Origin of the sequence: Nocardia sp. NBC_00881, assembly GCF_045207455.1 — a bacterium.
Classification (GTDB): Bacteria; Actinomycetota; Actinomycetes; order Mycobacteriales; family Mycobacteriaceae; genus Nocardia.
This window is the reverse complement of the sequence record NZ_CP108798.1, coordinates 7,874,253-8,104,938: the sequence shown is the minus strand read 5'-3', so window position 1 is coordinate 8,104,938 and position 230,686 is coordinate 7,874,253. Positions and strand designations below refer to the sequence as shown.

The window sequence follows — 230,686 nt, the reverse complement described above, 5'->3', positions numbered from 1 at the left end:
ATGTTCGGGTAGGTGTGCAGGAAATGCTCGGCGTGCCCGCCGAGCCCCAGGGTTGCGTCGACATAGACCGCGCCCGGCTCACCCAAGGCAGGACCGAGCAGCGCGTCGGCCCGCTCGAGCAGAACCGGAACATGGCCGGGGCCGTACTGTTCACGGTTCACCTCGACCTCCCGGAGTCCTGCCTCGCGTCGTCGCGCACCGCACATGGGTCGCCTTGATACACAGTGCTTTTGATACGGATACGAATGCCCCGTGGTCTCTGACCGAACCTCGGCACCTGGCGTCGGGGAAGTACGTCAGGGTCCGCGCCCGGGCAGAGACCGCGCGGCACTCGTTCGCTCAGGGCTAGAAGATTCCGCCCAGCGACTCGTCTCTGGCTTGCGAGAAGTCCTCCTCGTGCTCGGCGAGGTAGGACTCCCACGCCTGCTTGTCCCATATCTCCAGGAAATCGACCGAGCCGATCACCACGCAGTCCCGTTGCAGGTTGGCGTAGCGACGATGGTCGGCCGACAACACGATCCGACCCTGCGCGTCCGGACGTTGCTCGTCCGTTCCGGCCGCGAGCGCCCGGACGAACGCGCGTGCCTGCGGATTGCTTCGAGACGCGGCCGCGGCCCGCCGGGCGAGCGCGGTGAACTCTTCTTTGGGGTACACGGCAAGGCTGTGGTCCTGACCCTTCGTGACCATCAACCCTCCCGCCAGATCGTCTCGAAACTTCGCAGGCAACGTGAGTCGCCCCTTGTCGTCCAAGCGCGGTGTGTAGGTACCGAGAAACATCTCGATACCTCCCTAGTCGATCACCTCGCTGGTCGGCCCTTTCAGTAAGTGCGCGCTCCACATTACCCCACTTTCCCCCACTTTCAATCGAAACATGCGGTGATCTGGCTCCCCGCCCAGACGATTCCGCAGGTCATCCCAGCTATCACCGGGGTGGAGAACTTCTTGCGAGTTCTGCCGACACGCGCAGGCCGCTGACCAAACCTCCGAAAACACCCAGCAAACTCTCTCGCGCGGCACTACCCGGCGGGTGCGTGGGGGTGTTGGGGATGCATGTGGGGAGGTGTGGGGAAGCTCGGAATTCCCCCACGCGAAGATCATCAGCGAGACCACTGAAGGCAGGCATGAGACGGCGACGCCGCACCTCTCGGTGCGGCGTCGCCGTCTCATGCCTATATCAGGTCACGGGGCGAGCTACTCCTGCTCGAACCGCCGCCGGAACCGGTCTTCCATACGCTCGGAAAAACCACCGGACTTGCGCTGGCGCCCGCGTCCGCTCGATCCGCCGCTCGGGCCTCCAGAGGCGGCGGCGCCACCCGACCGGTCGTTCTTGGCGGTGCTCTTGGAGTTGCCGAGCAGCAGGAGCACGCCCGCACCGAACATGACGATGAACCCGATCAGGCTGATGATCGGGAAGCCGCCGGGCTTCACGGGTGCCGCGATGCCGGCGATCAGAAGAAACAGGCCGAGGACGAACAACGCCGCGGCCTGGAGTCTACGACGACTCGAGGTCGAACGAAGCCGTCCACCGCGGACGGACGAGGCGAACTTTGGATCCTCAGCATAGAGAGCGCTCTCGATCTGTTCGAGCATGCGCTGCTCGTGCTCGGAGAGTGGCACGGTACCTCCCCCGGCACTAGGACGTGGCTGTCGCCTCCGGGTAGGCGACAGATAGCCGACCTTGGCGGCTATCTGTCACCAATGATACGAGTTAGATCAGGGCCGTACCACCTACTCGCCGATAACTAAGCGGTCATGCCGCCGGTCCACCCCGGCGCGGGTCGCAACCTGGCCGATGCGGACACCAGATCTTCCACGTCATGGAGGAATGCGCCCACCCGCGAAGAAAACTCATCAGCCTCGCGATCGTCGACATCCCGGTCCAGTCCCGCCTCCAGCGCGGCGCGGACCTCCGAGCGCGCACTGAAGTAGTCCGACCACATCACGAACTCGGGCGCGGCGCGTTGCATGAGCACCCACGCGTTGCGCGAGCGCGCCCGCGGCGCGGCGTCGGCGCCCGTGAGCGCGAGCACCGCACCCGCACCGCGCAGCGCGGCCAGGTAGGCGGTGCGGAACCGTTCGCGCGGATCCCGCTCCCCTGCCGCCTGCATGAGCAAACCGTCCGCCCGCTGCAGCAGCTTGCCGGCCCGGCCGGGCTGCCCCGGATTTTCCACTCGACCAGACATCAGCCGTCCCTCCACAATCGCACACCGTGGCCCGTACCCGCGCTGGGGCGGCGCGCCCCACCGCTTTCCAGCACCGCGCGGACCGAACAGGTATTCGAACGTTTGAATTGAGCTTGAATATAGAGACGCCCACCGACAAACTTCCGCGCCCGCGCGGCCGACGAGAGCCATGACCGCCGTCAAGCCCAATCACACCCCCGCACCCGCCGTCGTCGACCTCTCGGTCAGGGACCTGCGCTCCCGGCTGCACGACGCGCTGGCGGTCTATGTCGCGGCCATGGACTATCCCCGCGGCACCGAGCATCACCGCGCGCCGATGTGGACCGAGCACACCACCCGGCCTGGTTGGCAGGCGGTGGCGGCCGTGGTGCCCGACGACGCCGGTCTCGTCGATCTGCGCTCCGCCCCCATCGTGGCGATCGCCTACGGCTACCACGGCGCCGCCCACCAGTGGTGGCACCAGCAGGTACACAGCGGGATGCGCCGCTCCGGCTGGCCGGAACACTCCGTGCGCGAACTGCTCTCGGACTATTTCGAGCTCACCGAACTGCATGTGCATCCGTCCGCGCAAGGCCTCGGCATCGGTACCACGCTGCTGGAACGGCTGCTGCGCGGACGGACCGAGCGCGCTGTGCTGCTGTCGACGCCGGAGGTCGACCGCGAGGACAACCGCGCCTGGCGGCTCTACCGCAGGCAGGGATTCACCGACGTGGTGCGGAATTTCGTGTTCACAGGCGACAATCGGCCGTTCGCGATCCTCGGCAGGCGGCTGCCGTTGTGAGGGTCACGTGACGGTAGTCGTCGTCGGCTCGGGCCACAATGCCCTCGTCGCCGCGTGCTATCTGGCGCGCGCCGGGCACGCGGTCGAGGTACTCGAACGCGACGAGGTGCTCGGCGGCGCCGTGTCGACGGTGGAACGGTTCCCGGGCCATCAAGTCGATCGCGGTTCGTCGGCACACATCATGATCCGGCACACCGGGATCATCGAAGAGCTCGAGCTCGCCCACTTCGGGCTGCGATACATCGATTGCGACCCTTGGGGTTTCACGCCAGCGCACGATGGCCGCGCGGCCATCGTCTTCCATCGTGACCTGGAGTCGACCTGCGCGTCGATCACACAGGCCTGCGGCGCGCGGGAGGCGGCGGCGTATCGCCGGTTCGTACGGGTATGGGGTCCGCGCAGCGCCAGCGTGATGCGGGCGTTCGGGGGCGCGCCGACGCCGGGCAGGCTGGTGCGGTCGTTCTGGGGCTTGGACGCGACACGCGGCGGGAGCGCGCTCTCGCACGAGTTCCTGCAATCCGGCGACGCCTTGCTGGACGCGTCTTTCGAGGACGAGCGGCTGAAAGCATCGCTGGCCTGGTTCGGAGCACAGTCGGGGCCGCCCATGTCCGAACCGGGCACGGCGCCGATGGTCGGGTTCGCGGCGCTTATGCACACGCTACCGCCCGGACGCGCGGTCGGCGGCAGCGGCGCGCTTACCGCGGCGCTGGTGGCGCGGCTGCGGTCCGACGGAGGCGTAGTGACCGCAGGCGACGCGGTTCATGCCCTACACAGGGACGGCGACCGCTGGCAGGTGCGCACCGCATCCGGCCGGAGCCTGCACGCCGACATCGTTGTCGCGGGCGCCCATGTCCTGACCACCCTGGACCTGCTGCGCGAGGGGGGATTCGACGGCGAGGTGCTCGACGACTGGCGAAGGCGGATTCGGGTCGGACCGGGCATCGGAATGGTGGTGCGCGTCGCCACCGGATCGCTGCCGCGCTACTCGGGCAGCTCGACCGACGAATCCGCGCATGGCCTGCAATTTCTCGTGTCCGATCGAACACAGCTGCGTCGCGCGCACGGTGCCGCGGTGGCCGGGGAGCTACCGCCGAGGCCGGTGGTGCTGGCGATGAGCTTCAGCGCGGTGGACCCGAGCATCGCCGCGCCCGGCGAGCATCAGCTGTCGCTGTGGGCACAGTGGCACCCGTACCGCCTGGCCGACGGCAGCGACTGGGCCGCGCACGCCGAGCGGGAGGGCGACCGGATCATCGCCGAAGTCGACTCGTACGCACCCGGTTTCGCCGACTCGGTGCTGCGTCGATACGTGCAGACACCGGTGGACCTCGAGCGCGAACTCGGGTTGCTCGGCGGCAACATCATGCACGTGGAGATGTCGCTGGACCAGATGATGCTGTGGCGACCGCTGCCCGAGCTGTCCGGGCAGCGGGTACCCGGCGCCCCTGGGCTGTACCTGACCGGCGCGTCAACCCATCCAGGTGGCGGCGTCTCCGGGGCGAGTGGCCGCACGGCTGCCGCCCTTGCCCTCCGCGACCTACGCCGTCGTCGATTCTCACGGTGGCGCGGGCGATGACGAACCCGGCCGATCCGCCGACACCGAGTGGGCGCCTCGGGGCGGCCGAGCCGTCGCTCGACCACAAGGCGGAAACCACCGGGACCGGCCCCGACCACTCGCTCGGACCTCGCTCGGCGCGCCATTTGTTGCCGCTGGCCTGTGCCGCGCTGACGGTCTGCGCGCAGATCGGCTATCCGCTGACCTCCGGCGACGCGCGTGACCGGATCACGGTCGTGATCGTGCTGCTCTCCGCGGGAACCGCGCTGGCCCATGCCACAGCAATCCGGGGAATTCGCTACGCCGTCGGGTTCTTGGTGCTCGTTTCCGGGCTCGGACTGCTGGCCGAGGTGGTCGGCACGGCGACGGGGGTGCCGTTCGGCTGCTACGAGTACGCGCTCGACCGTCTCGGTCCCGCGTTGTTCGGGGTGCCACTGATCGTCGCGCTGGCCTGGACCGGCGGGGTATACCCGGTGTGGGTGGTGGCCGGGATGGTGTCCCGGCGAACGGCCTCGCGGATCGCACTGACCGCGGTCGGCGCGGCGGGCTGGGACCTGTTCCTCGACCCGCAGATGGTCGCCGACGCGCACTGGACCTGGTGCGACACCGACTCGGGGCTGCCTGGCCTCGGCCCGATCCCGTACACGAACTATCTGGGGTGGTTCGGCGTCGCGCTCATCATGGCCGGTCTGCTCGCGGTGTGGGAGCACGCGGCGCCCGATGCCGCCCCGGCACCGCAGGCCGGTGGCCGCGTGACCACGGTCGCCGTCCCGGCCGCGATGTTCCTGTGGACCTGGCTCGGATCGGCGCTTGCCCACGTGGCGTTCCTGGGCCTTCCGCATTCCGGGTGGTATGGCCTTGTCGGTATGGGTGTGCTCGGCGTCCCGCTGCTGGTTCTGTCCGCCCGAACGCGGCGCTGACCTGACCCGATGCGCCGGCCGCGCCACACCGACGCGCGGATTGCGACCGTCGCGTGGCATTCCGGGCATCTGGCCTGGCACGATGACACCCGTGCAGCCGAGTCCCGTCACCACGATGCCCGATGCCCCGGTACTTCCGCAGCGGCGGACACCACGCCGCGGCGTGCGCATCGCCGCGGCCGTGCTGCTCGCCGCGTTGCTGACCCCGGTACTCGCGGGCTGCTTGCGGGTCCAGGTCTCGATGGGTCTGTCGTCCAACGACCGGGTTTCCGGCCGGATCGTAGCCGCCGTCGTGCCCGCGGACCCCAACGACAAGGGCCCGCAGCTGAAGGCGCCCGAGACGCTCGCCGCGAAGGTGCGGGTGGAGGCGTACGCGCAGGACGGCTATACCGGCAGTCAGGTGTTCTTCGACGATCTGTCGTTCGGTGAGGTGCAGCAGCTCGGGCAGCTGTCCGAGCAGACCCAGGGGATGTTCCAGCTGCAGTTCCAGCGCACCGGCGACCTGGTCAGCCTCACCGGCCGGGTCGATCTGAAATCTGTTCCGCCGCACGGTTCCGACGTGCAGTTCACCATCGCGTTCCCGGCCCGCGTCGCGAAGACCAACGGCAGCCGCGAGGGCGACAACATCGTGTCCTGGAAATTGCCGCCCGGCGACGTCTCCACGCTGCGCGCCGAGGTCAGCTACGCCGATCCGAACACCCGCTCGTTCGCGGGCTGGGCAGGCATTGTCGGCGGCATCACCCTGGCCGTGGCCGCCATCATCGCCGCTATGGCATACATGGATCGCAACCCCGCCGCGCCCGGCGCACCGGAAGTCGGTTTCTCCCTGAGCCGCTGGTGGCGCTCGGTGACACAGAATCGCTGAGCGGTTGGTCGGTGCGCCGGGATAGCGTGGCGCACATGGTGAGTGCCGATCGTCCGTATACGTCGCCCACGGCGTCGATCCCAGTGACGTGCGCCGCCGCGCTCGCGGCGCTGGGCGCGGGAATCGCCCTGTACAACCGAATCACCGTACGCCGGTTGGTCGATACGCCTACGACAGTGATCGAGCCGGTCACGGTGTGCGTCCCGGCACGCGACGAGGCCGATCGCCTACCCGGATTGATCGCTGATCTGCGCGTCCAGGTGCGCATCCCGCGCATGTCCGTGCGTATCCTCGACGACGCGTCGAGCGACGACACCTCCGCTGCCGCGAGCGCGGCGATCGGCGGCGACCCGCGATTCACCCTGCTGCGCACCGAGTCGGAACCCTCACCCGCCTGGACCGGCAAGGCCGCCGCATGCGCCCGGCTGGCCGAGGAGGTGCACACGCCGGTGCTGGTCTTCCTGGACGCCGATGTGCGCCTCGCGCCCGCCGCCATCGCGGCGGCGGTCGGCGAATTGCGCAGGCGGCATGTCGGCTTGGTGTCGCCTTGGCCGCTGCAGCTGGCCGGGTCGGTGGCCGAAGCTGTGGTGCAACCGCTGCTGTGCTGGTCCTGGGCCACGACGCTGCCCATCGCCGCCGCCAATCGCAGCCCGCGTCCGTCCACGGCGGTGGCCTGCGGCCAGTTCCTGGTGTTCGACAACGCCGCTTACCGCGCCATCGGGGGGCACGCGGCGGTGGCCGCGGCTGTGACCGAAGACCTCGATCTCGCCCGGATTCTGCGCCGGGCCGAGCATTCCACCGCAGTGGTGGCCGCGGGGCCGATGGCGCGAACCAGGATGTACCGAGGCGCGGCCGAACTCGACGCGGGCTACACCCGCTGGCTGTGGTCGGCCTATGGCGGCACCGTTCCCGGCGGGGCGGCGGTGGCACTACTCGCCGCCGTGACCTATTGGGTGCCACCGGCGGCCGCGATGCTCGGCAAAGGCGCGGTCCGCCGCATGGGCTTGCTCGGCTATCTCGCCGCCGTCACGAGCAGGCTGCTTGCCCGTTCCACGGAGACCGGCGGCCCGCTCTCGGGCACGGACGTCGTTGCCGCCCTAGCGCATCCGCTCTCGATCGGGGCGTATCTTCTGCTGTGGGCGCGCTCGCGCCGCGCCCGCCGCCAGGGCATTTTGCGCTGGAAAGGCCGCCCACTCGGATCGGCGACCGGGTAGCGGGCCCCGCCGAAAGCACACCCCGCGGCGGAGGACGCGTTCCGCGCGGCCGGACGGTCACGGGACTGCGGTGACGCCGACCGTCGGCGGGAAGAAGCGGTACCTGGCAAAGGGGCTCCCGCCACCGTCGGGCGACGTAGAAGGAGTGCTGTCGAGGCAGAACGCCGCCGCGGTCGAGTAACCGGTACAGGCCGATGTCGCACGCGCGCGGCCGTGGTCTCCCACCACCGGCAAAGGCCGTATGCTGCATCGGACTCATGACATTCGGCGACCCGTTCCCCGGGCTTACGCGACGGAGATGTTCACCCCTGGCATCAGCGCACATCTGGCTACTACAAAGATCCGATGAATCCGCGAGCAGCAAGGTCTACGTTCACGGTGATTACTTCTCTTGTTCCAGAGCCAACTTACTGGGCATGATAATTCGACTCGACCCTGGGATCGGCTGACCGAGGGTCGGCATCAACCATCCAGAGCGACCGAGAGACCTGGCTCATCGACGTCGCAGCAACCCCCCGGTCACCGGGTGCGGGTGCTTCCGCCGGGATCGATGGAGGAATTGAAGTGATCATCCCTGCCCACGGCCAGCACTGGGGCCGTCGCCACATCGACCAGTGCACAGTCACCTCCGCGAGCTGTCGTAGCTGATCCTCCCGCAGTCAGCCCGTGCACCCGTCGCTGGCCGGGTGATGCGACCGCCGCTCCCGGCGCTGTCTTTTCGTTCCCCCAGAAGGACTCCGTCATGAGTGCGTTCGCCACACCGGATGCCGCCCCCGGCGAAGCCGGGCTAGGCGGTCCGGACCCAGCACGCGCTCGAGAACGCCCTCCGAAGCGCCAGCGCGACGACTCACACGCCGAGGGAGTCACCTCGTGCGACCACCCAGCCTGCGCCATACCCACCATCGCACCACCGCCCACGAAGGAGCCCGAGCGTCATGACCACCAGCATCACCAGCGTTTTCGAGATCGAGTGGGCGCGCTGGCACCACGCACGCGAGGACCAGCTGCGCGATCCGGTCGGCATTCTCAGTCTGACCGGACTGCACTGGCTCACCGACCGGCCCGAGCGGCTGCCGGACGTGCCGGGCACCTGGTGGGTCACCGACGACAAAGTCTTCATCACCGCACAGCCCGCCGACCGACTGGAGTACGACGGCCGCGGCATCGCGGGTGTGCAGATCGTCCGGCCCGCCGAGGGTGCGCCGGGAGTTTCTGTGCTGCATGAGGACCGGGTGCTCGAGGTGATCCGCCGGACCGGCCGCTACGCCGTCCGTGTACACGATCCGGCAGCGCCGGATCTGCTCGGCTTCGACGGCATCCCGACCTACGCGCCCAATCCACGTTGGGTGGTGTCCGGCCGGTTCACGCCGTTCGACGAACAGCAGACAGTGACCACCGGCGCGGTGGTCGACGGGCTGGAGCACTACCACATCGCCTCGGGCACCATCGAATTCACCGTCGGCGAGGTCACCGAGCGGGCTGTCGCGTTCGGCACCCCGGACAACCTGCGGCTGCTGTTCACCGACGCCACCAGTGGTGTCACCACCTACCCCGTGGCACGCTCACTGGCCGTGGGCGCACCAGAGGTGGACGGCACGGTGTCGCTCGACTTCAACAGGGCGGCGAACCTGCCGTGCGCTTTCACCGATTTCGCGACCTGCCCGGTAGCGCCAGCGCAGAACCGGCTGCGGGTGGCCATCGAGGCGGGTGAACAGGACCCGACGCAGGGGCGGGCCGCATGACCGTTCCGCTATCAGTCCTCGACCCGTCCCCGATCAGCGCGTGATCGACACCGCAGCAGGCGCTGCGCAACGCGATCGAGCTGGCGCGGCACGCCGAACGATGGGGCTACCACCGATACTGGCTCGACGAGCATCACTTCGTCTCGGTGGCGGATCGTCGTCGATCACGCTCATCGGTCTGGGCGCGGCGGCCGCACCGGCTTTCGTCGCGCTGGGCCCGGATTCGGGCGGCCACGCCGCCGGAAGCGAGGACTCAGGCGCTGATCGGTGCGGCGGTGACGCCGTAGCCGAGATTGGTGAGCACCTCGCTGGTCGCCTTGGCGAAGTTGAGGGTGATGAAGTGCAGACAGGGCGCGCCTTCGTCGATCAGCCGCTGCCCCATCTCGGTGGCGATCTCGATGCCGGCGGAGCGCACCGCGGCGGCGTTCTCCTCGGAGCCGTCGCCCGCTGCCTTGCGCAACCGCTCCAGGACGGCGGCGGGCAGCGGCCTGCCGCATAGTTCTTCGGCACGCTGCACGGTGCGCAGCGAGGTGATCGGCATCAGCTCGGGGATGATCGGCTTGGCGCCCTCGACCGGGTCGAACGCCGCGACCCGGTCGCGCAAGCGCAGGTAGTGCTCGACGTCGAAGAACATCTGCGTGATCGAATACTCCGCGCCCGCACGCAGTTTCGCGGCCAGGAACGTGGTGTCGGTTGCCAGGTCGGGCGAGCGGTGGTGGCCCTGCGGGAACGACGCGACGCCGACGTGGAAGTCACCTAGGTCGCGCACGATGCGCACCAGCTCTTCTGCGTAGGAAACGCCGTCGGGATGCTTGTGCCACTCGCCGAGCGGATCGCCTGGCGGGTCGCCGCGCAACACCAGGATGTTGCGAATCCCGGAGTCGGCGTACGCGCCGACCAGCGAACGCAGCTCGGCGACGCTGTGCTCCACCGCGGTCAGGTGCGCGACCGGCAGCAGGGTGGTCTCCTGCGCGAGCTCTCCTGTGATGCGCACGGTGCGGTCACGGGTGGAACCGCCCGCACCGTAGGTCATCGACACGAACGCGGGGTGCATGCACTCGAACTGGCGCACGGCACGCCACAACCGCGCCTCGGCGGCGGCGTCCCGGGGCGGATTGAACTCCACAGAGAACGGCACCGCGCTCCCCGCGTGGTCCCGCAGACTCTGCACAACCGACGGTGTTCCAGAGACGTTCGGGTGCGTCCGGGACGGCCGGCCAGGGGTCGAGCTTCCCCGCACGTTGTCGAAAGTCACCGGTCCAGTGTAGAGGTGACCGGCGGCAGCGCCGTCAGGTCATTCGGGCGCCCCGCGTATTCTTCGGACCAGGCAGCACGTTCGCCACGTCGAGCGAAACGCGCGACCATCCCCCGCTCGGCCTCGAATCACTCGCGCCGCCGACACCCGTGAACCGCGCTCCCGCGCGGCCACCACCGCACGACCTTGGAGGCCCCCCTGTCTGCCGGAATCGGTACCCAGACGCCGCATGCCGGTGTGCCGCAGCCGGGCACGCCTGCCTTCGTCTCCGCCGTGGAAAGCGCCCTGACCGCGTTCTTCCTGACTCGCCGCGAGATAATCGAGCGACTAGGACCGGTCTTCGTCGATGCCGTCGATGCGCTTCAGCTGTTCGTGCTGCGCGGCGGAAAGCGCACGAGGCCGGCGTTCGCGTGGACCGGGTGGCTCGGCGCGGGCGGCGCTTCAAATGGCCCCGAGGCGACGGCGGTGCTCACCGTGTGCTCGGCGCTGGAACTGGTGCAGGCCTGCGCGTTGGTGCACGACGACATCATCGACTCCTCCCACACTCGCCGGCGCTTCCCGACCGTGCACGTCGACTTCGAGCAGCGCCACCACAAGCACGGGTGGACGGGCGACTCGGCGCACTTCGGCGCCGGCGTGGCCATCCTGATCGGTGACCTGGCGCTGGCCTGGGCCGACGACATGGTGCAGGCCTCCGGCCTCGACCCGGCGGCCATCGCCAGGTTCGCGCCGGTCTGGGCATGCATGCGCACCGAGGTGCTCGGCGGTCAGCTGCTGGACATCCACGGTGAGGCGGGCGCCGACGAATCGGTGGCGGCCGCCTTGCGGATCAATCGGTACAAGACCGCCGCCTACACCGTCGAACGCCCGCTGCACCTCGGCGCCGCCATCGCCGACGCCGATCAGGGCCTGGTCGAGGCGTATCGTACGTTCGGCACCGATATCGGCATCGCCTTCCAGTTGCGCGATGACCTGCTCGGCGTGTTCGGCGACCCGGCGGTGACCGGCAAGCCCTCCGGCGACGACCTGCGGGAAGGCAAGCGGACCGTGCTGCTGGCCGAAGCGCTGCGCCGCGCCGACGCCACCGACCCGGCCGCGGGCGAGCTGCTGCGCACCAGCATCGGCACCGACCTGAGCGCGGACGACGTGCAGCGCCTACGCGCGGTGCTCACCGAACTCGGCGCGGTCGACAAAGTGGAGCGCCGGATCGCCGAACTCACCGAAAGCGGCCTGGCCGCCATAGAGACCAGCACCGCGACTCCCGCCGCGAAAGAACGGTTGCGCGCGATGGCGCTGGCAGCAACCAAGCGCGCCGCATGAGCGAGCGCAGCGAGCGAACAATGAACACAGCCGAGTTCTCGGTCATGGCGCAGCCGAGCGCCAGCGAGGTGGAGACATGAGCGGCGGCGGCCCGCGCGCCGCGGCGATGACAAGGAGAGCCGGGTGAAGACCGTTGCGGGGCCGACCGATCGTGTGGTCGTCGTCGGCGCCGGGTTGGCGGGGCTGTCCGCCGCGCTGTACCTGACCGGCTCCGGGCGCACGGTCACGCTACTCGAGCGGGCCGACCATCCTGGGGGCCGGGTCGGGCGCTACCGGAGCGCGGACTACGACATCGACTCCGGCGCCACCGTGTTGACGCTGCCCGAGCTGATCACCGACGCGCTCGCCGCGGTCGACCGGAGCCCGGAGACCTGTGTCCCCGCGCTGCGCATCCATCGGCTGACGCCCAGTTATCACGCCAGGTTCGCCGACGGCGCCGACATCCGGGTGTTCGCCGACGCGGACGCGATGGCCGCGGAGGTCGAACGCACCTGCGGCCCTGCCGAGGCGAGCGGTTACCGGCGCCTGCGCGACTGGCTGGCCCGCATCTACGCGGCCGAGTTCACCGAGTTCATGGACACCAACTTCGACTCGCCGCTGGACTTGGTTCGCAAATCCGAAAAGCGCCGCGCCCTGGTCGAATTGGTGCGGCTCGGCGGATTCGGCAGGCTCGGCTCCCGGGTGCACCGGTTCCTGAGCGACCCGCGGCTGGCGCGCCTGTTCACCTTCCAGGCGCTGTACGCGGGCATGCCGCCCGCCGACGCGCTCGCCGTGTACGGCGCGATACCGCACATGGACACCTCGCTGGGCGTCTACTTCCCCGAGGGCGGCATGCGGGCGATCGCCGCGGCGATGGCCCAGGCGTTCACCGACGCGGGCGGAACTCTGGAGCTCGGCGCCGAAGTGGTCGGGATCGACTACGCGGGCCGTAGAGCCCGGCGCGCCCGCACCGCCGACGGACGGTCCTTCGACTGCGACGCGCTCGTGCTCACCGCCGACCTCGGGTCGATCGAACGATTCGGTGTGCGGCGCAGACGCTTGCTGCGCGCCGCACCCTCCGCCGTCGTCGCGCACGGAACCGTGCCCACCGCGGTCGCCGAGACCTGGCCGGTGCGAGCACATCACACCATCGAGTTCGGCCAAGCCTGGGACGCCACGTTCGCCGAGATCACCGGGCGCCGCGGCCGCGGCGCGCTGATGAGCGATCCCTCACTGCTGCTCACTCGGCCCGCGTTGACCGATCCGAGCCTGTTCATCGACCGGGGCGATGGACGGTACGAGCCGTTTTCCCTGCTCGCGCCGTGCCCCAATCTGGCTGCGGCGCCGCTGGACTGGGTGCGGATCGGGCCCGCCTACCTGCGCGAGTTACTCGCCGTGCTCGAGGCACGCGGATACCACGGCATCACCGGGCACTTCGCCGTCGACCATCTCGACACGCCGCGGACTTGGCTCGATCAGGGGATGCTGGCCGGCACTCCGTTCTCCGCGGCACACCTTTTCCGGCAAACCGGGCCATTTCGGCCGAGTAATTTTCCCCGCTCCAGCGACAACGTGGTTATCGCCGGTTGCGGCACCACCCCCGGCGTCGGTGTGCCGACCGCGCTGTTGTCCGGAAAACTGGCGGCAAACCGCATTTCCGGCGATATCTCACGCGCTCGAAGCGAAACCCCACGCACCAGCGGGATAGGGTTCGGGGCGACGCCGTAAACTAAGCGCCGACCTATTCGCTCGCGGTTGCGACCGCCGACCACTCGGGGGGACCGACACCAGATGGCATCCCCCGAAACGCGCACCGCAGAGGCCGCCTCCACCGACACCACCGGCCCCGCATCCAGCACTTCGGCACGCCGCGAATCGGCCACCCCCCGTGGTTTCCTGTGGTGGATGCGCACCTACGCCGACTTCGCCAGAAGCCCCGAAGGCCATGCCGCCCTGCTCGGCTTCTTCGGCGCCGTCATGATCACCTTCGGCGGGTTCGGCGCGGGCAGCGTCCGCAAACGCGACCCGCTGCTGGAGGCCGTGCACCTATCCTGGCTCCGCTTCGGCCATGGCTACGCGCTCTCGACCATCTGCATCTGGATCGGCGTACTGCTGATGGTCACCGCCTGGGTCCGGCTCGGGCGCGCCACGATCGGGACCGGCGACCGTACGGACGCCGGTGTGACCCTGAACGAGCTGCGCGCGATCGTCGGCGTCTGGATCTTCCCTCTGTTGTTCGCTGTGCCGATGTTCAGCCGCGACGCGTACTCCTACCTGGCCCAGGGCGCGCTACTGCGCGACGGTTTCGACCCCTACCAGGTCGGGCCGGTCGCGAATCCCGGTGTGCTGCTGGACAACGTAAGCCCCGTCTGGACAACCACCACCGCGCCGTACGGTCCGGTGTTCCTGTTGCTCGGACGCGCGATCACCGCCGTAACCGGCGACAATGTGGTGGCGGGCACCATCGCGATGCGGTTCGTCATGCTGCCCGGCCTCGCGCTCATGATGTGGGCGGTGCCCTATCTGACCAAGCACCTCGGTGGGAAGCCGACCGTCGCGCTATGGCTGGCTGTGCTGAACCCCTTGGTGCTGATCCACCTGATCGGCGGCGTACACAACGAGATGCTGATGGTGGGCCTGATGTGCGCGGGCATCGCTTTGGTGCTGGAGCGCCACCACGTGGCGGGCATCGTGGTCGTCGCGGTGGGCGTGGCCATCAAGGCGACCGCCGGTATCGCGCTGCCGTTCCTGGTGTGGATCTGGATGTTGCACGAGCGCGAACGCCGCGCGGCGCAGCGGGTGGGACGCGATCCGGCGCACCTGCCCGCGAGCGAACAGCCCGACGACGCCGCCGAGCCGACCGAGGATATGCCGCATCCTGCGCTGATGTTCGCCAAGATCGCGGGCCTCGGCCTGAGCGTATTCGCGGTGGTGTTCGTGGCCGCCTCGGCGATCGCGGGCGTCGGCATCGGCTGGCTGACCGCGTTGTCCGGGTCGAAGAAGATCATCAACTGGCTTTCGCTGCCGACCGTCCTGGCGCATGCGGTCACCTGGGTGAGCCCGTTGCGACTGGAGTCGGTGCTCGAGGTGACCCGTGCGATGTGCGCGCTGTCGCTGGTCGCGGTGCTGGCCTGGACCTGGTGGCGGTTCCGGCACAGCGAGCGGGAGGCGGTGCTCGGCATCCTGATCGCGTTCGTGGCGATCGTCATCCTCTCCCCGGCCGCGCTGCCCTGGTACTACTCCTGGCCGCTGGCACTGGCCGCCGGGTTCGCGCTGTCCACCACGACGCTGATGGGGCTGGTCGGTGTGTGCACCTGGCTGATGCTGGTGTTCCAGCCGGACGGCTCGATCGGCCTGTACAACTTCTGGCACGTCGCCGCCGCGACCTTCGCCGCCGTGGTGGCGGCGCTGTCGCTGCGCAGGGTGGACCCGCTGCGGTTGCGCGCCGCTCCACCGAGTACCGCTTCAGCATCGCCCGCCGCTCCATGACCGACGACCACCTATTGACCGACGCCGAACTCACACTCGCCTATCGCGAATGCAGGCAGATCGCCGCGACCCACGGCCGCACCTACTTTTTGGCCACCAGGCTGCTGATGGCGGAGCGACGGAGCGCGGTCCACGCCCTGTACGCGTTCGCGCGGATGGTGGACGACATCGTCGACCGCACAGATCAGCCCGGAGACATCGCCGCAGCCGGACACGGGCAGGCCGATCAACTCGATCTGATCGAAAAGCGACTGCGCACCGCGCTCGACGCGCGAGCGAGTACCATGCCTTCCGGTGTAGCGGGGAAAGACGGTGAGTGGCAGTCGATCCCGGCCCCTGCGGTTGGGGCGAGCTCGCCCGAATTCGGACGCACGACCGCGCGGGAAGCCGGTATCCAGCCGGGCACGCTCGTGCTGGCGGCTCTCGCGGACACCATCCAGCGTTATGGCATCGCGGTCCAGCATTTTTGGACGTTTCTGGGTGCTATGCGGATGGATGTGCCCGGCACCGTCGACTTCCGGGACCGGTATGCCAGCATGTCCGAGCTCCGCGAGTACATGCATGGCTCCGCGGCCGCGATCGGGTTGCAGTTGCTTCCGGTTCTCGGCACGGTCGTCCCGGTTTCCGAGGCCGAACCGGGCGCCGCAGCCCTCGGCGAAGCATTCCAGCTCACCAATTTTCTGCGCGATGTCGCGGAGGATCTCGATCGCGGCCGTGTCTACCTGCCCACCGACGACCTCGCGGCGTTCGGCGTCCACGACGAACTCCTCGCCGAGTGCCGCCGAACCGGACACACCGACGCGCGTGTCCGCCGGGCCCTTGCCCACCTCATCGCGGTAAACCGCGACCTCTACCGCCGCGCCGCACCCGGCATCGACCTGCTCGAGCCGCGCGTGCGCCCCGCCATTCGCACCGCGGCCACCCTCTACGCCGACATCCTGCATAGCATCGAACACTCCGACTACGCCGTCTTCGAGCGACGCGCTCAGGTCCCCCGCCACCGTCGACTACATGTAGCCGCGATCGAATTCACCACCGCGCCGGTGCGCAACCGACTCCACCGCTGACCGAGCATCAGTCGAACTAACCTCCCGCGACCTCGTCCGCCGGTCACCGCGCCCCTGAGCCGCCCAGCTGGATAAACCAGGCCCCACATCCGAGCGGCCCAGCTCCCGTTCGAGCGGCCAACGCGCCCGCGACGAAATCACCATCAGCAGTCGCCCACCAGAAGCCAGCCACCAGAGGGCCGCGCACACGGCCCCGCAGGCGCGGCCACAAGCAACACAGCGCTCGCCTCCTGACACAACCCCATCGGCCCGACTCCCGTTTCCGAGCGCAGCGAGACCGAGCATTCCCCGTTCGCGGCCCGGCTCGCGTCCGAGCGGCCGCCGCGTTCGCGACGAAGTCGCCAGCGGCGGTCGCTCAGACGCGAGCCATTAGGGGGCCGCGAACACGCCGCGCCCGCGCGGCCAAAAATTCAGAACGGGTCGGCCGCCGCCCGGCGCAGCACTTCCCTGGCGAGGGGGCCGTGTAGGGCATCGATCGGCTTGCCCGGCAGGCTTTCGTCCTCGGTGAAGATCCATTCCAGGATCTCCTCGTCGGTGTACTTGGCGTCGCGCATCACAGTGATCAGGCCGGGCAGCGGCTTCACCACCGCGCCGGTGTCGTCGAAGAATCGCTCGGGGACGCCCGCCACGCCGCCTCTGCGGACGGCGATGAGCTGGTGGTCACGCAGCATCTGATGCACCCGGGTCACCACGAGTCCGAGTCGGTCGGCCACCTCGGGCAGCGGCACCAGGGCCACCGACTGCGGAAGGACGTCATCACTGCAGGGGAATGCACTCACCCGGACAACGGTAGACGGTTCCTGGTCGCCCGTCGTGAGACACCCAGGGCGGTTCGGTCGATACCATCGTGAGTGCCGCACGGGGCGGCTGATCGCTTGTCGCAGGTACGCGAGGGGTGAGAGCTTTGCGAAAGCCGGAGGACATCACTTGATCGGCCAGATGCTGGAAGGGCGCTATCGGATTGATGCGCCGATCGCCCGCGGCGGAATGTCGATGGTGTTCCGTGGGGTCGACACCCGCCTGGACCGCCCGGTCGCCATCAAGGTGATGGACCCGAAGTTCGCGGGCGATCCCCAGTTCCTGTCACGGTTCGAGTTCGAGGCGCGCGCCGTCGCCAAACTCAAGCATTCTTCGCTGGTCGCGGTGTACGACCAGGGCATCGACGGCGACCATCCCTTCCTGGTCATGGAGTTGGTCGAGGGTGGCACGCTGCGCGAGCTGCTGCGCGAACGCGGGCCGATGCCGCCGCATGCGGTGCGCGCCGTCGCCGAACCGGTGCTCGCGGCGATCGGTGTCGCGCACTCCGCCGGGCTGGTGCATCGCGACGTCAAGCCGGAGAATGTGCTGATCTCCGATGCGGGAGAGGTGAAAATCGCCGACTTCGGCTTGGTACGCGCGGTCGCGGCGGCCAATACCACCTCGGCGAGCGTCATTCTGGGCACCGCCGCCTACCTGTCCCCGGAGCAGGTCACCAGCGGCACCGCCGATTCACGCAGCGACGTGTACTCGTTCGGTCTGCTGATCTTCGAAATGCTCACCGGCCAGGTCCCGTTCACGGGCGACACCTCGCTGTCGGTGGCCTACCAGCGTATCGAGAACGACGTGCCGAGCCCGAGCCGATTCATCGCCGGAGTGCCGCCGGAGTTCGACGAGCTGGTCGCCAAGGCCACCGCGCGCGAGCCCGCGCACCGGTTCGCCGACGCGAACGAGATGGCCGCCGCGTTGCGGCACATCGGCGCGAAGTTGCAACTGCCTGCCTACCGGGTGCCCGCGCCGCAGGAGTCCGCCGAGCACCTCAGCGCCAGCTACCGGGCCGTGCCGCCGGATGGTCAGCCGGCCGGGGCGCATGCGTTCGAGCCGCACACACCGCAGCCCGTGCAGCACACAAAAGTGGTTACCGCGCAGCGGCCCCGACTCGACTATGGTCGGCCGGACGGCTACGACCAGCCGCAGCCGGTGCGCCAAGCACAGCCGGTGCCGCCGTATTCGGCTTACGGCAATGAACTCGGCAAGTCGCGCCGCATGGTGTGGTTGTGGGTGGCGATCGTCACGATCCTCACGCTGCTGGTAGGTATCGGCGGGTGGTGGCTCGGCATCGGCCGTTACTCGGCGGTCCCGCCGGTCGCCGGGCTGGACACCGACAAGGCGGTTGCCGCACTCCAGGATGCCGGTTTCGACACCGAGATACGGCAGAAGGCGTCGGACACGATCCCCGTCGGCGGCGTGGTCGGCAGTGATCCGTCGGCGGGGTCCAAAGTCACCAAGGGGTCGACGGTCGCGGTCCTGGTCTCCAACGGCAAACCCAGGGTTCCGGATATCCACCCGGGTGACGAGGTGTCAAAGGTCAACCAGTTGATCCGAGATGCCGGGCTACAGCCGATCGACGCCGGTGAGGAATCCAACACCGCCCCCAAAGGCACCGTCGCCAGACTAGATCCGAAGCCGGGGACCGTGCTCCCGCTCGGCGCGCAGGTGAAGGTGTTCCGCAGCAAAGGGTCGAAGCCGGTGCGCGTGCCCGACGTGCGTGGCCGCCCCACCGCGGAAGCGGTGAAGATGCTCACGGCGTCCGGAATCACCGTGCGCGAGAACCGGAGTCAGTTCGATCGCACGGTCGAGGCCGATCACGTCATCGGCACCGATCCCGCAGCGGGGACGACGGTGCAGTCGGGCGACGGCGTCGCCCTGCTCGTCTCCAACGCACTGAAGATGCCGAGTGTGCTCGGCACGACCGTCGGCGATGCCCGTTCCCGTCTGGAAGGTATGGGCTTGCAGGTGCAGGTCAGCCAGCTCGCGCGGTCGGATTCGTCGGTGGTGATCTCGCAGGCACCTGCTATCGGCGCCAACCTCGAGACGGGCAGCACCGTCTCTCTGGTCGCGCTCCCCTGATCCGTCGATACCGGGCACAACCAAGGTCGGACAGCAGGAACGGCATGGCCGCTGGTGCGGGACGCACGTCGCCCCGCAGACCGGCGGACGCCCGCGGCCACGAAAAGGGACCTGCCGATGCAGGCGGGAACCTCTGCTCATCGGATGCGAGCGGTGCGCCGACCACGGCTCAGCGCAGCATCTCCGCGACGAGGAAGGCCAGCTCCAGGGACTGCTGGGTGTTCAGGCGCGGGTCGCAGGCGGTCTCGTAGCGGCCGGAGAGATCCAGGTCGGAGATGTCCTGGGCGCCTCCGAGGCATTCGGTGACGTCTTCGCCGGTGAGCTCGATGTGCATGCCGCCGGGATGCGTGCCCAGCGCGTGGTGCACCTCGAAGAAGCCCTGCACCTCGTCGACGATGCGGTCGAAGTGACGGGTCTTGAAGCCCGTGGAGGCCTCGTGGGTGTTGCCGTGCATCGGGTCGCACTGCCAGATCACCTGGTGGCCGGTGGCCTGCACCTTCTCGATGATGGGCGGCAGCACGTCGCGTACCTTGGTGTTGCCCATCCGGGACACGATGGTCAGCCTGCCCGGCTCGTTGTTCGGGTCCAGCCGCTCGACGTACTCTACCGCCTGCTCCGGCGTGGTGGTCGGGCCGATCTTCAGACCGATCGGGTTGGCTATCAGCTCCGCAAACGCGATGTGCGCACCGTCTAGTTGGCGGGTGCGCTCACCGATCCACAGGAAGTGCGCGGACAGGTCGTAGAGCACCGGCTCACCGATCGCGTTCTCGCTCAGGCGCAGCATCGCGCGCTCGTAGTCGAGCACGAGCGCCTCGTGGCTTGCGTAGATGCGGGCCGACTTCAGACTCGGATCGGTCACCCGGCAGGCGGTCATAAAGGCCAGGCCGCGGTCGATCTCCGCGGCCAGCGCCTCGTAGCGAGCGCCCGCGGGCGACTTGGCTACGAAGTCGCGGTTCCAGTCGTGGACCTTGTGCAGGTCGGCCATGCCGGCGCCGGTGAGCGCACGAACCAGGTTCATCGCGGCGCTCGCGTTGGCGTAGGCGCGGACCAGGCGCGACGGGTCGTGCTCGCGCATCGCCGCGTCGGCGGCCAGCGAGTTCACCATGTCGCCGCGGTAGGACTTGAGGCCGAGGGCGTCGATGTCCGAGGAACGCGGCTTGGCGTACTGCCCCGCGATGCGGGCCACTTTCACCACCGGCAGGCTCGCGCCGTAGGTGAGCACGACTGCCATCTGCAGCAGGGTGCGGATGTTGCCGCGGATGTGCGGCTCGGTGTTGTCGGCGAACGTCTCCGCGCAGTCACCGCCCTGCATGAGGAATGCCTCGCCACGGGCGACCTGGGCCAGCTGCTCGCGCAGCTCCTCCACCTCGGCGGGCACGCAGATCGGCGGCACGCTCTCCAGCACGGTCCGCATCTGGGCCGCCTGCTCCGGATCCCAGGACGGCTGCTGCAGCGCGGTGCGTGCCAGCGTGTCATCCAACCGCCTGCGCAGCTCAGCGGGCAGCGGCGGCAGTTCCGGTAGGCGATCGATGGGTACGTCGACGGTCCAGTTCACAGGTCCCAGAATACGGACCGTCCGGATCGAAGAGGTACCCAGTACCAGGGCTGGAATCACCCCACCCAAGGGTGGAGTGATTCCGTACCCATGTGTAGCAACCACCGATGGACCCGACGTAAGGTGACGCATCGTGCCATGCACCGATCTGGAGAGCGACCGTCGGTCGCCATGCCGTCCGGGTGCCGCCGAATTCTTGCCGGCAAAATATCAGAGAGGCAGCTTGCTTGAGGTATTTCTATGACTGCGAATTCATCGAGGATGGTAGGACCATCGATCTGATCTCCATCGGCTTCGTCTGCGAGGACGGCCGGGAGTACTACGCCGTGTCCACCGAATTCGATCCGGGTCGCGCTGGCCCATGGGTACGCAAATACGTTCTGCCGCAGCTACCTCCGCCGTCGTCGCCGCTCTGGCGCAGCAGGCAGCAGATCCGCGACGAGCTCTACGAGTTCCTGCTGCCACGACCGAGCATCCAGCCGGAGCTGTGGGCCTGGGTCGCGGCCTACGACCACGTGGCGCTGTGCCAGCTGTGGGGTTCCATGGTCGACCTTCCCACCGCGCTGCCGCGCTATACCAACGAGCTGCGTCAGCACTGGGAGGCGCACGGCCGTCCCGAACTCCCGCCGGTCCCCCCGGACGCGCACGACGCGCTGGCTGACGCCCGGCACAATCTGGCCAAGTTCGAGGCCATCGAGGCGGCCCGCCGCTCGGCGCCACGCCTGTGACACCCCCATCGTGATACGCGACGGCCCCGAGTCGGTTTCGACTCGGGGCCGTCGTGCGCACGCGGGTCAGTGGCTGTGTTTGCCGTTCGCCTTCTCCTGAGCCTTCTGCAGCACCTTCAGCTGCCTGTGCTCTTCCTCGTGTTCGATCTCGAAGTGCTTATCGCTCTCCTGCCACGAGTCCGCGCGCAGGAAGCTACCCGTGCCCGGCTTGCCCGCCGCACCCAACTTGCTCATCTTCTTCGGCACCGGGGCGCCCTGATACTCCAGCGGAATCGGATGGCCGTGCTCGTCGACCGGGCCGAGCGGCTGGTGTACCTCGATGTACTCGCCGTGCGGAAGCCGCTTGATCACGCCGGTCTCGATGCCGTGCTCGAGCACCGCACGATCACTGCGCTGCAGGCCGATGCAGAACCGGTAGGTAAGGAAGTACGCGATCGGCGGCGCGATCAACAGGCCGATACGGCCGATCCAGGTTGTCGCATTCAGCGAGATGTCGAACTTCAGCGCGACAATGTCGTTGACGCACGAGAGCGTGAGTACCACGTAGAACGCGATGGACATGGCGCCGATGGCGGTGCGCACCGGCACGTCGCGGGGACGCTGCAGCAGGTTGTGGTGCGCGCTGGTGTCCCCGGTGAGCCGTTTCTCGATCCATGGGTAGGCGATCAACACGGTGAACACCAACCCCATGATCAACGCGACCCAGAACACGGCGGGCACCGTGTAGCGACCCAGATACAGCTCCCATGGCGGCATCAGACGCGCCAGACCGTCGGTCCACATCATGTAGAAGTCCGGCTGCGATCCCGCCGACACCTGCGACGGGTTGTACGGGCCGAGGTTCCAGATCGGGTTGATCTGCAACACCCCGCCCATGATGCCGACGATTCCGAGGGTGAAGGCGAAGAACGCACCCTGATCCGCGGCGAACACCGGCACGATACGGGCGCCGACCACATTGTTCTCGGTGCGGCCCGGCCCGGGGAACTGGGTGTGCTTCTGGTACCAGACCAGCGCCACATGCGCGGCGATCAACGCCAGGATGATGCCAGGGAACAGCAGCACATGCGCGATGTAGAGGCGCGGGATGATGATCTCGCCCGGGAAGTCACCGCCGAAGATCAGCCAATGCATCCATGTGCCGATGATCGGAATACTCATCGTGATACCGCCGAACGCCGCGCGCAGGCCGGTGCCGGACAGCAGATCATCCGGCAGCGAGTAGCCGAAGAACCCCTCGAACATCGCCAAGATCAACAACAGCGATCCGATCACCCAGTTCGCCTCCCGCGGCTTGCGGAACGCGCCGGTGAAGAAGATGCGGAACAGATGGATGATGATCGACGCCGCGAACAGCAGCGCGGCCCAATGGTGGACCTGGCGAACGAACAGACCGCCACGCACCTCGAAGGTGATGTCCAACGCGGTCTCGTATGCGCGCGACATGGTCACCCCACGCAGCGGCTGGTAGGCCCCGTTGTAGACCACCTCGCTCATCGACGGATCGAAGAACAAGGTCAGATACACACCCGACAGCAACAAGATGATGAAGCTGTAGAGCGCGATCTCACCCAGCAGGAACGACCAATGGGTCGGGAAGACCTTGTTGATCGACCGCTTCAGAAACGCGGCGGCGACATACCGTTCATCCGCCTCGTTGGCTTGGGCTGCCACAGAAGGACTCATGAGCGACGCTCCCAGTAGGCCGGGCCGAGCGGCTCGATGAAGTCGCCGTTGGCGACCAGGAAGCCCTCAGCGTTGACGGTGATCGGCAGCTGCGGAAGTGCGCGAGCGGCGGGACCGAAGACCGGCTTACCCCATTCGGTCGCCGAGAACTGCGACTGGTGGCAGGGGCAGAGGATCTTGTTGGTCTGCTGTTCGAACAGCGAGGTCGGGCAGCCGAGGTGGGTGCAGATCTTCGAGTAGGCGAAGTAGTCGCCGTAGTTGAAGCTCTCCTGACCCTTGCGCTTGATCGCCTTCTGCGCGTCTTCGGTACGCAGGCGGATCAGCATGACGGCGTTGCGGATACCGCGCAGCGACTGCAGAGTCGCGTGCTCGTCGCCACGCCACTTCTCCTTCCAGGGAAACACCGTCTCCATGGCGCCCGCGTCCATATCCTCGGGACGCACCAGAACGATGTCCTCCGGGCGACCGGTGTCGCGGCGGATGAAGACGGTCTCGCCCGGGTAGTCCGGCGTCCAGCCCGAGACCCACAGCGGCGACTTATCGCCCTTGGCCCACGGGTTCTTGATCATGCCACCGACGAATACCAGCAGCGCGCCGATGCCCAAAACGCCCACGCCGGCGCCCGCGGTGCGGGTGATCATCTTGCGGCGACCAAGGGTCGAGGTGTCCAGTGCGTCCTGCAGCTCAGCGACCAGGGTCCGCCGCTCGACCTCGGGCGATGGACCGTCATGCCGGTCCTGGATGGACAGCTCCGCCGGGATGAACAGCTTGCGGATCAGCACCACCGCGACGCCGATGACCAGCACCGAGATACCGAAGCTGAGCCCGACCAGCGGGGTGAACAGGGAGTAGAGCCCGTGGCCCTCTTCTTCCTTGCCCTTGAACTCCCAAGGCCAGAAGAGGAACACGCCGACCAGCACGGCCGCCGCGATGCCGGATATGGCGAACCAGAAGGTCACCGCACGCTCGGCGCGCTTCTCCGCACGGGTGCCCGGGATCGGGAAGCGCTCTCGCCGGTAGGCGACGTCTACACCGTCGCGCGCGGTACCGAGCTCGACCAGCTCGTCGCGCGACATCGCGTCCAGCTCCGCCTCGGTCGGCTCCGCCGGAGTGGCGTGCGCCGACTGCTCGTTCGACGGCTCAGCGTCGTGGCCCTCATCCGGCCGACCCATGTCGTCTCGCTCCTTTTCGCTCATGCCTCCGCCTTGCTAACGCTCGGCTCCGCCATGACCGAGAACTCGGCTGTGTTCATTGTTCGCTCGCTGCGCTCACTCATGCCTCCACCTCGCTGCGCTCGGCTCCAGCATGCGCGAAGCGCGCTGTGCCGACGATTCGCTCGCTGCGCTCGCTCATGACCTCGATCCGATCCACATCGCGGCGCCGACGACGAGGGTGATGCCGACCACCCAGATGGCCAGACCCTCGGTCGCCGGACCGAAACCGCCGAGATCCCAACCGCCCGGGCTGTGCTCCTCGGTCGCGTTTTTTACGTAGGCGACGATGTCGCGCTTCTCTTCCGGGCTCAGCTGACGGTCGGAGAACTTCGGCATGTTCTGTGGACCGGTGAGCATCGCGGCGTAGATCTGCTGCTCGCTGGCGGGCTCCAGCGGCGGCGCGAATTTACCGGAGGACAGCGCACCGCCGCGTCCGGTGAAGTTGTGGCAGGACGCGCAGTTCATCCGGAACAGCTCGGAACCACGGGCGACGTCCGGGCCACGCAGCGATTCCTGCGCGATTTCACCGTTCGCGTCGCGGAGGACGGTCGGGCCGCCGCCGTTGGCCGCCACGTACGCGCTCAGTGCGTCGGTCTGGTGCGCGTCGAACTTCGGCGGCTTGCGCTGCGCCTGGGCCTCGTTACGGGCCATCGGCATGCGTCCGGAGGACACCTGGAAGTAGACGGCCGCCTCGCCGACGCCGATCAGGCTGGGACCGCGGTCCGTCACACCCTGCAGGTTCGCGCCGTGGCAGGTGATGCAGGAGGTGTCGTAGAGCTGCTGGCCCTCGCGGATCAGCGCGGACTGGTCCTCATTCGCGGTCGCGCGCTGTGGGTCCGGCGTAAGCGCCGATGCCAGAAAGCCAGCTCCGACGAGGCCCACCAGCAACGCAAGCCCGCCCGCGATGCGACGGCGAACGCGGCGCTGCCTGCGCGTCTTGCTGGCCTCGCCGTTCCCGGGGCTCGCGGGCTCTGGCGCTGACGGGGGAGATGAACTCATCTGTGTCCCTTTGGAGTAGACGGAACCGACTTGTGCAGAAGCTTGTTGGGTCTGGCCCGGCTCAGCGGACGAAGTAGATCGTGGCGAACAGCCCGATCCACACGATGTCGACGAAGTGCCAGTAGTACGAGACGACGATCGCCGCGGTGGCTTGCGCGGGAGTGAACTTACTGACCTTGGTGCGGAGCAGCAGGAACACGAATGCGATCAGACCACCGATGACGTGGAGACCGTGGAAGCCGGTGGTGATGTAGAACACCGAGCCGTAGGCGCTGCTGGCGATCGAGGTGCCCTCGTGGACCAGGTTCGTGTACTCGTAGCCTTGGCCACCGACGAAGAACGCGCCCATGATCAGCGTGATGACATACCAGCGACGCAGGCCGAACACGTCGCCCCGCTCCGCGGCGAACACGCCCATCTGGCAGGTGAAGGACGACGCGACCAGCACGGCCGTGACCGGCACGGCAAGCTTCAGGTTCAGCTCGGTCGGTTCCGGCGGCCAGTTTCCGTTCGCCTGCGCGCGCGCGACAAAATACATCGCGAACAGGCCTGCGAAGAACATCAGCTCGCTCGACAGCCAGATGATGGTACCGACGCTGACCATGTTGGGCCGGTTCAGCGAGTGCACACGCTGGGTAATGGCCGATCCTGGGGTCCCTACTGCGGTCGTCACGGGGGTAAGTATGACTCGTCGTAGTACGACAGGAGTAGCCGGGTGCGAAACTGGCCGCTCCTTGTCGGAAAACGCACGGACAGACAGGCTCTCGACCAGGCATCGGCGTACATCGCCGGGTCGCGGCCGGACGGACGCATCGCAAGCATGGCAGGTGAGAGTAAGGAAAAGCTGAGATGGAGGCACCTGTGGGACCACGACCGTGGCGGCGGATCTTCGGGCGAGGCAAGCGAGCGACACTGGACCCGAGCCGGGCCGATCTGGTGGTGGTGGCGTCCAGTTTCGACGACGCGGAGGCGTGTTCGGCAGCGCTGGAGCGAGCCACCGCGCTGACGGACGCACCCGCGGTGTTGCGGCACCATCTGCGCATCCCGCCCCGGCATATCGAGACCGTCTGCGTGATCGCCGCCCAAGACGGATACGCGCCCGCGCCGCAGGTCGGCGGGCCGGGCACCGACGAACTCGAGACGCTGATCCTGCAGCGAGTCCAACTGCTCGACGCGCTGCACTGCTCGCAGGAGCGCTCGCGCATGGCCGGTCTCGCCCAACGTTACGACGGGACCACCGACGGCTGGGACGCTCTGCAACCGAACCCCCGCCCATAACCGGTCGCGGACTAGGCTGCTTCCCGACAAACTGGTGCGGGAACCAGTGTGACGGGAGATGTGGAATGAGCGTGCGCAGCTGGCCCCAGGTGCTCGGAACCCTCGCCGACGGTGGCAACCTGGCCGCGGACGACACGGCATGGGCGATGAACGAGATCATGTCCGACAACGCCACCACCGCACAGATCGCCGCGTTCGGCGTCGCCATGAAGATCAAGGGCCCGACGCCCACGGAGCTGACCGGCCTCGCCACGGGCATGCTCGAGCACGCCCGCCTGGTGCACATCGAGGGCGACGCGGTCGACATCGTCGGGACCGGCGGCGACCGCTCTGGCTCGGTGAACATCTCCACGATGTCCTCGATCGTCGTCGCCTCGGCCGGGATTCCCGTGGTCAAGCACGGCAACCGGGCCGCATCGTCGAAGAGCGGCGGCGCCGACGTGCTGGAGGCCCTGGGTGTGCGACTCGCGCTCGGACCGGAGGCTGTAGCGCGCTGCGTGCGCGAGGTCGGCATCGGGTTCTGTTTCGCGCCGGTGTTCCATCCCGCCCTGCGATTCGCGGGCGCGGCGCGCAGCCAGATCGGCATCCCCACCGTGTTCAACGTGCTCGGCCCACTCACCAACCCGGCGCAGCCGCGGGCCGGGCTGGTCGGCTGCGCGTTCGCCGAGCTGCTCCCGGTGATCGCGGGCGTGTTCGCCGAACGCGGCGCGAGCGCGCTGGTGGTCCGGGGTAACGACGGGCTGGACGAGATCACCACCTCCGACACCACCACCGCGTGGGTCGTCTCCGGCGGGCAGATCCGCGAGACGACCATCGACCCCGCCCGCATCGGTATCCCCCGCGTCGACCTGGACGCGCTGCGCGGCGGCGATGCCGAGGTGAATGCGGGCGTCGCCCGCGACGTGCTCGCGGGCGGCAGCGGCGCGGTCCGCGATGCCGTGCTGCTGAACTCGGCTGCCGCGATCGTGGCCTACGACTGGTCCCGTGGCGCAGGCACCTACGAGGCGGACCTGCACGCCGCGCTCGCCGCAGGGATGGAACGCGCCGCCGACGCGATCGACACCGGCAAGTCGGCCGCCCTGCTCGATCGCTGGGTGAAGCTGACACAGATGCTCGGCGATAGCTGAGACCCCGCCCTCCTCTCGCATCGGTGTCCCGCCAGCCTCGTCCCTACGACTCGCCCGAACGCTCTGGCGATGTGGCCGCCATACCGCGTCGGACGAGCACACCTTCTTTCCGGCCGAGAGCGTGCGGGTCGAACTGATCCGCCGGTGGGACTATTCCCCGAGCGAGAAGCCCGCCTCCACCTCGGCACGCGAGTAGGACTTGAACGCGATGTGGGTCGTGGTGCGCAAAACGCCGGGGGTCTTATCGATCCGACCGGTCACCACCTCAGCGATCTGCTCGTGGTCGCGCACCCGCACGAGCGCGATCAGGTCCACGTCACCCGCGCATGAGTAGACCTCGGTGACGCCCTCGGTGTCCGCGACCGCCTGCGCGGTCTCGGGGATGTGGCCGTTATCGGCGTGAATCAAGACGATCGCGGTAATCATGGTGCTCAGCCTAAGCGGTCGAGGTAGGCCTGCTCGCTGGGTTGGGCACGCGCCGCCGCGTCGGCCAATGCAGCCCAGCCCAGCCACCGCGCCGCGCTGTACATCTCCTCGCGGTACCCCTCGGTGGTGCGCACGATCCGCACCCCCGGCCGCGCCAGCCAGCGCACGATCAAGGCCACTTCTTCCGGTGCGGCGCCGCGCAGCGGAGGAGCATTCGCGGGTGAGCCGGGCGCCGAGACCTGCCCGAGGCCGGTAATCCCCGCGGAAGGCTGCGTGGCGCGGCGAGCAGACGCCTCGTCGAGCTCGATATTGACGAAATCCCCTGTGGTAACGACTGTTTCAGCGGTCGCAACGATCTGCTCCACAATCGGCATCGGCGGAACGCCACGCGGTGCGGTACCGGAACCCGCAAGGCGTCCGTAGCGGATGACGGCGAACTCCCAACCGCCGTTGCCGTCCGGATGCGCCGCGATCAGCTCGGCGACGCGCGCCACCGCTGCGAGCCGCTGGGTGCGGTGCAGCGCGCGCACCACCATGACGACGCGGTCTCGCAAGCGCGCAGCCGCCTCGAAAAGCTCCGCGTCCGAATGGCTTTCGAGGCGATCGAGGACAGACCGCAGCGGTGCGTCGGAGCGCCCGGCGAACAACGCGCGCACCGCCGCGGCGGCGGGAGCGTATTCCACCGCATCGAGCCGCCTCCCATCCGAGCCCGCCGGACACCCACCGACGAGCGCGGGCGGGCAGTCGTGGACCCCGCGCCGAGACAGCCGCGTTGTGCAGGTGCGCAGACCGGTGAACTCGGCGACGGTCACCCCGAGCTCCGTGGCCTCGTTACGAGAGTTGAACGGCCCCAGCGCATCCCGGTTCGGATCCCGGACCACCGAAAACCGGGGGAATGGCTCGTCGGTCAGGGTGAGCCACCACGCCCGCTTCGGGAACTTCGACCTCCGGTTATACGGCGGGGTATGCGCGATCAGCAGTCGCAGCTCCCGCACCCCGGCCTCGAGCGCGTGCGCGCATACGACGTGGTCGACCCGAACCGCCAGCGACACCATCTCTTTCATCCGCCCCCTGGTCTCCGAACCGGTGAAATAGTTGCGGACGCGACGGCGCAGGTTCACCGCCGTCCCTATATAGAGGACTTCGTCGGAAGGGCCGCGGAACAGGTACACACCAGGGGCCGCGGGCAGACCAGCGGCGAGGAAGCGCTTGGAGCGCTGCTGGGGCGTGACGCCGGGGAGATAGTCAAGCAACTCGGTGAAGCTGTGCACACCCTGGTTGCCGACGCGGCCGATCAGCGCGTGCAGCACATCGACGGTCGCGCGGGCGTCGTCCAAGGCACGGTGGGTCGGCTGAGTGGCGGCGCCGAGCAACCGGGCCAACGAACTCAGCCGTACCGAGGGCGCCTCGTCGCGGCCGAGCACCCGCCGGGCCAGCTTCACCGTGCACAACACCTGCGCGACGGGCCAGGGAGTGTCGCACTGCGCGGCGGCGGCGCGCAGAAACGCCATATCGAACCGCGCGTTGTGCGCGACGAGTACGGCCCCCGCGGCGAACTCCAGGAAGCCGGGCAGGATTGCCTCGATCCGGGGCGCGGCGTAGACCATCGCGGTGGTGATACCCGTGACGTGTACGACCGCGGGCGGAATCTCGCGCCCCGGGTTGACCAGCGTCGCGAACTCGCCTAGCACCTCGCCACCGCGCACCTTCACCGCTCCGATCTCGGTGATGCCATCGGTGCCGGGGCTGGTCCCGGTGGTCTCCAGGTCCACGACCACGAAGGTGGTGCCGTAGAGCGGTGTGTCGAGATCATCGAACGCCAACTGCTGTGCGGTGGCCTTGCGCGGCGCGGGGTCGGACACGGCGTGCAGCGTAGAGCCCCGGTACGACAGGAACAGGCACACGATGGACACCATGAAATGTCGAATTACTCCATGGTGATTTCACCCAGTTACCCGCTAAATGATCTAGAGATGCTGCAAAGTGATACAGATCACATTGTAGATAAATATGTATCAGATGCCCGGGCGTGTACGGCTGCGCACGTGCAGCCTCCCCCTACCGCAGAAGGCGGCTGCGGCGCACCGGCGCCCGAGCGGGCGACCACCCCACAGTTGCGATCGAATGCAAGGCGTTGAACTGGGGAAATAGTTAATGGTGCGACATCGAACGGTAGCCCTTCCCGTCGGGTGTCCACCGAAGTGGCGACACGGCCACTTTCCGATATCGCGCTGTCGTTATCTTTCCGTGATTGCTGGGACATATCTCACACCAATTAGCCGCGAAATCAGGCGATCGTCCACGTTTCGGATTCTGATGGCTTTACAAATCACCGTGATGCGTTCGTAATCTTTTCGAGACCTCACGGAGTCCGTCGCACCGAGTCGGTGCGGCCCCGACGAAGTCCGCGGCACCACCGGGTGCGGCGTCGTGAGGCAGATTGGGAGTACCGCATCATGACGACCAACACCGTCAAGCGACAGGCTCAGCGTGCCGTTGCCGCCGGGGCCGTCGGCGCTGCCACCATCGGCGCGTTTCTTTTGCCCGCCGCCCCCGCGTCGGCCCAGCCGGTGACCATCCCCGGCGTGGGAACCATCGAGGTCCCGAACGAGATCCAGATTCCTCAGGGTATCCCGGGCCTTCAGCTGCCGGCTCCGGCTCCGCTCCCGTTCTTCGCCCCCACGACGACGGCCGGTGAGGTCGCCCTCGACGCCGCCATGAGCAAGGTCGGCGCCCCGTATGTCTACGGCGCCGCGGGCCCGGACGCGTTCGACTGCTCCGGCCTGGTGCAGTGGTCCTACCGACAGGCGGGCATGGAGCTGCCGCGCACCAGCGGCGCGCAGCTCGCCTCGGGTGCCCCGGTGTCGCTCGACGACCTGCAGCGGGGTGACGTGGTCTCGTTCTACGGCGGCGGCCACTCCGGCCTGTACGCCGGTGACGGCAACATCGTGCACGCGTCCACCTCCGGAACGCCTGTGCAGGTCGCGCCGATCTCCTCGATGCCAGTAGCCGGCGCCCGTCGTTACTGAGAAACCGCTGATCGGACCTTGCGTAGCGCCCCGGGACCCAGGACGGGCGTGTGATCGTTTCGTTCTCTACTGGACATCGACCTGCGCCGTTCCGTAATCTAATCGAGACCTTTCATCGATTACCCCGGGGTCGAGCATCGCAAACCTCCGGCATCGACGAAGGCCTCTGCGTCGGTTTCACGAGAGATCGCTTCACGAGAGAACGGGGCACCGCGGGCTGTGGCTGGACATCACCGGGGACATCGCACGAAACGTCTGGCGGCAGCCACCCTCGCGGCAGGGGCCCTGGCCACCGCCCTCTGCGGTGGCGGTCCTGCCGGAGCGGATCCGGTCGCACTACCCGCGACGGCCACTGACGCCGTCCAGCAGATGATCGACCTGTCTCACCAATCCGAGCAGCTCAACCAGCAGGCCCTCGGCGCGCAGGCCGACCTCGACGCGAAGCTCGCCGTCCAGCGTGACGCCGACGCCAAGCTCGACGCCAGCACCGACATGGTCGACCGCGCCCGCGACGAGGTACGCAGGTATCAGCCTGTCATCGACCGCACCGCGATCGCCGCCTATCAGGGCGCACGCACCAACCGGCTGTTCGCGGTGCTGGTCAGTGACTCCCCCCAGCAGCTGCTCGACCAGATGTCCACGCTGGACGTGCTGTCCGCGCAAACCTCCGAGCAGCTCGACCATTACAAGAAAGCTACCGACGCCGCCCACGGGGCCGAAACGACCGCCCGTTCCGCCGCCGATGCCGCCCACGCGGCCGCCGAGAAGGCCGACGCGGTGCGCGTCGATCTGGAACGCAAGCGCAGCGACCTGGGCGGCGCCATCGCCCAGGTGGTGCAGGCGTGGGGCGCGCTGTCCACCAAGGACAAGTCGGCACTGGCCGGCTCGCCGTTCCCCCCCGGTTTCGACCGCGACACGTTGCTGCAGGGCCTCGTCCCCGGCAGTGGCACCAGCGCGCTGGCCGCCGGGCTCACCCGTGTCGGCGACCCCTATGTCTGGGGCGCCACCGGCCCGAGCCAGTTCGACTGCTCCGGCCTCGTCCAATGGGCGTTCAAACAGGTCGGAAAAAACGTGCCACGCACCAGCTCGCAGCAGGCTGCTTTTGGCACACCTGTCGCCGAGAAGGATCTGCAGCCCGGCGACGTCGTATTCTTCTACTCCGACATCTCGCACGTCGGCATCTACGCGGGCAACGGCCTCATGCTGCACGCCTCCACCTTCGGCGTCCCGGTCGCCGTAGCGCCAATGAGCTCGACACCATTCCATTCGGCTCGGCGATACTAGGTGCCGTGAGCGAGCGTCAGCGAGTGAACCGTGGGCACAGCCGAGCATCGCTCGGTCACGACGGAGCCGAGCGTCAGCGAGGCGCAGTCGTGAGCGAGCGTCAGCGAGTGAACCGTGGGCACAGCCGAGCATCGCTCGGTCACGACGGAGCCGAGCGTCAGCGAAGCGCAGTCGTGAGCGAGCGTCAGCGAGTGAACCGCGTGATCGAGCCGGGCAGTCGGCGCGACGCACCACACAGCGAGTCGTGAGTGGCATGCGGCGGCTGCGCGACTGGTGGTCGGCGCGGCGGCGATTCGAATTCTGTCTCACCGTCGGGATGGTGGTGCTGCTGACCGTGGTGTGCGGCGCGCTGCTCATGCTGCCGAACTCGGCGCTGTCGAAGCTGCGGGCGGCGCATCCGGCCACGACCGACACTGTCGGGCAGGTCGCGGCCGCCGATCCGCGGCTGGCCGAAGTGCGCCGCATCGTCGAACCGTTCGGACCGGTTGTCGCCCTCCCGGTGCCGACCGGCGACGGACAGCAGTCCCTGGTCGTCGGCCATCCTGCCCAGCGGATCGAAATCGACATCCTGGAACGCGAACTCGCCGACGCCACCACCGCGGTCACCGACGTATGGGGCCCGGACTGGGCACAATCCGCGCTGGTGGTTGTCGCATCCTCCCCCTCGGAATTCGCCGCCCTGGTTCGCGCGGGCAGCCTCTTGCCCTCTGAGGTCGCCGCTGCGTCGGTCGCCGACCCGGTCACGCCGGGCACCCGACCCACCGGCCAACGGGTCGTCTTCGGCCCCGACACGGGCCGACGCCTGGATCCCGAAGGTCTCACGACCCTGTTGCGCCATGAACTCACCCACGTCGCGGCCCGCGCTCAGACCGTCGACGGCGCACCTCTGTGGATGCTGGAGGGATTCGCCGACTACACCGCTTACCACGGCCGGGGTCATCGCTTCGCCGAGGTCGCTCCCACCGTCACCGCGCACGCCAGCGCCGGCGATCTTCCGCAGGACCTCCCGGCCGACGCCGAATTCTCCGGCCCCTACGCCGCCTTCACCTATGAAAAGGCCTGGTCCGTCTGCGCCTTCGTCGCCGAAAAGTACGATCAGCCCCACCTGGTACAGCTCTACCACCGAATCGCCGCGGCCAAGCAGGACACCACCGCCGAAGACCGCATCCTGCGCGAAGTCCTCGGCACCACCCGCGCCGACTTCATCACCGACTGGCGCTCCTGGCTTCAAGCCGGAACAACGTGACCCGCCGACGGTCCGCAAGCCCGCCCCGAAACCCGACAGCTCGCTCACCACACCTCCAGTTGGCTGGGCGCAAGTGTTCCGAACACCCTTCGCGGCCCGCTCATCAAGGAGGTCGTCGGCTTACAGCGGCGCACATCCACTCGCGTCCCGCCCAACACAACCCGTCGGCCCACCCCCGGTTCCGAGCGAAGCGAGACCTGGCATGACCGTTCGCGGCCCGGCTCGCGTCCGAGTGGCCGCCGCGTCCGCGACGAAGTCGCCAGCGGCGGTCGCTCGGACGCGAGCCATCAGGGGGCCGCGAACACGCCGCGCCGCAGGCGTGGCAAAACAAACACAGTATTTTGTTGCGCATGGCCCGAACTCTCCTGGTTACCAATGATTTCCCGCCACGGCCGGGCGGTATCCAGTCCTACCTGCAGGCGTTGGCCGGGGAGTTGCCGCCCGACGACCTGGTGGTCTACGCCCCGCGCTGGCGCGGCGACAGTCATCTGACGTTCGATGCCAAGCAAAAGTTCCAGGTGGTCCGCCACCCCACCACGCTGATGCTGCCGACTCCGCTCGTGCTTCGCCGCGCCGCGCGTCTACTACGCAGCGAGCAGTGCGACACGGTCTGGTTCGGCGCTGCGGCGCCGCTCGCGCTGATGTCCCCTGCGCTGCGCCGCGCGGGGGCCGAGCGCATCCTCGCCAGCACGCATGGCCATGAGGTCGGCTGGTCGATGCTGCCCGGTGCGAGGCAGGCCTTGCGAGCTATCGGCGAGCACACCGACGTTGTCACTTACGTCAGTCGCTACACCCGTAGACGGTTCGCCTCGGCGTTCGGGCCGAATGCGGCGCTGGAGTATCTGCCGCCCGGCGTGGACTCCGAGGTGTTCCGTCCGGACCCGGCGGCGCGCGCGGAACTGCGCGACCGTTACGGCCTGGACGACCGCCCGACGATCCTGTGCCTGTCCCGGCTGGTTCCCCGCAAGGGGCAGGACGCGCTGATTCTCGCGATGCGCGATATCCGTGAGCGGGTGAAGGGCGCGGTGCTGGTGATCGCGGGCGGTGGTCCCTTCGAGGAGAAGCTGCGCACGCTGACGATCGCAGCGGGCGTCACCGACGACGTGGTGTTCACCGGCCGAGTTCCGTCCGGCGAATTGGCCGCGCATCACACAGTGGCCGATGTGTTCGCGATGCCGTGCCGGACCAGGGGCGCGGGTCTGGACGTCGAGGGTCTGGGCATCGTCTACCTGGAGGCGTCCGCATCCGGTGTTCCGGTGGTGGCGGGCAATTCCGGCGGTGCGCCGGAAACCGTCATCGAGGGTAAGACCGGTCGTGTGGTGGACGGCCGCTCGGTGCAGCAGATCGCCGACGCGCTGGTGGAAATCCTCTCCGATCGGGATGCCGCTGCCCGGATGGGCGTCGCGGGTCGCGCGTTCGTCGAGCAGCAGTGGCGCTGGGACAGCCTGGGCGCGCGCCTGCGACAGCTGCTGCGGTGATCCGCGTCGGATCCATTACGCTCAGCGGAGTGAGCAGTATCCAGGTCGCAGATCAGACTTTCGTCGCGGCGCCGGGAGCCGCCGTCGCCGACCTGCTGGCGGGGCCGAACAATTGGCGCCGCTGGTGGCCGGATCTCACCTTGGAGGTCCGGGAGGACCGGGGCGACAAGGGAATCCGCTGGTCGCTGACCGGCGCGCTGACCGGAACCATGGAGGTGTGGCTGGAGCCCTCGCTGGACGGGGTGATCCTGCATTACTTCCTGCACGCCGAGCCGGAGCCCGCACTGCCCGCGGGCAAGCTCGCCGCGGCCAACCGGGCGCGGCGGGTCGCGGGCAAGACGATGTCGTTCGAACTGAAGTCCCGGCTGGAGGCAGGCCGTCCGGTGGGTGTCCCACCCGCGCAGGTCTCTTGATGCCCCTAGCACCGACGCTGAAAGGAATCGCTGTCCGCATGGCCGACAGGACCCAGAGGTCGATCATCATCGAGGCCCCGTCGCAGCAGGTGATGTCCGTCATCGCCGACCTGGAGTCCTACCCCGAGTGGGTATCGGCGGCGAAATCCGTCGAGGTGCTGGAGAAGGGGCCGGACGGCCGGGCCAAGACCGCGCGGTTCGTTCTGGACGCCGGGGTGGTCAAGGACAGTTATGTCCTGTCCTATGTCTGGCGGGCCGACCAGAAGGCGGTCAGCTGGACATTGCTCAGCGGTGAACTGCAGAAAGCACAGAACGGCACCTACGAGCTGATCGATCAGCCTGACGGCGGCACGGAAGTCGTCTACACGCTGACCGTCGATCTGAACATCCCGATGATCGGCATGTTCAAGCGCAAGGCCGAGAAGGTGATCACCGACACCGCGCTGAAGGAACTGAAGAAACGGGTCGAAGACTGACCGCGCGGGAGACCCGCGTCGAGCTGTTCATCGGCAAGGGTGGGGTCGGCAAGACCACGTTGGCGTGTGCCACCGCCATGTCCGAGGCCAGATCGGGCCGCCGCGTGCTGGTCGCCTCGCTCGATCAGGCGCATTCGCTGGGCGACGCGCTCGGCTTCCGCTTCCCGCACGATCCGGGCACCGTGGCCGGCGTCGCGACCGTGCTGCCCGGTCTGGACGTGATCGAGGTGGATTCACTCGCGTTGCTCGAGGACCGGTTCCGCGAGGTGGTGCGGTTGATCTCGACCGGTCACGGGCACGATCACGGCATCGATATCGCCGCGCTGGACCCCGCTGAGCTCACCGGGCTGCCTGGTGTGCAGGAACTGCTGATGCTGGTCGAGATCGCCGAGTTCGCCGCGGAGCGCGACTGGGATCTGATCGTCGTCGACTGCCCGCCGTCGGCGGACATGCTGCGCATCATCACCGCGCCGGACACCCTATTGGGCTATGTCGAGCGGATCTGGCCGCCACACGCGCGGGCGATGAGCGCGATCAGCACCGATTTGCGCCGCGCCGTGCTCGCGGCCACGGTCGAGCGAATTGTCAAGGCGGTCAAGGAGGTTCGCGATCTGATCGCCGACCATCGGCGCACCGGGGCGCGGCTGATCACGGTCGCCGAGCGGGTCGCGGTGGCCGAGTCCGAGCGGGTGCGTTCCGCCGCGGCGCTGCTCGGCCTGCGGCTGGACGCCGTGGTGGTGAACAAGGTGCTCCCCGACGTCGCGCCGCCCGCGGGTCCGGTCGAGGCCGAAAATCCTGCGGTGCACTGGTACCTGAACCGGTGCCGCGAACAACTGGACGTGATCGCCGAATTGCGGCGCAAGATGCTGGGTATCCCGGTAGTAATCGCGCAGCACGCCGGGCCGGAGCCGATCGGGCTGAGTTCGCTGGCCGCGCTGTCATACGCAGTGGACTCGATGAGAAACCTCGGCGATGCAGCGCTTATGCTGAGCGACAATCAAACGGAGGTCGACGTGGGTGCCGGCGAACCGGTGGTTCGTTGGGAATCGGGCGCCGGGTTGCAGTCGGTATACGCCCTGCGCATGCACCTGCCGGTGGTCGACGCCGCGACACTGCGCCTTGGCCGAGTGGAGGACGATTTGATCGTGGGAGCGGACGGTGTCCGCCGTCGGATGCGCCTGGCGCCGGTGTTGCGGCGGTGCGCGGTCGACGGCGCGGAGCTGGACGGCGGATATCTGGTGGTCCGGTTCCGGCCAGACCCTCAGGTCTGGTCGCACGCTTCCGAAGGTCACGGACATGACAGGTGACGCACACTCGCCGGAAGGCGACGCGACCTCGCCGGAAGGCATCGCCGAATTCGTGGAGGAACTGAAGCTGCTGGCCGAGGCATTACTGGAGCGGGTCGAGCCGGTGCTGCGGCGCGCCGCCGACGGACAGGTCGAATGGTCGAGTTGCAGTTGGTGCCCGGTGTGTGCGGCCGCCGCGCTGGTGCGCGGCGAGCATCACGAGGTGCTCGCGGCGGTCGCCGAGCACGGCACCGCGATCGTCACCGTGCTGCGCGAGGCGTTGGCCGGGGTACCGGTCGAACCGGTGATGCCAACCGACACCGACCCGGAAACCGGTGCGCAGCACCGGCACGGCACGCGCGCGGACGCGGACGGCCCCGCCCGTTCCCGTTACGTCGACATCCCCGTGACGACCAAGGCATGACACGCCATATGACCGGTGCGCGATCGCTGACCGTCGGAATCGACGTAGGAGGCACCAACATCCGCGCCTCCGTGATCGATGGTGGTGGCGAGGTGCTCGACACTGTCCAGGCGCCGACGCCGCATTCCGCGCGGGCGCTGGAGGATGCGCTCGACCGCGCCGTCCGCGAACTGTGCCGAAAACACCCGATCGGCGCGGTGGGGTTGGCCGTCGCCGGGTTCATCAACGGCGAACGCTCGTCGGTCCGATTCGCTCCGCACCTGCCCTGGCAGGACGCCCCGGTCGCGCAGCAACTCACCGAGCGTCTCGAGCTGCCCGTGATCTTGGAGCACGATGCCAACGCCGCCATGTGGGCCGAGTACCGGTTCGGCGCCGCGGCGGGTGGGCACAACGTGGTGCTCATCGCGATCGGCACCGGCATCGGCGCCGCCCTGCTCATCGACGGCCAGCTGTACCGGGGCACGCACGGCGTCGCACCGGAACTCGGCCATCTACAGGTCGTTCCCCAGGGCCGGGCCTGCCCATGCGGCAAACGCGGATGCTGGGAGCGATACTGCAGCGGAACGGCTCTGGCCGACACCGCGATCGAGATGTTGGCCACCGATCAAGTGCGCTCGGTGCTGGCCAGGGACGTGATGCGCGATCCTGGCTCGCTGACCGGACGGCGGGTCGCGGGTGCCGCGCAGGACGGCGACCCGCTCGCGCTGCGGGTGATGGCCGACTTCGCGCGATGGCTCGGGCTGGGGCTCGCCTTCGTCAGCGACATCTTCGATCCGGATCTCGTGGTCATCGCGGGCGGCGTCGGCAGTTCGGCGCCGCTGTTCCTGGACGAGGCGCGAGAGGAGTACGCGCGTGCGGTCACCGGCGCGGGACATCGGCCGCTGGCCCGGATTCGGACCACGCAGCTAGGCGAGGCGGCAAGCATGATCGGCGCCGCCGACCTGGCCAGGGCGGCGTTGCCCGCGGGCAGCCGGAAATCCTCGCGGGGTGGCGCGAACCAGTCATTGACAGGCCTTGATCGCCTGCGGGCGACACGCCGACCGTAGCTATTCCTCGGCGTCTCCGCGGAAGTGTGGTGAGATTCGCCGCAGCGGTTGGATGTGATCTGACACCAGCGGTAAAGTCGGCACTTGACATAGGTGCCCGCTACTATCCCGGTCCCGGGGGAAGGACGTCATGTTCTACTGGCTGCTGAAGTTCGTGCTGCTGGGACCATTCATTCATCTCTACAACCGACCTACGGTCGAGGGTGTAGAGAACATTCCGGCGGACGGGCCGGCAATCATGGCGGGCAATCACCTCTCCTTCGCCGACTGGCTGTTCGCACCGCTGGTGAGCCCACGGCGGATCAACTACCTGGCAAAGGCCGAGTACTTCCGCACGCCGGGCATCAAAGGCCGGCTCCAGAAGTTCTTCTTCAGCGCCTCTGGCCAGTACCCGATCGACCGTAGCTGCGCCGATGCCGCCGAGGACGCGCTCAACGCGGCCCGCAAGCTCCTCGACGAGGGCCGCCTGGTCGGCCTCTACCCGGAGGGAACCCGGTCTCCCGACGGTCGCCTGTACAAAGGCAAGACCGGGATGGCCCGCCTCGCTCTGGAAACAGGTGTCCCAGTGATCCCGGTCGCTGTCATCGGCACCGACGAGGTCAGCCCGCCCGGACCGTTCCGCTGGCGCCGCCGCAAGGTGACCGTCAAGTTCGGTGCCCCCATAGACTTCTCCCGCTACGAGGGCATGGGCGGCAACCGCTTCGTGGAGCGCGCTGTCACGGACGAAGTCATGTACGAGCTGATGCAGCTCGGCGGTCAAGAGTACGTCGACGTCTATGCCGCAAGCCTGAAGAAGGGCGTGCCGAGCGGCAGCCGCCCCGAGGCCGCGCGCATCCCGGACACCGCCGCGAGCTGATCTCGATTCCACCTCTCGGGTGGCGTTTCCCATCATGACGTCCGGTTCCTGGTCGACCTCCCAGCGCATGACACCTGGCTGCGGCAGACCACGAAAAGCCGCACGATGGTGCACCACTCGACCTCGGGCTGCGGGACATCGGCCGGGCGGACCGGACCTGTTCATGTTGCGTTGAGGTGGCTCGTTCAAAGTTGTCACATGACTGGTTGGGAATTCGACATCTCCCGGCGCACCCTGCTACGGGCCTCCGCCCTCGGTCTCGTGACGGCTCCGGCACTGTCGGCCTGCTCGTCCGGCAGCGGTCCCGGCCTCGTTCGGCAGCGCCCAGTGCTCACGCACGGCGTCGCGGTGGGCGACCCGCGCAACGATGGCGCCCTGATCTGGGCGCGCGCCGACCGTCCAGCGAAGCTGATCGTGGAGACCGCCGCCACGGAATCGTTCACCAACGCCGAGCGTTTCACCGGGCCACTGCTCACCCCGGATTCCGACGGCACAGGCCGGGTGCGGGTCAATGGCCTGCCCGCCGGACAGCAGGTGCACTACCGGGTGACGCTGGAGGGCGACGACGGCGCCATCTCCGAACCCGTCACCGGCGTCTTACGCACCGTGCCGACCGCCACCTCGGACCTCATGCTGCAGTGGTCCGGCGATGTCGTCGGCCAGGGCTTCGGCATCAACCCGGACCTGGGCGGCATGCGGATCTTCGCCACCATGGCCGCCCGCGACCCGCACCTGTTCCTGCACTCCGGCGACTCGATTTACGCCGATGGCCCACTGAAGGAATCGGTCACCCTGCCCGACGGCCGGATCTGGCGCAATGTCGTGAGTGAGGCGAAAAGCGCTGTCGCGCAGACTCTGGACCAGTTCCGCGGCAACTACGCCTACAACCTGACCGACGAGCACTACCGCCGCTTCAACAGCGCGGTCGCTCAGGTCGTGCAGTGGGACGACCACGAGACCGTGAACAACTGGTACCCCGGCGGCTTGGTCGCCGAGTCCAAGGGCTATGCCGAGCGCAGCATGGAAACCCTGGCCGCCCGGTCCTGGCAGGCATTCCACGAGTGGATGCCGCTGGATCCCGCGGAAGCGATGGACGGTCGTCTGCACCGCAAGATCTCCTACGGTCCGCTGCTGGACATCTTCGTGCTGGACATGCGCACTTACAAGGACACCAACAACACCGACAAAGGACCGAACGGCCGCATTTTCGGTGCGGCGCAGACGAAATGGCTGACCGATGGCCTGCGCAAGTCCCGAGCCACCTGGAAGATCATTGCCAACGACCTGCCGCTCGGCCTGGTCGTCCAGGACGGTGAACAGCCGAACACCGTCGCGTACGAAGGCCCCGCCAACGGCGACCCCGGCGCACCCTCGGGCCGCGAAAGCGAGATCGCCCAAGTGCTCTCGTCGCTCGCGGCGCACAAGGTCGCCAATGTGGTGTGGCTCACCGCAGACGTGCACTACACGGCGGCCCACCACTATTCGCCGGACCGAGCGGCGTTCACCGACTTCGACGAGTTCTGGGAGTTCGTCTCCGGTCCGCTGAACGCGGGCGCGTTCGGCCCGAATCCGCTGGACGGCACATTCGGCCCAGAAGCGGTGTACGTGCACGCACCGCCGATGCAGAACAGCTCGCCGCTGGATGCCTTCCAACATTTCGGCGAGGTACGGATCGACGGGAAGTCAAGGGAACTGACCGTCGACCTGTGCGACGCGAGCGGATCCGTGCTGTTCAGCAAGCGCCTCGCGCCCGCGTCCCGGTAGCATCGGGATTCGGGTGAGCGTCGCGGGCCGCGCTGTGGTTAGCTTTCGTGCCATGAGCACGCCGCAGATTGTCTCCAACGCCGAGGAATTCCTTCCCCGTGATACCGCCGATGTCGTTCGCACGGTTCGGGATTCACGCGGGCGAGCGGAACAATTGATGGTGCGCGGCGGCGAGCTGATCGACGAGGGCCTCACGCTGCCCGCCCAACCGACCGTGGTCTCGCTGCGCCGGATGGACCAGGTGCTGGATATCAACCTGGGCCGACGCACTGTACGGGTGCAGGCGGGCGCCAAACTGTCGGACATCGACCGGAGGCTCGGCGCGCACGGGCTCGGCTTGCCCATCGTCGGCGACCACCGCGACATCACCGCGGGCGGTTTCGCCTCGGTCGGCGGAGTCAGCGCGGCCTCGCACAGATACGGCCTGTTCATCGACCAGATCGTCGATCTGGAGTACGTGGACAACGACGGCCGCATCGGCACCTGCGGCCGCAGTCACCACACCGAGCGGTTCCAGCGCATCCTCGGCGCGGGAGGGCGCGCGGGCATCATCACCGCGCTCACCCTGGACGCGATCGACATCGACAAGGACCACACCTGGCTGACCACCAACGCCGACCGATTCCTCGACTTCGACTCGTTCGTCGAGCACGCCTACGCCGCGATCGCGCGGCCGGGCACAGCCGCGCTACAGGTCGGCCGCTGGGTCGACACCGCCCCGCTGAAGGTGGCGCGCCCGGTCGGCACCGGCCACGTGCAGCTGGGCACCGTGCGCTTCGGCCAATGGTCGAGCTTGCACCCCACCGCGCCCACCAGATCACTACGAGCCCGGCGTGAGGTCGGGTCCCGGGCCCGGAAATCGCTGGGCGTCATCGCCTCCGCCGCGGGCGGCAAGGCGGGCATGCCGGTCCGCAACGCCGCCGCGGGCGCGGTGCTGTTCGCGCCGAAGGTGCAGACCCTGCGCGACGCCGAATATCTGGCCGATACAGCGCTCAGCTCGTCGGAGCGTGGACCGGCCTACCGGGTGGGCGTTTTCGCGCCGCTGTCGAGCTACACGTCGGTGTTCTACCGCCTGCACGATCTGTTCGCGGGACACCGTGAGCGCACCGGCTGCTTCACCGTGATCTCGGCGATGACCTACGGCGTGCGCTCACGCTACTTGCGCTCGGAATCGGCCGCGCGCGGCCTCTCCTGCGAAGAACACGGACTGATCACGTTCACCTGCCGGTTGCGGCCCGCCGCGGTGCCCTCGGAACTGCTGCGCGACATCGTTTCCAGCATCGACGATATCTGCCGCTCGGAGAACGCACTGCGCTACGAGGCTGATTAGGATTGCGGCACCTTCGGCGCCGCGTGTCCGCGGCCCCCTAATGGCTCGCGTCCGAGCGACCGCCGCTGGCGACTTCGTCGCGGACGCGTCGGCCGCTCGGACGCGAGCCGGGCCGCGAACAGACAATGCTCGGTCTCGCTTCGCTCGGAACCGGGGGTTGGGCTGGTGTGGTTGCGTTGGCACAATAGCCGGCGACCGGAACCGTCATCGAAAACATCGTCGCGACGCGACGCCCACTCCGATGCCAGCCGCGCCGCGAACCGGCAACGCTCGATCTCGCATCGCTCGAAAACAGCAGTGATGCCGACGTGGTCCCGTTAGAGCGGTAACCCACCGCCGGCGTTCACACCGACCAGTACTGACGACCGCGACCTTCACCAGCAGCGACATCATCACTGACGCATCGACCGCGCGGCCGCAGCCGCAAAGGGGTGTAGGAAAGACTCGCCACCTCTACGTGGCGATGGCGCAATCGACAACATTCTGGAAACTGAAACGGGCCCCGAGTCGTTCGACTCGGGGCCCGTCGTCACGAACATGACCACTGGTTTCGCAAGAACATGGGTAACTCACCGGGTACGCCAAGAACTCGAGCTGTACTTACGCAGGACCTGAACGCAAATCCCCCGCTACCCAACTGGTACGGCCTGAATACCCGGAGAGGCGGAACAGCTCAGTGCTTCTCTGGGCCGAGGTAGTACTCGAAGACCAGGCCCGCGGCGGCGGCCAAAACGCAGACCACGCCGATGCCGATCAACCAGAACTGGAAGAACGCCAGGCCGAGGGCGGTCACCGCACCGGCGCCTGCCAGGGTGATGGGCCAGAAGCTGCCGGGCGAGAAGAAGCCGAGGTCGCCCGCGCCGTCCACGATCTCGGCGTCCTCGTAGTCCTCCGGGCGCAGGTCGAGACGCCGTGCGACGAAGCGGAAGTACGTGCCGATGATCAGCGACAGACCCGCGGTCAGGACGGTTGCGGTGGTGCCCGCCCACTCGACGCCGGTGCGCGACTGGCCGGTGAAGAACCCGTAGACCACCGCCACGATGATGAAGAACACCGTGAGCAGTTCGAAAATCCGCGCTTCGATCTTCATGTCAGATCAGTTCCTCACTTGCCCTCGGCCGCGGCCGCGCTCTTGGTGTCCCGCTTGGTGTTGAACGGCGTGGTAGTGGTGGCGACGGGAGACTCACCGATGGACTCGAGCGCCTCTGCATTGGTCTTACCCGCCTTGCGCGCGTCCAGGTATTTGGTGAACTTCTCCGGCGAGACCGCCCGAACCTCGAAGTTCATCATCGAGTGGAAGGTGCCGCACATCTCGGCACAGCGGCCGACGAACGCGCCCTCCTTCTCGATCTTGGTGATCTGGAAGACGTTGTCGGAGTGGTTTTCCTTCGGGTTCGGCATCACGTCGCGCTTGAACAGGAACTCCGGCACCCAGAAGGCGTGGACCACGTCCGCCGCGGCGAGCTGGAACTCGATGACCCTGTTGGTCGGCAGCACCAGGACCGGAATCTCGGAGCTGGAGCCGATCGTCTCGACCTTGTCGTAGTGCAGGTAGGACAGGATGTCGTTCGCCGGCTTGCCGTGCACCGGGCCCGGCTGCGGGTGACCGTCCTCGGTCCGCTCCTTGTACTCCTCGAGCTGCTCCTGGTTCGACGTCTCGCGCGTGGTGTCGATGCCGTCGAACTTGTAGCCGTCCTTGAAGTCGACCTCCCGGTAGCCGAACTTCCAGTTCCACTGGAAAGCGGTCACGTCAACGGTGACGTCGGGATTGTCCACCTTCTCGTGCACGTAGTTCTGCACGACCACGGTGAAGTAGAACAGCACCGCGATGATGACGAAAGGGATCGCCGTGTATGTCAGCTCCAGCGGCACGTTGTAGCCGGTCTGCCGCGGGAATTCCGGCGAGTCCGCCTTCTTGCGGTGAAAGGTGACGGTCCAGAAGGTCAGGCCCCAAACCAACACGCCCATCACCAGCGCCGCGATGACCGACCAGGTCCACAGCTCCCGCATCCGGGCGGCCTGCGGCGTGACACCCGAGGGCCAGCCGAACCGCAGCCAGACATTGTCGATCGAGCAGCCCGAGACGAGCAACGCGGTGATCCCCAAGGACACCGCCAGCCCGGCCCGCCGAAGGATGCGGCCCTGCCGACCCCGGGCGGATCGTGCCCCGATCTCTTCGCTCGCCTTGTGCGCCACGCTCACGCCTTCCTGGTCGCCACACATTTCGACAGTGCATCGTCAGAGCTGCGATCGGCCCTGACGATGCGTCCTAAGCATGCTTCAGGACGCCCTCGGGGCCGGCACGTCCGCGCACGGGTCGCCTGAGAGAGACCTGAGTACTACGCAGCGTAGACCAAACAAGCGCGTCTCTCGTCGTCGGGTCGGATTCGACACCTCGCCGATCACGCCGGGATATCCGTCAGCAGCGCATCCGCCCAGGACGCCGTGTGCGCGACGCGCGGATCCGGTGTGTGCGGCATACTCGGACACGAGATTTCGTCCTCGCGCTCCGCTCCGTGAGCGCGTACACCGACTGCGAGAAACGAGGTTGCCGGCGCCGTGTGTGGACTGCTCGGATTCCTGACATCTGACGAGGCAGCACCTGGCACGGTGGAGCAGGTCTACGAAGCCTTGCACTGCGTGCGCCACCGGGGCCCGGACGAGCGTGGCACCTGGCACGACGATCACCTGATCGTCGGCTTCAACCGCCTGTCGATCATCGATATCGAACACTCGCACCAGCCGCTACGCTGGGGCCCGCCGGAGAACCCTGAGCGCTACGCGCTGACCTTCAACGGCGAGATCTACAACTACCTGGAGCTGCGCACGGAGATCGCCGCCGCGCACGCCGACGAGTTTCCGGACGGCAAGATCTTCCAGACCGAGGGCGACAGCGAGGCGATCGTCGCGGCGTTCCACTACTGGGGTCCCGAGGCCGTGCGGCGGCTGCGCGGCATGTTCGCGTTCGCGATCTGGGACACCGAAACCGAGGAACTGTTCCTCGCCCGCGACCCGTTCGGCATCAAACCGCTGTTCCTGGCCAGTGGGCCGGGCGGCACCGTGTTCGGCAGCGAGAAGAAGAGCCTGCTGCAACTGCTGCCCGCACTGCAGCTGAGCGACGCGCTCGACCCGAGGGCGCTGGAGCACTACACGGTGCTGCAGTATGTGCCGGAGCCCGAGACGCTGCACAAGGACGTGCGCAGACTCGAATCGGGCAGCTACGCCACCGTGCGGCTGGGACAGGCGCCGACGATCACCCGGTACTTCAGCCCCGAGTTCCGGGTGCGCCCCTTCGCCCCCGGCTCGGCCGAGGCGCGCTACCGCGAGATCGCCGAGGCGCTCGAGGATTCCGTGGCCAAACACATGCGCGCGGACGTCACGGTCGGCTCGTTCCTGTCCGGCGGCATCGACTCCACAGCGGTCGCCGCACTGGCCATGCGGCACAACCCGAAGCTGATCACCTTCACCACCGGATTCGAGCGCGAGGGCTACTCCGAGGTCGACGTGGCAGCCGAAAGCGCGGCGGCGATCGGCGCCCGCCACGTCGTCAAGGTGGTCTCCCCCGCCGAGTTCGCGGCGGCGATTCCCGAAATCGTCTGGTACCTAGACGATCCGGTGGCCGACCCAGCGCTGGTCCCGCTGTACTTCGTGGCCAAGGAGGCCCGCAAACACGTCAAGGTAGTGCTCTCCGGCGAAGGCGCGGACGAGCTGTTCGGCGGATACACCATCTACCGGGAACCATTGTCGCTGAAGCCGTTCGAGATGCTACCCGGCGGGCTGCGCAGGCTGGCGGGCAAGCTGTCCGACCGCATTCCGGAGGGCACCAGAGGCAAGAGCCTGCTGTACCGCGGCTCGCTCACCCTGGAGGAGCGCTACTACGGCAACGCACGCAGCTTCAACGACGCCCAGTTGCGTGCGGTGCTGCGCGAATTCCGGCCGGAGTGGACCCACCAGGACGTCACCGCTCCGCTGTACGCCCAGTCGCGCGGCTGGGATCCGGTGACGCGCATGCAACACCTGGACCTGTTCACCTGGCTGCGCGGCGACATCCTCGTCAAAGCGGACAAGATGACCATGGCCAACTCGCTCGAACTGCGCGTGCCTTTCCTGGACGCCGAGGTGCTGAAGGTGGCCGAGGGGCTGCCGTTCGACCAGAAGATCACCAGGGAAACCACCAAGTACGCGCTGCGCCGGGCGCTGGAGGGGATCGTGCCCTCGCACGTGCTGCATCGCGCAAAGCTCGGGTTCCCGGTACCGCTACGGCACTGGCTGCGCGGCACCGAGCTCTACGACTGGGCGCAGCAGCAGGTCGCCGAGTCGCAGACCGACCACCTGTTGAACAAGAGCGCGATCAGCGACATGCTCGTCGCGCACCGGGCCGGGCTCTCCGATCACAGCCGCAGGTTGTGGACGCTGCTGGTCTTCATGGTGTGGCACGGCATCTTCGTCGAGGATCGGATCAAGCCGGAGATCCAGGAGCCGATGTACCCGGTTTCGCTCTAGCTGTCTGTTCCACCTCTCCGGGTTTTCAGGCCGTACTGGTCGGGTGGCGAGGGAAGTTGCGTTCAGGTCCTGCGTTGGGTGCCGCTTCAGTTTTGGGTGTACCCGGTGAGTTACCCATGTTCGTGCGAAATCAGTTGTTGCGTGTCTTCATGGGAATTCAGTAGTTGCGGATGTTCATGCGAAATCAGTAGTTGCGTGGCGGGCCATAGCAGTCAGGTGACCTGAATCACGTAAGGTCTTGCTGCGCGCTCGAGCCCTGGGCGGCTCGCCGCCATCAGCGGGTAACCCCAGGATTCCCAGCGCAAGTGATTTCGTGAGCATGTGGGTAACTCACCGGGTACACCCAAAACTCGAGCGGCGCCAGACGCAGGAGCTGAACGCGAATCCCCCGCCACCCGACCAGTACGGCCTGAGAGGCGGATCAGAGCAGGGGTTTGATGTCCGCTGCGGCCTCGGGGCCGTAGGCGGCGGTCAGGCGCTCGAGCGCGATTTCCTTGTTCAGCTTCCACTCCTGAGTGCCCATGGTCTCCAGCACGAGCACCGCGATCAGCGAGCCGAGCTGGGCGGAACGCTCCAAGCTCAGCCCGGCCGTGTGGCCGGTGAGGAAGCCCGCGCGGAACGCGTCACCGACACCGGTCGGCTCCACCTTCTCGGTCTCGGGAACCACGCCGACGGTCACCTCTGTGCCGTCGCGGTCGACGATCCGCACACCGTCCGCGCCGAGCGTGGTGACGCGAATACCGACCTTCTTCGCGACCTCTTCCTCGCTCAGGCCGGTCTTCTGCAACAGCAGCGCCCACTCGTACTTGTTCGTGAACAGGTATGCGGCACCGTCGATCAGCTGCACGGACTGGTCGCCATCGAGGCGGGCCAGCTGCTGGGAGGGGTCGGCGGCGAACGGTATGCCGAGTTCGCGGCACTCGGCGGTGTGCCGCAGCATCGCCTCGGGATCGTTCGCGCCGATCAGGACGAGGCCGAGCTCCCGCGTCTCGGCGAGCTGAGCGATGGAAACGTCGCGCGCCTCACTCATCGCACCGGGGTAGAACGACGCGAGCTGAGCCATGTCGTCGTCGGTGGTGCAGACGAAACGGGCGGTGTGCGCCCGGTCGGAGACCAGGACACCGGAGCAGTCGACACCGTGCGATTCCAGCCAGGCGCGGTATTCGGCGAAATCGGCGCCGACGGCGCCCACCAGAAGGGGTGCGCGATTCAGCAAGCCCATGGCGTAGACGATGTTTCCACCGACGCCTCCGCGGCGGATCTGCAGATCATCGACAAGGAAGCTCAGCGACACGTGGTCGAGCTGATCTGCCAGCAGTACGTCGGCGAACCGTCCGGGAAAACGCATGAGATGGTCGGTCGCAATGGACGCGGAAACGGCGATGGACACGTGGCTGAGCCCTTCAAAAGTAGGCGGCAGGCGGTCTGGACCGGGACGCGAGTCCCGGTCTCACCGTAGCTGATTCCGCCTCTCCAGGTCTTCAGGCCGTACTAGTCGGGTGACACAGGATTTGCGCTCATCGCACGGCTGGGCGGGGAGCTCAGTTGAAGGAGTCGCCGCAGGCGCAGGAGCCCGTGGCGTTCGGGTTGTCGATGGTGAAACCCTGCTTCTCGATGGTGTCGACGAAGTCGATCGAGGCACCCTGCACGTACGGAGCGCTCATCCGGTCGACGGCCAGCGTCACGCCACCGAAATCGACGATCAGGTCACCGTCCAGCGAGCGGTCGTCGAAGAACAGCTGGTAGCGCAGGCCGGCACAACCGCCCGGCTGCACCGCGATCCGCAGCGCCAAGTCGTCGCGACCCTCCTGATCCAGCAGCGCCTTCGCCTTCGCGGCGGCGGCGTCGGTCAGAGTCACACCATGGGTGGTGGCGGTCTCGTTCTGCACAGTCATGAACTCTCCTCGAGGAACCCTTGGTCAACCCGTGGCAGCGCACGGGTCGTGTTGGTCAACACCACTCGGTAGGCTGCTATTCCCCCATCTTGCCACCACCCGGCTCGCCGCGGCAGGCGACCTCCGTGACTGCGCACACTCCCGGCGAATCGGACCGCGTTTCCTGTCGCATTGTCGATCGAATAGCCTGGTCGCTGTGAAATTGTTCCGTCGTGGCGAGTCCAGCACCACCGACACCACCGCCGAATCGACGGCGGTCGTGGATGGCGACTCGGCCGCGGGTTCCACCCGGGCGGCGGTCCCAGCCACCGCGGGCAAGGGCCGCCCCACCCCCAAACGCCGTGATGCACAAGGCAAGCGCCGCGGCCCCGTAGCCCCCGCTCCACTCACCGCGAAAGAGGCCCGCGCCCGTCGCAAGGCCACCCGCGGCAGCAGACAGGACCGCAAGGCTGCGTCGGCCGAACGGCGCGCGGCCGCCCAGGATCGGCGGGCGCGCATGCTCGCGGGCGAAGACAAATACCTGCTGCCGCGCGACCAGGGGCCGGTGCGAGCGTTCGTCCGCGACATCGTGGACGCCCGTCGCAACCTGGTCGGCCTGTTCATGCCGATGGCGTTGGTGCTGATCCTGTCGATGTTCGTCGCGCCCGCGCTGCAGACCATCGTGACGCTGGCCATGCTGGTGATGATGGCGTTCATGATCGCGGAGGGCGTTCTGCTCGGCCGGATCGTGAACAACCGGGTCAGGGAGCGTTTCCCGGACAGCACCGACACCGGATACCGGCTCGGCTGGTACGCCTTCGTCCGCGCCTCCCAGATCCGCAAGATGCGCGCCCCGAAACCGCGGGTCGGACCCGGCGACAGCGTCTGACTCGCAGGTGCGGCTGCCGTTGCCGTTCGGTCTCGCTGTCAGCGGTGGTGGGCGTCGCGACCGAGCATGGCGACCAGTTCCGCCTGCAGACGTTGGGCGTCGCGGTCGACGACATCGGATGAGCCTGCCCGGCCGGTGCCGTACCCGACCAGCATCGCGAAGGCCACGATGGCGGCAAGGGAAACAAGAAAAGTAACCATGGCAGTAATTTTGCGCCCGGCCATTTACCGCCGATAGTGGCTGTGCTGACAATGTTCGTAAAAATTCGGCCAGTAGACTGCCCGCATGCTGTCGAAGGTCGCCGTGGTGCTGTCCGAACGAATGGCCATGTTCGAGTTCGGGGTCATCTGTGAGGTTTTCGGCCTCGACCGGACCGCCGACGGACTGCCCGGCTTCAATTTCCGGGTCTGCGGAGCAGAGCCGGGCACCCCGCTGCACTCGACCAGTCCCGGGATCACCGTCACACCGGAATACGGGCTCGTGGAGCTGGCGGCGGCCGACCTGGTCGCGATCCCGGCCGCCGCGACTGGCACGGAATACGATCCACGGGTTGTCGGCGCGGTCCGTGACGCGGCAGCGGCCGGCGCGACCGTGCTCACCGTCTGCTCCGGAGCCTTCCTAGCCGGTGCGGCCGGGCTGCTCAACGGGCGAAAATGCACCACGCATTGGCGTTACGTCGAGAAACTCGCCGCCGAGTACCCCGAGGCCACGGTCGATCCCGACGTCCTGTTCGTCGACGAAGGCAACCTGATCACCAGCGCGGGCACCGCCGCGGGCATCGACGCCTGCCTGCATCTGGTGCGGCGGGAACTCGGCAGTAGCGTCGCCAACGCGATCGCGCGGCGCATGGTGGTGCCGCCCCAGCGCGACGGCGGGCAGCGTCAGTTCATCGAACGCCCGGTCGTCACCTGTACCTCCGACAGCCTCATCCCGACCCTGGCGTGGATGAACGAACACCTCGACCTGCCACACACCATCGAGGAACTTGCCACCCGTTCCACCATGTCCACCCGCACCTTCGCCCGCCGCTTCACGGCCGAAACCGGAACCACCCCGGTGAAATGGCTCACCAATCAGCGCGTACTGCTGGCAAAGCAACTCCTCGAGGAAACCGATCTCGGCCTGGAACGCATCGCCACCCGCTCCGGCTTCGGCTCCGGGGCCCTCCTACGCCATCACTTCCAACGCCTCGTCGGCATCGCCCCCACCGAATATCGCCGCCGCTTCGGCGGTAACCCGGATGTGGGCCAGGAGACGCCGGTGTAGTCGTTGCGGTGCGGGATGGCCGTTGGGTGGTAGACGGCGCGAGTGACGGTCGACACATCGCGGACGGATGGCTCAGCTGCGCCGATTGATACGGTGCACCGGTGCCGCACAGTTCCTCGTCCGCATCCGCGCCTCGCACACTTATTCTCGGCGGCGCGCGATCCGGTAAGTCGGCATTTGCGGAGGAGCTCGCCGCCAGGGCGGGCGGTCCGGTCCGCTATCTCGCCACCGCGGTGCCCGACCCGGCGGACCTGGATTTCGCCGAGCGGATAGCCAAGCACCGCAGCCGCCGACCCGGAAGTTGGTCGACCGTGGAAAGCGCCGACCCGGCAACGGTTCTCACCGAACCGATGTTGCCATCCAATCCCCGGGGCAGCACGCTCATCGACGACATCGGCACGTGGCTCACCGCCCGCATCGATGCGCGCGAGGCGTGGGACGCCCCGCGCGGCACGATCTCCTCCGACACCGACGCCCTGGTCGCGGCCATCGCCGCCTACCCCTACCACCTCGTGATCGTGACCCCGGAGGTCGGCATGGGCGTTATCCCGGCGACCCGCTCGGGCCGTCTGTTCCGCGACGAGATCGGCTCTCTCAACCAGCGCCTGGCCCAAGTCTGCGACGAGGCGTACTTCGTCGTCGCGGGCATACCCCTTCGCTTGAAGTAGGGCCGCTCCCGCGGCAGGTGTGTGGGAGCACCGGTGAAGGGCCAACTGGGAGCCGAAGAATGGCAAGATTGGGCGGCGTAGTCGGCGGGAACCGCCACGACCGAAAGGCTCGACAGTGACTCACGGATTTGGACCGGTAGCGCCCCCGGACACACAGTTTCGTGTGGCGGCCGAGCAGCGGCAAGCGCAGCTGACCAAACCCGGTGGGGCGCTCGGCCGGTTGGAGGAACTCGGCAACTGGGTGGCGGCGTGCCAGGCCGCCTGCCCGCCGAAGCAGTTCGAGCGCGCCCGGGTCGTGGTGTTCGCCGGCGACCACGGCATCGCACGGCACGGGGTTTCGGCGTATCCGACCGAGGTGACCGCGCAGATGGTCGCGAACTTTCTCGGTGGCGGCGCCGCGGTGAACACCCTCGCGGCGGTGGCAGGAGCGACGGTCCGGGTCGCGGACATCTCCGTTGACGCCGACACCGACCCGCAGGTGTCGAAGCACAAGGTACGCCGTTCCAGCGGCGCGATCGACCGCGAGGACGCGCTCACCGCCGAGGAGATCCAAGCGGCGCTCGCCGCGGGCCGTGCCATCGCCGACGAGGAGATCGACGCGGGTGCCGACCTTCTGATCGCGGGCGACATGGGCATCGGCAACACCACCCCCGCCACCGTGCTCGTCGCTACCCTCACCGACACCGAACCCGTCGCCGCCGTCGGGCGCGGCACGGGCGTCGACGACGCGGGCTGGGCTCGTAAGGTCGCCGCTGTCCGCGACGCGATGCGCCGTGCCCGCCCGGTCGTGAAGGACCCGGTCGAACTCCTCCGTATCGCCGCGGGCGCCGACTTCGCCGCGATGGCCGCCTTCCTCGCCCAGGCCGCTACCCGGCGCACCCCGGTCATTCTCGACGGCGTGGTCGTCACGGCCGCGGCGATGGTCGCCGAAGACCTCGCACCAGGCGCGAGCGACTGGTGGCTGGCGGGTCACCGCTCGACCGAACCGGCCCACGCCCTCGCACTGAAACATCTGCGTCTCGACCCCCTACTCGACCTGAACCTGCGCCTCGGCGAAGGTTCCGGCGCCCTCACCGCCCTCCCCGTCCTGCGTTCGGCAGTCGCGATCCTCGCCGAGATGTCCACCTTCGCCGACGCCCGTGTCAGCACCGCCGACGCCGCCACCGAACCGGCAAGCACCACACTGGACCTGCGCAAGTGAACCGTTCTCGGCCCGCTGGGACACGGTCGCGGGACACCGTCACCGCCGGCCACGCTTCCTCGGCAACCACGCCTGACCGCCTCCACACCTGGTCGCGCCGGGTCACCGCTCACTCGACCTGCTGGCCACTCAGCCAGACCGACGCGACGTCCCCGCGCCCTGACGCACAATCGCCGATCCGGAAGCGGGTCTTTCGAGGCAGGCGCGAGGCCGCGGGCTTCAGAGGAGGTTGTTCGGCATGACCGGAGTATTACTGGCGATCTCGTGGCTGACCGTGCTGCCCGTGCCTGGGCCGGATGACGTCGATCGGGCGATGGTGGGGCGGGCGATCGCGGCGGCGCCGGTTGTCGGTGTGCTGCTCGGGGCGGGGGCCGCGGGGCTGCTGTGGCTGCTGACCTGGGACGGTGCGACTGCTCCGCTAGCCGGTCTGCTGGTGGTCGGCGCGCTGGCGTTGACCACACGGGGCATGCATCTGGACGGTCTTGCCGACACCATGGACGGACTCGGCAGCTACGGGCCACCCGAGCGGGCCAGGCAGATCATGAAGAGCGGCGGCGCAGGGCCGTTCGGGGTCGCGGGGATCGTGTTCGCCGTGGGGATACAAGCATTCTCGTTCTCGGCTCTCGCCGACTCGGGCCGGTGGTTCGCGGTGGCCCTCGCGGTAACGACCGGCCGCGTGGTCGTAGTCATCGCCTGCCGGGGCATCGCCGCCGCGCCCGGCACCAGCTTCGGTGTCCTCGTCGCGGGCACCCAATCGACACTCACAGCCGCCTTCTGGTTCGTCGCCTCCGTCGCCCTGGCAGTGCTGGCCGTCCCCGGCCGCCCCTGGCTGGGCCCCCTCGCCATCCTTCTCGCCCTCGCCGCCTCGATGATCCTCGTGTATCACTGCGTCCGCCGCTTGGGCGGACTTTCCGGCGACCTCCTCGGCGCCGCCCTGGAAACGTCGGTGGCCGTCGCCGCGGCAGTGCTGTCCCTCGCCGTCTAGCCCGACGCACCGGAAATTTTCCGGCCGTGCCGTGCGAATCGGCTGGGGCGGGCAATATGGTGAGCACTATGTCTTCTGAGCGTCTGTATTTTCGCCAACTGCTGTCGGGACGCGACTACGCCGTGGGGGATCCGATCGCGACGCAGATGCGCAACTTCGCGTACCTCATCGGCGATCGGGAGACGGGCGAGTGTGTGGTGGTCGATCCGGCGTACGCGGCGGGCGACCTGGTGGATATCGCCGAAGGAGACGGTCTGCGGCTGGCCGGGGTCCTCGCGACCCACCACCACCCCGACCATGTGGGCGGCACCATGCTCGGCTTCACCCTCCGGGGCGTGCGCGAGTTACTCGAAAAGACAAGTGTCCCAGTGCATGTCAACGCCACGGAGCTACCGTGGGTCGCCAACGTCACCGGCATCGCCGAGAGCGAGCTGACCGGTCACGAGCACGGTGACAAGGTCACCGTCGGCGCTTTCGACATCGAGCTGTTACACACGCCAGGACACACTCCAGGTAGCCAATGCTTCCTGTTCGACAACCGTCTGCTCGCGGGCGACACCCTGTTCGTCGACGGTTGCGGTCGCACCGATTTCCCCGGTGGCGACTCGGACGAAATGTTCCGCAGCTTGCGCTACCTCGCGGGACTCGCCGACGACCTGGTGGTCTACCCGGGTCACTGGTACTCGGAGGAGCCGAACGCCGCGCTGTCCACTGTCCGGGCCGACAACTACGTCATGCGCCCGCAGACCCTCGACCAGTGGCACATGCTCATGCCGGGCTGAGTCACATCCCACGCATCCACCCGTGGATATCGGCGAAGGTGCCACGCTGGATGCCGGTAAGCGTGTCGCGCAGGGCCATCGTGACCTCGCCGGGCTCGCCGCCGCCGATCGTGAACTCGCTCTCGCCGGAACGGACCCAGCCGACCGGCGTGATCACCGCGGCGGTGCCACACGCGAAAACCTCGGTGAGTTCACCGGACTCGGCGCTCTTACGCCACTCCTCCACCGAGATCTTGCGCTGCTCGACGGGGAAGCCGGAATCGGCGGCAAGGGTCAGCAACGAGTCCCGCGTGATGCCCGGCAGCAAGGAGCCGGACAGCTCCGGGGTCACCAGCCGTGCCTCGGACCCGGAGCCGAAGACGAAGAACAGGTTGTTGGTGCCCATCTCCTCGACGTAGCGGCGCTCGCACGCGTCCAGCCACACGACCTGATCGCATCCCTGCGCCGAGGCTTCGGCCTGGGCGAGCAAAGACGCAGCGTAGTTACCCGCGACCTTGGCCTCGCCGGTGCCGCCGGGCGCCGCCCGCACGTAGTCGGTGGACAGCCAGACCCGCACCGGCTTCACGCCACGCGGGAAGTACGCACCCGCCGGGGAACCCAGCAGCAGGTACTTGTACGACGCGGCGGGCTTCACACCCAACCCGGCCTCGGTCGCGAACATGAACGGCCGCAGGTACAGCGATTCCTCGCCGCCCGCCGCGGGCACCCAGTCCCGGTCCACGTCGAGCAGTTGGCGCACCGACTCGATGAACAGCTCCTCCGGCAGCTCCGCCATCGCCATACGGCGGGCCGACTTGCGGAAACGCGCGGCGTTCGCGTCGATGCGGAAACAGGAGACGCTGCCATCACTCTGGCGGTAGGCCTTCAGACCCTCGAAAATCGCCTGGCCGTAATGGAACACCATCGTCGCCGGGTCCAGGGGCAGCGGGCCGTACGGCTCCACACGCGCGTTGGTCCACGCACCGTCGGTGTAATCGATCGACACCATATGGTCGGTGAAGAACCGTCCGAACCCGGGCGCCGTCAGTACCTCTTGTCGCCGCTGCGCCGGAACGGGCGCGGGATGCGGGACGCGGGTGAACTGTGCGGCAATGGTCATGCCGATGATCCTATCCGGGAGCGATTTCCCGGTTACGCCCGTGGTCCGACCCCGTCGCCGGTGGCCTCCCGCACACCACACGGCACTGCCCGCGGCTATTTGGTGCTCGTCTGCACGAACGGCGGGCGGATCACCTTGCAGCGCAAACGGCGCCCGCGCACGTCGACCTCCACCTCGACTCCGGGCTCGATGTCCGCCTCGGTATCGAGCAAGGCCAGCGCGATACCGGCTTTCAGCGTGGGCGAGAACGTGCCAGAGGTGGTCTCACCGACCGGCTTGCCGTCGCGGAGTACCGTCTGTCCCTGGCGGAGTACGCCACGATCGAGGGCTTCGAGTCCCAGCAGGAGGCGGCGCGGACCGGCCGACTTCTCCTGTTCGAGTGCCGCTTTGCCCCAGAACTCCGGTTTCTTCCAGCCGACCGCCCAACCGCAGCGGGCCTGCACCGGCGAAATCTCCAGCGACAGTTCGTGCCCGTGCAGCGGGTACCCCATTTCGGTGCGCAGCGTGTCACGGGCGCCTAGGCCGGCGACCTGGCCGTCGGCCGCGCGCACCTGCTCGACCAGGGCGCGGAACAGCGGTTCGGCGTTGTCCCAGGGTGGCAGCAGTTCGTAGCCGTGTTCGCCGGTGTAGCCGGTGCGGCACACCCGGACCGGGTGGCCGTCCCATTCAGCGTCGGCGTATGCCATGTATTCCAGTTCGGTGGGCAGGCCGAGTGCGGTCAGCACCTCGGTGGAGCGGGCACCCTGCACCGCGAATACGGCGTAGTCGCGGTGCTCGTCCGTCACAGTGACACCCTCGGGCGCGACCTTGCCCAACTCCGCGACGACCGCCGCGGTGTTGGCAGCGTTCGGCACGAGAAAGATCTCCTTGTCGCTCACGTAGTAGGCGATCAGGTCATCGATCACTCCCCCGTCCGGCGCGCAGCACAGCGTGTACTGCACCTTGCCGGGCCTGATCCGGCCGAGATCGTTGGTGAGCGCGGAGTTCACGAACGCCGCCGCCCCCGCCCCACGCACTGTCGCCTTCCCGAGGTGGCTGACGTCGAACAAACCGACCGTGGCGCGAACCGCCTGGTGCTCGGCCACCGTTCCCGCGTAGGACACGGGCATCTCCCACCCACCGAAGGGCGCGAACGTCGCGCCCAACTCGACATGCACGGCGTGAATTGGTCCTCGCAGTAGATCGGTCACCCGCCGAGCCTATCCGGGACCACGCGGCCGTCGTCTCGGTCCTGGTGCCACTCAACGGGCGAGCCTAGGGGTGGAACCACATGGGGATGAGGGTCGGGCCTTTTTCCGGAAGTGTGTGGGTTGCTCCGGTCCGGGTGAAGCCTGAGCGGGTGTACAGGCGGGCGGATCGTTCGGTGCTCGCTTCGAGGAAGACCGGGATACCCGTTTCGGAGGCGGCTCGCAGCCGGTGTGTGAGGATCGCGGCACCTGCGCCTTGGCCGCGATGCTCCGGCATCGTGACGATCACTTGCAGATAGTGGTGCGGGAATTCACGTGGGTGTTCGCGGGCGAGTAGTTCGGTGACGAACGCCGCGCGGCGCAGCGGGCGCACGGCGGGCGCCTTCACGGCCAGTGTCCGGGCCTCGACGGCCTCCGCGACGAACCGCTCCACCGAGGTGACGCGTTGCCAGATCGACACGGACCACAGGTCCTCATCCGCCCCCGCGACCCAGATCTCGTCGTCCCGTAGTGCGCGGTCGACCAGGCCCGGCACGAACGCGGTCCGGAAGCCCGCGTCGGGCTGCCCCTCCAGCACCCACGCCGTCACCACCTCGTCCACGCTGGCCGCGCAGAACGCCTCGATGAGCGCGTCACGGTCCTGAGCACTCGCCTGCCGAGCGGTGAGCTGCATCCGCAAACCCTTTCGATATGAACAGCGTGTGTGATTGTCAATCTAGGGATGCCACAACACGCTTGCTAGCATTTCGTCACACCTATTCGTGTGTCGAAATAGGAGCGTCCGATGACGTGCGAGATGTGCCGGAACGAGCTCGCCCAACCCACACGCGGCCGCAAACGCAAGTACTGCTCCCGGTCCTGCCAAGCGCGCGCCTACCGCGCCCGCCGCGACGACGCACCATCCACTCGCCGCACCACGCGGCCGACGCGGCTCACCAGAGTCGCCATCGCCCGCACCGCCGTCGATCTGGTCGACCGCGATGGCATCGATGGCCTGACCATGCGCCGCCTCGCCAGCGTGCTCGGCGTCGCGACGGCCGGCCTCTACCGCCACTTCCCCGACCGGGAAGCATTGCTGGCGAGCATGGCCGAGCTGGTGCTCGACGAAATTCCACCGCCGCCACCCCGCTGCTCCGGCTGGCGGGCGCGGCTGCGACACGAGGCAGGCGAGGAGTGGCGCCTCTACCGCAGGCACCCGTGGATGTTGCCGCTCCTGGCCCGTACCCGCCCGCCCCTCGGCCCGGCGTTGCTGGACATCCTCGAACGCAACTTCTCCGCCCTCGACCACCCCAACCTCACCAGGCAGAACGCGTTCGCGATCTACCTGTCGCTATCCGGCCTGGTCCAGGGTCTCGCGCTGCTGTGGAGTTCCGAAGGCACCGACCGCCTCGGCAATCCGCGATCCCCCGCGGACTCGGACGCGCTGCGCCACGATCTGACCGAGCTGCTCGACCCGGCGACCCGCCCGGCCCTGCACCGTTTCCTCACCGCCGACCCGACCGGCCTCGAACTCGACTTCGATGACCTCCTCGACGCCGGCGTGGAACTCTTGCTGGACGGCGTCGCGGTGCGACACCTCGAACAGACCGAATAGCCTGTGCCCATGACCGCTGTTGCAGATCGCTCGCTCGGACCGGAACTGGCACGCACCGAGACCATCGGCGCGGACACCGATGTGCTCGTCATCGGGTTGACGTCGTCGGAGGACGGTCCCGCCATCGTGCCCGAGGACCTGTTCGGCGACGTGCTCACCGCCGAGGTTCGCGCGGAGCTGCTCGACCAGCTCGGCGCGGTCGGCGCGAAGGGCAAGGCCGAAGAGCTGACCCGGGTCCCTGCCCCGGCCGGACTGGACGGGGTATCCAGCGTGCTCGCCGTGGGGCTCGGCGCCGCCGACAAGGCCGACGCCGAGCAGATCCGCCGCGCGGCAGGGGTAGCCGCCCGCGCACTGTCGGGTACCGAACTGGTGGTGACCACGCTGTCGGGCCTGGATCTCGGCGCCGCCACGGAGGGCTTCTACCTGGGCGCCTACTCGTTCACGCCGTTCAGGTCGGACAAGTCCGCGCCCAAACCGGACGAACGCCCGGTGGCGCGCGTCGAGTTCCTCGTGCCCGAGCCGGGATTCGGCGAGGAGGTGTTCTTCCGCGCTCAGCTGACGGCCGAAGCCGTCGCCACAGCGCGCGATTTCGTGAACACACCGCCGAGCCACCTGTTCCCCGCCGAGTTCGCATCCCGAGCGGAGAAACTCGCCGAGGCCGCGGGTCTCACCGTCGAGGTGCTCGACGAAAAGGCCCTGGAAGCACGCGGTTACGGCGGCGTGCTCGGCGTCGGCAAGGGTTCCTCGCGCCCGCCGCGGCTGATCCGGATCAGCTACTCGGGCGGGCCCAAGAAGGTCGCGTTGGTCGGCAAGGGCATCACCTTCGACACCGGCGGCATTTCCATCAAGCCCGCGGCGAACATGGAGAACATGACCTCCGACATGGCCGGTGCGGCCGCCGTGATCGCTACCACACTGCTCGCCGCGCGACTGAGCCTGCCGGTCACCGTCACCGCGACGGTTCCGATGGCCGAGAACATGCCCTCGGCCACCGCGCAGCGCCCCGGGGACGTGCTCACCCAATACGGCGGCACCACCGTCGAGGTGCTCAACACCGACGCCGAGGGCCGCCTGATCCTGGCCGACGCGATCGTCCGCGCGAGCGAGGACGACCCCGACTACCTCATCGACGTGGCCACGCTGACCGGCGCGCAGATGGTCGCGCTCGGCACCCGCACCCCCGGCGTGATGGGCACCGACGAGTTCCGTGACCGGGTCGCCCGTATCTCTCGCGACGTCGGCGAGAACGGGTGGGCCATGCCGCTTCCCAGCGAGCTGCGCGCCGATCTGAACTCCAAGATCGCCGACCTGGCCAACGTCGCGCCACACCGCTGGGGCGGCATGCTCTCGGCGGCCTTGTTCCTCCAGGAGTTCGTCCCGGAGGGCGTGCAGTGGGCCCACCTCGACGTCGCGGGCCCGGCCTACAACACCGGCGGCCCGTTCGGCTACATCGGCAAGGGCGGCACGGGCGTGCCGGTCCGCACCCTCATCACGGTGATCGAGAGCATCGCCGCCGAGTGAGCGCCAGGGCGTCGTCCCTCGGACGACGCCCCTACATTTCGCGCAATTCCTCTTCCAACGCCCGCTGCCGCTGCACGCGCTTACGGGCGTCGTAGTCGCGCATCCGCTGCGGATACCCGGTCTTGCGCACGTCATAGACGGGGATACGCAAATCTCCGGCAAGCCGACGGGCTCCGCGTTCGCCGACGATCCGGCGCGTCCATTCACCATCAGCGGCAACAAGAACAACTGTGACATCGGTCACCGTGGTCTTCGGCTCGACGTAGCCTTCGACCCCCACGTGGGTGCGCACCCACTCGGCCAGATAGCGAGCGTCCTCGCCGCTTACCGAACCCGCACGTAGAGCGGCACCGCCCCGGGGCGCGCCGCGTCGGAAACGATCCAGCAAACCCAACGACGCCGACCTCCTTTCCAGCACCGGAGAATGTTCACCGCCGGTCATCCCATAGTGCCAGCTCCGTACAGTTGGCTGCCCTCCGCTACGCAGCTCGCGGACGAATGCAAGGATGGACCGCGGTACAAGAACCACACAGATCTCCGGTGCCGCCGCAATGATCGGTGGCTGTCGGATGCACGACGCGACCCGCGACGGGCGTCCGCAGTGAGATCAAGCTGTTGTAGAACCCGTCGAGCAGTCAGAGGAGTCAACGGACATGGCCTTCTCCGTCCAGATGCCCGCTCTTGGTGAGAGCGTCACCGAGGGAACGGTGACCAGGTGGCTGAAGCAGGAAGGAGACACGGTCGAGGTCGACGAGCCGCTGCTCGAGGTCTCCACCGACAAGGTCGACACCGAAATCCCGTCCCCCACGGCGGGTGTGCTGTCGAAGATCGTCGCCCAGGAAGACGATGTGGTCGAGGTCGGCGGTGAACTCGGCGTCATCAGCGAGCCCGGTGAGGCGGCTTCGTCCGCTCCCGCTCCGGAGGCCGCGGCCCCCGCCCCCCCGCAGGAGGCGCCTGCCCCGGAACCCCAGCCCGCCCCTGCCGCACAGGAGCCGGCCCCCGCCGCCCAGGCCGCACCCGCGTCGTCCGGTGATGGCACCCCGGTCAAGATGCCGGAACTCGGCGAGTCGGTCACCGAGGGCACCGTCACCCGCTGGCTGAAGGCGGTCGGTGATGAAATCGCCATCGACGAGCCACTGCTCGAGGTTTCGACCGACAAGGTCGACACCGAGATCCCGTCCCCCGTCGCGGGCACCCTGCTGGAGATCACCGCGCAGGAAGACGATGTCGTCCCGGTCGGTGCCCAGCTCGGTGTGATCGGCAGCGGTTCTCCCGCGGCCGCCGCACCTGCGCCCGCTCCGGCTCCGGCACCCGCTCCGGCTCCGGCACCCGCTCCGGCTCCGGCACCCGCTCCGGCTCCGGCACCCGCTCCGGCTCCGGCACCCGCTCCGGCTCCGGCTGCCGCCGCTCCGGCTCCGGCGCCAGCACCCGCTCCGGCGCCAGCTCCGGCTCCGGCGCCAGCACCCGCCGCAGCGTCCGACAACGGCGCGACCCCGTACGTCACCCCGCTGGTTCGCAAGTTGGCCGAGGAGAACAACGTCGACCTGGCCACGGTCACCGGTTCCGGTGTCGGCGGCCGGATCCGCAAGCAAGATGTGCTCGCCGCCGCGGAGGCCAAGAAGGCACCGGCTCCGGCCGCGCCCGCCCCGGCTGCGGCCAAGGCTCCGTCGGCCCCCGCCGCGGCGCGCCCGCAGCTGGCCCACCTGCGCGGCACCGTGCAGAAGGCAAACCGCATTCGCCAGATCACCGCGACCAAGACGCGCGAGTCGCTGCAGACCACCGCGCAGCTGACCCAGGTACACGAGGCTGATGTCACCAAGGTCGCCGCGCTGCGCAGCCAGGCCAAGGCGTCGTTCAAGAACCGCGAGGGCGTCAACCTGACGTTCCTGCCGTTCTTCGCCAAGGCCGTTGTCGAGGCGCTCGGCGTGCACCCGAACGTCAACGCCAGCTACGACGAGTCCAGCAAGGAGATCACCTACCACGCCTCGGTGCATCTCGGCATCGCCGTCGACACCGACCAGGGCCTGCTGTCCCCGGTGATCCACAACGCGAGCGACCTGTCGCTGGCGGGCCTGGCGCGCGCCATCGCCGACATCGCGAACCGTGCCCGCACCGGCGGACTCAAGCCCGACGAGCTGGCTGGCGGCACCTTCACCATCACCAACATCGGCAGCCAGGGCGCGCTGTTCGACACCCCGATCCTGGTTCCGCCGCAGGCGGCCATGCTCGGTACAGGTGCGATCGTCAAGCGGCCGGTCGTCGTGACCGACGAGACCGGCAACGAGTCCATCGGCGTCCGCTCGATGTGCTACCTCCCGCTCACCTACGACCATCGCCTGATCGACGGCGCCGACGCCGGTCGCTTCCTGACCACGATCCGGCATCGGCTCGAGGAAGCGGCGTTCGAGGCCGACCTCGGCCTGTAAGGAAGCTCCGGCACGTATGAAGGTCGTGATCGCCGGCTCGTCCGGGCTGATCGGGACAGCGCTCGTCGCGGCTCTGCGCCGCGACGGGCACGACGTCGCCCGACTGGTGCGTAGAAAGGCCGTGGGCCCGGACGAATTCGCCTGGGACCCGGCCCGCGCCGACCTGAACGAGCGAGCGCTGCGCGGCGCCGACGCGGTGGTCAACCTGTGCGGCGCGAACGTAGGAAGCCGCCGCTGGACCGGCAGTTTCAAACAAGAACTGCGCGACAGCAGGATCACCCCCACCGACGTGCTGGCGAACGCGGTCGTCGCCGCCGGTGTTCCGGTACTGCTGAACGCCAGCGGCGTGCACTACTACGGCGGCGACACCGGACATCGCGTGGTAGACGAAACCGCCTCCGCTGGTACGGGCTTCCTCGCCACGCTGTGCCGGGATTGGGAAGCCGCGACCGAGCCCGCCACCAGCGCAGGTGTTCGCACGGTCCTGCTGCGCAGCGCCGTCGTGCTGTCCCGCACCGGCGGTCTGCTCAGCATGCTGCGACCGCTGTACGCGCTCGGTCTCGGCGGACGGATCGGCAGCGGTCGCCAGTACACACCGTGGATCTCGATGGCCGACGAGATCGGCGCGATCGTCTTCGCGCTCGGCGATGACGCGATGTCCGGGCCGGTCAACGTGGTCGGCCCCGCGCCGGTCACCAACGCCGAGTTCAACCGCGCGCTCGGGCGTGCACTGCACCGTCCCACTCCTTTCGCGGTGCCCGCGTTCGTGCTGCGTACGCTGGTCGGCGAGTTCGCGCAGGAGGCGATCCTGCACGGCCCGAGAGCGATTCCCACGGCCCTCGAGGAGGCTGGCTACCAGTTCCGGCACCCCACCATCGGCGCCGCGCTCGCGGCCGCGGTGGGGCGCCCCGGCCCCGGAGCAGCCCGATGACCGACCGACTCGACACCAGACCCGCCACCGTCATCCGCGATGCGAGTCCCACCGACCTGCCTGCGATCCTCATCATCCACAACGCGAACATCGCCACCTCCACCGCGATCTGGGACACCGAGCAGGTCGGCATGGACGAGCGCGCCACGTGGTTCCGTGCTCGCACCGGGGCGGGGCTGCCCGTGCTGGTCGCCGAGGTCGACGGCGCGCTGGCGGGTTACGCGAGCTATGGCCCGTGGCGCACCAAGTCGGGGTACCGCTTCACCGTGGAGAACTCGGTTTACGTCGACGAGCGGTTCCACCGCCGCGGTATCGCCAGCGCCCTGCTCACCGAGCTCGTCGAGCGGGCGCGGCGCGGCGGGACCGTGCACGCGATGATCGCCGCGATCGAATCGAGCAATGCCGGGTCGATCCTGTTGCACGAGCGCTTCGGATTCCGCACCGTCGGTGTGCTGCCCCAGGTCGGCCGCAAGTTCGGGCGGTGGATGGATCTGACGCTCATGCAGCTGACGCTGCCGGTGGACGTCGACCGAGCCGCTGCCGGTCATCCCTCTTGATGCGATCCCGGTGAGGGGGCGTCGCACTGCTCGCCGCTCGTCACACAGGCACTGCGCACACCATGGTGGGGTGATCGAATCGAGCAACCCGGGTCGATCCTGTTGCAGGACAGCTTCGGAGTCTGCCGGAGGTCTGGGCGGTGGCGGAATTGACGCTCATGCAGCCGATGCGGCCGGTCGGCGGCGACTGAGCTGTCCCGCATCCCTCGACACGAGAGCGACGAAATTACGCCGCACCGCTCCCTTCGAGCGGGTTTCACAACCCGATGCGACCGCGTTGACGATGCCGCCGCACTTCCCCATGGCAGCACCGTCGCCGCGTTCATATTGTTCATCGCGCCGAGCGGGTGACCGACCTCTGAATCAGCCCAGCGCTTCCCCGGCAAACCTGATCACCTTGTGGCGCTTCCCACATCGAGGTGCTGGAATCGGACATCCTCCTGGGCGTACCGTCATGGCTGTGAACGACACGCGCACCACCTGGTCCGCCCGATTCGATTCGACCCCGATCGTGGTCGAGGATCTCGGACTCATCGACTATCACACCGCCTGGGACCTGCAGCGCACCATCGCCGCGGAGCGGGCCGAGAGCAACGGATCCGATCATCTGCTGCTCCTCGAACACCCCTCGGTGTACACGGCGGGTCGCCGGACCGAGGCCGACGATCTGCCGATCGACGGCAGCCCCGTTGTCGAGGTGGACCGCGGCGGCAAGATCACTTGGCACGGCCCCGGTCAGCTCGTCGGCTACCCGATCGTGCGTCTGGCCGAGCCGGTCGATGTGGTGAACTACGTGCGCCGCCTCGAGGAGGCGCTGATCACCGTCTGTACCGGCCTCGGCCTCACCTGCGGCCGGATCGAGGGCCGCTCCGGCGTCTGGTTGCCCGCGACCGAGCTGTACGCCGAACGCAAGATCGCCGCCATCGGTGTGCGTGTACAGCGCGGCGTAGCCCTGCACGGCCTCTCGTTCAACTGCAACTCGGCGATGGACGGCTTCCAGGCCATCGTCCCCTGCGGTATCCGCGACGCGGGCGTCACCACACTGACCCGCGAGCTCGACCGCGAGGTGACTGTCGCCGAGATGAAGCCGTTGGTGACCGACGCGGTCATCCGTGCCCTCGACGGCGAACTCCCGGTTACCGATCGCACTATCGCCCGCGTCACACCGGGAAAGACTGCCCCGCAGCCGCCGACCACGACGGCGTAAGGTCGCTGAAGTGACCTCAGTCGACACCCCGACACCACACAACGCCGCTGCGGCCCAACCTGCTGCGACACCCCCGCGGCCCTCCGCGGCTACGGAAGCTACCGCCTCCGGGCCCGAGGCTCGTGCCGCGAACGGCCGCAAACTTCTGCGCATCGAAGTCCGCAACGCGGAGACCCCGATCGAGCGGAAGCCCCAGTGGATTCGTACCCGCGCCACCATGGGTCCCGAGTACTCCGAGCTCAAGGGTCTGGTGAAACGCGAAGGCCTGCACACGGTGTGTGAAGAAGCAGGCTGCCCCAACATCTTCGAATGCTGGGAAGACCGCGAGGCCACCTTCCTCATCGGCGGCGAACAATGCACCCGCCGCTGCGACTTCTGCCAGATCGACACCGGCAAACCCGCCGCACTCGACCGCGACGAGCCACGCCGCGTCGCCGAAAGCGTCCAGGCCATGGGCTTGCGGTACTCGACCATCACCGGTGTGGCCCGCGACGATCTGGAAGACGGCGGCGCCTGGCTCTACGCCGAAACCGTCCGCGCCATCAAGCGTTCGAACCCGAACACCGGCGTGGAGCTGCTGATCCCCGACTTCAACGCCGACCATGACCAGCTCGCCGAGGTCTTCTCCTCCCGCCCAGAAGTGCTGGCGCACAACCTCGAAACCGTGCCCCGCATTTTCAAGCGCATTCGTCCTGCCTTCCGCTACGAGCGGTCCCTCGCGGTTCTCACCGCGGCCCGCCAAGCAGGATTGGTCACCAAGTCGAATCTGATCCTGGGCATGGGTGAGACGCCGGAGGAAGTCACTCAGGCCATGCGCGACCTGCACGAGGCGGGTTGCGACATCCTCACCATCACCCAGTACCTACGACCCTCCCCCCGCCACCACCCCGTCGACCGCTGGGTGAAGCCGGAGGAGTTCGTCGAGCACTCGAAGATGGCTGAGGAGATCGGTTTCGCGGGGGTGATGGCCGGTCCGCTGGTCCGCTCCTCCTACCGTGCGGGCCGACTTTACGCCCAGGCGATGGCCCACCACGGCCGCGAAATCGCCCCCGCGATGGCCCACCTCGCCGAGGAAGGCACCGCGTCTCAAGAAGCCAGCGCTGTGTTGACCCGGTTCGGCAGCTGATCGGAGCGCACGCGCACTCTATTCGGCCTACCAGCCCGACGTATGTTGAGCCAAAGCATTTGGGCACAACATCAGACCAGCTACGTTGGTATGCCCGGTCCGCGATTGTGCTTCGCACCGCGAACAATTCGCCGAGCGAGTGCCTGCTGCGACCGAACAGCGCGGCCAGCACAATGGCTCCATGAGAGTCTTTGCCAGCGAGCGTAGATTCGAGGTTCAACGCTGGGGCGTCGGCCACACTGGGCTAGTGCTGAGAAGCAATCCTGAGGCGGGGGGCACTACCCGGATCGAGGTGCTTTTCAAGCCCGCAGGCGTTGTCTGCCTTCCGAGTTGGCTGACCGGCCTCGAGATTTCCGTCGTACACACTGGAACCGTGCTCGAAACCGCACGCGCAGCAGTCGGGCAGGACCTTGAAAAGTGAGCGAACCTTTATGCGGTTAGCTCCAACGAGGCACGGGGCTGGGTAATCGGCGGGTCGGTCTCAGGCCGCCAGGACTACCGCGCCAATGCAGACCCGACGATGTTCGATGGTAGGAGGGAGTCGTGGAACTCTTCATATACCAGCCGCCAGAGTGACCACGGGCGATCATGCCGGTGGACCGTCGAGGGCATCGGCACAGCCACCTGCCCCTGCCCGCACATGCCGGTTCGCATTCAGCGGTGATCAGTTCAAAATATTCTGCACCGCGGTGAACGTCATCAACCCGAAGAACCCGACAAGCGCGGCGCTGATGAACCAAGTGAACCGCATCCAGTTCAATCCTGGCCATCGCGGCGGTTTCGGGCCGATCGCACCTGGCCACAAGCGCAGCGCAGGTGGGCGGTAGTAGACGGGCGTACGGCGCCCACCAGTTACCGGAACAACAGTGTCGGCGAATCCGATGTCGAACGGCCAACCACTCATGAAGTTTCGGAAGAACCAGTGGGCCTTACCCGTGCAGACCTCGACGTGGTGTAAGCCAGGTAACGCGGGGATCTGTGTCGTGCCCCAGGACACGTCTGGTACTTCGACGCCGTCTATGAAGATTCGCGGCGTGGTTGTCGCGTACAAATACACGGCCATCCACCATCGGAAGTACGAGGCGTCGATGATTATCCCTGTCTCTCCCGGCTCCGGGCGGTAGGCGTCCACTGGGGCATTCGCGGTGCCATGTTTCAGCAGAAAGCCATGTGGGCCGACGGTATTCGGCGGCGGTGTCACATAGGAGGGCTCCTCGTGCGGATGGAATGCCGACGATCCGTACGGATGCGGCCGGAAGGTGTTGGGCGATAGGCCAGCAGGCGGCGCAAAAGGCTGCGAGGGTGGAGCGCCGAAGCCTGCCGGGCCCGGTTGCGGCGGCGCGAAAGGCATGCCTTCGAGCACCTCTGGATACTTCCCCTGCACGTGCTGATTGTTCACGATCGGTTGTCCCTCCGAGTATGTGAAGACTGTGCGCGAGACACTGGCCACGAACAGCCGTACGCCGAAGCACGCCCTACGCGGGCTGCTGTTGTTCCTCATGGCCGAGAAGGGCATAGACGACAGCGGCGACCGCCTGGCTGATCGCATGCACATCTTTGAAGGCTGCCAGCATCTCGCCGAGCAGCGTCGATATCCGCAAGCCGTCCCGCGCGAGTCTCGCCAGCACTGCGGAGATGACATGCGGAGTCGCGGCGAGAGCTGTCACAGCCAGTTCCATGGTGTACCCGATCAGCGCACCGGCAAGGCTGGTCAGGATGTCTTGCACCAGCTTGTGGAAGACCCCGACGATCTCCGATGCCGTCTTCATGGTGGCGCCGAGGCACGCGGCCACCCCACCGGCGGCGAGAATCTTGTCGGTCAGTTCCCCGGCCCGATTCCGGTAGGAATCTCCCGCGCCGCCGGTCCACGTCGCGATGTCTTTCTCCAGCCCCGTTTTCCACGTACTGCTCATGCCGGTCAGCGCTTTGGAGATTTCCATCCAGGTATCGGAATAGCCTTTGACCATCTGGCCGTTTCCGGCGAGTCCATCGAGCACCTTCCGATAGTGCTCGACATGAGTGAGCATCCAACCGGCGATCTGATCTCCTACGAATCCGAACGGATCTCCTGGCGCATCCGCCACGGTCGCACCGGCGGCGATACCACCGGTGATCGCTTTGAAGGTATCGCGCTTCTGAAGGTTCAAGTAGACCTCCCAGATGTCACCGACGAGCGTTCCCTCCACAACCCCGGGGACCCCGGTCTCCGGGTTTTTGGCGAGGCCGACGTTCGACAGGAAGAAGACGTTCTCCTGGAAGTACTCCTCACGGTAGTCCGTGTGCTCGGCGATCAACGGGTTGTTCTTCGGCTTGGGCTTGTCGTCGAAACCAGGAGTGTTCTCGTTGAGCCAGTTACCGATCCCCGTGCTCACTTCGCACCTTTCTGTGCGTCGCCGATGGTCTCCAGCAGTTCGGTCAGCGACTTACCGAAGGAGCCGTCCTTGTCTTCGAATGTCGTTGCGACAGTGCGCAGTTTGTCGGGCAGCACCGCGACGTCCTCTGCCAGCTTGCGGATCACGTCGATGGTGTTGCGGTGATTGTCGTCCAACACCAGCTTCACCCACGGACGCGGTATCTCTCCGTAACCGTCGTCCGCGGCACCCAGGTATGTGGCAGCCTCGAGCGACAAGGTCAAACTCTTCATCAGCTCTTGCACTTTCGCGGCATGATCGCGCACTTCGTCGGGATCCACCGAGAACGCTTCAGGATTGGTCATGTTTACACCAGCCACGACTTCCGGTAGTACTCCTCGTCGGGATCCGGCTCATCCGGGGTGACGATCTGATCGCGGTTGGGTTTACGGCTGCGCGCCGTTGGAGTCGACACCTCCGACGCGGGCGCCGCAGGCCCCGGCTCCGTCGAGAAGTCGGCGGACGGCACCGGCGGCGGAGCATACGAAGGCGGCGGTGCGGTATATGCCGGTGGCCCCGCCTCGGTCGGATCTGGATCCGGAAACTGCTTGGCGAATCGCTCGACAATCGCCGCACCTGCCGCATCATCGCCGACCGTGTCCTGCACCATCTCTGCGACCTGCGCGCGCAGCCTCGCCTGGGCCCGCCGCAGACAGGACATGATCTCGGCGGAGACCACCGCCGGATCCATTCCTCGCGTGCTCGCCGACAGGTCGATGGCGGTGGGTACGCCATTGCCGTCGACGGTGACGCTGACCCGCCCGCCGCTGCTCGACTCGGTGGCCACGAGCGCCGTCATCCGGCCCTGCAACTCCTGAAACCGGTTCGCCTGACGCTCGAAATCAGCTGCCCTCTGCGCGAAGTCCTCCACCGCACGGCTCGGATCGAATCCCACCATCAACACTCCTTCGTTCGTGACTTTCCTAGGCGACCGAGCCGATGAGCACGCCGCTCGGCAGACCAGCTCCGCGTCACCGCTTACAGTCATCGACCTACCCATCACTGACGCGACAGCGTCCCGATCGGTTCCCACGAATGCGATATTCGTGGGAACCGCCGGGGGCGACGCGATTGCAGAGGGGATGCGCGGGCCACACCCCTTCTGGCGCCGCCTGTGCCGATTCCAGCTCGCACGAGCTCTTGCAAACTAAGATTGCAACTTAGTAAGTTAATAGCTTACTTTAGGAGCCGCATGAAATTCACCGGACGAGCCACCGACCTGGACCTGCTCGGTCGTCAGCTGAGCTCGGTGATCGACGCCACCGGGAGCACCTGCGGCCGTGCGGTCATCGTGACCGGTCGCCGACGCGTCGGAAAATCACGGCTCGTCCAGGAGTTCTGCGATCGGTCGCACCGCGGCTATGTCGTCTTCCAGGCGACCCGCGGCCGCAATCCACTCGCCGAGCGGGAGGAATTCACCGCCACGATCGCTCAGTCCAGCCTAGGCGGCGGAGACCTGATCAGAGGGCTTCAGGCCGGCGACTGGAATCAAGCCCTGCGATCTCTCGCGATCGCCGTGCCGGATGACAAGCCCTGCATCGCGGTCATCGACGAGGTGCCGTGGCTGGTCGAACAGGATCCGGAGTTCGAAGGCGCGTTGCAGACGGTATGGGATCGCTACCTCTCGGCCAAACCGGTCCTTCTAATACTGGTCGGCAGCGATATCTCGATCATGGAGGCCCTTGGATCGCACGATCGACCGTTCTACGGGCGCGCTACGAAAATGACCGTCGAACCGCTGCATCTGGCCGATGTGCAATCCATGACCGGCCTCAGCGCCGCCGCCAGCATCGACGCGCTGCTGATCACCGGCGGTTTCCCGGAGATCGTCCAGTCGTGGCGCCCGGGAATGAGCCGGACGGACTTCCTTCGCGACGCAGCGGAGAACCCGCTCGCTTCCCTGCTCGTCGCAGGCGAACTATCGCTACTCGGCGAGTTTCCGGCGGGCATGCGAGCGCGCGCTGTCCTCGAAGCCGTCGGCAGCGGAGAACGGACCTTCAGCACCATCGCCGCACAAGCAGGTGGCGCGAACGCGCTTCCCGCGGGTACCCTCAATCCGCTGCTGAACATGTTGCGGGACAAGCGAATCATCGCCAGCGATCTACCACTTTCCACGAAACCCGACACCAAAAACAAGCGCTACCGAATCGCCGACTCCTATCTGCGGTTCTGGCTGGCCTTCCTGCAGCGCGCCATTCCACTCATCGAACGCGGTCGCGGCGATCTCGCGCTGGCCCACATCGAACGCTCGTGGGCCACCTGGCGCGGACGTGCTATCGAACCGTTGGTCCGGGAATCCCTACTGCGCCTGCTGTCCAACGATCGATGGCCCGACATCGAAGCGGTCGGCGGATGGTGGAACCGGCAGAACAATCCCGAAATCGACCTGATCGGTGCCGACCGCGAACCCGTGGCCAGCGCGATACATTTCGTCGGTTCCATCAAGTGGCTCGAAGACCGGCCCTTCGACCGCCACGACTACGACGCACTGGCCCGGTCCCTACTCGCGGTGCCCGGCGCCGATCACAGCACCCCCCTGGTAGCCGTTTCCCGATCCGGTGTTGCCGAAAGTCTTCCACTCGCAAGGCATTGGGGTCCAGAAGACCTCGTTCGTGCGTGGCTGTGATCGGTGACGCTTAGGGATCGAGGAGTAAATCCGCCGTCCAAGGGAACTGGAGCGGCGCGTCCGCGGCCGCGCACGCCGAATGGATTGCGGTCAACCAGTCAGCGAAGGGGAGAAGCCATGACCACCCACCCGAGACAGCCGCGAAGTAGCGGCTATCGCTCGTAGCCGATATCCCGGTTTCGTTCGGGCTGTGACCTGGTCAGCCCCTCGAAGGCGTGACCGGGGATGGGTCGGGATGGTTGCTGGTTTTGGGCTTCTCGCTCATGTTCGGCAGCTTGCAGCTCCCGGTCTATGTGCTGCAGTCGGTCGTTGCGCTCGTTTTCCCAACGTTGCCGCGCGGCAGTGTGTTCGGTGACGTCGCGGTCGACCTTCGCGCGGTGGAGGGCGTTGCGGACTTTCGTGAGTGCTTCGTTGCGAAGGTTGATCAGGTCTCGTCGCATGTCGGCGGAGTACAGGTTCTGTTTCCGTCCGAGGCTGCCAGCGAGCGACTTGGTGTGTTCGTGGAGATCTACGGCCTGTTCCCAGGTCTCGCTGTGCTTCGCTTCCTCGATCACGTCGAGAAACAGGTCCTCGAGAGTGGTCGTCATCTGTTCCCCCTGCATTTTGCTGTCTCTGGGCTGCGCTGGCGCGCGACATCTATCGCTGTGGGACTGAAAGGATTGCCGCGACGGATGTCGGTGGCAGGCGAAGCTGGACATGGTCCTGGTAGTTGCCGGGATCGCCGTTGTAGGGGACAGCGTCGATCCTGATCCAGCCGCTCTCATCGACCCGCGTCCCGCTGTGGCCGGCCACGATCGGTATTCCGTCGTGGCGGTCGAGTGTGACTCCCTGCAGTACCGGCGGCAGCGATTCCCGCGCAGCGCGGGTGAGGAACACGTGGTCTGTCACTTTCATCGCCATGCCGACCGAGAATATGCCAGATAGGCACGGGCTCAATCGGATTCGGCGAACTCGATGGATCAGGTTCGTCTTCGACTTGCTTGCAGCGAGCCCACGGCGCGCAGTCCGGTCAATCAGGTTGAGCGGGTGGTCGGGTGCTCGCACTCGTCGGTGACTGGCGGTGTATAAACCACATGACCGCACTCGACTGGCGGCCAGCTATATTCGGACCCTGCGGTATTCCAGAGGCAGAGGGTCTGGAACGTCTCCCTCATGCCGAAAATCGGATGTGTCGTCCGGGGTTCTAGCAGTCCCCGGCGCGGTCGGCTGGGCTGTGTTGAGCAGGGTCTCTTGGGAGCGGGTTGCATTGTGTCGGTGCGGGTTAGGGCCAAGGCCGCGCAGTTTGGGTTTCTGCCTGGTTGTCAACCGGGCAGGATATGGACGCTGATCTGGGTTTTGTAGATGTTGCGGTCGACCTCGCCCTTGGCGCGGTGTTTGGAGATGGCGCGTTTGACGATGCGGGGGCTGGAGCGTTGGCGTCGCGGTGGCAGCGGGCTGGACAGGACCGCGCGGCCGATGGTGCCGATCAGGTTGATCGTGGTGGTGGCGAGGACTCCGGCGGCCTGGATGAGCTGATCGCGAGCGGTGTGCACGGCGATGGTGAAACTGCCGCGGTCGGGGCTGAAACCCGGTGTGGCCAGCGCAGTATCGGCGATGGCGGTGCGCAGCGCCTGGTAGGTGATCAACAACGCGTAGACCTCTTGGGCGACCCCGGTCGGGGTGCGGGCGCGCAGCACCCGCCCACCGAGGATGGTCGATTTCAGTTCGAAATAGCTGGTTTCGATCTCCCATCGTTGATGGTAGAGATCCACCAATTCCTCTGCCGGGTAGCGCTTGTCGTCGGTCAAGGTGGTGATCAGCCGGTACCGCTCGACCCGGCGTGGCCCGCCGGCGCAGCTGACGGCGATCTCGGCGTCGATTACGCGCACAGTCGCCGTACCGGTACGGGTCAGCCACGATCTGTCACCCAACCGCGCGATCGCGGGAACGCGCCGGTTGAGTTTGGCGCGGATCAGCAGATCCGCTCCGGTGTCGGTGATCTGCTCGATCAACGCCGTAACCGCGAAGTTCCGGTCGGCCAGCAACAACATGCCCGGGCGCAGGCACCCCAAAAGTTGTGGCGCATAGGCTGTTTCCGCGATCCGCAACGGACCGAACACGACATCGACGACGGTGCGGGTGCCACACGCCACCACCGCCAGCAACCGCAGCATCGGGTACCCGGCCTGGGCGTGACCGCCACCGTGACGCCCGAACTCGGCCACGTTGCCCGGGCTGTCGGGCACAAACACGCTGGTGCCATCGATCGCGCACACCAGCAGACCCCGCCACCGCACCGCTCCAGCGGCGGAGCCGGCGAGCAGGTCGAACAACGCGGCCAACGGTTTGACCCCGACACGGCGCAACGCCTGTGACAAGGCCGAGGAACCCGGACACACGAACGATCCACCGGGCAACCCGGCACACAACCGCGCCCATACCTGCCGATACCCGATATCGGAGAACAACGCTCCGGCCAGCAGCAGATACACCACCACCCGCGACGGCAGCAGCCGCACTCGCGACCGCACGGCACCGGCTGTTTCCAGCGCCGCGTCGACCAGATCGAACGACACGATCCGGGTCAGTTCCCCAAGGTGCCCCGGCGCGAACACACCCTCCGCGACCCGCGAGGAACGATCAATGACACACTGAACTGACAGCGGAACTCCTCGGACGAGCGGATTGTCTTGGCGGACAACACCTCTCTACCAGCAGTTCCGCTGTCCCCGCTCACCACCCCACCCCGCTTGACACACCAACTCACACGTTAACTGCGCGGCCTTGGGGTTAGGGCTCGAGCACGATTTTGCCGTGAGTGTGTCGTCGTTCGAGTTCGGTATAAGCCTGGCGGACGTGTGTCAACGGGTAGGCGTTGGCGATCGGGACTTCGAGGTGTCCCTCGGCTATCAGGGTGGCCAGTTCGGCGAGTACCTCAGCCCCCGGCCTGGCGTTGGTTCCGGGTTCGGTCTTGACTCCGTGCTTTGCGGCTGCCGCGAAATCGGCGATGGTATCGATCCGCTCGGCCGCGACACCGAGAGCAAGGGCCAGTTCGACATACCCGCCGCCGTGGGTGTCGATGAAGGCATCGATGCCGTCGGGTGCGGCGGCCTTGATCCGGTCGATGACGCCGTCATCGTATGCGACCGGGATCACGCCGTGGCTTTGCAGCCACTCGTGGTTGTGCCGGCTCGCCAGACCGATGACTGTGGCTCCGGCACGGCGCGCGAGCTGAACGGCGAGCGAGCCGACTCCTCCGGCTGCTGCGGAGATGACGACGGTCTCACCCTTGTCGAGTTGTACGGAATGCACCGCGCCCCAGGCAGTCACTCCGGCGACGTACAGGCCGCCCGCCACCGCCCATGAGACTTCGCGTGGTTTGTGTGTGAGGTTGTCGAGGTCGACCAGGACCAACTCGGCCTGGGCGGCCCGCTTCTCGGAGAATCCGATCACCTCGTCGCCGACCGAGAATCGGTCGACTCCGACTCCGACTTCCGCGACAACCCCGGCGAGATCGCTGCCCTGCCCGGACGGAAAGGTCGAGGGAAAGATGTCGGCCATCGCGCCGGTTCGGATGGCTGCCTCACCGGGATTGATGCCTGCCGCTTTCACCCGCACCAGGACCTGCCGGTCCCCGGGTACCGGGCTGTCGACTTCCTCGACCCTCAGCACCTCGATTCCGCCGAACTCGTTGTACCGGACTGCCTTTGTCATTGCCGTCACCAGGGCACAGTTCCGGCGTCGTCGGAGAATCCGCCGGTCGGGCCGTCGTCGGGCAGGGTCGCGAGGCGAATCGCGATCGCCGCGCCCTGTTGGGGGGTGCGGACGCCGCGGAAGCCGTTGAGGTCGGTGGCGGTGAAACCAGGACAGCCGGAGTTGATCAGGATGTTGGTATCGCCCAATTCCTTGACGTATTGGACCGTGACGGCGTTGAGGAAGGTTTTCGACGCCAAGTACGCAGCGGGAACCGGGCCCATGTCGATGCCGGGCGTGGTTTGCAGGGCGAGCGAACCGACGCTGCTGGACATATTCACAATTCGCGGCGAGGCCGAGGCGCGCAGCATCGGCAGCATCGCGTTGGTCACCCGGATTACCCCGATCACATTGGTTTCCACGACGATTCGCACGGTCGCGGGATCGACCGTGGTGGGCGTCTGCGGCACACCGCCGGTGATCGCGGCGTTGTTGACCAGGACGTCGAGGCCTCCGGCATGGTCGGCGATCAACTCGGCCGCAGCGGCCACACTTACGTCGTCGGTCACGTCGAGCGGTACGCCGAACGCATCGGTCCCCGCCGCGCGCAGCTTCTCCACCGCGGTGTCGCGGCGTTGTCGATCCCGCGCGCCCACCCCGATTCGCCAGCCGAGAGCGCCCAGGCCTGCGGCGATCTCGTATCCGATTCCTTTGTTCGCGCCGGTCACCAGCGCAATCGTCTGTTCACTCACACCGCCGATCCTGCGGCGGCTCCGGGTGCGGCGTCCAAGACCGATCCGGTCCGCGGTGATACCGCACGGGTATCGGTCGCGGTCAGCGGCCGGATACGCTGATCCGGTGGAGACACGAGAGCTGCGATACTTCGTCGCCGTCGCCGAGGAATTGCACTTCGGGCGGGCGGCGCAACGGCTCGCGATGGCGCAACCACCACTATCGCGAGCCATCCAGCAGCTCGAACGACGGCTCGGAGTCGTTCTGTTGCACCGCGGCACTCGCACTATCGCCTTGACCGAGGCCGGGTCGGTGCTGCTGCAGGAGGCCCGGACCGCCCTCGACGCGATCCAAGCCGCCGAGCACCGCACCCGCCGAGCCGGTGCCGACCAGCCCGGTGTGGTGTTGGCCACCAAGGCAGGAGCCTCCCGCGAACTGTTGTCGAAGCTGCTGCACGCCTACGCCGCCGAACCTGGCGCTGTCCCCGTCGAGGTGATGTTGTGCGGGCCCGGCCAGCCCGAAAGCCTGCTACGCAACGGCCGCGCCGACGCTGCTCTGCTCCACCGGCCCTACGACACACTGGCTGGATTCGACACCGAAGACCTACACACCGAACACCAAGTCGCCGTCCTGCCCGCAGGGCACCCCCTCGCTGACCGACCCCACCTATCGATAGCCGAGGTCTACGCCCTGACGGACCTGCCCCTGCCGCGCTGGCCTCGACACGATGGGAGCTATGCGGACGGCCCCGGCCCGCAGGTCCGCGACCACACCCAGCTGTTCCAACTGATTGCGCTCGGACGGGCCTGCGCGGTCGTGCCCGAGTCGCTGCGAACTCAGCTACGCGACGATCATGCCATCGTGCCTGTCCCGGACGCACCGGCTGTCACAACCGTCATCGCCTGGCCACCGCACAGCAGATCCAAAGCCGTCGCCGACCTCGTCCAGACCGCGACACGCCTCTGACCGTCACCGCCGCGGCGCCGCGGTTCTCCGGCACGCGGCGTACCTCGCACCACTGTTGCTAGATACACCCGCTTTTGGGAGATACATCCGGTATCGGCCGGGATCAGGTCGGGGTGCCGGTAGCAATCGCCGAAAGTCGGGCGGATACCGGCATCTCCCCTGATAGCGGTGATCTATCGGCGGCGCCTCTTTGGACTCGGGCGTCACAACCGATAGCACCCCCAGCTGCGGTTGCTCCGAATCCGCCCGATTTCGGCGAGTACTACGGCGACCCGTTACCGGCGGCTCAGGACGACCGCGCAGCCGAGGTGCTCGGTCACGCGCGCCCAGCCACGGCTTCAGTCGATGTTCCCATACGACGGGAACGGACCATCATGCGCAGGTTCGCCATCTTCCCGTCGTGATAGGGGCGGCGGATGACCGCGACCCCAAGAGTCCCGACATCGTCCAGAACGTTATGGGGCACGCCGAGCGTATAACGAAGAAATGGGCGGTAGTCAGGGTCGACCTCACCGATGATCCGTTCACTTTCCACGAGTGCGGCACGCGCGGAACTGGCTGTGGCCGATATCAACGCCCGCGCTCCTGGGGTGTCGCGTCCCTGCTCCAGGTCCGCACGCGTCACGCCGTGGCGGTCGAGGTCGGACACCGGCAGGCGCAGCTTCCCGTTGCGCAGGTCCTCGAACATGTTGCGCGTGACGCGGGCGCGGCCGGTGGTCGCGCAGGTGTTCGATAGCGGTGGCGGTCAGGCGTTCGGATTCGTCGATGACGAGCAGTTCGATCAGCACTCCATCAGCACCATGATCACACTCTTTCCGCGCCACCCGACTGCGTGAGGACCCCTACTTGGTCTGTGTTGGTGTCGGACAACGACATTGTGGCGGCTCGGCGGGCGTTGTGGAGCTACCGCCGAGCCGCCGTTGAACATGACGCGGCCGCTGCGCTGGCGGCGATTCTCGGCCGCACTCGGCGTACCGGCCGGGGCCGAGCGGGTGTGCGTGGTGTTGTGCAGCGCCAATACCGATCCCGCGGGTCTCGCGGCCACCCCGGACCACAAGGTCGATCGGAGCATTGCGGCTGCATTGCCCCATAGGTGCGACACGACCCTTGACAACATACAACTAATTGGTTGTATATTCTTCTCGTGACCGAGCGAGACGAGGAGGACAGGGCTGATGCGCTGTTCCACGCGCTCGCCGACCGGACCCGGCGCGACATCATGCGCAGGGTGCTGGCCGGGGAGCACTCGGTCTCCGCTCTCGCCGCGAAGTACGACATGAGCTTCGCGGCAGTGCAGAAGCACGTCGCCGTCCTACAGAAGGCCGGCCGCTCACCAAGCGGCGCGACGGCCGCGAGCAGCTGGCCAGCGGCGACGTGACGGCGGTGCGGTCAGTGGCGTCCATGCTCACCGAGCTGGAGCAGGCCTGGCGTGGCCGCATCGCGCGCATCGACGAGCTGATCGCATCCGACACCACACCGCACCGCAGTCAGAAGGAGTAACAATGCCCGTCATCAACGTCCAGCACGACCCGGACTCCCGCACCCTGACCATCACCGCCGAATTCGCCGCGCCGGTGGAGCGGATCTGGCAGATTTACGCCGATCCGCGCCAGTTGGAAAAGGTCTGGGGCCCGCCGACCTACCCGGCGACCGTCGTCGACCACAACCTCACCCCGGGCGGCCGGGTGACCTACTTTATGACCAGCCCGGAGGGCGAGAAGTTCGCCGGGTACTGGAAAGTCACGGCCGTCGACGAGCCGCGCAGCTTCTCGTTCGAGGACGGGTTCGCCGACCTGGATTTCAACCCGAACCCGGATTTACCGGTCTCGCAGAACATCTACACGTTCACCGAGCAAGATGGCCGCACCCGCGCCAGGTACGTAGGCACGTACGAAACCGCGGAAGGACTGCAGAAGGTGCTGGAGATGGGTGTCGTCGAGGGCGCCAGCGCCGCGCTCAACCAGATTGATGCCCTCATCGCCCCTTGATCCGCATTCAGCCAGGCGTGCATGACGTCCAGAATGACTCGGGAAGTGCGCTTTGACGCTGCTCGACGGCGGCCCGAGGAGGCAGCTTGTCGCAACCCCGTGGAGGTGGCGGGGGCGGGTGGCAGCACAGGGCCTCGCGAGCAGCGCCGTTCAGCAAATCCTCACACCGGACGCGGTGCAGTCCTCGGACGTGGTGATCACCATGGGCTGCGGTGACACCTGCCCGGTGTTCCCCGGCATCAGCTACCGCGACTGGGACCTCGACGATCCGGCCGGCAAAGGCGTGGAAACCGTCCGCCCGATTCGCGACGAAATCCGCTCCCGCGTCGAGGCGCTTATCGCTGAGCTGCTGCCCGCCCACGCCTGAACCCCGCCCAGCCGACCACGGTCGAGGTAGACGCGATGACCGGCGCCACGCCCGCACCAAGCCCCGGTGCTCGGGCGGCCACCCGATATCGCGGAACTACTCGGCACCGGGGTGGTGAGGGCGGCGCCGGTGACGGGCTGGTGCGCAACGCAACTAGCCAGCCCAGGGCATGACGCGGCCCGCGCAGGGCTCACCGCGGCGGTGACAGTCACCGCGTGCACGCCTTGAGCGAGATCACCGCCGCCGCAGCCGCGGTCATCTGCTTCTTCGCCGCCGCCCACACGCCAACCCTGAGAATGTCCGCGGCCGGCGCCAGCGCACTGGCTGCCGCGATGTTCCTGGTGTCGGGGGCGGGTTTCCTCGGCAACCCAGCCGTAGTCGCGGGCGCAGTCGTGCTCGGACTGGATCCGACACTGGCGCTGGTGATCACGGTCTGCCAGCTGGGCGGCTGCCTCATCGGCTACCGGGTCGCGACCGCGTGGTGGCCTGACACCGGCCGGTCGCCTCGACACCCGCACTGTCTAACCCGGGAGCAGGGCCTGGGCCAGGACATCGGGGGCGACGTGATGGCCTTGCCCCGGCAGGGTTTTGCGAGTCGGGTCCGGCAGTGCGGCGGTGAGCAGGTCCGCGGCCGCCAGGATGTAGTCGGCGCTGGTGGTACCGGTGATCACCATGACCGGTGCGGTGATGACGGCATAGCGGCCCAGGTCCGGATCCAGGCCGGTCACTACTCGCAACGTCGCGGCCAGGGTCGGGGCCTGGGCGACCTTGAACCACCACAACGGATCGCTACGCAACGCGGCCAACTCGGCCGGGGAGAACCCGCCGGATACCGCGGACGCTGCCAGGATCAGGCGCTCGTAGTCCCCGCCCGCTATCGCCGTATCCACCGCCGCGAGATCGGGGATCGGGTAGGTGACCGGTAGGGGTGGTTCGTAGACGGCCAACCGCCCGATCCGCTCCGGCGCCCGAAGCCCGGTTTCCAGAGCCAGGACCGCGCCGAAGGAGTAACCGAACAACACCTCGACCGGCCCGACCGCGTCGATCACCGCAGCGATGTCGGCGACCTCGTGCGCGATATCCGGCGCCGACCGCGGGTCCCCGGAGGTGCCGTGGCCGCGGCAATTCATCGCCACCACCGTGTAGTGCTCGGCGAGGTGGCCGGCCAGCGGCAGCATGCTCACCGCGCTGCCCAACCCACCGTGCACCGCCAGCAGCACCGGCCCCGAACCCCGGGCCAGGTAGGTGATCGGGGTGCCGTCCGCGGACATCACGCGACCGCCGTGGACCAGCGGCTGCGAAGCCTTATCCATCTGCGCGGTGGTCATCGCGCGTGCTCCTGGCGTCGCGCCGTCGCCGGCCACAGGCGCCGCACCAGATACGCCGCGTCGCGGCCGACCCCGCGCAGCGAGTTCGACGACGGGGTGCGCTGCCACTCCAACCCGAGAAACCCCAGCCCCGGATGAGTGAGTGACAGACCCTGACGTTGTTGTGGGGCCCCGGTGTCGGTGAGCGCACCGATACCGGCGAGATAGGGCAGGTGCGGACGGTAGCCGGTGGCGTAGAGGACCGCATCCACTGCGCTCCGGTCGCCGCTCGGCCACACCACACCCTCGGGTGTGAACGCGGTGAACATCTCCCGCCGCTGCGGTTTCCCGGCCGCGAGCGCGGCACGGTAGCGGCCTTCATCGAACACCGGCTGCGTCGGTGCCGCCTTCACGATCCGCCCCAGTGGGGCGGCGTCGAATCCGGTAAGGGCGAACCAGAAATGCACATCCCAGCCCAGCGGTCGCTGTGGTACGAACTTCACCGCCGCCCTACTGGCCAACACCACCTGCGCGTGTTCGGCGAGCTCGGCGGCGATCTGCACCGCGGAGTTCCCCGCCCCCACCACGACCACTCGCCGGCCCGCGAACTCGCCCTGGTCGCGGTACTGGCTGGCGTGCAGGATGTCGCCCCCGAACTCATCCCGCCCGGGCAGCGCGGGCAGGAACGGGGAACCGAACGACCCGGTTGCCGCGATCACCCGCGGCGCGGTGAACACCGCACCGGATCCGGTGGTGACCGCGAAACCCTCACCGTCGCTGGCGCTCACCGCCTCGACGAGGGTGTCGGTGTGGATGTCGGCGTCCAGGCCGGCGGCGTAGGAGCGCAGATAGTCGACCACTTCGTCGCGGTGGGGATACCGATCCGGGTCACCGGGGAACCGGCGCCCGGGTAGCGCACTGTAGCGGGCCGGGGAGAACAGGGTCAGGCTGTCGTAATACCGCGGCCACGAGCCGGTCGCCTCTTCAGATGCTTCCACGATCGCGGTGTTCAAGCCCTGGCCGGTGAGGTGGTGGGCGGCGGCCAGGCCGGATTGGCCGCCGCCGATGACCACCGCGTCGTATGCGTATTCGCTTGTCACAACGTCTCTTTCCTCGAAATGGTGATACCGGTGAGAGGTGCGATCACCGCAGCCACAGCGGCGACCGCACCGAGAACGAGGTAGGCGTGGGCGTAGCTTCCGGTCCACGCCGAGAGCACCGTGCCCGCCCAGGGGGCCAGCGCGGACACGATCACCACCGGCGCCGACAACAACCCGTTGAGGCGCCCATAGTGGGTGGCGCCCCACCGGTCGGTGATCGCGGTGGCCTGGATCAGCGTGAATATCCCGCGCACCAACCCGGCGCCGATCGCGACCGCGATCAAAACGATCACTGCCGAGACCACACCGAGCAGCGCGGTCGAGGCGGCGAGCGCAGCCAGGACCAGCACGGTGCGGGCGGTGCCCTCGGTGTAGCGGGCCAGCGGCAGATACCCGATCCGGCCCAACACCTGCCCGGCGCCTCCGAAGAAGACCTAGTGCTCTGACCGCAAATGTTCGCCGGGTTGGGTGACTGGAAGGTCGTTGATCCCTGCCGTGGGCCAGGGCCTGGACCTATGATCAGCCCGTGCAACCGCCTTCCGTCAGCAATGACCCGTTGATCGCGGCGTTCCCGGCCGAGCTTGCTGGCGATGCCCAGGCAGTGCTGGCGGTCATGCCTGCTTCCCGCTTCGAGTCGCTTAACCCCTTCTCGGTCGTGGTGGGAGGCCAGCAGGTCACCATCCCTGGGCGCCTCTACAACGACGAGCCATCGGCTGACGCGGTGAGGTCGTTGTCGGCGCGTCAACGGCAGCTTCTGCACTGCTTGTACTCGAGGCACTGCGATGGGAGGGTGCGGCAGCGCCACTTGGAGCAGCTCGTCGGATCTGCGGACCCCTGGGTCGTCCCGTTCGTGGTGCAATTGGTCGGCGAGTACGTCTTGGAGATCCTGGTCGTCATCCGCGACGGGCTTCGTGATCTCGCTACGCCGGGTGCCCGCGGACATCTCGCTTACGGGACATTCGTTGCGGACAACCTGGCCTTCTTCGCGCGCACCCAGAGGCGGGTCGTGAGCTACTGGGCCTGCTACTACCGTGCCGCTTATGCGAGTTTTCGGGGCTACCCGGGCTGCGCTCTTCTCGACCTCCTACGGTCGGCCGCCTCCGACATCACAGAGCATCCCTTGCCCAACCTCACCCCATCCGCCGGCACTAGGGTGCACGGCTACCGCTAGAACTTCACCGGCAAGGTTGTTTGGGGCGATCAGGCTGTGTCGGCGAGTGGGCGTCCGCCCCAATCGGGGGCTATTCCGCACGAACGAATATCCGTGGTTACCAATAGCCTCGATCACATCGGCCAGGTTGTCCTTCATCAACAACAGCGCATCGGTGGCCACGATGTGCGCGCCGACCAGGCCGAGGAAATGATCGGTCGCGGCGCCGACGTTCGTGCCGGGGTTCGAGGGGCTGGTCACGAGGGTTTCCTGCTTCCTCCGCTGCGGCGGGGATCGTCATCGGATCGGATCGGATCGGCAGCACCCAGCCCGGCGCCGGTGGCGGCAACGCGATCAGATCCGGCCGTGCCCACCGGGCCAGGTCTACGTCCTGCTCCTCGACCCGCTCCCGGCCCGCTTCCGCTGCTGTCATCACGTCCAGCCGCCGAGCCGGGACCGGCGTCGTCGAGGCGGCATACCGCGTTCGGCGTGCGCGTTCGGCTTTCGACAGATCCGAACGCAGCCGCGCGGCCTTGCGGGCCCGGGTGCGTCGCACCGCAGTCTTCGTTGCCTCCGACGCCTGAGCAGCGAGTTCCGCGCGGCCCAGATGGGCGCCGGTGTCCGCGTCGAACACCTCCACTTCGTGATCATGGTGCGGCATATACCGCAGCCGCACGGTCGTGCCGACCCGCCCGACCATCCACTCCGCGACGTAGTATCGGCCGCGCCCGAACCCGATGCCCTTGGTCGTGATCTTGCGCCGGCGGCGGTCATCTTCGAGGGTGAACATCCACAGGTTGTCCTCATCGACCTCGTCGATCGGGGCCGGGTCGGCCAGCCACGCCGCCAACGGGGTGCGGTCGCCCAGTTCTTCGATGACGTGCTCGCTGTTCCACCACCCCGCCCACGCCAGCACCTCGGCGACGAACGCCGCGAAGATCAACGCGGGCTGATCCGGATCCACCAGCGCACCGCTGGCCTCGGTCTGGCGATGCATATAGCGCGGCAGACCCGCGAACAGCATCCGGTCCACCGCACCGTTGACCGTCTCCACGCTGCCCTTCAAATGCGGTGTATAGGCAGGCAGATCATCTACGGCCACCACGAACGCACCCATCGCCTCGGCCACCGTCCGCGACAAGAAATCCTTGCCCCGGTCCACACGCACCATCGCAGGCAGGCCACCCGCCGGGCCGTATGGCTCTCGCCGCGAGATGGCCGCCCGTAGTGCGGCCAGGATGCTTTCCCGGCTCGGGACCTGCGGTGTGACTGCGACCCCGAGGATCACATCGTGGGCGGCATCGACGAACCGGGTCACCCACGGCTTCACCAACCGGCCGTCGATCTCGACCTGCACCGCGGCCTCGACATGATCGGCTTCCCACACTGCGTTCCGGAACGACGGCGGCCGCTTCAAGAACACATCGTGTCGGCGTCGGGCACGCTCACCAGCACGAAGGCCGGCGCGATCACCAGCACTGACATCCGCCGTTACGGCTCGATACAGGGCCGACTTGCTCGGCGCCGCCGGGCCACCAGCCCGTTCCGAATCGACCAGTTCCCGATGCAACGCCATCACATTGCCCCGCCAATACGCCAGCCGCACCCGCAGCTCGTCGTCGATCAGGAAATGCCGCCGCGGCGCCGCTGCCGACCCCACCCGCCGGGCCTTCAACCACCGCCACACCGTCCGCTCGGCCACCCCCAAAGTCTCCGCACTCAGCCGGACATGTGCACTGGTCAGCACCCCAGCCGGTCCAACGCCATCAACCGGTCCGCAGCGGCCTGCCGCAACGCGCGCGCAGCCACGTCAGCCATCCGCCGACCTCCCACCACCCTGCAGACCGGAACGACAGCATTCGATCACGAACCAGGTGGCAGGACAGGGAATTTCAGTGCATCTGGCCGATCTGCGCCACTGACATCGAAGTGGGAATCAGCCACTGACATTCTGGTGGGAACTCACAGCTGATCTCGCGGGCTGCACTACGATGCCGAGGTGTTCCTGGTCGCGATGATCGCTGGTGTGGTTGTCACCGCGGCCGCGGGGGCGGTGTGCGGGGCGGCTTACTTTCACGTGCTGGTGCCGTTCAACGACGCGCTGCGCAGTAAGTCCGCTCCCAGCTATACCGGTCGGCGTGAGGCGGTGGTCCTGGCGCATACCTGTAGGTCCGGGCACGGGTCTTCTTCGTGTGTGTGCCCGCGGCGCTATCGCCGCACCCTGTTGGAATACAAGGGCGCGGACTGGCGGCGGCGTCGATACGAGGTGCCCGGCGAGTACCCCCTGGGCCCAAAGGTGCCCGTCCGAGTCAGTTACTCCAGCAACCGGCCTTACCCGCTGACCTGGACCACCGTCAGGCGTACTGCGATTCGAGGCGCGGTGGCCGGAGGAGTGCTTGGGCTGGCTCACGCTGTGCTGCTGAGCCTGCTGCTGTATGCCTGACCCCGGGTGGCGGGATGGGGTTCGTTCTCAGTCTCCGTGCTGGTAGACGTCGGGGATACCGTCGTGGTCGGCGTCGCGGGCTTCTTTTTCGGCGATGCGTCGGTAGGTGCGGTTACGCAGCCGCAGCACGACGGTCGCCAGCAGTGCCGCGGTCAGGGTGCCGATGAGGATCCCGATCCGGACGTGGTCTTCGCGCAGGGCTGATCGGTGAAGGCCAGTTCCCCGATCAGCAGCGAGACTGTGAACCCGATACCGCCGAGTAGTGCCACTCCGGCGACGTCGATCCAGCTCAGGTCTGTGTCCAGTTCGGCGCGGGTGAGTTTCGCGGTCAGGAAGGTGGTGGTCAGGATGCCTAGTGCCTTGCCGGCTACCAGGCCCACGGCGATGCCGAGCGTGACCCGGTCGGTGAGCGAATCGGAGATCCCGCTGATTCCGCCGATGGTGACCCCGGCGGCGAAGAACGCGAAGATCGGTACCGCCACCCCAGCGGTGATCGGCCGGATCCGGTGCTCGAACACTTCGGCCAGGCCCGGGTCCTGCGGTGAGGGGTTGTCCGGGCTGGCGCGGGTGGCCAGGACGGGAACGGTGAAGCCCAGCAGTACTCCGGCCACGGTGGCGTGTACTCCGGACTGGTGCACCAGCCACCAGGTGAGCAGTGCCAGCGGTATCAGCACCCACGGTGAGCGGATCCGGCGCTGGACCGCGAACGCGAACGCAGCCAGCGGAATCACTGCCAGTCCCAGGTAGGGCAGATGCAGCTCGTCGGTGTAGAAGATCGCGATCACGGTCACCGCGAGCAGGTCGTCGACCACCGCGAGGGTGAGCAGGAAAGTACGCAGCGCGGTGGGCAGATGCGAGCTGACCACCGCGAGGACCGCCAGCGCGAAAGCGATATCTGTCGCCGTCGGGATCGCCCATCCCCGCACGGCGTCACCGTTACCGAGATTGAATGCCACGAAGATCAGCGCGGGACCGATCATCCCGCCGATCGCGGCGACGACCGGCAGCGCCGCCCGGCGCGGATCGCGGAGGTCACCGGCGACGAACTCGCGTTTGAGTTCGAGACCGACCACGAAGAAGAACACGGCGAGCAGCCCGTCGGCCGCCCAGGTCTCCAACGACAGGTTCAAGTGCAGCCCGGCCGGTCCCAGCTCGAAATCGCGCAGGGCCTCATAAGCGTGCGACCACGGCGTGTTGGCCCAGATGAGCCCGATCGCCGCAGCGATGATCAGCAGGATCCCGCCGGCGGTCTCGGTACGCAGGATCGAAGCGATCCGCCGAGCTTCCGGCCAGGAGCCGCGGGACAGGAGAGCGGGGCGGGGCTCGGGGGTGCTCATCGGTGCTGTCCCTCCTTCACCGCAGGGGCCGGGTGGAGTGACACAGGCCGTGACCAGACCGCTGAACGACGCTCACCGCGGTGGCTGCACCGCGGTGCGGGGTCGGGTGGCCGCCGGTCCACCGCAGTGGTGGCCCGGAGCTCCGGGCCGAGTAGCCCGATTACCGCAGGTCGGCCGGTGTCGGACTCCGCGACGCACCGACTAGACACACCAGCACTTTGCACTTCATGACAGCTTCAGGATTCCCGGGTTTCCCGTGGGTTCAGCCGGACTGAAGCGATCTCACCGGGAACTCACGGCCTTTCGCGGTGCCACCGATCGATTTCCGGTGGGTTCGACGGAAGATGAGTGTGGCTATGTCCATCGATTCGGGCGGGGTTTGTCCACGAATTTCGGCGGCGCCCCGAAATCGGACAGGGTGGTGTCCACGAATTCTGACGGCACCACGGTGAGGGGTAGGGCATAGTTGGAAGCTATGGCCAGCGGCGAGATGCGTATCGACGTCGTCGACGCCTTGGGGTTGGTGGAGGTGCTGGAGTTCGTCAGGGAGTTCTTCGGGGTTGTGGGCGCGGTTAGGGTGTTCGGGTCCGGGTTGTGATCTTGGTGGGTTGGCGTCGATCGATCGCACCGCCTACCTGCGGTTCAAGTGTGTGGTGTCGGAGCACATCCGCCCCGGACGGCAGATCCAGGAACTCACTGCCCTCTTTCGCTCGAATCCCGACAACCTCTTCCATGGGCGCTGTCGGTGAGGACCCAGTGGTGGAACGCCGCGCTTGACGGAGGATCCGGATCGAGGCTGTCGGTGGTGGGTGAGATCGTATGGAGGTCATGCCTGAACGCGAACACCCAGAGAAGGACTCGATGGATTCCGAACGCATCGTGGGCGAGGTCGTGGACCTGATCGTCGAACTCGGCCTTGTCGACCCCGACACCATCCCGCCGACCTGCCTGGTGAACTCGCTGGACGAGCCGCTGAGCTCCTACGAAGACACCGAGCAGGCCGCCGTGCTCAGCCTGCTCTGTGACCTGGGGATCGGCTACATCTTCGACCACAAGACGTTTCGCCACATCAACACGTGCACCGACGATGAGCGGCGACAACGGTACGAGTCCGAACTGCAGTCGCTCGCCGCCTGCAGTCGCGGCATGGTGACGATCGGCAACGTCCGGCTGGTCGAGGGCGACACGACATGGGAGCTGCGGTTCGACTGCAACGGCGTCACCAAGTGGTGGCCGGTGTACCCCGGCCACGAGCAGGAGAACATCGAGGCTTCGCTCGTCTTCGCCACCTACCTCTCCGGTTTGACCACCGACCTCGTAGAACAATTCTGTTCCGTGGACTTGGACTCCTACGACGAATACCTCAGCGAAGTAATCGTTTTCGGAGACCCGCAGGCGCTCAATCGACTGGGCGCCCAGTTCGGCCTCACCTTCGAGCCTCCGCTATAGATGGGTCAGGCCCCGACGCGGCCCCATTCGGGCATATTCGATTCCCACCCCCACAGTGCCGTCGAAATTCACGGACGCTCGATCTTGAAACCAGCCCCCACCGCCGTCGGAATCGATGGACAACCGCCGTCTCTATCCATGGACGCAGCCAATGAGTGTATCCGCTGGTCATGACGAGGATGGTGTCTCGACCTCGTCGCTGAGGAGATGTTCGGCGACGGTCGCGTAGCGCAGGGCGGTGGAGTGGTCGAGGTTGAAGACCAGTGACAGGTGCAGCGGGTCCGGCCCGGCGGTCAAGGCTTCGTGGAGGATCCGGTCGGCGCGGATGCGGTCGATGCTGAATCCGTTGCCGCCCAACGAGAAGCGCACGAATGGATGGCTGACTGATCCGGTGCCGAGCGCAGTCCTTTTGCTGATCAGGACGTGCGGGTTCGGAGTGTGAGGCCAGGTCGATCGCCGGTGGTCGAGCCAGGTTCGCAACGCCTGGTGAGTCAGGTCGCCGAGCCGCTGGTCGTGGCCGGCCAAGATGATGCGCCGGTTCGGCAGGTCGACGTCGGCGAGGAGCAGATGCCTTATCGTGTTGGTTCGCGCAGCGTGCTCGGCGGCCAGGGCGATCGCGAGCCGCTCCGCGGGCCGGACGGCGAGGCCTTCGATGATGCGGATGTCCTCGTCGGTCATCGGGATCATCTCGGGATCGACCTGTGGAGTCTTGACCCCGAGGGTCGGATTGGTGAACACCATGCCGCGTCGTTTGGCGAACCGGAACAGTGATCGCAGGGCATGGATGGTGTTGTTGCGCTTGAATCCACGCATCGGTGCGAGAGCGGAGCGGACATCGGATCGGGTAACTTCCCGCAGGTGACCGTAGTTGGTGGCCCACTGCTGCAGCATCGGGCGTACCAATCCGAAGTAGGCGTAGAGCGTGGCTTCGGACCGCGGTCGAGCGCGAGAGTCGCCGTCGAGCAGAACCAGCAGCCATTGCCGCGCCGGTTCGGCGTATCCTGGTGCCAGCTCGCTGATTACGCGGTCGATCCAGTACCGGACTGCCAGTGTCGAGTCGTCGTGAAGCAGTTCGAGGTTGCTGAGCACCTCCGCCAGGCGGGGCCGGGAGACGTGCCGATGTGGCCAGGCGCGGACCTCGCTGAGCGGCACCTTGTCATTGGGAGACCGGCCGTCGAGCACGGTGGCGAGCCCGTCGAGCACATTGCGCAACGTCCACGGGCCCCAGCCGTGCGTCTCGCCGAGTTGCGCGGCTCGAGCTGCGGCACCGCGCAGTAGCGGATCGTCCGCGGTGAGTGCGGAATGCTGCCAGCGCGGCGGGAGCGGTTCTCCGTTCTTCCGCCGATAGTACGAGGCGAGCGCGGAACACCTATTGCTGCACCAGATCTTGTCCCGTCGCCGCTTCTCCGGCAGTTCGGTGCCGCAGTATGCGCAGTTCATCGCGGCGGTAGCGATCGGCCGGTCCTGGCACGCGGGACCACTGGCGGCGCCTCACCGACTGCGGTCGCGACCACCTCGGTCGTCGGCTTCGGCGTGCTGACGGTCTCCGGTTCGGGGATCAGCAGCTCGTCGACACCACAGCTCAGCACTGCGCAGATGACCTCCAGGTCGTGGAGTTTGACGACGTTCGGGTTGCCCGACCACAGTCCGGACATCTTGCCGGCGCTGATGACCAGGCCGCGGTCGGCGAGCATTCGCTGCAGCTCGCTGGCCTTCCAGATGCCGCGGTTGGCCGCCGCCAGGCGCAGGTTCCATTTCATTGGGCCAGTCCTTTCCATCGGTCGGCGACTCGGCGCTGCCCGGTCACCCAGGCGTCTTCAACGTGGGTGGCGTGAACGTGGATATACCGGGCAGTTGTGGCGGTCCAGGCGTGTCCTAAAAGTTCCTGGATGGCAAACAAATTCATCCCGGCGAGATAGAGCTGCGAGGCGCAGAAATGCCGCAGAACATGCGGAGTCACCTTGCCCGACCAGGCCGGAAGGTGTCGGTCGGCGGCCTCGGCGAGAGACCGCCGGAACACGTCGGCGGTCGCGCGCATGGCAGTGCCGTCGGTGTTCTTGCGCTCGGACGGAAACAGTGGCATCCCGTGCCGGCCGGGGTCGACGTCGAAGAGGCCGAGCACGTCTTCGATGAACCAGCGCAGGCTGCGGTCGGCGCCGTTGATCAACGGCACCAGCCTCGGTTTCGGGCCCTTGCGGCGAGATCCCTTGCCGTGCCGGACATTCAGCTTCCCGAACCGGCCCAGTTCCCACCGCACGTCGTCGAGGTCGAGCATGCGGGCCTCGTTGATCCGCAGGCCGACATCGGCGGCCAGACGGGCGACGGCGTAGTTGCGGGCGATCGGTGCGAACTTGCGGCAGGTCGCCAACTCTGCACGCCATCCGGCGAAGAGTTGCTCGATCTCCCCGGCCGTCGGAGGAATCCGCAGCTGCGGATCCACCGATCCGCGCGGGCGATTGATCTCGTCCAGCGGGCATTCGACGACGTGACCGGTGAGGTTGTGCAGTTCGACCTTGTGCCGAAGCTCCAGGAAGTGGAAGAACACCGTCAGCGCGGCCGCGCGGCCGGTCCGGGTCGAGGGCTTCGCTTCCCGCAGCACCTTCCCAAAATAGGTGTCGGCGTCGCCGGGTTGCATCTCCCACAACGGTCGACCGAACCAATCTCGAATCAGCTCGAGGTGATTGACGTCGTTGCGGATCGTGGAGTCCACCAGCCCGGCCGACGCCCGGGCCAGCACGAACCCCGATAAGACGTCGGTCTCGAACGCAGCGATCTCGTCTTCGGTCGCTGGAGCCCGCAGCTCCCGCAGGTCCCGCACTGCCGCCAGAGCCAACCCACGCCTCCTTACCTTCACCCACAGTGAGAAACCATCGGCCACACCGCGTTTGGATCGGCCGCGCCGACAACGCTTCAGTGAAGGATTCGGCGCCAAGGACACACGGGATGGCCCAGGCCCAGGCCGGAATGAGTGGGGTGAGGGAAGTCGGAGCGGTTAGGAACTCGTCGACTGTTGGTTACCGTGGTGGCGTGCTCGAAGAACCAGCAGTGAGATTCGGCGGGCCGTCTACCGGCGTCGACCTCGGGCCAGAGAAGCCGCTGGTCGGCGGCGGGGAAAGTACTGAATGAGGAGAGCAGGGTCTTCACCTATCGCTAGCGGGCCCGGCCCGTTCCCGGACCAGGCTGTGCCGACCAGACTTCCCGGCTCTCCTACCGTAAAGATGCCGTATAGACCCCTGTCAGGGCAAATGCGGGCCTGCAGAGGGCCGTCCCGCCGGACCGCCACGGCAGGTACGCCGAAACGGTCAGCTCAGGGATGGTCGGCCACGTACTGCTCACGCCTCCGGCTGGGGCCTCCGGTGACGATCACCGGGTCCCGTCGGTGGGTTCGGGCAGGTACTTGTAGAGCGTGGTCCTCGAAATCCCGAGCAGGCGCGCGATCGAGGACACCGACTCGTCCGGGCGGGTCAGCAGGGCGCGAGCCTGACGAACCTGCTCGCCGGTCATCGCCGGTGGCCGGCCGAGCCGCTGCCCCCGGGCCCGGGCCGCGGCCAGACCTTCGTGGGTGCCGTCCACGCGGCCCCGGCGCAGGTGAACGACAGGGTGGTCGAGACGGAATTCGTTTTCGACCGCCACGCGGCCACGGATTTGTCGGTGGCTTACGACATTCTTGTGCCACAACGCCGGGCCCGCGTCACGCGGACCCGGGAGGAAGGACTACCGCCTGATGACGAGCGCGGTGATATACGCCCGGGTGTCTTCGGCCCGGCAGATTCGGCCCGGCAGAAGAAGGACGAGACGATTCGCTCGCAGACCGCGGCGCTGCGCGCCCACGCCGAGCAACTGGGACTTGAGGTCCCCGCGGAATGGGTATTCGAAGACGAAGGACACTCCGGGGCCACCCTGATCCGGCCCGCGCTGGAACGGTTGCGGGACCTGGTCGCCGGGGTCGGGGTGGATGTGGTGCTGTGCTACTCCCCGGACCGGTTGGCCCGCAAATTCGCCTACCAGGCGCTGTTGATCGAGGAGTTCACTCGCGCCGGGACGAGGGTCGAGTTCGTCAAGGGCCCGCGCAGGGACACCCCGGAGGATCAGCTGTTGGTGCAGTTCCAGGGCATGTTCGCCGAGTACGAAAAAGCCCAGATCATGGAACGCTACCGGCGCGGCAAGACCCACCGCGCCAAAACCGGGTCGGTCAACGTGCTCTCGGGTGCCCCGTTCGGCTACCGATACCCGCGCAAGAGCGAGGCCACCGGCGCGGCCTACGAAATCCTCGCCCACGAAGCAGTTTGGTCGCGAAGATGTTTCGGCGCTATGCCGACGACGGCGCCTCCATCGCCGAGCCGACCCGCTGGCTCACCGAACAGGGCGTGCCCACCCGCACCGGCAAGAGCCGCTGGGACCGCTCGGTGATCTGGGGGATGCTGCGCATGAGGTTCACCCAAGGCCGGGTAGTTAGTGTTTTCGCTTGTCATGCAAGGGTTTCGGGTGACCAGGCGGTGGCGCTGTAGAGGCCTGGGCCGAGTTTGTGGATGAGGCCGTCGTCGGCCCACCGGGTCAACTGTCTGTACATGGTGTTGAGGGTGATGTCGCCGAAGTGGGCGGCGATGTCACGGGCTCGCCACAAGCGGGTGGGGTGGGTGTCGAGCAGGGTCAGGATCCGGTGGCGTCGGCGCTGGTCGGGGGCGGTGCGGCTGTCGTGGCGGGAAGTGGTTGGGAGCGGGAGTTGTTCGGTGTCGGGCACTACGATGGCGAGGTCGAGATTGGTGACGGTGCGGCTGGTGTCGGGGCGTCCGTCGTCGAGGCGCTCGTTGTAGCGCGACATCGGTGATTTGACCTTGCGGGTGCTGACCCGTTGCCGGCGTGGTGGTAGCAGGTGCCCCAAGATCCGGACGCCGATCCGCCCGAGAAGGCCGCTTCCGGTCCCGGTGGGGACGACCCCGTCCGCGGTGACGACCTGGTCACGGGCGGTGTGGAAAGCGATGGCGAAGCTGCAACGGTCCGGGTCGGTACCTGGACGGGATTCGGCGGCGTCGACCATCACGATGCGCAGCGCTTGGTACAGGCCCAGCAGGGCCCACATTTCCTGTTCGACACCGACGGGGTCGCCCGAGCGCAGAACTCGTCCGGCCATGATCGTGTGGCGCAGCGCGTAGTAGGCGGATTCATGTTCCCACCGCTGGTGGTAGAGGACCACTAGCGTCGCTCCCGGGTAGCGGCGGGCGTCGGTCAGGGTCGTGACGAGGCGGTAGCCGGCGGTGAACACGATGCCGTCGATGCAGGTCACGGTGATCTGGGCGTCGATGATCCGCACCGGGATCCCGGCGATGACCGCCAGATACGAGCCATCGCCCAGGCGGGTCAGGACCGGGATGCGCCGGTTGCTGCGCGACCGACCCAATACGTGGGCACCGGTCGCGCAGACTTTGACGAGGAAGTCGTTGCTGTCGAAGCCCCTGTCCCACAACACCAGCATGTCCGGGCGCAGTAGATGCAGCAGCTTGCAGGCGTAGCCGGTCTCGCCCAGCTCGGTGGGTCCGAACACCGCCCCGATCACCGCGCGGGTTCCGGTCTCCACCAGCGTCATCAATTCCAGCATCGGGTAGGCGTAATGGGCGGTGGCACGCAGCCAGGCCCGGTTCTCCAGCGGTGGCGGGCACTTTCTGGGAGGTGCAGCCATCGAAGGACACCATCCGATACCGCCCGAACCGAACCCCCGGAGTCGACGGCTGCGCCAACGGCCCGGCCAGCACATCGAACAACATCCGCATCGGCGCGACCCCCACCCGACGGCGCAAGTCCCGCAACGCTTTCGCGGTCGGGGCGGGCACGGGTATCCCGGTCAGCGAGGCCGTGAGTTTGCCCCAGACCGCCCGATAACCCACCTCGGGGAACAAGCACATCGCCAGCAGGAAATAGACCCCGACCCGAGACGGGAGATCACGCAACCGGCGCTGCACCGACCGGGTCTCCTCGAGGACCGCGTCGACAAGCTCGAAGGGCACCACCACGGTCAACTCGCCCAGATGACCGGCAGCGAACCGGCCCGCGGCCACGGTCACCGACCGGGTGATCGCCGCCAACGCGGGAGGCAGGGGAGAATGAAACGGCAACGGAGCTCCTCGGCAACAGGCTGTCTTGGTCGACTACCTGAACCAACGAGCTCCGTTGCCCTATGCCCGAAATCCTCAAACCGGCTGCGCCACCAGCGAAAACACTAACTACCCGGCCTTGGAGGTTCCCCCCGAATGATGGACAGGGGTTAACCTCAGCTCGCGAGGTTCGGCTGGGCGCTGAGCTGAGTCGTGATCACCACCGAATGGCGCTGAAATCGATCGGTTGGGGGCGAAGGGCTTTGACACGTTCAGCCAGGCCTCGCATCCGAAGCGCCATCTCGCTTGCCGGAAGCTGTCGGCGATCCCCATGACCGGGCAAGAGCCATTCGAAACCAAGGCGATCGGCCGATCGTGCCAGCGACTCGGCCAGTACTTCGACCGAATACCAGGTGACGCTCTCGGCAATTTCGATGTCTCCGGTGGTGCGGGACCAGTACAGGCTGTCCCCGCTGAAACAGTATCGGTCGTCGACTATATAAAGCACGCTTCCCTCGGTGTGGCCCGGAAACGGATGCGCCATTACGCCGTCGACGATCTCGACTGGATCGGCTCCCCGTATTATCTGATCGGCATCCGGAGCTGAATCGAGATCACCCTCGTGAATCCACAGTCGAGCCCGGAATCGGTCTGCGTAGCGCCAGCCGTGCGCGGCGTGATCACGGTGGGTCAGCAGAACGTCCGTCACCAGGCCGAGCGCCTCGTATCGCGTTGCCAGCGACTCGCTCCAGCGTGGCGTATCGACCATGAGGTTGCCGGCGCGGCGTCGCAGCAGATAGGAGTTGGCTCCCGCAGTGTGCGACGAATTGTGGCCACACAGGTAAACACCCTCGTCCAGGCGCATCGGGAACGGGTCGAACGCCGCGTTGAGTGACACGTTCCTGCGCCGAACCGATCGGGTTTGACAGGCGAATGCGGCTGCGGCCAGCGCCTGTTCCTCGGCTTCGTCGCGCGGTTGACGCAAAATTTCGGAGCGACCATCGACCTCGCCGATCAAGCCGGGCGCCAATTGCCGGGCCACATCGCAGTTCACGCAGCGATCGTCTACGAACCAGGACATTTGCAGAACTCCCTCCTCGGTGCGACGCAGCAACGGTCGCACCTTTCAGGAATACCAACCATGGCACGGAAATTTCAAGCCTTGACATATTTTCAAAAGCCTATCTGTGGATTCCATAGACAATTCAATATATTAATGCTGCAACGGCACCCGAGTGAGCTGGTGGTAGATGTGATCTGTGGTGTTGGATCGTTTTGTGGCCGAGTTGCACTCGTTGATGTCGAGGATTGGGGGTCGGTTCACGCGTTCGGAGCTGCGGGCTCGGGCGCGGGAGTACGTGACCGGGTTGACTGCGGGGCTGGAGCGTAAGAACGGGTGGACGTTGTCCCCGCGCCGACGACCTCGTCGCCGAGTTCGGTGCGTCCTCGTGGCAGCGGTTGTCGGTCGGTGCCGGCGCGCACGGGCCCCGCAAGTACGACTGGGCATGCCGCCAGATCGACGGTGAGTGGAAGACCGGGCGTGGGCATTGGCTGCTAGCGCGGCGGTCGATCAGCGACCCACTGAGATCGCCTCCCGCCCGATAGCGGTTCGCGCGACGAGAGCCCCGACGCGGCCATCGCGCGAAACCGCATCGCCGAAATCATGCGCTCTGGCAACGAATTGCACACCCAGTCGCCGAAAGTGCCGGAGAGCGCGTACAAGAATCCGGATGGTATCGAGGATCTCTATCAACGGGTGCAAGCGATGTCGATCACCGATGTCGTGGCGCTGCATCAGCGGTGGGAGTCCATTCGAAACAGGCTGGAGCGGGGTTTGCAGGGTTTCGCTCCGGATATCAGCAAAGCGATGGAAGGCAGATCGGAAGGCGCGGCGGCGAAGTCCGCGGCGGACGGAATCAAAGAGTATGTCGACAAGTCCAGTGGGCTGGTCGGTTCGGTGCAGATCATGGCCGAGAAGGTGAAGATCATACGGTCGGGAATCGAGGTCACCCGGCCCGCCGTGCAGGAGGCTCCGGGTCATACCTGGACCAGCGACGTCGCGAGCCGGGTGCCGGGTCCGACGTGGAAGTTGAACCAGCATCGCGAGGACGCCGCGCACGATGCCTCCGTGAACGTTGTCAAGAACGTCTTCTATCCGGCGGTCCGAGAAGCCGACACCGGTGTTCCGCTGGTACCCAAGCCGTACATCCCCATCCAAAGGCCCGGTGATTTGCCGACCTCATCGAACCACCCAGGGCAACCTTCGTCACCCGGCAAAGATCCGGGCGGCAATCCGACCACGCTGGAACACCGATTACCGGGTACCGAGGACGCGCCGGAGAACCCCGGCCCGGCCGACGCGAATCCGCTTACCGAGCAACAGAACCCGCTCGACCAGACGGCTACGGCACCCGCAGGCACGAACCCGTCGACCCAACCGGCGAACACCACTGGCACCGATCCGTCACCGACTCGCCCCGGAACACCGAGTCCGGGATCTCCCGACACACCGGGCCCCAGCGTGCCGGCCCGGGAACCCCGCCACTGGCCGCAGCGTCAAGGCTGTCCCCGCTGTTCCGAACGGCGTCCCCGCCGCCGCGCGTACCGGCGCGGGACGTCCCGGTGCGGGAGGGATGCCGGGCATGATGCCGCCGGGCGCCCGCGCCAAGGGCGATGACGACTAGGAGCACCAGACGAAGGGTTACCTGGTGGACCAACAGAATGGCGAGGAACTCACCGGTCTCGGTGAGGCGAACCGGGTGAAGACGGTGCCACCGGTGATCGAGAACTGGTTTCGTGGCTCGGTACGCCCGAAACTGATCCCGGCTGGTGTGGGTACAAGACCAGCTGACATCCGGTGGCCGTTTCGCGGTGCAGGACGATCAGCGGCTCGTCGTCCAGAACCAGCAGGACGTAGGCGAGAAGATTCCGCAGCAGCGGCAGCCATCATGCGCGCACGTCCGCGCCCATGGGTTACTGCCGCTCGCGATCCAGGCAGACCTGCGCGACCAGAGCGCGGTGGTCCGCGCCTGGTAGGCCCACCGTCTCCACCGCGACCGCGCGGCCCCCAGCGACAAGGATATGGTCGATACCGACCAGGGGCGGCCACCGCTTGTCGGTCGGATAGGTGACCAGGTGTCCGGCGCCCGCCTGTTCGACAGCGTCGCCGAAACGCCCGGACAACATCGTGCGGTACTGCGCATGATCGTAAGTCGCGTTGAAGTCACCACCGACGATCGCGGGCCGACTCGACGGCGACCGGTCGAGAATTTCGCGCAGACGGGACAACTCGTCGGCCCACACCTGCGTACCGAACACCGGTGGCACCGGATGGAAGGCGTACACGGTGACCGGTCCGGCGCCCGGGATGCTTGCTGTCGCCGAGAGCTGGTTCAGCACGAACCCGTCGTACTCGACGGTTTCGGTCAGCGGGTAGCTGCTCCAGATTCCCGTCCCGGCCGCGGTCCTTCCGGGGGATAGATACCGGTGCGGCAGTAACTGGTCGAGCCCTGCCCGGCCGAGATCCTCGACCGCGGCCGGTGTGAGTTCATTGACGGTGAGCACAGCGATGTTCCGCGCGCGCACTTGGTCGACCAGCGCCTGAGGGTCAGCTCCGTCGAACAGAAGATTGGCCTGCATCGCTATCACTGCGTGTCCGTTGTCGTCACCTGAACGGCTGAAGTACAGCGGAGCTTGGGTCCAGATCGCGGTGGCAACGACAACGATCGCCACCCCCGCACCGCTCCAGTGCCGCATGGCTACAAAGGCCACCGCCCCGACGAACGCGGAGCTCATCAGGTACGGCGCACCCGAAGCCGCCAAGACCAACATCCGCCACCATGACTGGCTGAAGTGCAACGCGACCCCAGCGGCTCCTGTCAGTGTCGCAATCCATGGCTGCGGTTCGTGGGCCGTCCCAGGACGCATCAATTGGTGAGTATATGGAGTAATTCGTTCTTCGATCCATTGTTGTTCGCCTGGCTGATCTCGTTGTTACCTGCGGATCCCCGGACCGCCCGGGCGCTGCGGCGGCTGGCGGAAGCCTGTCTCTACAAGGTTTCGGGAAATGCTCCACTGGATCCGAAAGTAGCCAACGCTGCTGTTATCGGTCTGGGCCGGATCGACAGCGAGGCGGCGGTGGCCGAGCTGGCCCGCCTGTCGACTCGGGTCACCTATAGGGGAACGCTTGCGCTGGTCAAAGAAGCACTGGATACCCGGGCCGACGCGTTGGGCATCACGCGCGCCGAGATCGAGGAAATGACGGTTCCGCATTATGGTCTGTCCGAGGCAGGGCGGGCCGCTTACAAACTGGGTGAGGCCACTGCGATTGTGGAGATCGAGGGCACACACGCGGTTCTGCGCTGGCAGAACGCGGCCGGAAATATGGTGAAGAGTGCTCCCGCGGCCGTCGGCCGTGACTGCGCCGGTGAGCTCAAGGAGCTGCGGACCACCGTGAAGGACATCGACACGATGCTGACAAGCCAGAGAACACGCCTCGAACGGTTGTTTCTCGCGCCGCGCACCTGGACATTCGATGTATGGCGCGAACTGTATCTGGATCATCCCCTGGTCGGCGCCCTCGCCCGTCGCCTGCTGTGGGATATCGATGGAACCACGATCGGGTACGCTGACGGACAGCTGCGCACTGTTCTCGGCGATCCCATAACCGATGGCTCACAGGTCCGGCTATGGCATCCCATCGGTCGCGCAAACGAGGAGATCCTGGCCTGGCGGGCTCGACTCGACAGCCTCGGGATCACGCAATCGTTCGAGCAGGCCCACCGTGAGGTGTACCGGCTCACCGATGCCGAACGCAGAACCGCCTCCCACTCGAATCGGTTCGCCGCACATATTCTGCGGCAACACCAGTTCCACGCTCTGGCGACCCTGCACGGCTGGCGGAACAAGCTCCGCTTACCGGTCGACGACGAGGCGCCACCGGCCACCCGCGAACTGCCCGAATGGGGTCTGCGCGCGGAATACTGGATCGAGGGCAGAGACGACGAGGAGGAGGATGACACCGGCTCGCCAAGCTACCGGTATGTGTACGGCGACCAGATCCGGTTCTACCCGATCGATGCCCCCGTCGTCACGGCACACATGTCGGATGGGGATTACGGCATGAGGCTGAGGGCCGGGGTGGTACCGGTCGAACCCGTCCCCTTGGAAACCGTACCGCCTCTAGTGCTGTCCGAAATATTTCGCGACGTTGCCTTGTTTGTCGGTGTCTCCACTGTCGGTAACGATCCCACCCGGGTCGACGGTCCGCGTTCCACCAGTCAGCGAGTACCAGCGAAACCCTATGAGTGCCAGCGGAGTTGATTCCTGTATCAACTGGCCCTGCAGCAGGCGGGAGCCACTCCGTGCGACCTCATCCGGGAAGAGCGGTTACAAATCGCCTACACCGCTTTCCGGGACGCTACTCGACGGTAAAACCCCAAGTGGCTGCGCTGGCGAATTCCGACGTCGTTTATCGGTGAACTGCGGCGGCGGCGAGTCGGGGTGAAGAGCTGCTCGGGTCGGCGACAAGTAACGTCGATTCCGGCGTGTCCCAGCGACCGGGCGCCTCGGACGAACGCGCGCTCATGGCGCATAGCGGACGTTCCTCGGTCCAGGTCTGTGGACCTCACTCCTGCGGCTCGTTCGGTGGCGACGCCACCAGCGTCTGTTCCAGCGTGGCGAGAATCCCGGCGAGTGCTGTGCATTCGGCAGCTGTGAGCGCGCTGATCAGGTCCGCTTCGTGCTCGAGTAGTTGCCGCACGGTGGTTTCGATCAGGCGGTGGCCGATATCGGTGAGCCTGACGGCGACCGCGCGGCGAGATACCGACGACGATGATCGTTCGACAAGTCCAGCCCGCTCGGCGCGGGCAACGCGCTGCGAGACAGCGCCGGCAGTAATCAGGGTCCGGCGGGCGATCTCGCGGGTCGTGAGTTCATAGGGCGGACCGGAACGCCTTATCACGCTGAGCAGATCGAGTGTGGACGGGTCGACTCCGAGCTTGGCCAGGGTGCGGCGCCGGTCATCGGCGAGGACTTTCGCGATCCGCCAGACCGGCGTGATTATCTCGATCGATTCGGTGCGCACGCCGGGAAGCTCTCGTTGCCACGACGCGGCGATATCGGCTGCAGGCCACGTGGAAATCGGGCTCAGCGGGTAACCCTCGGCATCGAGATCGTTGGACATCATCAGCCTTTCTCGCTACGTTTAGAGCTAAACATAGCAACGGAAGGAGCAGTTGTGCGTCGTATCGTCCTAGTCACCGGCGGTGGGAGCGGACTCGGCAAGGCTGTAGCCGCCCGGTTCCGAACGGGTGGCGACACCGTGATAATCACCGGACGCAACGCCGAACGGCTCGCCGACACGGCAGCCGAGATCAATGCGCGACCGATCACCTGTGACGCCACTGATCCACAGCAGGTGGCCCGGATGGCGGACGAACTGGGTCCAGACCTCGACGTGGTGGTCAACATGGCCGGCGGCAACACCGACTTCTACCAGTCCGGTGGACAAGGCACACATCTCGACGGAGTCTTGGCGGCGTGGCGGGCGAATTTGGACGCCAACCTGCTCAGTGCCGTGCTCACCACCACCGCCGTACTCGAGAAGTTGCGGCCTGGCGGCTCCATCGTCAACATCGGTTCCATCGGCGCCGAATACGCCGCAACCTCATACGGCGCGGCGAAAGCCGCGCTGGCAGCATGGACCGCCGGGCTGTCGTCACAAGTGGGCCCCAAGGCTTTGACCGCCAACCTGATCGCGCCCGGCTACATCGCCGAGACCGACTTCTTCCACGGAAATCTCAGCGAGCAGCGGCGGGTAGCTCTGATCGAAGCTACCCACAATGGAAGAGCGGGACACCCGAGCGACGTCGCCGAGACCACCTACTTCCTGAGCTCCGACGGTGCGCGCCACATCACCGGCCAGACCCTGCACGTCAACGGAGGCGCGCACACCACCCGATGACAATCGAAGGGGACGCACTCAGAACGTCGTCGATTACCGCACGAGTGGCGCACCCGGCAGTCCTCGAGATCCTCTCGCGCTGCGGCCGACCCGAAGGAATTTGAGCGGGCAGGCAGACGCAAGCTCACCACGATCGCGGCCGAACACGCTCCACGCATGGGCACGCGGCTGGGCGAGGAATTACTGGCCGCGCCGGACGCGCAGACCGTCACCGTTCCCGGCCCGGATGCTGCCGAGATCGTGCTGCCGTAGCTCGCCAGCTCACTGAAAGCGTTCTGCTGCAACGACAAAGCATTCCCGCCGATATCGAAGGGGATGCTTTATGATCACCCCCTCGCCCAGGTCCTGATGCCCGACATCGGAGCCAGGACCGGAGCCCGTATTCTGCTCGAGGTCGGCGACGGCTCGGCCTTCGCTTCAGCCGGCCACCTCACTTCCTACGCCGAAATCGCACGGCACCCCCACCGATCCGGCAGCTCCCTCCGCGGCGAACACCCCGCCCGATCCGGCAACCACAAACTCGAACGCACCCTGTTCCTGTCTTCGTTCGCCGCCCTGCACTACCCTGCCGGCCGCACCTACTACGACTGGAAGCGCGCTGAGGGCAAGAAACACGACGCCGCCGGCATCCCGCCACCCCACGCCCCGTAGTCGGTGGATCACCTACCGGGCCGATGGGCCCGCCGACACCACCGATATACGGGCCCAATTCGAGCGGGTCGTACAGGTCACCGTCGATGGCTATCGCGAGGAGAACGATCCCAGCTACATCTGGCAGATCGTCGACGGTGTCGCTGGTATGCCTTCCATCCGCCATGAACCGTTGCCGTCGAGTTCCAGCCGCTGTGTGTGGAATTGGTTGACGGTGCTTCGGTGAGCGACGCTGACCAGGATCGTGTTAGGTGCTTCGGTGCGGATCAGTCGGTAGAGCGAATATTCCAGACCTTCATCGACTGCCGAGGTTGCTTCGTCGAGGAAAACGAGTTCGGGTTCGAGAAGCAGGATACGGGCGAACGCAATTCGCTGCTGTTCACCGGGCGATAGGATCGTCGCCCAGTCGGTTTCCTCGTCGAGCCGATCCACCAGGTGCCCTAAGTGCACCTTGTCCAGCAATTCGCGTATCCGTTGTTCGGGAATGCTGGACGAATCCGCCGGATAGCAGACCGCGGCATGCAGATCGCCCAGAGGTAGGTACGGAAGTTGCGACGCGAACAGGCTGCCGTTACCGGGGGGTCGCCGGATCAGGCCGTCTCCGTACGGCCACATTTCCGCAAGCGTGCGCAGTAGTGTCGTCTTCCCACTCCCCGACCGGCCTTTCACCACCAGTGCATCGCCCGGACTCAGCCGCAGATTCAGATCATCGATCAGCACCTCGCCGTTCGGCCTACGCACATCGATTCCGACCAACTCCAACGCAGCATCGAGAGCGGCCGTATCGACTTTGGGCAGTCGACGCGACGCGTCGGAGGCCACCATCAGTCCGTCGAGCCGGATGAGCGATGCCCGGTACGCGGCGAACTGGTCGTAGGACTCACGGAAAAACGACAGCGAGGCATGGATCTCGCCGAAGGCGGTAGCCGACTGCTGAATACCGCCGAGGGTGATCGAACCCTGGAAGAATCTGGGCGCCTGCAGAATCCAAGGGAATACGACCGCCCCCTGATCGACACCCAGATTCCAGCCCTGGAATTTCAGCGAGCGATACACCACGCCCCAGTAGGTGGACAGAACGGTGGCAAACCGTCCCAGGATTCCACCACGCTCGGTTTCCTCACCCCGATAGAACGCGACGTTTTCGGAGTTGTCCCGTAGCCGCACCAAGATGTAGCGGAAGTTCGCGGTGGCGCGCTGATACAGGAAGTTGAGCCGGATCAACGGCCGCCCGATCCAGAATGCGATCGTCGTTGCCACCAGCACGTAGATCAGGACAAGAAAGACCATCGCCCGGGGCAACTCGGTGTGGACGATCGTGAGCGGACCCGACAGATCCCACAGGATCTGTGTGAACGACACCACTGAGACGACGGCGCTGACACCACCCATCGACAGCACCCTGGACTGCTGCACGAAGGTGGTGATGTCTTCTTGCACGCGCTGGTCCGGGTTGTCGATGGTGTGGTCGATGAACCGGCCCCGATAATGAGCACGCTCGTGCAGCCAATCGGTCGTCACCCGCTCGGTCAACCATCGCCGCCACCTGATGTCGAAGGCCTGCCCGATATAGAAGTCGACTAGCGAACGCACCATGTGCAGGGTCGCAAGGATCGCGAAAACGGTCATCGAATTCCAGAATTTGCGCTCGGCAGCGGCGAGGGTATGCGCATCACCCGAGGTGAACGCCTCGGCTGCCGCTTGAAGAGCCGAAAACATGTCGTTGCTCTGATATGACAACAACACCGTCATACGGACCGCAAGTACGGTGCTGAACAACATGGCAGCGACGAAAAGCATTGCGCGGAAGGCATCTCTACCTACGAAAAACGTTCCGACGAGCCGCCAGAACTGCCGACCCCATTTCGTCGACAAGAACACCGCGGCGGCGATCACAACGAAGACGACCGCCGTGATCGAGCAGGCGATGAGCAGCCATTTCAGGGTTTGCTGGAACTCAACGGCCCAATTCTTCGATGTTTCCATACGCTTCCTATCGAATTTCTATAGCGGGGTTCGCGGATCCGCTCCGCAGTGAGGGACCGTGGCGTCAGCGCACCACCGGGTCGGTCTCGAGCCATCACCGCACATACTTGGCAAGGACACGCGGGTACCGGCTCGATCGGATTGTCAGAAGCGTCGCCAAATCAGTTCGCCGACAATGCCGTCCAGGGCGACGGCACCGAGGTGCCGCCGATCCCGCCGAGCCACATGGCCGTCATGCCGCTGGCGCAACCGCTCGTCGTCGCCGTCTCGACATCACGGTGGTGTGCGCCTTCGGCTTGTCTCGTCGCAGCCTCAGCGACATAACAGGGTTCTTCGGCATCGGAGCGGTCCGGACTGTCGGGCTGATCCCATGTGACGAGGCGCCCATCGGCGTAGGTCTGCACCGTGGGGAGCTGGCATGGTCCTGAACGCGCAGGGTCCAGCAGTCGAAGCACAAAACGTCACCTAAACGTGCCGACACTCCCAAAAGGAGCAGGACACTCCTTATACCGGAGGCCCCCGCCTCGAAATGGCCGCGGGCAGCGGCACTTCCCGGCATCGGTGCAGACCAGATGGTGCGGGCACAGCCCCGTCGCCGATCACCGGTAGCGGTTCGAATCGGGCGAGCAGCGTCCGCACGACAGTCGAAGCGGCCGTGTATACATGTTCCGCCGCCACGATCAGCAGCGCACAAAGCAGTGTCGCCACTCCGTGCGCCACCAGCACCAGCCATCCCTCCCGCCCTACGCCCTCCACCTCTCGGTGCACATCCGCGGTGCCGGCAGCAGATAACGCGACGTGACCGAAGAGTTGCCCCAGCGCGAGCATCGAGAACAGTCGCACCCTTCCGCGACCGGTCCGTGACCCGGTCGCGGAACCGACCGCACCACTCACCACCAGCAGCAATGCCAAAGCAGCCGAGTGCGGCAGATCCCCCTCGAATCCATGTGCGGCGATGGCGAGCACACCGCATGTCACCCCGGCGAGACCGCCCCGAACCCGATCAGCCGACCGCATAAGACATCACCCCGTCGACACAGCCGCGCCACGGAATGACGAGCGGCCGGCACCAGGAAATAGCATCAGTCGACAACCTTCAACGCAACACGAGCCAAACGGGGCGAGGATCGGCACCACTATAGCCGCCTGGATCAGAGCCGGCCGCCGTTAGCACAACCAGCTCACTTCGGCAACTGCTGCCGTACCGTCTTGGCCGCGGCGCGCGCTTGATCCTCACGTTGCGGGAGGCTCGACGATGTCCCCTCTGGGCTGACGACCGCCGTGCTGAAAACGGTCATCGACGTACACGACGAGATCGAGCAGGCCTCGGACCGAGTCCAGAGCCACGCGAAGAACATCGCCGACGCCGCCCCCACGTACACCTCTGTGCCCGGTAGCAGCGCGGTGAGTGCGTCGGGACCGCGATGATCGGAGTCCTCGAGATTGCAGCCGACCGCGCCCGCCGCCAGCAGCCGGTCCACGAGTTCGGTGGCGTCGAGTCCGTAACCGTCGAGTAGATCGGCGGTCACCGGCACCTCGACCGCCGATGAAATCCGTCGCACCGCCGCGAACATCGGCTCGATCGGGGTGTCCGGGCCGTCGGGCAGACCGAGGGTCGCGGCGATGGCGGCGCTGGAGGTGCCCACGGCCCGTCCACCTGCGGCGACCACGCGTTCGGCGGTGGCGACGTCCCAAACGTTGGCCAAGATCAGTGGTTTACCCGGAATATGCAGGACCCGAAGCATATTCGCCGCAGCGGCCGGATCACTCATCACCGCACCGCCTCGGCGATCGACGCGGTCGCTGGCGCCGAGCGTTCGGCACGGCGGACCGCAGTGATCGCGATGGCGACCGCCACCAGGCTGAAACCCGCCGCGACGAGTGAGCCGCGCCGGAATCCCTCGGTCAGCGCCGACTCGTTCGGGACGGCGGAAAGGGAGCGGGCAGTCGCGATCGCCACCGCCGCGACGATCGCGGTGCCCAGCGCACCACCGATTTCGCGTGCCGTTTCGACCATGCCGCCGGCTAGGCCGCTGACCTGTTCGGGGATGCCGATGAATGCCGCGACTTGAATGGACACCAGTGACAGTCCGACGCCCATCCCGACAGCGAGGAATCCCGGGAACAGGTCAGGCCAGTACGCGGCATGCATCGGCACCCGCGCGAGCCAGATCAGCCCCGCCGCCGTGCCGGCCTGGGCGAGCACCAGCGTCCAGCCCGCCCCGAATCGGGTAAGCACGGTCGGCGCGATGCCCGCGGCGGCCACGACCGAGGTGGCGGCGATCGCAAGATATGCGACGCCGGTGCGCAGCGCCGAGTAGCCGAGCACCTGCTGCATCAGCAGCGATGCCTGGAAGATCGTGGCGAAGAAGGCCGCATAGACCAGTGCGGCAACGAGATTCGCGGCGTTCAGGGTCGGCCGCCGGAACATCGACAGCGGTACGAGCGGCGCGGTGGTGCGATACTCGATGACGACGAACGAGGCCACCGAGAGCAAGCCGATCGCGAGAAAGCCGAGAGTTGTCGCCGATGTCCACCCGTACTCGACGCTGCGGTTGATCGCGTACACGATGGCGGTCAATCCGGCGGTGACGGTCACCGCACCGGCGGCGTCGAACGGTCCACGGTGGATATTCCGGTCGGCGGGCACGTATTTCGCGATCAATGCCAGCATCACCGCGACGGTCGGGACGTTGAGGAAGAAGATCCACTGCCACCCAGGCCCGGCGGTCAGCGCACCGCTGACCACGACACCGAAGGATGCGGCGCTGCCGCCGGCCGCGCCGAACACACCCAGCGCCTTGTTGCGCGCGGCACCTTCCTGGAAGGTCGCGACGAGCACGGCCAGAGCGGCCGGCGCGGCGAGCGCGGCGCCGATGCCTTGGACCGCCCGCGACGCGACGAGCTGGGCGAACGACCCCGCGAGTCCGGCCGTGAGCGAGGCGCCCGCGAACAGCGTCAGGCCCAGCAGCAGCATCCGGCGCCGACCGAGCAGATCGCCGGCGCGCCCGCCGAGCAGCAGCAGGCCGCCGAGCAGCAGCACGTACGTGATGACGACCCATTGCAGATCGCTGGGTGCCAGGCCGAGATCGGCCTGAATGGCGGGCAGTGCGACGTTCACGATCGCGATATCGAGGGTGATGATGAACTGGGCCCCGCACATCAGTGCGAGGATCGCCGCGGGTTTCAGAGTTGCCGTTACCCGGGCTGCGCCCGGCGGGCGAAGAGTTTCGTTGACCATGCCACTCACAACCGGTCGTGTGCCGAAAACTCGTCGCGACGAGTTTTCGGTCCCGCCGCGGTCATGCAGGGTATGTGTGCTGATGACTGCGTGTGTCCCGACGGCAGCGCATTCCGCGGCGAGACCGACGAGTTCGACCCGCCGATCGTGATGCTCGCCGGTGCGGTGGACGCGGACGCCACCGCGGCCTGGTGCGCGCAGGTCCGTGCGCTGCTGCTCGGCGGGCACCGTTCGATTTGGTGTGACGTGCGCGGGCTTTCGGGTCGCGCCGCTGCTGCCGTCGAGGCGGTTGCACGAATTCAGCTGACCGCCAGGCGATCCGGTGGCCGAGTGCGGGTCTTGTGCGCCGATGATCGGCTGCTGGCTGTGTTCGAGCTGGCCGGCCTCACCGACCTGTGGTCCATCGCGGAGCACGGGCCGCCGCGATAGCTCAGTCCAGGGTGTCGGGCAGACCGAAGACGCGGAACAATTCGGGCTGCAGGAAGGTGTGCAACTGCACGATCTCACCGTTCGAGCATTCCAGCACCTGAATTCCGACCGCCCGGAGCCGTTCCTCGTGTTCCCGGTACACCGCCGCGGCTGGGCAGCCGTTCGCCTCGATCGGCACCAATCGCTTGCGACGGCACCCCCCGTCGGATTCAGTGAGCCAGCGGCGGAACTGCTCACGGCCGTGCAGCCAGAACGACACCGGCGGCATATCGATCACGGCGTCGTGGCGCAGCATCGAGACGACGGCGTCGATATCGAAGCGCTCGAAGGCGGCGACGAAACGCTCGAGCAGCCCGGTATCGATCGGCCCGCCCGCATCCGGGACAACGCTCGGATGGACCTGGACCAGGGTCGCCCGTGCCCTGCGCAGCGTGCTGTTGACCGCGTCGACGCTGGTGTCGAGGAGTTCGGCGACTTCGGCGGCCTTCCAGCACAGCACATCGCGCAGGATCAGAACGGCCCGCTGGCGAGGTAGCAGGTACTGCAGGGCCGCCACGAACGCCAGCCGCACCGATTCGCGCGAGACGGCCCGTTCGGAGGGGTCGTCACCGGCCGAGGCGCTCGGGAACGGTTGCACCCAGGTCGATTCGGGCAGCGCGGCGCCCATGCCGCTGCCCGGGTCGGCCGCGGCGCCCAAATCCATCGGCAGCGCCCGGCGCCGGCGATCGGTGGTCGCGTCGATGCAGACGTTCGTCGCGATCCGATACACCCACGGTCGCAGCCCCGCCGGATCGCCCAACCGAGCCGAGGACCGCCACGCCCGCATCATTGTCTCCTGCACGGCGTCCTCTGCTTCCAGCACGGATCCGAGCATGCGATAGCAGTAACCGAGAAGTGGCTGCCGCAGCCGCGCCAGCTCGTGCTCCAGCGACGACTCGGCGAGGGATGTGATCGTGTTCATGCGGTTGCTCCTCGAGGGTGGCCTGCCGGTGCGCTCACGCAGAACGCCTTCGACAGTAATGACCGCGCGGCCGCCCGGAACTCGTCGCGGCGGACAGTCGGATCGGTCACAGACAGCCGTTCCTCGACCATGCACGGTCGAGTCGACTCCGACCTCCGGCAGGTGCGTGCTCCGCGGGCTGACCCACCGCTCATCAAAAGTGCGCGTCAGCCGGTGAGGCCCGCTGGTGGCCAGGAAAGGCCCCGCCTGCGGCGTAGGGCTGTTCCCAGGCATACCGACCACACCACGTTCGACCCACAGTCGATGATCGGCGAGCGACCTCGACCGCGTCATCCCGCTCAACGGAATGATCGTGCCCGACCTCCTGCTCCAACGCGATACCGTTCCCGCGGCCGCTCCACGCGGGGGTCGGCCATACGACAGGAGAAGTTTCGATGGGCGTCCGCAGGCTCGATCACGCGGTGCTATTCGTATCGGAGCCGCAGCGCAACTAGATCTTCGGCAACGTGGGCTCAGGCAGAAGAGGAAGACCATGGATTCTCCGCTCGTATCGGCAGCGCTGCCCCTGGCTTTGGCCGTGATCATGTTCGGCTTGGGGCTTTCGCTCAGCGTCGATGACTTCACTCGCATCGCACGGAATCCGAGGACTGTCGCGATCGCGCTGGCTTGTCAGGTGCTCGTGCTGCCGGTAGTCGCGTTCGGCCTGGCCCTTCTCTTCGACCTGCCGCCAGCCCTCGCCGTCGGCATGATGCTGCTCGCGTCGTCACCGGGTGGGACGACGGCGAACCTGTTCAGTCACCTGTTCGGCGGCGATGTCGCACTCAATGTTTCTCTGACAGCAATCAATTCGATCATCGCGGTGGTTACGGTGCCCTTGGTGACGAACTTCGCCATCGATTACTTCGAGCCTGGAGAAGGCGCGAGCGGGTTGGGCATGCAGTTCGGCAAAGTCATTCAGGTGTTCGCGATCATGCTGGTTCCAGTTCTGATCGGCATGCTGGTGCGGCGGCTATCCACCGATTTTGCCGACCGGATGGATCGTCCAGTGCGTATCGGTTCGGTGCTCGCACTCCTACTGGTCGTGGCTGGAGCGATGTTCGGAGACGTCAGCGACCTGCCTGAGTACCTTCTCGACGTCGGAGCCTTACCTCTCTGTTCTGCCTGATCAGCCTGACCACTGGTTACTTGGTTCCGCGATGGCTCGGCATCGACGAGCGCCGAGCCATTGCCTGCTCCATGGAAATCGGCGTACACAACAGCGCAATCGCAATCACCATCGCGATCAGTGTCCTAGACAGCACCGAAATGGCTGTGCCCGCAGGAGTTTACGGCGTAGTGATGCTTCCGGTGGCCGCTACCGTCGGTTGGCTCATTACCCGACGGCATACCCCTCGCCAAGTCCGGCCGGCCTCGACTTCCGCCCGCCTGAGCGCTGGCCAACATGTTGTTGTGGGAGCCTCGCACGATATAGGCGTCAGAGTGGACGGTGTGACGAATCGAGTCTGAGAGCCTGGCCCAGGCGGCACTGCAGCGTCGGCCGCAGCTTCTGGGCAGCATTCGACCGTCCCCCCACTGGGAAATCAGGTATTTCAAAGTAGAAGTAGCATCCATGCGACGAAGCAACTCTTCGGCGTTCCTCGGCATTGTCGCGGAATGTCGTTTTGCCTCGAATGTAATACCGTAGCCCGATGAGGAAGGCGCACGACAGGTGATCCGAGAAGCATATCTGAACGAGCTCATCGACGGGATGTTCGGCGACAAGCGACCGGATGACATCGCGCCTTGTCCGTTCACCGATACGGAGATTGCCGAGCTCGAATCAAGTGACGAACTACTCGTCTATGTGCCTGCGGGGCTGTCGGCAAGCAAGTTGTGCGATCTGTTCGACATTCAGGCGAATATAAATTTCGATGTCGAAGCGAATATGATCCGCACCGTCATGGTGAGCGAATCACATTGGTTCGTCACCTCCGCCGCCAAGGTACCGGAACTGATCGGAAGCAGCGGAAAATACGCTAAGCGTGAATATGACGACGAGGGCCTCCACGGCCTCGATCTGCGGCGGTACTTGTGTTTCTGTGCCGCCTTCAAGGCTCGGAACGGCATTTTTCCGGATCAGACCTACTGGACCTTCCTGCTTTCCGGAAGTTACGACCGCAGTGGCATTTCGATCGTAGGTTTCGATGGCTGGGGCAATCTGTCACATCACGGCTGGATGCGGAATTTCGAGGCCAAGTTCTGCGGCTCGCGCTATGCGGTGTTGGCGCCGCGCATCGAACTCCTTCCACAGACCGTCGACCTGCCACGCGCCCGTAGGGGTGTGCACGGTAGACATGGCGGCGACGAGGCAGGGTTGGATCGGCGCCGGTGATGGCCAGTGCATTCGACGAGTGGCGAGCCCTGCTCGGTGAACGCGCCACCACGGACACTCAGCCGTATACCGCGAACCTGACAGAGTTTGCCAGTCGAGAGCTCGTTGCCGTGTTGCGGCCCGTTTCCCGCCAGGAAGTGCGGCAGGTCGTCACCGTCGCCGCGAGGTACCGGATTCCGCTGCACCCCATCAGCACCGGCCGCAACTGGGGGTTGGGTTCCAAGCTCCCTGTCCACGATGGTTGCGCGGTCGTAGACCTGAGCCTGATGAATCGAATACTCGAGATCAACGAGGAATTGCACTACGCGATTGTCGAACCCGGCGTGACGCAAGGCCAGCTCGCCGAGGCACTCACGCACCGCTCATGCATGCTGAATATCACCGGCTCGGGCGAGCAGACCAGCGTGGTGGGCAACGTGCTCGAACGTGGCGTGGGAATATTCGGGCAGCGCACAGCAGATCTCCGCGGCCTCGAAGCCGTGCTGGCGGACGCCGAATACGTGCGAACCGGCCATTGGGCCAACGACGACAACGACGCACCGGACTGGCATCACTACCCGCACGGTAGCGGACCGGATGTGACCGGACTATTCGTTCAGTCGGGGTTCGGCATCGTCACAGCCGCGGTCGTCTCCCTCTACCCGAGGCAGAATGTCGCACTGGCTCTGGTGCGTTCCACCCGAGGCGAGCTCGCGTCGCACGTGGATATCCTTGCGGAACTACGTCGATATCAACTGCTGCGCGACCGCATCGAGATCAATGGTGAAGACGACCCTCGGCTTGCTCGACTCGACCGGACAGCATCACCGAATACCTGGCTGAGCTGGGTCGCGTTATGGGGTGACGACGACATCATCGCGCTGCTCCAGAAGAAGCTGTCCACACACTTCGACGAGGTCGACTACTACACCACCGCCGACCCAGACCTTCCCGACGCCGCGCGAACGCGATTTCGGAAGCTGTCCGGCGAGCCCGGCAACGAGTACGTCGACGCAATGGCAGGCCGCTCCGTCGATATGTCATCGGATTTTGCCCTCGATGACAATCCAGAATTCCCGGGCTTCGTCTGCGCATTACCTGCCGTTCCTTTCGTCGGTCGGCATGTGAATACCGCCATCGCCATTGCGCGCGCGACCGATGCGAACACCGGAATCCGGTCATATCTGACGTTCAACAGTGTCAGCGCGCATTGTCTGGAAGGGTTCTTCCGGGTGCCGTTCGACCGCGCGGACGACATCGAGGTCGACGCCGCGCACCAGTGGGTCGCACTGGCGCAGGAGAGGTTGGTCGAAGCGGGATTCCGCCCGATGCGCACGGGAATCGACACCATGCACTACTCCAGCGGGCATCAGCGGATGGCGTTGTCGCTGAAGAAGGCGGTCGACCCGTACGGGCTGATCTCGCCCGGGCGGTACCTGCCACTAGACGAACAGACATGATCTCGAGCGCGCGGCAGATGACCATCGAGTGCCGCGAGATGCTCCCACGCCGGGGCGAGCGGTTGTCGTGACCGAGGTCACGGAGCAAGTCCATAGCTCATTTGCTCCACGATCAGCGACCACCAGCAGTCATCATGGCCGAGGGCCTTCTCGTCACATGTAGCGACCCGCTGTCTGAATCCCGGATAGGCCCGCGGCTCGTACAGACCGAGAAGGAGGACGAACTCCCACAGGTGAGAGTTCACGAAGCGGGGCTCGTCTTCCGACTCCGTGACGGACCAGAGTTCGTCCGTGCCGGCACGCAGTGCTAGAAGAGTGCCGTCGTCGTCACCCACCAGCAGGTACCGGATGTCGCGCAACCATATCGGCTGCAGCAGTCGCTCGTCTCGGTAGAAACTGACAAGGAGGGGGCATTCACGCGGAAATCCGACGCGCACCAGGAACTCTCGGGTCCGTTCCGTCACGGGCGCGTCAGTGAGCCGCTCAGGCTCGATCGGCACCAGCTGGTCGGGCCCCCACGCCACGCACAGTTCTTCCCAGCCTTCGTCCGATGACATACTTTCTCCTCGATGCCGGTTCCCGGACTGAACTTTGCGAGAAGCACCGTACCGCGCACCAGTCGGGACCGACCTTCGATGTGCAGGCCTCGCCACTACCCCGTCCGCCGCCTACATCCACGCCTGGCCGTACTGGCAAGACGCACTGCACGATTCCTGGCCGGTCCTCCGCTCTGGGCTAGGCGTATAAAAGCGTGACATGGGCACGGGCCAAGCGAACCCTGGCTCGCCGAAAGAATGGATGACACAGTCGGGCTCGAGCGGCACCCGCCCCAGTCCCCTGGGGGCGCGCACTGTGGTGGTCCCGATGCCTGCCACAGCCGATCCGGCTCCGACGGACTTACATTCGGTCAACCCGCTCACGCGTGGTCCTCGGGCCCGTAACCGAGGCGCACATCGTGGGCGACCTCCCCACCGGACACGGTGACCTGACTGGTCACCGGCGGGTAGCCGCGGGCGACGATCGTGTACTGCCCCTCGGGCAGATCGGTTACCACGTAGCGGCCGTCCTCATCGGTACGTGCCGTGGCGGTCAACTCACCTGCCGCGTCGAGCACCGTGATCTGGATATCGGCCACCGCGCGGCCGCTGTCAGCCCACGCCGATCCAGCGACGACACCCATCGCGGCCAACTCGATGTCGTGGCGCAGCAGGCCAGTGTCGGGCACCGTCAAAGTGGTCGCGTGCGGGCGCCTATGCGCGGCGACAGCCACCAGCGTGTAAGTGCCCGAGACCACATCGTGGCACACGTAGGAGCCGTCACCACCCGAGACAGCCGCCCCGACGACCTCACCACGCAGATCGGTCAACGTGATCGTCGCGCCCGCCAGCGGTTCACCACGACCGGCGCTGCGGACCACACCCGACAACTCACCCGACCCGGTCAAGGTCACGTCCAGCTGCTGCGACCGGCGACCGAGCGCCACATTGACCGCCGCGGGCTGATGCCCCGTCGCCGACACGATCAACACATAACCCCCCACCACCGGTGCGCTGATCACATAACCGCCATCGACAGCCCCCGTCGCCCGCGCGACCTGATGACCACGCTGGTCGATCAACGTCAACGCCGCACCCGGCACCGCACGACGGTCCTCACGACGGATACGACCACCCAGCGACCCACCATCGAAATCGGCCCCGGACAACTCCGCGGTCGGCAGCACAGACTCCGACGCAGCACCCACCCGGTACCCACCATGACCATTCCGATCAACCGACGCATGCCGACCAACCACCCCGGCAAGCACCGGCACCGGCACCGGCACCGGCACCGGCGCGGTCTCGGGCTCGGGCTCGGGCTCAGGCTGGGGCAAGACCTGCGCTTTCGACTTCCCCATCGGGATGCAGGCCGTTAGCACGATCGCTGCCATGGCCCCCGCCATGGCGATGAAAAAGGTGGTGTGGAACCCGTCCCGGGACGGGAATACGTGCGTGCCGAGCGATATCGTCATGTGTGCCAGCACCACACTCATCACGGCCGACGAGGTCGAAGTGCCGATCGAGCGCATCAGCGAGTTCAGGCCATTGGCCGCGGCGGTCTCGGTGATCGGTACCGCGCCCATGATCAGCGCGGGCATCGCCGCGTACGCCAGCCCGACGCCCCCCGCCACGATCACCCCCGCGAGCATGATCTCCCAGACGCTGTTCATCAGCATCACCGCGCACAGATAGCCGGCGGCGATCACCGCGGAGCCGAGCGCGAGGGTTACCTTCGGGCCTCGGCTCGCCGACAGTCGCGCAGACACCGGCGAGAGCAGCATCATCACGAAGCCTGTCGGCGCCAGCGCCAATCCGGCGCTGACCATCGACAGCCCGAAGCCGTACCCGGTCCGCTCCGGCGCCATCAGCAGCTGCGGAAAGGTCAGCGACATGCCGTAGAGCGAGAACCCCACGGCAACCGAGGCCACGTTGGTGAACAGCACTCGGGGCCGCGCCGAGACCCGCAGGTCCACCAGTGGTGAGCGCTGCCGCAGTTCGAAGAACCCCCAGCCGAGGAATACCACCGCCGACACCGCGAAAAGGATCAGGATCCGCGCGCTGGCCCAGCCCCAGTCCGCGCCTTTGGTGATCGCGATGAGCAACGCGAGCAGCGCCACCGACAAGCCGACCGCACCACCGAAGTCGAACCGCGCGGGCGTGCGTACCAGCGATTCCGGCACAAACACGAAAACCAGTACTGCGCAGAGGACGCCGAGACCGGCCGAGGTCCAGAACAGCACGTGCCAGTCCGCGTTCTGCGCGATCGCCGCCGCGACCGGCAGACCGATCGCACCACCGACACCCAGCGTCGCGCTCATGATCGCCATCGCCGAACCCACACGCTCGGCGGGCAATTCGTCGCGCATGATGCTGATCCCCAACGGGATCGCGCCGACCGCCAAACCCTGCAACGAGCGACCGACGATCTCGGGCACCAGCGCCGAGAACGACGCACAGAACACCGAACCGACAATCAACAACACCAGATTCGCGAACAGAATCCGACGCTTGCCGAACATGTCGCCGAGACGGCCACTGATCGGAGTCGACACCGCACCGGCCAGCAGCGTAGCCGTCACGACCCAGGACGCATTGGACGCCGAAGTGCTCAACAGTGTGGGCAGCGACGGGATGATCGGAATGACCAGGGTCTGCATGAGCGAGACCACCACACCGACCACGCCGAGTGTCGCAATGAGGAAAGCCGGCGTGGGACGGCGCCGGTCGTCGGAACCAGAGACGGTCGAAGACACGTCGACAGCAACAGTCACATATGTACGATACATATGACGTGCATCATGCACAATTTGGTACAAAACCACACGCTCGACATAGGTGAACCATGTCCGAATCCGGTAGCGCGGAGCACGCAGCCCTCAACCGGCTGGTCTTCGAGTTGACCCTGCTCTCGCGGCACGTCTCCGCATCAGTGTTGCGGCGCACTGGATTTCAGCTCGACCGTTCGGCGTATTCAATACTGACCCGTCTGGAGATCGACCCATCGCTCAACCTGCGCGAGCTCGCCGAATCCTTCGGGCTCGACATCTCCACCATCAACCGGCAGGTGGCCGCGATGCTCGAGCGTGGACTCGTGCGGCGCGTGCCGGATCCGTACGGCGGAATCGCGCGCAAACTCCGGGCCAGCGACACGGGGCTCGCGCTGCTCGCCGCCGATCGCGAGCAGCGCCGCGGTGAAATCGGCGCCGTGGTCGCCGACTGGTCCGGCGCGGACATCGCTCAGATGATCAGACTCGTCGCGCGGTTCAACGAATCGGTCGAGCGGATCGAGGACAATCAGTCGCCGCGTCCGCCGGCCGCCCATTAGGCGCTCCTACCCTGGGGCACTTCGGACGACCTCGCCCGCCACATGTGCCGCTGCCAAGGGAGCGGGCGTTGGGTCGGGCGAGCACCTCCCTCGCCGGTCCGAAGGGCGGCGTTCGACGATCGTCTCCTTCGTCATCCGGGATGGTTCCTGACGCATCGACACCTCGGGGCCCGCGACAACCTCGCCGACAAGACCTCGACAGCCTGCGTCCGACGATCTTCCTCGATCTGATCTGCCGATCCGTGGACGAGAGGTGACCGCCGGTGGGAAGGTGGAGATACCTCAGGTGCCGGCAAGGGAGCGGGACACATGGTGGACAAGACGAACGGATCTGCCGCGGGCAACAGTAGGGGGCCGGTGGCGGACCGGCCGGAGCAAATCCGGAATGTAGTGCTCGTCGGCCACGGCGGCTCGGGAAAGACCACGCTCGTGGAGGCTATGGCACTCACCGCGCGGGCCGTGAACCGGGCCGGGCGGGTTGAGGACGGCACCTCGCTCTCGGATTACGACGAGATCGAGCATCGGCAGCACCGGTCGGTGCAGTTGTCGGTGGTGCCGGTGGCGTGGGCGGGGATGAAGATCAACCTCTTGGACACGCCCGGATATGCCGACTTCGTGGGTGAGCTACGGGCGGGGCTGCGCGCGGCCGACGCGGCGCTGTTCGTCATCTCCGCGGCCGAGGGTGCGGAGGGCCTCGCGGGCGCGACCAGAGCGCTATGGGAAGAGTGCGCAGCGGTCGGTATGCCGCGTGCCATCGTGATCACACACCTGGATACCGCGCGGGACGAGTTCGACGAGATGACCGAGGCCTGCCGGGCAGTGCTCGGCGGCGGGTCGTCGGAAACCATTCTGCCACTGCATCTTCCGGTGTACGGACCGAAGAGCCCGGACGGCCACCGTCCGGTCACCGGAATGGTGGAACTGCTACCGAACTGCGTCGGCGACTATTCCTCCGGCGAAGAAGTCCAGGGCGAACCCGCCCCCGCGCAACTTCCGGAAATGGCGGAAGCACGCAATCGGCTCATCGAGGGCATCATCGCGGAAAGCGAAGACGAATCCTTGATGGAACGCTACCTCGAGGGCGAGGAGATAAGCCTCGAAACGCTGGTCACCGACCTGGAGCGGGCCATCGCGCGGGGCAGCTTCCATCCGGTCCTGTTCGCCGCTCCCGCCCCGGAAGGCGCCAAACAGGGACTCGGTACGGTGGAACTGCTCGATCTCATCACCGGAGGCTTCCCGACGCCCGCCGAGCACGAGGTCTCGGCCGTCACCGCCACCAACGGCGCGAGCCCGCACCGGCTTGCCTGCGACCCGGACGGCGAACTCGCGGCGGAGGTGATCCGCACCGCCTCCGATCCCTATGTCGGCCGGGTCTCCCTGGTGCGCGTCTTCTCCGGAACGCTGCACGCCGACGACACAGTGCACGTCTGCGGCCACGGCCTCGAAGTCCGCGGCCACGAGAGTCATGACGTGGACGAGCGGATCGGCGCGATCTCCTCCCCCTTCGGCAAACAGCAACGTCCGCTCGGTCAGGCCATCGCGGGCGACATCGTCTACGTCACCAAGCTCAGCCGCGCCGAAACCGGCGACACCCTGTCAGCCACCGGCACTCCCCTGCTCATCGAGCCGTGGCCGATGCCGGATCCGTTGCTGCCCATAGCTATTCGTGCACGCAGCAAGGCCGACGAAGACAAGCTGTCGCAGAGCCTGTCTCGCTTGGCGGCCGAAGACCCAGCCGTACGGCTCGAACACAACAGCCACACCGGCCAGCTGGTCCTGTGGTGCCTCGGCGAGGCGCATCGCGACGTCGCCTTGGAGCGCTTGCGGACTCGGTTCGGCGTGCAGGTCGACGTGATCGAGCACCGGGTCGCGCTGCGAGAGACGTTCGCGGGCAAGGCAACTGGGCGTGGCAGGCATGTCAAACAGTCTGGAGGACACGGGCAGTACGCCGTGTGCGAGATCGAGGTCGAGCCGCTACCCGGTGGTTCCGGGATCGAGTTCGTGGACAAGGTGGTCGGCGGAGTCGTTCCGCGGCAGTTCATTCCGTCGGTGGAGAAGGGTGTCCGCGCGCAGGCCGCGCGGGGTGTGGCGGCGGGACATCCACTGGTCGATGTGCGGGTCACGTTGTACGACGGCAAAGCTCACTCGGTCGATTCCTCCGACGCCGCGTTCCAGACCGCGGGTGCGCTCGCCCTGCGGGAAGCAGCCGCCGCGGCGGGGATCGCTCTCCTGGAGCCGCTCGCCGAGGTCTGGGTCATCGTCGCCGACGAGTACGTCGGGCCCGTCTTGAGCGACTTGTCCGGTCGGCGCGGCCGGGTTCTCGGCACCGAACCGCACAGCACCGGACGGACTCGAATCCACGCCGAGGTGCCGGAACTCGAACTCAGCCGCTACGCGATCGATCTGCGGTCTCTTTCGCACGGGAGCGGCGATTTCTCGCGGACCTATGTGCGGCACGAACCGATGCCCGATCACTTGGCGGCCGCGGTGCGCGGGGAAAAAGCCCGCGCCTGACCCACCGGCCGCCTGCACCACCCCATTCCGCCCAGCGCGGTCGTCGTCACTGATGTTCGAGGCGCAGGCCGGAGAGCCATGTCATGCCTCTCGACCCGGCGCGAGCGCGCGTCGGGCCAGCGCCAACCAACGTTCTGCATTCTTCGCCATACCGCCGTCAGGCGACGTGTCGAGCAGCAGGATCACATCCTCGACCGTCACATCCGAGTACAGCGCCCGATCCTTGTGGGCGGCTGCGATCAACGTCGCCACCGCATGTCGGCCATTCGCCCGGACCTCATGCAGCGAATCCTCGGCGAGATCGGTGACCGCATAGCGCAGCAATCGCTCCTGACGCATGTCGATCACTACTCGGCGCAGCAGTTCGACGAGTTCGTCGAATGCGACAGAAGTCCCTGACCGCACCCTGGCGAGCGCCCCGTCGAGGTATTCGGTGATCACCGTGGACAACTCGATCACGATTGCTTCGACCAGGTCTTTCTTGGCCGGAAAGTGACGGTACAGGGTGCCGACCGCCACACCCGCCGCGGCGGCGATGTCGTCCATGCCGATGGCCGGGCCGCGGGCGAGGATCAGGGCGCGCGCTGCGGCGAGGATTGCTTCACGGTTACGTTGGGCGTCGGCTCGGCGTCTGGGTTGTCCGGTCATGTCGGGGTCAGCCTATCGCTCGGAAAAACTTGCACAGAACATGGACTACTGGTTCACTTTAATGATGAACGTGTCGTTCATGTTAGGAGTGAAACGTGAGCAAGTGGACCGAGAACGATATCCCCGATCAGAGCGGCCGGGTCGCGGTGATTACCGGGGCCAACACCGGTATCGGGTTCGAGACTGCGCGCGCGTTAGCCGCGCGGGGCGCGACGGTGTTATTGGCCTGCCGGAACCTCGATAGAGCCCAGGCGGCGGCGAAGCGGATCGCCGAATCGGCCGGAGCAGGCGTTGCCGAAACGGTGCAGCTCGATCTGAACTCGCTGGCCTCGGTCCGCAAGTCGGCCGACGAGATTCGTGGCCGGTACGACCGGATCGACCTTCTGATCAACAACGCGGGCGTAACCGGCCTGTCCGGCCACACCGAAGACGGCTTCGAGATCCAGTTCGGCATAAACCATCTCGGTCATTTCGCCTTCACCGGACTTTTGCTCGACCGGCTCGCCGATGTTCCGGGCGCCCGCGTCGTCACGGTCAGCAGCATCGGCCATCGGTTCGGACGGATCGATGCCGGTGATCCGACTGCGGCTCGCGGAAACGCCTACGGCAAGTCGAAACTCGCGAATCTACTGTTCACTTACGAACTCGATCGCCGCTTGTCCGGGACCGCCGCGATCGCCCTTGCGGCCCATCCTGGTGGCGCGAGTACCGAAGTCTTTCGCTACTCCCCCGCACTGTTCCGTCTGCCGAACTCGGTGGTGGCCCGTCTATTCGGGCGCACACCCGCTATGGGCGCGCTCCCCACCTTGCGCGCTGCCACCGACCCCACCGCAATGGGCAGCGAATACTACGGTCCGGCAGGCATTTTCGAAATCCAGGGTTACCCCGCCACAGTGCAATCCAGCAGCCGTGCACGCGACCCCGAACGGCAAGCCGAACTCTGGATTGCGTCCGAGCGACTAACTGGCGTGCACTACAACTGACCGGCACGGCACCTGACTGCGATGCCGAGCGAACGCGCCCGACCCTGCGGTCAGGAAAACCCACATCCGCGACCATCTCGACACGATCGCCGCCGAACCAACACCCCATGCGAAACGCTCGGCTGGGGAAACCCCAGCCGAGCGCTTCGCCGACCTAGTGACCACTAGCAACTAGCAGCCGTGTTGCGACGCCCCTGTAATTCACCCACCGCGGAATGGACCGTGCACCGTATCCAGTTGCGGTCCTACGACTTACACGTCGAAGTACAGCTCGAACTCGTACGGGTGCGGACGCAGGTTCACCGGCGCGATTTCGCCTTCGCGCTTGAGGGTGATCCAGGTTTCGATCAAGTCCTCGGTGAAGACGTTGCCCTCGGTGAGGTAGTCGTGGTCCTGCTCGAGGCGGTCGATGACCGAGGCCAGGCTGGTGGGAGCCTGCGGGATGTTCTTGGCCTCCTCCGGCGGGAGCTCGTAAAGGTCCTTGTCGACCGGGGCCATCGGCTCGATCTTCTTCTTGATGCCGTCCAAACCGGCCATCAGCATGGCGGTGAAGGCCAGGTACGGGTTGCCCGAGGAGTCCGGCGCGCGGAACTCGATGCGCTTGGCCTTCGGGTTGTTCCCGGTGACCGGGATGCGGACGGCGGCCGAGCGGTTGCGCTGTGAATACACCAGGTTGATCGGGGCCTCATAGCCCGGGACCAAGCGGTGGTAGGAGTTCACGGTCGGGTTCGTGAAGGCCAGCAGCGACGGCGCATGGTGCAGGATGCCACCGATGTAGTGACGTGCGATATCCGACAGCCCGCCGTAGCCGGACTCGTCGTGGAACAGCGGCTTGCCGTCCTTCCACAGCGACTGGTGCACGTGCATACCTGAGCCGTTGTCCCCGAAGAGCGGCTTCGGCATGAAGGTGACGGTCTTGCCCTCGGCCCACGCGGTGTTCTTGACGATGTACTTGAACAGCTGCAGGTCGTCGGCCGCGTGCAACAGGGTATTGAACCGGTAGTTGATCTCGGCTTGACCGGCGGTGCCGACCTCGTGGTGGCCGCGCTCCAGCTCGAAGCCGGAGTTCTGCAGGTTGGTCGAAATCTTGTCGCGCAGGTCGACGTAGTGGTCGTACGGGGCGACCGGGAAGTAACCGCCCTTGTTGCGGACCTTGTAGCCGCGGTTCGGGGTGCCGTCCGGGTTGAACTTCGCGCCGGTGTTCCAGGAGCCGGAGATCGATTCGATCTCGTAGAAGGCGCCGTTCATGGCCGAGTCGTAGCGGATCGAGTCGAAGATGTAGAACTCCGCCTCGGGACCGAAGTACGCGGTGTCGGCGATGCCGGTCGAACGCAGGTACTCCTCCGCCTTGCGCGCGATATTGCGCGGGTCGCGGCTGTAGGCCTCCCGCGTGAACGGGTCGTGCACGAAGAAGTTGAGGTTCAGCGTCTTGGCGGCACGGAACGGGTCGACACGCGCGGTACTGAAGTCGGGCAGCAGCAGCATGTCCGACTCGTCGATCGACTGGAACCCACGGACAGAGGAGCCGTCGAACGCCAGCCCTTCCTCAGCGAGGTCGGTGGTAAAGGCCTTCCCCGGGATCGAGAAGTGCTGCTGCACACCGGGAAGGTCGCTGAACCGGATGTCGACGTACTCGATTTCCTCGTCCGCGATGTATTTGATGACCTCGTCGGCCGTGCTGAACGTCACTTGTTCTCCTTACGGATCGGTTCCCAGCCAGTGTCGATTGCATGGGTTCGTCGCGACCAGACGCTATGGATGCCGTGTTTCCCTGCAGTCAAGGCTGTGTTTCGCCAGTGTTACGCGTGCGCCTGGCCGAGTGGCGATGGCCACCCTGGCTCGAACTGCATGGTAGTCCTGCCATCGGCCGAGGTACGCGGCGACCTGAACTCCATTTATGCGGTGCCGGGCGGCCGGTCGGGCCCGCCTATTCTGGAGTGCATGGCACGCATCACCGGATCCTGGCTCTCCGGACCTTCGGCTGACTCCGGAGATCCGGCAACCCCCGAGTTCCCCGGTGAACATCTCGGCCTGCCGAAGACCGGAGCGGGCTCGCTGGCGGGCATGGGCCGCCGTATCGCCGCCCTGTTCGTGGACTGGTTGATCGCGCTCGGCATCGCGGCGCTGGTCGTGCGCGGCGGCTCGGCGTCGAGCCTGACGCTGCTGATCTGGTTTGTGATCGGCGTCGGCGCGGTCACGCTGTTCGGATTCACGCCAGGGCAGTACTTCCTGCGGCTGCGGACGGTCCGCATCGACGCGCCGGCGCGAGTCGGCTTCGTGCGCGCGCTGGCCAGGCAGCTGCTGCTGATTTTCGTGGTGCCCGCGTTGTTCACCGACGCCGACGGGCGTGGGATGCACGATCGCGCCACCGGCACAGCGCTGGTGCACTCGCGCTGAGCCGCCCAGCATCGGATCTGCCCGCCGCCGGGTAACGCCGATAGGCTGCGCCGGTGTCCTTGAATCCGGTGATGCTCGCTGCCCGCTTCCTGCTCGAGCTCGTTGCTGTGGCTTCTTTCGGCGTCTTCGGCTGGCGCGCGTTCGATGGGCCGTGGAAGTTTCTGCTGGTGGTGGCGCTACCAGTCGTCGCGGCAGTCGTGTGGGGGATATTCGCAGTGCCCGGCGATCCGAGCCGTGACGGCCAGCCGAAGGTGGCCGTGTCCGGCTCGACGCGCCTGGTGATCGAGCTGACGGTGCTCGGCGGCGGGGCGCTCGCACTGCAGTCGGCTGGTCTGCCGAGCTGGGGTGTGGCGTTCGCGGTGCTGGTGATCGTGTATCACGCGCTCGCCTACGACCGTGTCGTCTGGCTGCTCGGCCGCGATTGAGGCCGCGGGCGCACACCTTTGGGTAGAGAGCATGAAGCAAAGAGTCCGTGTCGCAGGGACACGGGGCTCCCTGGGAGTCGGGGTCAGCGCCTGCGGATGGTTCGCTGGACGCCGCGCATCTTGGCGCCCCCAGGCATCGGGCCCTTCGGCAGCGCGGGCCCGCTGCGCGAGCTCAGCGCGGATAGACGGCCCTCGATGAGGTCGATGCGCTTGGTGTCGATGTTGCGGGGCAGCTTGGTCAGGTAACGCTGCAGTTCCTTCAGCGGAACCTGGCCCTCGTCGTTGCCGATGACCACGTCATAGATCGGTGTGTCGCCGATCAGCCGGGCCGTACGCTTCTTTTCCTGGGCCAAAAGCGATTTCACCCGCTGCGGGGAGCCCTCGGCGACCAACACCACGCCGGGCAGGCCGATCACCCGGTGCACCGCGTCCAGCTGCGTGGTCGCCGCGATGCCGTTGTTCACCCGCCACTTGCCCTGCAAGTTGTCCAACACCCAGGCCGCGGCGCCCGCCTGGCCCTCGGCCTTGCCGTAGACGCTCTTCTGCACCCTACGGCCGAAGATGATGAATGCGAGCAACGCGCCGAGCACCACGCCGAGCGGAACGAGGAACCAGGTCAGCCCGAAGATCAGGCCGATGACGACGAAGACGGCGGTGCTGCCGATCACGGCGCCGATCATCAGCGGCAGCAGCAGCTTGTCTTCCTTGCGCTGCATCTGGAACGCCTGCCAGAGTTGCGTGCGACGCTCTTTCGACTGCTGCTTGCGAGCCGCTTTCGCCGCGGCCTTCGCTTCCTTGGTGGGCTTGCCTGCTGCCATGTCTCTCAGGATAGTGCCCAGGTAGTCCCGGCTTTACCACGGGACAGGGCGCGATCAATTCCCACCGCGGTGGCCGATCGGGCCGAGCACGCTGAGATCCAGATCACCGGATGCCTCGGTCCAGCCCATGGCGCGCAGCTCCACCGGAGTGGTGACGCCGAGGGCGTCGCGCAGGCCGACGGCGACCGAGCGGGCGAACGCGAGCAGGCTGCCCGGGGAGATCGGCCAGAACAACGTTCTGGTCCAGTTGTCCGTGTCGCGCCGCAGCACGGGCTCGTGCCAGCCGAGTTCGCGCAACTCCTGCGCGGCGACGTCCGGGATCGGCTGCGTCAAATAATTGTTACCGGCCAGCTCAGCGGATAATTTGATGTCGTATTGGACGAACTGGACGTAGCGATTACCCGGCGCCGCGATGATCAGCGTCGCACGCGAGGGGAGCTCCGAGAGACATTGCGTCAGCGCCTGCGCGAACCGTTCCCAATCCGCGGTCACCGGCACGCTCATTCCTCCCCCGGACACTCGAACTGGGTCGATCATACGCCGACCAGCCGCAGGCACCAGGCGGATTATGTTGAACTACGACAGAGTTCATTGAGACATAGCAGTACGGAATAACTCGATACGTCTCAGCGACGCCAACGTGCCATCCGTATCTCAGTCCCCGCACACCACCGCCGGGACCTGCGGCATCTCCGCACGCCGCGAGACAACCCCGTACCACGGAACCCCGGGGCGCCGAGCGTGCGACTCGCCGGACGCAGCGCCCACGACGTGGCGGCGCAGACCGCGAAACAGCCTGTGGAGAAAGCAGGATTCACACCGACCCGTAGGCGGTATAGGAAATGAGACCACCGGTGAGTCGAAAACCGTTCGGGCATAGTTCTATTCCTTCACGAACGAAATCGGACGACAGAATCGCCCTGGCGCCGAGTACCTTCCAGAATTCCGAGAATCGTCATCACATAAGCCGGATAGCCCCGCCTGGTCATGCCGCGTCAGTGGCTGACGTGTGTATCAAATCGGCGACGCCGCCCGATGCCGCAATGAATACCGTCGCAAGGGTGGTGGTCCAGAATCCGATGGATCGCGCCTTGCCCATCGTGACCGCCGACGAGATCCTGGCGCGCGGAGACCGCCTGGCCGCCCGCCGACGCGCAGCGGATCGCCGTCGCCCCGGGGAGCGTCCAGCTGCCCATGCTGATGGAACGTGCAACCCCGGCCTGCCCGGCGACCTCGCCAAGGGAATCGTGACGTGGCAAAACGAGATGACCATCACGCTCGATCCCGGCGTGCTGAACAATGCAACGGTGTCCATGAATTCGCCGAACCGCGACGGTGACCGATGACGGAGCCGGTAGATGACCTGACCGCCGAACGCCTCGCCGCGGCGCTGCGCTGCGCGACCGTGTCCGCCGAGGAGCCGGAGGACGCGACCACCACCGCGTTCGAGCTCCTCGACGCCCACCTCGAGCAGTCCTTCCCGCTGGTACACGCCGAGCTCGAACTGCGACGATTCGGGCACAGCAGGCTCTACCGATGGCCGGGTAGCGAACCCGGCCGGGTGGCCGCCATCCTGCTCGCGCACCAGGACGTGGTGCCCGTGGACGATCCGCAGCGCTGGACGTATCCGCCGTTTGCCGGGGTGGTGGACGACGAATTCATTTGGGGCCGGGGCGCCATCGACGACAAGAGCCGCGTCGTCGCCATCCTGGAGGCGGTCGAGTCGGCGCTCGCCGGGGGTATCCAGCCCCGGCACACCGTGTATCTGGCGTTCGGGCACGACGAGGAGGTCTTCGGCGGGCAGGGCGCCGAGCGCATGGCCGACCATCTCCGGCAGGGGGACGTACACGCGGACCTGTTGCTCGACGAAGGCGGCGTGATCACCGAGGGTATCGCCGACGGCGTACGGCAGCCGGTGGCCACGATCATGCTCGGCGAGAAGGGCTGCGCGACGGTTCGGCTGTCGGTCACCGAGGTGGGCGGTCACTCGTCCATGCCGGGCAAGCAGACCGCGGTCGGACGGCTCGCCCGCGCGGTGGGGCGAATCCAGGACCATCCGATGCCGCTGCGCCTGACCCCGGTGATCGCGGACATGCTGGCCCGGCTGCGCCACGCCATGCCCGAGCCGCGGCGGCGCCTGCTCGGCCTCGGCGGCGTCGCGGCGCCGGTGATCACGCGGGTGATGGCGGCCCGTCCGCACACCGAGGCGCTGGTGCGCACCACCGCCGCACCCACCGTGATCCGCGGCGGGGTGAAGTCCAATGTGCTGCCGCAGCATGCCGAGGCGCTGGTGAACTTCCGCATCCTGCCTGGCGACTCGGTCGCCTCGGTGCTCGACCACTGCCGGAAAGTGGTGCGCGACAAGGGTGTTCGCCTCGAGTTGGTCGGCATGTCCGCGGAACCGTCCCGTACCACCGGTCCCGGCCCCGCCTTCGACCTGATCGCCGAGCTCGCTCGCGACATCGTGCCCGGTATCGCGGTGACCACCGGTCTCGTCCCCGGCGCCACCGACTCCAGGTACTACGACGATCTGGCGGGCACCCGGTGTAATTTCGCCCCGATCGTGCTGGACGAACGCGACCTGGCCTCGATTCATGGAACCGACGAGCGCCTCTCCCGGGTCAACTACGCTCGACTCATCGAGTTCAACCGGCGGCTGATCGAGCGGCTGGCAGCAGCCACGACCAGTGCGCCATCGACGTCAGGAGCCGATGCATGACCACCCAGCCCACGGCGGACGACGCCACGCCGACCGCGATCCGCACCGAGTCCGGCGAGTTCGACGGCACCGGCAGCGGAGTGGCCTGGCGGGCGTGGCTGCCCGACGGCACGGCGCGTGGCGCGATCGTCCTCGTGCACGGCGTGGCCGAACACTCCGGCCGCTACATCCATGTCGGGCAGCGTCTGGCGGCCGAGGGATTCGCGGTCTACGCGCTCGACCACATCGGCCACGGCAAGTCGGCGGGCGGCAAGGCCAACATCGGCTCGATGGAAGGTGCCGCCGACAATGTCGCCGCCATGCTCGACATCGCGCGCCGCGAGCACCCGGGCGTATCGCACTTCCTCCTCGGGCACTCGATGGGCAGCCTCATCGTGCTCTACTTGGCCACCCGCGCGCCGATCGACGTCGCGGGCATCGTGGTGTCGGCCCCACCGCTGGACATCCCGGTCGGCAATCCGGCGCAGCGGTTGCTCGCGCCCGTGCTGAGCAGGCTGGCGCCGAGTCTCGGTGTGTTGAAATTGGATTCGTCGCAGATCAGTCGTGATCCTGCGGTGGTCGCGGCCTACGACAACGATCCGCTGGTCTACCGGGGCAAGCTGCCCGCCCGCACCGGCGCCGAGATGCTGCAGGCCGGCGCGACGGTCAAAAGGCGGCTGGCGAAGCTCTCGATACCGCTGCTGGTGCTGCACGGCACCGCCGACTCGATCGCCGCGCCTTCCAGCTCCGACCTCATCGAGCGGAGCGCGGGCTCGAAGGATTTGACCGTGATCCGCTACGAGGGCCTCTATCACGAGGTATTCAACGAGCCCGAGCAAAACAAGGTTCTCGGCGACGTGGTCGGCTGGCTGGAGGCGCACCTTACCAGCCAGTAGTATCCCCGCATGGGAACTACCAGATCCATCGCGTTCATCCGTGCCAGCTGGCACAGTTCGATCGTCGGCAAGGCCTACGAGGGCTTCTGCGCCGAATACGCCGACCTCGGCTTCGACCCGGCCACCATCGACAAGTTCGAGGTGCCGGGAGCGTTCGAGATACCGCTGCACGCAAAACGTCTCGCGTACTCGGGGCGGTACGCGGCGATCGTCGCGTCCGCGCTGGTGGTCGACGGCGGAATCTACCGGCACGACTTCGTCGCCTCGGCGGTGATCGACGGGCTGATGCGGGTACAGCTGGATACCGACGTACCGGTGTTCTCGGTCGTGCTCACACCGCATCACTTCCATGAGCACAGCGAGCACGTCACCTACTTCACCGAGCACTTCGTGACCAAGGGAGCCGAGGCCGCCCGCGCTCTGGCAAGCACCCTGAGTTCCCTTCGGTCACTTCCGGTGTAGTCCGGAACTCGACTTTCCCGTCCAGCACGCCGGTTTCGAGCGCCTCCTCAGCCGTAGTCTGTCCTGACTTCGTATGGCCCGCTGGTTCCTTGCCCAGGCTGTGGCGTGCGCGAGGAACCAATCCAGTGCGCGAAGATAGCTCGCGAGGTTCTGGGGCAGGCCGGGTCAGTGGAAGCGCACTTGGGCCAGCACGGCGCGGTGATCCGAGCCGGGCACAGTCACGGTGTGGATTTTTTCGGCGGTGGCTTCGGCGAGGAGGATGTGGTCGATGCCGATCACCGGGCCCCAGCCGCGGTCGTTCGGGAAGGTGGGGAGAAGGCCCGCGCCGGTTTGATCGGCGGCGGAGGCGAAGCGGCCGCGCAGCAGGTCGCGGTAGGCCGCGTGGTCGCGGGTCGCGTTGAAATCCGCGCCCACGATCACTGGACCGGTTCGGGCATCGAGGATTTCACGGACCCTGCGCATCTCGGCGGTCCACGCCTGGAATGCCAACGGCGGGACCGGATGTAAGGCAAAGACCGTGATCGGTCCGCGTTCGGGGTGATCCATCGTCGCGGACACGTTGTTCAGGATGAAACCAACGTATTTCGTATTGTCGCGCAACGGGTATCGGCTGTAGATCCCCGTTCCTCCGCCGCCCGTGCGTGTCGGCTGAGTGTAGTGGTACGGCAGATCCTCCAGGATTCCCGCAATCGTCAATCGCTCGACCGCCTGGTCGGTCAGTTCATCGACGGTCAGCACGTCGACCCGGTTCTCTCGCACCGCGCGGACAACGGCCGCCGGATCGGCGCCGCCGAACAGCAGGTTCGATTGCATGACGATGAGCTGTGTCCCGCTCGCGGCCCGCCCGTCGGGCACGAACACGGGCGCCAGCGTCCACAGCGTGGCCGCGGCAAGCACCCCGGCGACGGCAGCGCTGCGCCACCTGCGCGCGCTCAGGAACAGCACCAGACCGACGACCGCCCCAATCATGAAGTACGAAGCCCCGGACGCGGCCAGCACCAGCCATCGCCGCTGCCACGCTCCGAAATGCAGCATGATCCCGACGGCTCCCGCCGCCACCGCGCACCACCCCGCTTCGAGCAACGCCCGGTCCATCCATTTACGCATGTGGCCGAGACTATCCGCCGATTGTGGAGATCCGGTGTGGTACGGATGCGAATCGGTTCAGGAGCATCCGCTGTCGCTTTCGTCGTCCGACGAGAACTGCGGTACACCACCGCGCCACACCGACGGCAATACTCCTGCAATGACTACGAATTCACGCGAAGCCACGAAAAGCCAACGATTCACAGGTGCGTGTTGGGTGCGATAAGGTTCTTCGGCTATATCAGTTCACCGAAAAGGACATGGATATGAGGCGTTCGGTCGTAGCTCCACTGTGTTTCGTGGGAGCAGCGTTTCTGGGAGTAGGCGCTGCCGGGATAGCACGGGCAGATCCGATGCCGGACAAGTCACGGGCGGTCACCACAGAGGACGGTTGGGACCTGCGGATCACCACGACCGCAGCGAGTCTGGATCGCGTTCCGAACTTGGCGGCGACGCCGTTCACCCGCGAGGGATTCGTGAGTCTCACAGCGACTGCCGACATCTCCGGATCCGGCCAGCAGCCGGTGGACGCGGGCAGCCTGACGCTCGGCTATCAAATCGGCTGTCAGGTAGATGTCTCCACCGGGGCCGCCGTGGGCGTGTCGGGACTGATCGGGCCGAATGTCGGTATCACGGTAGCGCCGACACCGGGATTGAACGTCGGCGGAAGCGCCTTGGTGGTGCCGTCGATCTCAGTCAATCCGAAACCAGGAGCGATCACCGCCCTTCCCTTCGGCACGAAGACGTTGGCCGGACCGCATGGCTCCATCAGCGTGGACCAGGTGCAGATCAAAGTGGATGCCTGCCTCGGGGCCGTCAGCCTGCGCTCGTACGCGATCGTGTCGATGTCCACGCCCACCGCCGACAATTCCGTCGCCGTCTATGGCGACCCGATCTGGTTGTGATCATGAAACGCCGCATAGGAACAGCCCTTGTGGCCGCAGTGATAGCGGCGGGCACCCAAGCCGTCGCCGCCCAGGCGGAGCCGATCCCACCGTGTGACGAAGAACTGATCACGGTCCCCGGGAAGCCCTGCGACACACCGGTACCCGAGGAACCCACCCACCCCGACGAAGAGGCCGGACCAGGATCGTCAGGATCGAATGGGCCACCCTCGCCACCGCAATCCCCCGGCACGAGCGGCCCGCCCGATAAGGGCGGCTCAGGTGCGTCGGCACTGACTCCGCCACCACCAGGCCACGCGCACGGACACGGACACGGACACGCGATCGTGCCCGTGCCGCAGTAAGCCGGGCAGATAGCAGCTATAGCCGGGTAGGTGTCGATCTGGTCGAGCTGTCAGGCGCGCGTGGAGATCCGGTGTGGCGCGGATGTGGATCGGCCCACGCGCTACCAGCTGTCGCTGTCCTCGCAGCACGAAAAGCTTGCCGCTGATCCCCATACGGTTCGCTCGCAGCCGGTGCCCAGGAGTGACGACCTGGGTCGGACCAGCTCCAGCCGCTGCTGACCGTACCCGGCCGATAACGGCCGTCTCGCCGCCCTCTTCGCCCCACCGCCGTCGGCGAGGAGGAGCTCGAGATCTGGGACCGGGCGATCGAGGTGTTCGGTTCCGAGCTGGGGCGAGGCCGCCGGTGCGGTCGAGGCGCTGGTCCGCGGCGACCTGTTCGCCCCGACACCCCGATCCCGCTGCGCCGCCTCGCACTCCAACTGAGCGCCCCGCTGCCGCGCTCGCGTCTCGACGCGGCGTTCGTCGCGCCCGAACCGGTCGTCACACCACCGTCAAGCGCCGCAACGCGACCGTCGAGATCACGAGCGAGGGCCACAACGCCGAACAGCTCGCCGACGACGAGCGCCGAATCGCGGTGGTCTACGACGCCGACGTCCCTTCGAAGACCATCGCTACCGCCGTCTTCGCGGGCCTCGCCCTCGTCATGGTCGTCTTCGCCAGTGGTTCGCAGCAGTCCCGTTCGTGCTAGACGCGCTCATCCCGGTGTGGAAGTACCGCAACGCCCGCAACACCGCCCAGAATGCCGCGGCCCGCCGCGACGAGCAGCTGGCCGAGGTCCGCTCGGCACTCGTACAGCCCCGCAAGAACAATGCCGCCGAGGAGCGCCCGGCTGGCCGAGCGATACAAAGCCGACCGCGAGGCCCTCGACCGCTTGATCGAGTCGCTGCCTGCCGATCGGGATTGACGCGCTCGAACTCGACATCGCTGGTTCGCGGCGTCGAGATGGAAGTCGAACTCGCCGTGGTCGACTCCGGCGATGAAACGCAGTCCGCGCGGTTTCAAAGACCGGCTTCTCCACCTCTACTCAGCCGCTCCTGACCGTACCGGGCCGGTATTCAGCCCCGCGAGAACGCCCACGCGTGATGACTGAATCCACAGTGCGACAGGATGGTTCGCGATACCCGGCGGGAATTCGAGCTCGCCATTGTTGCCTCCGGCCTGGACGCCGGTCCACTCGAATTCGTTGAAGCGGTGTTCGATCACGTAGGCACAGGTGGGCGGAATTCGGTTCGCCGGAGAGCGGGGTGCAGTCGCGATTTCGACTGAAACGAGTTCAATACAGCCCTTGTCGTAGCGACAGCGGTGGTGGCGGTTTTGCTGGGGCCTTCTTCGCATTGAGTAGGTGTTGCGAAGGCCGTTGGGCGGGCGGACTCCGCCGGAACGGAGGAACCAATGACCACCGCGGCACAGCCCTATTGACATCCGCACGCACTCCATGGTTAGGTCAGTCACGCCGATGGTAGATCGATCTACCAAGGCCGTTTCTCTCGCGCTGCGAGGGCACGAGATTTCGACACGCCGGTCTAGCGGGAGAATTCGGCTTAATGGCCGTCGTCACCGCAGCGGTCTGGTTGATCGGTTTCGCGATCAGTTTCCACCGGCTGGGGCAGATTAGGAGAACCGCAATGTCCGAGCGGTGCAAAACGTGATGAATGGGCAGGACGAGACCGGTCGAGATGACGCAGCAGAATGCGTCGATACTCCCGATGCGGTGTTCAGCCTGCTGGGCGACGAAGGGCAGGCGGAGGACGTCGACAGCACGGCCGCCGCCGAGCAGGAGTCCGGCGGTGGCGAGGTTGCCGATACCGCGGCGGAATCCGGCCCGGCGGCCGATAGCGATGAGTCGGTGGATGACGTTTTCCGGCGCGTTGCCGAAGAGTTGATAGTCGAACGGAATTGATTCACAGTCGAATGACCAGTGGGATATTCGAGTTCTGGGATCCGGTGCGGTGGCGACCGCGGGTGGTGGTGCGGCGGTTTCGGTGTTGGGTCGAGGCTACCGGCCGACGGCGCAGGATGGTGTGGTTGCTGGGGATCACTCTGGCGTTGTTCGTCTTCCCGGGTGTTGTCGGTGGGGTGGCTGTGGCGCAGACGCACAGCGGTATGGCGGCGGGCCGGTCGAGTATCGGCATGCTCAGCTGGATGAATATCCGGGACTCGTTCGGAGTCCGGTTGACCGATTACGTGTTCGCGACCAGCCACGGCAGCGTGTTGAATCCGTTGGAGACGATCGTGTCGTTGATCCTGGGCTTGGAGTTCGTCGGCTATCTGGTCATCGTGACCTCCGCGGTGTGGTTGATCGGTTTCGCGATCAGCTTCCAATGGCTGGATCCGTTCGGTCGAGCATTGACCGGGGTCGCCGACAACCTGACCGGCCAGATCGCCACACCCCTGCTGTTGACCGTCGCCGCGGGGATCGGCGCGTTCTTCGTCGCCTGGTTCGTGGTACGCGGGTTTGTCGCCAAGGCCACGATGCAGGTCGTGACGATGCTCGGGGTGGCGGTGCTCGGCCCGATCGTGCTGGCGGAGCCGTTGGCCGATGTCTTGTCCTCACACGGCCTACTCGCCCAAGGCCGCGATCTGGGTATCGCGGTAGCGGCCGGGCTCAACGGCAGCACGAGCCCGAACCCCGACCAGCTGGTCGTCACGATGCAGGGGGATCTGGCCGACAACTTCGCACGCCGCCCGATACAGGTGTGGAACTTCGGTCACGTCGTCGACCAGTCGCCGCGGTGCGCCGCGGCGTGGTCGGCCGGCGTGCAATCGGGCGAGGATTCCCGGGTCTTGACCGGCATGCGGACCTGCGGGGACACCGCGGCCTATGCCATGGCAAGCGATCCCAGTCTGGGGCAGGTCGGCTCCGGTTTGGTGCTGTTGGTGTGCGCGACGATCCTGCTGGTGTTCGGGGTGTACCTCGGCAACAAGATCATGTGGGCTGCGCTGGACTCGATCTATCACGCGTTCATGGCCATCTTCGGGTTCGCGGCAGGCGGATTCGTCTACGGACCGACCCAGACGTTCCTGGTTCGCAACCTCGTCGATGCTTTCGTCGCGGCGGGAAGAATGGCGGCCTACACCGTCTTCCTCGGTGTCTACGTCCTGTTCCTGGGCAACCTGTTCCGCCAAGCCGAAGGACAGGTCGGGGTGGTCCTGGTCCTGGGCGCCATGGTGGAGATCGTCGCCATCCTGCAGCTGAGGCGCCTGAGCGCGAGCATCGGCCGGGGCAACAATTGGGTCGCCAACCGATTCGCCTCCGCGATACAGGGCGCCGGCGGCTCCGGCGGCGGCGGTGGCACCGCCCTGGGAATGGGCAACGTCGGGGCCGGCCACTCCCTGCCCGGGGCCGGGCTCATGGCCGGAATCGCCGCCATCAACACCATCGGCGCCAACCCGGTCACCGCGTTACTCTTCCGCAGGCGCTCACCATGGGACCTCGACTCGAAACTGAGGCACCGCGTCGACCTGATGAATCTCAAAGCGAATGAAGAGATACTCGGGAAGGGCTGGGCGCTCAACTCGGCGCGGGTCCGAGAAGGGTATATCGAAGCCGCCAGAACAGCCGCCAAGGAATACGGCTACACCCATCGCGGTGCCGCCGCGGCCGTGGACCGCGTCATCAACCGCGGCGGATCCCTGGGCGACGTCGTCACCTCCATGACAGACGCCGGCTTCAAGGACAAAGAAATGATGGTCGGTGCCATGCGAGCCTACAACTACCGCGAGCAATTCGGTCCCAGCGTCTGGGATGGTGACGCGTACATCGGCGAGGCCGTGGCCTCGATGTCGGTCCTCAAATTGGCTCAAACACCGGCGAACATGGCTCTCTTCGAGCACACTGCGCACCGGTTGGCAAACCGGCGCTATATCGACCAGGTCCCGTGGACCGATCTCACCAAGGACGAACAGAAATATATCGACGATTACTTCAAAAATCCCACGAGGGACAAGATCAGAGGCATCGAGGCCCTCGCCAGTGGCAGCCAGATACTTGGGCGAGATAATAAGGGGAATCTCATACAGTCGAACAAGGAATACCCGCTGCCGCCCCAGTTCGAGGGCTGGAGCCAGGAACGTGGCCTGCTGATGAACAGGTTCATCATGCCGCATCTCAGCCAGAAATACCTGGCCGCCGCCAACGAGGGCGACCTCCACAAAGCTTCGGAAATACTGCAGATCATGGCGCATTCCGAATACTGGACAGGTAACGTCAAGCTGACCCCATCGAAGGCGATTCCACGATTCTAGTGCTGCGTTCCTCAACGGTGGTGTACAAAACCGGCGGCGTAGGGTCCTCGGTTTCGGCGCGGGTCGGCCCCAAATCCACGGTCGCGCGGGCGTTGAGCGCAGCGGTGACCCGGTACCCGAGGCATGGCCGCCCTGTCCGGGACGGGAACCGGCAGCCGAAGCCGGCCGTCACGAAGGAGTGATCATGTCCGCTGGTTCGACCCCACTGCTTTTCCTGCACGGCTACTGGCATGGGTCCTGGTGTTGGAGTGAGGTCGTCGCCCGCGTGGCGGGCATGGGCCGCGCGTCCGTCGCGGTGGACATGGCGGGCCACGGCCTTCGTGCTGTTCGGCCACAGTGCCTCACCACACGCCCATTCGACGCTGAAAATCTGGCCACAGAGGTGTCTCCGGTGGCGGGGGTGGATCTCGAGCAGGCAGGTGACCTGCTTGTTTCGCAGATCGAGGAGGTCGGCCGCGGTGGCCCGGTGACCGTGGTGGCGCACAGCATGGGCGGCGCTGTGCTGACGCGGGCGGCGCAACTGGCGCCGGAGTTGGTGGCGCACGCGGTGTACCTGGCCGCCTTCATGCCTGCCTCGGACGTGCCGGCCATCGCCTACGTCCATCTGCCCGAGAACGCGGGCGAACTGGTCACACCGTCCTGTCGGGCCGACCCCGCCGCGATCGGCGCACTGCGCTTCGACCTCGCCTCCGATGACCCCGACTACCGTCAGCAACTGCGGGATGCGTTGTTCAGCGATGTCGATCCGGCCGTCGCCGACGCGGCCATCGGGCTGCTGACGCCGGACGCTCCAGCCGGCATCGCGCTCGGTGCCACCACACTGACCCGCGACGGCTGGGGCTCGGTGCCACGCACCTATGTCACTTGCGCTCGTGACATGGCGATCCGACCGGGCCTGCAGCAGAAGTTCATCAGCGACGCGGACGCCGCCTTCCCGGACAACCCGACCGCCGTGGTGGCGCTCGACTCCTCCCATTCGCCGTTCTTGTCGATGCCCGAGCAGGTAGCCGACATCGTGGCGAAGCTGGGCTGATACAGCTAGATCGATCACGACAAAGTTGCCATTCCACCGGCAGCCCGGCGCCTGACAGCTCGCTTTCCCGCGATGATTCGATTGAGCTGTGAAGCTCAGAGGCAAAGACGGCAAGGGGAAGCCCGGGCACTTCGATACCTGACAATGCCTCCTGCCCGGGCATGCAACCCTGCGATCTCGCTGCTTGGCGGATCAGCCCAGATGGGCCGACAGCAGCCAAGCCGGAACCGACTTGCGGCCGTTGGGTTCGTCGCGTAGGCCCTCGAACCGAAATCCCATGTCCGCAGGCAACTCGAGGTTGCCTGCAGGTAGGTTGCCATGGATTCGCGCCGGCCTGATCTCATCGATCACCCAGTACTTCGACACCGCCTCACGAAGCTCGTCGGCGGTGACCGGCGATGGCCCCGGTTCGGGCACTTCGGGCAGGGCGGCCCGGTCGAACACCAGCGCGAAATACGACGCGCCCGGCGCGGCGGCACGCACGATCGACTGCTGATAGCCCTCCCGCGACTCGACCGGGATCGAATGGAACAGCGTGCTGTCGACGATGGTGCCGAAGCGGCCGTCGTAGCCGGTGAAGGAGGCGATGTCGGCGACCTCGAAGGAGGCGTTGGCCAGGCCACGCCGGGTGGCCTCGGCGCGGGCCAGCTCGACCGCGGTCGGCGACAGATCCAGTCCCACGGTGGTGTAGCCCCGCTCGGCCAGATACAGCGAGATCGCCGCCTCTCCGCATCCGACGTCGAGGACATCGCCATGGAATTTGCCCTGTTCGATCAGTGCGGCGAGTTCCGGCTGGGGTTCCCCGATGCTCCACGGCGGCTTGACGCCCGGCCCGAACGGACCGCCTTTGCCTTGGTAGACGGCTTCGAATTCGAAATCATGTGGTGTCGTCATAGCCCACGAATATCAGGGCCTCTGATACATGGTGGGGACGTGGACCGCGACGCGCTCGGCCCGCTCTACAGCTCGGGTGCCCCCGGTGCGCTGTGGTGAGCAGTGGCTCGGCCGCGCGCTGCTACTCGGTCAGCGAATAGGAATTGATCAGACCGCGTCGTCGTCTTCAGGACCGAACTTCTCGGCGACGGAAGTAGCTCGGACATGCCTGCGTGCGGCAAGCACCATCGCGACAGCGTCCAGCCACCGCTTTCCAGATGTACGCAGCCTCGTGCGGGGAGTAGGCGGCGCCGAGCATTTCTTCAAATTTCTTGCGATCCGCCTCCGACATAGTGTTCAGCAGTTGCGAGGCCCGTGCCAACGCTGTCGGCGTGAGGATGCACAAGAGCGGATTCGCCGCAGAGCCGCGGTTTCCCGCATATGCCAGAACTACCGACGACAATGGATCGATGCCGGGTGAATTGATCTGCCTCGCCCGGGCTTGTGCGGCAAACTGATCGAGTGCGCTCACCACATCGGTTGCAGCCTGATCCCGAAGTTTGGCGGCGGTGAGGCGGTAATGGCAGCCTTCCGCCGCCCGATGGCGAATCTCGAACCACATGATCCACGAACCACTCAGCAATAACGCCGCAGCCTTGGCCTGCTGTAGCAGTTCGACGCCCTGTTCATCGACTTTCTGTGCCTGTACCAGCTGCTCGGCAAAAACATTCAATGCGTCAGCTCCGCCATCGATAGCGACCCAGGCTGCCTCTGATTGGGATGCGAGAGCCCGAACAGCTTCCGTCGCGGTCTCCGCAGCCGCTCCCCGCCAGGCACTAGGGAGCGATCTGGTTTCCACGCTTTGCAGGATCTGTGCGTGGCTCTCGAACATCAGGCTATCGATCACGTCCGATGCCGCCTGCGGGGCGGACACCGTGCTCATCTCCCGACCCCGGCCTACAGCCTCTGCATTGTGGCTTTGGGCTCGGCCATCGGAGGCTTATTCACCTCGGGCGGATCCGACTCCAATGGGCTCGTAATGGGCGGCGGGTTCGCCCGGAATATCCCCGAGCCGGTCGTATCGATATCCACACCGCTGACCTCCCTGCCGCCATCCAGATCTGCTCCTTCATATTTCTCAGCGGCATCGGGCAGCAGCTTCCTCAGTTCGGCTATTGCCGAGCTCGTCCCACCCGTCTCGCGAACCCAGGCCTGATGGAATTCTGCCCATGCAGATTCGATAGCTGTATCGCCGAAGATTCCGGAAAGCGGCGTCGCCGTACCGAGGTAGACCCCTGCACACCGCGGCTTCTCGTCACATCACCTTGCCCACGTCGCCATCCGGCACAGCTTCCAACCTCTCCGCTCCCCTGCCGGACCTACCCGTACCGACAACCATGGACGAGGGTCCGACCGTGCCGCGAAAGTCCGTGCCAGCCCCCGACCAGCGACCAAGGCACCGCATGCCGCCATCACCACCGACCACACAGGCCGGCTGTAGAACTAGGACTGCCCCTCCGCGTATTCGTCCGACCGTTGGCATCTGTCACCCCGCGACCACGGCGCGAGCAGATCAGGGTTGAATACTTCGTGCACAAGCACTCGCTGAAGCGATGAGAACGCTATTTCGTAGCAGCGCCCGACCGAGGCCCGTGGTAGAAGGCCGAACGAGTCGCGTGTGACCCCTGAATCGAACAATCGCCGCCTCTCGTACAGTCCGAGCCGACGAGTATGCATTCCGAACGGAGCTCCAGCCGGAGGAATCAGAGTGTCCTCATCCGCCGCGCGGTAGGTGATGAGGTTCTCGCTGACGACCGAGCCCGACTCGTCCCGCAATATGGTATGTCGGATACACAGATCGTGCGGATCTGTCGAGGCGAAGACGTCGCTGAAGCGAGGATGCACATTCGCGCCGGCAGCGAACGACGGCAAAACGTCGGCGACGATGCGTGACCCTGTGATCTGCTGGAGCGATACGGTTGTCGAGCCGTCGCCGTACAGGAGCATCCTGGTGATCAAGGGAAAGTCGAGGTACGGCATGAACTCGGGGTACACACGTGGGCCGGGCAGCTGCGGCAAAGTTTTCTCGATGACAGGTGCGCTTGCCTCGGATTCGATGTGCGAAAATGGTGTGCGGTGTTTTAGCACCGCCGCTTTTCGGCTGATTCTTACCATTGTTTGACTCTTTCCAGAATTCAATGACGCGTCATCGAATTGGGCACCGGGCACGGACAGACAATTCGCACTTTCAGCTTCGAACAGTGCGACCGATTCTCCGTGATCATCCCGGAGACAACGTGATTCGCCTGATTCGGCGGCGCACCATCACGCGAAGCATGGAGCCGTATCAGGCTTGAATTCGACTACTTTCCCATCTGCTGTGATGCATGAGGTTAGCGAGCCGGGCTGAGGTGGGAAATGGTTTGGGAGACCGAACTTTCAGCCGGGTGTTGTGAAGTATGCACAATGGGTCGGCGGAAACGGCGCAATGCCGGTCTGGTGCGGAGGATCGGTCACTCAGTGGGCCGCACCGGGATCGCCGGCGCCTGAGCGGAACCCACTCGTGGTACAACGAACCGTTCAACAGGTCCAATGGGTTCTATTCATCAGTTTGCCGACACCATGGACCCGATCGTTATCGAACGGTAAGCTGTGGCGAGTATTTGAACGTTCTGGACGGTTGGCCCCGGGAGGATCTCCTCGGCTTTCTTTGGTCCAGGTGAGCGGGTGGGGTGTCGGTTCCAGCCGTTGGTGAACTCGCGGATCTTGGTGTTCGGCTCGCGGACACCGCGGAAGTGCCTCGATGCATGGCTTGGCGTTCGATGACGCCGAACCAGACCTCGACCAGGTTCATCCACGATGCCGAGGGCGCCGAATCGACAAGTCCCAGAATAGACAAGGAACGACCTTGCCCGCCGAACACAATCCGTTTCCTGCGCTGTGGGCGCTGTTGGCCGGTTTCTTCATGATCCTGGTGGACATGACGATCGTTGCGGTCGCGACTCCGGCGATCAAAGCTGATCTGAATGCTGATATGTCCAGCGTGATCTGGGTGACGAGCGCCTATCTGCTCACCTATGCGGTGCCCCTGTTGCTGACCGGACGGCTCGGAGACCGGTTCGGGCCCAAGCGAATCTATCTGATCGGTCTGGTCGTCTTCACAACCGCTTCACTGTGGTGCGGCCTGTCGCGATCCATCGAAATGCTGATCGCCGCGCGCGCGGCGCAGGGTATCGGCGCAGCGTTGATGACGCCACAGACGATGGCCGTGATCACCCGGATCTTCCCACCGGACAGGCGTGGCGCGGCGACGGGCCTGTGGGCGTCCGTCGCTGGGCTGTCGATGCTGGTCGGCCCGATCATCGGAGGCGCGCTGGTCGACCGGATCGGCTGGCCGTGGATATTCTTCGTCAACATTCCGATGGGAGTCACCGCGTTCGCCTTGGCGGTCTGGCTGGTGCCCGCGTTGCCGACCCACACACATCGGCTCGATCTTCCCGGTGTGGCACTCAGTGCGGTCGGTATGACGTTGTTGGTGTTCGGCATTCAGCAGGGCAACACCTACCACTGGTCGACACGAGTCTGGGTATCGATCGGCGTAGGACTTACGGTGCTGGTCGGGTTCGTCGTGACTCAGGCTCACAGTAGAGGCGAGCCGTTGGTGCCGCTAGGGCTGTTCCGCTATCGGAATTTCGCTTCGGCCAACGTCGCGGTGTGTGCAGCAGGTGCGGCGGAAACCGCCCTGATGGTACCTGCGTATTTCTACTTGGAGGCGGTACGTGATCTGTCACCGATGGCAGCGGCTTTGGCTTTCGCCCCGATGGCGGTCGTCACCGGCATCACGGGCCCGTTCATTGGCAAACTAGCCGACCACGTGCACCCGCGTTGGATTCCGAGCTTCGGTTTCCTATTGTTCGCCGCTTCGATGGCGTGGCTGGCGTCAGCAATGACACCGACCACCGCAGTTGGTCAGGTTGTGCTCTCATCCGTCGCAATGGGGCTCGCAGCCGCCTGCATCTGGGCACCGCTATCGGCCGCCGCCGCACGCGACCTCCCCGTGCGCCACGCCGGCGCGAGCGCCGGCGTCTACAACACCACCCGCCTGGTCGGTTCGGTCCTGGGCAGTGCGACGATCGGCGCGTTGATCACCGCTCGGATGACAGCACATGGAATTCCATCATCGGCAGCCGCTGATACCTGGCAGGTGCCCGAGTTCTTGAAGTCTCCGTTCAGTGCGGCGCTGAGCCAATCGACCTATCTACCCGCCGCGATCTTGCTGATAGGCCTGGTCGCATCGATGATGCTCGCCCTTCCCCGCAAATCATCGACCCCGCCTACAGCGGGTTCGAGACAGGCCGACCCGGCAACGTCGGGGACAGGGAAGGATGCTAAGGATTCTACGGTGGCGCCGGTTACGGTCGCGGAGTTGTTCGCCAGTCAGGCCGATCGAACACCGGACGCGGTCGCAGCGATATTCGACGATCGTTCGCTGCGGTATGCGGAACTGGATCACGAGTCCACCCGGCTGGCCCGGGTACTGATCGATCGAGGTGTCGGCCCAGAAACGATTGTGGCGGTGATGCTGCCGCGATCACTGGAGATGATCATCGCGATTCTGGCGGTGATCAAGGCAGGCGGGGCGTATTTGCCGATCGACCCACGCCATCCCCGCGAGCGGATCGGGTTCATGCTCACCGACGCCGCCGCGCGTCTGGTCCTGACCGATTCCGCGACAGCCGAATCGATGATGCGCCCGGATACCATCAATCTGCCGACCGCGGTATCGGTACTCGCAGTCGACGGCACCGAGACCCTCCGGCTCATGGCTGGGCAGGATGACGCGCCCCTCACCGACAGCGACCGCCTATTCCCACTACAACCGCTCAACCCGGCCTATGTCATTTACACCTCGGGATCCACAGGCGTACCCAAGGGCGTCGTCATCACGCACCACAACGCGACGGCGTCGATTCGCGAACTGTCCTCTCGGGTAGAGATGACAGCGGAATCACGAGTACTGGCTAGTACTTCATTGACATTCGACGTGTCCGTGTTCGAAGTATTCTGCACGCTGACCACGGGCGGCAGCATCGAAATTGTCCGCGATATTCTGGCGTTGGCCGAGCGCGATTCGTGGACAGGCGATATCATCAGTGCGGCGCCATCGGCATTTGGCGAGCTGATCGGACAACTCCATGCGGCGAAACTCGCCGCAAAAGCTGTCTTCTTCTGCGGCGAGCCCCTGACAGCGGCACTCGTCGAGAGAACCCTGACGTATATCCCCGGCGTTCGCGTCATCAACGGTTACGGTCCGACTGAAACAACCGTTGCGATCACCTCATTCACCGTATCGCAGGCCCCTGCTCAGGCCGCTGTGCCGATCGGTTCGCCGGTCGGGAATACGCGGCTGTACGTGCTGGATAGCCGGTTGCGTCCGGTTCCGGTCGGGGTCGCGGGCGAACTCTACGTCGCGGGTGTGCAATTGGCCAGAGGCTATCTGCGGCGAGCGGGGTTGACCTCCTCGCGGTTCGTGGCGAGCCCATATCCGGTGGCCGACGGTGAGCGGTTGTACCGCACAGGGGATGTCGTTCGGTGGAATCACGGGGGTGAGTTGGAGTTCATAAGACGGGTCGACGACCAGGTGAAAGTTCGCGGATTCCGGATCGAACCGGGCGAGGTCGAAGCGGCGCTTGCCGCCCATCCCGCAGTGGCACGTGCGGCGGTGGTGGTACGCGAAGACCGACCGGGCGACAAACGGCTGGTGGGCTACATCGTGCCGGCAAACGGAATGCACGCGGAGACCAGGGATGTCGAGCATGTCGACGCGTGGCGGCAGGTTTATGACGATATCTATAACGCGTCCGGCGTTCCAGCGTTCGGAGCGGACTTCTCGGGCTGGAACAGCAGCTATACCGATCGACCGATTCCGCGGGCCGAGATGTGCGAGTGGCGCGAGGAGACCGTACAAAGAATCCTGGAAATTGCTCCGAGAAGGGTCCTGGAAATCGGTGTCGGCGCGGGCCTGATACTGAGTGGAGTCGCGCCCACGTGTGAAAGCTACTGGGGCACCGACGTATCCCAGTCGGTCATCGATCGCCTGAGCTCCCAGCTCGTGGGACGTCCTGGCCTGGCAGGCGAGATAAATTTGCGCTGCCAAGGTGCGGATGACACCATCGGCCTGCCGGAGAACTTCTTCGACGCGGTTGTCATCAATTCGGTTGTCCAGTACTTCCCGCACGCGGAATATCTGGTCGAGGTGCTGCGCTCGGCTGCCCGGCTACTGAGAGCGAACGGCGTGATATTTGTCGGCGATGTTCGTAACCTGCGCCTGGCGAGTTGTTTCCACACCGCGGTCGAACTACATCATGCCACGCCGGAAACTACGGCGACGGCGGCACTGACAGCCGCTGAACGGGCCATGACCATAGAGAAGGAGTTGATGGTCGATCCGGACTTCTTCGTGACGTTCGCAAACGATACTGCCGGCATCGCGGGTGTCGATATCCGAATCAAGGACGGCGCCCATCACAATGAGCTGACGCGCTACCGATACGATGTGAAACTTCACACCAAGCCGAGCGCCGCGCAACAGCTACTCGAAGATGCACCGAGACTGCGTTGGGGACACCTGGTGAGTGGCATCGATGAACTTATCCACCAACTGCGCGCCGATTCACCTCCGGTACTTCGCGTAGACGGCATTCCCAACGGTCGCCTGTTTCAGGAAATCATGGCCGAGCGCAGCCTGGGCGGCGGCGGATCTCTCGGCGCCGCCCTCGCCGATCTCAACGCGGCGCCACCGCACCCAGATTGGATCGACCCGTCCGAACTCAGCCGTCTGGCCGCCGAACAAAACTATCGGGCAATCATGACATGGTCGAATATTCCTGAGCAGTTCGACGTCGTCTTCGCCGAATCGGAGCGGATGACCGCCGCATCATGGATCGGAGCGTACACGCCGAGGACAACTGACGAATTCTCTGCGGACAAGCTCACCAACAGACCCGCGCGCTTCCGCGAAATCGCCGCCTTGACAGGCGTTCTACAGCCATTTCTGGCATCCCGTTTGCCAGACTACATGATGCCCGCAGCAGTCGTTGTGGTAGAACGGTTCCCGCTGACACAGAACGGAAAGTTGGACCGTCGGGCGCTGCCGGCTCCGGAATTCACCGGCGTGACATATCGGGCGGCGCGGACCGAGCGGGAAAAAATTCTGACAGGATTGTTCGCCGAAGTGTTGGGGGTGGCACGGGTCGGGATCGACGACAGTTTCTTCGATATGGGTGGGCATTCACTATCTGCGACGAGACTGGCCAATCGAGTACGCGTGATGTTGGGAATCGAGTTGGGTGTGCGGGACTTGTTCGACACACCCACAGTTTTCGAGTTGGCGGCACGACTCGAAAATGGCGTTCGGGTGCGTCCCATATTGACTACCAAAGACCGTCCACAGGAAGTGCCGTTGTCGTTCGCGCAGCGGAGACTGTGGTTCCTCCATCGGCTGGAAGGGCCTTCGGCGACCTACAACATGCCGATGGTTGTGCGGTTGACCGGAGCAGTGGATACGACGGCCCTGCAGGACGCGCTGGTCGATGTGGTGGAGAGGCACGAAAGCCTGCGCACGGTGTTCCCACAACGCGACGGTGTCCCATATCAACATGTGTTGCCGGTCGAGGATGTTTGTCCGCGGTTGCTGATCTCGCAGGAAGTCGAGCCTGAAACGGCGGTAGCCGATGCGGTGCACTATGCCTTCGATCTGGAGTCGGAGATCCCGGTGCGGGCGTGGTTGTTCGGCGTGGGCGTGGACCGGCATCTGCTGGTTATCGTGGTCCATCACATTGCCGCTGATGGTTGGTCGATCCGACCACTGTGGCGGAACATCAGCCAGGCGTATGTGGCCCGCCGGGCGGGGCGAGCGCCGGAGTGGATGCCGTTGTCGGTGCAATACGTGGATTACACGCTGTGGCAACAGGATCTGCTCGGCCAGCAGGCTGATCCGGACAGTCGGATCGCCGAACAGCTGAGCTATTGGAAACGGGCCTTGGCCGGAACGCCGGAACGGATCATGCTGCCCGTTGATCGACCTTTCCCGCCAATAGTGTCGTATATCGGTGCAACCGAGCGATTTTCGTGGCCTGCCGAGTTGTGTGCGGGATTGGAAAGACTTGCCCGAGCCCATGGGGCAAGCGTTTTCATGGTTGTCAACGCGGCGTTGACGGTGCTGCTGTCGCGCATGGGCGGCGGAGACGACATCGTCCTAGGCTCGGCTGTCGCCGGACGCACCGACGAGGCACTCGACGAATCGGTCGGGTTCTTCGTGAACACCCTTGTGCTGCGGACGGATCTCTCCGGCGATCCCACTTTCGCGGAGCTTCTCACTCAGGTGCGGGAACGTTGCCTGGACGCCTACGCCCATCAGGATATCCCCTTCGAGCGCCTCGTCGAGGCCGTCAATCCGACGCGGTCGACTGCCCACCACCCGATATTCCAAGTGATGCTCGCTTGGGACAACACCGAGCAAGCCGATCCGGTATCGGCCGAAGGTCTGGGGCCCGAGCTGGAGGCACGCTCGGAGTTCGTCGATACCGGTACCGCTCGAATGGATTTGGCCTTCAGCATGACCGAGCGCGGTGGTGTCGGCACGGGCGGTGTCGCGGTAGACGGCGTGGTGGAATTTCGGACCGATCTGTTCGATCCGGCCACCATCGAGATGTTGCTCACTCGGCTGAGGCGAGTGCTCGAAGCTGTCGTGGCCGATTCGGGCGCCCGGACGGGGTCGATCGATCTGCTCGACGATGTGGAGCGGCATAGGTTGCTGGCGGAGTGGAACAACACCGGCAAAAGTGTTGCGTCGGTACAACCGTTGACGGTCGCGGAGTTGTTCGCCCGTCAGGTTGCTCGCGTGCCGGATGCCACCGCAGTAGCATCCGGCGATCGGTCGTTGTCCTACCTGGAGCTGGATCGACAGTCCAACCGGTTGGCGCGGGTACTGATCGACTGCGGCGTAGGCCCGGAGAGGATCGTCGCGATCGTGTTGCCACGGTCATTGGAAATGATCGTGGCGATCATGGCAATATCAAAAGCAGGCGGGGCGTATCTGCCTATCGATCCCGACTACCCGCGTGAACGGGTCGGATTCATGCTCGGCGACGCCGCTGTGCGATTGATCCTGGCCCAGTCCAGCACAGCCGGATCGGTGTTGTCGTCGGACTCGATTGATTTGTCGGCGGACATTCCGGTGCTCGCACTCGACAACGCTGACACGGCAGCGCTCGTGGGCGGACATAGCGGCGACCCGATCACCGATACCGACGGCCTGCGCCCGTTGAGTCCACTCAACGCGGCCTACGTGATCTACACCTCTGGATCAACGGGCACGCCCAAAGGCGTTATCACCACACACGCCGGCGTCGCTAATCTACTCGCCGCCCAGCGTGATCTGCTCGACCTCAACGACAACAGTCGCGTGTTGCAGTTCGCCTCCGCCAGCTTCGATGCCGCGTTCTTCGAACTGCTGATGGCACTCGGATCCGGGGCCACACTCGTGATACCCGCGCAGAGCCGGGTGGTCGGCGCCGAGCTCGCCGACCTGATCACCGAATGCCGAGTGACCCATGCGGTTCTCACTCCCGGTGTGCTCGATGGGATCAACCCAGCGGAACTGAGTTCCGTTACCGATCTCGTTGTCGCAGGCGAGCCTTGCACTCCCGGGTTGGTCGCGCGATGGTCGGCCACGAGGCGGATGGTGAATGGGTACGGGCCCACCGAGGCTACTGTGTGCGTTTCGATGAGTTCCCCGTTGTCCGAGACCGACCCGACTGTGCCGATCGGTTCGCCGGTCGGGAATACGCGGCTGTACGTGCTGGATAGCCGGTTGCGTCCGGTTCCGGTCGGGGTCGCGGGCGAACTCTACGTCGCGGGTGTGCAATTGGCCAGAGGCTATCTGCGGCGTGCGGGGTTGACCTCCTCGCGGTTCGTGGCGAGCCCATATCCGGTGGCCGACGGTGAGCGGTTGTACCGCACAGGGGATGTCGTTCGGTGGAATCACGGGGGTGAGTTGGAGTTCATAAGACGGGTCGACGACCAGGTGAAAGTTCGCGGATTCCGGATCGAACCGGGCGAGGTCGAAGCGGCGCTTGCCGCCCATCCCGCGGTGGCACGTGCGGCGGTGGTGGTACGCGAAGACCGACCGGGCGACAAACGGCTGGTGGGCTACATCGTGCCGGCAAACGGTAGTGCCATGGCGGCAAGCGAGGTACGTCGGTTTGTCTCGTCTCGATTGCCCGAATACCTGGTGCCATCAGCGATCATGGTGATGACAACACTACCGTTGACATCGAATGGAAAGGTGGATCGCCGGGCACTCCCGGCCCCGGAATACGCCGATGCGGCGTATCGGGCACCGCGCACCGATCAGGAGAAATTGCTGGCCGCACTATTCGGTGAGGTGCTGGGGGTGGAACAGGTCGGGATCGACGACAGTTTCTTCGATCTCGGAGGACACTCCCTTTCGATCACCAGACTGGCCGTTCGGATCCGGGAGGTCCTTGGCGTGAAGGTGACTGTGCGGGCCTTGTTCGACGCGCCTCGCATCGCCGAATTGGCGCAGACGATAGCTGACAATGGCCGTTGATGCCGGTGGAGGTGGTGCCGGTGCCGGAAAGCGGGAGTGGCACCCCCACCGGCTTCGGCGTCAGTCGGATCGACTGCTCATGAGATCTACGAGGGCTGCGGTATCCGCTGTCAGCGTGCCGCCCGCGAATTCCAATGTGGCGTGTGATCGTTCGGCGGCCGAAGGATGTCCCGCACCACACGCGTCGGCCACGACGACCGGCAGATAGCCCAAATCCAGGCTGTGGCGGACGGTCGGCTCGATACCCACCTCCATCGCGATGCCCGCCACAGCGAAGGTGTCGATGTGACAGTCGCGTAGGGCGAAGTCGAGCGGCGTGGCCGCGAACGCCGACATGGTGATCTTGTCGAACACCACCTCGTCGGGGCCGGGCGCCAAGTCGGGCACCAGCTGGTACTGCGGCGAGCCCTGCGGGAAACTGGAACGCAGGGCTGTCGGGTCGTCCACCCGCTGCCAGGACATCGCGGTGCGCAACTGGGACACGCCCGACGCCGCGATCGGCAGCGACATATGCCGGGTATAGAAGACCCGAAAACCGCCTATCCGCGCCGCATCTCGCAGCCGCACGCAGGTCTGAACGACCTTGTCTCCGCCCGGGATCTGCCGCACGATGCCGACCTGCATGTCGTAGATCAGCAGCGCCATCCGCGCGGGATCGCAAGCGTCCGACAGGGATTGCGGAATGCTGAGTCCGTTCGCGTGCCGCATGTCACGCGGTCCGGTCGTAGGGCTCGGCGATGTCGACCGAGACGTCCATGAGCGCCTCCAGCGGCAGCGGGGCCTGTACCGGAACGTAGGTCCACTCCAGATAACCGGCCTTGGTGAGTGGGAAGTCGGCGACGTACCTCCGCGCCTCCTCGACGCTGTCGACCTCGAACACGATCACCACGCCGGGCTCGTCGGCGCGCGCGTAGTTCTCCCGCACGATGCCGGCCTTCCAGAGCCGCCACACATTGGCGACCTCCTCGGGCAGGTACGGGTTGATCGTCTCCAGCGTGACGCCCGGCTTGAAACGATCGAAAACAATGACCTTCATAGGGTTTCGCTCCATGTCTGCGGTGGGGTGATGGCAACGGCATCCATGGAACCGCGATGATTACAGTGTTACAAGAACGCACTTTTCAGTGAGTACCCCTAGGAGGTCGGCGATGCCCCAGAAGCGCTACAACTGCGCTGTGGAGGTGACCGTCGACCTGATCGGCGGCAAGTGGAAGCCGGTGATCCTCGCCCACCTGAAGGAGGGCGTACACCGCTACGGCGAGCTGCGCAGGCTGATGCCCACCACCAGCGAGAAAATGCTCGTGCAGCAACTGCGTGAATTGGAATCCGACGGCTTGGTCCACCGCACCGTCTTCGACACGGTGCCCCCGCAGGTCGAGTACACCCTCACTGACGAAGGCCGTACCCTCGTCCCCGTCCTCACCGCCCTCTACACCTGGGGAGAGCAACGTGCCGAGCGCACCGGTCTCACCCTCGACCCATGAGAACAGCTTGGTTCCTCCTTACTGCAATGCATGAGCCACAGCCTATTTCGCCGAGTCACGCACCGAATACCCGCTCCACCACGGCTTTGGCGCGGCGGGTGACGCGCATGTAGTGGTCGAGGAATTCGCTGCCGTCGTCGTTGGGCCATCCCGCTACGCGTGCGACGGCGGACAGTAGTCGGCCCGGGGCGGGTAGCTGGTCGGTCGGCTTGCCGCGGACCAGGACCAGCGCGTTGCGGGCCTTGGTCGCGGTGAGCCACGCGTCTCGCAGCAGCGCGACATCCGCGGCGGCCAGCAGCTTTTTCTCCTCGATCACGTCCAGCGATTGCAGCGTGGAAGTGTTGTGCAGGCCGAGGACGTCATGGGCGTGGCGCAGCTGCATCAGTTGAACGGTCCACTCGATGTCGGCGAGTCCGCCACGTCCCAGCTTGGTATGGGTGGCCGGATCGGCGCCGCGCGGCAGCCGCTCGGCATCCACCCTGGCCTTGATGCGCCGGATCTCGCGGACCGCATCGGCCGAGACGCCGCCCACCGGATACCGCACCTTGTCGATAATGTGCAGGAACCGCAGCCCGAGTTCCTGATCGCCCGCCACCTGGTGGGCGCGCAGCAGCGCCTGCACCTCCCATGGCTGCGCCCACTGCTCGTAGTAAGCGGCGTAGGCGGCCAGCGTGCGAACCAGCGCCCCGTTGCGCCCCTCCGGCCGCAGCCCGGCGTCGACGTGCAGTGGCGGATCGGTGCTCGGCGCCCCGAGCAGCTGCCGCACCCGGTCGGCCACTCCGATCGCCCACTTGACGGCCTTGGTCTCGTCCTCCCCCGGCTTCGGGTCGCACACGAACAGCACGTCGGCGTCGGAGCCGTAACCCAGCTCCATTCCGCCGAGCCTGCCCATGCCGATCACCGCGAGATCGGCGGGTGCCTGCGCGCCCCGCTCCGCCGCACTTGCCCGGATCACCGCGCGCAGTGACGCCTCCAGCACCGCGACCCACACCGACGACAGCGCCCGGCACACCTGCGGCACGTCGAGCATGCCGAGCAGGTCGGCCGAGGCCACCCGCGCCAGCTCGTGTCGACGCAGCGAACGTGCCGCGGCTACAGCGCGTTTCGGGTCGTCGTAGCGTGCTGCGGCGGTCAGGATGCCGCGCGCGACGTCCTCGGGCTGCGGACCGAGCAGCAGCGGACCGCCGGGGCCGTCGGCGTACATCCGGATCGTCTCCGGCGCGTTGATCAGCAGGTCGGGCAGATACTCCGACGAGCCGAGCACGATCATCAGCCGCTGCGCGATCGCCCCCTCGTCGCGCAACTCGCGCAGGAACCAGATCTGGTCGGCGAGCCCCTCGGAGACCCGGCGGTAGGCCAGTAGCCCCGCGTCGGGATTCGGCGTGTTACCGAGCCATTCGAGCAGCGTCGGCAGCAGCAAGGCTTGGATGCGTCCCTTACGCGACACCCCGCCGGTCAGCGCTTTGAGGTGCCCGAGCGCGTGTTCCGGCGCGACATAACCGAGGGCCGCCAGCTGCCGAATCGCGGCCTCCGGGCTCAGCCGCAGCGCGTCGGAGTCCATCCGCGCCACAGATTCCAGCAGCGGACGGTAGAACAGCTTGGCGTGTAAACGGCGCACCCGCATCGCGTTTCGGCGGATCTCGCTGGCCAGCACGCCCACCGCGTCCTGCTTGCCGTCCGGCCGGACGTGCGCGGCGCGGGCCAGCCAGCGCATACCTTCCTCGTCGTCGGCGGCGGGCAGCGTGTGCGTGCGACGCAACCGCTGCAGCTGCAGCCGGTGTTCGAGCAAGCGCAGGAACTCGTAGGACGCGGTCAGGTTCGCGGCGTCGTCACGGCCGACGTACCCGCCCGCCGCCAGCGCGGTCAACGCCTCGACGGTGCCCTGCGCGTACAAGGTCTCGTCCACCCGCCCGTGCACCAATTGCAGCAGCTGCACGGCGAACTCGACATCGCGCAGGCTGCCGTGCCCGAGCTTCAGTTCGCGTTCGCGCAGATCGGCGGGCACCAGGTCTTCTACCCTGCGGCGCATGGCCTGCACGTCGGCGACGAAATCGGGGCGCTCGGACGCCGACCAGACCATCGGCATCAGCGCATCACGGTACTCCTCGCCGAGCCGGAGATCGCCGGTCATCGGCCGGTTCTTCAGCAGCGCCTGGAACTCCCAGGTGCGCGCCCACCGCTTGTAGTAGGCGACGTGCGATTCCAGCGTGCGCACCAGTGCGCCCGCCTTGCCCTCCGGCCGCAGCGCCGCGTCGACATCGAAGAACGCCTGGCTCGCCACGCTCATCATCTCGGCCGCCAGGCGGGTCGCGGTGGTGTCGGCGGGCTCGGCGACGAATACGACGTCGACGTCGCTGACGTAGTTCAGCTCGCGTGCGCCGCTCTTCCCCATGGCGATCACCGCCAACCGCACCGGCACCGGCCCGTCTTTGCAGACCCGCGCGACCGCGACCGACAATGCCGCGGTCAAGGCGGCATCGGCAGCGTCGGCGAGATGCCTGCCGACCACCTGATACGGCAGCACCGGCTCGTTCTCCACGGTGGCCGCCAGGTCGAGCGCGGCGAGCAGCATCAGCTGGTCGCGGTAGCGCTTGCGCAGCAGTGCCACCACCTCGGGACCGGAGATCCCGGCACGGAACAGCATCGGGCCCGCGTTGGCACCCTCCTCCGGCACCCCGTCGACCACCTGGAGGAGGTCGGCGACGAGCTCGTCAGGTCCGGGTAAATCCTTGCGGCGCAGAGTTTTCCAGGCCGACGAGTCGGCGACCAGGTGGTCACCGAGCGCGCTGGAGGCACCGAGCAGAGCGAACAGCCTGCCGCGCAACGACTTTTCCGTGCGGATCGCCGAATCCAGCGCATTCCATCCTGGTCCGATGCTTTCGCGTAGCCGCATGAGCGTGCTCAACGCGAGATCGGCATCCGGCGCGCGGGACAGCGCCCACAGTACGGGGATACTTTCGACGTTGTCCCAGCCCAATTCGCGCAGCGACGCGGCTGCGGACGGCTCGAGCAATCCGAGCCGACCGACGCCGGGTACAGCGGAACGGGCAGACGGTGGCCGGACCATAGCTCTCAAATTACATGGCCGAGGCCGTCGGCACGCCGACGCCGGACATCCGTTGGGTTACAACCCCAGGTATTCCTCGAGCTCATAAGGCGTCACCTGGCTGCGGTAGTCCGACCACTCCCTGCGCTTGTTGCGCAGGAAGAAGTCGAACACGTGCTCGCCGAGAGTCTCGGCGACCAGCTCGGAGCGCTCCATCGCCTTCAGCGCCTCGTCCAGCGTGCCGGGCAGCTCGCGGAAGCCCATGGCGCGCCGCTCGGCGGTGGTCAGCGACCACACGTCGTCCTCCGCCTCCGGCGGAAGCGTGTAGCCCTTCTCGATGCCACGCAGACCTGCCGCGAGCAGCACCGCGAAGGCCAGGTAGGGGTTGCAGGCGGAGTCCGGGCTGCGGATCTCGACACGGCGCGAGGACGACTTGTTCGGCGTGTACATCGGCACGCGCACCAGCGCGGAGCGGTTGGACCGGCCCCACGAGGCCGCGGTGGGCGCCTCACCGCCGTGGATGAGGCGCTTGTACGAATTCACCCACTGGTTGGTGATCGCGCTGATCTCCGGCGCGTGCTCGAGGATGCCCGCGATGAACGCCCGCGCCGTCGCCGACAGGTTGATCGGGTCGTCCGGATCGTGGAAGGCGTTCGACTCCCCCTCGAACAGACTCATATGGGTGTGCATCGCGGAGCCGGGGTACTTGGCGAACGGCTTGGGCATGAACGTCGCCCGCACGCCCTCGTCGATCGCTACTTCCTTGATCAGATAGCGGAAGGTCATCACGTTGTCGGCCATGGACAGCGCGTCGGCGTAGCGAAGGTCGATCTCCTGCTGGCCCGGTGCGCCCTCGTGGTGGCTGAACTCCACCGAGATGCCCATCGACTCCAGCGCGTCGATGGCGTGGCGGCGGAAGTTCGGCGCCGAATCGTGCACGGCCTGGTCGAAGAAGCCGCCGGAATCGGCCGGTATCGGCGAGGCACCGTCCTTCGAACCGTTCTCCAGCAGGAAGAACTCGATCTCGGGGTGCACGTAGCAGCTGAAACCCACGTCGCCCGCCTTGTTGAGCTGGCGACGCAGCACGTGGCGCGGGTCGGCCCAAGACGGCGAGCCCTCGGGCATGGTGATGTCGCAGAACATGCGCGCGGAGTGTTGGTGGCCTTTGCTGGAGGCCCACGGCAGCACCTGGAAGGTCGACGGATCCGGCCGGGCGACCATGTCGGCCTCCGAAACACGGGCGAAGCCCTCGATGGCGGAGCCGTCGAAGCCGATGCCCTCCTCGAACGCGCCTTCCAGCTCGGCGGGAGCGATCGCGACGGACTTCAGATAACCCAAGACGTCGGTGAACCAGAGACGCACGAAGCGGATATCCCGCTCTTCGAGCGTCCGCAGCACGAATTCCTTCTGGCGATCCATGCCCGCGAGCGTAAGCACCTGGCGTTAAATCTGTGTTACATACCCGCTCAGGAATGCCGAGTAGGTGTTTTCGGAAGACTTCGCACAGCCGGAACATCTGTTTTGTGAGTTTTCCGGCTCAACCGCGCAGCAACGATCGAGCCGGGACTCGACGGGTTCAGCAGGTGAGGCCCGGCGGGGGTTCGGTCAGGGCGACCAGATAGCCGACGACCGCGTCGTCCACGCAAGGCACGCCGCCCGCCAGCGCCACCGTGTGCCTGCTGCCCCGGTAGGTGATGAGCGCGGCGCCCAGCTGCTCGGCCAGGTCGACCCCGGCCTGGTATGGCGTCGCCGGATCGTCGGTCGTGGACACCACCACGGTCTTCGGCAGCGCGTTCACCGAGATCCGGTGCGGTTCGGTGGTGTTGGACACCGGCCAGGAGGTGCACAGCTCCAGCGGCGCCGCCCCCGTGCCGTGCCCGTCGTCCAAGAACGGCGCCGCCTTGCGGTATTCGGAGTCCTGTCGTCCGGTGACACCGCGGTCACTGATGCGCGGATCGTCCATACAGCGGATGGCGTTGAACGCGTCGCTGGTGTTGTTGTAGGTGCCGTCGTCGCGGCGGCCGTCGTACAGATCGGCCAGCGACAGCAGGGTATCGCCGCGGCCGTCGCGCAATTCGGACAAACCGAGTGTGAGCACCGCCCACATTTCGTCGGAGTACAACGCCTGACGCACACCGGTGAGCGCGTCACCGTAGTTCAGCCCGCGCGGGTCGGTGGTCGCGACCGGCTTGTCCCACAGCGGGTTCACCAGCTCGCGGAACCACTGCACGGCCTGCGCCGGATCCGTGCCCAGCGGGCAGTCCGGATGCCGCACGCAGTCCGCGGCGTAGGCGTCGAACACCTTCTGGAAGCCCGCCGCTTGGCGCAGCGACTCCTGCACCGGGTCCTGCGAGGAATCGATCGCGCCGTCCAGCACCAGGGCACGCACGTGCGTCGGGAACCTCTCCGCGTACGCCGAGCCGATCCTGGTGCCATAGGAGTAGCCGAGGTAGCTGAGCTTCGCGTCGCCGAGCGCGGCGCGCATGACGTCCAGGTCCTGCACCACCTCGCGGGTGCCGACATGCGCGAGGAAGTCCTTGCCGGTCCGTTCCAGGCAGCGGTCCACGTACCTGCGGTTGTCGGCCTCCGCGTCGGCGATGCCCGCAGGCGAGTTGTCCTCCTGCGGCTCGGCGCGTTCGGCGTCCTGCTCCTGGGCGGTCTGGCAGACGATCGCGGGGGTCGAGGAGCCGACGCCGCGCGGGTCGAATCCGACCCGGTCGAAGCGCTCGGCCAGCGGCGTCTTGTTACCGAGGAACGACATGGTCAGGCCGGACTCCCCCGGGCCACCCGGGTTCATCAGCAGCGAACCGATGCGCTCGCCCGTCGCCTTGATCCGGGATACCGCGATCTGCGCGGTCGGGCCGTCCGGCGACGCGTAGTCCACCGGCACGGCGATCCGCGCGCACTCCGCGTTCGGGGGGAAGCGGTCGTCCGCTCCACCGAATCCGGTGCAGCCGCCCCACTGCGCCGACTGCCCGTAGAACTTCTCCAGCCCGGTGGGCGGCGCGGGCATCGCGGTACCCGGCTCGTCGCGGGTGACAGTGCACCCCGCAGCAACCAACGCCAGCACCGCCACCACGAGCACACCGCGCCCACTTCGCACCATCGACATGCCCTCGATATTGCCATCGGGAAAACGCCGATGCCGCCATCGGGCAAACCTGCCCGGAGCTGTGACCAATTGCACCGGTCAGGCCCTTAATCCGCCCCGGTGGCGGTGGCACACTGGATTCGTCAGACAGACCCGGGGACCCGGACGGGCCCCGAGGCGACACAGACGAAAGGGACGATGATGTCCGTATCCGATTCGGAAACCCCTGCCTACGGTGCGGCGCCCGCCACGGCCGGGAAGACCGTGCGCAAGACCCGGGTGCATCACCTGCAGCAGATGAAGGCCGACGGCGAGCGTTGGGCGATGCTGACCGCCTACGACTACTCCTCGGCGCGGCTGTTCGAAGAGGCAGGCATCCCGGTGCTGCTGGTCGGCGACTCCGCGGCCAACGTCGTGTACGGCTACGACACCACCGTGCCGATCACCGTCGACGAACTCATCCCGCTGGTGCGCGGTGTGGTGCGCGGCGCTCCGCACGCGCTGGTGGTGGCCGACCTGCCGTTCGGCACCTACGAGTCCTCGCCGCAGCAGGCGCTGGCCACCGCGACCCGCTTCATGAAGGAGGGCGGGGCGCACGCGGTGAAGCTGGAGGGCGGTGAGCGCGTCGCCGAGCAGATCGCGCTGGTCACCTCCGCGGGCATACCGGTGATGGCGCACGTCGGCTTCACCCCGCAGAGCGTGAACACCCTGGGCGGCTTCCGCGTGCAGGGGCGTGGCGACGGCGCCGAGCAGCTGATCGCCGACGCCATCGCAGTGCAGGAGGCGGGCGCGTTCTCCGTGGTCATGGAGATGGTGCCGGCCGAGCTGGCCGGACAGGTCACCCGCAAGCTGACCATTCCGACCATCGGCATCGGCGCGGGCGCCGACACCGACGCGCAGGTACTGGTCTGGCAGGACATGGCGGGCTATACCAGCGGCAAGACCGCCAAGTTCGTCAAGCGTTTCGGCCACATCGGCGACGAACTGCGCGCCGCGGCAGCCGCTTACGCCGACGAGGTGCGCCGGGGCACCTTCCCCGGTCCGGAGCACAGCTTCTGAGCGAGGTGTCGGAGCGGGCGATGACCAGCGAGCGGTGCATCCACCCGTCGCACTGCTCGGTCGTCGATGAGCTGCTGGACGAGCTGCGCGCGCACTTCCGCTGACATATTCCCGGCGAAACCAACCGGCACGGGCCGGTCAGCGGAAAAAAATGGCAGACTCGATGCCGACAATACCGACACGAGCAGAGGTACCGATGCCGCACAGCCGTTGGATTTCCCGCAGCACACTGCTGATCGCCGGTGTTTGCGCCGCAGCAGCACTCACCGCCTGTGGCAGCGAGTCGAGCCCCGCTCCGACCGAAAGCTCTACCACGGCAGCGGCGAGCGCGACCACCAGCCGCAGCACGCCGACCACTCAAGAGGTCAGCGACGCGTCCGCAGCTCAGCTGTGCGACATGCTCCGCCCGGAACTGACGAACTGGCGGATACAGGGTGGGACGCTGGGCAAGATCGGGCTCAACGCGCTCGTGCACGAGTGGGCGCTGCGCAACGGCGCCATCAACGCCGCGGTGCTGGCCGACAAGGCGATCGTCGATCGCGCCGCCATCAAGAGCTGCCCCGATGTGCGTCAGCAGGCCATAGACGCCTTGGGCATCCCCGACCTGGCGTCCGGTCTGGTGTTCTGATCGAGAAGGCCGGATGCGCAGCCGCTACCCCGAGATCGAACCCCACGACTCCGGCATGCTCGCCGTCGGCGAAGGCCAGTCGCTGTACTGGGAGGTCAGCGGGAATCCGGACGGCAAGCCGGTGGTGTTCCTGCACGGCGGCCCCGGCGGTGGCACCGCGCCGTTCCATCGACGGTTCTTCGACCCGGCCGCCTACCGGATCGTGCTGTTCGACCAGCGCGGCTGCGGCCGCTCCATTCCGCATCTCGCCGACGGCGCGAGCCTGGAGCACAACACCACCCAGCACCTGATCGCCGACATCGAAGCGCTGCGCGAGCAGCTCGGCGTCGAGCGCTGGCAGGTGTTCGGCGGCTCATGGGGTTCGGCGCTCGCGCTGGCCTACGCGCAGCGGCATCCCGGACGCGTAACAGAGCTTGTGCTGCGCGGCATATTCCTGTTGCGCCGCAAGGAAATCGACTGGTATTACAACGGCGCCGCGGGCTACCTCTACCCCGAGGAGTGGGCGAAGTTCCTCGCACCCGTGCCCGAGGACGAACGCGACCAGGATCTGGTCGAGGTCTACCACCGTCTGCTGCACTCGGCCGATGACGAGGTCGCCCGCGCGGCCGCCGTCGCCTGGTCCACCTGGGAGGCCGCCACGAGTTCGCTGCTGCCGCAACCAGATCGAGTCGCCGACATGGCCGAGCCCAGGTTTGCGCTGGCCTTCGCCATGATCGAGAACCACTACTTCCGCCACGGCGGCTTCCTCGACGAAGGCCAGTTGCTGCGCGATATCGGCGCCGTCGCGCAGATACCCGCCGTGATCGTGCAGGGCCGTCACGACATCGTCTGCCCGGCGGTCAGCGCGTGGGACCTGCATCGGGCCTGGCCCGGTTCGGAACTGCGCATCGTCGACGACGCAGGGCACGCGGCGAACGAGCCCGGCATCACGCATCACCTGGTCGAAGCGACCGACCGATTCGCGAAGGCGGGGTAAGCATGGCGACCACGGCCGGGAGCGCGCTCGTCACCGCACTGCGTGAGGACGTCGACCGGCTGCTGGCCGCCGAACCCGAGGTCCGTTCCGACGCACCGGATTCCGTGCACCAGATGCGGGTGGCCACCCGCAGGCTGCGCAGCGTGCTGCGGTCCTACCGCGGACTGTTCGACAAGCAACCGGTCGCCGCGATGAGCGCGGAACTCAAATGGCTGGCCGGATTGCTCGGGGAAGCCCGCGACGCGGAGGTGCGCGCCGACCGTTTCGAGACGCTGCTGGCCGACCATGCCGGGCAGACCTCGCGCGCCGACCTCGACGCCCTCACCGCCCGGCTGGTGAACGCCGAGCGGAACCGCTACCGAGCGGCGCACGACGAGGTCCTCGAGGCATTGGACAGCGCGCGTTACCGCGATCTGCGGGCGGAGCTCTGCGAGTGGCGCACCGATCCCCCGTTGCGCCACTCCCGCGCCGCGGCGCACGCCGCAGAATTTTTCGAGGAGGTGCTGCGACGCGACCTCGACCGGGTCGAGTCCCTCGTGCGCGCCGAACCCACGGTCACCGCTACCGAGCGAATAGAGCTTCTGCACGATATCCGCAAGAGCGCCAAACGTTTGCGCTACTCGTGCGAAGCGGCAGAGCAGACGCTCGGCGACGCCGCGGCCGACCTCGGCACGCGGGCGAAGAAGCTGCAGACGGTGCTCGGAGACCACCGTGACGCGGTGGAATCACACGAGGCGATCCTCGGCAGGGCGGCCGACGCCGCCACGGCGGGCGAGCAAGCGGCCGTATACGAGATTCTCGCGGCCGCCGAGGACGCGGCGGCCGGTCGCGAGCTGAGCCGCTATCCGGCCACGGCCGCAGCGCTGTTCGGACAGCTCGACGCCAGGTAGCTCGCCGAGCCCGCGACGCACGGCAGCTGGTACTCCGCGATCCAGTGCCGAGCGAAGGTGCGCCACCACTACAGTTCGCAGGGTGAGTCGGTTCGTGCGGTCTCTACGCGCACTTGCCGTGCGTCAGACGCGGCCATTGAAGATTGCGACGCAACGGTTCGATCCAACGGGCTGCGGCAGTCGACACCCGGCACTGTCGGACGCCGACAGGGTGCTGGACGCGCGGATTCACGCGGGGAACTCGAACGTCACCTTCCGTTCCCTCGGGTCCGCCGATGTCAGCCGCACCCGCACCGCCGCCCCTTCCGGCGGCTCGCCCACGCACGGCCCGAGCACCGGAGGGTCGGCGATGAAGATCTCGGCGGGCCGATTGCCGTTGCCCTCGCGCACCACCACGGCGTCGAACTCCGCGCCGACCCGCTGCGTCAGCAAGGTCGCCTCGGTCAGATCGATGCAAGCGCGCTCCAGCTTGCCCGCGACGCCATCGCTACGGCGCATGGCCTCGGCCGTGCGCGTCAATCCGCCACGTACCCACCGCGGCACCTCGTTTCCGGCGCACCTGGCCAGGCAGATCTCCGTCGCGAACCGATCCGACAGCCGCCGCAACGGAGCGGTGACATGCGCATAGGACGCGCCGATACCGCTGTGCCGCAATGCTTCCGGCGCGAGCGGCTCCCCCGCGGCGCCGTCGACCACGGTGTAGGAAGCACCGCGCAGCAGGCTGGTCGCCTCGGACATCAGTACCAGCGCCGCCGGCGTGTTCGGGTCCAGCCGCGCCAGCATCCGGCCGACCGCCTCCTCCGCGGACCAGGTCACACCGAGCGCGTGCGCGGTGCGCCGCATGGAATCGATCGCTGATTCGGCCGGTGGCGGCATGGTGCGCAGCAGCGCGACCCGCTCCTCGGCCCGCGCGGCACCGTCCAGCATGATCCGCGCCGCGCACATGCCCGTCAGCAGCGAAACCTGCTCGTTCCAGTCGTCGGCGGGGGTGCGCGGGTCCACCACCAGCCGCCAGTGCCCGTCGGCGCGCGCGTCCCGAACGATGGTTTGCGCCGGCAGCCGCAGCCCGATCGCGCCGCGCGCCAGCCCCGCCTCGATGCGCCGCGTGCCGAATTCCGGCAGGGCCGCGATCGAGGGATGCAGTCGACCGGCGTCGGCGTCGACCTGTACTCCGGTGTAGTCGAGGCGGGCACGGGAGCGCACCAGGGCCCGCACCACCGAGGAACTCCGCGGTTCGGCCTGTTCGTCGAGTTCGATGGTCCACAGCGCCGCAGGGCGGGTCCGCCCGGGCAGCAGGCTCGCGGACCCTTCCGCCAGCACCGGCGGATGCAGCGGCACGGTGCTGTCGGGGAGATAAAACGTCTGCCCCCTGGCGCCGGACTCCTCGGCGAGCGCGCCGTCGGGGATGATCACGGCACCGACGTCGGCGATAGCGTAATGCACGGTGAAGCCGGTGGGGGTGCGTTCGAGATGCAGGGCCTGGTCCAGATCCAAAGCCCCGGGCGGGTCGATCGTCACGAACGGGATATCCGTGCGATCGACCCGGTCACCCGCGAACGCGTCGATCGCATCGCGCGCCTCGGCGGTGGCCTCGGCGGGATACGCCGAGGCCAAGCCGAATTCGGAACGGATGGCGCCGAAATCGACCGGCGCCGAGACGATCCGCTGGTGAAGTTCCACGCTGGAGCGCCGGGTCCTACTGCAGCGCCAGCATGGTGCCGTTCAACTGCTCGACCGGCCCGTAGACGGTGAAGGTGACCCGGCCGCCGGGGACCGAGGACGACACCTGGGCCGCCACGTCGAGCGCCTCACCGAACGAGGCCGCCGAAGGATGCGGCAGGCCGGCGATCGTCTGGCCGAAATGGTTCTGAGATACCCACACCGTGTCGGCGGGGCTGAGGTCCACTTGGACCCCACCCGGCAGCGGAGTCACCGCGACCGCGCTGGCGGAACCGGTGCCGAGCACGGCGAAAACCGATGCGGCCCCGGCGACCAATGCACCAGCGACCAATGAGCGAACTACTCGCATATGAGTTGAGACCTGCTTTCCCGCGATCGGAGTACGAATGGCCCGTTGCTGCCCGGCAACGGGCCGTGCCAACGGCGACTACTTTATGACGTCGATCACGATGAAGGCCAGCTCCACAGGAATCGACATGGCGGAAACTTCGAGCGGCGACACGACCGCGCCCACGCTGCTAACGTGGCCCGCCGTGACGGGTGTCGCGTGCGCCCGCACATTTCGAAATGTCCCGTACGTCGACAATTGGGAGCTCTGCACCTATGTCATCGATCCTGTTCGACTACCTTTTGCCCCTCCTCGGCCCCGAGCAGGCCGCGCACTGGGCTCAGGTCTTTATGGTCAACCCGGTCTGACCGCGCGATTCTTCTCTCCCACGCGTCGCCTCCCGTTCACCTGGCGGGAGGCGGCCTTGGTTCCGGGCCGCTAGCATCCCGCTGCGTGAGAAGAACTACCGCCGCTCTCGCGGCCAGTGCCGCCCTGTTCGCCCTGCTCCTCGCCGGCTGCGGGAATGACGAAGCAGCCAGCGCCACCCCGTCGACCACCACCTCCGGCGCGCCCTCGACGCAGGGCGGCGAGGCCCTGGCCGTCGACAGCGTGAAGGCGGGCGCGTTCGTCGTCAGCTTCCGTGGCGCGTTCCCGAAGCTCGCCGAAGGCAAAGACGATGCGAAGATCGCAAGTATCTTGTCCGAGGGGTGCAAGGACATCAAGGCGGGCAAGTCCGAAGACGAAGTCGTCACAAACATCGCCAAACGAGCCGGGGGCAGCACCGAACCCAGTTCGGAGGAGGCCAAGGCGATCTATCAGATGACCAAACTGATGTGCTGAGTGAATTACTTCCGCAGCGGCAGACACCTCATCAGGTAGCCGATCGTGATCACGACGATGGCGGGAATCGGCACCGACACGCGGGAGCGTCGAATTCTGCGGCGGCGCACCCGAATCGGCATCCGCCGCGCGCGTTACGACAGGGCATCCGCTCGGCGCGGGTCTCTGACGTTTCGCCGACGTCGGGGCGGACGAGTCGGTCTCTAAGCCGGATCCTGTACCCGGTTCGCACCGGGTGGCGACCATCCATCTGGACACACCGTCGCCGGGTGCCTCGAGCGGTCCACCCGCAGGCTCGGGCGAGCGACCCTCGAACGCCTGCGCAGCCGCACCGCGAGCGGTGCGACCTTCGACCTTGCTCCGGGCGGGGTTTACCTAGCCGCCCCGGTCACCCGGGGCGCTGGTGCGCTCTTACCGCACCGTTTCACCCTCACCGCACGGCCCCGAAAGGCCATGGGCGGTCTATTTTCTGTGGCACTTTCCCGCGGGTCACCCCGGGTTGCCGTTAGCAACCGCCCTGCTCTGTGGAGTCCGGACTTTCCTCGGCTCCGGGCAGCGGCACACATGTGCCCGTTCCCGGCGCCGCGGTCGCCCGACCAACTCGTCCGCGGTAACAGGATACTAGGTACGGTTACTGGCCATGGAACGTGTCGAGGTCGGCTTCCCCTCCGGAAGCGAGCAGTGCGCCGCGTGGCTTTATCGCCCGGACGGAGCACCAAAACCCCGCCCCCTCGTGGTGATGGGACACGGCCTGGGGGCCAATCGGGAAATGGGACTCGACCGCTACGCGCGGCGCTTCGCCGCCGCGGGCATCGCGGTTCTGGTGTTCGACTATCGACATTTCGGCGCCAGCCAGGGCACGCCGCGCCAGGTGGTGAACATCGCCCGCCAGCGCGCGGACTGGCATGCCGCCATCGCGTTCGCGCGCACCCTGCGCGGCATCGACGCGACCCGAATCGCGTTGTGGGGCACCTCTTTCGGCGGCGGGCACGTGCTGTCGGTCGCGCCGGACGACGCCTACATCGCGGCCGTGGTCGCGCAGGTGCCGTTCACCAGCGGCTTGGCTTCGGCGCTGGCGAAGGGACCGATCAGCCTGGTCAAGGTCGCCACCATCGCAGCGACCGATCTGCTGATCGGCCCGATCCGGCGCAAGCCCGTCGGCATCCGGCTGGCGGGCCGCAAGTGGGCGGCGGCGCTGATGAGCGCATCCGACGTCCCGGACGGCAACCGCAGACTGATCGAGGAGAGCGAGACCTACGAGCCGAAAGTCGCCGCGCGCGTGGCCATCTCCGCGCTGTTCGATGCGCCGGGACGACGTGCGAAGGCACTGAAGATGCCGGTCCTGTACGCGCTGTGCGACAACGACTCCATCGCGCCGGTGAAATCGGCGATGCAGGCCGCCGACCGCACCAAGCACGCGATCGTGAAGCACTATCCGGCAGGGCATTTCGACATCTACTTCGACGACGTCTTCGAGAAGGCCGTGTACGACCAAACCGAGTTCCTGGTGTCGGTGCTGCGGCCCTGAGTTCCCACGGCGCGACCCGGCCGGCCGGCCGGGTCGCGCCGCGCGGTCGGTGACGTATCGTGGGGTGACTATTCGTTTCCCGGGCAGTCCGCCCTCGGTGATGGCCCCGATGCGCCGCGAAGCATCTTTTCGATGAAAGTTGCTCTCTCCTATGGGAAGACACTTCCCGTTCCACAATGAGCTCCGCGCGGGTCAGGACCCGCACGGAACTGCGCGGACAGCGGCGCAGACGCAGCCACGGCTGCTGGAACCATCTGCTGATCGCACCGCTGTGGCCCAAGCACGGCGTCAACCTGGGGACGCTGCTGCGTACCTGTGACGCCGTCGGCGCGTGCATGGTGGTGCCGCGGCGCCCCTGGGTGCCCGACGCGCTCGCGCAGGGCAACACGTTGCGGCACCGACAGTGCGTGCACTGGGTCGACGGACGGGTCGAGCGGTGGCTCGGCCGCCAGCGTGACGGTGGTTCGGCGATCGTCGGCGTGGAACTCACCGACGAATCCATCCGCCTGGCCGACCTGCCCGTCGCCCGGCGGCGCACCGTCATCGTGCTCGGACATGAGACCAGCGGGATCCCGCCGGAAGGACTCGAGCTGCTCGACGTGGCAGTCGAGATCCCGATGGTCGGCACCGGGCACAGCCTCAACGTGGCGGTCGCGGGCTCACTGGTGCTCTACAAGCTGGCCGGACTGTGCTGATCACGTTTACCGTCCGCGGATGGCTCGCCAGACAACGAATGCGATGATCGCGGCGGGGGCGGCGGCGAGCAGGGGTTGTTTGCGGAACAATTCCAGCAGCGTGCGGCCCTGCTGGGCGATGGGTTCGGGAACTCCGGCCGCCCCACGTTCGCCGGCGGCAGCGGTGTTCGCCTCCGTCAGTTCGGCGCGCGCGGCCGCCCGTCGAATGGACGCCGCCGCCTTTTGGGTGGCCTCCTGGCTCTGACCCGCCCGTCGCGCGGCGGCCACTTTCTCCTCTGCCTCCCGTGTCGCCTCCGCGGCCCGACGGCGCACGTCGGCGGCTTTGCGTTCGGCCGCGTGCCGCGCCTCGGCGGCCGTGTCCTCGGTGTCGGCCGCCTCGCCGCGCGTGGCGCCTGCGACTTTCTGGAAACCGTCGGTTTCCGAGTTACGTTCGTTCATCGCTGTCTCCTGTCCTCGGCGGCGCGGTGCCGGGCGGATGTCCTGATGGTGTCGATCAGCGAGCGCGACACCGACGGACCGAGGGCGCTGGACCAGCGAACCGCTCGTCACACCCTGTCGAGGGCCGGTTACCCGGCGACCGCGCAGGCAAACCGAACCTCAGAGGCGCAGTTCCATCACGCGTTCCCGTCGTGAATCACCTGGTGCGAGGGGTCCGCTGACCCCGGTCAGCGCGAAGCCGTTGCGTCGATACAACTGCTCAGCGAACATGTTCCCTTCGGCGACCTCCACACGGACCACGCGATGACCACCGCGCGCCCATTCGATCACCGCGCGCACGAGCAGATCCGATACCCCGGTGCCGCGCGCCTCGGGCGCCACCACCCACATCGAAATCAGGTGCACACCACCGCGATTCAGAGCTGGCATGCCGGCGACGGTGCCCAGCTCGACCCCCGCGGAATCGGCCGGAAACTGCACCGGTCCGCCAGCGCACGCCGCCGGTCACGCTCGGTTCGGGCCTGCGCCTCCGCCAGGGGCGAACCGAAGAACTGCGGCGCATCGGCCAGCGCCCGGAGCCTGACCCGCCGGAATACCACCCACTCATCAGGGATGAGCTGCCTGATCTCGAACGTCGAGACATCCACCAGGAACTCTTCACTCTCCCGGCACTGTCGTGCGCAAAGGATTCTCCAGACGCGGCGTCCGGTCGAACCGTGAGCCCCCGGCGGTGCGGCGGGATCGGTCGTCGGTATGCGTTGATCGCGACCGCTCAGGCGCGCCGGCACAGGCCGGTGAATTCGAGCCCGGCGAAGACCGCGACCACCGCAGCGCCGACGAGCAGCAACGCCACACCGAGGACGGTGAGGTCGAGAACACCGGATTCGGCCAGCGCGATCATCGCTACGGCCGACACCGCGTTGACAGCGACGACCCCGTTCGCCTGCCGCGCCCGGATCTCGGGCTGTCTCGCGATCAGCAGCAGGACGAGCGCACCGCCGAGCATCGCGACACCGAACACGACACTCCAGACGGTGGGCAGCCCGAGCGGGTCCCGCAGAGCCGCGGCGCCCGCCAGCAGCACACCGCCGAAGATTCCGGTGCTCCAGCCGTCCACCCGCGGTGTGGTACTCAGGAAGTCGCGGGCGGGTGCGGGCCGGGTGGCCGGGGTCGAGATGCTCATGTCTGCTCCTGTGGTCGATCCGGTCGGGGCCTATCGGTTCCCGAGACCAACCCTGCGGACTCGAGGTGGGCGTCTCAATAACCTCTGAGGTCATGGCTCCGCGGCACGGCGGGTGATTAGCTGGTCAGGTGGCACATACACCGGCGGGAACGGAATCGAGAGCGGGCAGTCTGCTACGCGAGTGGCGGCAGCGACGCAGGCTGAGCCAGCTCGATCTGGCGCTGGCGGCCGACACCTCGGCACGCCACCTTTCGTATGTGGAGACCGGGCGGGCCAAGCCGAGCCGAGCCGAGCGATGGTTTTACGACTATGCGAGACGCTGGATGTGCCGCTGCGCGAGCGCAACACGCTGCTGATGGCCGCGGGCTACGCACCGGCGTATCGGGAGAGCAGCCTGGACGACGCGCATCTCACGTCGGTCCGCGCCGCGCTGGACACCATGCTGACCGCGCACGAGCCATATCCGGCGGTGGTGGTCGATCGGGTGTGGAACGTGGTGACCGGCAACGCGGCGATGGACGTGCTGACGCACGGCGTTCCCGACCACGTGCGGGCACCACAGCCGAACGTGTACCGGCTGGTGCTGCATCCGGAAGGGCTCGCCGCCCGGCTGGTCAACCTCGCCCAGGTGCGCGAGCTGTTCGTGGAGCGGCTGGCCAGGCAGGTCACCGCGAGCGGCGATCCCGACCTGGCGGCGCTGTACGACGAGGTGTCCCGGTACCCGGACCCACCTCCGATCGTGGACGATTCGGAGGAGACAGACACACGAACGAGTCCGTTCGAGGTACCGATCCGGATCCGCACACCCGCGGGCGAGCTGTCGATGTTCAGCACGATGGCCACATTCGGCGCACCGGCCGACGTCACGCTGTCTGAACTGGCCATCGAATTGTTCTATCCTCTAGACCAATTCACCGCAACCGCGCTGCGCGACATTGCGGCAGCGGCGAATTCGTGAATTCCGGCAGACCCACACGGCTGCGCGAGCGCCGACCTCAGGCCGAACACGCGCCCGACCCGGTTCCGCCTCGAGCACCGTGCCCAGGTTGACAACGTCAGCCTACCGCTCCGCGACGGGCACGGCGGAGTTGAAGCGGAATTCACCGCATCGCACGAATGTGAGCCGCAAATCCGTAGCAGTAATGCCTAGTTCGCGGTTCCCACACCGTGTTCGGCGTCGCATCAGAGATAGGACGTGTCGTTCACCAGACGCACCGATGCTCCACCATCGGGATAGAACTCCGCTATCGACAGCGACGCCAGATCCAGATGCAGCCGGTACAGCAGCGACGGGCCGACACCGAGCGCCAGTTGCAGCAGCGTCTTGATCGGGGTCACGTGACTGACCACCACGACGTTCGCGCCGGGATACAACCCGACCAGATCGCGACGGGCCGCGCCCACCCGCTCGCGGACCTGGTCGAAGCTCTCGCCGCCCGGCGCGGCGATCGCGGGATCGCCGATCCAGCGGGCGTGCAGTTCCGGGTCGCGCTGCGCGGCCTCCAGGAAGGTCAGACCCTCCCAGGCGCCGAAGTCGGTCTCGATCAGGCCGTCGAGCACTCTGACCGGCACGCCCAGCGCGGTGGCCGCGGCGTCGGCGGTCTCCCTGGCGCGGCCGAGCGGGGAGCTGACCACGGCCGCGATATCACCTTTGGCGGCCAGCATCTTCGCGGCGCGGGCAGCCTGCTCGCGGCCGAGGACGGTGAGTGGAGGGTTGCCGCGACCGGAGTAGCGGCGCTCTAGCGACAGTTCGGTCTGGCCGTGGCGCAGCAGAAGAAGACGGGTGGGGCGGCCGGTGGCTCCCGTCCAGCCCGGGCCAGGCTGTGCGGCCTTCGCCGCCACGGCGTCCGCGTCCCTGACCTCGTCGATCCAACTCGGCAGCTCGCGCTCGTCGGCGGTGGCGACGGCCGGATCGGCGGGCCCCGTCGCCGGCGCCCGCTGCTCACGCGAAGCCGCCGAGCGGACCTCGTCCACCAGGGTGGCGTCGTCCATCGCCTCGTTCGCCAACCGGTCGGCGTGCGCGTTCTGCTCGCGCGGAATCCAGGTGAAGCTCACCCGCGCGAAACCGGCGACCAGCCTGCGCGCGCGGTCCGCGAGCGGAATCATGGCCGCGTGCTTGACCTTCCAGCGGCCGGACATCTGCTCGACGACCAGCTTGGAATCCATCCGCACCGTGACGGATTCGGCGCCGATTTCCGCCGCCGCCTCCAATCCGGCAATCAGGCCGCGGTATTCGGCGACGTTGTTGGTGGCGACGCCGATGAACTCCCGGCGTTCGGCGAGGACCCGGACGCGCTCCGGGTCGTAGACCACCGCGCCGTACCCGGCCGGGCCCGGATTGCCGCGCGAGCCGCCGTCGGCTTCGACGATCACCTCGGAATATGTCACCGTCGTCGCCGCTTCGCGCGGGCGACCGAGCCGGGCAGCGGCCGGCTCACAGCCCCGATTCCTTGGTCCGGACCAGGATCGCGCCGCACTCCGGGCAGCGCACAACCACGTCGGGCGCGGTCTTGGCGATCCGCGCGATCTCGCCGCGGTCGAGTTCGATGCGGCACGCTCCGCAGCGGCGGGCCTGCAACAGGGCCGCGCCGACACCGTGCTGCTCGCGCTGGCGGTCGTAGATCGCGAGCAATTCGGCCGGGAACCGCGCGACCATACCGGATCGGTCGGTATCGCAACGGCCCTGCGCCACATCCAGATCCGCGAGCGCCTCGTCACGATGCCGCTGCGCGGCGGCCAGATCCTCTTCGGTCTTACTCAGCCTGGCGCCCGCGTGCTCGTGGTCTGCGGCCGAAGCCTCGCGGCGCTCCATGACCTCGAGCAGTTCGTCCTCCAGCACCGAGCGGCGGCGCTCCAGGCTACCCAGCTCATGCTGGATCTCCGTCAGCTGTTTGGCGTTCACCGAGCCCGCGGTGAGCATCCCCTTGTCGCGGTCCTCGCGTTTGCGCACCGCCTCTACCTCGCCCTCCAGCTTGCGGATGTCGCGATCGAGGTCGTCCAGCACGATCTCCACGGCCACCGCGGCGTCCTTGTGCGCGTTGCGTTCGGCCTCCAGCCGGGCCACCTCCTGCTGCTCGGGTAGCACGGTGCGACGGTGCGCGATCCGTGTCAGCTCGGCGTCGACGGCGGCGAGCTGCAGCAGCTCGGCCTGAATCGGGGGTTCGACATTCAACGCGGACAAACTCCTGGACATGGTGGACGGGGTTGGTGTTCAACCGTACCTCGCCGGACCCGTTGCCCCACGCTAGCCGCCGACGGTGCGAGTCTTGATGGCGTCCCTGGAGATGTAGACGTCGTATTCGCCGGGTACCGCGATCACCGCGTTGCCGTAGGCAGAGCGCACGAACGGCTGGGTCCACCAGCGGCCGGCCCGCATGTCGGTGAAGAAGTCCCGATCCCCGTCGTTGAGGAAAATCTGATGCTGGGTAGTCGCCACACCGTCCAGGCGCTGGCCGTACAGTCGGCTGATCTGATAGCCGGAGTGGAAGCCGAGGGCGTTCACCCAGGGCTCCAGCTCGACGATGCCCGCCTGCAGCATCCACATGTCGCCCTCGACCCGATAGGTCTTGCGCTGTTCGGGATGGTCGTCGTCGCCGTAGAGGGTGAGGTCCACGTCGAGCTGATGCTCCTGCCCCGCCACTTGCTTGGCGACTACGTGCGCCGCCTTGATCTCCCCGGTCAATCCCAGGTACGTCTGCAGCAACGTCACTATCCACAGCAGCACCGCCGCGACCAGCAGTAGCACGAGTCCGCTTGCCCCGCGGGCGACCAGCGCCCGCATCCCGACCCGGCGCGCCGTGACGAGTCCGGAGATGATCAGCGCGACACCGACGAGCAGCAGCAGGATAAGGCCGATCTGCACGACCCCGAAATCGACCGGAAAGCTCATGCCTTCGCCTCGCTAGCGCTCGGCTCCGGCATGCGCAATGCGCGCTGTAACAGGATTCGCTCGCTGCGCTCACTCATACGCTAGTTGTACCCCGCACGAGCCGTGCAATTCACCCGAACCGACGACTGCATCGCTGCGGCGAACGCGGTCACGCCCCCGATCGTTACGACTCCGTTGGCAGGACAACGGCGTTCAGGTCCCGCAGCCGGCGGTCAGCTGGGTGCCCGCACCGTCCACGGGTCGGTGCGCAGCGTGGACACGCGGGTCTCCAGGTCGGGCAGCGCGGTCCGGACCACCGATTCCGCCTGTGCGCACCAAGGGAATTCGGTGGCCCAGTGCGCGGCGTCGACGAGGGCGGGGCCACCCCGGCGCAGATGCTCGTCGACCGGGTGGTGCCGCAGGTCGGCGGTGACATAGGCGTCGACGCCGAGACGGGCCGCGGCAGTCAGGTAGGAATCGCCCGCGCCGCCGCAGACCGCGACGGTGTAGACGGTGCGGTCGGGATCGCCCGCGGCGCGCACGCCCCACGCGGTGGGTGGAAGAGCGGCGGCCACTCGATCGGTGAAGGCGCGCAACGACTCCGGCTGCGGCAGCGTGCCGACCCGGCCGATCCCGAGCGACGAGGGCAGCGGTGCGCGTTCGCTGATGTGGTAAGCCGGGTCCTCATAGGGATGGGTGGCGCGGAGCGCGGCGAGCACCGCCGAGCGCGCCGCGGGCGCGGCGACCACTTCGACCCGGTCCTCCTCGACGTGCTGGAGTTCGCCGAGGGCGCCGTGCGCCGGATTCGCCTCGGCCACCGGACGGAATTGACTGGTCGCGGGCACCCGCAGCGCGCAGTCGCGATAGTTCCCGCTGCCGCCGGCGCCCGCCGCGAAAAGCGCGGCCAGCACCGCGTCTGTGTGCGTGCGCGGCACCTGGACCACCCAGTTGTCAACGACGGATTCTGGTTTCGCATCCAGCGGACCGGTCACGGTGAGACCGAGGGCCGCGGCGAGCGCGTCCGAAACTCCGGGATCGGCGGAGTCGGCGTTGGTGTGCGCGGTGAACAGAGCGCAACCGGAGCGGATGAGCCGGTGCAGCAACGCGCCTTTCGGCGTGTCAGCCGCGACCGTGTCGACACCGCGCAGCAGCAGCGGGTGATGCACCACCAGCGCTTGAGCGCCCCCATCGATCGCCTCGTCGACGACGGCGGCGGTGGCATCGACCGCGAACAGCACGCGGGTCAGCTCTTCCGCGGGATCGCCGCAGACCAGGCCGACCGAGTCCCAGGACTCGGCCAGCCGCGGCGGATAGGCCGCGTCGAGCACCGCGATGAGATCCGCGAGCGTCGTCATCGTCCACCTTCTTCGCCTCGTTCATGCATTGCCACATTCGGTTTCGTTCGGCTCGCCCCTGCGGTCATCACAGACCTGCCGACCGGATTGCGTCGACCAGCCGATCCACCTCCGGTCCGTCTCGGACCGCGACCCTCAGATGGTTCGGGCCGAGGCCGGGGAACGTGTCGGCCCGGCGAACCGCGATCCCCTGGTCGGCCAGATGCTTGCACAGCAATTCGCCGTCCGCGACGTGCAGCAGCAGGAACGGGCCCTCGGCCGGGGTGTAGACATGCACGTCGATTTCGGTCAGCCGCTCGATCATCGCGGCACGTGCCGCGGCGACGGCCTCGGCCCGCCGCTCGGCCTCGATGACCGCCGCCTGGTCGGCGGTGGCGGTGATCGCCTCCAGCTGCAACGTGCCGAGCGGCCAGTGGGCCCGCCCGCGCTCGAGCCGCGCGAGAAGCGCGGGATCGCCGAGAAAGTAGCCGCAGCGCAGACCAGCGAGCGCCCAGGTCTTGGTGAGGCTGCGCAGTACGAGGAGGTCGGGCGCCGCGTCCGCGGCGAGGGATTCGGGCTCGCCCGCGACAGCGTCCGCGAACGCTTCGTCGACCACAATGGTGCGGCCCGGCCTGCGCAGCGCGCGAACGGCGTCAGCCGGGTGCAGCACGGAGGTCGGATTGGTCGGGTTGCCGAGCACCACCAGATCTGCCTCGACGGGCACCACGGCGGAATCGAGCAGGTAGGGCGGTGACAGCAGCACCCTGGTCACCGGGACACCCGCGTCGCGCAGCGCGAGTTCCGGCTCGGTGAACGACGGATGCAGCACCGCGGCCAGTCGCGGTGCGAGGCGGGGCAGCATCGCGAAACCCTCCGCAGCGCCCGCCAGCAGCAGCACCTCATCGGGAGCACGGCGGTGCCTGACCCCGACCGCGCGGCGGGCGGCGTCCGCCTCCTCGGCGCTCGGATAGCGGCCGAGCGCCCCGAGCTGGGCGGCCAGGCGCTGCCGCAGCCACCCCGGCGGCGCCGCGCCCTGGACGTTCACCGCGAAATCGAGCATGCCCGGGCGTGCGTCCACGTCACCGTGGTAGCGCAGTTTCGCGCGGTCGACACTGTCCTCGGGCACGAGACGACACCCTACGTGGCGGCCTCGGCGCGAGACCGGCCAGAATGGCAGTCGTGGGTCAGCTGCACGTGTCGTTCGTCTGTACCGGCAACATCTGCCGTTCTCCGATGGCGGAAAAAATCTTCGCGGTGCATTTGTACCGGTCCGGACTGGCCGACCGCGTGCGGGTCAGCAGCGCGGGCACCGGGTCCTGGCATGTCGGCGACGACGCCGACCCGCGGACCGACGCGACGCTGCGCAAGTACGGCTATCCGACCGGCCATGTCGCCGCCACGTTCGGCGCCGAGCACCGCGACGCTGATCTGGTGGTCGCGCTGGACAGCTCGCACCAGCGGGAACTGGCCCGCCTCGGCATACCACGGGAGCGGCTGCGGCTGCTGCGCACCTTCGACCCGGACGCCGACGATCAGGACGTGGCCGACCCTTACTACGGCAGCGCCGACGACTTCGATCTCGTCCGCGACCAGATCGAGGCGGCCGTCCCCGGCCTGCTCGACTGGGTGCGCGCCGAACTGCGGACAGCCGCTGAGCCGTCCGACCGCAGACCCCTCCTCGACGGACGGCCCTGATGCGCAGGCTCACCTTTCTGCTGCGTCCCAGCTGGCTGATCCTGGCGGTGCTGGTCGCCGCGTTCGCCTACCTGTGCTTCACCGTGCTCGCGCCGTGGCAGCTCGGCAAGAACACGGCCACCTCGCATCGCAATCAGCTGATCGCCGATTCGGTGCGAGCCGACCCGGTGGACGTCAGCACGGTGTTCGGCGACACGGCCGCCGACTCACACACCGAATGGCGCCGCATCACCGCCTCGGGCAATTACCTGCCCGACTCCACGGTGCTGGTGCGACTGCGCCACCTCGACGGTGCGCCCGGTTACGCGGTGCTCGCGACGTTCCGGCTGGACGACGGGCGCGTGTTGCTCGTCGATCGCGGGCTCGTCGCCGCGGTGGACGGATCCCGCCCACCGCGGATCCCCGAACCGCCCACCGGGCCGCAACGCATCGAAGCGCGGGTCCGCATGTCCGAGGGTGTGGCACCCGGCAAGGACCCGAGCGTCCAGGACGGCTACCGCCAGGTGTACTCCATCGATACCAGCCAGGAGTCGACGGTCCTCGGACAGCCCGTCACCGCCATCCCGACCGGCGAACGCGGCGGCTACCTGCAGCTGAGCGAGAACCAGCCCGGCGTGTTCACCCCCACCCCACTCCCACAGCTCGACGCGGGCCCCTATCTGTCCTACGGCCTGCAATGGCTGGCTTTCGGCATCATGGCGCCGCTGGGGCTCGGCTACTTCGTGTACGCCGAGCTTCGGGAGCGGCGGAAGGAAAAGGGCGCCGCCGCAACAACTCGCGCCGCAACAACTCGCGCCGCAACGACTCCCGCCGAGGCAACCCGGGCGACGCCGACCGAACCCGCCGCACCGACCACCGAGGCGCGCCTGGCCGACCGCTACGGCCGCGGCCGCAGCTGATCAACCTACTGCGACGTCTGCTCAGCCACGCGGTCGGACGCGGGTCGACTGAAGGTGCGAAAGACAAGGCTGGTGCCGCCGGCCCAGCCGAGACACACAGACGTCTGGACTCGCGCGACGCGGATCAGCGCTTGATGGCGGCGATAGCGGCGGCGAGGAGAGCGGCGGCGCACTGCACGGCTTCGGAGAGCCGCACCGCGCGGCGCAGATCGTGCACGGTGGGAGCGGGGCCGACTCCGAGGAGCGGGCGCTGTTCGACGCCATGCGGATAGTGCGTGCGACCACCCAACCGGATACCGAGCGCGCCCGCCATCGACGCCTCGACCACACCCGCGTTGGGGCTGGGGTGCCCGGCGGCGTCGCGGCGCCAGGCGCGCAGGGCCGCGGCGGGGCGGCCGTCGACAAGCGGGGCCAGCGCGGCCGTGAGCAGGCCCGTGAGGCGGGCCGGAATCAGATTGGCCACGTCGTCGGTGCGCGCCGCGGCCCAGCCGAAACGAAGGTAGCGCTCATTGCGGTAGCCGATCATCGCGTCGAGCGTGTTGACCGCGCGATACCCGAGTAGACCGGGTACACCCGCCACAGCGCCCCAGGCCAATGGCGCGACGGCCGCGTCGGCAGTGTTCTCGGCGATGGATTCCAGGGCGGCGCGCGCGAGCCCGTCCGCGTCGAGCACGTCAGGGTCGCGGCCGCACAGAGAGGGCAACAGCGCGCGAGCGCCGTCCAGATCGCCGGACTCCAGCCGATCGGCCATCGCGTGACCGGCGCGTGCCAGGCTGCGACCACCGAGAACCGTCCAGGTCGCGAGCACAGTCGTGGGCAGCCCGCCCCGACGCGCTGCGACGCCGAGCCCGACGATCGCTCCCACCGCGAGCACCTCGTGCACCAGCCCCGCCACCCGCCGGTCGGCGTAGGTGACCGACTCCAGCGCCGCGGCCGCCACACCGAACCCTGCCACTGGATGCCGTCGCCGGGGATCGCCGAACACCCGGTCGAGCGCGAATCCGACCAGCAGCCCGACCGCGTGGGAGGTCCCCTTTTGCACCCGGCGAGGTTATCGGGTGGCCCGCCGGTCTGAGCACCCTGGCCGGGATATCACCGCCGCGCGGACGTGTCACACACCGGGCCCCCACGTCGTCGACCTGGTGAGGCATTCATACACTCGCCCTGTGGGGGGCGAACGACCGAACGGCGAACAGCAGTGACTTCCGAACAGTCCTCCTCTCCAGAGCCCCTCGACCAAGCCGAACTGGCCCGGCGGTTCGAGGAACACCGGCCGTATCTGCGCAGGCTCGCCTACAGCACACTGGGCAGCCTCACCGACGCCGACGACGTGGTGCAGGAGGCGTGGCTGCGGTTGCAGCGCCAGCACACGGCGGGAACCGCGGGCGAGATCGACAACCTGCGCGCGTGGCTGTCCACAGTGACCGGACGGCTCGCACTCGACCACCTGGGCTCGGCCCGCATGCGCCGGGAACAGTACGTGGGCGAATGGCTGCCCGAGCCCGAGGTGACGAGCTGGGACGACCCGGCCGACCGGATCACCCAGGATGAGCGGGTCACTACGGCCCTGCTTGTGGTCCTCGAGTCACTGTCGCCTGCCGAACGCACGGCCTTCGTACTGCAGGACGTGTTCGGTATGAGCGGCCCCGAAGTCGCCGAGGTGGTCGGCCGCACCCCGGCCGCTGTCCGCCAGCTCGCCTCCCGTGCTCGCAAGCACGTCGAGGATGGCACCCCGCGCTTCCCCGCGTCGCCCGACGAGCAGAACAAGGTGGTGTCGGCCTTCGCGCTGGCCTGGCGTTCCGGCGACTTGAGTGCCCTGCTCGGCGTACTCGACACCGACGTCAGCCTCACCGCCGACGGCGGCGGCAAGGTGCCCGCGATCCGGCAGCCCGTGCACGGCGCCGAACTGGTGGCCAAGCTGCTACTCGGCTGGTACCACGCCCCGTCCGCGGCGGGCGCCTGGGGCCGCGCGGTGCTGGTCAACGGCCGGCCGGGCCTCGTGGTCTTCGACGGTACGCACACCGGTGTGTTCTCCTTCACCGTCGACGACGGCCGCATCGTCGCGATCGACGTGGTGCGCAACCCGGACAAGCTCCACGACCTGCCCACCAGCGGTCAGCCCGACTGGTACCTGGGCGAGGGCCGGACCGACGAGGCCTAGCCGAGAGCTACCTCCGCAACCGCGTCGGTGGCGAGATCGCCCCGTGCCACCGACGCAGCACCCCGACGTCACGAATGCGGTGGTCACCTTGTTGGTGCGCGCCTCGTCACAACCGTGAGCGATAACGCTCGCGACTTATGCGACCAGGCATGCCGTCTCGATGCTTACCATCCGCGCTGACCGAGGCTCCGCGCCGTCGCTGCGCGTGCTCGCACGCCGCTACAGCAGAGCCAGTACGTTTTCCAGAGCCACAGCATCGATCCCGATCGCCCCGCCGACGGCGGCGTTGGTGAGCACCCCAGCGTGAGTGTTCAGCCCGAGAGCTAGGCTTCGGTCATCCTCCAGGGCCCGCTTCCAGCCTTCGTCCGCCAGCGCAACGACATACCGCAGAGTGGCATTGGTGAGTGCGTGGGTGGAAGTTGTGGGAACAGCCCCGGGCATGTTGGCCACGCAGTAGAAGACCGAACCACGGACGATATACGTCGGCTCGGCGTGCGTTGTCGGGCGAGAGCCCTCGAAACAACCGCCCTGATCGATGGCGATATCGACGAGTACTGAGCCCGACTTCATACGCGAAACCAGTTCGCTGGAAACCAACGTCGGCGCCTTGGCGCCGGGGACGAGAACGGCTCCGATAACCAAATCAGCGTCGAGACAAGCTCTCTCGATCGCGTGGACATTGGAGGCAACCGTCTGCAGCCCGCCGCGGTAGATCCGGTCGGCTGCCGCCAGTGGGGCGGGCTCGAGGTCCAGCAGGGTGACTTGTGCGCCCATGCCGACGGCGATCTGAGCGGCATTCATGCCGGCAACGCCGGCGCCTATGATGACAACCTTCGCCGGCGGCACACCAGGTACACCGCCGAGTAACACCCCACGGCCGCCAGCGCGTTTCAGAAGGGCGGCAGCGCCGACCTGGGTAGCCAGCCTGCCCGCCACCTCGGACATCGGCGCGAGCAGCGGCAGCGAGCGGTCGGGCAACTGCACTGTCTCATATGCGAGCCCGGTGACCCGGCGAGCCAGCAGCTCCTCGGTCAGGGCTTTGTCGGCGGCGAGATGCAGGTATGTGAACAGCACCTGTCCCTCGTGCATCCGGCCATACTCCTCGGCAACGGGTTCCTTGACCTTGAGGACCATCTCGGCGTCGGCCCAGAGCTTGTCGATGTCGGGCTGGAGGACAGCGCCCGCGGCGGCGTATTCCTCGTCTGTGATCGAGGAGCCACCCCCAGCCCCTCGCTGCACGACAACCTCGTGACCATGCAGTACCAGTTCGTGTACCCCAGCCGGGGTGATGGCCACGCGATACTCGTTGTTCTTGACTTCCTTCGGTACGCCGATCCGCATGGGCTACGCACCCTTCTCGAAAGTTCATTTCACCGATGGATATTGCTCACACTACGAGAGTCGGGACCAGACCGGTTGCAGTCACCGGCCGACGGTTATCCGGGTTCACCGACCCAGCGGTAGCCATGTCCGCGGATAGTGACGATCAATCCCGGCCGATTCAGCTTGGAACGCAGGGAGGTCATGTGGACGTCGAGGGACTTGGACACAGAGAAGAACGCCTCGCCCCAGACCCTGTCCATGAGCTGCTGTCGGCTGACCGTGACTCCCGGCCGCTCGACAAGTGTCGTGATCAGCTCGAATTCCTTGCGAGTCAATGGAACATGCGCACCCGCCACTTCGACACGGCGGGCTTTCAGATCGATGCGGACGTCACCGGCAACCACCACGCCGCCAATCGGGCGCACTGTGGCGACAGCACGGCCAACCACCTTCTCCAGTCGAGCGATCAGCTCACCTACGCGCACCGGTTTCACCAGATAGTCGTCCGCACCACCGCGCAATATTCGAACGACATACCGTTCATCGGTGCGAGTACCCACGGCAACCACCGGCACGGCGCTGGCTTCGCGTATCCGGCGCAGGACCTGCAGACCGTCCATGTCCGGTTGCGTCAGATCCAGCACGACCGCGTCATAGCCGCGGTGGGCCACCAGCAGATCCGCCGCCCCACTCATGCGCTTTGCGCTGTATCCACGCGCAATGAGCAGGTCGACCAGTCCTTGTCCGGACTGGCCGTCACTCTCCATGACCGCAAGTCTCATGCGCCCGTTCCTCTCTCGGAACGCCCCGAACACCTGTCCGAATGCGCCGCAGCACAGCGACTTTCAGTGCCAATGGCGTAATAGACACACTACGTCCCGCGTCTGCTTCCTTCTTGGTGATGGGAACCTCCCTTCGCCGCGCGCTGCTCTGCTCCGGACCAGAAGACCTGCACCAGCTCGTCACGGGAATGTGTAGCAAGGATTTCGAGTCCAATCCTGCATCGCTGATGACCCGTTCGTCGCCGCCGACGTAGCCGTCGCCGATGACAATCAGAAAATGCAGCCGGTTCGGATCAATCGCTCTCTACGTTAGAGCGAGCTAATTCGCACTGGAGTTTCGTCGAACCACACGGCGCGCGGGCGTCGCCCAGGCTCGAACCTGACGAGCGGCTCCCCGCCGGGTACATGCGGCTCCAGTAATTCCTGTTGGAGATCTTCCTGCGACTCCGGGGGAATCCAATGAGCTACTGCGCCGTGCATGACCCGAATGTTGGAGTACCGCTTCAGCGTTTCGATGTGCCCTTCGTACACCGACTGGGATGTGATGAGTGATCCGTCGAGATTTCGTAGGGCTCCGAGATCGTTGTCCGGTCCGTAGGGCCGGCGACGGTCATCATCTCCGATGCCCCACACACACCCACGGTCGATGTCGAGCGTGCTCTTGCCTAGTTGCCACTCCTCGAGCCGCACCCGGTATCGTTTCTCCAGCTTCTGGTCCCGCAGGTGGTGAGGCAAAGCTTCCCAGTGTGCAGGCAAGGCGGGGGCAAAGCAGCCGACCAGTCCGAGGTTTTCTGGATCGGCGCCGAGTTCGACGTCGAGCTCAGTGATCGTCTTATTAATGACAGACGACGGTTTCGGCAATACTATTCCGGAATTTATCCATTTCAGGCCATAGGGGTTGACCGGTCGCACGTCGATTATAATTCGACGCGCAGTAGCGGCCCGTTGTATCTTCACCTGGTCGTTGCGATGAATTCCGAATCGTAGTTCGGTCGCTTCCGGCGACAACTCGAAGAAGCCAACATCCAGCTCGAACCATATTGCCTTCCGAAGTCCCCTGACCCACTCGGCATCCGAAGGTCGCAGCATCGCAAAATTGCACCGGCCAAACATCGGAAACGTCGAGGTCGCCCATTCCCGTAGCGACGGCGCCCCCTGGAGACTGGTATCGAACACACCGACACCCACCACCTCCGTTGCTGCCCGCACGAACCTCTGCACCATGACCATCACCTCTCCGGTCGTGCGCTCGAGCCCTCTCGTAACCAACGCGGGCAGCAACCGGTCACCCGCATCGGCCAACTCGTCCGGCATACCCGCCAATCCAGTACGCAGCGCATGAGCCGCGGCCGCAGTACCACTCCGATCACCAGGCTCGATCGTCAGATGCCGTGTGACGCACACCGATCCCGCATCGACCAGAGGAGGCAACCACGGGGTATTCGGCTGAGGCTCACCGCCGGTCGGGCCGGGATCGAATGGTTTGTCCGCGCTCAGCCCGTCACCCACGTTCGAGTGCCTCAGGACCTCGGATCCCACGTCCGGCGCCGATGCAGGGTCGATCCCCGGCGAATCGATGTGCCCGATAGCTAGGGTGCCGCCATCCGTTTTCCCATGCAGGGACTCGTCTGAACCAGCGTAGACCGGTGCGGCTGTGGCTGACTCGTTTTCGTTCGAGCCGAGTTGCCGCAGATCCGGGCCGTAGTCCGAATGCCGCTCGTCGACCTCGGCTGTCGCGAAACCCGCGCATTCGCTGGGACTTTCGCCCGCCACCGGTGGCTCGGAACCGCTGCCCCCTTGGCCGGCCCGCGGCTCGGGCGCGGGATCGACATCGGCGGATGGCGGACCATGATATTTGGGCGCGCGGGGGTTGGAAAAGAAGGTTATCGGCGTAAACCCTCTGCCCATTGCAAAAAAATACGCTCCGGAAGCATCGAAAGGCTGCGCCTGTGATGTGCTCGATGGGGGTCCTGCCGTGAAAGGGCCCCTGAAGTGGGTGGGCGGGTCGGTCGCCGCACCAGCTGCTGTCGGAACCTCACCGGGGAGTTTGACTTTTCCCTCGATGAGACCGATGCGACCAAGATTGTACAACGCCGCACCCAACGACGTCAGAATGCCCGTGCCCCCGTTCCCGTAGTCGAGTAAAACACGCCGTCCCCCCGGACCCCGAATTTCGTCTGATCGAGCGCCACCTTCACGAGCAGGCCTCAGCCCGATACGGATGTCAACGATCTCGTGGCCCATCAGTTTCGGCTGCAGTTGATATACGCGACGCAGCATACGAACCACGTCCCCGGGATCCGGCTGCGTATTCGAATTACCATTTTCGTACGTCCCACCAACGACAATCGTGTCCGGGGTGAACACGGTCCCATCCGGCATAACCATAGAGCCATCCGACCTCGTCGTAATGCTGTCCGGGGTGAACACGGTCCCATCCGGCATAACCATAGAGCCATCCGACCTCGTGGTAACGCTGTCCGACGGCAGCACGGTCCCATCCGGCATGACCACGGCGCCTTTCCGCCTGATCATATAGCAGACGCCGTCCGGGTTGGCATCGTCGAACATCCAATCCGGAATGTCCAGATCAGCGGGTATTTTCAACGTAACACGGAGACCGGCGATCGGATACATGTCCGGATCGCCGAGAAGTGCTCCCGATCCCAATCCTGTCGCGGCGATAATCGGGCTCGCATCGTGTCCGACTTCGTCCAGCGTGGAAAGGTAGCGCCATTCGAACTCCACCCCGTGGGCAATGCATTGGTCCCATAAAAATTTGAGATATATCGGCATATTGAATATCGGGACCGTACCGACTTCCCCATATACCGCGCCGGGCGGCAATTCGTCCGCTGTCGCCGGTCGTGCGTCGATGAGGTCTTTTAGGTAGGTCATCCACGGTGTCGACTCGCCCTCGAACCGCTGCAGAAAGATGCCCGTCCCCATGTACACGCCAGTGGCCGGATTCTGTGCCATCTGTCTGAATACCAGGAATGACAGGATCGCCCAGTACATTTCGAGTTCGGAATCTTCTATGGTGGTCACATCCCAGACCCCGGCGGCACCGAAAGCCGATACTGTGTCGAACGGCTGATCTTTGGCAATGATGGTAACGCGATAGCCATTAAGCCTCAGCACGAGGGCGGCGGTCAGCCCTCTGCCGCCGGCACCGACGACGACAACGTGGTCACGGTTGTCGCCGTCCGAATCCCCGCGAGGGACCTCCGACGACGGCTGTTCACCGGCAGGCTGCGGAGCCTCCGGGTGGTGGCCATCCACGGAAATGTCTGAGGTTTCCTCGGGCAGCGCGCGGTCGGGCACGTACGGTGGCGCGGTCAGGTTCGTATTGTCACCCCGCCTCCCACCCACAGGGCTTGTCCCAGTGGCGACTTCAGAATCGGCGACGCCGGATTCATCATCCGAACCAATAGCAGGCTCGGCGGGCGCTGTTTCCGCCAGCGCAGACGCGGAATCCGCGGCGGGCTTCCCCTGGTCTTGGAACCACGACGCCTGTGGTGGAGTTTCGTCAGGTCCTGGTTTGCGGACGTCGATGTAGACGTGCCACTCGCCGTTAACGTTCGTTCTTTCCGTTTCCGTCAACGAAAGTTTTCTTGCAAGAAGAACCACGCTATGACGATCCTGTTTCAGATACGCGGCCGGAGTACCTCGGGAAACATTCAGGTGAATTACCCCACGCAGATGTGCGCGATCGGCCTGACCTTCCGGACCAGAAGATGCGGATATGAAATCCGGGTAGACACCAGATTCGAAACTCTCCGCAGAGCGTTCGTCCACGCGGCATATGAGTTCGATCGGCTCGGGCAGAGGTTCCATAACTTCATCGCACATCGAATTGATGCTATCGACAGCAGCGGACGGCCATCTCCCTCCCGTGACCATTCCCCATTTGCCGTTGCCACGCATATACGTGTATGCGCGGAGCACTGCCTCCCTTGTGGCACTTTTCTCCAGGATCTTCTTGCGATAGGCTCGCTCCGGTATCTTGAACGTCACCTGACCACTGAATCGCCGATCGCCGTCGGCCTTCAAGTCGCGGACAGAAACCTCCTTGAAGCCAATTCTGGCCACAAAATTCGCGAAGGACGTTCTCTTCACCGCATCCATTGCCAATCGCTCAGGCGATAGAGACCTATCTCGCCGCAGAATACCGGCGGCAGCATTTACGGCGGTTTTATAGAAGAAATTGGGCGCGCCGGAATCCGATGCGTTCAATCCGAGCGAGATCTCCCGGACACGATCGCCGAACACACCCATCATGTCCCGAAATATCTCGAGGTTCGGCGGCATCTCGTGTCCGGTCAGCAATTCGACCGAAAGGTGACGATCCTGGTCGAGTGTGCCATGGATGCCATCGATACGATCCAGAGCCACGGACGAATTGAAATGTCCGGGTCCGCCCCAATATTCGACAACCCCTGCCCGCGACAACACCACCGATCCGAAGGTAGGCCACCCGGGCTCCGGCCGCCCCGGCCTTCGCCCGTCGCTGACCAAACGAGCCTCCGCCTCTGGCGCCGTCACATCGCCCCACCACCTTCGATTCTTCTTGTCGAGCCGATACGCCGCCTTCTCCGCCCCCCTGATCTGGGCAGCCTCCGCACGCAATCTGATTCGGGCAGCCTCCGCACGCAATCGCGGATTCCGAAAATCCGGAGCCCGCAGATCGGCCAGCCACACCCGCCCCTCGGCATCGAACCGGGTCCTCAGGTACGCGACCCGCACTCCGTTTTGGGCAAACTCCGCGCGCAATTGCGGATCCAGATGATCCGGAGCCGACCCGACCACCCTGGCTCGGCCTGAATTCGCCCCGCCGGTCTGGGCCTCGCCATCGTCAAGTACCCGATAGCCCCCCTGCGTTGCCTGCACATCATTTGCCGCCACCGCCTCGGCGCGGGCTTGCAGCAGCGCCTCCTGAGTGCGAACCCGGAAAAACTCCTCCAGCTTTTCTCTCACCTCCCGCACCTCGTCGTACTTCGCATAGTCGACACGTCGCCTCAACTCCCGCGCATTCGCATCCGACGCAGCGATAGCCAGTGGCAGATCAGTACCCAGCGGCGACTCACGAGCTGCCCGCACAGCCTCGGCGAAAGCAGCGCGTCGCTCCGCCGCCACCTCCTCGATACGCCGTCGCCGCTCCGCGAGGTCCGCCGCCACCTTCGGTGACGGCACATATCTACGCTCTGGCCCGATTACCACCCAGCCATCCGACAATTTGTTCAGGGACGAATCCGACTCATTCGCCTCGAACGCACCCGGTGCATCGGCCGAATCAGCGGACCGATCATCAGGGTCGGACCGGGGCGAAGCCGCCGCGGCGGTGCCCTTCGGCACGATGCCACTGCCGACGACCCAGCCAATCAGACGTTCGCCGATCCCGGCCCACCATGATGACGAGGCCGGCACGTTCTCCGGGGAAATGAACTGCGCCACGCCATCCGTCGGATCCTCTCCGGCGACATCACTGCCAGTGTCCGGCGCGGTATCATGCTCCACCACATCTGCATCTTGGACACCGCCATCCCGGGTGTCGCCACCCGATGGATCGTCTCCCGAGCTGTCGGCGGCGGCAGCAGTGGTCCCTCCGGAATGCATCACTCGCGGCAGTTCGTGTGGCGCGAGGCGGAGCACCAACGCACGGTCGGAGAGCTCCGGCGTCTCCTCGCCCCGATCGACAACGAGTGCACCATCATCCGGGTTCCGTACCGCGGTGATATCGCCGGTCGCCACGCGCTCGGCCTCCCCGACCAAACGGACGTAACGGGGCGCACCGTCCTCGTCCGCCCGGCTCTGGAGTTCGGCGACCTCGTCAGCGCGCACCCCGAATCGTTCGACTCCCTCGGGCGACAGCGTCCCGGCCCGCCGGCGAAGCCCCGGCCAATCGCAGTCCACGACCGGTTCGAACCCGTTGTTCAGGCAGAACCTATACCGAATCTCGTGCTCGGACGAATACTCGACCACGATCCAGTCGCTGCCTTCGGCAAATGCCTGCATACTCGCGCCGTCGAGAATTTCGCGAGCAGTATCGTCTGCGCCGGCGCGAACGAACAGGAGCAGGTGCAGCTTGCGCCCCCCATCTTCCGGCCACTCCGTCGTCAGTTCGCCCCGCTCGGTCAGACCGAATGCGGCGACCAAACCGGAGCGGTCGTACGCGATCCGCATATCGTCGGCAGCGGCAATGTGGGCCCGGTACAGCCCGACATCGGACTCTCCACCGGGGATCCCCTCGGCGAAGGCCAGGGCCAACGCCGCCTCGAGATTGTCAGATGTCGTATGGCTGGACAGCACGGAAAGATTTCTGATCCAGGCGTGCTCGGTGGGTGTTTCGTCACGTCGCACAACAATGCCCCGCAGCGGCCCATGCGGTACGGATTCCGGACCGACCCGGAAAGCAGCGCTCGAAGGTACCACGCGGCGGCCCGCAGCATCGAAGAAGAGAACGTGGACGGCGACGGTCTCCGAAGTCGGCGCATCGAGCCGATATGGTCCCCTCCACTCGGGAGGATCGATGTACTCCTGGTGATGACTGCGTTCTTCCCACGTCACCTCGGTGACCCAAGTCTGCTTGCTCTTCGTCGCAAAGGACAGCTCTGCACCCTGTTCACCGTGTGTCGCGGCGATCACGGCCGTCCACCCGTCCTCCATCGTCTCCGCGATCCGATCGCGCGCCATCAGGCCGTCGAACCGTTCCCCCACACCCGCTCCGGTGTTCACCTCACACCACCGTCCACCCAGAAGTTCCGCCAACCTGCTACCCGATATTTCGCGCAGGTCGTCGTGTGTCAGCACCGACGATGCCACCACCCGCCGGTCCGACAGCTCCCTCAGCAGCAGTGCGAGCGGCAACTGGGGGTAGCCGGCCAGCCGTTCTGATACGGCGTTTCTGGCCTCGGACAACGGTGATCCGCCAGGGGCATGTCCTGCCCGATCCGGTGCGGGGTCGGACCGGCCCACCCGATCGATCACCGAGTCTGGGGGGACCGCGATGTACTGACCGGGCACCCGGAGCTCGGCGATCCTCGCCCTGTCACTCACCAGCCGGGCGGCTGCGCGACCGCCGTAGTCGACGCCCCGTACGGTAATGACAGGATTCGGATATCCCCCGCCGTCCCGGTACGCAGCCCGCGTCAGCGGGATACTTTTCAGGTCTTCGAACACAGATTCGGCGATCATCCCGGCAATGGCCGCGCTGATATGCGGCGCACCGATCTGGTCATTTCTGAGGACTGAACCAGCCAACGGTGACGCAGGAAGGACTTTCGGCGAGTCCGGCTCGACCGACTCTGCGCGGAAGTAGAGAATGATCGACCCGGGCCGGTCCGGGCCGGCAAGATCGAGGACAGCCCGCGCAGCGGCCCGCAACAATCCATTGCTGCCCATCGGCTGGGTGATCACCCAGCACTCGATGGAATCGGCGAGATCCACATCTTCACCGACCGCGATCGCGCCCATACCGCCCAGGTTGTGACCCAGCAGCCGGACCTGCAGTCGGCCATCCGGCGTCAGCCACTCGCGCACATCATCGAGTGCCGAAACAAGACTCCTGATACGTGACCGAGACGGGTACTGCGGGTCTGCCAGAATTTCGGCCAGGTAATACAGATTGGCGCGGTGGACCCACTGCGCCGGAGTCGTTCGCCTGGCTTTCTCGTACCTGAGATGGTGCGTCGGGAGGGCGACCAGACCCGGGAAACTCCGCACCAGCTTCCACCACTGCCGGTGAGTCAGCGTCTGTGGCCCGCTCAGCCACCAATCGTTCAACGCCTGGTACGCACTCCTATCGGCAGGACTGTGGTCCGGATCGGGAAGGATGGATCGAGGCGGTTCGGCGGCCCTGGCCGAGACCTCGGGAAGGACGCCCCATCCGTCCAGGACCCGGAGAGCACGGTGTCCCATCCGCCGCCAGAACGAACCGGGCTGATCGGTGTCGCGCCGATGCTCCACCGATAGCCGCGTCTCCGGGCGTGCGTCCGGCGCTGTCGAACTCGCTGTTCGCGCAGGATCGACAGCCTGTCCGGCGTTGTCGTCGTTGGCCATCTCGCCACGGACCGTCAAGCGGTTCGTGCGCGACCCGAGCGGCGCGTCCAGGTCGAGTGGACCCACCAGGAGCTGAACCACATCCACATCAGGCCGCATCGCCCCGGCGACCCCTCGACGGGTGTTCTCCACCCGGCCCACCGGACGCACCAGCACCTTCGGCTGAGGAGCGACCGCGTCCATAATGTCCCCCGGCACATCCGGACCGACCGCGCCAGGCTTGCCCGGGTTCCGCACTTGGCCCACAGCACGCTCAGCAGGCGACCGCTCCGGCACACCGATATTCCGGCCTACGTCGGCGTAATAGCGCCTCCCCTCCGGCTGAACCGGCGACCGCTTGTCCGAGCTCTCGGGCTCTACCGGACTGAACGACTCCGATGCGACAGTTCCAGTTGAGGCGACTGAATCAGACGGCGCTCGATCCTCCGACTCGACTGAGTCCGATACCGGTCCGTACATCCTGAACCAGACCTTCTTACGCCAGACTGCTTCGTCGTTCTTACTCCGGCCTGCTTCGCTGTTCGGCAACTCCGTGACCCCATAGTCGCGCCCCTCAACAGGGAAAGGCAGGCCGGGGTCCCTGTGCTCCATCCACCCGAAACCCGCGAACGTACGCAGGACGCGCGCCAAACCCATCTGGCCTGTGGACATCGAATCACCGGGTGGGGCACCCTTCCGCTGGCCCTTGGACTCAGTGAACGTCACATCCTCGGCGCTCACCGTGTCGAACACCTCGACCTGAACGCCGAGACGGTGATCAGGCGTTCTGAAGGTCTCGACCGTCACCATGACCTCGCCGCCCTTGGCGTGCTCTAGCCCATTGGTGGTCAACTCGGTAATCAACGTGTTCGCAGCGTCCAGCATGTCGGGCGGGCAAGCTTCGACCAGTAACGGACCGGCCGCAGCACGTGCCTTCCCAGGCCCCTCCCGATCACCGGCCGTGATCCTCACACTGACGAGTGTTTCCCGCCGCGCACCACCGGACAGCGCTGCCCCCGAACCTGGTTCGTCGAGGGCGAACTGAAGTTCGGCAGCGCTCCACCGATCCAAATCATCCGATGTCATCTCGATGGAACCGACGCCCTCCGGCGCGGGGCCCTCGATCGACGCCGGGCCGACCACGCCGGATCGGCCATCGTCGGTATCGCCATCCGCAGGTTCACCATCGCGAACCACACCCGAGGCCGCCGAACCGACGCGGTCGGCAGCCGCTATCGGTGACAAACTTGTTCCGCCGACTTCAGCATCGGTGACCTCGTCAGCCGAGCCAGGAACTGCGGGCAGATCTGGATTCGACTCGGGTGTCTCCCTGCCAGCACCGCGCCCTGATTCATCGCTCGAATGAGGGTCGCCGGGAGAATCCGCGCCGCTCGCATCGGAGCGCGGCGCCCTTGTGTGCTCGAGCTCGACCAGCGCATCCCACACCCGGCGCACCACATCTGGCCGCACCGGCTCCACGCCATCGAGCGCCAAGGCGACCATCAGCTGAGTCAGGCCGGCCTTGCGAGCCAGAGCCTCCGAGACCGCTTTCTTGTCGCCAACACCATCGATCGAATCGATTCGGATGCGTAGCGCCAACCGATACACGGCACTTGACCGGAGGTGCGCGATCTGCTCCTCGGTCTGGTGCATCGTCTCGGCCGTCTCCGCTGTCGAAAACGTGCCGAACACCTGCCGCCGCAGGCACTCCCGCTCATCATCGGACAGCGAAGCAAAACATCGAGAGAACCTGTCCGGATACTCGGTCCGAGCGGTCGACACCGATTCGACCGCCGTGCGACCGGCCACATCCCCACCGGCCAACCACCCGGCAAACAGTCGATCGACGCTCTTCTTGCGACGCACCGGCGCTATTTCGGACATGCCCCATTCGGCCGCCATCTCGGCTTTGGTCGGCTGTCTCGCGGCTAGCACTGTCCACCGGATCACCTGCTGCTCGAGTGGCCGAAGTTCGGCAAACCAGCCCCAAAACCTCTCCCTATCGTTATCCCAGACTGTCCTGATCTCACCCGAGTAGTTCCCTTTGGAGGGCGGCTGTGGCCGCATGCGCTCGGCCACTGGAGCGGCCGTTTCGGCCGCAGCAGCGCGAACGGCGACGGACTCGATCAACTCCCGCACAGCCCGTACCACCGCGTCCGCCGCCGGGGTCGAGGCGCGGTCCCGCAGCAGCCACGGCCGAAGAGAGTCCTGGTCCTCGAGTCCCAGTTCGGCCAGACGGCTGAGCACCGTCTCGGGAGCGTTCAGGTAGGCCCGCACAGCCGTCGACCATTCCCGGCCACCGGGCATCGCACGACCGGACAGCCATTCCGCCAACCGGTTCTCGGCGGTTCCCCCGGGGGCAACCGACAGCCCCTGGAGGAATTGCTGCTCAACGTTCGCGCGTAACGCGGGCGGAAGTCGCCTGATGTAGCGCTCCGCGCGCTCAGGGTCGGCGAGCAGTGCGTCGATGATGATTTCCGTCGACTTACGACTCCGTGCGCCAGACACCTGGGCCGCGTCGTCGGTCAGCAGATCGAACAGGTGCCCCACGGCTCGCGAATCCAGGTTTCCACTCGACTCCGCGCCACGCCTCGCCACGACACCGGCCGTAGGCAGCTGCCCGGTCCGGCGCAGGATCCAGTCTGCTTCGGCAGATGGCAAACGGTACAGGCAGCGCAGCAGCATCGGTCTGGTCGCCGACGCCAGCAACTGCTTCTCCAGTGCCGACGCCGCGCCATCCCCTCCTGCCGTGCGCATCCGCCACAGCTCCCGTTTGAACCGGATGATCCTGCCACGTTCCGAGACCACCTCGCCGGCGACGCCGACCAGCCAAGTCCCGACATCATCGGGTATGTCCACGTGTGGCGTGATAGCACGTGTTGCCCGCAGGAAGGTCTCCCGCACCAAGCTCCGGATCGTCTCCGCGGTCCCATGGTCACCGACAGCGGACGCCACCTTGCTGGTTACGGTGTCGCCGTATCTTTCCCGCAGCCGACACAGCGCCTCGTAATCACCGGCACGTGCCGCCGCCACCCATTGATCGGCCGCCCCTGGCTCCGGGGGTGACCCTCCGGCCGCCGAGATGGAAGGGACAACAACAGCGATCGAATCATCGATCAGCGCACGAAGCCCCTGCGCCAGCCTGTGATACCACACCACCCTCTCGCCGCGCGGCTCCGGAAAGGGGGTCTGAGAAGCGCCCCGAAACTCAGCTCCGTCAACAGAAGACCCCGAATCACCGGGAGGCGACGACCCCGGACCATCAGGCTCCGGAGGTCCGATCAGCCCATCGCCGCCGCCCGAGACATCGTCACTGGCCACCCCCGAACCGCCGGCAGGACCGGACATCGGCCCATCATCCGAATTATTCCGGTCCAGACCGGCGTTCAAGTCGCCCTGCCTGTCGTCGCGCGGGGCGCCCGGTGAACCCCGCTGCCCCGCCGACGACCCAGGCACCTGCGAATCACCATTCGTGGCGATGTCGGCAGTCTCCGTGACCAGCGAACGATCGGACCGGCTGTCGCCATCAGTTGCGGAGCCGGACTCGCCGCCACCAGGCGGGTGGTCCAGACCTAGGCCGATGTCGTTGCCACCCCGCGCGGTACCGCGATCAGGTGGAGTGCCGTCCAGCCCCACCGGTACATCGGCCGACTCAGCCATTCCATTCGGATCGCCCTGCGTGCCGCCGCGCGGGTGGTCCGGTGCACCGTGGTCGCGCGGGACCTGCACCTCAGCCCTCCCGACGGCAGGGACCTTCGCTCGCCCGACGGCAATGAGATTCTTCGGTGGTACCTTTGCCGCCGCATGCACGCTACGGGTTCGGGGTTCGGCCGGAGGGTGCTGCGCAAGAACGCCGGTGATGTTGTCGTGCCCGCCGCTGCTGAGAGCCTGGCTCGTCAGCGCAGCGAGGGCTCCGCCGAGGTCGCTTCCATTCCGCTGGACGAGGCCTGCAAGCCGCTCCGCTTCGGGAAGGTCATTCCACATACCGTCAGTGCACGTCAACACACTGCCCGAGCCGGAAATGGGTTCTGTCCGGATATAGTCGTCGACCGCATCGGGAACGCTCCCCTTCACCCCGAGACAGTGGGAGATCACATGTGCAAACGGGGATTTCAGCGCAACGCGTTCGGGCGTGCCACGGTCCACAAGCATCGGGACGACCGTATGATCCCTGGTCAGCAACCTCGATTCACCATTCGTCCCGGCGAGCCAGTACACCCGGCTGTCGCCGACCCAGCCCACTGTGATTCTGCCCGATTCGAGGAGTGACGCGCCGATAGTGCACGCTGGTGGCCGGTCGGTGCGAGGATAATCGCGCTGCGTCAACTCGACCACCGCTTGCTGCGCCGCATCGATCGCCCCTTTCATCACCGCGACCCGATCGAACGAGCCGTCCCGCCCGGCCTCCGCCACCGCCCGCTCCAGATAGCCCGCGGCCGCTGCTGCGGCCACCCGCGCAGCCTGATGGCCATCCGTAGATTTCGACACGCCGTCGCACACCACACTGATGACCACCGGCTTGCCTTCGAGATGCACCACCGCGAAGGCCATGGCATCCTCGTCACGCTTGTGTCGCCGACCCATGTCGCTGACCGCGGCGACCGAGCCGAGGTCTTCGCGAATATGCACGGAACGCTCCGCCTCGGTGCGTGGCCCGAAACCCGATGCCAGCACGGTTTTCGGGGTTTTCGGCGTCGGCTCCTGGTCGGGGACGAGATCGGTCGGGTCGACACCAAACCGTTCGCGCAAGACCCGAACCGCCTCGTCAAGCCGCCGCTTCGCCATACCCGCGGTATGCAGCAGGTGGCGTTCATGGGGACTGAAGAAATGTACGTGGTCGCTCGGCGGCGATTTTTCCGCATCCTCGGCATCCATCGCGGCCTTCACAGCGTGCAATTCCGCCTCGGCTCGCGTGTACTCATCCCATGACGCAGCCAGTTCACTACCGCCCGGCGTCCCCGGCCGCGTCTGTCCCTCGCCGGGTGTGGGGGCAGAGTTGTTCTCGACATTCGCCGAGCCCGGTTCGGATACCCCACCGGTGTCTTCACGGCCGAAGCGCGATCCGCGTTCCCGCGAGGGTTCGGCCGCGCGGTCCGGCGGGGGACCAGCCTGCGCGCCACCGTGGGGAACAAGACGGTTGAGCCAATTCGGCCAGCCCGAGTCGGATGTCGGGGACGCGGCGTGGTGGTGGTGGGTCCCGTCGCGGACCGAAACCTTTTCTGCCGAAGCGGTTCCGGCGATAGATGTGGAACCATTCGGAGGCTCGGCAGGGCGATCGGCGTCGCTGCCGCCTATCGAGTTCGGTCCGCGCGGTGGATCGGCAGGCGCGCCAGGACGTTCCGGGTGCATCCCTGCTCCGTGCCGGGGCAACCGTGGGCCGCGCTCCGTCGGTATCCCGCCTGAGTGCCCGCCGAGGGAGCCGCGAGGAAGTGCGGATCCCCCAGCGCCGGTCGAGGTTCCGCCTGTGCCATCTCTCTGTGGCAAGCTTCCATCCGAACCGCCACTGTCGACCTGGGAGCGGTCCCTCCCACCACCCGGCATGTCCGGCTGGGAAGATGATGCCGCCGAACCGGTTTCACTGCCTGGTCCCGCCAAGCTTGATCGACCAGGTCCGGCCACCGACGCCTCGCCGCCGACGCCGACTCTGGCGAGTTGTGCGGCATCCACTGCATTCACTGCCATTTCCGCGGACTCGACGGTTTCGTCCAGTGCGGCTTGATCGTCGTCGACCTTCTTGATATTCAGACGAGTGGCGCCAATGCCCAATGCTTGCAGGGTGTGCGCTGCCCCCTCCGCGGATCTTTCTTCCAGCGGCTCGGGGTCGACCATCTTGTACGAGGTAGCGGATACGGCATGCGGCGATACCTCGGCGGATCGGCCGGTGTGGGCGGTAGGGCCGTCGGTGCTTTCGGCGCTCGCAGCTGCCGCCTCCGTAGCGGCACTGTCCTGGTCGGACCGCGATGCATCGGCATCGGCCGATACACCCGTCGGCTGATCAGCTCGGCCGGTCTGCGGATTGGACTCGACCTGCTCCAGAGTTGCGGCGTCTCCAGCGAGCACAGGTTCGGAGTCGGCCGACTGCTGGAACTCGGACGAGTTCTCGGCGGATACCGAAAGTTCCTCGTCCGCCGACGCTGGGCTCGGCGCAGGCCGGTCGGCGTAGCCGGCCACGACCGACCCCTCGGTTGCGGTCGTGCTCTCAGCCGTTGCGGTCGCCGCCCGCGAGCCCGAGACGGTGTCGCGAGTCTCATCGGGCGCATTCGGCTCGGGCAAGGCGGACGAATCCGTCTCCGCCCACGGCCGGTTGTTCCACTCCTGCTGCAGTGCCAGGAGTTCGGACAAGTCCACTCGTCGGCCACTAGTCTTGGCGGCGGTGATCGAGCTGAAAACGTCGTTGATCCGTTGCTGGATATTCGCGCAGAATTGCTGCTGCTCGGACGGCAGGCCGCTCGTGCGGTCAGGGTGCGCCTCCTTGGAAAGGGAGCGATAGATTTGCTTGGCTTCGTTGAAGCCGTCGACGGGTGGCGCAACGTGTGCTTCCGACGGTTCGTCGCTGTGGTCACCCGGTTTCGATCCCTGGCCGTCGTTGCCGGGCCGCGAATCCTCACCGCCGTCATATCCCTCTTCCCAGGAAGAATCGTCGCGACCGAGGTTCTCGAACACCGCGTCCCACCTCGGATCTTCACGACCGAGGCCAACGAACAGCGCTTCCCAGAACGATGATGTCCCTTGTCCATTCGAACCGAGCGGCCCACCGCCGGCCGCGCTGAATACGGTCTCTCCCTCAGCTGTCCGATCCCCATCGAGACCCTCGTCCGCCTTCGATGCATCCGCGGATACTCCTACCAAGGGCCGGCCGACCCGAGTGGAGTCCGAATCGGCGTCCGCCCACTCCGTATTGGCTGGGTCCTCGCTCTTTGCCGGTCGCGCCGCGACATCGGCGCCCGGCTCGCCGACCACGGCCGCAGCGCCGCCACCACCACGGCTTCCGTCCGGTCCGGCGGACGGAGCGCACACCGGATCGGATGGGCCGCCGCTACCCGGGCTTGCGCCGCCGCCACTCGGGCTCGACGCATCGCCTGCTGCGGGCGGTGTGGGTGCGATGTCGGGACCCCCGGTAAAACCGTCGTATTCATGAGCGCCACGGAAGCCGTGGATCATCGACGGACCAATGCCCCCCGCGATGCCGCTGGTGAACATGTACGGATCGATCTCGCTCCACTCGCCGGTCACCCACCTGCCGCCGAGCAGACCGCCCCCCACTCCAGCGAGTCCTGCTGTACCGCCCACCACCGCGCCGGCCCCAGCGCCAGCCCAGCCTCCCTTCTGGAATGCCCTGCCGAACGGCACAGCGGTCGCGGTTCCCACCGGACCCGCGAACCCGCCGGCAATCGCCGCAATCGCTTGGTTCTGCCAGAACTTGCCCCAATCGAAGCCACCCTTGCCCGGATTGTCGGCCTGGATCGCTCCGACGATCGAACCCTGTAGGGCCTCCTGCCCGAATTCCTCGAGGGCCTCATCGGGGATCTCGACGATGCCCTTCGCGATCAGCTGCGCCAACGGGTCCGCATTCGCCGCTGCCTGCTCGCGTGCCTCCTTCCGGATGAACTTCGACAGCAGCTTGTCGTCATGATCGGCACCTTCGCGTGCCAGTTTGAGGAGATCGTTGGCCACCTTTCTCGAGAACGGGCTGCGCAGTGCCGGGATCAGCCGCTGGATCACCAGCACGATTCGGCTCTCGAGCAATTCCCCGACGCGCAGGAACCACGTCAGGGCTTTCACGCGTGCCATGGCCTCTGCGTACGGAGCGCCCGGTCCCATCGCCCTCGCCGCCAACACTCCGCCAACCAATTCGAATACCCCGAGAATGTCGTAGAGCTTGGCCTCCTGCACATCGTTGCCGAACTGGTTGGCGGACTCGGCCAGCATCACCGCATCACCCGACAGGTCGGCGAGCGCCTTCTGCAGGTCATCGAAGAAATTGCCGATCTCACCCGGCGCTTTACCCTCCGGGTACGCAGCCAGCGTCTTGTCCATCAGCCTCTGTAGCTCGGCGCTGTGCTCCGCCCAGTCACGTCCGACCTCGGACAGCACCCGGCCGAGCTCCCAAAGGAGGTCTTCATCGGCTTCAGGCCATTCACCGACGAGGAACTCGAGCGGGCCGACGATATAGCTGGCCCACTCGGGAAAGACGATGCTCATGGTCTACCGTGCCCCAACTCACCACGAGTCGTCGCGAACGCCCCGGCCGGAGCGACGTTGCTGTTCGACGTCGGTGAACTCCGTAGCCTGGTCCGGGTGGTCGTTGTCGGCCACTGCACTTCGCCGAGCATCGGAACTTGTCGCCGTATCATTCACCACTGCAGCATGTCTCGCTGACAGCGAAGGCAACCATGCGCTCAGCCCCTCGGGCATCAGCGTCTCGAGATCCGGCAAGCGCTCGAGAATCATCGACGGGTCCGGCAGCGGCGACTGTTGCGTTATCAGTGGATCGAACAACTCCTGGCGTTTGCGCTCGAGGTCGGCGGCAGCAGCGGAGGCAGCGGCCACGGCGGCCTTGGCGATCTCCCGGTAGCTGAGATCGTCGATCGTGGAGGAGAATCGGATGTCGGTCACCGTGCCGTTCGCGTCCACCATCACTCGCACTCGGCCGTCTCGGGCGGCTCCGGTGCCGGTCAACCGGGTCCGCCGTTCCTCGGCTCGTGCCAGGTCGCGCCACTGCTCGGTCAACGCCGCCAAGGCTTCCCGTCTGGCGCTCGAACTGTCCACCATCCCAATCACCTCACTTCGGATTCCATGTCGCGATGGTCAGTACGAATGGTCTGCTCAACCTGCTCGCCCGAGCGATCGTTCTCACTCGAAACAGGCTGGTCAGAACCAGATCTGCGGTTGCCCGCCCGGTCACTGCGTCTCGGCGGGTTGTGCGGGCCGACTGGTGTGAGCGGCCTGGACCGGTTCCTCGGGCCGTGTCGTTGTCCGCCTTGACGATGCTTGGCCCGGAGACGAGGTCTTCGCCGCCCCGTCGCGGGGTGCGGCGGATGGCGTTGCGGCTGCCGCGGTTTTCGCCGCAGCCTGCTTCTTCGCGGGAGTGGCCCGCCGGGAAGACGTCGGCTCGGATTCGGCCGCGGGTGCTGATGCGGGCCGTCGCACCGCCTTGGCTGGACGGGCCGCCGGTGCAGCGGGCGTCCTCGGTACGGGAGACCCGCCCGCCGCACCCGCCGAGCCCGTGTGCGGGACAGGCGGGGTGCCCGTCGTCGCACCAGGTGATCGGCCGAGGGAGACCGGCACATCGGCGCCCAACTCCGCCACAGCTCTATCGGCATGCAAAGCCTGCATGTCGGATATGCCCGAGTTCAGGGTTCGCGTGCCGGACCCGGCTGTGGCCATAGCCCCGGTCTCTTGCTGTCCGGGATCGTCCGATAAATTCGCCTCTGTGGGCTTGCTATCGCGACCGGGAAGGCCGCCTTCGGAACTCTCGTCCAGCCCGGACAGGCCACTTCCATCCGGGCTCGACGGTGAGCCAGGCACAGACGACGCGTCCATCTCGCCGGCGGGAATGATGCCTGACATGCCCGGATAGTCGTGTGCCGCAGACGAACCGCCGGTCACGCCCTTCCCAGCCGAGGACTGGCCCGCGCCCAGCCCGCCGACCACCGACAGGTCCTCGGCCGAGAACTCCTCGGTTTCCGAGTGCAGTTCGGCAACCTCGGCCAGCCCTTCCTCCAACGCCAGCACACTGTCCGCGATTGCCTGGACACCGTCGATCACGCTGTCCACCGACGTCACGAAACCTTCGGGGCCGTCGGCGAATTGGCTGCCGAAGCTGTCATCGCCCCATGCGGCTGAACCGACCGACATCGCACCGGTCAGCCTCGCGATGGAGTGGGTCAACGCCTCCCGAAACTCGCCCAACCCGTCGACGACCGGATTCAGCGCTTCGGGATCGACACTCAGTCTGTCGCCCATGTGCCTGCCCTCATTTCGACGCTCGATGCCCGGGGGAGACGGCGAGACCGGCCAGCGACAGCTCACACATCGCCCCGTCGATATCGGCATTGCCGTTGTCACCGAATACATTTGCCAGATCCGCCCAGGTAACCGCACCGCTCTCCGCCGCCGCAACCAGGGCCGCCACCGCCTCTTGCCGTGCGGCATCCGGTTCACCGAACAACCCGGAGATCACCTCGACGACAGTGCCACTCGTCCACAAACCTGGAACGGCGACGCTGAACTTGTCCGCCGAAGGGGATTCACCCCGGTACCAACGATCGTGGTCCCACCAGTAGCAGAACGACAGAAGCCCGCCCGCCACACGAGGATTGAGTACCGGGTTCACTACCCACTCCGGTGCGCCCGCGTACAACCGCGGCAACGGCCCACCCGAGGCGTAGGCTGCCGCGAGTTCGGGCGCGTTCCACAACCCACCGGACAGCACCGCCCGCTTCCCCGGCAGCACGAACAGCGTCGCACCACTGCGCTTGGTGCTTTCGAACCAGCCCAACGCGGGCCGCATGCGCGGACCCCACGGCGACCCGACCGCGACGAACGCCGCGGCCATCACCGCCCACCGCGCCCACATCGCCGGCAGGGCCGGGAAATCGCGCTCGGACGGCACTGGCGCCACCTGTGCCGCACGGTCGGCGCGCACCGCCTCGGCCGCCTGCTTCGGCGACCGCGACTGCCGTCCATCGTGCTGGAGGTAGGCGGCCAACCAGGTCGGCAGCACCCGACGCGGATACGTTACGAGGTCCGCCCGATAAACCTCGGGAGCGAACAGCTGCTCGTCCGGGAAAGGCTCGTCACCATAGTCGAAGTCGATCTCGACCGTGCCGCCCGCCGTGTGCCGCATCAGCATTCGCCACCACGGGCCCCGATCCGATTGCGCGGTCAGCCAGCGCTGCTCCCGCGCCAGCGCCAACACCGACTCAGGCGGACGCGCGCGAAGCGTCCGTTGTTCGTCCTCGAACCCCACGTCGGCGAACTCGGCCGCCGAGGCGAGCGCGAAAACCGCCGTCATCCGCTGCCAGCCCGACGGCCCCAACGCCGCCAGCTCCCGAGCGATCCGATGGGCGAGTTCGTGCACCCGCTCGACAATGTCATCCGCGGCAGCGGATTCTGTGTCCAACAAAGTGAATTCGACATCCGGATCGGGTGCATTGCCCACGGCGCCGGCACCAGCACGATCGTTCGGCACAACCGATTCGACCGCAACCTCATACCCCATTGCGCTTACTCCCGCTTCGCCGGTCCCGATGAGAGGAATTCTGCGCGTATGCCAGTGTTTGTATCGTCTGCAGACGATGCGACTTCCCTATGAGACTGTAAGAATTTCGCGCCGACCGGAGATTCCGGCGGTGCCGACCCGATTGGCTGACGATCATGACCACATCGGAGAACAACCCGACAAACCTCGACGAGTGGCTGGACTCGATCGGGGTGATCCACGTACTGCTGAAAGATCTGTTGCCCGACGACGTCGAACTGGACTACTCCGCCGAGTCGCTCCCTGTCCTCGAAGCGGCGTCGTTCTCCGTCGACGAGGTCGATCTCTTCGATGACGCCGTGGCCGCCTATGTCGGCCAGACATTGCGGCGTGTCGCGTGTGGCCGGTAGTCCTCGGATGAGACCTGGGCACGACCCCTCGTGTAAGCCGATGACGCTCTCGGCCTTCCCCCCGTCTCCCCTGTGACTCTGGTCAAAGAGGCCGACCTATTTTCGGCGTTCAGATGGTCCAACCGTAGTAGGCACGGCGGCATATCCTCTGGTCGTAGCAGCGGTAGGTGTCGGCCAGGAAGTTGGTGAGTTCCAGGCTGCTGTAGCCAAGGGGCGATCGGAGAGTCGACATCGAACGACTCGTGGACCTACTCGAATTCCACTGCGAGTCCGTCCGGATCGAGCGTAAATCCGCGCTCCGACATCGGCAGAGCAGCCTCGCTGTAGCGTCGGTGTGTCTCTTTACGGGCCTGTACGAGTAACGTGGGGTCGGCATCGACGACGAGTAGGGTCGTGGGATCGGGAATGAACGCCACCGGTCGATGGCGGTAGGAACGGGTTACGGCGGCCAGCCATCCCGGCACCTGAAGCAGCGACGGAGAATAGTTGTCGTTATCATCGCCGACCCGAGATATGTTACCGCTCGACAGCATTTTCGTGCCAGCGGTCGCGGCGAGGTTCTGCCATGCCACGTCGAACACCTCGTCCTCGGTGATGCACCATTCGTCGAGTATTGTGTCCGGCGGAAAGTTGACCAGCCCATGTAGGTCTATCGCCACCAGCTCATCGAGTTGGTCGGACAATAGGGAGGACGGGCGGCGCAGTCGCGGCGGTGTGACATCGCGCAGAAACGTCGAACGACGCAAAGCCGGCCGCAACAGCGGACGGACACCCATCCAGGTGTGAACCGCCGGTGAAGGATCGCTGTACATTGTTGCCACACAACCAGATTCCACGGTTTCGATCCGAGTCGCTATCACCAGCCGCGGGAAACAATTTGGTCGTGATTGCACTATCGTGCACCTCGACAGAGAGAGGCAGCCACCGTGGGAGCATCTTCCTGGGACTACTTCGTCCCGTACCAGCCGGATCTCAACGCGGCATTGGATGCGTTACGCCGTAAGGTGTTCGCCGATCGAGACTACTTGTGGCCGCCGGGCACTGTTGTCGGGTCCGACGAGAGCCAGGTCATCTCACCGCCATCTACCATGGCCGAGATCTTGGACGATGAATGGTTTTGGGAGGTGGGTACGCACTCGATCCTCGATATGTTGCGCGTCGTGGGCGAAAATGATTCGCCGGACCACAGAGACGTGCGGCCGGTTCGCCTGGACGAGGCGGTGCGTCGCACTGGCACCGATCTGTTGACTCGCGACCACGTCGAGATCATCCAGGACCTTGCCGAAGAACGTTGGATCGGCCGGTGCGCGGTGCTATATGACCTGCACGGCCGCCCGACTGAGATCTACTTCTGGGGCTTCTCCGGCGACTGAGCGCGATAGATTGCATCACTCCCTTGTCCGGTGATCGCATTGTGCCACGCGGGCCATCCAGCAATCCCGCCCGCAGGATGCGATCGCCTTGGGAAGGCATAAAGAGTTCGCCTCGCGAAAGTTGCACACCTTACAAATATCCCTAACTTTGGGAATGATCGACGATGACCGATAACGGCGCCGGAGCATGACAATCCGCACTGGAGCGCGATCGCTGGAGAGAACTGACCCGCGATCTCCCCAGGGAGTTGGAGGATGTCGCCGCCGGGGTCACGAACACGAGCGCGATGGCAAGGCCGGCTGCGTACATTCGCGCCGGCCCACACCTCCACCGCGGTGGATCCGTTTGTACGCGTTCGCGACCCTGGGATCTTCCTCAGGCGCTGCGATCGCCGGAGAGTAGTCGCTGTGCACGCCTGACCCAGACGATGTCATTGTGCGGACAATCGGCGAACTGCCATGCCGCGCTCAGGTCCTGCTCGAACTCGGAGAGCGAGGTCGGATCGGCGGCTTCGATGGCTATCGGCACGCCAGCGTAATCGCCGTTCCGCCCGTACATCTGGAGCATCGTGACGAGGTTGGTGACCGCGGACTCCGGGAAAACCGCGTTGAGGTCACGCAGCCGGATGGGTGGCAACAGCGAGGGGATCAGCCAGTCCGGGATACGGGGAATGCGTTCGGGGTACCACAACAGTGGATCGCGGTGCAGAACCTCGAAAATTGTTGCTCGAGCAGTTTCTCCAAGGCTTGCCGCAACCCGATCGATGACTTCGGCATGGCCCCGTTCAGCAAGGACATGTAGCGCGTTCTCGGCCAGTGTGCGATTCCAGCATTGTTTGCCGAGCGCGAAGGCGACGATATCGATTGCGGCGGTGTCGACGTGGCGGTCGAACCAGGTCAGCGCGGTCCAACGTTGTCTCTTGCGGGTCAGCAAGAGCATCATCAGGAGGGTGACGTCGGTGCCGTCGGCAGGCATCAGGACAGGAGCCAGACTGGTGAGCTTTCTGGCGGACGCGGCGGCGATCGCGAATCCGAGTGCGTCGTCGCCGAAGCGGCCCAGCATGAGCTTGTACGGTTCGGCATCGTACGGATACCATCCGAATTGGTGCTGAGCCAGCCATTGTAGGCATGGTCCCGCAACGTCCGCAGAAACCTGCGCGAACGCTTCGAGCTGCGACCAATCCAGGCAGTGGTACGGATGCCGTGACCGAAGCTTGTCCATCCAGGTTTCGACACTCTCGTCGCTGCGAAGGGACGATCTGATTGGGGTGAGTGCCCATTGTTCCTGTTCGCCGGGCAGCCAGCGGAGCGTGGGCGGGCGGTAAACATACTCGGAGACGACGGCACGACGCTGTCGTCGGACGCTGTGCCAGGGCGGCGATACGAGCGCAGTGGGCAGTTGGTCTGGTGTGGCATCTGGAAGCCGGGCATCCAGTCCGAACACTCGCAGCGCGACAGGATCGACGCGCCCCGGCTCACTCACAATGTCTGGATACGCACGAACGTGCATCCAGAACAGATGCTTGACCACAGTCGAGTCTACGGTGACCGCACGCTGTGAGAGCAGCTTCATAGCGCGTTGCGGGAACCGTTCCATTGCTTTCTGAACGACCGAGTACACATACTCGCCGCTGACGTGAAATGGTATTTGGTTGGGCAATCGTCGGTCGGCCCGAGCCAGCAGCAGTCCGAATGCCTGGTCGGTGGGAAACCGGGCCAGGAAGCCGGCAAGCATTCGGGCTGAAAGAGCTGGGTAGTACGCGATGCCAGGATTTTTCAGCTTGTCATCGAGGAGATCGGAAATTACTTGCGCGGCTTCTGGACCCACCTGTGTGAGCACGTTCGGGTAGTGGTGGTACAGCGGAAGATGGCCGGCGATCTCGGAGAGCCGGGTGATCTGCCGGCCCGTAGTGGCAGACGCGGCCAGCATGACGAACGGATTCACAGTGTGACAGACCGGTGCGCACATCAGGTCGGCGTCCAGCCAGTGTTGTTCGGTGGGAGCCAGATACGACGTCGCCAATCGTATCCACATGGCCCCGGGATCGACGCGAAGCTCGGCGAGCCGACCCACGGCCGCTCGGTGTTGATCGTCCGATGCGGCCGCCAGATGCGCACGGACTCGCCGCAAGACATGTGACCACATCATTGTTCCGGGGTGGCTGACGGGCTGCAGCATCAGGGTCTTGTCTTTCGCTGTGTCCCACGCGTCTTCAGCAACGTTGTCTCGAATTATATGTGTCGCCTGGAACGTGTGCCAGACACGGCTGTTCTCCGACTCCGACCACATGGTCGTGTGACGGATAGGTCCTGTGGGGGACGCGACGCGCATTCCCGCCAGCCATACCGATACCTCCGCGGCGAACACGACGCCGTGCTCGGTCACCCATGTGTCGACCAGCCGATCGGCGCGTGTGTCGTCGAAGTCGACATTGGCGGTGGTGATTACACATATCACCGCTGCGCCGAGCGGGGTGGACTGCCCATCGAGAAACTTGCGGCCGGCAGCCGATAGTTCGGGAAAACCGGTCAGGGCAGTGCCTCTCAGCGCGTTGCCTATCCCGGGCATATGACGTGCGAGCAGCTCCGTAGGTGTGGTCGGCGCCTCCGGATCCACGGTCAGGTCGGGCTTCGGCCCCAGCCCACGGAAGGGATCGACGTGCTGCCACCATTCGGGCGGAACGACCCAAACGTCTTCTTCATTGGCAGCGCGATCAGCATGCACGTCTGGCTCGACCTCCGCCCGATACCCCATGTGCCATCTCCTTCATCGATATCGTTCGGGACGAATTCTGCACGTTCACCACTCTGCGCTTCCCCCGTCTACGGCGCGACCAACCTAGAGAAATGTAAGAATCTCGCACCCGGATACCGTCTTACTCGTTTCGCCGGAACGCTTCTGGACTTCGCCGGTGAATCGCCGTATCCGCTCGAAGACGCCATGTGGGGCTCCGGTCTCGACGAGGTCGATTTCTTCTACGACGCGGTGGCGGCCTATGTCGGCCAGACGCTGCGGCACGTGGCAGGCGGCCGGTGGTCCTGGGACGACAGCCAGGGACGTCCCCTCGTCCATGCCGATGACGTGCTAGACCTTCCCCCGGCCTCTCCTGTGGATCTGGTCAACAACACGGACGGTACGGCGTTCGAGCGGCTCTTTGAACGCTGGCAAGCCGCGGCGCGGGATTACGCTGCCGCGCACCCCGGCTGGCAGCGCGGGAGCACGAATTCCCACACTGGGCCGCGAAATACGGCGAGATCGGCATCTGGGATTTCTCCGCCGACTCCATCGACCAGCTGGCACGGTTGGTGTGCCGAACCACCCCGACCGCTGAGAAGTTCGAGAACCCCGCCAACGCATCGTTCACCCAGGGCGCGTTCTGGTACTTCGGCGAGATCCTCCATCGTGTGGTGCCCTCACGGTGGGTGTGCTCGCCGCGCCGCGGCGCGTTCGGCTTCGCGGTGCAGCGGGATTCGGACGATGACTGGCTCACCTATCCGGCGTCGTTGTTAACCGATTTACTCGACGACGGCCACCCGCTCGGGCTGCACGATGTGTACTACTCCTGGACCCGGCAGGAACCCGCAGGGCGCCATGAAGAGGAATGGATGTGGACTGGTCAGGACTGGCAGAGCCCGCTCGAAACGTGGATGGGATCGATCGCGGCACGGATCCTCGGCCTGCGTGAGGCCGGACTTCCCTCGGAGGTCCAGCTGGACTTTTCGGCCGAATCCCTGTACCGACTAGAGGAATTCGCGCTCGCCCACGACGATGCGGTCACCGATGCCGTGGCCGCATACCTCGGCGAGACACTGCTACGAGTCGGGGGCGGCTACTGGTCCTGGGGCGAGACCCCCTGCTACCTGAACTACGGCATGCCGATCATCAGCAGCTACCACGTCTACCCGCACAGCACTTCTCCGATCCGACTGGTGCACCTGGCCCGACAACAACGCAACGGTGTCACCTTCACCCAGGTATACCGGGCATGGGAAAGGCACGCGCGAATCCAGAAAGCCATGAATCCGAAGTGGTTTCCGGCGAAGCCGTGTACGTCCGGCCTGGATCCCGAGCCTGCACCGACACCGGTCGAGGTCTGGTGCGCCGAACGCCAACGGGCATTCCCGGCCTGGATCGCCCAATACGGCCACGGCGGTATCTGGGATTTCTCGCGTGACTCACTGGACCGGTTGACGGATGTCATCATGACCGTCACGCCGACCTGGGAACAGCTGCTGCACCCCGACAACGCCGAGTTCGCGGCGGGAGCCGTGTGGTACTACGGCGATACCCTGCGCCGAGCCAAACCGTCGCGGTGGGAAGGTCGCGGCGAATCGTCGCTGCAAAACTTTTGGGTGCACAAGCTCGACCGTGAGGAGTACAACCCCATTGCCGTTCTGCCGGTCCAGGATCTGAGACGGATGTTCGGGACCAGCCCACACGGCAGGCTGCGAGACGACTACGGGCGCTGGGTGATCGCCAGGTCGGCGGCCCGGGCGAAGAGAGCGGTCGACCGCCGCGGCCGGAAACGGTCGCGACGCAAGCAATCCGACAGCGACTACCTCGCCACCTGGCTGGCCGCTCGAGAACGCGAATTTCCGGACTGGATCGCCCGTTTCGGCGCGGACGGTAGCTGGGACTTCTCGCCTGAATCCCTAGACGCCCTGGAGACCCTTGTCCTCCGAATCGCCCCCACTCCAGAGGAACTACTCGACGACCAAGCCAACGCCGACTTCCTCAACGGCGCCATCTGGTACTGCGGCGAGGTCTTCCGCCGCGCCGAACCTGAACAGTGGCGATGGGCCTACGAGCGGAATTTCGGGCCCGACTGCTGCCTCGGGTCACCCGATGGCCGCGGCATCCGGGGACTGATCGACTGCCTCTCCGACGTGTACTGCTTCTACGATAGCGGGGCGTACCGCCGTGCGTATGGCCGCTGCGCTCGCTGAGTCGTGTCGATAGCGCAATCCACCTAGAGAAATGTAAGGATTTCGCGCCTGACGGCGATTTCGGCGGTCGGGATCCGCTTAACTGGTGCACACGACCGCACCTGGCAACAGGCCGGGGCAGCCAGTCCACGAACACGAATTCCTGGACTGGCAACCGGTTCGGTGCGAATCCTATCCGCCGCGGGAAGGGCCCGGAAACATACGGAATTCCCCCACCCGTGACCAGCTCGGTGTTGACGCCGATGCCGGCGGACAGGCAGAGCTTGATGTAGACATTGGAGTTGTATGGGTGACACGCTGAAAGCTGGTGAATCGCTCAGCAGCACTGGCACCAACCAACTGGTATCGCAAAACGGCCTGTTCCGGTTGACCATGCAGGCCGACGGAAATCTGGTGCTGTACGGTCCGAGTGCCGACGGCCGGACCGGCCCGAATGCGACAGCATTGTGGGAATCGAATACCGACGGCACTGGCGCCAACACTCTGGAATTAAGCCTGGGACAGCTCTGCGTATCCAAATACAGCAGCGACGGCAGCTGGACACGCGGACTATGGTCCACGACGAATCCCACCGGCGAGACCGAGCTCATCCTCCAGGATGACGGCAACCTCGTTTTGGTCGACACAAAAACCCGAGATGTGCTGTGGTCCAGGGATAACTGGCAGTCGATGAACCTCGACCGGGTGATCCTGGTACAGCCAGACGGCTCAACCGATGTTGTACGTGCACTCATCACGTACGCGGAGGGTGCGATCCAGAAGTCGGTCAACCTGTTCGGCACGCCCGGCAACACAACGCTTCCGCCTGACACCGATGCCCAGCTCGCCGATTGGAATCTACTCGATACCGTAAACCTGTCGGAATCGGCCTATGCGACCAACGAAAAGACAGCAGAGCTGATAGCTCAGGCCCAGATGTGGAAGGACAGCACCGACGGGGCCAGCGCTGCCGCCGACTTGGCCGCAACCACCAGCGATACGACTATGGCCCAGATCGGCGGCAAGATCGACGACACCAACGCCCAGTTCCAGGTCATACAACCCGCGATCTCCACCGATCCCGATGCCGAGGCCTGGGATGCCAATAATTACTACCTGAACGCAGCCCAGGTCCGGACTGTGCTCGACAACCTCTACCAGTTGCTGGGCGACGTGGAAACGAAGGTCGCTGACGCGGCCAGAGCCAACAAGGAGGCCGAAGAAAAGCTCACCCCGCCGGTCGAGGACCCACCGGTCGAGGACCCACCAGCCGAGAACCCACCAGCCGAGAACCCACCGGACAGTGACCTGTGGGCAGACGACCCCAGCATCGTAAATGCCGGAATGGACCCAGGATTCTTCGAGACCACCGACCCAGCCAGCTACACCGACGATGCCACCCTCGCAGATCTTCTCGGTGGTACCGGCAACGTCGCGACCGCCGCTGATCTCAGGTCGCCCGCTGGCCGGCTGAATGGCATACCAGCCGCCGGCTCGCCCACTCCTGCGACCGGAGTATTCGCGGATTGGCCGGGTTTCGACTTTACCGGCACATGGTCGACCGGCTTGCCGACCATGTCATGGCAGCCTCCGACCGCGCGTTGGCCACTTCTCGGGTCGACATCATGGCAGCTGAATCAGACCTGGTTCGGCACCCCGCCGCAAGTGGTGCGACCGGGGCCGATAGCACCGCCCGGTACCGACGCCGCGGTGGCCCCGTGGACACCTGATGCCCCTGGCAGGAGCATCTGTACAACATCTCGATCGCCCGACCTCGACCTGCCGTCGATCACCACTACCATCCCGATAGTCCCGAATCCGATTCATCAGACCGTCACTCCCCACGCCCGGGCGGTCATGGACGCGTCCGACGTGATGGAAATGGCCAGGCCTGGCACCGCCGGCACTGCATCGACTGCGGACTGGAACCCGGCCTGACCGAGCGCCTGCACACAGCGTCCGTCCACTGCATCAGCGAGCGAGGTCCGCTGCCGATCCACCGAACCAGCGCTTTCGAGCGTTCACCATTTCAGCTCGAAATTTCCTCATACGGGGGGCTTTTCGGTGTATCCGTGCCGCACGCGTTTCATCGGGTCGGTTCATCTTTGATCGTGCGTACCACGTCGGCGAGGCGGGAGTTGAGTAATTCGGTCATGCGGCGGTTTCCGGCGGGTATCGCGACCGGCGGGGGACCTGGTGTGATCGCGTAGCGGCCGTCTCCTACGATATCCCGCCACCGCAGTACATGTCGCGTGATGCCGCGGGGTCCGAAAACTGAAGCGCCCTGGCTTATCTCGATGACACCGACGCTGTCCGCCGCCGAGCTTCGAAACTCGGCGGACCGCTGCTGAGGTGTGTCATCGGCGGCCCGATGGACCGGACGGTAGTAAGTGTCGTCGAGTTCAGCTGTGCGATCGCCCATGGTGGTCAGCACCACCTCACCCCGGCTACCGGCGCAGGGTTGGTGCAGGGCCGACACGACGGCGTCGGACAGTGCCAGTACGTGGTGCTCGACAATGGTGAATCCGCCACTGTGCCAGATGGTTTCGCCGGGTTTCTGAGTCAGCAGAAACGCACGGTCCGCGCGGCGCACAGCGAGCAGCCGGATGTACGATTCCGGGTCCTTCGGGTTGCGCGGATCCCAACCGTATACCACGACGCGGATGTCAGGGCGAGCCACGACCTCGAGGATGCCACCCAGCGTGGGCACAACTTCATCCCGAAGTCGATCCTCGGTCTGCATTTTTTCCCGCTCGTAATCGCGGTGCAGCAGAGTAGAACTGGTGAACACGAACGGCCTGGGCAGCACGCCGTCCTCCTTCATCCGCTCCCACAGCACCACAAGCTCGAGATCGGTCAAGCTCCACATTCGATTCACTGTTCGAGCACCGGCCTGGTAGCGAATTGGGATTCACCCAAAGCCTCGTTCATATGCTCCGCGGAATTGAGATGTTCGGGCCGCTCATACTTGTTGCCGTCCTGCCGACCGCCCTGGCCCAACCCCGGTGCGCCCGGAGGATACCCGCCCATTGGGGGCATGCCTGCTGTCGGCATGGCGCCAAGCCCTGTACCCACAGGGATGCTCGCCCGTGGAAACAGCCGGGACGCTTCGTTGCGAACCGTATTCGCAGACAGACCTGGGCCGCCCGGGCCGATACCGCCCGCAGCGGACGGACTCCCTGCCCCAAGGCTGCCGGTTGCGGTCATGCCCGGTTTATGCGCGGCGCCGGGCGCGTTGGACAGGCTCGCTGGCAGAGTCGATCGAGAGCCCGCGGCCGCCTCCTTTGCAACGCTCGCCGCACCCTGCAGGCCGCTCACCGCGTCGCTGCCGAGACTACTCAGTTGACCGAGAGCGCTTGCACCCGAATTGATTCCATCTGCTGATCTCGGTCCATCACCGTAGCCTGCCCCGAGACCCCCATCCGGGTACCCACCCATATCGCCGACTGCGCCGGCACCACTCGTCGCCGCTGTCCAACCCGGCCCGGAGCCCGTTGTCCCGCCGGGCCCCAACGGGGGCCATTCAGGCCCAGGTGGTTCTGGATCCTTATCGGGATCCACGACCGGACTCATCGGCTCGGGTAGGATCGGCATCTTGGATGCCGACACAACGACACCCGGAACGTAGTGACGGGCAAAGTGAGCGCGGGCATGGAACAGGACTCGTGCGGCTGCCTCCTCGCCACTCTCGATGGCGCTCTCGTACCCGTTGTGGTCGACCAAGTCAGGTTGCGGCGTCGCCGGCATGAGCCACCGGGTGTTGTTGAGCCATTCCGAGGTGTAGCTGAGATTGTCCGCGACGACCCGGATACCCCCGGTGAGCCGGAACGATTCGGTGATGTAGTCGAAGGTAGCCTTCTTGGCTCTATCGGCGGCGGGGCTGTTCCAGCCGCACTTCCAATGGTCGCCATCGGTGGCGATGGACAAGGCGGTGTTGAGAGCACCCATGACGTCGTCCACCTCATCGGCCACCCAGTTCCATCTGGCCGAAAAGTCCAACAGTGGTTGCAGCACACCAGGAATGGCTTGACCGAGATCGTGGAGCTCACTCCGAGTCAGGGTGTACGCGTTCTCCGGATCGACGTCCCAGTACCCATCATCGCCGGGTCCCTCGAACTCTCCCCCGAACGCGATGGACGACGCCTCCGGGAACATCGGAGCGACACCGGATTCGGTAGACAAAGCCCCTTTCGTCATTTCGATCTCATACTTGTCCGGGTTGTCTTTCTTGAAGCCCCCCGAGGGAGTGATGAGATCGAAACCGGTGACCGAGTCGACCTCGGCGCCCTCGTATGCTTTGCCCGCGGCGACGAGCGTGGCGAACATGTTGGTGAGGATGCGGTCGTGCGAGTCCAGAATCAGATCGAGTTCGATCAGCTTGCCGTTGTACTTCTGCGCCAGGTCATAACCAGACTTCAGGCGCCCTCCCAACGGGCCGAGCGTTCCCGCCTTGGTGACCTCCGCTCGAATCCCCCGCACCCTCCCGAATGCGTCAGCGCACGCCTGTGCGCAGGCAATGGCGACGCCGTCAGCCAGGCTGAGCTTGCCCGAGCCCACGTCGTTCGACAGCTCCGTCCACCGCATCGCCATATCGTCCAACGAATTGCTGGTCATCCGACCACACTCCTCCCGAGGTAGCGCCGAGACACGTCGTCAAGGAACCGCGACGGCGCAACCGACGTCGAACCGGTCGGCGACCAACTCTTCCGGCGAATACCCGTGGAGCTCGCGACTCTGTAATCGCATTGTGTCGCGCAAGCCATCCGGCAGTCCCGTCCGCGTAAGGCAATCGACCTAGGAGAATGTAAGAATTTCGCGCGCTTTTCAGAGTTACAAACCACAGCCTCCGGCGGCTATCCCCACTTCTGGGAATGCTCGAAGATGACCGGCAATGACGCCGGAGCAAGAGAATCCGTACTGGAGCGCGATCGTTGGAGAGAACTGGCCCGTGATCTCCCCGGGGAGCTGGAGTGCCCTGGAGGAGCGGACGCGGGAAGGTGCGGCTGCGCTCGCGGTCGACGACGTCTTGCAGGCCAGGCAAAACTTCAACGAGGTAGTTCGTTCGAGCGAGGGACTGCAGCCGGTCAAGGACCGGATGCTCGCCCTGAGCAACGAAGTGCTAGCCCTCCAGGACGCTCTATTCGCTGCTGCCGACGCCTTCCGCGCCTTCTCCGACTTGATCTACCGGACGCGCAACAAGATTCTCGACATCGTCGACCAAGCATCGCGTGATATCCAGGACGACAAGAGGGGGAACGACGGCGATGGCGTCGATTACATCGTCGGCAAGGCACGAAGCGACGTCGACGACATCGCCCGGTCCGCGTTGCGGGAGATCAGCCCGACGGGACTGCCCGAACTTGCGCGGCTCGCCGATATTTTGGGAGCATCCGACCCGTGGGGTCCCGACCGTCGCCGCTCCGAGGGGGGTAAACCGACGCCGGATCATCCGGGCATCGGCGGTGTCCCGGAGGACCACGAAGGCGGGAAGGTACCCGCGGATCTGACGCCACGCCCGGACATCCGGTTCCCGCTGCTCCCGCTGGAGTTGACAGAACTACAGCCCGGAAGCCCGCCGCCTGGGCACGATACGAACATTCCCCCGGTAGGCGATGGCAGAGGGCCGACGGACGCCGGTCAGCCGTCGCACGAAAAAGGCGGGCGAACGATCGATTCCGGTGCCACACCTGCTGCGACGCCGCCCAACGCCTCCGGAACCCCTCTGCCGACGCCGCAGGATGCCGCGCCCACTGCGGTGCCGAACCCGGATCACCAGGCACCCGCACCGGAAAGCGTGACCGCCCACACTCCCGAACACGCAGCCGCAGAATCGAATGCGGCGTCCGTGCCGGATTCGACAGCGCCACAACCAGATTCAACAATGTCACAAACTGGTTCGACAACGTCACAGACGAATTCAGCATCACAAATGAATTCGGAACAACCGGATTCGGCAGCGTCGCCCGTAGATTCGGCGACCGAGCCCGAGTCTATGGACCTGGATCCCGAACCTACCTCGCGCACCGTGCCCGACCACGAGGCAAAGGACATACCGAATGTGCCGATCGCGATGCAGGGATCGGGTGTGTCGGCGATACAGATCGGAGCAGTGAGCCAACCGACCACGACACTGCCGCAGCCGGTCGGTTCGGGCGTTCCCGTCGCACCGACTGCGCCGGCGGCTGGCGCACCACCCGGTCCGGCACAGCCGAACCCGAACGCTCCACCCTCGCGGATATCGGCGCCCGCGGCATCTCCGGCACCCCCGGTATCCCCTCCGGCGCCCGCGGTATCGCCTCCGGTGCCCCCGGCGTCGCCGGACCGGGCCAAGAGTGCCGAGGCAGTGTGGGAAGCGGTCGGGGTCGCGATGACGGCCGCGGCAGCGCCTTCGTTCATCGTGGAGGAGCGCGATGCCGGCGACCTGGTGCTGGCACGGACACTGCTGAGCGGGGTATTGGCGGCAGTAGGTTCGGCGGTGCCGGGACTGGGGTGGGCGGTGTCGGTGATGCGTGGCCCCGGTGGTGTGTGCGTGTTCCTGACGTCGAACGAGGGCCGGGGTTGGCTCCCCGCGGGTTTGTGGTTGCCGCCGCAGGTATCGGTGCCGTGGGTGTGGGGCGAGTCCTTCGACCGCGGGGGCTTGATGTGGGAGGGCGTATCCGACCCGGCGCGGGTGCTGGTGGAATTCGGCGCCGCGTGGGGGGCGAAGTCGGGTGCTCGGTTGTCTGCGTTGGTGTCGTCGCAGGACGTGGACGCAGTACGGGCCTGGTGTGGGGATGTGCCGGTGGAACGATCGGTGGCTGGATCGGCGGAAGAGATGGACTTGGGTTCGCCGAGCGCGGGATTCGTGGATCGGTTGGGCGTGGTGGCCTCGCCGCCGTTGTCGGCTCACATCGAGGGGGTCGCGGATGACGCGGTGCGGCAGCGGTGTGTGGAGTTGGCCTGGGATGCGCATACGCGAGTGCAGAGAGCGGCGCGAGGTGCCGAGGGCGAGGTCGTGGCGGCGGTGCGGGAGCGCATCCTCACCGCCGTGCGGACCGACCGCGACGTGCCGGATGAGTGGTGGGACGAACTGCTGGACTCCGACAACGTGCTGGCGGCGTCGATGCTGTCGCGGCGCGTCGACGTAAGTCAGGTGGAGTTGGGCCGACTGCGGGCCGATCCCGCCGAAGGGATGGCGCTGCGCGGCATGGTTTTCGAGCGCCGCAGCGACGAACTGGTGCTACTGCTGGCCGCTGTCGAGCCGTCGAGGCAGATACTCAGGGACGCGGTCTATGCGTACGGCCAGATCATGGAACACCCGCTGTTCCCATCGGATATCCCCGCAGCCGGGCGACCCATCATCACCGCCGGTCCCCAGGGTGGATAGGTGGACGCCAGATTGCGGTTCGCGGTTCTCGGGCCCATGCGGATACACCGCGGCGACGAGACGGTGGCGGTGCACGGCGAGCTGCGCCGGAACCTGCTTGCGGTGTTGTTGCTGCGGGCGAACAGTCCGGTGCCCACCGACACGCTGCTCGAAATACTCTGGCGGGAGCGGCGGAATCCCAACACGCTGCAGCGCCTTCAGGTCCTGGTACACCGGCTGCGCGGGATCCTCGACGACCCGAACCGGCTTTCGGCGGATACCGGCGGATACCGGCTTCGGGTACTGGACGGTGAGCTGGACTCCGAACAGTTCTGCACACTCCTCGACCGGGCAAGCGAGTACACCCACGATGCGCAACGATGCGTCGAACTGATCCGCGAGGCCATGGGACTATGGCGCGCAACCCCCTACGAGGGGGTGGATCTGCCCGATCTCACTGTGGAGATCCAGCGGTTGTCCGAGCGGCGGTTGACGGCCCTCGAGCAGCTCTATGCCGCCGAGCTCCGCTGCGGCCGGCACGCGACGGTGATCGAGGAGGTGTCCGAACTCGTCGGCAAGCATCCGTTGCGGGAACGCCTGCACGACCTGCTGATCACCGCGCTGTATCAGAGCGGCAGGCGCGCGGACGCCCTCGCCGCCTATCGCGACGCCCGCAAGACTCTCGTTGACGAGCTCGGCCTGGAGCCGGGCCCGGAACTCCGTCGGCTCGAGAAACAGATTCTGGACGGCGAGTCGATCACGTCCGGTCCTCCACCGACGTCGGCGTCCGCCCCGATGCAGTTGCCGCACAACGTGTCCGGGTTCGTCGGCCGCGTCGCCGAACTGGCCCGGCTGGATCGACTATCGACCGACGGCGAGGCGGCGCGGATCTGCGTGATCGTCGGCAGCGGTGGCGTGGGCAAGACGGCACTGGTCATCCGGTGGGCACACCGGGTCATGGAATCGTTCCCCGACGGTCAGCTGTTCATCGACCTCCAGGGTTACAGCCCTGATCAACCGGTCGCAGCCGGCGACGCTCTCGCGACGCTGCTGCGGACGCTCGGCGTCGACGGGAGCGTCATACCCGCCACGCTGCCCGAGCGGGCGGCGCTGTTCCGGACAGTGGTCGCTCGCAAACGGATGCTTATCGTGCTGGACAACGCGCACGGCGCCGACCAGGTGCGGCCCCTGTTGTCCGGCACACCGAGCTGCTTCGTGGCGATCACCAGCCGAGATACCTTGGCCGGGCTGGTTGTTCGAGAGGGTGCGCACCGCATCGAACTGGACCCGATGACCGCCGACGAATCGCATTCGCTGCTCAGCCAGCTGCTCGGCGTCCGCTGCGATGCCGAGCCCGAGGCGTCCGCCGAACTCATCGAGCGCTGCGCCCGCTTGCCGCTGGCGCTGCGCATCGCCGCCGAACGTGTTCGGGCACACTCTCATTATCGAATCAGCGAGTTCGTCGCCGATCTCACCGCGGAACAAGCCCTCGACATGCTCGACATCGACGGCGATCCGCAGACTTCGGTGCGGGCGGTCTTCGCCTCGTCCTACCGTCATCTCGAACCGGGTGCGGCACATCTATTCCGGATGCTCGGCCCACACCCTGGATACGACATCGACGCCTACGCGGCGACCGCGCTCGTCGGCAACGGCGAACTGCGCACCACCCGGCGTAACCTCGAGCAGCTGGTACGAGCGAATCTTGTCGAGGAGTCGGCGAACCGCCGCTACCACGTCCATGACCTGGTCCGGGCGTACGCGACCGAACTCGCCGACACCACCGACACCGCGACGGAACGAGCACGCGCCCTTACCCGCCTGTTCGACTATTACCTGCAGACCGCCTCGAACGCCGCTCGCCTCATCGACGCCCTCGACGGTACGGTTCGCACCGACGGTCGGGTCCCGGTGTCCCCTACGCTGGCAACCCATGCGGCCGCGCTGGAATGGCTCGATACCGAACGCGGCACCATCATTCGGGCGGCGACGCTGTCGGCGGCGATCCACTTCCGGCACCCGGCCGATCCCGACGAGTCGGGCCTCGGCTCCTATGTCGACAGCTTCTCCAAAGCACTGGGCTGGTATCTCGATCTCGGCTGGCACCTCGACGACGCCTGGGTGTTGCACACCGCAGCCGCCGCGGTGGCGAAGGACCGCGACGACCCCATCGCCCACGGAATGGCACTCCGGCACCTGGCGATGCTGAAGGCTCGCAAAGGTGACCGAGCGGAGGCGCTACACGACATGGAGTGCGCCGCCGGACTGCTCGAACGAGCAGACGACGCGGCGACACAGGCTGCATGCGCAGGCAGCCTCGGTGTGATGTACGGACACGACGGCCGAACCGAGGAGGCCGTACACCATCTGCGAAGGTCCGTCGACCTGTACCGATCGATCGGTTACCGGTCACGCACCCACTGGCCGCTGGCCCATTTGGGCAACCTGCACTTGCAACAGGGACATCCCGATGTGGCGGAGACGTGTCTACATGAGGCCCTCGCCATTGCCGAGGAATGCGCCAGCCTCCCGTCGCAGGCCCACGTCCTCTGCGGGCTGGCGTCGCTGTACAGCGAACGTAAACAGTTCGACGACGCCCTGCGCCACGGCCTTCGCGCCGTGGCCTCAGCCCGAGCCGCGCGTATCAAACTCCTCGAGGGCCTCGCGCTGTACCACCTCGCCGCCGTCTACCGCGGGCTCGGCGATGACGAACTGGCACAGCGCCATCAGGACGAAACCCTCGTGATCTTCCAGTCCATGCACAACGGCCGGTAGAACGCGCAGGCGGTATCCGCGGTTCACCTTGCTCCAAGAATCGCGAGCCGCGCTGATCACTCCCGAATACGCTCCGGGACTTCCACGCCGGTAAGCCCGGAGTAAGCCTCGAGTAAGGACGGCAGGCGACCGTGAGCCCGAGTTGATGGGTCCATCCCAGGTGATGTGCTCCTCCGCTCCAAGCCGTTGTCAGTCATAACGAACACCACCGTTCAGGTGGTGGGGAGGTCGATCGAGCGTGAACCACGGGATGGATCGTTCACCTTTGGGAGAGCACGGCCAAGGCCGACCCATGCAGCTCGCGGTAGTCGGTGGCTCCAGCGCCGCCTTGGTCACCGAACTGCGCATGCGCGGCTTGACGGTCCAACAGTTGCCGCGCGGCGCCGATGTGCTGCGGACCCATCACGACTACGATGCGGTAATTCTCGACCTGGAATTGCCGGACATGTCCGGGTTGGCGGCGCTGGGGAAACTACGTCAGGTGAGCCGGATCCCGGTGGTGATGGTCGGAACCCGCACCGACGAGCGCACCGTGGTGCGAAGTCTGCGCGGCGGTGCCGATGACTACTTGGTCAAGCCGGCGCGAGTCACCGAGTTGATCGTGCGGCTCCAATCGGTCATCCGCCGCCTGTCCCGCGACCGAACGCCACCGCCGAACATGGTTGTCGCCGGCGATGTCCGGGTAGATCTGGCCGGACGGCGCGTCGAGGTGGCCGGTCGACACGTTCCATTGACCCCGATGGAATTCACACTGCTGCGGGCGCTCGTGCGGCAGCCCAACTCCGCGGTGAGCCGTCAGGAACTACTAGATCGTGTCTGGGGCAACGCTTTTCCCGGATCCACCCGCACGCTCGACGTTCACATCGGAACACTGCGGTCCAAACTCGACCGCCCCGGTCTGATCACGACGCTGCACGGCTACGGTTACCTTTGGAGCGGTCCGGACCCGGCGGCGGAACCGAAGGCCGGGTAGCGTGGCAAGTCCGAGGTGAGCTGGCACTGGCCCAAGCCGACGACCATGGGCGTTGGTGGCCTTGGTCGGCTGTTCCCCGTCACCCAATCGATACCAGGCGACGGGGAACAGCCGACATTACCCGGTCACCTGAAGCTGTCGGACACCTTCTTGTCGGCGGCGAAGGCGTTGATGAGAGCGTCGTCAATGGCACTCCGCATTTTCGCGAGTTTATCGCGGGTGTCGGAGAATTCGTTGATCCAGTTGTCGTGCGCCGCCTGGAAGTCCCCGGCGGAACTGTTGCCCTCCCACACCACATTGATCAATTTCCCCGCGACAATTTTGAGATTATCCACCTCTACCCCGAGAGTGCTTTCATGCGTATGCAATTGATCGATCAGTGTTTCCAGTGTGCCGCGGTCGTAATTCATGTCGGCCATGGAAGACCTTTCTAGACGAGATTGGTGAAGGAGTCGACGTTGCTCGCGTCGACGGACGTCAGCGTCTGGTTGCCTTCGGAGACCGTCTCCATCAGCTGATTGAGCTTTTTGTTCAGTGCGAACGCCTCCGCTCCCCATGCCTCGGCGGCCGCCTGGCAGGCGCCGGAGGCGTCGCCCTGCCACCCCCCTTTGGCGGCCTCGATGTCCTGACCGATGTTGTCGATCGTCCTGCGGACCGCGTCGACGGAGTTGATGAGTTCGTTGACGACGTCGGCGGCTTCCTGTTCGCTGAGATGAACCTTGCCGGCGCCGGGATCTGCTTCAACCATTTCTCTCCATTTCGTTGCCTGCCGAAGTAATAGTGATGAATATGCGATGGGTCATGCGGGCGAGGGCATCCATCTCGGAACCTCGATATCGTGACGCCATCCCAGTCCGGACAGAAGGCGCTAGCGCAGTTCCCTTACAGTCATCTAGGGTTTCTTACAGACATTTAGTTTTCGCGCCGCGCCGAAGAAAACCCGGAAACAAGACCCGCATCGTGTGGACCCCACGGTTATGCTGAGCAGCCCGAGTCCTAAAAGCCGCGGTTTCGCACTTCGACGGCAAATTCCCGCAGCGGCACGATCATGGTGCAGACCACCGAGAAACTTGCCGATCGATGCGTCCGTCCACGCCGACGAGCTGCGACATCTTTCGAACGAACTCGCCGGTCGGATACGGCGACTGCGCCGACAGTCCGCCAAACGCACCAGGCCGGGGCCGCCGCAACCAGCTGCCCCGAGCCGGGCCCCAACGCTGCGCCATCAGCTGCATCGACTTGCGAGGCCATCCGACATCAGGAGACCATCGAGTGGGAGGCGTGGAGCACATGCCGCAGCGCGGCCGAGCACCCGGCCGCAAGCTTCTTCAGACGGCGCTCCCGCTGTCGGGTGGAGCGACCCATCACGGAAGCCGCTCGAACCTCGGGCACAAAGCGCGACAGCGGACCGACATCGGGACGGTGTAGACCACTGCGCTGAGAACCGCGGTCGCGGTAATACCGATCGATCTCTTTCATCGAGAACGGGTCAACCGGACGCGCCGACCCGTGGCCGATAGTGCGGTACCCGCCTCCAGACCGTGAGCCGGCTTCCGCGTCGATTCGAGGGCGTGGATCACGACATCGACCAGGATCGCCGCCGACACCAACCGGCGAAACGACACCCGCAGCCGACCCGGCCGCCCACCGCGCCAGCTTCCAGGGGGCACGGCTAGGTTCGTGAACATGCGGATTCAGGTCGGCGAGTATGCGCCGGAAATCGAGGAGAGCGCGTGGATCGCGCCGAACGCCACAGTGATCGGCCGCGTCCTGCTCGCGACCGAGGTGAGCGTCTGGTATGGCGCGGTGCTGCGGGGCGACCTGGAGGCGATCGAGGTCGGCGCCCGGAGCAATATCCAGGACGGCTGCGTGCTACACGCGGACCCAGGCTTCCCGGTCACCGTCGGCACCGGAGTCTCGGTGGGACACAACGCAATCCTGCATGGGTGCACAATCGGCGACGACGTCCTGGTCGGCATGGGCGCCACGATCCTCAACGGCGCCGTCGTCGGAGCAGGCAGTCTGATCGCGGCGAATGCGCTGATCCCGGAGGGCGCGCGGATTCCGCCCGGCTCACTGGTGGCCGGTGTGCCCGGCAAGGTCCGCCGCGAACTGGGCGAGTCGGAGCAAGATCGCATTCGCCTGAATGCGACCGTCTATCTACACAACACATCCCGTCACCGCACGGCAAATGAGGTGTGATACAGAGCACATTTATCGAAGGCCCCGCCGGAAGCGCTGATAACATTCAGCCAGCGTGCCCGGCGACCCGGGGTCTCCTGCCGGAACGGTTGCCGTGCGGCTCGTAGCGCAGTGGTGAACCAACCCGGGTCGCTGGGTGAGCGTGCAGGCAGGAGGTATCACGGTGTCGTACGTGCAGTCGGGTGTACACCGGCCCAAGAGGCGGATCAGCGTGGCCGACATCGCGGCCCAACCTGGCGGAGTCGAGGCACTCCAGCGTCGGGTTCATGAATTACGTTCCACCGGTGTCAATTTCGCCGCGAACGCGATCGAGCAGGAAATGGCCGAGCTGAATCTACCCCGTCAGTGACTCGAACGCCACGGTCGCCGCGTGTCATGTTGTCGCGACGACCGTGACAGATCCGACCGTGGTGTGCTGATCCAGCGCAACCGGGGGCGGCCCGCATTCGCACCGGTTGTCAGCTACCGTCCAAGCGCGGACGCTGCGGTCTCGACAATGATCGGCAGGCGAAGTGTCTCGCGCGCAGGGCATTGTCGTCGCGCCGGAGTCCAGACCGTCCGATACTCGGTTCCCGTCGGACATGCCCGACCACACCGCGGTATCCCGGTGGAATAATGAACGTCCCCGTCCGCACCGTCGCTGTGCCGCTCCGCGCGGCCCACCCGCCTGGCGTCCGCGCCGAGACCACTGGAGATCCGATGCCTACCGTTCCGCCCATGCTGCAGCGCATCCTGGAGAAACCGGTCGCCGACGGCGAGAAGCTGCTGGAAAGCGCGCTCTCGGCGTTCCTGGACTTCGGCATCAAGCGGACCAGCATGGGCGAGATCGCGCGCCGCGCGGGCATCAGCCCGGCCACCCTGTACCGGCGCTTCGAGTCGAAGAACGACCTCGTCGAGGCGGTGAGTGTGCGGGAAGCGCAGCGCTTCGTCGCCGCTATCGACCGGCAGGTGCACATCGTTTCCGGCACCGACGATCAGCTTGTGGAAATCTTCGTCGCCTTCATCGGCGCCATCGCGGGCAACGAGTTGCTGCGCCGATTGCTGCGGACCGAACCCGACCTGATCCTGCCCCGGCTCACCACCGACGCGGGACCGATCCTCGCCGTCGGCCGCGGCTATCTGGCCGAGAAGCTGCGCGAACTACGGGCTGCCGGCGGCACGCACGACTTCGATGCCGACTTGGTCGCCGAGATCATGGCCCGGCTGGCTCTCTCGCTCGCGCTCACCCCCGACGGCCTCATCCCGGTGAGCGACCAGGATGCCGCGCGCGAGTTCGCTCGCCGCACCCTGCTGCCGATGGTCGGGGTCGGGGTCTAGCCGCAGACTGAACGCCGCCGCCACGCGCTCGTCCAACTCGATCTGGGCCGCGGCGTCGGGCGCACGGCCTTCGACCAACTCGCGGACCAGATCGACGACGTCCGCGGACCGGGCCGTGCCCGGGTCGGGCAGCGGAAGCCGCGACACGTACTGGGTGATCCAGCGCCGCCTGCCGGAGTACAGACGGTTGCCGCAGACCGCGTCGTAGAACCGTAGCCCGAGCTCCGAATTGGCTACGCCCATCAGCAGATACGCCAGCCTCACCGCGTCGGCGTCAGCGCAGGCCAGGTCGGACAGTGAGATCCAGTAGCAGTCGCCGTTGACCACCGCGCCCGATCGGTCCAGCGCGAAACGCGGACGATCGCTGATGTCCGGGAAGACGAGCTTCGGCTCGCGCCACAGGTGCGGGCGCTGCGGAACCCAGATCTCGAACCAGGCCCGCCCGCTCGCGGTGACATAGTGGCGAGCGGCGAGCGTCTTCTTGTTGGCCAGCAGATACGCCGCGGCGTCCGGGAAGTCGTCGAGATCGACGGGGGCGCGGCGTGAACGCGTCAGGTCGTAGGGATACAGCACGCGGATGTCTCGATGGCGGGTGGCCAGCCACGGGCGGAGATCGTGGTGGGTGATCAGGGCGAGCAGGAGCTCAGGCTCGGGGCAGGGGTCGGCTTCGGCCCAGCGGTCGGAGATGAAAACGCGGTCCGCAGTGGTCTTGATGCCGACCCGGATGCGCGCGACATCACCGAAGCTGCGCCAAGTGGCGGCGCCGACCTTCGCCAGCCAGATGTCGACCGCGTCGTGCGACATCCGCCACGCGGCGTCGAGCGCGCGCCCCCCACGGGACGCGGTATTCCCGCGTGTTTCCTCTCGTCGAGCCCGCGAACCATCCCTTTCCGAGCGCTCGGGAGACGCCGGAAACCCAACCGGCACGGTATCCGAACGTTCACTCGCAGTGAACCTCTCGTCGGTAAGAGCCTGCTCCGCTCCGAAACGCCGCGTCAAGGTGTCCGGTGGATGACGCCCGGTCACCAACCTGCCCACCTCGACGGCGAAGGTGCGCCCGTTGTGCTGGACGAGCGAGCGATGATCCGCTGTCAGCGCATCGAAAAGGTCCTTTCCACCGGGTATTTCGCCAGAGCTCACCTGATACGCGGAAACGTATCGGCAGCTGTCCCGGCAGCTGCCGCGACGCGCGATGGTGATCGCGGGTAGCACAGCCGCCGCGAAAAGTTTCGTATCGCCCAGGTCGTACAGTTCGACCGGTGCCAGCTCGCTCACCAGCAGCCGCCGAATGTTCGCACCCGCGTTAGTGGTCAGGAATCTATTAGCGGACAACAGGCCGAGCATGCCTCCGGTAGGCAGCAGCCGTGGCAGTGTCGCGACGAACGGATGCGTCAGATCGATCCGTCCGCGCAACCCGAAACGCTTGCTCAGCAGCTGTGCCGTCGATCCGCCCAACTGCTGGGTCCGCACGTACGGGGGATTGGTGATCACCGCGTCGAACGAACCGTCCGCGAGGTCCGCCTCGACCGCGAGGAAGTCGGCCACCTGCCAGTCCACGACAATCCCTGCTGCACCAGCCCGTTCGCGTGCCACCGCCAGTGCGTCGCCGTCGAGGTCGTAGCCGGTCAGGACAAGCCGGGCGCCGGGAAGCCGTGCCGCGACCTCCGCGTACACCGCGAACAGCAGCTCGCCGTCACCGCAAGCCGGATCGAGGACGCGCAGGACCCCGGATTCCGACGGCACGACATGCCGCAGCAGCCGGCCCGCAAGGAACCGCGCCAACGCGGGCGGCGTGTAATGCCTGCCGTGCCGCTTTCGGTCCCGCGTCTCGGACGCCATACCCGGATTCTGCCCCGTCCAACCGCTGCGATCGCGACAACGCGAACAACCCGGCCCTGACCAGCAGCGGCTCGTCGCACTGGTCCGGATCGAGACCTTCGATGCAGGCGTCTGGTCTTACGCCGCGGCGCCCGTGGATCTAGCGTCCTGTTTTCGCTGACGCCGCTACGCCAGAGGCGTCGGGCAGGCCTGGGCCCGGCTGCGGCGCCACAGTCGCGCCGTCGAGGACTGCGCGCATCCGCGCGATGTCCAGCTGACCTTCCCATGCCGCGACCACAACGGTCGCGACACAGTTGCCGAGCAGATTCACCGTGACCCGCATCGAGTCCATGATGCGGTCGGCGCCGAGCAGCAGCGCCACCGCCGCCACCGGGATCGCGCCGTGCCCGATGGCGCTGATCGTGGCCGACAGCGCCAGGAACGACGAACCGGGCACGCCCGCCATCCCCTTCGAGGTCAGCATCAACACCCCCACCGCGGTGATCTGCTCCCCCAGGCTCAGATCGACACCGAGCGCCTGCGCCAGAAACAGCACGCAGATAGACAGATACAGCGTCGCACCGTCGAGGTTGAACGAGTACCCGGTCGGGATCACCAGGCCGGTCGTCGCCCGGGAGCACCCCGCTCCGGTCAGCTTGATCATGATCCGTGGCAGAACCACTTCGGTGGAGGCGGTGCCGAGCGCCAGAAACAACTCGTCCTTGATGTATCGCACGAGCTTCCACAGGTTTACCCCGGCGAACACCCGCGCCACCACCGCGAGGACGAGCAGGAACAGCAGCGCAGCGCCGTAACAGCAGGCGATGAGCTTGCCGTAGCTGCCGAGCGAGGACAGACCGTACTGGCCGACGATGTAAGCCATCGCGCCGAACGCGCCCAGCGGCGCCAACCGCATGATCCATCCGATGATGGTGAAGAAGATTCGCCCGATGTGGTCGACCGCCTCCAGAATCATCGGCGGGCCGTGCTCACCGAACTTGGCGAGCGCCAGCCCGAACAGCACCGCGAAGAACAGCACCTGCAGCAGCATGTTTTCCGCGAACGCGGAAACCACCGACGCCGGAATAATGTTCAGCAGGAACTCGACGGTGTGCGGCAGCTCGCCGCTGCCGGTCTTCTGCGCGATCTTGTCCGCACCGGTGGCCAGAGTCTGCGGGTCGATGTCGAACCCGGCACCCGGCTTGACCAGGTTGCCGACCAGCAGTCCGAACAGCAGCGCGAAGGTGGTGATGACCTCGAAGTAGATCAGCGCCTTCACGCCGATCCGCCCCACCGATTTCATGTCGCCGACATGGGCGATGCCGAGCACCACCGTGCAGAAGATGATCGGCGCGATCACCATCTTGATCAGCTTGACGAATCCGTCGGCCAGCGGTTTGAGATCAGCGCCGAAATCCGGCCAGAGCGCCCCGAGCACTATGCCCGCCACGATGGCGACCAGCAACTGCACGAATAGCGACCGACACCACGGCGTCCGCGACGCCACCTCGTCGCCCACTTCCCCCGAGGATTCAATCATCACAGCCACGCGACGAACCCTACGAATCCCCTGTATCGCCCCGGTTTCCCCCGTGTTGCGCCTCCGCTACCCCATCGATATATCCCGACTTCACGCAACCGCTTACGTCTGCACGCATGCAACATCTGCGGGGAACTGAGCCGCCGTGCGAAGTCCGGTAGAAAACGCACAGTGGGCCCCGGACGTCTCCGGGGCCCACTGGGTGTGCGATGGGTCAGAGCGGGATGTTCTTGTGGTTGCTCGCACGGGACGGCGCTGCCGCCAGGGCAGCGGCGATGACGCTGCGCGTCTTGGCCGGGTCGATGACCTGGTCCACGACGCCGATCGCGACGGCACGCTCGACGCCACCCGCGATGCGCTCGTGCTCGGCGGTCAGCCGCTCGTGCAACGCTTCGCGCTCTTCCTCCGGCGCGGCCGCGAGGGCCTTCTTGTGCAGAATGCCGACCGCGGCCTTGGCGCCCATCACGGCCACCTCGGAGCCCGGCCACGCGTAGACCGCGGTCGCGCCCAGCGAGCGGGCGTTCATCGCGATGTAGGCGCCACCATAGATCTTGCGGGTGACCAGCGTGACCCGCGGAACGCGCGCCTCAGCGAACGCGTGCAGCAGCTTCGCGCCGCGACGCACCACGCCTTCCCACTCCTGGCCGACGCCGGGGAGGTAGCCCGGTACGTCGGTGACGACGACCAGCGGAATGCCGAAGGCGTCACACAGCCGTACGAAACGCGCGGCCTTCTCGGCGCTTTCGGAGTTCAGGCAACCACCGAGCCGGATCGGATTGTTGGCCAGCACGCCGACTGTGCGACCGCCGAGGCGGCCGATGCCGGTGACGATGCTGCGCGCGTAGCGGCCCTGCAGCTCCTCGAACGTCGACTCACCGTCGACGTTGTCGAGCAGTTCGTGGATGATCGGCTTCACGTCGTAGGCGCGCTTTGCCGACTCCGGCAGCATCGCCTTCAGGTCGACGTCGCCGTGCTCGGCCGCGGCCAGGTCGAACTCGCCCTGCTCGGCGAACATGGACACCAAGCGGCGCGCCCGGTGCATCGCGTCGGCCTCGTCGTCGGCGACGATGTGGGTGACGCCGGACTTCTTGCCGTGCGTCTCCGGGCCGCCGAGGGTGGCCATGTCGACCTGCTCGCCGGTCACACTGCGCACCACGTCCGGACCGGTCACGAAGATGCGGCCTTCCGGCGCCATGATCACGATGTCGGTCAGCGCGGGACCGTAGGCGGCGCCACCTGCGGCGAAGCCGAGCACCACGGAGATCTGCGGAACCAGGCCGGACGCGCGGACCATGGCCTCGAAGACCAGGCCTACCGCGTGTAGGGCCTCGACACCCTCGGCGAGACGAGCGCCGCCGGAGTGCCACAGCCCGACCACCGGGACACCGGAGTCGATGGCGGTGTCGATGGCGTCGACGATGTGCTTGCAGCCCGCCACGCCCATCGCGCCGCCCATGACGGTGGCGTCGGAGCAGTAGGCTACGGTGCGGACACCGTCCACCTCCCCGATGGCAGCGAGCACGCCGGACTTGTCACGCGGGTGCAGCGGAAGAAGGGTGCCAGGGTCGAAGAAGCGCTGGAGTCGACCTAACGGATCGCGTGGATCGGCCGCAGTCTCTTGTTGAAACGGAGCGATGATGGTCATCGCGTGTTCTCCTCACCTCGATGAGTTCGCCGCTGCTTGCGGCTGCGTAGGTCGAACCACGGCGGGGTCGTGCCAATCCAGTTGGCCGACCCCGCCGTGACCCTTGTGCAGTCGATCGCGCGGCTATGCCCGACCGAAGGCGAGCGCCACATTGTGCCCACCGAATCCGAACGAGTTGTTGATCGCGTACTCGATCTCCTGGCGCCGGGCCTCGCCCTTCACCACATCGAGGTCGATCTCGGGATCCTGGCTTTCCAGGTTCAGCGTCGGCGGGACAATGCCGTCCCGGATGCTGAGCACGGTCAGTACCGACTCGAGAGCGCCGACGGCGCCGATCGAGTGGCCCAGGGCCGACTTGGGCGCGTAGACCGAGGCGTGGCTGCCGACGGCCTTACTGATCGCGTTCGCCTCGGCGGTGTCGCCGATCGGCGTCGCGGTCGCGTGGGCGTTGATGTGGGTGATGTCCTTCTTCGTCAGTCCAGCGGTCTGCATCGCCCTGGTCATCGCCCGCGCCGCGCCGTCGCCCGTGGGGTCGGGCGCGACCAGGTGGAAGCCGTCGGAGGTGATGCCCGCGCCGAGCACGCGCGCGTGAATCGTGGCACCGCGTGCCTTGGCGTGCTCCTCGGTCTCGATGACCATGAGGGCACCGGCCTCACCGAAGACGAAGCCGTCGCGATCCTTGTCGAACGGGCGCGAGGCACCCTTCGGGTCGTCGTTGCGGGTGCTCATGGCGCGCATCATGGTGAACGCCGCGATCGGCACCGCGTCGATGAAGCCTTCGACACCACCTGTGACGACGATGTCCGCGTCACCCATGACGATCATCCGCCACGCATTGGCGATCGCTTCGGAGCCGGACGAGCACGCCGAGACCGGAGTGACCACTCCTGCCCTGGCCTTCAGTTCGAGACCGACAACGGCCGACGGGCCGTTCGGCATGACCATCTGGACAGCCAACGGCGAAATCTTGCGATAGCCACCGTTCTTCAGCTTGTCAACCGAGTCGATGAGAGCGTCGCCGCCACCCAACCCGGTGCCGATGGCGACACCCAGCCGCTCCGGGTCGACTTCCGGGCTGCCCGCGTTCCGCCACACCTCGCGACCGAGTACGGTCGCGAGCTGCTCGACGTACGCCATGCGCCGGCACTCGACACGAGTCAGCAGGGTGTCCGGCCGAACCTTCAGGTGGCCGCCGATGCGGACCGGAAGGTCGTATTCCTCGATGAAGGAATCCTCGAGAACGTCGATGCCGCTCTCGCCGTTGAGGAGTCCCTTCCACGTCGCATCGACGTCACCCGCGATCGACGTGGTCGCCGCCAGGCTAGTTACGACGACGTTGGGGAAGTTCCCGTTCAAGGTGGAAGGAGTGGTCACAGTTTCGGCCCTACTCGGCGTTGTCGAACTTGGCCTTGAGCTCAGCGGCCGCCTCGGAGTTCTCGGCCTCGAGCTTCTGGATGTAGGCGACCGCGTCGCCGACCGTCTTCAGGCTGGCCAGATCCTCGTCGGGGATCTTCACGCCGTACTTGTCCTCGGTCTGAACCGCAATCTCGACCATGGACAGCGAGTCGATGTCCAGGTCATCGACGAAAGACTTCTCGATCGTCACCTCGGACGGCTCGATACCCGTCACCTCCTCGATGATCTTGCCGAGCTCCTCGACGATTTGTTCCTGGGTCAGAGCGGCCACTTCGTGGCTCCCTTCTTGTTTACTTTGCGGGGCTTTACTTGGTTTTTCGGATCGAGTCGGGCGATAGTTACCACTCGCTCGGTCACGACCTTGCATATGGATGCACGGTCGCGGAGGAAAGCTAGCCGGATGTGGTCAGTTCAGCCAACGCGGGGAGGTCTTGCGGGGTCTTCAAAGCAAGCGTCGGCGTGCCCTTCAGCTCCCTTTTCGCGATGCCGACGAGGGCGCCCGCCGGCGGCAATTCCGCCACCGCCGATACCCCGGCCTGCCGGACGGTCTCCATACACAGATCCCATCGGACGGGCCGGGTGACCTGCGCGGCAAGCTTGGCGATCGCATCCTGTCCAGACGCGATCGGCTTGCCGTCGAAGTTCGAGAGCAGGGTCCTGGTCGGCTCGTTCGGCGAGATCGTCGCTATGGCTTCGGTCACAGCATCCTGCGCCGGAGCCATAAACGTGGTGTGGAACGCTCCCGCGACAGGCAATGCGCGAACCCTGGCCTTCTCCGGTGGGTTCGCGGCGAGCTCCGCGAGGGCCTCCAGCCGACCGGCGGCCACGATCTGGCCCACCGCGTTGCGGTTGGCCGGGACGAGGTCGAGGTCGAGGAGCCGTTCGAGCACGGCGGCCTCATCGCCGCCGAGCACCGCGGACATGCCAGTCGGCTCCAGCGCGCACGCCTTGGCCATCTCCGCTCCGCGGATAGCGGCCAACTTGACCGCGTCGTCGGCAGAGATGACGCCGGCGATGGCGGCGGCGGCGAGCTCACCGACCGAGTGTCCGGCGATGATGGTAGCCGCCGGCAGTGAATCCCGCGCAATTTCGGCGAACGCGAGAAGTGCGGCGGCGACAACCAGCGGCTGGGTGACGGCGGTGTCGGTGATCTCCTCCGCCGTCGCGGTGGTGCCGAGACGAACCAGGTCGAGGCCGGAAGCCTTGGACCACAGGGTCAGGCGATCATTCGCGCCTGGAAGGTCGAGCCATGGCGCGAGCATGCCGGGTGTCTGGGAGCCCTGTCCTGGGGCGAACAACGCGATCACGTCTCTAAGAAAACACTGTGAGGCGGTCCGCACGAGATGTCGACGCCACTGAAGGATTTGAGCAGGTTTTGTGGGACTCCCACAAATGTCCACGTGACTTGGCCCGATCGATCGATCAGGCAGACGCGTTACAAGCCCTCGGAGCCCAGTGCGGCATGAGTGACCTCTGGGACCGATGTTGACGATTCGTTACGGGTTCGTGTCAAACGACCTACTGTGGCGGCGATCTGCAACACATACGCGTCCCGCGCATTCATCGGATCACGGCCCGTGATCTCGGCGATGCGCTTGAGGCGATACCGAACCGTATTTGGATGGACGTACAGCTGACGCGCACACGTCTCGACCGCTCCACCGCAATCCAGATAAGCATCGAGGGTGTCCGCCAGCGACGACCCCGCCGCGGCCAACGGTAGGACAAGGTACTCGTTCAACGCGTCGATCGCAGCTCGATCGCCCAACAAAGCGCGTTCAGGCAATAACTCCGTCGCGTGCACCGGCCGAGGCGCCCCGCGCCAGCCCACGACGGCCTCCATTCCGGCCAGCGCTTCCAGCGCGCTGGCGTGCGCGGCGCCCAACGTGCGGGTGGTCGGGCCGATCACCACCGGACCGTCGGAGAACACCTCGGCGAGCAGGTCGGCCAGGAACGGAGAGACATAGGAGGAATCGCCCAGATGCCCCGAGACGACCATCACCAACCTGGTGCCCTGGACCACGGCCAACGCGGCGCGGCCGTGCCGTGCCGCGATGGAGTGCACCGCTCCCACCGAGGAGACGCCCTGCTCGCCGGGTGGGGTGCCCACCAGCACCGTCGCCGGCGCGGTGGCGTCCCAATTCAGCGTCGCGGCCCGGGACAGCATGTCCGGGCCGGTGTCCCCGCGCACCACGGCGTCGACGACGAGTGCCTCCAGCCGGGTGTCCCACGCGCCGCGCGACTCCGCGGCGCTGGCATATACCGAGGCGGCGGCGAACCCGAGCTCACGCCCGTAGCGCAACACCGCCTCGGTGAGTGCGACCAACTGCCGGTCGTTGCGTGCGAGGGCGGGCAGCCACTGCTCGAAGAACTCCATCGCGACGCGAACCATGTCCACGGTTTGGCGCAGGGTGAGCCGCCGCGCCAAGTCCTGCGGGATCACCTGGAAGGCGTCGAGGCTGAACCGGATGTCGCTATCCGGATCCTGTAGCCATTCCAGGAAGTTCACCACCGCGGTCTGCACCAGCATCTGCACACCGGCGCGCTGCGCGGCATCCAGATCGGTGAAGAACGGCAACCGATCCTGCATCGACCCCACCGCCTCGGTGGAGAGACGGCCGGAGAACTGCTTGACGCGTTTGAGCAGCGTGTCCGGTAGAGGGTCGCGAGTCTGCCGGTTCGGGGAGAGCGCACCGGTCGGCAGATACACCTCATGCTCGGAGGAGCCTTCGGAGATCCGCCGCGGCCGCGGCGGTTTACGGTCCACCATCCAATGTTCCGCTACGCGAGTTCTTCTTCGGCGCTTGCCGCGGGCTTCGGCGCGGCGTCCACATCATCGATCCGGTACTTCGCCGCGGCCTCGACGGCCTTGGCGGGATCGATCTTGCCCGTCCGGCCGAGACCCGCCAGCGCGGCGACCGCGATGGATTGTGCGTCGACATTGAACACCCGTCGCGCGGCAGGGCGAGTGTCGGAGAAACCGAAACCGTCCGTGCCGAGCGTGGTGAAGTCGCCGGGCACCCACTTGCGGACCTGATCGGGCACCGCGCGCATCCAGTCGGTCGCGGCGACGTACGGGCCCTCGACCCGCGACAACGCCTCGGTGACGTATGGGACGCCCGGATCGGTACCCGGGTTACGCAACGAGGCGACCTCCTTGTCCAGCGCCTCCTTGCGCAGTTCGCCCCACGAGGTCACCGACCAGACGTCCGCCTGCACACCCCACTCCTCGGCGAGCAGCGCCTGCGCGCGCAGACCATCCGGCACGGTGACGCCGGAGACCAGGATCTGGGCGCGCACCGCGCCCTCTCCCCCGCGCTTGTACAGGTAGATGCCTTTGAGCAGACCAGGGATGTCCAGGCCTTCCGGCTCGGCGGGCTGCTGGTACGGCTCGTTGTAAAGGGTGATGTAGTAGAAGATGTCCTCGCCGCCGAACTCGCCCGCGCTGCCGTGCGGATGGGTGCCGGGCAGTGCCACCGCACCCTGCGGGGGCGTACCGCCGCCGTACATCCGGCGTAGGCCGTCACGCACGATGTGGGCGATCTCGAACGCGAACGCCGGATCGTAGGTCACCACGGCCGGGTTGGTCGAGGCGAGCAGCAGCGAGTGTCCGTCATTGTGCTGCAGGCCCTCACCGGTCAGCGTGGTTCGCCCGGCGGTTGCTCCGAGCACGAACCCACGGGCAAGCTGGTCCGTGGCCGCCCACAGTCCGTCGCCGGTGCGCTGGAAGCCGAACATGGAGTAGAAGATGTACAGCGGAATCATCGGCTCGCCGTGGGTGGCATACGAGGTGCCCGCCGCGGTGAACGACGCGGTCGATCCCGCTTCGTTGATGCCCTCGTGCAGGATCTGACCGACGGTGCTCTCTTTGTAGGCAAGCATCAATTCCGCGTCGACGGACGTGTACAACTGCCCGTTACGGTTGTAGATCTTCAACGAAGGGAACCACGAGTCCATACCGAAGGTTCGTGCCTCGTCGGGGATGATCGGGACGATCCGCTTGCCGATCTCCTTGTCCCGCAGCAGTTCCTTCATCAGCCGCACCAGCGCCATCGTCGTGGCCACATTCTGCTTGCCCGAGCCCTTGCGCACCGAGCGGTACGCTTCGTCGCCGGGAAGTTGCAGCGGCTTTGCCGCAGTCCGCCGCTCGGGCAGGAAACCGCCCAGCGCTGTACGCCGGTCGAGCATGTACTGGACCTCACGCGCCGCCATGCCCGGGTGGTAGTACGGGGGCAGGTACGGATCTTTCTCCAGTTCGGCGTCGCTGATCGGAATCCGCTGCAGGTCACGGAAGTCCTTGAGGTCCTGCAGAGTGAGCTTCTTCATCTGGTGCGTGGCGTTGCGGCCCTCGAAGTGCTTGCCGAGGGTGTAGCCCTTGATGGTCTTGGCGAGGATCACCGTCGGCTGGCCCTTGTGCGCCATGGCGGCCGCGTAGGCGGCGTACACCTTGCGGTAGTCGTGGCCGCCGCGCTTGAGGTTCCAGATCTCCTGGTCCGTCAGATCGTGCACCAACGCCTTGGTGCGTGGGTCGCGGCCGAAGAAGTGGTCGCGGACATAGGCGCCGTCGTTGGCCTTATAGGTCTGGTAGTCGCCGTCGGGGGTGCTGTTCATCAGGTTCACCAGCGCGCCGTCGCGGTCCGCGCCGAGCAGCGCGTCCCACTCGCGACCCCAGATCACCTTGATGACGTTCCAGCCCGCCCCGCGGAAGAACGACTCCAGCTCCTGGATGATCTTGCCGTTGCCGCGCACCGGGCCGTCGAGGCGCTGCAGATTGCAGTTGACCACGAAGGTGAGGTTGTCCAGGCCCTCCAGGGCCGCCACGTGCGCGAGACCGCGCGACTCCGGCTCGTCCATCTCGCCGTCGCCGAGGAACGCCCACACGTGCTGGTCGGAGGTGTCCTTGATGCCGCGATCGTGCAGGTAGTGGTTGAACCGCGCCTGGTAGATGGCGTTCATCGGGCCGAGGCCCATCGACACCGTCGGGAACTCCCAGAAGTTGCTCAGCAGCCGCGGATGCGGGTAGGACGGGAGCCCGTGGCCGGGGCCACCGTGGCTGTACTCCTGCCGGAACCCGTCGAGCTGATCCGCCGAAAGCCTGCCCTCCAGGAACGCGCGGGCGTAGATGCCCGGGGAGGCGTGCCCTTGGATGAAGATCGAATCGCCGCCGCCGGCGTGATCCTTGCCGCGGAAGAAGTGATTGAAGCCGACCTCGTAGAGCGCCGCCGAGGACGCGTAGGTCGAGATGTGCCCGCCGACACCGATGCCGGGGCGCTGGGCGCGATGCACCATGATCGCGGCGTTCCAGCGGATCCAGGCGCGGAAGCGACGCTCCACCTCTTCGTCGCCGGGGAACCACGGCTCGTTCTCGGTGGGGATGGTGTTGACGTAGTCGGTAGAGGTCAAGGACGGGATGGCGACACGACGTTCACCGGCCCGCTCCAACAGGCGGAGCATGAGGTAACGCGCACGACCAGGGCCTTCTCGATCGAGCATCTCGTCGAACGACTCGAGCCATTCGCTGGTTTCCTCCGGGTCGATGTCCGGTAGGTAGGACGCCACCCCTTCGCGGATCACCCGCACCCGTCCGCCAGGCTGCGGAAGGTGCGATCCGTCGGGATCGCCGCTCGCGGCGGTGGCGGAGTTGGTGCCAGCGGATTTCGCTGGAGCGGAAGAGTGGATCAGGTCGGTCAAATCTGCTCCTCGTACAGGGGTGGACAGGCTGATGGCGTCGGTATCCCCGGGCGGGCACGCGTGGTTGGCGGACCGCCCGTTCACGTAAAGGTTCGGGCGCACCACCCATCCTTCCCGATGGCGCGTCCCAGGTCATCATGTCAGCCGGAAATCCAGTACCGTTCGACAGGCAAGGTGTCGAGCCGTGGGAGCCGTGAGGAGCGGGGAGGACGATGAAGCTGCTGGACCCACGTGGGTTCGGAATGGTGTGCGCGACCGGGGCGATCGCGATCGGGTTGGTCGTCGCGGGATGCGCGAATCGGGTGGAGGGTGAGCCGAGTCCGAACGCGAGTGACCTGGCAGCGTACCAAACCGAGGCGGCGTCCTCGTCGGCGGCGGCGACGTCTTCGCGGCGGGTGGCAGCACAGGCCAAGGCGATCTCCGACAACTGCGGCCCGTTCCCCACCACTACCGGTGCCGGCGTGTCGAAGTACAACGAATTCGTCGACGCACATGATGCGAACGCGCCCGACTACGACGCCAAGCGTGATGCGGCCGCGTCCACCCTCGAGGACGCCGCGAACACGGTGGAGCGCGGCGTGAGCGCCGTCATGGACACGCTGCCACCTGATCTGGCCGCCAAATTCACCGAGTATGTGAACGCGGCACGCGCGCTGGCCGACGAGACGCGCAGGATGACCTACACCGCCCCGGTCAGCGCGCTCAACGACGCGAGCAGGCGGGTCAACGACGCACGCAACGTCGTCCGCGACTCCTGCCCCAAACGCTGAAACAGCCGTTGACACATCGGGTACAGCGCGACATTCGGTGCCTATTTCGTCGGATCAGCTTGCGCTGGAGCCCATAACCATGTTCGCTTGCAACTAACTA

Annotated in this window: 190 protein-coding genes, 1 other RNA gene, 11 pseudogenes and 1 riboswitch (1 of these 203 running past the window's edge); of the genes and pseudogenes, 101 read left to right on the top strand and 101 right to left on the bottom strand. The window is 66.4% G+C overall.

Features of this window, described 5'->3' with window-relative positions; translation table 11 throughout:
- The 4 genes from rsmH to OH799_RS34500 form a co-directional block, all read right to left on the bottom strand.
- Nucleotides 1–161 carry the 5' portion of a 16S rRNA (cytosine(1402)-N(4))-methyltransferase RsmH gene (gene rsmH / locus OH799_RS34515; protein ID WP_406273214.1) on the bottom strand. 814 nt of this gene lie to the left of the window's left edge, so the window shows 161 of its 975 coding nt (coding positions 1–161); the start codon lies at nt 159–161; its stop codon lies beyond the left edge, outside the window.
- A gap of 184 nt (nt 162–345) precedes the next feature.
- The gene (gene mraZ / locus OH799_RS34510) at nt 346–777 is read right to left on the bottom strand and encodes a division/cell wall cluster transcriptional repressor MraZ (protein WP_039797118.1); all 432 of its coding nucleotides are present in this window, start codon (nt 775–777) and stop codon (nt 346–348) included.
- Between the two features lie 414 nt (nt 778–1,191).
- The gene (locus OH799_RS34505) at nt 1,192–1,617 is read right to left on the bottom strand and encodes a DUF3040 domain-containing protein (RefSeq protein WP_406273210.1); all 426 of its coding nucleotides are present in this window, start codon (nt 1,615–1,617) and stop codon (nt 1,192–1,194) included.
- 125 nt (nt 1,618–1,742) lie between these two features.
- Nucleotides 1,743–2,183, bottom strand: a complete 441-nt coding sequence (locus OH799_RS34500) for an SAV_6107 family HEPN domain-containing protein (RefSeq protein ID WP_357272235.1) — start codon at nt 2,181–2,183, stop codon at nt 1,743–1,745.
- A 169-nt stretch (nt 2,184–2,352) separates the two neighbouring features.
- Here OH799_RS34500 and OH799_RS34495 point away from each other — a divergent pair, with 169 nt between their 5' ends.
- From OH799_RS34495 to OH799_RS34465, 7 genes and pseudogenes are all read left to right on the top strand, one after another.
- Nucleotides 2,353–2,964, top strand: a complete 612-nt coding sequence (locus tag OH799_RS34495; RefSeq protein WP_406273207.1) for a GNAT family N-acetyltransferase — start codon at nt 2,353–2,355, stop codon at nt 2,962–2,964.
- A gap of 7 nt (nt 2,965–2,971) precedes the next feature.
- Entirely contained in the window at nt 2,972–4,537 is a 1,566-nt protein-coding gene (locus tag OH799_RS34490; RefSeq protein ID WP_406273204.1) for a phytoene desaturase family protein, read from the top strand.
- Complete coding sequence (locus OH799_RS34485; protein WP_406273201.1) at nt 4,534–5,436, top strand: carotenoid biosynthesis protein; 903 nt, start codon at nt 4,534–4,536, stop codon at nt 5,434–5,436. Before OH799_RS34490 ends, OH799_RS34485 begins: the two co-directional genes overlap by 4 nt.
- Before the next feature lie 115 nt (nt 5,437–5,551).
- Nucleotides 5,552–6,301: an LppM family (lipo)protein gene (locus tag OH799_RS34480; RefSeq protein WP_406282855.1), complete on the top strand. Its 750-nt coding sequence runs from the start codon at nt 5,552–5,554 to the stop codon at nt 6,299–6,301.
- A 35-nt stretch (nt 6,302–6,336) separates the two neighbouring features.
- Nucleotides 6,337–7,515 (top strand): glycosyltransferase, encoded by a 1,179-nt coding sequence (locus tag OH799_RS34475; protein WP_406273198.1) that lies wholly within the window; start codon nt 6,337–6,339, stop codon nt 7,513–7,515.
- 463 nt (nt 7,516–7,978) lie between these two features.
- A riboswitch (SAM riboswitch) is annotated at nt 7,979–8,072 on the top strand.
- A 378-nt stretch (nt 8,073–8,450) separates the two neighbouring features.
- Nucleotides 8,451–9,257, top strand: a complete 807-nt coding sequence (locus OH799_RS34470; RefSeq protein WP_406273195.1) for a DUF1684 domain-containing protein — start codon at nt 8,451–8,453, stop codon at nt 9,255–9,257.
- Nucleotides 9,254–9,450, top strand: a pseudogene (locus tag OH799_RS34465) (LLM class flavin-dependent oxidoreductase); the annotation flags it as partial. The gene OH799_RS34470 and the pseudogene OH799_RS34465, both read left to right, overlap by 4 nt.
- Before the next feature lie 60 nt (nt 9,451–9,510).
- On the opposite strand, the gene OH799_RS34460 reads toward OH799_RS34465, so the two are convergent.
- Nucleotides 9,511–10,512, bottom strand: a complete 1,002-nt coding sequence (locus OH799_RS34460) for a methylenetetrahydrofolate reductase (RefSeq protein ID WP_406273193.1) — start codon at nt 10,510–10,512, stop codon at nt 9,511–9,513.
- Between the two features lie 186 nt (nt 10,513–10,698).
- Between OH799_RS34460 and OH799_RS34455 the strand changes: the two genes are divergently transcribed.
- The 4 genes from OH799_RS34455 to OH799_RS34440 all read left to right on the top strand — a co-directional run bounded on the left by OH799_RS34455 (nt 10,699) and on the right by OH799_RS34440 (nt 16,367).
- Entirely contained in the window at nt 10,699–11,832 is a 1,134-nt protein-coding gene (locus tag OH799_RS34455) for a polyprenyl synthetase family protein (protein WP_406273190.1), read from the top strand.
- Nucleotides 11,833–11,955: 123 nt separating this feature from the next.
- Nucleotides 11,956–13,539: a phytoene desaturase family protein gene (gene crtI / locus OH799_RS34450; protein WP_406273188.1), complete on the top strand. Its 1,584-nt coding sequence runs from the start codon at nt 11,956–11,958 to the stop codon at nt 13,537–13,539.
- Nucleotides 13,540–13,602: 63 nt separating this feature from the next.
- Nucleotides 13,603–15,300 (top strand): alpha-(1->6)-mannopyranosyltransferase A, encoded by a 1,698-nt coding sequence (locus OH799_RS34445; RefSeq protein WP_406273185.1) that lies wholly within the window; start codon nt 13,603–13,605, stop codon nt 15,298–15,300.
- Nucleotides 15,297–16,367: a phytoene/squalene synthase family protein gene (locus OH799_RS34440; protein WP_406273182.1), complete on the top strand. Its 1,071-nt coding sequence runs from the start codon at nt 15,297–15,299 to the stop codon at nt 16,365–16,367. The genes OH799_RS34445 and OH799_RS34440 overlap by 4 nt, the downstream gene beginning before the upstream one ends.
- A gap of 410 nt (nt 16,368–16,777) precedes the next feature.
- On the opposite strand, the gene OH799_RS34435 is transcribed toward OH799_RS34440, so the two are convergent.
- The gene (locus OH799_RS34435; RefSeq protein WP_357272424.1) at nt 16,778–17,146 is read right to left on the bottom strand and encodes an Rv2175c family DNA-binding protein; all 369 of its coding nucleotides are present in this window, start codon (nt 17,144–17,146) and stop codon (nt 16,778–16,780) included.
- Nucleotides 17,147–17,294: 148 nt separating this feature from the next.
- On the opposite strand from OH799_RS34435, the gene pknB reads away from it, so the two are divergent.
- On the top strand, nt 17,295–19,253 hold the full coding sequence (gene pknB / locus OH799_RS34430; RefSeq protein ID WP_406273179.1) for a Stk1 family PASTA domain-containing Ser/Thr kinase: 1,959 nt from the start codon (nt 17,295–17,297) through the stop codon (nt 19,251–19,253).
- Between the two features lie 169 nt (nt 19,254–19,422).
- On the opposite strand, the gene OH799_RS34425 is transcribed toward pknB, so the two are convergent.
- The gene (locus OH799_RS34425) at nt 19,423–20,808 is read right to left on the bottom strand and encodes a class II 3-deoxy-7-phosphoheptulonate synthase (RefSeq protein WP_406273176.1); all 1,386 of its coding nucleotides are present in this window, start codon (nt 20,806–20,808) and stop codon (nt 19,423–19,425) included.
- 227 nt (nt 20,809–21,035) lie between these two features.
- Between OH799_RS34425 and OH799_RS34420 the strand changes: the two genes are divergently transcribed.
- Nucleotides 21,036–21,536, top strand: a complete 501-nt coding sequence (locus OH799_RS34420; RefSeq protein ID WP_406273173.1) for a polyadenylate-specific 3'-exoribonuclease AS — start codon at nt 21,036–21,038, stop codon at nt 21,534–21,536.
- Between the two features lie 66 nt (nt 21,537–21,602).
- Here the strand turns inward: OH799_RS34420 and OH799_RS34415 are convergent, their stop codons facing one another.
- The 4 genes from OH799_RS34415 to OH799_RS34400 form a co-directional block, all read right to left on the bottom strand.
- Nucleotides 21,603–23,222 carry a cytochrome bc complex cytochrome b subunit gene (locus tag OH799_RS34415; RefSeq protein ID WP_406273170.1) on the bottom strand — a complete coding sequence of 540 codons (1,620 nt, stop codon included), beginning with the start codon at nt 23,220–23,222 and terminating at the stop codon, nt 21,603–21,605.
- Entirely contained in the window at nt 23,219–24,394 is a 1,176-nt protein-coding gene (locus tag OH799_RS34410; protein WP_406282852.1) for a ubiquinol-cytochrome c reductase iron-sulfur subunit, read from the bottom strand. Before OH799_RS34410 ends, OH799_RS34415 begins: the two co-directional genes overlap by 4 nt.
- Before the next feature lie 177 nt (nt 24,395–24,571).
- Entirely contained in the window at nt 24,572–25,435 is an 864-nt protein-coding gene (locus OH799_RS34405) for a c-type cytochrome (RefSeq protein ID WP_406273167.1), read from the bottom strand.
- A 61-nt stretch (nt 25,436–25,496) separates the two neighbouring features.
- Complete coding sequence (locus OH799_RS34400) at nt 25,497–26,108, bottom strand: heme-copper oxidase subunit III (RefSeq protein ID WP_406273165.1); 612 nt, start codon at nt 26,106–26,108, stop codon at nt 25,497–25,499.
- A 176-nt stretch (nt 26,109–26,284) separates the two neighbouring features.
- Here OH799_RS34400 and OH799_RS34395 point away from each other — a divergent pair, with 176 nt between their 5' ends.
- Together OH799_RS34395 and trpD are read left to right on the top strand one after the other, a co-directional pair.
- Complete coding sequence (locus OH799_RS34395) at nt 26,285–26,713, top strand: hypothetical protein (protein WP_406273162.1); 429 nt, start codon at nt 26,285–26,287, stop codon at nt 26,711–26,713.
- A 65-nt stretch (nt 26,714–26,778) separates the two neighbouring features.
- Complete coding sequence (trpD, locus tag OH799_RS34390; protein WP_406273159.1) at nt 26,779–27,840, top strand: anthranilate phosphoribosyltransferase; 1,062 nt, start codon at nt 26,779–26,781, stop codon at nt 27,838–27,840.
- Nucleotides 27,841–27,990: 150 nt separating this feature from the next.
- On the opposite strand, the gene OH799_RS34385 is transcribed toward trpD, so the two are convergent.
- Together OH799_RS34385 and OH799_RS34380 are read right to left on the bottom strand one after the other, a co-directional pair.
- A complete protein-coding gene (locus OH799_RS34385) occupies nt 27,991–28,266 on the bottom strand; it encodes an Lrp/AsnC family transcriptional regulator (protein WP_406273157.1) in 276 nt (91 codons plus the stop codon).
- 5 nt (nt 28,267–28,271) lie between these two features.
- Nucleotides 28,272–30,128, bottom strand: a complete 1,857-nt coding sequence (locus OH799_RS34380; RefSeq protein WP_406273155.1) for a DEDD exonuclease domain-containing protein — start codon at nt 30,126–30,128, stop codon at nt 28,272–28,274.
- Between the two features lie 594 nt (nt 30,129–30,722).
- Between OH799_RS34380 and OH799_RS34375 the strand changes: the two genes are divergently transcribed.
- The 12 genes from OH799_RS34375 to OH799_RS34320 all read left to right on the top strand — a co-directional run bounded on the left by OH799_RS34375 (nt 30,723) and on the right by OH799_RS34320 (nt 42,898).
- Complete coding sequence (locus OH799_RS34375; protein ID WP_406273152.1) at nt 30,723–31,295, top strand: C40 family peptidase; 573 nt, start codon at nt 30,723–30,725, stop codon at nt 31,293–31,295.
- A gap of 219 nt (nt 31,296–31,514) precedes the next feature.
- A complete protein-coding gene (locus OH799_RS34370; protein WP_406273149.1) occupies nt 31,515–32,579 on the top strand; it encodes an NlpC/P60 family protein in 1,065 nt (354 codons plus the stop codon).
- A gap of 253 nt (nt 32,580–32,832) precedes the next feature.
- Nucleotides 32,833–33,825, top strand: coding sequence for a hypothetical protein (locus OH799_RS34365; protein WP_406282849.1), 993 nt, complete (start codon nt 32,833–32,835; stop codon nt 33,823–33,825).
- A 350-nt stretch (nt 33,826–34,175) separates the two neighbouring features.
- Complete coding sequence (locus OH799_RS34360; RefSeq protein WP_406273146.1) at nt 34,176–35,303, top strand: glycosyltransferase family 4 protein; 1,128 nt, start codon at nt 34,176–34,178, stop codon at nt 35,301–35,303.
- A gap of 29 nt (nt 35,304–35,332) precedes the next feature.
- Nucleotides 35,333–35,716, top strand: a complete 384-nt coding sequence (locus tag OH799_RS34355; RefSeq protein WP_406273143.1) for a polyketide cyclase / dehydrase and lipid transport — start codon at nt 35,333–35,335, stop codon at nt 35,714–35,716.
- A 38-nt stretch (nt 35,717–35,754) separates the two neighbouring features.
- On the top strand, nt 35,755–36,192 hold the full coding sequence (locus tag OH799_RS34350; protein ID WP_406273140.1) for an SRPBCC family protein: 438 nt from the start codon (nt 35,755–35,757) through the stop codon (nt 36,190–36,192).
- Nucleotides 36,189–37,499, top strand: coding sequence for an ArsA family ATPase (locus OH799_RS34345; RefSeq protein ID WP_406282847.1), 1,311 nt, complete (start codon nt 36,189–36,191; stop codon nt 37,497–37,499). The genes OH799_RS34350 and OH799_RS34345 overlap by 4 nt, the downstream gene beginning before the upstream one ends.
- Nucleotides 37,489–37,902 carry a hypothetical protein gene (locus OH799_RS34340; RefSeq protein WP_406273137.1) on the top strand — a complete coding sequence of 138 codons (414 nt, stop codon included), beginning with the start codon at nt 37,489–37,491 and terminating at the stop codon, nt 37,900–37,902. The genes OH799_RS34345 and OH799_RS34340 overlap by 11 nt, the downstream gene beginning before the upstream one ends.
- An 8-nt stretch (nt 37,903–37,910) precedes the next feature.
- Nucleotides 37,911–38,948 (top strand): ROK family protein, encoded by a 1,038-nt coding sequence (locus tag OH799_RS34335; RefSeq protein ID WP_406273134.1) that lies wholly within the window; start codon nt 37,911–37,913, stop codon nt 38,946–38,948.
- 130 nt (nt 38,949–39,078) lie between these two features.
- Entirely contained in the window at nt 39,079–39,804 is a 726-nt protein-coding gene (locus OH799_RS34330; protein WP_357272387.1) for a lysophospholipid acyltransferase family protein, read from the top strand.
- 198 nt (nt 39,805–40,002) lie between these two features.
- Nucleotides 40,003–41,568 (top strand): alkaline phosphatase D family protein, encoded by a 1,566-nt coding sequence (locus OH799_RS34325; protein ID WP_406273131.1) that lies wholly within the window; start codon nt 40,003–40,005, stop codon nt 41,566–41,568.
- Nucleotides 41,569–41,620: 52 nt separating this feature from the next.
- Complete coding sequence (locus OH799_RS34320; protein ID WP_406273127.1) at nt 41,621–42,898, top strand: FAD-binding oxidoreductase; 1,278 nt, start codon at nt 41,621–41,623, stop codon at nt 42,896–42,898.
- A gap of 673 nt (nt 42,899–43,571) precedes the next feature.
- Here OH799_RS34320 and OH799_RS34315 read toward each other — a convergent pair.
- Entirely contained in the window at nt 43,572–43,988 is a 417-nt protein-coding gene (locus OH799_RS34315) for a cytochrome c oxidase subunit 4 (protein ID WP_406273125.1), read from the bottom strand.
- A 14-nt stretch (nt 43,989–44,002) separates the two neighbouring features.
- Nucleotides 44,003–45,121 (bottom strand): cytochrome c oxidase subunit II, encoded by a 1,119-nt coding sequence (locus tag OH799_RS34310; RefSeq protein ID WP_406273122.1) that lies wholly within the window; start codon nt 45,119–45,121, stop codon nt 44,003–44,005.
- A gap of 336 nt (nt 45,122–45,457) precedes the next feature.
- On the opposite strand from OH799_RS34310, the gene asnB reads away from it, so the two are divergent.
- Nucleotides 45,458–47,401, top strand: coding sequence for an asparagine synthase (glutamine-hydrolyzing) (gene asnB / locus OH799_RS34305; RefSeq protein WP_406273119.1), 1,944 nt, complete (start codon nt 45,458–45,460; stop codon nt 47,399–47,401).
- A gap of 421 nt (nt 47,402–47,822) precedes the next feature.
- On the opposite strand, the gene OH799_RS34300 is transcribed toward asnB, so the two are convergent.
- Both OH799_RS34300 and OH799_RS34295 read right to left on the bottom strand, forming a co-directional pair.
- Nucleotides 47,823–48,791 carry a carbohydrate kinase family protein gene (locus OH799_RS34300; RefSeq protein WP_406273116.1) on the bottom strand — a complete coding sequence of 323 codons (969 nt, stop codon included), beginning with the start codon at nt 48,789–48,791 and terminating at the stop codon, nt 47,823–47,825.
- A gap of 151 nt (nt 48,792–48,942) precedes the next feature.
- A complete protein-coding gene (locus OH799_RS34295) occupies nt 48,943–49,296 on the bottom strand; it encodes an iron-sulfur cluster assembly accessory protein (protein ID WP_327114428.1) in 354 nt (117 codons plus the stop codon).
- A gap of 196 nt (nt 49,297–49,492) precedes the next feature.
- Here OH799_RS34295 and OH799_RS34290 point away from each other — a divergent pair, with 196 nt between their 5' ends.
- On the top strand, nt 49,493–50,164 hold the full coding sequence (locus tag OH799_RS34290; RefSeq protein ID WP_406273112.1) for a DUF3043 domain-containing protein: 672 nt from the start codon (nt 49,493–49,495) through the stop codon (nt 50,162–50,164).
- A gap of 38 nt (nt 50,165–50,202) precedes the next feature.
- Here the strand turns inward: OH799_RS34290 and OH799_RS34285 are convergent, their stop codons facing one another.
- Nucleotides 50,203–50,364 (bottom strand): hypothetical protein, encoded by a 162-nt coding sequence (locus OH799_RS34285; RefSeq protein WP_406273109.1) that lies wholly within the window; start codon nt 50,362–50,364, stop codon nt 50,203–50,205.
- Between the two features lie 85 nt (nt 50,365–50,449).
- Between OH799_RS34285 and OH799_RS34280 the strand changes: the two genes are divergently transcribed.
- The 5 genes from OH799_RS34280 (at nt 50,450) to OH799_RS34260 (ending at nt 55,066) form a co-directional block, all read left to right on the top strand.
- Entirely contained in the window at nt 50,450–51,430 is a 981-nt protein-coding gene (locus OH799_RS34280; protein ID WP_406273106.1) for a helix-turn-helix domain-containing protein, read from the top strand.
- 101 nt (nt 51,431–51,531) lie between these two features.
- Entirely contained in the window at nt 51,532–52,098 is a 567-nt protein-coding gene (gene cobU / locus OH799_RS34275; RefSeq protein WP_406273103.1) for a bifunctional adenosylcobinamide kinase/adenosylcobinamide-phosphate guanylyltransferase, read from the top strand.
- 115 nt (nt 52,099–52,213) lie between these two features.
- Complete coding sequence (gene cobT, locus OH799_RS34270) at nt 52,214–53,299, top strand: nicotinate-nucleotide--dimethylbenzimidazole phosphoribosyltransferase (RefSeq protein WP_406273100.1); 1,086 nt, start codon at nt 52,214–52,216, stop codon at nt 53,297–53,299.
- Nucleotides 53,300–53,537: 238 nt separating this feature from the next.
- The gene (locus OH799_RS34265) at nt 53,538–54,284 is read left to right on the top strand and encodes an adenosylcobinamide-GDP ribazoletransferase (RefSeq protein ID WP_406273097.1); all 747 of its coding nucleotides are present in this window, start codon (nt 53,538–53,540) and stop codon (nt 54,282–54,284) included.
- Between the two features lie 68 nt (nt 54,285–54,352).
- Nucleotides 54,353–55,066, top strand: a complete 714-nt coding sequence (locus OH799_RS34260) for an MBL fold metallo-hydrolase (protein WP_357272362.1) — start codon at nt 54,353–54,355, stop codon at nt 55,064–55,066.
- Nucleotide 55,067: 1 nt separating this feature from the next.
- On the opposite strand, the gene OH799_RS34255 is transcribed toward OH799_RS34260, so the two are convergent.
- The 3 genes from OH799_RS34255 to OH799_RS34245 all read right to left on the bottom strand — a co-directional run bounded on the left by OH799_RS34255 (nt 55,068) and on the right by OH799_RS34245 (nt 58,025).
- Nucleotides 55,068–56,165: a branched-chain amino acid aminotransferase gene (locus tag OH799_RS34255; protein WP_406273094.1), complete on the bottom strand. Its 1,098-nt coding sequence runs from the start codon at nt 56,163–56,165 to the stop codon at nt 55,068–55,070.
- A 95-nt stretch (nt 56,166–56,260) separates the two neighbouring features.
- The gene (gene gcvT, locus OH799_RS34250) at nt 56,261–57,355 is read right to left on the bottom strand and encodes a glycine cleavage system aminomethyltransferase GcvT (protein WP_406273091.1); all 1,095 of its coding nucleotides are present in this window, start codon (nt 57,353–57,355) and stop codon (nt 56,261–56,263) included.
- A gap of 64 nt (nt 57,356–57,419) precedes the next feature.
- Nucleotides 57,420–58,025: a GNAT family N-acetyltransferase gene (locus OH799_RS34245; protein ID WP_406273088.1), complete on the bottom strand. Its 606-nt coding sequence runs from the start codon at nt 58,023–58,025 to the stop codon at nt 57,420–57,422.
- A gap of 111 nt (nt 58,026–58,136) precedes the next feature.
- On the opposite strand from OH799_RS34245, the gene OH799_RS34240 reads away from it, so the two are divergent.
- Both OH799_RS34240 and OH799_RS34235 read left to right on the top strand, forming a co-directional pair.
- On the top strand, nt 58,137–58,946 hold the full coding sequence (locus tag OH799_RS34240) for a TetR/AcrR family transcriptional regulator (protein WP_406273085.1): 810 nt from the start codon (nt 58,137–58,139) through the stop codon (nt 58,944–58,946).
- A gap of 9 nt (nt 58,947–58,955) precedes the next feature.
- Nucleotides 58,956–60,467 carry a leucyl aminopeptidase gene (locus tag OH799_RS34235; RefSeq protein ID WP_406273083.1) on the top strand — a complete coding sequence of 504 codons (1,512 nt, stop codon included), beginning with the start codon at nt 58,956–58,958 and terminating at the stop codon, nt 60,465–60,467.
- Nucleotides 60,468–60,498: 31 nt separating this feature from the next.
- On the opposite strand, the gene OH799_RS34230 is transcribed toward OH799_RS34235, so the two are convergent.
- Nucleotides 60,499–60,861 (bottom strand): oxidoreductase, encoded by a 363-nt coding sequence (locus tag OH799_RS34230; protein WP_406282844.1) that lies wholly within the window; start codon nt 60,859–60,861, stop codon nt 60,499–60,501.
- A 259-nt stretch (nt 60,862–61,120) separates the two neighbouring features.
- Here OH799_RS34230 and sucB point away from each other — a divergent pair, with 259 nt between their 5' ends.
- From sucB to lipA, 5 genes are all read left to right on the top strand, one after another.
- Nucleotides 61,121–62,893, top strand: coding sequence for a 2-oxoglutarate dehydrogenase, E2 component, dihydrolipoamide succinyltransferase (sucB, locus tag OH799_RS34225; protein ID WP_406273080.1), 1,773 nt, complete (start codon nt 61,121–61,123; stop codon nt 62,891–62,893).
- A gap of 16 nt (nt 62,894–62,909) precedes the next feature.
- On the top strand, nt 62,910–63,824 hold the full coding sequence (locus OH799_RS34220) for a TIGR01777 family oxidoreductase (protein ID WP_406273077.1): 915 nt from the start codon (nt 62,910–62,912) through the stop codon (nt 63,822–63,824).
- On the top strand, nt 63,821–64,381 hold the full coding sequence (locus OH799_RS34215; RefSeq protein WP_406273074.1) for a GNAT family N-acetyltransferase: 561 nt from the start codon (nt 63,821–63,823) through the stop codon (nt 64,379–64,381). The genes OH799_RS34220 and OH799_RS34215 overlap by 4 nt, the downstream gene beginning before the upstream one ends.
- Before the next feature lie 454 nt (nt 64,382–64,835).
- Nucleotides 64,836–65,588, top strand: coding sequence for a lipoyl(octanoyl) transferase LipB (gene lipB / locus OH799_RS34210; RefSeq protein WP_406273071.1), 753 nt, complete (start codon nt 64,836–64,838; stop codon nt 65,586–65,588).
- Nucleotides 65,589–65,598: 10 nt separating this feature from the next.
- Entirely contained in the window at nt 65,599–66,714 is a 1,116-nt protein-coding gene (gene lipA, locus OH799_RS34205) for a lipoyl synthase (protein WP_406273068.1), read from the top strand.
- A gap of 664 nt (nt 66,715–67,378) precedes the next feature.
- Here the strand turns inward: lipA and OH799_RS34200 are convergent.
- The 4 genes from OH799_RS34200 to OH799_RS34185 form a co-directional block, all read right to left on the bottom strand.
- On the bottom strand, nt 67,379–68,113 hold the full coding sequence (locus tag OH799_RS34200) for a hypothetical protein (RefSeq protein ID WP_406273065.1): 735 nt from the start codon (nt 68,111–68,113) through the stop codon (nt 67,379–67,381).
- A 76-nt stretch (nt 68,114–68,189) separates the two neighbouring features.
- Nucleotides 68,190–69,086: a hypothetical protein gene (locus OH799_RS34195; protein WP_406273063.1), complete on the bottom strand. Its 897-nt coding sequence runs from the start codon at nt 69,084–69,086 to the stop codon at nt 68,190–68,192.
- Nucleotides 69,083–69,430, bottom strand: coding sequence for a hypothetical protein (locus OH799_RS34190; RefSeq protein WP_406273060.1), 348 nt, complete (start codon nt 69,428–69,430; stop codon nt 69,083–69,085). Before OH799_RS34190 ends, OH799_RS34195 begins: the two co-directional genes overlap by 4 nt.
- 2 nt (nt 69,431–69,432) lie before the next feature.
- Nucleotides 69,433–70,023: a YbaB/EbfC family nucleoid-associated protein gene (locus OH799_RS34185; protein WP_406273057.1), complete on the bottom strand. Its 591-nt coding sequence runs from the start codon at nt 70,021–70,023 to the stop codon at nt 69,433–69,435.
- Nucleotides 70,024–70,317: 294 nt separating this feature from the next.
- On the opposite strand from OH799_RS34185, the gene OH799_RS34180 reads away from it, so the two are divergent.
- Complete coding sequence (locus OH799_RS34180) at nt 70,318–71,751, top strand: ATP-binding protein (protein ID WP_406273053.1); 1,434 nt, start codon at nt 70,318–70,320, stop codon at nt 71,749–71,751.
- Between the two features lie 152 nt (nt 71,752–71,903).
- Here OH799_RS34180 and OH799_RS34175 read toward each other — a convergent pair whose 3' ends face one another.
- The 5 genes from OH799_RS34175 to OH799_RS34155 all read right to left on the bottom strand — a co-directional run bounded on the left by OH799_RS34175 (nt 71,904) and on the right by OH799_RS34155 (nt 76,175).
- Entirely contained in the window at nt 71,904–72,338 is a 435-nt protein-coding gene (locus tag OH799_RS34175; RefSeq protein ID WP_406273050.1) for a hypothetical protein, read from the bottom strand.
- Between the two features lie 49 nt (nt 72,339–72,387).
- Complete coding sequence (locus OH799_RS34170) at nt 72,388–72,651, bottom strand: hypothetical protein (RefSeq protein WP_406273048.1); 264 nt, start codon at nt 72,649–72,651, stop codon at nt 72,388–72,390.
- Between the two features lie 401 nt (nt 72,652–73,052).
- Entirely contained in the window at nt 73,053–74,345 is a 1,293-nt protein-coding gene (locus OH799_RS34165) for an IS4 family transposase (protein ID WP_406273045.1), read from the bottom strand.
- 175 nt (nt 74,346–74,520) lie between these two features.
- Nucleotides 74,521–75,444, bottom strand: coding sequence for an NADP-dependent oxidoreductase (locus OH799_RS34160; RefSeq protein WP_406273042.1), 924 nt, complete (start codon nt 75,442–75,444; stop codon nt 74,521–74,523).
- A gap of 5 nt (nt 75,445–75,449) precedes the next feature.
- Complete coding sequence (locus tag OH799_RS34155; protein WP_406273037.1) at nt 75,450–76,175, bottom strand: SDR family NAD(P)-dependent oxidoreductase; 726 nt, start codon at nt 76,173–76,175, stop codon at nt 75,450–75,452.
- A 106-nt stretch (nt 76,176–76,281) separates the two neighbouring features.
- On the opposite strand from OH799_RS34155, the gene OH799_RS34150 reads away from it, so the two are divergent.
- A complete protein-coding gene (locus OH799_RS34150) occupies nt 76,282–77,121 on the top strand; it encodes a LysR family transcriptional regulator (RefSeq protein ID WP_406273034.1) in 840 nt (279 codons plus the stop codon).
- A 316-nt stretch (nt 77,122–77,437) separates the two neighbouring features.
- Here OH799_RS34150 and OH799_RS34145 read toward each other — a convergent pair whose 3' ends face one another.
- The gene (locus tag OH799_RS34145) at nt 77,438–77,809 is read right to left on the bottom strand and encodes a squalene/phytoene synthase family protein (protein WP_406273031.1); all 372 of its coding nucleotides are present in this window, start codon (nt 77,807–77,809) and stop codon (nt 77,438–77,440) included.
- Between the two features lie 7 nt (nt 77,810–77,816).
- Here OH799_RS34145 and OH799_RS34140 point away from each other — a divergent pair, with 7 nt between their 5' ends.
- From OH799_RS34140 to OH799_RS34125, 4 genes and pseudogenes are all read left to right on the top strand, one after another.
- On the top strand, nt 77,817–77,957 hold the full coding sequence (locus tag OH799_RS34140) for a hypothetical protein (protein ID WP_406273028.1): 141 nt from the start codon (nt 77,817–77,819) through the stop codon (nt 77,955–77,957).
- Between the two features lie 293 nt (nt 77,958–78,250).
- Nucleotides 78,251–78,621: pseudogene (locus tag OH799_RS34135) on the top strand (ArsR/SmtB family transcription factor).
- 2 nt (nt 78,622–78,623) lie between these two features.
- Nucleotides 78,624–79,109 (top strand): SRPBCC domain-containing protein, encoded by a 486-nt coding sequence (locus OH799_RS34130; RefSeq protein ID WP_406273025.1) that lies wholly within the window; start codon nt 78,624–78,626, stop codon nt 79,107–79,109.
- 154 nt (nt 79,110–79,263) lie between these two features.
- Nucleotides 79,264–79,476: pseudogene (locus OH799_RS34125) on the top strand (heat-shock protein HtpX); the annotation flags it as partial.
- Nucleotides 79,477–79,684: 208 nt separating this feature from the next.
- On the opposite strand, the gene OH799_RS34120 reads toward OH799_RS34125, so the two are convergent.
- From OH799_RS34120 to OH799_RS34105, 4 genes are all read right to left on the bottom strand, one after another.
- A complete protein-coding gene (locus OH799_RS34120; RefSeq protein ID WP_406273023.1) occupies nt 79,685–79,933 on the bottom strand; it encodes a hypothetical protein in 249 nt (82 codons plus the stop codon).
- 64 nt (nt 79,934–79,997) lie between these two features.
- Nucleotides 79,998–80,804, bottom strand: a complete 807-nt coding sequence (locus OH799_RS34115; RefSeq protein WP_406273020.1) for an alpha/beta fold hydrolase — start codon at nt 80,802–80,804, stop codon at nt 79,998–80,000.
- A complete protein-coding gene (locus tag OH799_RS34110; protein ID WP_406273017.1) occupies nt 80,801–81,883 on the bottom strand; it encodes a flavin-containing monooxygenase in 1,083 nt (360 codons plus the stop codon). Before OH799_RS34110 ends, OH799_RS34115 begins: the two co-directional genes overlap by 4 nt.
- A complete protein-coding gene (locus tag OH799_RS34105) occupies nt 81,880–82,293 on the bottom strand; it encodes a hypothetical protein (RefSeq protein WP_406273014.1) in 414 nt (137 codons plus the stop codon). The genes OH799_RS34110 and OH799_RS34105 overlap by 4 nt, the downstream gene beginning before the upstream one ends.
- A gap of 116 nt (nt 82,294–82,409) precedes the next feature.
- On the opposite strand from OH799_RS34105, the gene OH799_RS34100 reads away from it, so the two are divergent.
- Nucleotides 82,410–83,054: a hypothetical protein gene (locus tag OH799_RS34100; protein ID WP_406273011.1), complete on the top strand. Its 645-nt coding sequence runs from the start codon at nt 82,410–82,412 to the stop codon at nt 83,052–83,054.
- A gap of 295 nt (nt 83,055–83,349) precedes the next feature.
- Here the strand turns inward: OH799_RS34100 and OH799_RS34095 are convergent.
- Nucleotides 83,350–84,780 (bottom strand): annotated as a pseudogene (locus OH799_RS34095) (Mu transposase C-terminal domain-containing protein); the annotation flags it as partial.
- Between the two features lie 252 nt (nt 84,781–85,032).
- Here OH799_RS34095 and OH799_RS34090 point away from each other — a divergent pair.
- A complete protein-coding gene (locus OH799_RS34090; protein WP_406273008.1) occupies nt 85,033–85,476 on the top strand; it encodes a hypothetical protein in 444 nt (147 codons plus the stop codon).
- A 27-nt stretch (nt 85,477–85,503) separates the two neighbouring features.
- Here the strand turns inward: OH799_RS34090 and nhaA are convergent.
- Nucleotides 85,504–86,813: pseudogene (gene nhaA / locus OH799_RS34085) on the bottom strand (Na+/H+ antiporter NhaA).
- 475 nt (nt 86,814–87,288) lie between these two features.
- On the opposite strand from nhaA, the gene OH799_RS34080 reads away from it, so the two are divergent.
- Both OH799_RS34080 and OH799_RS34075 read left to right on the top strand, forming a co-directional pair.
- A complete protein-coding gene (locus OH799_RS34080; protein WP_406273005.1) occupies nt 87,289–87,411 on the top strand; it encodes a hypothetical protein in 123 nt (40 codons plus the stop codon).
- 230 nt (nt 87,412–87,641) lie between these two features.
- Nucleotides 87,642–88,262, top strand: a complete 621-nt coding sequence (locus OH799_RS34075) for a hypothetical protein (protein ID WP_406273002.1) — start codon at nt 87,642–87,644, stop codon at nt 88,260–88,262.
- Between the two features lie 168 nt (nt 88,263–88,430).
- On the opposite strand, the gene OH799_RS34070 is transcribed toward OH799_RS34075, so the two are convergent.
- From OH799_RS34070 to OH799_RS34055, 4 genes are all read right to left on the bottom strand, one after another.
- Nucleotides 88,431–89,702, bottom strand: a complete 1,272-nt coding sequence (locus OH799_RS34070) for an integrase (RefSeq protein ID WP_406272999.1) — start codon at nt 89,700–89,702, stop codon at nt 88,431–88,433.
- Nucleotides 89,699–90,022: a helix-turn-helix domain-containing protein gene (locus tag OH799_RS34065; protein WP_406272996.1), complete on the bottom strand. Its 324-nt coding sequence runs from the start codon at nt 90,020–90,022 to the stop codon at nt 89,699–89,701. Before OH799_RS34065 ends, OH799_RS34070 begins: the two co-directional genes overlap by 4 nt.
- Nucleotides 90,019–91,095: a tyrosine-type recombinase/integrase gene (locus OH799_RS34060; protein WP_406272993.1), complete on the bottom strand. Its 1,077-nt coding sequence runs from the start codon at nt 91,093–91,095 to the stop codon at nt 90,019–90,021. The genes OH799_RS34065 and OH799_RS34060 overlap by 4 nt, the downstream gene beginning before the upstream one ends.
- Nucleotides 91,096–91,625: 530 nt before the next feature.
- Complete coding sequence (locus OH799_RS34055) at nt 91,626–91,895, bottom strand: helix-turn-helix domain-containing protein (protein ID WP_406272990.1); 270 nt, start codon at nt 91,893–91,895, stop codon at nt 91,626–91,628.
- Nucleotides 91,896–91,913: 18 nt separating this feature from the next.
- Here OH799_RS34055 and OH799_RS34050 point away from each other — a divergent pair, with 18 nt between their 5' ends.
- A complete protein-coding gene (locus tag OH799_RS34050) occupies nt 91,914–92,672 on the top strand; it encodes a recombinase family protein (protein ID WP_406272986.1) in 759 nt (252 codons plus the stop codon).
- Nucleotides 92,594–92,770 (top strand): recombinase family protein, encoded by a 177-nt coding sequence (locus OH799_RS34045; protein ID WP_406282841.1) that lies wholly within the window; start codon nt 92,594–92,596, stop codon nt 92,768–92,770. The genes OH799_RS34050 and OH799_RS34045 overlap by 79 nt, the downstream gene beginning before the upstream one ends.
- Here OH799_RS34045 and OH799_RS34040 read toward each other — a convergent pair.
- From OH799_RS34040 to OH799_RS34030, 3 genes and pseudogenes are all read right to left on the bottom strand, one after another.
- Complete coding sequence (locus OH799_RS34040; protein WP_406272982.1) at nt 92,731–93,939, bottom strand: transposase; 1,209 nt, start codon at nt 93,937–93,939, stop codon at nt 92,731–92,733. The two genes, OH799_RS34045 and OH799_RS34040, sit on opposite strands and share 40 nt — an antisense overlap.
- 85 nt (nt 93,940–94,024) lie before the next feature.
- Nucleotides 94,025–94,315 (bottom strand): annotated as a pseudogene (locus tag OH799_RS34035) (transposase domain-containing protein); the annotation flags it as partial.
- A gap of 253 nt (nt 94,316–94,568) precedes the next feature.
- Nucleotides 94,569–95,432 (bottom strand): 4Fe-4S domain-containing protein, encoded by an 864-nt coding sequence (locus OH799_RS34030; protein WP_406272979.1) that lies wholly within the window; start codon nt 95,430–95,432, stop codon nt 94,569–94,571.
- A 178-nt stretch (nt 95,433–95,610) separates the two neighbouring features.
- Between OH799_RS34030 and OH799_RS34025 the strand changes: the two are divergent.
- Both OH799_RS34025 and OH799_RS34020 read left to right on the top strand, forming a co-directional pair.
- Nucleotides 95,611–95,766 (top strand): annotated as a pseudogene (locus OH799_RS34025) (IS701 family transposase); the annotation flags it as partial.
- A 248-nt stretch (nt 95,767–96,014) separates the two neighbouring features.
- Nucleotides 96,015–97,028, top strand: a complete 1,014-nt coding sequence (locus tag OH799_RS34020; RefSeq protein ID WP_406272976.1) for a hypothetical protein — start codon at nt 96,015–96,017, stop codon at nt 97,026–97,028.
- Between the two features lie 296 nt (nt 97,029–97,324).
- Here the strand turns inward: OH799_RS34020 and OH799_RS34015 are convergent, their stop codons facing one another.
- The gene (locus tag OH799_RS34015; RefSeq protein ID WP_406272974.1) at nt 97,325–98,278 is read right to left on the bottom strand and encodes an endonuclease/exonuclease/phosphatase family protein; all 954 of its coding nucleotides are present in this window, start codon (nt 98,276–98,278) and stop codon (nt 97,325–97,327) included.
- A 6-nt stretch (nt 98,279–98,284) separates the two neighbouring features.
- On the opposite strand from OH799_RS34015, the gene OH799_RS34010 reads away from it, so the two are divergent.
- Nucleotides 98,285–99,673 carry a DUF4132 domain-containing protein gene (locus OH799_RS34010; RefSeq protein ID WP_406272971.1) on the top strand — a complete coding sequence of 463 codons (1,389 nt, stop codon included), beginning with the start codon at nt 98,285–98,287 and terminating at the stop codon, nt 99,671–99,673.
- A gap of 304 nt (nt 99,674–99,977) precedes the next feature.
- Here OH799_RS34010 and OH799_RS34005 read toward each other — a convergent pair whose 3' ends face one another.
- Nucleotides 99,978–100,538, bottom strand: coding sequence for a MarR family winged helix-turn-helix transcriptional regulator (locus OH799_RS34005; RefSeq protein WP_406272968.1), 561 nt, complete (start codon nt 100,536–100,538; stop codon nt 99,978–99,980).
- A 51-nt stretch (nt 100,539–100,589) separates the two neighbouring features.
- Between OH799_RS34005 and OH799_RS34000 the strand changes: the two genes are divergently transcribed.
- Together OH799_RS34000 and OH799_RS33995 are read left to right on the top strand one after the other, a co-directional pair.
- Nucleotides 100,590–101,315 (top strand): SDR family NAD(P)-dependent oxidoreductase, encoded by a 726-nt coding sequence (locus OH799_RS34000; RefSeq protein WP_406272965.1) that lies wholly within the window; start codon nt 100,590–100,592, stop codon nt 101,313–101,315.
- Nucleotides 101,316–101,356: 41 nt separating this feature from the next.
- Nucleotides 101,357–101,939: pseudogene (locus tag OH799_RS33995) on the top strand (transposase); the annotation flags it as partial.
- A gap of 141 nt (nt 101,940–102,080) precedes the next feature.
- On the opposite strand, the gene OH799_RS33990 reads toward OH799_RS33995, so the two are convergent.
- The 4 genes from OH799_RS33990 to OH799_RS33975 form a co-directional block, all read right to left on the bottom strand.
- Nucleotides 102,081–103,952: an ABC transporter ATP-binding protein/permease gene (locus tag OH799_RS33990; protein WP_406272963.1), complete on the bottom strand. Its 1,872-nt coding sequence runs from the start codon at nt 103,950–103,952 to the stop codon at nt 102,081–102,083.
- Between the two features lie 504 nt (nt 103,953–104,456).
- Nucleotides 104,457–104,969 carry a hypothetical protein gene (locus OH799_RS33985; RefSeq protein ID WP_406272960.1) on the bottom strand — a complete coding sequence of 171 codons (513 nt, stop codon included), beginning with the start codon at nt 104,967–104,969 and terminating at the stop codon, nt 104,457–104,459.
- 164 nt (nt 104,970–105,133) lie between these two features.
- On the bottom strand, nt 105,134–105,724 hold the full coding sequence (locus tag OH799_RS33980; protein ID WP_406272957.1) for an isocitrate lyase/phosphoenolpyruvate mutase family protein: 591 nt from the start codon (nt 105,722–105,724) through the stop codon (nt 105,134–105,136).
- On the bottom strand, nt 105,724–107,193 hold the full coding sequence (locus OH799_RS33975; protein ID WP_406272954.1) for an MFS transporter: 1,470 nt from the start codon (nt 107,191–107,193) through the stop codon (nt 105,724–105,726). The genes OH799_RS33980 and OH799_RS33975 overlap by 1 nt, the downstream gene beginning before the upstream one ends.
- 72 nt (nt 107,194–107,265) lie before the next feature.
- On the opposite strand from OH799_RS33975, the gene OH799_RS33970 reads away from it, so the two are divergent.
- Entirely contained in the window at nt 107,266–107,622 is a 357-nt protein-coding gene (locus tag OH799_RS33970) for an STAS domain-containing protein (protein WP_406272951.1), read from the top strand.
- Between the two features lies 1 nt (nt 107,623).
- Here OH799_RS33970 and OH799_RS33965 read toward each other — a convergent pair whose 3' ends face one another.
- On the bottom strand, nt 107,624–108,583 hold the full coding sequence (locus tag OH799_RS33965) for an RNA polymerase subunit sigma-70 (protein WP_406272948.1): 960 nt from the start codon (nt 108,581–108,583) through the stop codon (nt 107,624–107,626).
- A gap of 532 nt (nt 108,584–109,115) precedes the next feature.
- On the opposite strand from OH799_RS33965, the pseudogene OH799_RS33960 reads away from it, so the two are divergent.
- From OH799_RS33960 to OH799_RS33950, 3 genes and pseudogenes are all read left to right on the top strand, one after another.
- Nucleotides 109,116–109,966, top strand: a pseudogene (locus tag OH799_RS33960) (bile acid:sodium symporter family protein); the annotation flags it as partial.
- 325 nt (nt 109,967–110,291) lie between these two features.
- Complete coding sequence (locus OH799_RS33955; protein WP_406272945.1) at nt 110,292–110,954, top strand: hypothetical protein; 663 nt, start codon at nt 110,292–110,294, stop codon at nt 110,952–110,954.
- A complete protein-coding gene (locus tag OH799_RS33950) occupies nt 110,954–112,393 on the top strand; it encodes an FAD-binding oxidoreductase (protein ID WP_406272942.1) in 1,440 nt (479 codons plus the stop codon). Before OH799_RS33955 ends, OH799_RS33950 begins: the two co-directional genes overlap by 1 nt.
- Before the next feature lie 77 nt (nt 112,394–112,470).
- On the opposite strand, the gene OH799_RS33945 is transcribed toward OH799_RS33950, so the two are convergent.
- The 3 genes and pseudogenes from OH799_RS33945 to OH799_RS33935 all read right to left on the bottom strand — a co-directional run.
- Nucleotides 112,471–112,950, bottom strand: a complete 480-nt coding sequence (locus OH799_RS33945) for an SUKH-4 family immunity protein (protein ID WP_406272939.1) — start codon at nt 112,948–112,950, stop codon at nt 112,471–112,473.
- 359 nt (nt 112,951–113,309) lie between these two features.
- Complete coding sequence (locus OH799_RS33940; RefSeq protein WP_406282838.1) at nt 113,310–114,116, bottom strand: collagen binding domain-containing protein; 807 nt, start codon at nt 114,114–114,116, stop codon at nt 113,310–113,312.
- Between the two features lie 138 nt (nt 114,117–114,254).
- Nucleotides 114,255–115,703: pseudogene (locus tag OH799_RS33935) on the bottom strand (MFS transporter); the annotation flags it as partial.
- Between the two features lie 71 nt (nt 115,704–115,774).
- Here OH799_RS33935 and OH799_RS33930 point away from each other — a divergent pair.
- The gene (locus OH799_RS33930; protein ID WP_406272936.1) at nt 115,775–116,257 is read left to right on the top strand and encodes a MarR family winged helix-turn-helix transcriptional regulator; all 483 of its coding nucleotides are present in this window, start codon (nt 115,775–115,777) and stop codon (nt 116,255–116,257) included.
- A 309-nt stretch (nt 116,258–116,566) separates the two neighbouring features.
- A complete protein-coding gene (locus OH799_RS33925; protein ID WP_406272933.1) occupies nt 116,567–118,771 on the top strand; it encodes an elongation factor G-like protein EF-G2 in 2,205 nt (734 codons plus the stop codon).
- 81 nt (nt 118,772–118,852) lie between these two features.
- On the opposite strand, the gene OH799_RS33920 is transcribed toward OH799_RS33925, so the two are convergent.
- Nucleotides 118,853–119,419 carry a TetR family transcriptional regulator gene (locus OH799_RS33920; protein WP_406272930.1) on the bottom strand — a complete coding sequence of 189 codons (567 nt, stop codon included), beginning with the start codon at nt 119,417–119,419 and terminating at the stop codon, nt 118,853–118,855.
- A 95-nt stretch (nt 119,420–119,514) separates the two neighbouring features.
- On the opposite strand from OH799_RS33920, the gene OH799_RS33915 reads away from it, so the two are divergent.
- A complete protein-coding gene (locus OH799_RS33915) occupies nt 119,515–120,402 on the top strand; it encodes an oxidoreductase (RefSeq protein ID WP_406272927.1) in 888 nt (295 codons plus the stop codon).
- 252 nt (nt 120,403–120,654) lie between these two features.
- Here the strand turns inward: OH799_RS33915 and glnA (OH799_RS33910) are convergent, their stop codons facing one another.
- Entirely contained in the window at nt 120,655–122,091 is a 1,437-nt protein-coding gene (gene glnA / locus OH799_RS33910) for a type I glutamate--ammonia ligase (protein ID WP_406272924.1), read from the bottom strand.
- A 252-nt stretch (nt 122,092–122,343) separates the two neighbouring features.
- Here glnA (OH799_RS33910) and OH799_RS33905 point away from each other — a divergent pair, with 252 nt between their 5' ends.
- Both OH799_RS33905 and OH799_RS33900 read left to right on the top strand, forming a co-directional pair.
- A complete protein-coding gene (locus tag OH799_RS33905; protein WP_406272921.1) occupies nt 122,344–122,799 on the top strand; it encodes an RDD family protein in 456 nt (151 codons plus the stop codon).
- Nucleotides 122,800–122,852: 53 nt separating this feature from the next.
- Entirely contained in the window at nt 122,853–123,224 is a 372-nt protein-coding gene (locus OH799_RS33900) for a YrdB family protein (protein WP_406272918.1), read from the top strand.
- Nucleotides 123,225–123,307: 83 nt separating this feature from the next.
- Here OH799_RS33900 and OH799_RS33895 read toward each other — a convergent pair whose 3' ends face one another.
- Together OH799_RS33895 and OH799_RS33890 are read right to left on the bottom strand one after the other, a co-directional pair.
- Nucleotides 123,308–124,042: a DUF4191 domain-containing protein gene (locus OH799_RS33895; RefSeq protein WP_406272915.1), complete on the bottom strand. Its 735-nt coding sequence runs from the start codon at nt 124,040–124,042 to the stop codon at nt 123,308–123,310.
- 54 nt (nt 124,043–124,096) lie between these two features.
- Complete coding sequence (locus OH799_RS33890; RefSeq protein ID WP_406272912.1) at nt 124,097–124,540, bottom strand: TY-Chap domain-containing protein; 444 nt, start codon at nt 124,538–124,540, stop codon at nt 124,097–124,099.
- 356 nt (nt 124,541–124,896) lie between these two features.
- Here OH799_RS33890 and OH799_RS33885 point away from each other — a divergent pair, with 356 nt between their 5' ends.
- From OH799_RS33885 to OH799_RS33870, 4 genes are read left to right on the top strand one after another with little or no spacing between them, the layout of a single operon-like run.
- Nucleotides 124,897–125,388 carry a hypothetical protein gene (locus OH799_RS33885; protein WP_406272909.1) on the top strand — a complete coding sequence of 164 codons (492 nt, stop codon included), beginning with the start codon at nt 124,897–124,899 and terminating at the stop codon, nt 125,386–125,388.
- The gene (locus OH799_RS33880; RefSeq protein ID WP_406272906.1) at nt 125,385–126,761 is read left to right on the top strand and encodes a M20/M25/M40 family metallo-hydrolase; all 1,377 of its coding nucleotides are present in this window, start codon (nt 125,385–125,387) and stop codon (nt 126,759–126,761) included. The genes OH799_RS33885 and OH799_RS33880 overlap by 4 nt, the downstream gene beginning before the upstream one ends.
- The gene (locus OH799_RS33875) at nt 126,758–127,636 is read left to right on the top strand and encodes an alpha/beta hydrolase (RefSeq protein ID WP_406272903.1); all 879 of its coding nucleotides are present in this window, start codon (nt 126,758–126,760) and stop codon (nt 127,634–127,636) included. The genes OH799_RS33880 and OH799_RS33875 overlap by 4 nt, the downstream gene beginning before the upstream one ends.
- Nucleotides 127,637–127,645: 9 nt before the next feature.
- The gene (locus OH799_RS33870; protein WP_357273133.1) at nt 127,646–128,098 is read left to right on the top strand and encodes a 6,7-dimethyl-8-ribityllumazine synthase; all 453 of its coding nucleotides are present in this window, start codon (nt 127,646–127,648) and stop codon (nt 128,096–128,098) included.
- Between the two features lie 165 nt (nt 128,099–128,263).
- Here the strand turns inward: OH799_RS33870 and OH799_RS33865 are convergent, their stop codons facing one another.
- Complete coding sequence (locus OH799_RS33865; RefSeq protein WP_406272899.1) at nt 128,264–129,205, bottom strand: endonuclease/exonuclease/phosphatase family protein; 942 nt, start codon at nt 129,203–129,205, stop codon at nt 128,264–128,266.
- A gap of 278 nt (nt 129,206–129,483) precedes the next feature.
- On the opposite strand from OH799_RS33865, the gene OH799_RS33860 reads away from it, so the two are divergent.
- From OH799_RS33860 to OH799_RS33840, 5 genes are all read left to right on the top strand, one after another.
- A complete protein-coding gene (locus OH799_RS33860; protein WP_406272896.1) occupies nt 129,484–130,089 on the top strand; it encodes an MspA family porin in 606 nt (201 codons plus the stop codon).
- 687 nt (nt 130,090–130,776) lie between these two features.
- A complete protein-coding gene (locus tag OH799_RS33855) occupies nt 130,777–131,121 on the top strand; it encodes a hypothetical protein (protein WP_406272893.1) in 345 nt (114 codons plus the stop codon).
- A 957-nt stretch (nt 131,122–132,078) separates the two neighbouring features.
- Nucleotides 132,079–132,333, top strand: a complete 255-nt coding sequence (locus OH799_RS33850) for a hypothetical protein (RefSeq protein ID WP_406272890.1) — start codon at nt 132,079–132,081, stop codon at nt 132,331–132,333.
- Nucleotides 132,334–132,344: 11 nt separating this feature from the next.
- Nucleotides 132,345–134,678: a hypothetical protein gene (locus tag OH799_RS33845; RefSeq protein ID WP_406272887.1), complete on the top strand. Its 2,334-nt coding sequence runs from the start codon at nt 132,345–132,347 to the stop codon at nt 134,676–134,678.
- A 184-nt stretch (nt 134,679–134,862) separates the two neighbouring features.
- Nucleotides 134,863–135,711, top strand: coding sequence for an alpha/beta fold hydrolase (locus OH799_RS33840; protein ID WP_406272884.1), 849 nt, complete (start codon nt 134,863–134,865; stop codon nt 135,709–135,711).
- Nucleotides 135,712–135,903: 192 nt separating this feature from the next.
- Here the strand turns inward: OH799_RS33840 and OH799_RS33835 are convergent, their stop codons facing one another.
- Nucleotides 135,904–136,605 carry a class I SAM-dependent methyltransferase gene (locus OH799_RS33835; protein WP_406272881.1) on the bottom strand — a complete coding sequence of 234 codons (702 nt, stop codon included), beginning with the start codon at nt 136,603–136,605 and terminating at the stop codon, nt 135,904–135,906.
- 166 nt (nt 136,606–136,771) lie between these two features.
- On the bottom strand, nt 136,772–137,527 hold the full coding sequence (locus OH799_RS33830; protein ID WP_406272878.1) for a hypothetical protein: 756 nt from the start codon (nt 137,525–137,527) through the stop codon (nt 136,772–136,774).
- 1,965 nt (nt 137,528–139,492) lie between these two features.
- Here OH799_RS33830 and OH799_RS33825 point away from each other — a divergent pair.
- Nucleotides 139,493–147,217, top strand: coding sequence for an amino acid adenylation domain-containing protein (locus tag OH799_RS33825; protein WP_406272875.1), 7,725 nt, complete (start codon nt 139,493–139,495; stop codon nt 147,215–147,217).
- Between the two features lie 60 nt (nt 147,218–147,277).
- On the opposite strand, the gene OH799_RS33820 is transcribed toward OH799_RS33825, so the two are convergent.
- Both OH799_RS33820 and OH799_RS33815 read right to left on the bottom strand, forming a co-directional pair.
- Nucleotides 147,278–147,925 carry a cysteine hydrolase gene (locus tag OH799_RS33820; RefSeq protein ID WP_406272872.1) on the bottom strand — a complete coding sequence of 216 codons (648 nt, stop codon included), beginning with the start codon at nt 147,923–147,925 and terminating at the stop codon, nt 147,278–147,280.
- A gap of 1 nt (nt 147,926) precedes the next feature.
- Complete coding sequence (locus OH799_RS33815) at nt 147,927–148,253, bottom strand: hypothetical protein (RefSeq protein WP_406272870.1); 327 nt, start codon at nt 148,251–148,253, stop codon at nt 147,927–147,929.
- A gap of 112 nt (nt 148,254–148,365) precedes the next feature.
- On the opposite strand from OH799_RS33815, the gene OH799_RS33810 reads away from it, so the two are divergent.
- Complete coding sequence (locus OH799_RS33810) at nt 148,366–148,701, top strand: winged helix-turn-helix transcriptional regulator (protein WP_406272867.1); 336 nt, start codon at nt 148,366–148,368, stop codon at nt 148,699–148,701.
- Nucleotides 148,702–148,756: 55 nt separating this feature from the next.
- Here the strand turns inward: OH799_RS33810 and OH799_RS33805 are convergent, their stop codons facing one another.
- The 3 genes from OH799_RS33805 to OH799_RS33795 all read right to left on the bottom strand — a co-directional run bounded on the left by OH799_RS33805 (nt 148,757) and on the right by OH799_RS33795 (nt 154,853).
- Entirely contained in the window at nt 148,757–151,768 is a 3,012-nt protein-coding gene (locus tag OH799_RS33805) for a bifunctional [glutamine synthetase] adenylyltransferase/[glutamine synthetase]-adenylyl-L-tyrosine phosphorylase (protein ID WP_406272864.1), read from the bottom strand.
- A gap of 57 nt (nt 151,769–151,825) precedes the next feature.
- Nucleotides 151,826–153,166 (bottom strand): type I glutamate--ammonia ligase, encoded by a 1,341-nt coding sequence (glnA, locus tag OH799_RS33800; protein ID WP_406272861.1) that lies wholly within the window; start codon nt 153,164–153,166, stop codon nt 151,826–151,828.
- Between the two features lie 157 nt (nt 153,167–153,323).
- Nucleotides 153,324–154,853 (bottom strand): alpha/beta hydrolase, encoded by a 1,530-nt coding sequence (locus tag OH799_RS33795; protein ID WP_406282835.1) that lies wholly within the window; start codon nt 154,851–154,853, stop codon nt 153,324–153,326.
- A gap of 186 nt (nt 154,854–155,039) precedes the next feature.
- On the opposite strand from OH799_RS33795, the gene panB reads away from it, so the two are divergent.
- Nucleotides 155,040–155,897 carry a 3-methyl-2-oxobutanoate hydroxymethyltransferase gene (panB, locus tag OH799_RS33790; RefSeq protein ID WP_406282832.1) on the top strand — a complete coding sequence of 286 codons (858 nt, stop codon included), beginning with the start codon at nt 155,040–155,042 and terminating at the stop codon, nt 155,895–155,897.
- A gap of 138 nt (nt 155,898–156,035) precedes the next feature.
- Here the strand turns inward: panB and OH799_RS33785 are convergent, their stop codons facing one another.
- A complete protein-coding gene (locus tag OH799_RS33785; RefSeq protein ID WP_357267571.1) occupies nt 156,036–156,245 on the bottom strand; it encodes a hypothetical protein in 210 nt (69 codons plus the stop codon).
- A gap of 49 nt (nt 156,246–156,294) precedes the next feature.
- Between OH799_RS33785 and OH799_RS33780 the strand changes: the two genes are divergently transcribed.
- From OH799_RS33780 to OH799_RS33770, 3 genes are read left to right on the top strand one after another with little or no spacing between them, the layout of a single operon-like run.
- Nucleotides 156,295–156,525 (top strand): hypothetical protein, encoded by a 231-nt coding sequence (locus OH799_RS33780; RefSeq protein ID WP_357267569.1) that lies wholly within the window; start codon nt 156,295–156,297, stop codon nt 156,523–156,525.
- 13 nt (nt 156,526–156,538) lie between these two features.
- Nucleotides 156,539–157,501, top strand: coding sequence for a prolyl aminopeptidase (gene pip / locus OH799_RS33775; protein WP_406272857.1), 963 nt, complete (start codon nt 156,539–156,541; stop codon nt 157,499–157,501).
- A 2-nt stretch (nt 157,502–157,503) separates the two neighbouring features.
- A complete protein-coding gene (locus OH799_RS33770; RefSeq protein WP_406272854.1) occupies nt 157,504–158,391 on the top strand; it encodes a CHAD domain-containing protein in 888 nt (295 codons plus the stop codon).
- A 228-nt stretch (nt 158,392–158,619) separates the two neighbouring features.
- On the opposite strand, the gene OH799_RS33765 is transcribed toward OH799_RS33770, so the two are convergent.
- Nucleotides 158,620–160,071: an RNB domain-containing ribonuclease gene (locus tag OH799_RS33765; protein ID WP_406272851.1), complete on the bottom strand. Its 1,452-nt coding sequence runs from the start codon at nt 160,069–160,071 to the stop codon at nt 158,620–158,622.
- A 16-nt stretch (nt 160,072–160,087) separates the two neighbouring features.
- Entirely contained in the window at nt 160,088–160,402 is a 315-nt protein-coding gene (locus OH799_RS33760) for a hypothetical protein (RefSeq protein WP_406272848.1), read from the bottom strand.
- 450 nt (nt 160,403–160,852) lie between these two features.
- On the opposite strand from OH799_RS33760, the gene OH799_RS33755 reads away from it, so the two are divergent.
- A complete protein-coding gene (locus tag OH799_RS33755; protein ID WP_406272845.1) occupies nt 160,853–161,239 on the top strand; it encodes a hypothetical protein in 387 nt (128 codons plus the stop codon).
- 188 nt (nt 161,240–161,427) lie between these two features.
- Here OH799_RS33755 and rnpB read toward each other — a convergent pair.
- An RNA gene (rnpB, locus tag OH799_RS33750) (RNase P RNA component class A) lies at nt 161,428–161,843 on the bottom strand.
- 36 nt (nt 161,844–161,879) lie between these two features.
- Between rnpB and OH799_RS33745 the strand changes: the two genes are divergently transcribed.
- Both OH799_RS33745 and OH799_RS33740 read left to right on the top strand, forming a co-directional pair.
- A complete protein-coding gene (locus OH799_RS33745; RefSeq protein WP_406272843.1) occupies nt 161,880–162,767 on the top strand; it encodes an alpha/beta hydrolase in 888 nt (295 codons plus the stop codon).
- A gap of 176 nt (nt 162,768–162,943) precedes the next feature.
- Entirely contained in the window at nt 162,944–163,462 is a 519-nt protein-coding gene (locus tag OH799_RS33740; RefSeq protein ID WP_357267554.1) for a TrmH family RNA methyltransferase, read from the top strand.
- Nucleotides 163,463–163,468: 6 nt separating this feature from the next.
- On the opposite strand, the gene OH799_RS33735 is transcribed toward OH799_RS33740, so the two are convergent.
- The 3 genes from OH799_RS33735 to OH799_RS33725 all read right to left on the bottom strand — a co-directional run bounded on the left by OH799_RS33735 (nt 163,469) and on the right by OH799_RS33725 (nt 165,083).
- Nucleotides 163,469–163,900 carry a hypothetical protein gene (locus tag OH799_RS33735; protein ID WP_406272840.1) on the bottom strand — a complete coding sequence of 144 codons (432 nt, stop codon included), beginning with the start codon at nt 163,898–163,900 and terminating at the stop codon, nt 163,469–163,471.
- A gap of 159 nt (nt 163,901–164,059) precedes the next feature.
- Nucleotides 164,060–164,380 carry a GNAT family N-acetyltransferase gene (locus OH799_RS33730; RefSeq protein ID WP_406272837.1) on the bottom strand — a complete coding sequence of 107 codons (321 nt, stop codon included), beginning with the start codon at nt 164,378–164,380 and terminating at the stop codon, nt 164,060–164,062.
- Nucleotides 164,381–164,672: 292 nt separating this feature from the next.
- Complete coding sequence (locus tag OH799_RS33725) at nt 164,673–165,083, bottom strand: hypothetical protein (RefSeq protein WP_406272834.1); 411 nt, start codon at nt 165,081–165,083, stop codon at nt 164,673–164,675.
- Nucleotides 165,084–165,211: 128 nt separating this feature from the next.
- Here OH799_RS33725 and OH799_RS33720 point away from each other — a divergent pair, with 128 nt between their 5' ends.
- On the top strand, nt 165,212–165,439 hold the full coding sequence (locus tag OH799_RS33720) for a helix-turn-helix domain-containing protein (RefSeq protein WP_406272833.1): 228 nt from the start codon (nt 165,212–165,214) through the stop codon (nt 165,437–165,439).
- Nucleotides 165,379–166,041, top strand: coding sequence for a transcriptional regulator (locus tag OH799_RS33715; protein ID WP_406272830.1), 663 nt, complete (start codon nt 165,379–165,381; stop codon nt 166,039–166,041). The genes OH799_RS33720 and OH799_RS33715 overlap by 61 nt, the downstream gene beginning before the upstream one ends.
- Nucleotides 166,042–166,265: 224 nt before the next feature.
- Here the strand turns inward: OH799_RS33715 and OH799_RS33710 are convergent, their stop codons facing one another.
- The 5 genes from OH799_RS33710 to cobC all read right to left on the bottom strand — a co-directional run bounded on the left by OH799_RS33710 (nt 166,266) and on the right by cobC (nt 171,411).
- Nucleotides 166,266–167,471 (bottom strand): bifunctional RNase H/acid phosphatase, encoded by a 1,206-nt coding sequence (locus OH799_RS33710; protein ID WP_406272827.1) that lies wholly within the window; start codon nt 167,469–167,471, stop codon nt 166,266–166,268.
- Nucleotides 167,472–167,517: 46 nt separating this feature from the next.
- Nucleotides 167,518–168,255, bottom strand: a complete 738-nt coding sequence (locus tag OH799_RS33705) for a zinc ribbon domain-containing protein (RefSeq protein ID WP_406282829.1) — start codon at nt 168,253–168,255, stop codon at nt 167,518–167,520.
- 72 nt (nt 168,256–168,327) lie between these two features.
- Nucleotides 168,328–168,972 (bottom strand): hypothetical protein, encoded by a 645-nt coding sequence (locus tag OH799_RS33700; protein ID WP_357267543.1) that lies wholly within the window; start codon nt 168,970–168,972, stop codon nt 168,328–168,330.
- A gap of 212 nt (nt 168,973–169,184) precedes the next feature.
- Entirely contained in the window at nt 169,185–170,306 is a 1,122-nt protein-coding gene (locus OH799_RS33695) for a Nif3-like dinuclear metal center hexameric protein (RefSeq protein WP_406272823.1), read from the bottom strand.
- A gap of 67 nt (nt 170,307–170,373) precedes the next feature.
- Nucleotides 170,374–171,411: an Rv2231c family pyridoxal phosphate-dependent protein CobC gene (gene cobC, locus OH799_RS33690; protein ID WP_406272820.1), complete on the bottom strand. Its 1,038-nt coding sequence runs from the start codon at nt 171,409–171,411 to the stop codon at nt 170,374–170,376.
- 44 nt (nt 171,412–171,455) lie between these two features.
- Here cobC and OH799_RS33685 point away from each other — a divergent pair, with 44 nt between their 5' ends.
- Together OH799_RS33685 and OH799_RS33680 are read left to right on the top strand one after the other, a co-directional pair.
- Nucleotides 171,456–171,980 (top strand): low molecular weight protein-tyrosine-phosphatase, encoded by a 525-nt coding sequence (locus OH799_RS33685; RefSeq protein ID WP_406272818.1) that lies wholly within the window; start codon nt 171,456–171,458, stop codon nt 171,978–171,980.
- Nucleotides 171,980–172,879, top strand: a complete 900-nt coding sequence (locus tag OH799_RS33680) for an SURF1 family protein (RefSeq protein WP_406272815.1) — start codon at nt 171,980–171,982, stop codon at nt 172,877–172,879. Before OH799_RS33685 ends, OH799_RS33680 begins: the two co-directional genes overlap by 1 nt.
- Nucleotides 172,880–173,003: 124 nt before the next feature.
- Here OH799_RS33680 and OH799_RS33675 read toward each other — a convergent pair whose 3' ends face one another.
- Nucleotides 173,004–173,921 (bottom strand): cobalamin biosynthesis protein, encoded by a 918-nt coding sequence (locus OH799_RS33675; RefSeq protein ID WP_406272812.1) that lies wholly within the window; start codon nt 173,919–173,921, stop codon nt 173,004–173,006.
- A gap of 156 nt (nt 173,922–174,077) precedes the next feature.
- Between OH799_RS33675 and sigJ the strand changes: the two genes are divergently transcribed.
- A complete protein-coding gene (gene sigJ, locus OH799_RS33670) occupies nt 174,078–175,040 on the top strand; it encodes an RNA polymerase sigma factor SigJ (protein ID WP_406272809.1) in 963 nt (320 codons plus the stop codon).
- Nucleotides 175,041–175,259: 219 nt separating this feature from the next.
- On the opposite strand, the gene ald is transcribed toward sigJ, so the two are convergent.
- From ald to OH799_RS33640, 6 genes are all read right to left on the bottom strand, one after another.
- A complete protein-coding gene (gene ald / locus OH799_RS33665; protein ID WP_406272806.1) occupies nt 175,260–176,381 on the bottom strand; it encodes an alanine dehydrogenase in 1,122 nt (373 codons plus the stop codon).
- A gap of 95 nt (nt 176,382–176,476) precedes the next feature.
- Nucleotides 176,477–177,145, bottom strand: coding sequence for a response regulator transcription factor (locus tag OH799_RS33660; RefSeq protein WP_406272803.1), 669 nt, complete (start codon nt 177,143–177,145; stop codon nt 176,477–176,479).
- A 309-nt stretch (nt 177,146–177,454) separates the two neighbouring features.
- Entirely contained in the window at nt 177,455–193,384 is a 15,930-nt protein-coding gene (locus OH799_RS33655) for an FAD-dependent oxidoreductase (RefSeq protein WP_406272800.1), read from the bottom strand.
- An 18-nt stretch (nt 193,385–193,402) separates the two neighbouring features.
- The gene (locus OH799_RS33650; RefSeq protein WP_406272797.1) at nt 193,403–193,954 is read right to left on the bottom strand and encodes a YbaB/EbfC family nucleoid-associated protein; all 552 of its coding nucleotides are present in this window, start codon (nt 193,952–193,954) and stop codon (nt 193,403–193,405) included.
- Nucleotides 193,955–194,083: 129 nt separating this feature from the next.
- Nucleotides 194,084–195,148 (bottom strand): hypothetical protein, encoded by a 1,065-nt coding sequence (locus tag OH799_RS33645; protein WP_406272795.1) that lies wholly within the window; start codon nt 195,146–195,148, stop codon nt 194,084–194,086.
- A gap of 10 nt (nt 195,149–195,158) precedes the next feature.
- Complete coding sequence (locus OH799_RS33640; RefSeq protein WP_406272792.1) at nt 195,159–196,406, bottom strand: hypothetical protein; 1,248 nt, start codon at nt 196,404–196,406, stop codon at nt 195,159–195,161.
- Nucleotides 196,407–196,561: 155 nt separating this feature from the next.
- Between OH799_RS33640 and OH799_RS33635 the strand changes: the two genes are divergently transcribed.
- A complete protein-coding gene (locus OH799_RS33635) occupies nt 196,562–196,795 on the top strand; it encodes a hypothetical protein (RefSeq protein WP_406272789.1) in 234 nt (77 codons plus the stop codon).
- A 109-nt stretch (nt 196,796–196,904) separates the two neighbouring features.
- Here the strand turns inward: OH799_RS33635 and OH799_RS33630 are convergent, their stop codons facing one another.
- On the bottom strand, nt 196,905–197,027 hold the full coding sequence (locus OH799_RS33630) for a hypothetical protein (RefSeq protein WP_406272786.1): 123 nt from the start codon (nt 197,025–197,027) through the stop codon (nt 196,905–196,907).
- A gap of 16 nt (nt 197,028–197,043) precedes the next feature.
- Nucleotides 197,044–197,616, bottom strand: coding sequence for a hypothetical protein (locus OH799_RS33625; protein ID WP_406272784.1), 573 nt, complete (start codon nt 197,614–197,616; stop codon nt 197,044–197,046).
- Between the two features lie 105 nt (nt 197,617–197,721).
- On the opposite strand from OH799_RS33625, the gene OH799_RS33620 reads away from it, so the two are divergent.
- Nucleotides 197,722–198,168, top strand: a complete 447-nt coding sequence (locus tag OH799_RS33620; protein ID WP_406272781.1) for a hypothetical protein — start codon at nt 197,722–197,724, stop codon at nt 198,166–198,168.
- Between the two features lie 376 nt (nt 198,169–198,544).
- Here OH799_RS33620 and OH799_RS33615 read toward each other — a convergent pair whose 3' ends face one another.
- Complete coding sequence (locus OH799_RS33615; RefSeq protein WP_406272778.1) at nt 198,545–200,923, bottom strand: hypothetical protein; 2,379 nt, start codon at nt 200,921–200,923, stop codon at nt 198,545–198,547.
- A gap of 551 nt (nt 200,924–201,474) precedes the next feature.
- On the opposite strand from OH799_RS33615, the gene OH799_RS33610 reads away from it, so the two are divergent.
- Both OH799_RS33610 and OH799_RS33605 read left to right on the top strand, forming a co-directional pair.
- A complete protein-coding gene (locus tag OH799_RS33610) occupies nt 201,475–203,115 on the top strand; it encodes a hypothetical protein (protein ID WP_406272775.1) in 1,641 nt (546 codons plus the stop codon).
- Nucleotides 203,116–203,400: 285 nt separating this feature from the next.
- Nucleotides 203,401–205,032, top strand: coding sequence for a hypothetical protein (locus OH799_RS33605; RefSeq protein WP_406272773.1), 1,632 nt, complete (start codon nt 203,401–203,403; stop codon nt 205,030–205,032).
- Nucleotides 205,033–205,180: 148 nt separating this feature from the next.
- Here the strand turns inward: OH799_RS33605 and OH799_RS33600 are convergent, their stop codons facing one another.
- Entirely contained in the window at nt 205,181–205,954 is a 774-nt protein-coding gene (locus OH799_RS33600) for an ESX secretion-associated protein EspG (protein ID WP_406272770.1), read from the bottom strand.
- 14 nt (nt 205,955–205,968) lie between these two features.
- Nucleotides 205,969–207,708 carry a hypothetical protein gene (locus tag OH799_RS33595; protein WP_406272767.1) on the bottom strand — a complete coding sequence of 580 codons (1,740 nt, stop codon included), beginning with the start codon at nt 207,706–207,708 and terminating at the stop codon, nt 205,969–205,971.
- 277 nt (nt 207,709–207,985) lie between these two features.
- Here OH799_RS33595 and OH799_RS33590 point away from each other — a divergent pair, with 277 nt between their 5' ends.
- The 3 genes from OH799_RS33590 (at nt 207,986) to OH799_RS33580 (ending at nt 214,187) form a co-directional block, all read left to right on the top strand.
- Nucleotides 207,986–210,460, top strand: a complete 2,475-nt coding sequence (locus OH799_RS33590; protein WP_406272764.1) for a hypothetical protein — start codon at nt 207,986–207,988, stop codon at nt 210,458–210,460.
- Complete coding sequence (locus OH799_RS33585; RefSeq protein WP_406272760.1) at nt 210,461–213,214, top strand: BTAD domain-containing putative transcriptional regulator; 2,754 nt, start codon at nt 210,461–210,463, stop codon at nt 213,212–213,214.
- Between the two features lie 292 nt (nt 213,215–213,506).
- Nucleotides 213,507–214,187 (top strand): response regulator transcription factor, encoded by a 681-nt coding sequence (locus tag OH799_RS33580; RefSeq protein WP_406272757.1) that lies wholly within the window; start codon nt 213,507–213,509, stop codon nt 214,185–214,187.
- Nucleotides 214,188–214,312: 125 nt separating this feature from the next.
- Here OH799_RS33580 and OH799_RS33575 read toward each other — a convergent pair whose 3' ends face one another.
- Together OH799_RS33575 and OH799_RS33570 are read right to left on the bottom strand one after the other, a co-directional pair.
- Entirely contained in the window at nt 214,313–214,606 is a 294-nt protein-coding gene (locus OH799_RS33575; protein ID WP_406272754.1) for a hypothetical protein, read from the bottom strand.
- An 11-nt stretch (nt 214,607–214,617) separates the two neighbouring features.
- On the bottom strand, nt 214,618–214,935 hold the full coding sequence (locus OH799_RS33570; RefSeq protein ID WP_406272751.1) for a WXG100 family type VII secretion target: 318 nt from the start codon (nt 214,933–214,935) through the stop codon (nt 214,618–214,620).
- A 938-nt stretch (nt 214,936–215,873) separates the two neighbouring features.
- Here OH799_RS33570 and OH799_RS33565 point away from each other — a divergent pair.
- The 3 genes from OH799_RS33565 (at nt 215,874) to OH799_RS33555 (ending at nt 217,706) form a co-directional block, all read left to right on the top strand.
- Entirely contained in the window at nt 215,874–216,389 is a 516-nt protein-coding gene (locus OH799_RS33565; RefSeq protein ID WP_406272748.1) for a gamma carbonic anhydrase family protein, read from the top strand.
- A gap of 163 nt (nt 216,390–216,552) precedes the next feature.
- Nucleotides 216,553–216,738, top strand: coding sequence for a hypothetical protein (locus tag OH799_RS33560; protein WP_406272745.1), 186 nt, complete (start codon nt 216,553–216,555; stop codon nt 216,736–216,738).
- 266 nt (nt 216,739–217,004) lie between these two features.
- Nucleotides 217,005–217,706 carry a TetR/AcrR family transcriptional regulator gene (locus tag OH799_RS33555; RefSeq protein ID WP_406272742.1) on the top strand — a complete coding sequence of 234 codons (702 nt, stop codon included), beginning with the start codon at nt 217,005–217,007 and terminating at the stop codon, nt 217,704–217,706.
- A gap of 1,281 nt (nt 217,707–218,987) precedes the next feature.
- On the opposite strand, the pseudogene OH799_RS33550 reads toward OH799_RS33555, so the two are convergent.
- The 8 genes and pseudogenes from OH799_RS33550 to aceE form a co-directional block, all read right to left on the bottom strand.
- Nucleotides 218,988–219,545: pseudogene (locus OH799_RS33550) on the bottom strand (Eco57I restriction-modification methylase domain-containing protein); the annotation flags it as partial.
- A gap of 139 nt (nt 219,546–219,684) precedes the next feature.
- Nucleotides 219,685–221,064, bottom strand: coding sequence for a C4-dicarboxylate transporter DctA (dctA, locus tag OH799_RS33545; protein WP_406282826.1), 1,380 nt, complete (start codon nt 221,062–221,064; stop codon nt 219,685–219,687).
- A gap of 214 nt (nt 221,065–221,278) precedes the next feature.
- Nucleotides 221,279–222,709 (bottom strand): acyl-CoA carboxylase subunit beta, encoded by a 1,431-nt coding sequence (locus tag OH799_RS33540; protein WP_406272739.1) that lies wholly within the window; start codon nt 222,707–222,709, stop codon nt 221,279–221,281.
- 123 nt (nt 222,710–222,832) lie between these two features.
- Entirely contained in the window at nt 222,833–224,083 is a 1,251-nt protein-coding gene (locus tag OH799_RS33535; RefSeq protein WP_406272736.1) for a KasA/KasB family beta-ketoacyl-ACP synthase, read from the bottom strand.
- A 10-nt stretch (nt 224,084–224,093) separates the two neighbouring features.
- Nucleotides 224,094–224,396, bottom strand: coding sequence for a meromycolate extension acyl carrier protein AcpM (gene acpM, locus OH799_RS33530; protein ID WP_218475618.1), 303 nt, complete (start codon nt 224,394–224,396; stop codon nt 224,094–224,096).
- 121 nt (nt 224,397–224,517) lie between these two features.
- Complete coding sequence (locus OH799_RS33525; protein ID WP_406272732.1) at nt 224,518–225,432, bottom strand: ACP S-malonyltransferase; 915 nt, start codon at nt 225,430–225,432, stop codon at nt 224,518–224,520.
- Nucleotides 225,433–225,560: 128 nt separating this feature from the next.
- Nucleotides 225,561–226,895, bottom strand: a complete 1,335-nt coding sequence (locus OH799_RS33520) for a PucR family transcriptional regulator (protein WP_406272729.1) — start codon at nt 226,893–226,895, stop codon at nt 225,561–225,563.
- Nucleotides 226,896–226,906: 11 nt separating this feature from the next.
- Nucleotides 226,907–229,699 carry a pyruvate dehydrogenase (acetyl-transferring), homodimeric type gene (gene aceE / locus OH799_RS33515; RefSeq protein ID WP_406282823.1) on the bottom strand — a complete coding sequence of 931 codons (2,793 nt, stop codon included), beginning with the start codon at nt 229,697–229,699 and terminating at the stop codon, nt 226,907–226,909.
- A 329-nt stretch (nt 229,700–230,028) separates the two neighbouring features.
- On the opposite strand from aceE, the gene OH799_RS33510 reads away from it, so the two are divergent.
- Nucleotides 230,029–230,586 carry a hypothetical protein gene (locus OH799_RS33510; protein ID WP_406272726.1) on the top strand — a complete coding sequence of 186 codons (558 nt, stop codon included), beginning with the start codon at nt 230,029–230,031 and terminating at the stop codon, nt 230,584–230,586.
- The last annotated feature ends 100 nt before the right edge of the window (nt 230,587–230,686 follow it).

Coding starts and splice junctions, on each gene's coding strand:
- OH799_RS34365 (WP_406282849.1), top strand. CDS start 32,833: ATGCGGCGGCTGCGCGACTGGTGGTCGGCGCGGCGGCGATTCGAATTC.
- OH799_RS33865 (WP_406272899.1), bottom strand. CDS start 129,205: ATGCGTAAATGGATGGACCGGGCGTTGCTCGAAGCGGGGTGGTGCGCG.
- OH799_RS33615 (WP_406272778.1), bottom strand. CDS start 200,923: ATGGGGTATCGGGCGGAGGTCGAGCCAGACGTGCATGCTGATCGCGCT.
- OH799_RS34180 (WP_406273053.1), top strand. CDS start 70,318: ATGAAATTCACCGGACGAGCCACCGACCTGGACCTGCTCGGTCGTCAG.
- OH799_RS33975 (WP_406272954.1), bottom strand. CDS start 107,193: ATGGTCAACGAAACTCTTCGCCCGCCGGGCGCAGCCCGGGTAACGGCA.
- OH799_RS33680 (WP_406272815.1), top strand. CDS start 171,980: ATGCGCAGGCTCACCTTTCTGCTGCGTCCCAGCTGGCTGATCCTGGCG.
- OH799_RS33540 (WP_406272739.1), bottom strand. CDS start 222,709: ATGACCATCATCGCTCCGTTTCAACAAGAGACTGCGGCCGATCCACGC.
- trpD (WP_406273159.1), top strand. CDS start 26,779: ATGAGCGTGCGCAGCTGGCCCCAGGTGCTCGGAACCCTCGCCGACGGT.
- glnA (WP_406272861.1), bottom strand. CDS start 153,166: ATGGATCGCCAGAAGGAATTCGTGCTGCGGACGCTCGAAGAGCGGGAT.
- OH799_RS34315 (WP_406273125.1), bottom strand. CDS start 43,988: ATGAAGATCGAAGCGCGGATTTTCGAACTGCTCACGGTGTTCTTCATC.
- OH799_RS33565 (WP_406272748.1), top strand. CDS start 215,874: ATGCGGATTCAGGTCGGCGAGTATGCGCCGGAAATCGAGGAGAGCGCG.
- OH799_RS34005 (WP_406272968.1), bottom strand. CDS start 100,538: ATGATGTCCAACGATCTCGATGCCGAGGGTTACCCGCTGAGCCCGATT.
- OH799_RS34295 (WP_327114428.1), bottom strand. CDS start 49,296: ATGACTGTGCAGAACGAGACCGCCACCACCCATGGTGTGACTCTGACC.
- sucB (WP_406273080.1), top strand. CDS start 61,121: ATGGCCTTCTCCGTCCAGATGCCCGCTCTTGGTGAGAGCGTCACCGAG.
- panB (WP_406282832.1), top strand. CDS start 155,040: ATGTCCGTATCCGATTCGGAAACCCCTGCCTACGGTGCGGCGCCCGCC.
- OH799_RS34030 (WP_406272979.1), bottom strand. CDS start 95,432: ATGTCCTGGTTCGTAGACGATCGCTGCGTGAACTGCGATGTGGCCCGG.
- OH799_RS34500 (WP_357272235.1), bottom strand. CDS start 2,183: ATGTCTGGTCGAGTGGAAAATCCGGGGCAGCCCGGCCGGGCCGGCAAG.
- OH799_RS33715 (WP_406272830.1), top strand. CDS start 165,379: ATGGTTTTACGACTATGCGAGACGCTGGATGTGCCGCTGCGCGAGCGC.
- OH799_RS34245 (WP_406273088.1), bottom strand. CDS start 58,025: ATGCAGCTCACCGCTCGGCAGGCGAGTGCTCAGGACCGTGACGCGCTC.
- OH799_RS34260 (WP_357272362.1), top strand. CDS start 54,353: ATGTCTTCTGAGCGTCTGTATTTTCGCCAACTGCTGTCGGGACGCGAC.
- OH799_RS33580 (WP_406272757.1), top strand. CDS start 213,507: ATGCAGCTCGCGGTAGTCGGTGGCTCCAGCGCCGCCTTGGTCACCGAA.
- OH799_RS33970 (WP_406272951.1), top strand. CDS start 107,266: ATGTGTGCTGATGACTGCGTGTGTCCCGACGGCAGCGCATTCCGCGGC.
- OH799_RS33795 (WP_406282835.1), bottom strand. CDS start 154,853: ATGGTGCGAAGTGGGCGCGGTGTGCTCGTGGTGGCGGTGCTGGCGTTG.
- OH799_RS34285 (WP_406273109.1), bottom strand. CDS start 50,364: ATGGTTACTTTTCTTGTTTCCCTTGCCGCCATCGTGGCCTTCGCGATG.
- OH799_RS34220 (WP_406273077.1), top strand. CDS start 62,910: ATGAAGGTCGTGATCGCCGGCTCGTCCGGGCTGATCGGGACAGCGCTC.
- OH799_RS33780 (WP_357267569.1), top strand. CDS start 156,295: ATGCTCCGCCCGGAACTGACGAACTGGCGGATACAGGGTGGGACGCTG.
- OH799_RS33920 (WP_406272930.1), bottom strand. CDS start 119,419: ATGACCGGACAACCCAGACGCCGAGCCGACGCCCAACGTAACCGTGAA.
- OH799_RS34160 (WP_406273042.1), bottom strand. CDS start 75,444: ATGACAAAGGCAGTCCGGTACAACGAGTTCGGCGGAATCGAGGTGCTG.
- OH799_RS33810 (WP_406272867.1), top strand. CDS start 148,366: ATGCCCCAGAAGCGCTACAACTGCGCTGTGGAGGTGACCGTCGACCTG.
- OH799_RS34330 (WP_357272387.1), top strand. CDS start 39,079: ATGTTCTACTGGCTGCTGAAGTTCGTGCTGCTGGGACCATTCATTCAT.
- OH799_RS34440 (WP_406273182.1), top strand. CDS start 15,297: ATGACCGACGACCACCTATTGACCGACGCCGAACTCACACTCGCCTAT.
- OH799_RS33930 (WP_406272936.1), top strand. CDS start 115,775: ATGTCCGAATCCGGTAGCGCGGAGCACGCAGCCCTCAACCGGCTGGTC.
- OH799_RS33820 (WP_406272872.1), bottom strand. CDS start 147,925: ATGCGGCACGCGAACGGACTCAGCATTCCGCAATCCCTGTCGGACGCT.
- OH799_RS33660 (WP_406272803.1), bottom strand. CDS start 177,145: ATGAGACTTGCGGTCATGGAGAGTGACGGCCAGTCCGGACAAGGACTG.
- OH799_RS34360 (WP_406273146.1), top strand. CDS start 34,176: ATGGCCCGAACTCTCCTGGTTACCAATGATTTCCCGCCACGGCCGGGC.
- dctA (WP_406282826.1), bottom strand. CDS start 221,064: ATGATTGAATCCTCGGGGGAAGTGGGCGACGAGGTGGCGTCGCGGACG.
- OH799_RS33725 (WP_406272834.1), bottom strand. CDS start 165,083: ATGAGCATCTCGACCCCGGCCACCCGGCCCGCACCCGCCCGCGACTTC.
- OH799_RS33740 (WP_357267554.1), top strand. CDS start 162,944: ATGAGCTCCGCGCGGGTCAGGACCCGCACGGAACTGCGCGGACAGCGG.
- OH799_RS33965 (WP_406272948.1), bottom strand. CDS start 108,583: ATGAACACGATCACATCCCTCGCCGAGTCGTCGCTGGAGCACGAGCTG.
- OH799_RS33895 (WP_406272915.1), bottom strand. CDS start 124,042: ATGGCAGCAGGCAAGCCCACCAAGGAAGCGAAGGCCGCGGCGAAAGCG.
- OH799_RS34130 (WP_406273025.1), top strand. CDS start 78,624: ATGCCCGTCATCAACGTCCAGCACGACCCGGACTCCCGCACCCTGACC.
- OH799_RS34255 (WP_406273094.1), bottom strand. CDS start 56,165: ATGACCATTGCCGCACAGTTCACCCGCGTCCCGCATCCCGCGCCCGTT.
- OH799_RS33905 (WP_406272921.1), top strand. CDS start 122,344: ATGGCACGCATCACCGGATCCTGGCTCTCCGGACCTTCGGCTGACTCC.
- OH799_RS34145 (WP_406273031.1), bottom strand. CDS start 77,809: ATGTTCGAGGACCTGCGCAACGGGAAGCTGCGCCTGCCGGTGTCCGAC.
- OH799_RS33985 (WP_406272960.1), bottom strand. CDS start 104,969: ATGCGGTCGGCTGATCGGGTTCGGGGCGGTCTCGCCGGGGTGACATGC.
- OH799_RS34235 (WP_406273083.1), top strand. CDS start 58,956: ATGACCGCTGTTGCAGATCGCTCGCTCGGACCGGAACTGGCACGCACC.
- OH799_RS33685 (WP_406272818.1), top strand. CDS start 171,456: ATGGCAGTCGTGGGTCAGCTGCACGTGTCGTTCGTCTGTACCGGCAAC.
- OH799_RS33640 (WP_406272792.1), bottom strand. CDS start 196,406: ATGGGGTATGAGGTTGCGGTCGAATCGGTTGTGCCGAACGATCGTGCT.
- OH799_RS33815 (WP_406272870.1), bottom strand. CDS start 148,253: ATGAAGGTCATTGTTTTCGATCGTTTCAAGCCGGGCGTCACGCTGGAG.
- OH799_RS33630 (WP_406272786.1), bottom strand. CDS start 197,027: ATGTCGACTCTCCGATCGCCCCTTGGCTACAGCAGCCTGGAACTCACC.
- OH799_RS33770 (WP_406272854.1), top strand. CDS start 157,504: ATGGCGACCACGGCCGGGAGCGCGCTCGTCACCGCACTGCGTGAGGAC.
- mraZ (WP_039797118.1), bottom strand. CDS start 777: ATGTTTCTCGGTACCTACACACCGCGCTTGGACGACAAGGGGCGACTC.
- OH799_RS34485 (WP_406273201.1), top strand. CDS start 4,534: ATGACGAACCCGGCCGATCCGCCGACACCGAGTGGGCGCCTCGGGGCG.
- OH799_RS33700 (WP_357267543.1), bottom strand. CDS start 168,972: ATGAGCTTTCCGGTCGATTTCGGGGTCGTGCAGATCGGCCTTATCCTG.
- OH799_RS33590 (WP_406272764.1), top strand. CDS start 207,986: ATGACGCCGGAGCAAGAGAATCCGTACTGGAGCGCGATCGTTGGAGAG.
- OH799_RS33570 (WP_406272751.1), bottom strand. CDS start 214,935: ATGGTTGAAGCAGATCCCGGCGCCGGCAAGGTTCATCTCAGCGAACAG.
- OH799_RS34480 (WP_406282855.1), top strand. CDS start 5,552: ATGCCCGATGCCCCGGTACTTCCGCAGCGGCGGACACCACGCCGCGGC.
- OH799_RS34475 (WP_406273198.1), top strand. CDS start 6,337: ATGGTGAGTGCCGATCGTCCGTATACGTCGCCCACGGCGTCGATCCCA.
- OH799_RS33835 (WP_406272881.1), bottom strand. CDS start 136,605: ATGACGACACCACATGATTTCGAATTCGAAGCCGTCTACCAAGGCAAA.
- OH799_RS34350 (WP_406273140.1), top strand. CDS start 35,755: ATGGCCGACAGGACCCAGAGGTCGATCATCATCGAGGCCCCGTCGCAG.
- OH799_RS34495 (WP_406273207.1), top strand. CDS start 2,353: ATGACCGCCGTCAAGCCCAATCACACCCCCGCACCCGCCGTCGTCGAC.
- OH799_RS33980 (WP_406272957.1), bottom strand. CDS start 105,724: ATGAGTGATCCGGCCGCTGCGGCGAATATGCTTCGGGTCCTGCATATT.
- OH799_RS34040 (WP_406272982.1), bottom strand. CDS start 93,939: ATGGCTGCACCTCCCAGAAAGTGCCCGCCACCGCTGGAGAACCGGGCC.
- OH799_RS34190 (WP_406273060.1), bottom strand. CDS start 69,430: ATGACCAATCCTGAAGCGTTCTCGGTGGATCCCGACGAAGTGCGCGAT.
- OH799_RS34325 (WP_406273131.1), top strand. CDS start 40,003: ATGACTGGTTGGGAATTCGACATCTCCCGGCGCACCCTGCTACGGGCC.
- OH799_RS34375 (WP_406273152.1), top strand. CDS start 30,723: ATGACGACCAACACCGTCAAGCGACAGGCTCAGCGTGCCGTTGCCGCC.
- OH799_RS34115 (WP_406273020.1), bottom strand. CDS start 80,804: ATGACCACCGCGCAGATGGATAAGGCTTCGCAGCCGCTGGTCCACGGC.
- OH799_RS33805 (WP_406272864.1), bottom strand. CDS start 151,768: ATGGTCCGGCCACCGTCTGCCCGTTCCGCTGTACCCGGCGTCGGTCGG.
- OH799_RS33695 (WP_406272823.1), bottom strand. CDS start 170,306: ATGACGACGCTCGCGGATCTCATCGCGGTGCTCGACGCGGCCTATCCG.
- OH799_RS34015 (WP_406272974.1), bottom strand. CDS start 98,278: ATGCGTCCTGGGACGGCCCACGAACCGCAGCCATGGATTGCGACACTG.
- OH799_RS33880 (WP_406272906.1), top strand. CDS start 125,385: ATGACGGAGCCGGTAGATGACCTGACCGCCGAACGCCTCGCCGCGGCG.
- OH799_RS33950 (WP_406272942.1), top strand. CDS start 110,954: ATGGCCAGTGCATTCGACGAGTGGCGAGCCCTGCTCGGTGAACGCGCC.
- OH799_RS34405 (WP_406273167.1), bottom strand. CDS start 25,435: ATGAGTTCATCTCCCCCGTCAGCGCCAGAGCCCGCGAGCCCCGGGAAC.
- OH799_RS33650 (WP_406272797.1), bottom strand. CDS start 193,954: ATGGTGGACAGTTCGAGCGCCAGACGGGAAGCCTTGGCGGCGTTGACC.
- OH799_RS33840 (WP_406272884.1), top strand. CDS start 134,863: ATGTCCGCTGGTTCGACCCCACTGCTTTTCCTGCACGGCTACTGGCAT.
- OH799_RS33875 (WP_406272903.1), top strand. CDS start 126,758: ATGACCACCCAGCCCACGGCGGACGACGCCACGCCGACCGCGATCCGC.
- OH799_RS34020 (WP_406272976.1), top strand. CDS start 96,015: ATGCGCTCTGGCAACGAATTGCACACCCAGTCGCCGAAAGTGCCGGAG.
- lipB (WP_406273071.1), top strand. CDS start 64,836: ATGGCTGTGAACGACACGCGCACCACCTGGTCCGCCCGATTCGATTCG.
- OH799_RS34070 (WP_406272999.1), bottom strand. CDS start 89,702: ATGAACTGCGCATACTGCGGCACCGAACTGCCGGAGAAGCGGCGACGG.
- OH799_RS34240 (WP_406273085.1), top strand. CDS start 58,137: ATGACGTGCGAGATGTGCCGGAACGAGCTCGCCCAACCCACACGCGGC.
- OH799_RS34385 (WP_406273157.1), bottom strand. CDS start 28,266: ATGATTACCGCGATCGTCTTGATTCACGCCGATAACGGCCACATCCCC.
- OH799_RS33735 (WP_406272840.1), bottom strand. CDS start 163,900: ATGAACGAACGTAACTCGGAAACCGACGGTTTCCAGAAAGTCGCAGGC.
- pip (WP_406272857.1), top strand. CDS start 156,539: ATGCGCAGCCGCTACCCCGAGATCGAACCCCACGACTCCGGCATGCTC.
- OH799_RS33605 (WP_406272773.1), top strand. CDS start 203,401: ATGGGTGACACGCTGAAAGCTGGTGAATCGCTCAGCAGCACTGGCACC.
- OH799_RS34065 (WP_406272996.1), bottom strand. CDS start 90,022: ATGAAATGGAACCTGCGCCTGGCGGCGGCCAACCGCGGCATCTGGAAG.
- OH799_RS34075 (WP_406273002.1), top strand. CDS start 87,642: ATGCCTGAACGCGAACACCCAGAGAAGGACTCGATGGATTCCGAACGC.
- OH799_RS33745 (WP_406272843.1), top strand. CDS start 161,880: ATGGAACGTGTCGAGGTCGGCTTCCCCTCCGGAAGCGAGCAGTGCGCC.
- OH799_RS34335 (WP_406273134.1), top strand. CDS start 37,911: ATGACCGGTGCGCGATCGCTGACCGTCGGAATCGACGTAGGAGGCACC.
- OH799_RS33555 (WP_406272742.1), top strand. CDS start 217,005: ATGAACGTCCCCGTCCGCACCGTCGCTGTGCCGCTCCGCGCGGCCCAC.
- OH799_RS34170 (WP_406273048.1), bottom strand. CDS start 72,651: ATGGCGATGAAAGTGACAGACCACGTGTTCCTCACCCGCGCTGCGCGG.
- OH799_RS34265 (WP_406273097.1), top strand. CDS start 53,538: ATGACCGGAGTATTACTGGCGATCTCGTGGCTGACCGTGCTGCCCGTG.
- ald (WP_406272806.1), bottom strand. CDS start 176,381: ATGCGGATCGGCGTACCGAAGGAAGTCAAGAACAACGAGTATCGCGTG.
- OH799_RS33845 (WP_406272887.1), top strand. CDS start 132,345: ATGACCAGTGGGATATTCGAGTTCTGGGATCCGGTGCGGTGGCGACCG.
- OH799_RS34410 (WP_406282852.1), bottom strand. CDS start 24,394: ATGGGTCGGCCGGATGAGGGCCACGACGCTGAGCCGTCGAACGAGCAG.
- OH799_RS34415 (WP_406273170.1), bottom strand. CDS start 23,222: ATGAGTCCTTCTGTGGCAGCCCAAGCCAACGAGGCGGATGAACGGTAT.
- OH799_RS34470 (WP_406273195.1), top strand. CDS start 8,451: ATGACCACCAGCATCACCAGCGTTTTCGAGATCGAGTGGGCGCGCTGG.
- OH799_RS33655 (WP_406272800.1), bottom strand. CDS start 193,384: ATGAGCATCGTCTTTCCCGAGTGGGCCAGCTATATCGTCGGCCCGCTC.
- OH799_RS33510 (WP_406272726.1), top strand. CDS start 230,029: ATGAAGCTGCTGGACCCACGTGGGTTCGGAATGGTGTGCGCGACCGGG.
- OH799_RS33520 (WP_406272729.1), bottom strand. CDS start 226,895: ATGGTGGACCGTAAACCGCCGCGGCCGCGGCGGATCTCCGAAGGCTCC.
- OH799_RS34120 (WP_406273023.1), bottom strand. CDS start 79,933: ATGAGGCAGCCGCCCAGCTGGCAGACCGTGATCACCAGCGCCAGTGTC.
- OH799_RS33645 (WP_406272795.1), bottom strand. CDS start 195,148: ATGGGCGACAGACTGAGTGTCGATCCCGAAGCGCTGAATCCGGTCGTC.
- OH799_RS33925 (WP_406272933.1), top strand. CDS start 116,567: ATGGTGGACAAGACGAACGGATCTGCCGCGGGCAACAGTAGGGGGCCG.
- OH799_RS33635 (WP_406272789.1), top strand. CDS start 196,562: ATGACCACATCGGAGAACAACCCGACAAACCTCGACGAGTGGCTGGAC.
- OH799_RS33945 (WP_406272939.1), bottom strand. CDS start 112,950: ATGTCATCGGACGAAGGCTGGGAAGAACTGTGCGTGGCGTGGGGGCCC.
- OH799_RS33830 (WP_406272878.1), bottom strand. CDS start 137,527: ATGAGCACGGTGTCCGCCCCGCAGGCGGCATCGGACGTGATCGATAGC.
- OH799_RS34310 (WP_406273122.1), bottom strand. CDS start 45,121: ATGTGTGGCGACCAGGAAGGCGTGAGCGTGGCGCACAAGGCGAGCGAA.
- OH799_RS34175 (WP_406273050.1), bottom strand. CDS start 72,338: ATGACGACCACTCTCGAGGACCTGTTTCTCGACGTGATCGAGGAAGCG.
- OH799_RS34215 (WP_406273074.1), top strand. CDS start 63,821: ATGACCGACCGACTCGACACCAGACCCGCCACCGTCATCCGCGATGCG.
- OH799_RS33990 (WP_406272963.1), bottom strand. CDS start 103,952: ATGGAAACATCGAAGAATTGGGCCGTTGAGTTCCAGCAAACCCTGAAA.
- OH799_RS34320 (WP_406273127.1), top strand. CDS start 41,621: ATGAGCACGCCGCAGATTGTCTCCAACGCCGAGGAATTCCTTCCCCGT.
- OH799_RS34280 (WP_406273106.1), top strand. CDS start 50,450: ATGCTGTCGAAGGTCGCCGTGGTGCTGTCCGAACGAATGGCCATGTTC.
- OH799_RS33575 (WP_406272754.1), bottom strand. CDS start 214,606: ATGGCCGACATGAATTACGACCGCGGCACACTGGAAACACTGATCGAT.
- OH799_RS34185 (WP_406273057.1), bottom strand. CDS start 70,023: ATGGTGGGATTCGATCCGAGCCGTGCGGTGGAGGACTTCGCGCAGAGG.
- OH799_RS34395 (WP_406273162.1), top strand. CDS start 26,285: ATGGAGGCACCTGTGGGACCACGACCGTGGCGGCGGATCTTCGGGCGA.
- OH799_RS34445 (WP_406273185.1), top strand. CDS start 13,603: ATGGCATCCCCCGAAACGCGCACCGCAGAGGCCGCCTCCACCGACACC.
- OH799_RS34340 (WP_406273137.1), top strand. CDS start 37,489: ATGACAGGTGACGCACACTCGCCGGAAGGCGACGCGACCTCGCCGGAA.
- OH799_RS33595 (WP_406272767.1), bottom strand. CDS start 207,708: ATGACCAGCAATTCGTTGGACGATATGGCGATGCGGTGGACGGAGCTG.
- OH799_RS34080 (WP_406273005.1), top strand. CDS start 87,289: ATGGCCAGCGGCGAGATGCGTATCGACGTCGTCGACGCCTTGGGGTTG.
- OH799_RS33870 (WP_357273133.1), top strand. CDS start 127,646: ATGGGAACTACCAGATCCATCGCGTTCATCCGTGCCAGCTGGCACAGT.